General features: G+C 65.4%; 200 protein-coding genes, 3 tRNA genes, 1 pseudogene and 2 riboswitches (2 of these 206 only partly in view). Of the genes and pseudogenes, 97 read left to right on the forward strand and 107 right to left on the reverse strand.

Annotation, left to right across the window (positions count from 1 at the left end; all coding sequences use genetic code 11):
* Nucleotides 1-692, reverse strand: partial view of a mycothiol conjugate amidase Mca gene (gene mca, locus ACLMAJ_RS01880; protein WP_412012015.1) — the 5' portion only. The gene continues 169 nt to the left of window position 1, outside the view; the window shows 692 of its 861 coding nt (coding positions 1-692); it begins with the start codon at nucleotides 690-692; the stop codon falls past the left edge of the window.
* A 123-nt stretch (nucleotides 693-815) separates the two neighbouring features.
* Between mca and ACLMAJ_RS01885 the strand changes: the two genes are divergently transcribed.
* Both ACLMAJ_RS01885 and greA read left to right on the forward strand, forming a co-directional pair.
* On the forward strand, nucleotides 816-1,271 hold the full coding sequence (locus ACLMAJ_RS01885; protein ID WP_412011675.1) for a DUF4307 domain-containing protein: 456 nt from the start codon (nucleotides 816-818) through the stop codon (nucleotides 1,269-1,271).
* 326 nt (nucleotides 1,272-1,597) lie between these two features.
* A complete protein-coding gene (gene greA / locus ACLMAJ_RS01890) occupies nucleotides 1,598-2,092 on the forward strand; it encodes a transcription elongation factor GreA (RefSeq protein ID WP_412011676.1) in 495 nt (164 codons plus the stop codon).
* A gap of 115 nt (nucleotides 2,093-2,207) precedes the next feature.
* On the opposite strand, the gene ACLMAJ_RS01895 is transcribed toward greA, so the two are convergent.
* Nucleotides 2,208-3,353, reverse strand: coding sequence for a cystathionine gamma-synthase (locus ACLMAJ_RS01895; RefSeq protein ID WP_412011677.1), 1,146 nt, complete (start codon nucleotides 3,351-3,353; stop codon nucleotides 2,208-2,210).
* Nucleotides 3,354-3,439: 86 nt separating this feature from the next.
* On the opposite strand from ACLMAJ_RS01895, the gene ACLMAJ_RS01900 reads away from it, so the two are divergent.
* Nucleotides 3,440-4,615: an acyl-CoA dehydrogenase family protein gene (locus tag ACLMAJ_RS01900; RefSeq protein ID WP_412011678.1), complete on the forward strand. Its 1,176-nt coding sequence runs from the start codon at nucleotides 3,440-3,442 to the stop codon at nucleotides 4,613-4,615.
* 377 nt (nucleotides 4,616-4,992) lie between these two features.
* On the opposite strand, the gene ACLMAJ_RS01905 is transcribed toward ACLMAJ_RS01900, so the two are convergent.
* Nucleotides 4,993-6,384, reverse strand: a complete 1,392-nt coding sequence (locus ACLMAJ_RS01905; protein ID WP_412011679.1) for a cystathionine beta-synthase — start codon at nucleotides 6,382-6,384, stop codon at nucleotides 4,993-4,995.
* A gap of 185 nt (nucleotides 6,385-6,569) precedes the next feature.
* Here ACLMAJ_RS01905 and ACLMAJ_RS01910 point away from each other — a divergent pair, with 185 nt between their 5' ends.
* Nucleotides 6,570-7,031 carry a hypothetical protein gene (locus ACLMAJ_RS01910; RefSeq protein WP_412011680.1) on the forward strand — a complete coding sequence of 154 codons (462 nt, stop codon included), beginning with the start codon at nucleotides 6,570-6,572 and terminating at the stop codon, nucleotides 7,029-7,031.
* A 199-nt stretch (nucleotides 7,032-7,230) separates the two neighbouring features.
* On the opposite strand, the gene ACLMAJ_RS01915 is transcribed toward ACLMAJ_RS01910, so the two are convergent.
* The gene (locus ACLMAJ_RS01915) at nucleotides 7,231-7,791 is read right to left on the reverse strand and encodes a TetR/AcrR family transcriptional regulator (protein ID WP_412011681.1); all 561 of its coding nucleotides are present in this window, start codon (nucleotides 7,789-7,791) and stop codon (nucleotides 7,231-7,233) included.
* Nucleotides 7,792-7,901: 110 nt separating this feature from the next.
* Here ACLMAJ_RS01915 and ACLMAJ_RS01920 point away from each other — a divergent pair, with 110 nt between their 5' ends.
* From ACLMAJ_RS01920 to ACLMAJ_RS01930, 3 genes are all read left to right on the forward strand, one after another.
* Nucleotides 7,902-8,588 carry an SDR family oxidoreductase gene (locus ACLMAJ_RS01920; protein ID WP_412011682.1) on the forward strand — a complete coding sequence of 229 codons (687 nt, stop codon included), beginning with the start codon at nucleotides 7,902-7,904 and terminating at the stop codon, nucleotides 8,586-8,588.
* Nucleotides 8,589-8,744: 156 nt separating this feature from the next.
* Complete coding sequence (locus tag ACLMAJ_RS01925; protein ID WP_412011683.1) at nucleotides 8,745-9,671, forward strand: SGNH/GDSL hydrolase family protein; 927 nt, start codon at nucleotides 8,745-8,747, stop codon at nucleotides 9,669-9,671.
* Nucleotides 9,672-9,742: 71 nt separating this feature from the next.
* The gene (locus ACLMAJ_RS01930; RefSeq protein WP_412011684.1) at nucleotides 9,743-10,963 is read left to right on the forward strand and encodes an acetyl-CoA C-acetyltransferase; all 1,221 of its coding nucleotides are present in this window, start codon (nucleotides 9,743-9,745) and stop codon (nucleotides 10,961-10,963) included.
* Between the two features lie 191 nt (nucleotides 10,964-11,154).
* On the opposite strand, the gene ACLMAJ_RS01935 is transcribed toward ACLMAJ_RS01930, so the two are convergent.
* The 3 genes from ACLMAJ_RS01935 to ACLMAJ_RS01945 form a co-directional block, all read right to left on the reverse strand.
* The gene (locus tag ACLMAJ_RS01935; RefSeq protein WP_412011685.1) at nucleotides 11,155-12,009 is read right to left on the reverse strand and encodes a Bax inhibitor-1/YccA family protein; all 855 of its coding nucleotides are present in this window, start codon (nucleotides 12,007-12,009) and stop codon (nucleotides 11,155-11,157) included.
* 148 nt (nucleotides 12,010-12,157) lie between these two features.
* Nucleotides 12,158-13,306 (reverse strand): class I SAM-dependent methyltransferase, encoded by a 1,149-nt coding sequence (locus tag ACLMAJ_RS01940; RefSeq protein ID WP_412011686.1) that lies wholly within the window; start codon nucleotides 13,304-13,306, stop codon nucleotides 12,158-12,160.
* Between the two features lie 84 nt (nucleotides 13,307-13,390).
* Nucleotides 13,391-13,996, reverse strand: a complete 606-nt coding sequence (locus ACLMAJ_RS01945; protein ID WP_412011687.1) for a hypothetical protein — start codon at nucleotides 13,994-13,996, stop codon at nucleotides 13,391-13,393.
* Nucleotides 13,997-14,144: 148 nt separating this feature from the next.
* Here ACLMAJ_RS01945 and ACLMAJ_RS01950 point away from each other — a divergent pair, with 148 nt between their 5' ends.
* From ACLMAJ_RS01950 to ACLMAJ_RS01965, 4 genes are all read left to right on the forward strand, one after another.
* Complete coding sequence (locus tag ACLMAJ_RS01950) at nucleotides 14,145-14,723, forward strand: AMIN-like domain-containing (lipo)protein (protein WP_412011688.1); 579 nt, start codon at nucleotides 14,145-14,147, stop codon at nucleotides 14,721-14,723.
* 104 nt (nucleotides 14,724-14,827) lie between these two features.
* Nucleotides 14,828-15,241: a DUF6153 family protein gene (locus tag ACLMAJ_RS01955; RefSeq protein WP_412011689.1), complete on the forward strand. Its 414-nt coding sequence runs from the start codon at nucleotides 14,828-14,830 to the stop codon at nucleotides 15,239-15,241.
* 89 nt (nucleotides 15,242-15,330) lie between these two features.
* Nucleotides 15,331-15,960, forward strand: a complete 630-nt coding sequence (locus ACLMAJ_RS01960; protein ID WP_412011690.1) for a DUF305 domain-containing protein — start codon at nucleotides 15,331-15,333, stop codon at nucleotides 15,958-15,960.
* Between the two features lie 158 nt (nucleotides 15,961-16,118).
* The gene (locus ACLMAJ_RS01965; protein WP_412011691.1) at nucleotides 16,119-16,661 is read left to right on the forward strand and encodes a hypothetical protein; all 543 of its coding nucleotides are present in this window, start codon (nucleotides 16,119-16,121) and stop codon (nucleotides 16,659-16,661) included.
* A gap of 7 nt (nucleotides 16,662-16,668) precedes the next feature.
* Here the strand turns inward: ACLMAJ_RS01965 and ACLMAJ_RS01970 are convergent, their stop codons facing one another.
* Nucleotides 16,669-17,322 carry a TetR/AcrR family transcriptional regulator gene (locus ACLMAJ_RS01970; RefSeq protein ID WP_412011692.1) on the reverse strand — a complete coding sequence of 218 codons (654 nt, stop codon included), beginning with the start codon at nucleotides 17,320-17,322 and terminating at the stop codon, nucleotides 16,669-16,671.
* Nucleotides 17,323-17,376: 54 nt separating this feature from the next.
* Here ACLMAJ_RS01970 and ACLMAJ_RS01975 point away from each other — a divergent pair, with 54 nt between their 5' ends.
* The gene (locus ACLMAJ_RS01975) at nucleotides 17,377-18,519 is read left to right on the forward strand and encodes a glycosyltransferase (RefSeq protein ID WP_412011693.1); all 1,143 of its coding nucleotides are present in this window, start codon (nucleotides 17,377-17,379) and stop codon (nucleotides 18,517-18,519) included.
* Nucleotides 18,520-18,545: 26 nt separating this feature from the next.
* Here ACLMAJ_RS01975 and ACLMAJ_RS01980 read toward each other — a convergent pair whose 3' ends face one another.
* The 3 genes from ACLMAJ_RS01980 to ACLMAJ_RS01990 all read right to left on the reverse strand — a co-directional run bounded on the left by ACLMAJ_RS01980 (nucleotide 18,546) and on the right by ACLMAJ_RS01990 (nucleotide 20,907).
* Nucleotides 18,546-18,887 carry a hypothetical protein gene (locus tag ACLMAJ_RS01980; RefSeq protein ID WP_412011694.1) on the reverse strand — a complete coding sequence of 114 codons (342 nt, stop codon included), beginning with the start codon at nucleotides 18,885-18,887 and terminating at the stop codon, nucleotides 18,546-18,548.
* A gap of 197 nt (nucleotides 18,888-19,084) precedes the next feature.
* Entirely contained in the window at nucleotides 19,085-19,951 is an 867-nt protein-coding gene (locus ACLMAJ_RS01985; protein WP_412011695.1) for a metallophosphoesterase family protein, read from the reverse strand.
* A gap of 86 nt (nucleotides 19,952-20,037) precedes the next feature.
* The gene (locus ACLMAJ_RS01990; RefSeq protein WP_412011696.1) at nucleotides 20,038-20,907 is read right to left on the reverse strand and encodes a helix-turn-helix transcriptional regulator; all 870 of its coding nucleotides are present in this window, start codon (nucleotides 20,905-20,907) and stop codon (nucleotides 20,038-20,040) included.
* 102 nt (nucleotides 20,908-21,009) lie between these two features.
* Between ACLMAJ_RS01990 and ACLMAJ_RS01995 the strand changes: the two genes are divergently transcribed.
* Nucleotides 21,010-21,759 carry an SDR family oxidoreductase gene (locus tag ACLMAJ_RS01995; protein ID WP_412011697.1) on the forward strand — a complete coding sequence of 250 codons (750 nt, stop codon included), beginning with the start codon at nucleotides 21,010-21,012 and terminating at the stop codon, nucleotides 21,757-21,759.
* A 234-nt stretch (nucleotides 21,760-21,993) separates the two neighbouring features.
* Here ACLMAJ_RS01995 and ACLMAJ_RS02000 read toward each other — a convergent pair whose 3' ends face one another.
* The 4 genes from ACLMAJ_RS02000 to ACLMAJ_RS02015 form a co-directional block, all read right to left on the reverse strand.
* Nucleotides 21,994-23,298 (reverse strand): MFS transporter, encoded by a 1,305-nt coding sequence (locus ACLMAJ_RS02000; RefSeq protein WP_412011698.1) that lies wholly within the window; start codon nucleotides 23,296-23,298, stop codon nucleotides 21,994-21,996.
* A 48-nt stretch (nucleotides 23,299-23,346) separates the two neighbouring features.
* Nucleotides 23,347-24,012 (reverse strand): trypsin-like serine protease, encoded by a 666-nt coding sequence (locus ACLMAJ_RS02005; protein WP_412011699.1) that lies wholly within the window; start codon nucleotides 24,010-24,012, stop codon nucleotides 23,347-23,349.
* 143 nt (nucleotides 24,013-24,155) lie between these two features.
* The gene (locus tag ACLMAJ_RS02010) at nucleotides 24,156-24,503 is read right to left on the reverse strand and encodes a DoxX family protein (RefSeq protein WP_412011700.1); all 348 of its coding nucleotides are present in this window, start codon (nucleotides 24,501-24,503) and stop codon (nucleotides 24,156-24,158) included.
* Between the two features lie 104 nt (nucleotides 24,504-24,607).
* Nucleotides 24,608-25,621: a glycosyltransferase family 4 protein gene (locus ACLMAJ_RS02015; RefSeq protein WP_412011701.1), complete on the reverse strand. Its 1,014-nt coding sequence runs from the start codon at nucleotides 25,619-25,621 to the stop codon at nucleotides 24,608-24,610.
* A 371-nt stretch (nucleotides 25,622-25,992) separates the two neighbouring features.
* Here ACLMAJ_RS02015 and ACLMAJ_RS02020 point away from each other — a divergent pair, with 371 nt between their 5' ends.
* The 3 genes from ACLMAJ_RS02020 to ACLMAJ_RS02030 all read left to right on the forward strand — a co-directional run bounded on the left by ACLMAJ_RS02020 (nucleotide 25,993) and on the right by ACLMAJ_RS02030 (nucleotide 28,849).
* The gene (locus ACLMAJ_RS02020; protein WP_412011702.1) at nucleotides 25,993-26,175 is read left to right on the forward strand and encodes a hypothetical protein; all 183 of its coding nucleotides are present in this window, start codon (nucleotides 25,993-25,995) and stop codon (nucleotides 26,173-26,175) included.
* Nucleotides 26,172-27,182 carry a glycosyltransferase gene (locus ACLMAJ_RS02025; protein WP_412011703.1) on the forward strand — a complete coding sequence of 337 codons (1,011 nt, stop codon included), beginning with the start codon at nucleotides 26,172-26,174 and terminating at the stop codon, nucleotides 27,180-27,182. Before ACLMAJ_RS02020 ends, ACLMAJ_RS02025 begins: the two co-directional genes overlap by 4 nt.
* 422 nt (nucleotides 27,183-27,604) lie before the next feature.
* Nucleotides 27,605-28,849: a fatty acid desaturase family protein gene (locus ACLMAJ_RS02030; RefSeq protein ID WP_412011704.1), complete on the forward strand. Its 1,245-nt coding sequence runs from the start codon at nucleotides 27,605-27,607 to the stop codon at nucleotides 28,847-28,849.
* A gap of 92 nt (nucleotides 28,850-28,941) precedes the next feature.
* Here the strand turns inward: ACLMAJ_RS02030 and ACLMAJ_RS02035 are convergent, their stop codons facing one another.
* Nucleotides 28,942-29,667, reverse strand: a complete 726-nt coding sequence (locus ACLMAJ_RS02035) for a TetR/AcrR family transcriptional regulator C-terminal domain-containing protein (protein WP_412011705.1) — start codon at nucleotides 29,665-29,667, stop codon at nucleotides 28,942-28,944.
* Nucleotides 29,668-29,724: 57 nt separating this feature from the next.
* Here ACLMAJ_RS02035 and ACLMAJ_RS02040 point away from each other — a divergent pair, with 57 nt between their 5' ends.
* The 5 genes from ACLMAJ_RS02040 to ACLMAJ_RS02060 all read left to right on the forward strand — a co-directional run bounded on the left by ACLMAJ_RS02040 (nucleotide 29,725) and on the right by ACLMAJ_RS02060 (nucleotide 33,020).
* Entirely contained in the window at nucleotides 29,725-29,964 is a 240-nt protein-coding gene (locus ACLMAJ_RS02040) for a hypothetical protein (protein ID WP_412011706.1), read from the forward strand.
* Between the two features lie 290 nt (nucleotides 29,965-30,254).
* Nucleotides 30,255-30,473, forward strand: coding sequence for a hypothetical protein (locus ACLMAJ_RS02045; RefSeq protein ID WP_412011707.1), 219 nt, complete (start codon nucleotides 30,255-30,257; stop codon nucleotides 30,471-30,473).
* A 60-nt stretch (nucleotides 30,474-30,533) separates the two neighbouring features.
* Entirely contained in the window at nucleotides 30,534-31,529 is a 996-nt protein-coding gene (locus tag ACLMAJ_RS02050; RefSeq protein WP_412011708.1) for a hypothetical protein, read from the forward strand.
* Between the two features lie 10 nt (nucleotides 31,530-31,539).
* On the forward strand, nucleotides 31,540-32,313 hold the full coding sequence (locus ACLMAJ_RS02055) for a class I SAM-dependent methyltransferase (RefSeq protein ID WP_412011709.1): 774 nt from the start codon (nucleotides 31,540-31,542) through the stop codon (nucleotides 32,311-32,313).
* Nucleotides 32,244-33,020 (forward strand): PIG-L deacetylase family protein, encoded by a 777-nt coding sequence (locus ACLMAJ_RS02060; protein ID WP_412011710.1) that lies wholly within the window; start codon nucleotides 32,244-32,246, stop codon nucleotides 33,018-33,020. The genes ACLMAJ_RS02055 and ACLMAJ_RS02060 overlap by 70 nt, the downstream gene beginning before the upstream one ends.
* A gap of 38 nt (nucleotides 33,021-33,058) precedes the next feature.
* Here the strand turns inward: ACLMAJ_RS02060 and ACLMAJ_RS02065 are convergent, their stop codons facing one another.
* The gene (locus ACLMAJ_RS02065) at nucleotides 33,059-35,887 is read right to left on the reverse strand and encodes a helix-turn-helix transcriptional regulator (protein ID WP_412011711.1); all 2,829 of its coding nucleotides are present in this window, start codon (nucleotides 35,885-35,887) and stop codon (nucleotides 33,059-33,061) included.
* 368 nt (nucleotides 35,888-36,255) lie between these two features.
* On the opposite strand from ACLMAJ_RS02065, the gene ACLMAJ_RS02070 reads away from it, so the two are divergent.
* The 3 genes from ACLMAJ_RS02070 (at nucleotide 36,256) to ACLMAJ_RS02080 (ending at nucleotide 39,545) form a co-directional block, all read left to right on the forward strand.
* Complete coding sequence (locus ACLMAJ_RS02070; protein WP_412011712.1) at nucleotides 36,256-37,497, forward strand: MFS transporter; 1,242 nt, start codon at nucleotides 36,256-36,258, stop codon at nucleotides 37,495-37,497.
* Entirely contained in the window at nucleotides 37,487-38,755 is a 1,269-nt protein-coding gene (locus tag ACLMAJ_RS02075; RefSeq protein ID WP_412011713.1) for a hypothetical protein, read from the forward strand. The genes ACLMAJ_RS02070 and ACLMAJ_RS02075 overlap by 11 nt, the downstream gene beginning before the upstream one ends.
* A gap of 226 nt (nucleotides 38,756-38,981) precedes the next feature.
* The gene (locus tag ACLMAJ_RS02080; RefSeq protein ID WP_412011714.1) at nucleotides 38,982-39,545 is read left to right on the forward strand and encodes a hypothetical protein; all 564 of its coding nucleotides are present in this window, start codon (nucleotides 38,982-38,984) and stop codon (nucleotides 39,543-39,545) included.
* Between the two features lie 57 nt (nucleotides 39,546-39,602).
* On the opposite strand, the gene ACLMAJ_RS02085 is transcribed toward ACLMAJ_RS02080, so the two are convergent.
* The 4 genes from ACLMAJ_RS02085 to ACLMAJ_RS02100 form a co-directional block, all read right to left on the reverse strand.
* Nucleotides 39,603-57,692, reverse strand: a complete 18,090-nt coding sequence (locus ACLMAJ_RS02085; RefSeq protein WP_412011715.1) for an amino acid adenylation domain-containing protein — start codon at nucleotides 57,690-57,692, stop codon at nucleotides 39,603-39,605.
* A 1,109-nt stretch (nucleotides 57,693-58,801) separates the two neighbouring features.
* Nucleotides 58,802-58,875 (reverse strand) — tRNA-Leu (locus ACLMAJ_RS02090).
* A 241-nt stretch (nucleotides 58,876-59,116) separates the two neighbouring features.
* Nucleotides 59,117-60,631 carry an amino acid permease gene (locus ACLMAJ_RS02095; protein ID WP_412011716.1) on the reverse strand — a complete coding sequence of 505 codons (1,515 nt, stop codon included), beginning with the start codon at nucleotides 60,629-60,631 and terminating at the stop codon, nucleotides 59,117-59,119.
* A 51-nt stretch (nucleotides 60,632-60,682) separates the two neighbouring features.
* Entirely contained in the window at nucleotides 60,683-62,149 is a 1,467-nt protein-coding gene (locus ACLMAJ_RS02100) for a peptide MFS transporter (protein ID WP_412011717.1), read from the reverse strand.
* Nucleotides 62,150-62,423: 274 nt separating this feature from the next.
* On the opposite strand from ACLMAJ_RS02100, the gene ACLMAJ_RS02105 reads away from it, so the two are divergent.
* Nucleotides 62,424-62,873 carry an SRPBCC family protein gene (locus tag ACLMAJ_RS02105; RefSeq protein ID WP_412011718.1) on the forward strand — a complete coding sequence of 150 codons (450 nt, stop codon included), beginning with the start codon at nucleotides 62,424-62,426 and terminating at the stop codon, nucleotides 62,871-62,873.
* Nucleotides 62,874-62,875: 2 nt separating this feature from the next.
* Here the strand turns inward: ACLMAJ_RS02105 and ACLMAJ_RS02110 are convergent, their stop codons facing one another.
* From ACLMAJ_RS02110 to ACLMAJ_RS02150, 9 genes are all read right to left on the reverse strand, one after another.
* Nucleotides 62,876-63,823 (reverse strand): Ppx/GppA phosphatase family protein, encoded by a 948-nt coding sequence (locus ACLMAJ_RS02110; RefSeq protein WP_412011719.1) that lies wholly within the window; start codon nucleotides 63,821-63,823, stop codon nucleotides 62,876-62,878.
* The gene (locus ACLMAJ_RS02115) at nucleotides 63,820-64,344 is read right to left on the reverse strand and encodes a DUF501 domain-containing protein (protein ID WP_412011720.1); all 525 of its coding nucleotides are present in this window, start codon (nucleotides 64,342-64,344) and stop codon (nucleotides 63,820-63,822) included. The genes ACLMAJ_RS02110 and ACLMAJ_RS02115 overlap by 4 nt, the downstream gene beginning before the upstream one ends.
* Nucleotides 64,341-64,988, reverse strand: a complete 648-nt coding sequence (locus ACLMAJ_RS02120; protein WP_412011721.1) for an FtsB family cell division protein — start codon at nucleotides 64,986-64,988, stop codon at nucleotides 64,341-64,343. Before ACLMAJ_RS02120 ends, ACLMAJ_RS02115 begins: the two co-directional genes overlap by 4 nt.
* A 91-nt stretch (nucleotides 64,989-65,079) precedes the next feature.
* Entirely contained in the window at nucleotides 65,080-66,366 is a 1,287-nt protein-coding gene (gene eno, locus ACLMAJ_RS02125) for a phosphopyruvate hydratase (protein ID WP_412011722.1), read from the reverse strand.
* A gap of 144 nt (nucleotides 66,367-66,510) precedes the next feature.
* On the reverse strand, nucleotides 66,511-67,224 hold the full coding sequence (locus tag ACLMAJ_RS02130) for a lytic transglycosylase domain-containing protein (RefSeq protein ID WP_412011723.1): 714 nt from the start codon (nucleotides 67,222-67,224) through the stop codon (nucleotides 66,511-66,513).
* A 59-nt stretch (nucleotides 67,225-67,283) separates the two neighbouring features.
* Nucleotides 67,284-68,864, reverse strand: coding sequence for an ABC transporter ATP-binding protein (locus ACLMAJ_RS02135; RefSeq protein WP_412011724.1), 1,581 nt, complete (start codon nucleotides 68,862-68,864; stop codon nucleotides 67,284-67,286).
* Nucleotides 68,861-69,664: an ABC transporter permease subunit gene (locus ACLMAJ_RS02140; RefSeq protein WP_412011725.1), complete on the reverse strand. Its 804-nt coding sequence runs from the start codon at nucleotides 69,662-69,664 to the stop codon at nucleotides 68,861-68,863. The genes ACLMAJ_RS02135 and ACLMAJ_RS02140 overlap by 4 nt, the downstream gene beginning before the upstream one ends.
* Before the next feature lie 34 nt (nucleotides 69,665-69,698).
* Nucleotides 69,699-70,628: an ABC transporter permease gene (locus tag ACLMAJ_RS02145; RefSeq protein ID WP_412011726.1), complete on the reverse strand. Its 930-nt coding sequence runs from the start codon at nucleotides 70,626-70,628 to the stop codon at nucleotides 69,699-69,701.
* Complete coding sequence (locus ACLMAJ_RS02150; RefSeq protein WP_412011727.1) at nucleotides 70,625-72,139, reverse strand: ABC transporter substrate-binding protein; 1,515 nt, start codon at nucleotides 72,137-72,139, stop codon at nucleotides 70,625-70,627. The genes ACLMAJ_RS02145 and ACLMAJ_RS02150 overlap by 4 nt, the downstream gene beginning before the upstream one ends.
* Nucleotides 72,140-72,466: 327 nt before the next feature.
* On the opposite strand from ACLMAJ_RS02150, the gene ACLMAJ_RS02155 reads away from it, so the two are divergent.
* Genes ACLMAJ_RS02155 through ACLMAJ_RS02175 form a run of 5 tightly spaced genes read left to right on the forward strand, consistent with a single transcriptional unit; the run spans nucleotide 72,467 to nucleotide 78,575 of the window.
* Nucleotides 72,467-73,678, forward strand: coding sequence for a TauD/TfdA family dioxygenase (locus tag ACLMAJ_RS02155; protein WP_412011728.1), 1,212 nt, complete (start codon nucleotides 72,467-72,469; stop codon nucleotides 73,676-73,678).
* Complete coding sequence (locus ACLMAJ_RS02160; protein WP_412011729.1) at nucleotides 73,650-74,660, forward strand: ornithine cyclodeaminase family protein; 1,011 nt, start codon at nucleotides 73,650-73,652, stop codon at nucleotides 74,658-74,660. Before ACLMAJ_RS02155 ends, ACLMAJ_RS02160 begins: the two co-directional genes overlap by 29 nt.
* Nucleotides 74,651-76,054 carry a Y4yA family PLP-dependent enzyme gene (locus ACLMAJ_RS02165; protein ID WP_412011730.1) on the forward strand — a complete coding sequence of 468 codons (1,404 nt, stop codon included), beginning with the start codon at nucleotides 74,651-74,653 and terminating at the stop codon, nucleotides 76,052-76,054. The genes ACLMAJ_RS02160 and ACLMAJ_RS02165 overlap by 10 nt, the downstream gene beginning before the upstream one ends.
* 39 nt (nucleotides 76,055-76,093) lie before the next feature.
* Nucleotides 76,094-77,128, forward strand: a complete 1,035-nt coding sequence (locus ACLMAJ_RS02170; protein WP_412011731.1) for a PLP-dependent cysteine synthase family protein — start codon at nucleotides 76,094-76,096, stop codon at nucleotides 77,126-77,128.
* A 43-nt stretch (nucleotides 77,129-77,171) separates the two neighbouring features.
* Nucleotides 77,172-78,575 carry an MATE family efflux transporter gene (locus ACLMAJ_RS02175; protein ID WP_412011732.1) on the forward strand — a complete coding sequence of 468 codons (1,404 nt, stop codon included), beginning with the start codon at nucleotides 77,172-77,174 and terminating at the stop codon, nucleotides 78,573-78,575.
* A gap of 81 nt (nucleotides 78,576-78,656) precedes the next feature.
* On the opposite strand, the gene ACLMAJ_RS02180 is transcribed toward ACLMAJ_RS02175, so the two are convergent.
* Together ACLMAJ_RS02180 and ACLMAJ_RS02185 are read right to left on the reverse strand one after the other, a co-directional pair.
* Nucleotides 78,657-79,232, reverse strand: coding sequence for a TerD family protein (locus ACLMAJ_RS02180; RefSeq protein ID WP_412011733.1), 576 nt, complete (start codon nucleotides 79,230-79,232; stop codon nucleotides 78,657-78,659).
* A 75-nt stretch (nucleotides 79,233-79,307) separates the two neighbouring features.
* Complete coding sequence (locus ACLMAJ_RS02185) at nucleotides 79,308-79,793, reverse strand: 4'-phosphopantetheinyl transferase family protein (RefSeq protein ID WP_412011734.1); 486 nt, start codon at nucleotides 79,791-79,793, stop codon at nucleotides 79,308-79,310.
* Nucleotides 79,794-80,523: 730 nt separating this feature from the next.
* Between ACLMAJ_RS02185 and ACLMAJ_RS02190 the strand changes: the two genes are divergently transcribed.
* A complete protein-coding gene (locus tag ACLMAJ_RS02190; RefSeq protein WP_412012016.1) occupies nucleotides 80,524-81,948 on the forward strand; it encodes a stealth family protein in 1,425 nt (474 codons plus the stop codon).
* On the opposite strand, the gene ACLMAJ_RS02195 is transcribed toward ACLMAJ_RS02190, so the two are convergent.
* The 7 genes from ACLMAJ_RS02195 to ACLMAJ_RS02225 all read right to left on the reverse strand — a co-directional run bounded on the left by ACLMAJ_RS02195 (nucleotide 81,896) and on the right by ACLMAJ_RS02225 (nucleotide 90,519).
* Nucleotides 81,896-82,861 carry a phosphodiesterase gene (locus ACLMAJ_RS02195; RefSeq protein ID WP_412012017.1) on the reverse strand — a complete coding sequence of 322 codons (966 nt, stop codon included), beginning with the start codon at nucleotides 82,859-82,861 and terminating at the stop codon, nucleotides 81,896-81,898. The genes ACLMAJ_RS02190 and ACLMAJ_RS02195 overlap by 53 nt on opposite strands.
* A gap of 122 nt (nucleotides 82,862-82,983) precedes the next feature.
* Nucleotides 82,984-83,226, reverse strand: coding sequence for a C40 family peptidase (locus ACLMAJ_RS38060; RefSeq protein WP_479725020.1), 243 nt, complete (start codon nucleotides 83,224-83,226; stop codon nucleotides 82,984-82,986).
* 88 nt (nucleotides 83,227-83,314) lie between these two features.
* The gene (locus tag ACLMAJ_RS02205) at nucleotides 83,315-83,803 is read right to left on the reverse strand and encodes a hypothetical protein (protein ID WP_412011735.1); all 489 of its coding nucleotides are present in this window, start codon (nucleotides 83,801-83,803) and stop codon (nucleotides 83,315-83,317) included.
* Between the two features lie 391 nt (nucleotides 83,804-84,194).
* On the reverse strand, nucleotides 84,195-84,833 hold the full coding sequence (locus ACLMAJ_RS02210; protein WP_412012018.1) for a nucleoside triphosphate pyrophosphohydrolase: 639 nt from the start codon (nucleotides 84,831-84,833) through the stop codon (nucleotides 84,195-84,197).
* Between the two features lie 107 nt (nucleotides 84,834-84,940).
* A complete protein-coding gene (gene mfd, locus ACLMAJ_RS02215; RefSeq protein WP_412011736.1) occupies nucleotides 84,941-88,555 on the reverse strand; it encodes a transcription-repair coupling factor in 3,615 nt (1,204 codons plus the stop codon).
* A 485-nt stretch (nucleotides 88,556-89,040) separates the two neighbouring features.
* On the reverse strand, nucleotides 89,041-89,688 hold the full coding sequence (locus ACLMAJ_RS02220; protein ID WP_412011737.1) for a TetR family transcriptional regulator: 648 nt from the start codon (nucleotides 89,686-89,688) through the stop codon (nucleotides 89,041-89,043).
* 216 nt (nucleotides 89,689-89,904) lie between these two features.
* Nucleotides 89,905-90,519: a TetR/AcrR family transcriptional regulator gene (locus ACLMAJ_RS02225; protein WP_412012019.1), complete on the reverse strand. Its 615-nt coding sequence runs from the start codon at nucleotides 90,517-90,519 to the stop codon at nucleotides 89,905-89,907.
* Between the two features lie 370 nt (nucleotides 90,520-90,889).
* Between ACLMAJ_RS02225 and ACLMAJ_RS02230 the strand changes: the two genes are divergently transcribed.
* The 7 genes from ACLMAJ_RS02230 (at nucleotide 90,890) to ACLMAJ_RS02260 (ending at nucleotide 95,596) form a co-directional block, all read left to right on the forward strand.
* Nucleotides 90,890-90,960 (forward strand) — tRNA-Gln (locus ACLMAJ_RS02230).
* Nucleotides 90,961-91,032: 72 nt separating this feature from the next.
* Nucleotides 91,033-92,520: a bifunctional UDP-N-acetylglucosamine diphosphorylase/glucosamine-1-phosphate N-acetyltransferase GlmU gene (gene glmU / locus ACLMAJ_RS02235; protein ID WP_412011738.1), complete on the forward strand. Its 1,488-nt coding sequence runs from the start codon at nucleotides 91,033-91,035 to the stop codon at nucleotides 92,518-92,520.
* Nucleotides 92,520-93,500 (forward strand): ribose-phosphate diphosphokinase, encoded by a 981-nt coding sequence (locus ACLMAJ_RS02240; protein WP_412011739.1) that lies wholly within the window; start codon nucleotides 92,520-92,522, stop codon nucleotides 93,498-93,500. Before glmU ends, ACLMAJ_RS02240 begins: the two co-directional genes overlap by 1 nt.
* A gap of 114 nt (nucleotides 93,501-93,614) precedes the next feature.
* Entirely contained in the window at nucleotides 93,615-94,145 is a 531-nt protein-coding gene (locus ACLMAJ_RS02245) for a hypothetical protein (protein ID WP_412011740.1), read from the forward strand.
* Between the two features lie 20 nt (nucleotides 94,146-94,165).
* A complete protein-coding gene (locus ACLMAJ_RS02250) occupies nucleotides 94,166-94,426 on the forward strand; it encodes a hypothetical protein (protein WP_412011741.1) in 261 nt (86 codons plus the stop codon).
* A gap of 124 nt (nucleotides 94,427-94,550) precedes the next feature.
* Complete coding sequence (locus ACLMAJ_RS02255) at nucleotides 94,551-94,934, forward strand: hypothetical protein (RefSeq protein WP_412011742.1); 384 nt, start codon at nucleotides 94,551-94,553, stop codon at nucleotides 94,932-94,934.
* Nucleotides 94,935-94,963: 29 nt separating this feature from the next.
* Entirely contained in the window at nucleotides 94,964-95,596 is a 633-nt protein-coding gene (locus ACLMAJ_RS02260) for a DUF2461 domain-containing protein (RefSeq protein WP_412011743.1), read from the forward strand.
* Nucleotides 95,597-95,643: 47 nt separating this feature from the next.
* Here ACLMAJ_RS02260 and ACLMAJ_RS02265 read toward each other — a convergent pair whose 3' ends face one another.
* Both ACLMAJ_RS02265 and ACLMAJ_RS02270 read right to left on the reverse strand, forming a co-directional pair.
* A complete protein-coding gene (locus ACLMAJ_RS02265) occupies nucleotides 95,644-96,561 on the reverse strand; it encodes a ribonuclease Z (RefSeq protein ID WP_412011744.1) in 918 nt (305 codons plus the stop codon).
* Nucleotides 96,562-96,567: 6 nt separating this feature from the next.
* A complete protein-coding gene (locus ACLMAJ_RS02270) occupies nucleotides 96,568-97,752 on the reverse strand; it encodes an aminotransferase class V-fold PLP-dependent enzyme (RefSeq protein WP_412011745.1) in 1,185 nt (394 codons plus the stop codon).
* A gap of 206 nt (nucleotides 97,753-97,958) precedes the next feature.
* Here ACLMAJ_RS02270 and egtA point away from each other — a divergent pair, with 206 nt between their 5' ends.
* From egtA to egtD, 4 genes are all read left to right on the forward strand, one after another.
* Nucleotides 97,959-99,299: an ergothioneine biosynthesis glutamate--cysteine ligase EgtA gene (gene egtA / locus ACLMAJ_RS02275; protein ID WP_412011746.1), complete on the forward strand. Its 1,341-nt coding sequence runs from the start codon at nucleotides 97,959-97,961 to the stop codon at nucleotides 99,297-99,299.
* Between the two features lie 154 nt (nucleotides 99,300-99,453).
* On the forward strand, nucleotides 99,454-100,797 hold the full coding sequence (gene egtB, locus ACLMAJ_RS02280) for an ergothioneine biosynthesis protein EgtB (RefSeq protein ID WP_412012020.1): 1,344 nt from the start codon (nucleotides 99,454-99,456) through the stop codon (nucleotides 100,795-100,797).
* Nucleotides 100,798-100,893: 96 nt separating this feature from the next.
* Nucleotides 100,894-101,754, forward strand: coding sequence for an ergothioneine biosynthesis protein EgtC (gene egtC / locus ACLMAJ_RS02285; protein ID WP_412011747.1), 861 nt, complete (start codon nucleotides 100,894-100,896; stop codon nucleotides 101,752-101,754).
* A complete protein-coding gene (egtD, locus tag ACLMAJ_RS02290) occupies nucleotides 101,751-102,722 on the forward strand; it encodes an L-histidine N(alpha)-methyltransferase (RefSeq protein ID WP_412011748.1) in 972 nt (323 codons plus the stop codon). The genes egtC and egtD overlap by 4 nt, the downstream gene beginning before the upstream one ends.
* A 46-nt stretch (nucleotides 102,723-102,768) precedes the next feature.
* On the opposite strand, the gene ACLMAJ_RS02295 is transcribed toward egtD, so the two are convergent.
* Nucleotides 102,769-103,353 (reverse strand): TetR/AcrR family transcriptional regulator, encoded by a 585-nt coding sequence (locus ACLMAJ_RS02295; protein ID WP_412011749.1) that lies wholly within the window; start codon nucleotides 103,351-103,353, stop codon nucleotides 102,769-102,771.
* A gap of 103 nt (nucleotides 103,354-103,456) precedes the next feature.
* Here ACLMAJ_RS02295 and ACLMAJ_RS02300 point away from each other — a divergent pair, with 103 nt between their 5' ends.
* Together ACLMAJ_RS02300 and ACLMAJ_RS02305 are read left to right on the forward strand one after the other, a co-directional pair.
* Nucleotides 103,457-104,134, forward strand: coding sequence for a lysophospholipid acyltransferase family protein (locus ACLMAJ_RS02300; RefSeq protein WP_412012021.1), 678 nt, complete (start codon nucleotides 103,457-103,459; stop codon nucleotides 104,132-104,134).
* Nucleotides 104,135-104,315: 181 nt separating this feature from the next.
* On the forward strand, nucleotides 104,316-105,962 hold the full coding sequence (locus ACLMAJ_RS02305; RefSeq protein WP_412011750.1) for a fatty acyl-AMP ligase: 1,647 nt from the start codon (nucleotides 104,316-104,318) through the stop codon (nucleotides 105,960-105,962).
* Between the two features lie 36 nt (nucleotides 105,963-105,998).
* Here the strand turns inward: ACLMAJ_RS02305 and pth are convergent, their stop codons facing one another.
* Both pth and ACLMAJ_RS02315 read right to left on the reverse strand, forming a co-directional pair.
* Nucleotides 105,999-106,580 (reverse strand): aminoacyl-tRNA hydrolase, encoded by a 582-nt coding sequence (gene pth, locus ACLMAJ_RS02310; RefSeq protein WP_412011751.1) that lies wholly within the window; start codon nucleotides 106,578-106,580, stop codon nucleotides 105,999-106,001.
* A 24-nt stretch (nucleotides 106,581-106,604) separates the two neighbouring features.
* On the reverse strand, nucleotides 106,605-107,219 hold the full coding sequence (locus ACLMAJ_RS02315; protein ID WP_412011752.1) for a 50S ribosomal protein L25/general stress protein Ctc: 615 nt from the start codon (nucleotides 107,217-107,219) through the stop codon (nucleotides 106,605-106,607).
* A 342-nt stretch (nucleotides 107,220-107,561) separates the two neighbouring features.
* On the opposite strand from ACLMAJ_RS02315, the gene ACLMAJ_RS02320 reads away from it, so the two are divergent.
* Nucleotides 107,562-109,205: a peptide chain release factor 3 gene (locus ACLMAJ_RS02320; RefSeq protein ID WP_412011753.1), complete on the forward strand. Its 1,644-nt coding sequence runs from the start codon at nucleotides 107,562-107,564 to the stop codon at nucleotides 109,203-109,205.
* A 1-nt stretch (nucleotide 109,206) separates the two neighbouring features.
* Here the strand turns inward: ACLMAJ_RS02320 and ACLMAJ_RS02325 are convergent, their stop codons facing one another.
* Both ACLMAJ_RS02325 and ACLMAJ_RS02330 read right to left on the reverse strand, forming a co-directional pair.
* Nucleotides 109,207-109,740, reverse strand: coding sequence for a nuclear transport factor 2 family protein (locus tag ACLMAJ_RS02325; protein ID WP_412011754.1), 534 nt, complete (start codon nucleotides 109,738-109,740; stop codon nucleotides 109,207-109,209).
* A gap of 105 nt (nucleotides 109,741-109,845) precedes the next feature.
* Nucleotides 109,846-110,724, reverse strand: a complete 879-nt coding sequence (locus ACLMAJ_RS02330; protein WP_412011755.1) for an Abi-alpha family protein — start codon at nucleotides 110,722-110,724, stop codon at nucleotides 109,846-109,848.
* Nucleotides 110,725-111,090: 366 nt separating this feature from the next.
* Between ACLMAJ_RS02330 and ACLMAJ_RS02335 the strand changes: the two genes are divergently transcribed.
* The gene (locus ACLMAJ_RS02335) at nucleotides 111,091-112,407 is read left to right on the forward strand and encodes a hypothetical protein (RefSeq protein WP_412011756.1); all 1,317 of its coding nucleotides are present in this window, start codon (nucleotides 111,091-111,093) and stop codon (nucleotides 112,405-112,407) included.
* Entirely contained in the window at nucleotides 112,398-113,300 is a 903-nt protein-coding gene (locus tag ACLMAJ_RS02340) for an Abi-alpha family protein (RefSeq protein WP_412011757.1), read from the forward strand. Before ACLMAJ_RS02335 ends, ACLMAJ_RS02340 begins: the two co-directional genes overlap by 10 nt.
* Before the next feature lie 28 nt (nucleotides 113,301-113,328).
* Here ACLMAJ_RS02340 and ACLMAJ_RS02345 read toward each other — a convergent pair whose 3' ends face one another.
* Nucleotides 113,329-115,119 (reverse strand): ABC-F family ATP-binding cassette domain-containing protein, encoded by a 1,791-nt coding sequence (locus ACLMAJ_RS02345; protein WP_412011758.1) that lies wholly within the window; start codon nucleotides 115,117-115,119, stop codon nucleotides 113,329-113,331.
* 500 nt (nucleotides 115,120-115,619) lie between these two features.
* Here ACLMAJ_RS02345 and ACLMAJ_RS02350 point away from each other — a divergent pair, with 500 nt between their 5' ends.
* Nucleotides 115,620-116,468 carry an LLM class flavin-dependent oxidoreductase gene (locus ACLMAJ_RS02350; RefSeq protein WP_412011759.1) on the forward strand — a complete coding sequence of 283 codons (849 nt, stop codon included), beginning with the start codon at nucleotides 115,620-115,622 and terminating at the stop codon, nucleotides 116,466-116,468.
* Here the strand turns inward: ACLMAJ_RS02350 and ACLMAJ_RS02355 are convergent, their stop codons facing one another.
* Nucleotides 116,469-117,404, reverse strand: coding sequence for a 4-(cytidine 5'-diphospho)-2-C-methyl-D-erythritol kinase (locus tag ACLMAJ_RS02355; RefSeq protein WP_412011760.1), 936 nt, complete (start codon nucleotides 117,402-117,404; stop codon nucleotides 116,469-116,471).
* A 321-nt stretch (nucleotides 117,405-117,725) separates the two neighbouring features.
* Between ACLMAJ_RS02355 and ACLMAJ_RS02360 the strand changes: the two genes are divergently transcribed.
* From ACLMAJ_RS02360 to ACLMAJ_RS02370, 3 genes are read left to right on the forward strand one after another with little or no spacing between them, the layout of a single operon-like run.
* Nucleotides 117,726-117,932 carry a heavy-metal-associated domain-containing protein gene (locus tag ACLMAJ_RS02360; RefSeq protein WP_412011761.1) on the forward strand — a complete coding sequence of 69 codons (207 nt, stop codon included), beginning with the start codon at nucleotides 117,726-117,728 and terminating at the stop codon, nucleotides 117,930-117,932.
* Nucleotides 117,932-118,849: a hypothetical protein gene (locus tag ACLMAJ_RS02365; RefSeq protein ID WP_412011762.1), complete on the forward strand. Its 918-nt coding sequence runs from the start codon at nucleotides 117,932-117,934 to the stop codon at nucleotides 118,847-118,849. Before ACLMAJ_RS02360 ends, ACLMAJ_RS02365 begins: the two co-directional genes overlap by 1 nt.
* Nucleotides 118,849-121,092, forward strand: a complete 2,244-nt coding sequence (locus ACLMAJ_RS02370) for a heavy metal translocating P-type ATPase (protein WP_412011763.1) — start codon at nucleotides 118,849-118,851, stop codon at nucleotides 121,090-121,092. The genes ACLMAJ_RS02365 and ACLMAJ_RS02370 overlap by 1 nt, the downstream gene beginning before the upstream one ends.
* Nucleotides 121,093-121,216: 124 nt before the next feature.
* Here ACLMAJ_RS02370 and rsmA read toward each other — a convergent pair whose 3' ends face one another.
* The 3 genes from rsmA to ACLMAJ_RS02385 all read right to left on the reverse strand — a co-directional run bounded on the left by rsmA (nucleotide 121,217) and on the right by ACLMAJ_RS02385 (nucleotide 124,625).
* A complete protein-coding gene (gene rsmA, locus ACLMAJ_RS02375; RefSeq protein WP_412011764.1) occupies nucleotides 121,217-122,098 on the reverse strand; it encodes a 16S rRNA (adenine(1518)-N(6)/adenine(1519)-N(6))-dimethyltransferase RsmA in 882 nt (293 codons plus the stop codon).
* 342 nt (nucleotides 122,099-122,440) lie between these two features.
* Nucleotides 122,441-123,571, reverse strand: coding sequence for a transglycosylase family protein (locus tag ACLMAJ_RS02380; RefSeq protein WP_412011765.1), 1,131 nt, complete (start codon nucleotides 123,569-123,571; stop codon nucleotides 122,441-122,443).
* A 226-nt stretch (nucleotides 123,572-123,797) separates the two neighbouring features.
* Nucleotides 123,798-124,625: a TatD family hydrolase gene (locus ACLMAJ_RS02385; protein WP_412011766.1), complete on the reverse strand. Its 828-nt coding sequence runs from the start codon at nucleotides 124,623-124,625 to the stop codon at nucleotides 123,798-123,800.
* Between the two features lie 71 nt (nucleotides 124,626-124,696).
* Here ACLMAJ_RS02385 and metG point away from each other — a divergent pair, with 71 nt between their 5' ends.
* Nucleotides 124,697-126,262 carry a methionine--tRNA ligase gene (metG, locus tag ACLMAJ_RS02390; protein ID WP_412011767.1) on the forward strand — a complete coding sequence of 522 codons (1,566 nt, stop codon included), beginning with the start codon at nucleotides 124,697-124,699 and terminating at the stop codon, nucleotides 126,260-126,262.
* 76 nt (nucleotides 126,263-126,338) lie between these two features.
* On the opposite strand, the gene ACLMAJ_RS02395 is transcribed toward metG, so the two are convergent.
* Both ACLMAJ_RS02395 and rsmI read right to left on the reverse strand, forming a co-directional pair.
* Complete coding sequence (locus tag ACLMAJ_RS02395; RefSeq protein WP_412011768.1) at nucleotides 126,339-127,091, reverse strand: isocitrate lyase/PEP mutase family protein; 753 nt, start codon at nucleotides 127,089-127,091, stop codon at nucleotides 126,339-126,341.
* A 69-nt stretch (nucleotides 127,092-127,160) separates the two neighbouring features.
* Nucleotides 127,161-128,033: a 16S rRNA (cytidine(1402)-2'-O)-methyltransferase gene (gene rsmI / locus ACLMAJ_RS02400; RefSeq protein WP_412011769.1), complete on the reverse strand. Its 873-nt coding sequence runs from the start codon at nucleotides 128,031-128,033 to the stop codon at nucleotides 127,161-127,163.
* A gap of 236 nt (nucleotides 128,034-128,269) precedes the next feature.
* Between rsmI and ACLMAJ_RS02405 the strand changes: the two genes are divergently transcribed.
* Nucleotides 128,270-129,871, forward strand: a complete 1,602-nt coding sequence (locus ACLMAJ_RS02405) for a dolichyl-phosphate-mannose--protein mannosyltransferase (RefSeq protein WP_412011770.1) — start codon at nucleotides 128,270-128,272, stop codon at nucleotides 129,869-129,871.
* Between the two features lie 13 nt (nucleotides 129,872-129,884).
* Here ACLMAJ_RS02405 and ACLMAJ_RS02410 read toward each other — a convergent pair whose 3' ends face one another.
* Nucleotides 129,885-130,244, reverse strand: coding sequence for a GntR family transcriptional regulator (locus tag ACLMAJ_RS02410; RefSeq protein ID WP_412012022.1), 360 nt, complete (start codon nucleotides 130,242-130,244; stop codon nucleotides 129,885-129,887).
* Between the two features lie 7 nt (nucleotides 130,245-130,251).
* Nucleotides 130,252-131,550 carry an arginine deiminase gene (locus tag ACLMAJ_RS02415; protein WP_412011771.1) on the reverse strand — a complete coding sequence of 433 codons (1,299 nt, stop codon included), beginning with the start codon at nucleotides 131,548-131,550 and terminating at the stop codon, nucleotides 130,252-130,254.
* A gap of 179 nt (nucleotides 131,551-131,729) precedes the next feature.
* On the opposite strand from ACLMAJ_RS02415, the gene soxR reads away from it, so the two are divergent.
* Nucleotides 131,730-132,215: a redox-sensitive transcriptional activator SoxR gene (gene soxR / locus ACLMAJ_RS02420; RefSeq protein WP_412011772.1), complete on the forward strand. Its 486-nt coding sequence runs from the start codon at nucleotides 131,730-131,732 to the stop codon at nucleotides 132,213-132,215.
* Here soxR and ACLMAJ_RS02425 read toward each other — a convergent pair.
* The 7 genes from ACLMAJ_RS02425 to ACLMAJ_RS02455 all read right to left on the reverse strand — a co-directional run bounded on the left by ACLMAJ_RS02425 (nucleotide 132,184) and on the right by ACLMAJ_RS02455 (nucleotide 140,311).
* Nucleotides 132,184-133,023, reverse strand: a complete 840-nt coding sequence (locus tag ACLMAJ_RS02425; protein ID WP_412011773.1) for an SDR family oxidoreductase — start codon at nucleotides 133,021-133,023, stop codon at nucleotides 132,184-132,186. The genes soxR and ACLMAJ_RS02425 overlap by 32 nt on opposite strands.
* Before the next feature lie 121 nt (nucleotides 133,024-133,144).
* Nucleotides 133,145-134,272, reverse strand: a complete 1,128-nt coding sequence (locus tag ACLMAJ_RS02430; RefSeq protein WP_412011774.1) for a glycosyltransferase — start codon at nucleotides 134,270-134,272, stop codon at nucleotides 133,145-133,147.
* Nucleotides 134,273-134,376: 104 nt separating this feature from the next.
* Nucleotides 134,377-136,194, reverse strand: a complete 1,818-nt coding sequence (locus ACLMAJ_RS02435) for a putative bifunctional diguanylate cyclase/phosphodiesterase (protein ID WP_412012023.1) — start codon at nucleotides 136,192-136,194, stop codon at nucleotides 134,377-134,379.
* Nucleotides 136,195-136,261: 67 nt separating this feature from the next.
* Nucleotides 136,262-138,412: an Rv1355c family protein gene (locus ACLMAJ_RS02440; protein WP_412011775.1), complete on the reverse strand. Its 2,151-nt coding sequence runs from the start codon at nucleotides 138,410-138,412 to the stop codon at nucleotides 136,262-136,264.
* Entirely contained in the window at nucleotides 138,409-139,176 is a 768-nt protein-coding gene (locus ACLMAJ_RS02445; RefSeq protein ID WP_412011776.1) for a hypothetical protein, read from the reverse strand. Before ACLMAJ_RS02445 ends, ACLMAJ_RS02440 begins: the two co-directional genes overlap by 4 nt.
* Nucleotides 139,177-139,430: 254 nt before the next feature.
* Nucleotides 139,431-139,871 (reverse strand): effector binding domain-containing protein, encoded by a 441-nt coding sequence (locus ACLMAJ_RS02450; RefSeq protein WP_412011777.1) that lies wholly within the window; start codon nucleotides 139,869-139,871, stop codon nucleotides 139,431-139,433.
* Nucleotides 139,868-140,311 carry a GyrI-like domain-containing protein gene (locus ACLMAJ_RS02455; protein WP_379066227.1) on the reverse strand — a complete coding sequence of 148 codons (444 nt, stop codon included), beginning with the start codon at nucleotides 140,309-140,311 and terminating at the stop codon, nucleotides 139,868-139,870. Before ACLMAJ_RS02455 ends, ACLMAJ_RS02450 begins: the two co-directional genes overlap by 4 nt.
* A gap of 199 nt (nucleotides 140,312-140,510) precedes the next feature.
* Between ACLMAJ_RS02455 and ACLMAJ_RS02460 the strand changes: the two genes are divergently transcribed.
* Nucleotides 140,511-141,236: a uracil-DNA glycosylase gene (locus ACLMAJ_RS02460; protein ID WP_412012024.1), complete on the forward strand. Its 726-nt coding sequence runs from the start codon at nucleotides 140,511-140,513 to the stop codon at nucleotides 141,234-141,236.
* Nucleotides 141,237-141,267: 31 nt separating this feature from the next.
* Here ACLMAJ_RS02460 and ACLMAJ_RS02465 read toward each other — a convergent pair whose 3' ends face one another.
* From ACLMAJ_RS02465 to ACLMAJ_RS02510, 10 genes are all read right to left on the reverse strand, one after another.
* Nucleotides 141,268-142,635: an L-serine ammonia-lyase gene (locus ACLMAJ_RS02465; protein WP_412011778.1), complete on the reverse strand. Its 1,368-nt coding sequence runs from the start codon at nucleotides 142,633-142,635 to the stop codon at nucleotides 141,268-141,270.
* The gene (gene glyA / locus ACLMAJ_RS02470) at nucleotides 142,632-143,969 is read right to left on the reverse strand and encodes a serine hydroxymethyltransferase (RefSeq protein ID WP_412011779.1); all 1,338 of its coding nucleotides are present in this window, start codon (nucleotides 143,967-143,969) and stop codon (nucleotides 142,632-142,634) included. The genes ACLMAJ_RS02465 and glyA overlap by 4 nt, the downstream gene beginning before the upstream one ends.
* A gap of 35 nt (nucleotides 143,970-144,004) precedes the next feature.
* A riboswitch (glycine riboswitch) is annotated at nucleotides 144,005-144,110 on the reverse strand.
* Nucleotides 144,111-144,204: riboswitch (glycine riboswitch) on the reverse strand. It lies immediately after the preceding riboswitch.
* Between the two features lie 150 nt (nucleotides 144,205-144,354).
* Nucleotides 144,355-145,140, reverse strand: a complete 786-nt coding sequence (locus ACLMAJ_RS02475; protein ID WP_412011780.1) for an IclR family transcriptional regulator — start codon at nucleotides 145,138-145,140, stop codon at nucleotides 144,355-144,357.
* Between the two features lie 13 nt (nucleotides 145,141-145,153).
* Nucleotides 145,154-146,965, reverse strand: a complete 1,812-nt coding sequence (locus tag ACLMAJ_RS02480) for a putative nucleotidyltransferase substrate binding domain-containing protein (protein ID WP_412012025.1) — start codon at nucleotides 146,963-146,965, stop codon at nucleotides 145,154-145,156.
* 62 nt (nucleotides 146,966-147,027) lie between these two features.
* Complete coding sequence (locus tag ACLMAJ_RS02485) at nucleotides 147,028-148,584, reverse strand: GMC family oxidoreductase (protein ID WP_412011781.1); 1,557 nt, start codon at nucleotides 148,582-148,584, stop codon at nucleotides 147,028-147,030.
* Nucleotides 148,577-150,115: an APC family permease gene (locus ACLMAJ_RS02490; protein ID WP_412011782.1), complete on the reverse strand. Its 1,539-nt coding sequence runs from the start codon at nucleotides 150,113-150,115 to the stop codon at nucleotides 148,577-148,579. Before ACLMAJ_RS02490 ends, ACLMAJ_RS02485 begins: the two co-directional genes overlap by 8 nt.
* A gap of 62 nt (nucleotides 150,116-150,177) precedes the next feature.
* A complete protein-coding gene (locus ACLMAJ_RS02495) occupies nucleotides 150,178-151,659 on the reverse strand; it encodes an aldehyde dehydrogenase family protein (protein WP_412011783.1) in 1,482 nt (493 codons plus the stop codon).
* A gap of 6 nt (nucleotides 151,660-151,665) precedes the next feature.
* Nucleotides 151,666-152,835 (reverse strand): aromatic ring-hydroxylating oxygenase subunit alpha, encoded by a 1,170-nt coding sequence (locus ACLMAJ_RS02500; protein ID WP_412011784.1) that lies wholly within the window; start codon nucleotides 152,833-152,835, stop codon nucleotides 151,666-151,668.
* Entirely contained in the window at nucleotides 152,816-153,979 is a 1,164-nt protein-coding gene (solA, locus tag ACLMAJ_RS02505) for an N-methyl-L-tryptophan oxidase (protein WP_412011785.1), read from the reverse strand. Before solA ends, ACLMAJ_RS02500 begins: the two co-directional genes overlap by 20 nt.
* A 4-nt stretch (nucleotides 153,980-153,983) precedes the next feature.
* The gene (locus ACLMAJ_RS02510) at nucleotides 153,984-156,449 is read right to left on the reverse strand and encodes a GcvT family protein (RefSeq protein ID WP_412011786.1); all 2,466 of its coding nucleotides are present in this window, start codon (nucleotides 156,447-156,449) and stop codon (nucleotides 153,984-153,986) included.
* A gap of 194 nt (nucleotides 156,450-156,643) precedes the next feature.
* On the opposite strand from ACLMAJ_RS02510, the gene ACLMAJ_RS02515 reads away from it, so the two are divergent.
* The 10 genes from ACLMAJ_RS02515 to ACLMAJ_RS02560 all read left to right on the forward strand — a co-directional run bounded on the left by ACLMAJ_RS02515 (nucleotide 156,644) and on the right by ACLMAJ_RS02560 (nucleotide 164,170).
* The gene (locus ACLMAJ_RS02515) at nucleotides 156,644-156,985 is read left to right on the forward strand and encodes a bifunctional 3-phenylpropionate/cinnamic acid dioxygenase ferredoxin subunit (RefSeq protein ID WP_412011787.1); all 342 of its coding nucleotides are present in this window, start codon (nucleotides 156,644-156,646) and stop codon (nucleotides 156,983-156,985) included.
* Nucleotides 156,982-158,151, forward strand: a complete 1,170-nt coding sequence (locus ACLMAJ_RS02520; protein WP_412011788.1) for an NAD(P)/FAD-dependent oxidoreductase — start codon at nucleotides 156,982-156,984, stop codon at nucleotides 158,149-158,151. Before ACLMAJ_RS02515 ends, ACLMAJ_RS02520 begins: the two co-directional genes overlap by 4 nt.
* Before the next feature lie 9 nt (nucleotides 158,152-158,160).
* Nucleotides 158,161-159,246 (forward strand): S-(hydroxymethyl)mycothiol dehydrogenase, encoded by a 1,086-nt coding sequence (locus tag ACLMAJ_RS02525; RefSeq protein ID WP_412011789.1) that lies wholly within the window; start codon nucleotides 158,161-158,163, stop codon nucleotides 159,244-159,246.
* Nucleotides 159,243-159,869, forward strand: a complete 627-nt coding sequence (locus ACLMAJ_RS02530; protein ID WP_412011790.1) for an MBL fold metallo-hydrolase — start codon at nucleotides 159,243-159,245, stop codon at nucleotides 159,867-159,869. Before ACLMAJ_RS02525 ends, ACLMAJ_RS02530 begins: the two co-directional genes overlap by 4 nt.
* 22 nt (nucleotides 159,870-159,891) lie before the next feature.
* Nucleotides 159,892-160,677 carry an alpha/beta fold hydrolase gene (locus tag ACLMAJ_RS02535; RefSeq protein WP_412011791.1) on the forward strand — a complete coding sequence of 262 codons (786 nt, stop codon included), beginning with the start codon at nucleotides 159,892-159,894 and terminating at the stop codon, nucleotides 160,675-160,677.
* Between the two features lie 113 nt (nucleotides 160,678-160,790).
* Complete coding sequence (locus tag ACLMAJ_RS02540; protein ID WP_412011792.1) at nucleotides 160,791-161,189, forward strand: TOBE domain-containing protein; 399 nt, start codon at nucleotides 160,791-160,793, stop codon at nucleotides 161,187-161,189.
* A gap of 17 nt (nucleotides 161,190-161,206) precedes the next feature.
* On the forward strand, nucleotides 161,207-161,977 hold the full coding sequence (gene modA, locus ACLMAJ_RS02545; RefSeq protein ID WP_412011793.1) for a molybdate ABC transporter substrate-binding protein: 771 nt from the start codon (nucleotides 161,207-161,209) through the stop codon (nucleotides 161,975-161,977).
* Nucleotides 161,978-162,030: 53 nt separating this feature from the next.
* Nucleotides 162,031-162,789 (forward strand): molybdate ABC transporter permease subunit, encoded by a 759-nt coding sequence (modB, locus tag ACLMAJ_RS02550; protein WP_412011794.1) that lies wholly within the window; start codon nucleotides 162,031-162,033, stop codon nucleotides 162,787-162,789.
* A complete protein-coding gene (locus tag ACLMAJ_RS02555) occupies nucleotides 162,786-163,835 on the forward strand; it encodes an ABC transporter ATP-binding protein (RefSeq protein WP_412011795.1) in 1,050 nt (349 codons plus the stop codon). Before modB ends, ACLMAJ_RS02555 begins: the two co-directional genes overlap by 4 nt.
* Nucleotides 163,836-163,960: 125 nt before the next feature.
* A complete protein-coding gene (locus tag ACLMAJ_RS02560; protein WP_412011796.1) occupies nucleotides 163,961-164,170 on the forward strand; it encodes a TOBE domain-containing protein in 210 nt (69 codons plus the stop codon).
* Between the two features lie 48 nt (nucleotides 164,171-164,218).
* Here the strand turns inward: ACLMAJ_RS02560 and hutG are convergent, their stop codons facing one another.
* The 4 genes from hutG to ACLMAJ_RS02580 are packed head-to-tail and all read right to left on the reverse strand — an operon-like array spanning nucleotide 164,219 to nucleotide 169,525.
* On the reverse strand, nucleotides 164,219-165,187 hold the full coding sequence (gene hutG, locus ACLMAJ_RS02565; protein ID WP_412012026.1) for a formimidoylglutamase: 969 nt from the start codon (nucleotides 165,185-165,187) through the stop codon (nucleotides 164,219-164,221).
* Between the two features lie 23 nt (nucleotides 165,188-165,210).
* Complete coding sequence (gene hutI, locus ACLMAJ_RS02570; RefSeq protein ID WP_412011797.1) at nucleotides 165,211-166,392, reverse strand: imidazolonepropionase; 1,182 nt, start codon at nucleotides 166,390-166,392, stop codon at nucleotides 165,211-165,213.
* Between the two features lie 5 nt (nucleotides 166,393-166,397).
* Nucleotides 166,398-168,098 carry a urocanate hydratase gene (gene hutU, locus ACLMAJ_RS02575; RefSeq protein WP_412011798.1) on the reverse strand — a complete coding sequence of 567 codons (1,701 nt, stop codon included), beginning with the start codon at nucleotides 168,096-168,098 and terminating at the stop codon, nucleotides 166,398-166,400.
* Nucleotides 168,095-169,525 (reverse strand): purine-cytosine permease family protein, encoded by a 1,431-nt coding sequence (locus tag ACLMAJ_RS02580; RefSeq protein WP_412011799.1) that lies wholly within the window; start codon nucleotides 169,523-169,525, stop codon nucleotides 168,095-168,097. The genes hutU and ACLMAJ_RS02580 overlap by 4 nt, the downstream gene beginning before the upstream one ends.
* Nucleotides 169,526-169,733: 208 nt before the next feature.
* Here ACLMAJ_RS02580 and hutC point away from each other — a divergent pair, with 208 nt between their 5' ends.
* Entirely contained in the window at nucleotides 169,734-170,486 is a 753-nt protein-coding gene (gene hutC / locus ACLMAJ_RS02585; RefSeq protein WP_412011800.1) for a histidine utilization repressor, read from the forward strand.
* 50 nt (nucleotides 170,487-170,536) lie between these two features.
* Here hutC and ACLMAJ_RS02590 read toward each other — a convergent pair whose 3' ends face one another.
* Nucleotides 170,537-171,436, reverse strand: coding sequence for a hypothetical protein (locus ACLMAJ_RS02590; protein ID WP_412011801.1), 900 nt, complete (start codon nucleotides 171,434-171,436; stop codon nucleotides 170,537-170,539).
* 520 nt (nucleotides 171,437-171,956) lie between these two features.
* Nucleotides 171,957-172,415 carry a hypothetical protein gene (locus ACLMAJ_RS02595; RefSeq protein ID WP_412011802.1) on the reverse strand — a complete coding sequence of 153 codons (459 nt, stop codon included), beginning with the start codon at nucleotides 172,413-172,415 and terminating at the stop codon, nucleotides 171,957-171,959.
* Nucleotides 172,416-172,650: 235 nt separating this feature from the next.
* Here ACLMAJ_RS02595 and ACLMAJ_RS02600 point away from each other — a divergent pair, with 235 nt between their 5' ends.
* The 6 genes from ACLMAJ_RS02600 to ACLMAJ_RS02625 all read left to right on the forward strand — a co-directional run bounded on the left by ACLMAJ_RS02600 (nucleotide 172,651) and on the right by ACLMAJ_RS02625 (nucleotide 180,402).
* The gene (locus ACLMAJ_RS02600; RefSeq protein WP_412011803.1) at nucleotides 172,651-173,124 is read left to right on the forward strand and encodes a hypothetical protein; all 474 of its coding nucleotides are present in this window, start codon (nucleotides 172,651-172,653) and stop codon (nucleotides 173,122-173,124) included.
* Between the two features lie 116 nt (nucleotides 173,125-173,240).
* The gene (locus ACLMAJ_RS02605; protein ID WP_412011804.1) at nucleotides 173,241-175,721 is read left to right on the forward strand and encodes a tetratricopeptide repeat protein; all 2,481 of its coding nucleotides are present in this window, start codon (nucleotides 173,241-173,243) and stop codon (nucleotides 175,719-175,721) included.
* A 1,435-nt stretch (nucleotides 175,722-177,156) separates the two neighbouring features.
* A complete protein-coding gene (locus ACLMAJ_RS02610; protein WP_412011805.1) occupies nucleotides 177,157-177,726 on the forward strand; it encodes a DUF3558 domain-containing protein in 570 nt (189 codons plus the stop codon).
* Between the two features lie 36 nt (nucleotides 177,727-177,762).
* Nucleotides 177,763-178,236, forward strand: coding sequence for a hypothetical protein (locus tag ACLMAJ_RS02615; RefSeq protein ID WP_412011806.1), 474 nt, complete (start codon nucleotides 177,763-177,765; stop codon nucleotides 178,234-178,236).
* A 15-nt stretch (nucleotides 178,237-178,251) separates the two neighbouring features.
* Nucleotides 178,252-179,400 carry a hypothetical protein gene (locus ACLMAJ_RS02620; protein ID WP_412011807.1) on the forward strand — a complete coding sequence of 383 codons (1,149 nt, stop codon included), beginning with the start codon at nucleotides 178,252-178,254 and terminating at the stop codon, nucleotides 179,398-179,400.
* Nucleotides 179,401-179,631: 231 nt separating this feature from the next.
* On the forward strand, nucleotides 179,632-180,402 hold the full coding sequence (locus tag ACLMAJ_RS02625) for an ESX secretion-associated protein EspG (RefSeq protein ID WP_412011808.1): 771 nt from the start codon (nucleotides 179,632-179,634) through the stop codon (nucleotides 180,400-180,402).
* 130 nt (nucleotides 180,403-180,532) lie between these two features.
* On the opposite strand, the gene ACLMAJ_RS02630 is transcribed toward ACLMAJ_RS02625, so the two are convergent.
* Together ACLMAJ_RS02630 and ACLMAJ_RS02635 are read right to left on the reverse strand one after the other, a co-directional pair.
* Entirely contained in the window at nucleotides 180,533-180,976 is a 444-nt protein-coding gene (locus tag ACLMAJ_RS02630) for a VOC family protein (protein ID WP_412011809.1), read from the reverse strand.
* Nucleotides 180,977-181,246: 270 nt separating this feature from the next.
* Nucleotides 181,247-181,642 carry a RidA family protein gene (locus tag ACLMAJ_RS02635; RefSeq protein ID WP_412012027.1) on the reverse strand — a complete coding sequence of 132 codons (396 nt, stop codon included), beginning with the start codon at nucleotides 181,640-181,642 and terminating at the stop codon, nucleotides 181,247-181,249.
* A gap of 135 nt (nucleotides 181,643-181,777) precedes the next feature.
* Here ACLMAJ_RS02635 and ACLMAJ_RS02640 point away from each other — a divergent pair, with 135 nt between their 5' ends.
* The gene (locus tag ACLMAJ_RS02640; protein WP_412011810.1) at nucleotides 181,778-182,752 is read left to right on the forward strand and encodes a helix-turn-helix transcriptional regulator; all 975 of its coding nucleotides are present in this window, start codon (nucleotides 181,778-181,780) and stop codon (nucleotides 182,750-182,752) included.
* Nucleotides 182,753-182,827: 75 nt separating this feature from the next.
* Here ACLMAJ_RS02640 and ACLMAJ_RS02645 read toward each other — a convergent pair whose 3' ends face one another.
* Complete coding sequence (locus ACLMAJ_RS02645; RefSeq protein ID WP_412011811.1) at nucleotides 182,828-183,640, reverse strand: class I SAM-dependent methyltransferase; 813 nt, start codon at nucleotides 183,638-183,640, stop codon at nucleotides 182,828-182,830.
* Between the two features lie 183 nt (nucleotides 183,641-183,823).
* Complete coding sequence (locus ACLMAJ_RS02650; protein WP_412011812.1) at nucleotides 183,824-184,987, reverse strand: MAB_1171c family putative transporter; 1,164 nt, start codon at nucleotides 184,985-184,987, stop codon at nucleotides 183,824-183,826.
* Nucleotides 184,988-185,430: 443 nt separating this feature from the next.
* Here ACLMAJ_RS02650 and ACLMAJ_RS02655 point away from each other — a divergent pair, with 443 nt between their 5' ends.
* Both ACLMAJ_RS02655 and ACLMAJ_RS02660 read left to right on the forward strand, forming a co-directional pair.
* The gene (locus ACLMAJ_RS02655) at nucleotides 185,431-186,246 is read left to right on the forward strand and encodes an alpha/beta fold hydrolase (protein WP_412011813.1); all 816 of its coding nucleotides are present in this window, start codon (nucleotides 185,431-185,433) and stop codon (nucleotides 186,244-186,246) included.
* Nucleotides 186,247-186,317: 71 nt separating this feature from the next.
* Nucleotides 186,318-186,716, forward strand: a complete 399-nt coding sequence (locus ACLMAJ_RS02660) for a hypothetical protein (protein ID WP_412011814.1) — start codon at nucleotides 186,318-186,320, stop codon at nucleotides 186,714-186,716.
* A 160-nt stretch (nucleotides 186,717-186,876) separates the two neighbouring features.
* Here ACLMAJ_RS02660 and ACLMAJ_RS02665 read toward each other — a convergent pair whose 3' ends face one another.
* On the reverse strand, nucleotides 186,877-187,230 hold the full coding sequence (locus ACLMAJ_RS02665; RefSeq protein ID WP_412011815.1) for an Rv2640c family ArsR-like transcriptional regulator: 354 nt from the start codon (nucleotides 187,228-187,230) through the stop codon (nucleotides 186,877-186,879).
* Between the two features lie 98 nt (nucleotides 187,231-187,328).
* Here ACLMAJ_RS02665 and ACLMAJ_RS02670 point away from each other — a divergent pair, with 98 nt between their 5' ends.
* Both ACLMAJ_RS02670 and ACLMAJ_RS02675 read left to right on the forward strand, forming a co-directional pair.
* The gene (locus ACLMAJ_RS02670; RefSeq protein ID WP_412011816.1) at nucleotides 187,329-187,856 is read left to right on the forward strand and encodes an ArsI/CadI family heavy metal resistance metalloenzyme; all 528 of its coding nucleotides are present in this window, start codon (nucleotides 187,329-187,331) and stop codon (nucleotides 187,854-187,856) included.
* Nucleotides 187,857-188,132: 276 nt separating this feature from the next.
* Entirely contained in the window at nucleotides 188,133-189,230 is a 1,098-nt protein-coding gene (locus ACLMAJ_RS02675; RefSeq protein WP_412011817.1) for a PHD finger domain-containing protein, read from the forward strand.
* A 259-nt stretch (nucleotides 189,231-189,489) separates the two neighbouring features.
* Here the strand turns inward: ACLMAJ_RS02675 and ACLMAJ_RS02680 are convergent, their stop codons facing one another.
* The 3 genes from ACLMAJ_RS02680 to ACLMAJ_RS02690 are packed head-to-tail and all read right to left on the reverse strand — an operon-like array spanning nucleotide 189,490 to nucleotide 193,577.
* Entirely contained in the window at nucleotides 189,490-190,998 is a 1,509-nt protein-coding gene (locus tag ACLMAJ_RS02680; RefSeq protein ID WP_412011818.1) for an FAD-binding oxidoreductase, read from the reverse strand.
* Nucleotides 190,999-191,017: 19 nt separating this feature from the next.
* Nucleotides 191,018-192,454 carry an aminobutyraldehyde dehydrogenase gene (locus ACLMAJ_RS02685; protein ID WP_412011819.1) on the reverse strand — a complete coding sequence of 479 codons (1,437 nt, stop codon included), beginning with the start codon at nucleotides 192,452-192,454 and terminating at the stop codon, nucleotides 191,018-191,020.
* 43 nt (nucleotides 192,455-192,497) lie between these two features.
* A complete protein-coding gene (locus ACLMAJ_RS02690; RefSeq protein ID WP_412011820.1) occupies nucleotides 192,498-193,577 on the reverse strand; it encodes a cytochrome P450 in 1,080 nt (359 codons plus the stop codon).
* A 486-nt stretch (nucleotides 193,578-194,063) separates the two neighbouring features.
* On the opposite strand from ACLMAJ_RS02690, the gene ACLMAJ_RS02695 reads away from it, so the two are divergent.
* Nucleotides 194,064-194,990: a hypothetical protein gene (locus tag ACLMAJ_RS02695; RefSeq protein WP_412011821.1), complete on the forward strand. Its 927-nt coding sequence runs from the start codon at nucleotides 194,064-194,066 to the stop codon at nucleotides 194,988-194,990.
* Between the two features lie 3 nt (nucleotides 194,991-194,993).
* On the opposite strand, the gene ACLMAJ_RS02700 is transcribed toward ACLMAJ_RS02695, so the two are convergent.
* Nucleotides 194,994-195,266, reverse strand: coding sequence for a hypothetical protein (locus ACLMAJ_RS02700; protein ID WP_412011822.1), 273 nt, complete (start codon nucleotides 195,264-195,266; stop codon nucleotides 194,994-194,996).
* Here ACLMAJ_RS02700 and ACLMAJ_RS02705 point away from each other — a divergent pair.
* From ACLMAJ_RS02705 to ACLMAJ_RS02720, 4 genes are all read left to right on the forward strand, one after another.
* The gene (locus ACLMAJ_RS02705; RefSeq protein WP_412011823.1) at nucleotides 195,265-195,531 is read left to right on the forward strand and encodes a PNPOx family protein; all 267 of its coding nucleotides are present in this window, start codon (nucleotides 195,265-195,267) and stop codon (nucleotides 195,529-195,531) included. The two genes, ACLMAJ_RS02700 and ACLMAJ_RS02705, sit on opposite strands and share 2 nt — an antisense overlap.
* Nucleotides 195,528-195,623 (forward strand): DUF397 domain-containing protein, encoded by a 96-nt coding sequence (locus ACLMAJ_RS02710; RefSeq protein WP_412012028.1) that lies wholly within the window; start codon nucleotides 195,528-195,530, stop codon nucleotides 195,621-195,623. The genes ACLMAJ_RS02705 and ACLMAJ_RS02710 overlap by 4 nt, the downstream gene beginning before the upstream one ends.
* Nucleotides 195,624-195,808: 185 nt before the next feature.
* Entirely contained in the window at nucleotides 195,809-196,375 is a 567-nt protein-coding gene (locus ACLMAJ_RS02715; RefSeq protein WP_412011824.1) for a dihydrofolate reductase family protein, read from the forward strand.
* Nucleotides 196,376-196,712: 337 nt separating this feature from the next.
* Entirely contained in the window at nucleotides 196,713-197,687 is a 975-nt protein-coding gene (locus ACLMAJ_RS02720; RefSeq protein ID WP_412011825.1) for a LysR family transcriptional regulator, read from the forward strand.
* Between the two features lie 33 nt (nucleotides 197,688-197,720).
* On the opposite strand, the gene ACLMAJ_RS02725 is transcribed toward ACLMAJ_RS02720, so the two are convergent.
* On the reverse strand, nucleotides 197,721-199,694 hold the full coding sequence (locus ACLMAJ_RS02725) for a 3-deoxy-7-phosphoheptulonate synthase (protein ID WP_412011826.1): 1,974 nt from the start codon (nucleotides 199,692-199,694) through the stop codon (nucleotides 197,721-197,723).
* Between the two features lie 457 nt (nucleotides 199,695-200,151).
* Between ACLMAJ_RS02725 and ACLMAJ_RS02730 the strand changes: the two genes are divergently transcribed.
* The 5 genes from ACLMAJ_RS02730 to ACLMAJ_RS02750 all read left to right on the forward strand — a co-directional run bounded on the left by ACLMAJ_RS02730 (nucleotide 200,152) and on the right by ACLMAJ_RS02750 (nucleotide 205,082).
* Nucleotides 200,152-201,387, forward strand: a complete 1,236-nt coding sequence (locus ACLMAJ_RS02730) for a multidrug effflux MFS transporter (protein ID WP_412011827.1) — start codon at nucleotides 200,152-200,154, stop codon at nucleotides 201,385-201,387.
* Between the two features lie 59 nt (nucleotides 201,388-201,446).
* Nucleotides 201,447-201,941, forward strand: a complete 495-nt coding sequence (locus ACLMAJ_RS02735) for a hypothetical protein (protein ID WP_412011828.1) — start codon at nucleotides 201,447-201,449, stop codon at nucleotides 201,939-201,941.
* Nucleotides 201,942-202,008: 67 nt separating this feature from the next.
* Nucleotides 202,009-202,257: a hypothetical protein gene (locus ACLMAJ_RS02740; protein WP_412011829.1), complete on the forward strand. Its 249-nt coding sequence runs from the start codon at nucleotides 202,009-202,011 to the stop codon at nucleotides 202,255-202,257.
* Nucleotides 202,258-202,523: 266 nt separating this feature from the next.
* Entirely contained in the window at nucleotides 202,524-204,044 is a 1,521-nt protein-coding gene (locus tag ACLMAJ_RS02745) for a class I adenylate-forming enzyme family protein (RefSeq protein ID WP_412011830.1), read from the forward strand.
* Nucleotides 204,045-204,608: 564 nt separating this feature from the next.
* Nucleotides 204,609-205,082, forward strand: a complete 474-nt coding sequence (locus ACLMAJ_RS02750) for an SRPBCC family protein (RefSeq protein WP_412011831.1) — start codon at nucleotides 204,609-204,611, stop codon at nucleotides 205,080-205,082.
* Between the two features lie 585 nt (nucleotides 205,083-205,667).
* Here ACLMAJ_RS02750 and ACLMAJ_RS02755 read toward each other — a convergent pair.
* From ACLMAJ_RS02755 to ACLMAJ_RS02765, 3 genes are all read right to left on the reverse strand, one after another.
* Nucleotides 205,668-206,414, reverse strand: a complete 747-nt coding sequence (locus tag ACLMAJ_RS02755; RefSeq protein ID WP_412011832.1) for a class I SAM-dependent methyltransferase — start codon at nucleotides 206,412-206,414, stop codon at nucleotides 205,668-205,670.
* A 366-nt stretch (nucleotides 206,415-206,780) separates the two neighbouring features.
* The gene (locus ACLMAJ_RS02760; protein WP_412011833.1) at nucleotides 206,781-207,140 is read right to left on the reverse strand and encodes a hypothetical protein; all 360 of its coding nucleotides are present in this window, start codon (nucleotides 207,138-207,140) and stop codon (nucleotides 206,781-206,783) included.
* Nucleotides 207,141-207,315: 175 nt separating this feature from the next.
* The gene (locus tag ACLMAJ_RS02765; protein ID WP_412011834.1) at nucleotides 207,316-207,630 is read right to left on the reverse strand and encodes a hypothetical protein; all 315 of its coding nucleotides are present in this window, start codon (nucleotides 207,628-207,630) and stop codon (nucleotides 207,316-207,318) included.
* Between the two features lie 247 nt (nucleotides 207,631-207,877).
* Here ACLMAJ_RS02765 and ACLMAJ_RS02770 point away from each other — a divergent pair, with 247 nt between their 5' ends.
* The 3 genes from ACLMAJ_RS02770 to ACLMAJ_RS02780 all read left to right on the forward strand — a co-directional run bounded on the left by ACLMAJ_RS02770 (nucleotide 207,878) and on the right by ACLMAJ_RS02780 (nucleotide 210,195).
* Nucleotides 207,878-209,365 carry an aminotransferase class V-fold PLP-dependent enzyme gene (locus ACLMAJ_RS02770; protein ID WP_412011835.1) on the forward strand — a complete coding sequence of 496 codons (1,488 nt, stop codon included), beginning with the start codon at nucleotides 207,878-207,880 and terminating at the stop codon, nucleotides 209,363-209,365.
* A 123-nt stretch (nucleotides 209,366-209,488) separates the two neighbouring features.
* The gene (locus tag ACLMAJ_RS02775; protein ID WP_412011836.1) at nucleotides 209,489-209,713 is read left to right on the forward strand and encodes a hypothetical protein; all 225 of its coding nucleotides are present in this window, start codon (nucleotides 209,489-209,491) and stop codon (nucleotides 209,711-209,713) included.
* A 245-nt stretch (nucleotides 209,714-209,958) separates the two neighbouring features.
* A complete protein-coding gene (locus ACLMAJ_RS02780; protein WP_412011837.1) occupies nucleotides 209,959-210,195 on the forward strand; it encodes a hypothetical protein in 237 nt (78 codons plus the stop codon).
* A gap of 133 nt (nucleotides 210,196-210,328) precedes the next feature.
* Here ACLMAJ_RS02780 and ACLMAJ_RS02785 read toward each other — a convergent pair whose 3' ends face one another.
* On the reverse strand, nucleotides 210,329-211,609 hold the full coding sequence (locus ACLMAJ_RS02785; RefSeq protein ID WP_412011838.1) for a lipase family protein: 1,281 nt from the start codon (nucleotides 211,607-211,609) through the stop codon (nucleotides 210,329-210,331).
* Nucleotides 211,610-212,073: 464 nt separating this feature from the next.
* The gene (locus ACLMAJ_RS02790; protein ID WP_412011839.1) at nucleotides 212,074-212,751 is read right to left on the reverse strand and encodes an AMP-binding enzyme; all 678 of its coding nucleotides are present in this window, start codon (nucleotides 212,749-212,751) and stop codon (nucleotides 212,074-212,076) included.
* 512 nt (nucleotides 212,752-213,263) lie between these two features.
* Here ACLMAJ_RS02790 and ACLMAJ_RS02795 point away from each other — a divergent pair.
* The gene (locus ACLMAJ_RS02795) at nucleotides 213,264-214,934 is read left to right on the forward strand and encodes an amidohydrolase (RefSeq protein ID WP_412011840.1); all 1,671 of its coding nucleotides are present in this window, start codon (nucleotides 213,264-213,266) and stop codon (nucleotides 214,932-214,934) included.
* Between the two features lie 440 nt (nucleotides 214,935-215,374).
* Here the strand turns inward: ACLMAJ_RS02795 and ACLMAJ_RS02800 are convergent, their stop codons facing one another.
* The gene (locus tag ACLMAJ_RS02800; RefSeq protein WP_412011841.1) at nucleotides 215,375-215,710 is read right to left on the reverse strand and encodes a hypothetical protein; all 336 of its coding nucleotides are present in this window, start codon (nucleotides 215,708-215,710) and stop codon (nucleotides 215,375-215,377) included.
* An 86-nt stretch (nucleotides 215,711-215,796) separates the two neighbouring features.
* On the opposite strand from ACLMAJ_RS02800, the gene ACLMAJ_RS02805 reads away from it, so the two are divergent.
* The gene (locus tag ACLMAJ_RS02805) at nucleotides 215,797-216,399 is read left to right on the forward strand and encodes a TetR family transcriptional regulator (RefSeq protein ID WP_412011842.1); all 603 of its coding nucleotides are present in this window, start codon (nucleotides 215,797-215,799) and stop codon (nucleotides 216,397-216,399) included.
* Nucleotides 216,400-216,424: 25 nt separating this feature from the next.
* Here ACLMAJ_RS02805 and ACLMAJ_RS02810 read toward each other — a convergent pair.
* A pseudogene (locus ACLMAJ_RS02810) lies at nucleotides 216,425-216,850 on the reverse strand (transposase); the annotation flags it as partial.
* Nucleotides 216,851-216,898: 48 nt separating this feature from the next.
* Between ACLMAJ_RS02810 and ACLMAJ_RS02815 the strand changes: the two are divergent.
* Nucleotides 216,899-217,108 carry a DUF397 domain-containing protein gene (locus ACLMAJ_RS02815; protein WP_412011843.1) on the forward strand — a complete coding sequence of 70 codons (210 nt, stop codon included), beginning with the start codon at nucleotides 216,899-216,901 and terminating at the stop codon, nucleotides 217,106-217,108.
* A gap of 216 nt (nucleotides 217,109-217,324) precedes the next feature.
* On the opposite strand, the gene ACLMAJ_RS02820 is transcribed toward ACLMAJ_RS02815, so the two are convergent.
* From ACLMAJ_RS02820 to ACLMAJ_RS02840, 5 genes are all read right to left on the reverse strand, one after another.
* Nucleotides 217,325-217,400 (reverse strand) — tRNA-Ala (locus tag ACLMAJ_RS02820).
* A gap of 86 nt (nucleotides 217,401-217,486) precedes the next feature.
* Nucleotides 217,487-218,605 carry a divisome protein SepX/GlpR gene (gene sepX / locus ACLMAJ_RS02825; RefSeq protein ID WP_412011844.1) on the reverse strand — a complete coding sequence of 373 codons (1,119 nt, stop codon included), beginning with the start codon at nucleotides 218,603-218,605 and terminating at the stop codon, nucleotides 217,487-217,489.
* Nucleotides 218,606-218,895: 290 nt separating this feature from the next.
* Complete coding sequence (locus ACLMAJ_RS02830; RefSeq protein WP_412011845.1) at nucleotides 218,896-219,546, reverse strand: GNAT family N-acetyltransferase; 651 nt, start codon at nucleotides 219,544-219,546, stop codon at nucleotides 218,896-218,898.
* Between the two features lie 13 nt (nucleotides 219,547-219,559).
* A complete protein-coding gene (glp, locus tag ACLMAJ_RS02835) occupies nucleotides 219,560-220,819 on the reverse strand; it encodes a molybdotransferase-like divisome protein Glp (RefSeq protein WP_412011846.1) in 1,260 nt (419 codons plus the stop codon).
* 152 nt (nucleotides 220,820-220,971) lie between these two features.
* The gene (locus ACLMAJ_RS02840) at nucleotides 220,972-221,943 is read right to left on the reverse strand and encodes a UTP--glucose-1-phosphate uridylyltransferase (protein ID WP_412011847.1); all 972 of its coding nucleotides are present in this window, start codon (nucleotides 221,941-221,943) and stop codon (nucleotides 220,972-220,974) included.
* A 110-nt stretch (nucleotides 221,944-222,053) separates the two neighbouring features.
* On the opposite strand from ACLMAJ_RS02840, the gene ACLMAJ_RS02845 reads away from it, so the two are divergent.
* The 4 genes from ACLMAJ_RS02845 to mscL all read left to right on the forward strand — a co-directional run bounded on the left by ACLMAJ_RS02845 (nucleotide 222,054) and on the right by mscL (nucleotide 224,338).
* Entirely contained in the window at nucleotides 222,054-222,644 is a 591-nt protein-coding gene (locus tag ACLMAJ_RS02845; protein ID WP_412011848.1) for a 5-formyltetrahydrofolate cyclo-ligase, read from the forward strand.
* A 69-nt stretch (nucleotides 222,645-222,713) separates the two neighbouring features.
* Nucleotides 222,714-223,040 carry an FmdB family zinc ribbon protein gene (locus tag ACLMAJ_RS02850; protein ID WP_412011849.1) on the forward strand — a complete coding sequence of 109 codons (327 nt, stop codon included), beginning with the start codon at nucleotides 222,714-222,716 and terminating at the stop codon, nucleotides 223,038-223,040.
* Between the two features lie 79 nt (nucleotides 223,041-223,119).
* Nucleotides 223,120-223,824 carry an SAF domain-containing protein gene (locus ACLMAJ_RS02855; protein WP_412011850.1) on the forward strand — a complete coding sequence of 235 codons (705 nt, stop codon included), beginning with the start codon at nucleotides 223,120-223,122 and terminating at the stop codon, nucleotides 223,822-223,824.
* A gap of 109 nt (nucleotides 223,825-223,933) precedes the next feature.
* Complete coding sequence (gene mscL / locus ACLMAJ_RS02860; protein ID WP_412011851.1) at nucleotides 223,934-224,338, forward strand: large conductance mechanosensitive channel protein MscL; 405 nt, start codon at nucleotides 223,934-223,936, stop codon at nucleotides 224,336-224,338.
* A gap of 87 nt (nucleotides 224,339-224,425) precedes the next feature.
* Here the strand turns inward: mscL and ACLMAJ_RS02865 are convergent, their stop codons facing one another.
* The 7 genes from ACLMAJ_RS02865 to ACLMAJ_RS02895 form a co-directional block, all read right to left on the reverse strand.
* The gene (locus ACLMAJ_RS02865) at nucleotides 224,426-225,094 is read right to left on the reverse strand and encodes an MspA family porin (RefSeq protein WP_412011852.1); all 669 of its coding nucleotides are present in this window, start codon (nucleotides 225,092-225,094) and stop codon (nucleotides 224,426-224,428) included.
* A gap of 63 nt (nucleotides 225,095-225,157) precedes the next feature.
* Nucleotides 225,158-225,832, reverse strand: a complete 675-nt coding sequence (locus ACLMAJ_RS02870) for an MspA family porin (protein WP_412011853.1) — start codon at nucleotides 225,830-225,832, stop codon at nucleotides 225,158-225,160.
* 322 nt (nucleotides 225,833-226,154) lie between these two features.
* Entirely contained in the window at nucleotides 226,155-226,823 is a 669-nt protein-coding gene (locus ACLMAJ_RS02875) for an MspA family porin (protein WP_412011854.1), read from the reverse strand.
* 62 nt (nucleotides 226,824-226,885) lie between these two features.
* Entirely contained in the window at nucleotides 226,886-227,560 is a 675-nt protein-coding gene (locus ACLMAJ_RS02880) for an MspA family porin (protein WP_412011855.1), read from the reverse strand.
* 690 nt (nucleotides 227,561-228,250) lie between these two features.
* A complete protein-coding gene (locus tag ACLMAJ_RS02885) occupies nucleotides 228,251-228,745 on the reverse strand; it encodes a MogA/MoaB family molybdenum cofactor biosynthesis protein (RefSeq protein ID WP_412012029.1) in 495 nt (164 codons plus the stop codon).
* Between the two features lie 122 nt (nucleotides 228,746-228,867).
* Entirely contained in the window at nucleotides 228,868-230,295 is a 1,428-nt protein-coding gene (locus ACLMAJ_RS02890) for a S1C family serine protease (protein ID WP_412011856.1), read from the reverse strand.
* A gap of 95 nt (nucleotides 230,296-230,390) precedes the next feature.
* A protein-coding gene (locus tag ACLMAJ_RS02895) for a HAMP domain-containing sensor histidine kinase (RefSeq protein ID WP_412011857.1) crosses the window boundary here: on the reverse strand, nucleotides 230,391-230,686 show its 3' portion. The gene runs 1,192 nt beyond the window's last position; the window shows 296 of its 1,488 coding nt (coding positions 1,193-1,488); its start codon lies off the right edge, out of view — the gene reads right to left on this strand; its stop codon occupies nucleotides 230,391-230,393.

Consider the following 230,686-nt stretch of genomic DNA (forward strand, 5'->3'; position numbering starts at 1 on the left):
TCGTCACGGTTGGGGAAGTACTTGGCGCACTCGATCTGTGTGGTGACCCGCGACATGACGTCACCGCGCTCGACGGCGTACTTACGAATCCGATCCAGCCATTCCTGCATCGGGAACGGTTCGCCGATCCGCTCGAACTCCGCGGCGAAGGCCTCCATCCGCTGCAAGCTGAATCCGTGGTCGTAGTACAGCTTCAACGGCGTCCACGGTTCGCCCGCCTCCGGGAACCGCTCAGGGTCGCCCGCTGCCTCGAATGCGGCCACCGACACCTCGTGGCACCGGATGTGATCGGGGTGCGGGTAACCGCCGGTCTCGTCGTAGGTCGTCATCACGTGCGGCCTGAACTCGCGCACCACCCGCACCAGCGCCTCGGTGGCCTCTTCCAACGGAACAACCGCGAAGCAGCCCTCCGGCAGCGCGGGCAGCGGATCGCCCTCCGGCAGGCCCGAATCGACGAACCCGAGCCAGGTCTGGCGGACCCCGAGCGCGGCGGCGGCAGCGGCCATTTCCTCGCGCCTGACCTCCTCGATCCGGTCGAGCACGCCGGGGATGTCCATCGCGGGATTGAGGATGCTGCCGCGTTCGCCACCGGTCAGCGTGACGACGAGGACATCGTTACCCTCGTCGGCATAGCGTGCGGTTGTCGCGGCACCCTTGCTGGATTCGTCGTCAGGGTGGGCATGAACCGCCATGAGGCGAAGGCCACTCACGTCTCGTTCACCTCATCGCTCTCGCTCGCGGGTGCTTGGGCTTCGTTCCCTATAGTTCCATCCGACAGACTTTTGTTCCGACGTACCCCCCGGGAGCGACCACCCATGACCGAGCCAGCGCCGGAATCCGCCGGTGGCGATGCGGCCACCGCACGCCGTGCCGACCGGTACGGCGCCGCGCCACGCCGTAGACCGCGCTGGGTTCCACCGGTCATCGGCGCGGTCGTTGTGCTGCTCGGACTCGGTGTCGCCTACCTCGGATGGCAGAAATACGGCCCGGATGACATCGAGGCCGAACAGCTCGGTTACGTCGTGGTCGACGACTCGACGCTGACCGTCCGCATGAAGATCACCCGTAAGGATCCACAGCAGCCGGTGGTGTGTTTCGTGCGGGCTATGGCCAGGGACAGCACCGAGATCGGCCGCCGCGAGGTGCTCGTCGAGCCGTCCGAGAGCGGCACCATCGAGATGACCACGACCGTTCGCTCGTCGGAGCGGCCTTCGTCGGGAAGCATCTACGCGTGCAGCGATCGGGTGCCGGGATATCTCCGGGCGGGTTGAGCATCTCCGGACAGGCTGAGCTATCCGCGAGCAGCTCCCACATACCCGAGCCAGGACAAAACAAACTCCGACCTGCGTGTTTATGATTCATGCTAAAATGGCGTCATACACGGTTCCGGGGCTCGGAGCCGTGTTTGCTGCATTGGCGGCCAGCGCTGTCAGTTCCGGATTATCGTGTTTGCCCGGATCAGAGGCCTGTCGGGGTTCGACGAACTTCCCCAGGATGGCACCAGCCGTTGGTTGGTGCGTGCCCGCCCCCTGTGGGTACTGCAGCGGTTATCAGGGAATCCCGGCCTGCCGGGAACAACTACTAGGGAGTGATCGAGATGACTGAGACGCAAGTGACTTGGCTGACCCCGGAGTCGCACGACAGGCTCAAGGGCGAACTCGATGCGCTCATTGCCAATCGTCCCATCATCGCTGCCGAGATCAATGAGCGCCGTGAAGAGGGTGACCTCAAGGAGAACGGTGGATACCACGCCGCTCGTGAGGAGCAGGGCCAGCAGGAAGCACGCATCCGCCAGCTGCAGGAACTGCTGAACAACGCCAAGGTCGGTGTCGCTCCGACCAAAGCGGGCGTTGCGCTGCCGGGTTCGGTCGTCAAGGTCTATTACGACGGCGATGAGTCCGATACCGAGACATTCTTGATCGCCACCCGCGAAGAGGGCCTGAACGACTCCAAGCTGGAGACCTACTCGCCCTCCTCCCCCCTCGGCGGCGCCCTGATCGACGCCAAGGTCGGCGATACCCGTGAGTACACGCTGCCCAACGGCAAGACCATGAAGGTCACGCTGGTGAGCGCGGAGCCCTACCACAGCTGACGCATCCGGCCGCGGCATTACGGCCCGGCCTCCGCGCATAGCGGAAACAAGTTCTCCCCGAACGCAAGCGGCCGCATCCGATCTCGGATGCGGCCGCTTCGTCATGTCCGTTGCCTCAGCCGGCCAAAGCCTGCTCGACATCGGCGAGCAGGTCGCTGATGTCCTCGATACCGACCGACAGCCGCACCAGATCCGCGGGCACCTCGAGGTCGGAGCCCTCGGTGGACGCGTGTGTCATCGCGGCCGGGTGCTCGATCAGCGATTCCACGCCGCCGAGCGATTCGGCCAAGGTGAAGATTTTTGTGCGCGAGCAGAAGTCACGCGCCGCATCGGGGCCGCCGTGTAGCCGCACCGAGATCATGCCGCCGAAGCGCTTCATCTGCTTGTCGGCGATGAAGTGACCCGGATGGTCGGCGAGGCCGGGGTAGATGACCTTCGAGATCGCGGGGTGCCTGGTCAGGAACTCGGCGATGGTCTCGGCGTTGTCGCAGTGCCGATCCATCCGCACCGCGAGGGTCTTGGTGCCGCGCAGGGTGAGGAAGGCGTCGAACGGGCCCGGTACCGCGCCCGCGCCGTTCTGCAGGAAGGCGAAAGCCGCGTCCAGCTCCGGGTCGTTGGTGATCAGCGCGCCGCCGACGGTGTCGGAATGCCCGCCGAGGTACTTGGTGGTCGAATGCGTGACGATGTCGGCACCGAGCAGCAGCGGCTGCTGGAGGTACGGCGTCGCGAAGGTGTTGTCCACCACCAGTTTCGCACCGGCCGTGTGCGCGACATCGGCGAGCGCCGCGATGTCACCGATGCTGAGCAGCGGGTTGGTCGGGGTCTCGATCCAGACCAGCTTCGTGTTCGGGCGGATCGCGGCGCGCATCTCCTCGACGTTGAACACGTGGGCGGGCGAGTGCTCGATGCCCCACTGGCTGAACACCTTGTCGATCAGCCGGAAGGTGCCGCCGTACGCGTCGTCCGGGATCACGATGTGGTCGCCTGGGCGAAGCGTGGCTCGCAGCGCACAGTCGGTGGCTGCCATACCGGAGGCGAACGCGCGTCCGAAGCGGCCCGATTCGAGCGCGGCGAGGTTGGCCTCTAGCGCGGTCCTCGTCGGGTTGCCGGTCCGGCCGTACTCGTAGCCGTCGCGTAGCCCGCCGACACCGTCCTGGGCAAACGTCGAACTCGCGTAGATGGGCACGTTCACCGCTCCGGTCCGCGGATCGGGATCGAATCCTGCGTGCACGGCCCGTGTAGAGAATCCCAACTCACTCATGTGCCCAGCGTAGATGGCGGTGAATTGTCGGCAACCGACTGGTCTACGGACGGACTTCGTCCGGCTGCGCTTACTAGGCTGGGGCCATGGTGACTGTCGAAGAACTGTTCGCGATCGATGCCTTGCTTTCCGACGAGGAGCGCGAGATCCGCAAGACTGTAGCGGCGTTCGCGGCACAACGATTGCGGCCGCACATCGAGGACTGGTTCGAAGCAGGCACCTTCCCGGCCCGCGAGATCGCTCCTGAGCTCGGCGCGCTCGGGCTGCTCGGCATGCATCTCGACGGTTACGGCTGCGCGGGGATGTCGGCGACCGCCTACGGGCTCGCCTGCCAGGAGCTCGAGGCGGTGGATTCGGGGGTGCGCAGCATGGTGTCGGTGCAGGGGTCCCTGGCGATGACGGCGATCCACCAGTTCGGATCCGAGGAGCACAAGCAGCAGTGGCTGCCCGAGATGGCGGCGGGCCGCGCGATCGGCTGTTTCGGACTCACCGAACCAGACTTCGGATCCAATCCGGGTGGCATGCGGACCAGGGCGAAGCGCGACGGCGCCGACTGGATACTGAACGGCTCGAAAATGTGGATCACCAATGGGTCGGTGGCCGATATCTCGGTGGTCTGGGCGCAGACCGAAGACGAAGGCAAGCAGGTAGTTCGCGGTTTCCTGGTGCCTGCGGGCACGCCGGGGTTCAGCACCCGTGAGATGCACCGCAAGCTGTCGCTGCGCGCCTCGATCACCGCGGAGCTGGATTTCAGCGACGTCCGGCTGCCCGCCGATGCGGTGCTGCCGCGGTCGCGTGGGCTCGGCTCCCCGCTGGCGTGCCTGAGCGAAGCGCGCTTCGGCATCGTCTTCGGCGCGCTCGGCGCGGCGCGCGACTGTCTGACCACGACCATCGAATACGCCAGGACCAGGGAGGTCTTCGACAAACCACTGGCGGCCTACCAGCTGACCCAGGCGAAGTTGGCGGATATGGCACTGGAATTCGGCAAGGGCCAGCTACTCGCGCTGCACCTCGGCCGATTGAAGGACCAGGGCGTGGTCCAGCAGGAACAGATCAGTGCGGGCAAGTTGAACAGCACGCGCGAAGCCATCGCGATCGCGCGCGAATGCCGCACAATTCTGGGTGCCAACGGCATCACGCTGGACTATTCGGTGCTGCGTCACGCGAACAATCTGGAGTCGGTGCTCACATACGAGGGCACCGCGGAGGTGCATCAGCTGGTGCTCGGTAAAGCACTGACCGATGCCAATGCATTTCGGTAGCAAGATAATTCACCTGACAATCTGCCGGATACGTATCGGAGCGTTCCGAACATCACTGTCGAAGGATGTCGTCCATCCGCCGCAGCGGATAGCCTCGACCGCGACGCCTGCGCGGCGGTGATCGAGGCGGCCTGCCTGCGCCCATCACGCACCGAATGGCCGTGCGGCCCGACCGATCGAGAGGTCGACGTGCTGCTTGGGCACCCCGAATTCGGTTTCGGAAGGTGATGCGCTGGGGAATCTGTTCTGTGCGGACGCTTTTCGGTCGCTCACGGCACCACGTGCAATGATCGGCCGAAAAGCGTCTGTCCAGTTCGACTCGCCGGATCAGGGCCGTGCCACACCCGCGCTGGGAAGATCTTCGGCTGTCCTGGAACTCAGTGGCCGATGCTGCCCGTGCTCAGGAAGCCGAGCAGGTCGTGGCGGGTGATGACCCCGACCGGTTTGCCTTCCTCCACCACCATCAGCGCGTCGGTGTCCGAGAGTGCCTTGGTCGCGGCGGAGATCGGTTCGCCGGAACCGATCAGCGGGAACGACGGGCTCATGTGCTCTGCCACCGAATCCGTCAGGTGCGCGCGGCCTTCGAACACCGCGGAGAGCAGGTCACGTTCGGAGACACTGCCCGCGACCTCGCCCGCCATCACCGGCGGCTCGGCGCCGACGACCGGCATCTGCGAGACGCCGTACTCACGCAGGATCTCAATGGCGTCGCGCAGGGTCTCCGACGGGTGCGTGTGCACCAGATCGGGCAGTTCGCCCGACTTGCCACGCAGTACGTCGCCGACGAGCGGCTCAGTGGTGCTGCCGTCGAGGCGCTCACGCAGGAAGCCGTAGGAGCTCATCCACTGGTCGTTGAAGATCTTGGACAGGTAGCCGCGGCCGCCGTCGGGCAGCAGCACGACGACGAGCGCGTCCGGATCCCGGCGCGCGACCTCGATCGCCGCGACCACAGCCATGCCGCAGGAGCCGCCGACGAGCAGCCCCTCTTCGCGGGCGAGCCTGCGGGTCATGTCGAAGGAATCGGCGTCGGAGACCGCGATGATCTCGTCGGGGATGGCCGCGTCGTAAGCAGACGGCCAGAAGTCCTCACCGACGCCCTCGACCAGGTACGGGCGGCCGGTGCCGCCGGAGTAGACCGAGCCCTCCGGGTCGGCGCCGACGATCTTCACGGTGCCGCCGGAGACCTCTTTGAGGTAGCGACCGGTACCGGTGATGGTGCCGCCGGTGCCGACGCCCGCGACGAAATGGGTGACCTTGCCGTCGGTGTCGCGCCAGATCTCGGGGCCGGTGGTCTCGTAGTGGCTTTCGGGGCCGCCGGGGTTGGAATACTGGTCGGGCTTCCACGCGCCGTCGATCTCGCGGACCAGCCGGTCGGAGACGTTGTAGTAGCTGTCGGGGTGATCCGGCGGCACCGCGGTCGGGCACACGACGACCTCCGCGCCGTAGGCCCGCAACACATTGCGCTTGTCCTCGCTGACCTTGTCAGGGCAGACGAACACGCACTTGTAGCCGCGCTGCTGAGCGACGAGTGCGAGGCCGACGCCGGTGTTGCCCGAGGTGGGTTCGACGATGGTGCCGCCGGGCTTCAGCTGCCCGGACTTCTCGGCAGCCTCGATCATCTTCACCGCGATCCGGTCCTTGGAACTACCGCCCGGATTGAGGTACTCGATCTTGGCGGCAACGACACCCGCGTCTGGTCCCACCACAGAGTTCAACCGGACCAGCGGCGTATTACCGATGAGGTCCACGACATGATCCGCGATGCGCATAGCCCCATCGTTGCAGAACCGTTGTCTGGGCAGCCCACCGCCATGTTCACCGGGGCAAGTCACCGCCGCCGAACCCCTTGGCTCGCACCGCCGCGACCGATCGGTGTGAATTGCGGCACGCCACGAGATGACCGTTGACCGCGACTACCGACAATCCGCCGACCCCGCGCTTAGGATCTCCGACCATGAGGCAGCCGAACATCGCCCGTGCAGCTGCGATTGTGGCCGGATCGGCGGTGGCCGTGATCGTCGGATCCGGCACGCAGGCGAACGCGACGACCGTCGAGTTCCCCCAGGTCCCCACCCTTGCCAGGGGTGGGCTGTGCTGGACGAACATCAGGACCTGGGCGGATACCAGCGCGGATTGGCCGGGCCGCGCCATCTTCAATGTCCGGGCGCTGCCGGTCGCGGGCATCGGCCCGGGCTCCCACCCGCTGGCGCCGCTGTGCGAGGTCGACACAACGGTCGCTTGGCGCAATATGACCACCGGCGCGGCGGGCGCCTACCACAACACCGTGGTCACCGGCATCTACGGCAGCATCCAATACGCGCTTTACCAGGACACCGGTCCCGGTCGCATCGAGGTCACCGTCACCACCAACAACGTGAGCATCCCGGCGCGCGCCACTTTCGACGTCCCCGCCTGATGCCCGTACCCCAGGCAAAGGCGCCACGCTCGGTGATGCCCCGGGCCGATGCGTCGCTTGGTGCTGGCCAGGCCACCTGATCGGCGGGAACCGGGTCAGTTCCGACGACACTTGAATATGAGATCTCACCAGTCCGGGCCCCCTGTTCCTGACGAGCCGGTGAATTCCTGCGGCGTGCTGCCCGGCGCCGTGTCCCTGATCAGCTGGTTGCCGTCAAGGCTGCGCGCGCGGCAGTGAGGATCCCCTCGGAGAGCGGGGAGCCCTTGGTGGCTCGGGCAAGGACAAGTGCGCCGAGCATGGTGCACAGCCGGGTGATGCCGTCCTGGTCCTCGGTGGCGAGCCATTCGGCGAAGTCATCCACTCCCTCGGTGTATACGCGGCGGGCCTCGCCATCCCTTGGTTCGCGCGCGATGTCGGTGACGAGTGCGGCGACGGGGCACCCGTCTGCCGCGCTGTCGCGGTGCTCGATGGAGAGGTAGGTGTCGATCAGTGCCTGCTGGGCGGTCTCGCGCTGTCCGGCGTGCTGCTCGAGTCCGTCATTGCGGAGCCGGGTGAGTTGGTCGAACGCGTGGGCTGTGGCTTCGTCGATGAGCGCCTCTTTGGAGGCGAACTGCTTGTAGAAGCCGCCGTGGGTCAGGCCGGACGCCTTCATGAGGTCGGCGACGCTGACGTGGGTGCCCTGTTCCCGGAACAGCCGGGAGGAGGTTTCCACGACCCGCCGGCGGTTCTCCTCCGCTTGTGCCTGCGATGCGCGGCCCATCAGCCACCTCCCAATTGGATGTTGATTGGCATCTATTCTAGACTAGACTTTAGATTATCATCGTAATCTAATTTGAAGGGCCCGCTTGGCCCGCAACGTTGGGAGTAGACATGGAACTGAAGAACGCGGTCGCTGTGGTCACCGGCGCCAACCGGGGACTCGGGCGGCATCTGGCCGCCCAGCTCGTGGAGCGCGGAGCGAAGGTGTACGCCGCCGCCCGCCGCCCCGAGACGGTGGACCTGCCGGGTGTCGTCCCGCTGTGGTTGGACGTAACGGACGAGGAGTCGATCCGGGCCGCGGCCCGCACCGCGTCCGACGCGACGCTGCTGGTGAACAATGCCGGCATCTCCACTGCAACGCCGCTGATCGCGGGCGGCCTGGACGAGGTGCGCCTGGAGATGGAGACGAACTTCTTCGGTCCGCTCGCCGTGACGCGGGCTTTCGCCCCCGTCATCGAGGGCAACGGGGGCGGCGGCGTGCTCAACGTCCTGTCCGTCCTGTCCTGGCTGCACCCGGCGGGCCTCGGGTCCTATGCCGCGACCAAGGCCGCGGCATGGGCGCTGACCGACGCGGCCCGGGAGGAACTGGCGCCGCACGGCATCACTGTCTCGGCGCTGCACGTCGGATACATGGACACCGACATGGCCGCGGGTGTTCCTGCCGATCAGAAGAGCGACCCCGCCGATATTGCCGCACAAGCCCTGCACGGCATCGAGACGGGCTTGCCCGAGATCCTCGCCGACGAGGTCACCCGACACGTCAGGCAGAGCCTGGCCGCTTTGCCGAACGCGGTGTGATGGGTTCTTGACGAGCAGATGACAAGTGGCCGCAGTTCAGGCGTTACCGTTGGTACCGTGACCTGCGGCCATATATTCAGTCAGTACATGGGTAACTCGTCGGGCACGCCCAGAACTCAGCCGCGCACACCACCGCCGGCCCGGTAGGGAACCGTTATGACACTCAACGACCGGCAGAAGACTCGGGGAGGCGGGGGCGCACCTCGGATCAGTTGGCGGACCGCGGCGGTAACCAGTGCCGCGACCGTGTTGGCCGGTTCCGGGGCCGGCACCGCATCGTGGGCGGCATATCGCCTGCTGATGGCCCAGGCGGGCGTAGCGCGCGGCGTGATCGGGCGAGACACCTCGAAACCGCCGGAGGCCGACGGCGTCTACATCGCGGGATGCCTCGCGCCACTGCCATGGCGGACCGGTCTGCACGCGGACCTGCACCTCATGGTTTTCGGTGACTCGACCGCGGGCGGGGTCGGCTGCCTCAGTGCCGAAGAGGTGCCCGGTGTTCGGATCGCCCGCGGTCTCGCCGAGGCCACCGGGCAACGAATTCGATTGAGCACCAAGGCAATTTCCGGCGCCACCTCCAAAGGACTTGCCGGACAGGTCGACGCGATGTTCGTGGCGGGGCCACCGCCGGACGCCGCGGTGATCCTGATCGGCGGCAACGACATCACCAAGAAGCATTCCATTCGGGCCTCGGCGCGCAGGCTGGCCAGCGCGGTAGCGCGGCTGCGCCGAGCCGACAGCGTCGTTGTGGTCGGCACCTGCCCGAATCTCGGCATTGTTACCGCGATTCCGCAGCCGCTGCGGACCGTGGTGCAGAACTGGAGCGTCCGGCTCGCTCGGGCCCAGACCGTGGCGACCACGGTCGCGGGCGGGCATCCGGTACAGATGGGCAATTTGCTCGCCCCCCAATTCCGCGCCGCTCCGCAGTTGATGTTCGCCGCCGACGGATTCCACCCGTCGGCGGCCGGTTACGAACTGGCTGCGGCGCTGCTGCTTCCAGCGTTGATCGACGCGCTTCGCGAAACGACCCCCGCTGCCCGCTCAGCAGGACGCGACGTAGATTCGATGAGAACGCACCAGTAACAAACGGTTCGCGGAGTGTGCTCGGACAACGTCCGGACGCCAACACTTACCGTCCCAACAAAGGAGTCCTCATGCCAGAGGCCGTCATCGTCTCGACTGCCCGCTCCCCGATCGGCCGCGCAGCCAAAGGCTCGTTGGTCGATATGCGGCCCGATGATCTGACGACGCAGATCGTGCGCGCGGCACTCGACAAGGTTCCTTCGCTGGACCCGTCACAGATCGACGACCTGATCCTCGGCTGCGGCTCCCCCGGCGGCGAGCAGGGCTTCAACATCGCCCGCATCGTCGCGGTGCAGCTCGGCTACGACTCCCTGCCCGGCACCACCGTGCACCGCTACTGCGCCTCGTCTCTCCAGTCCACCCGGATGGCGTTCCACGCCATCAAGGCGGGCGAAGGTGACGTGTTCATCTCCGCGGGTGTCGAGACCGTGTCCCGCTACAAGAACGGCTCCGCCGACAGCTGGCCGAACACCCAGAACCCGCTCTTCGAGGACGCGAAGGCGCGCACCGCGAAGGCCGCGGCGGGCGGCGCGGGCATCTGGCACGACCCGCGCGAGGACGGCCTGATCCCGGACGCCTACATCGCGATGGGCCAGACCGCGGAGAATGTCGCGTCCTTCACCGGCATCACCCGCGAGGATCAGGACCGCTGGGGCGTTCGCTCGCAGAACCGGGCGGAGGCGGCCATCAACGCCGGCTTCTTCGAACGCGAGATCACCCCGGTCACGCTGCCGGACGGCACCGTGATCTCCAAGGACGACGGGCCGCGCGCGGGGGTCACCTACGAGGCGGTCAGCAAGCTGAAGCCGGTGTTCCGCCCGGATGGCACCATCACCGCGGGTAACTGCTGTGCGCTCAACGACGGCGCCGCGGCGCTCGTCGTCATGAGCGACACCAAGGCCAAGGAACTGGGCCTGACCCCGCTGGCACGCATCGTGTCCACCGGAGTCTCGGGCCTGTCCCCGGAGATCATGGGCCTCGGCCCGATCGAGTCCGTCAAGCGCGCACTCGCGCTCGCGGGCAAGTCGGTCGAGGACATCGACCTGTTCGAGATCAACGAAGCCTTCGCGGTGCAGGTGCTCGGCTCGGCTCGCGAACTGAAGATCGACGAGGACAAGCTGAACGTCTCGGGCGGCGCTATCGCCCTGGGCCACCCGTTCGGCAGCACCGGCGCGCGCATCACCGCCACGCTGATCAACAACCTGCAAACCTACGACAAGCAGTTCGGCGTGGAAACCATGTGCGTCGGCGGCGGCCAGGGCATGGCAATGGTCATCGAGCGCCTCAGCTGAGCTGACCGACTTGCCGGACGGCTCCCTGCCCCACAGGGAGCCGTTCGTTTCCCCACCTGGCGGTATTCAGCCGGATTGACACCGTCGACAAGCCCGTCTGACCGCGACCGTCACTGCCCCGTCAGGTTGGGCGGAAACGGAAGGGCGGTCATCGCGAATGCGACGACCGCCCTTCCGATCAATGCGACCTACTAGTCGTTGTTGAAGTAGCTCAGCAGGCGCAGGATCTCGACGTAGAGCCAGACCAGGGTGATGGTCAGGCCGAGTGCGACGCCCCAGGCCGCCTTCTCCGGCGCCTGTGCGCGGATCAGCTGATCGGCGGCGTCGAAGTCGAGCAGGAAGCTGAATGCCGCGATCGCGATGACGACGAGGCTGAACACGATGGCCAGCGGTCCACCGTCGCGCAGGCCGAGGCCGCCGTCGATGAAGAAGCTGGCGACCAGGTTGCCGATCACGAGGACAAGAACGCCGATCATGGCGCCGACGATCATCCTGGTGAAACGCGGGGTGACCCGGATCGCGCCGGTCTTGTAGACGACGAGCATGCCGGCGAACACACCGAAGGTGCCGAGGACGGCCTGCGCGATCATCGCGCTGCCGCCGACACCGCCGAACTCGATATTCGTGAACATGAACGACAGCGCGCCGACGAACAGACCCTCGAACACCGCATACGACAGCACGAGGACCGGGTTGTCCATCTTGCGTGCGAAGGTCGCGATCAGCACCAGCACCAGGCCGATGAGGCCACCGCCGATGACGAACAGCGGTGCGAGCGAGTTGTTCGCGTTGGTCAGGCCGTAGGAGATGATCGCCGACAGCGCGAGCACACCCAGCGTGATCGCGGTCTTGGTCACCACGTCGTCGATGGTCATCGCGCGGGTGGCGGGGGCCTGCTGATAAGGCTGCTGGTAGGGCTGGCCGTATTGGTTACCGACCTGCTGGCCCATCTGGCCCGCGCCCGTCACCCCTGACCCGAAGTTGGCATAGCCACCGGCCTCTTGCCGAGGAAGGTTTCTGAAAACCGGATTGCTTGTGGTGCGCACCGTGAATGCCTTTCTGGAGTCGTGGCCCACGCTCGCCGTGGCCGTTGGTCGCTCGATATCCAACTACCCGTCCCAACGCGTGTCGGCCGTGCCGAGTTCCCGGAGCCAGGCACCAGCAACTCATTTGAGACGGACAATTCGGACTCTACTACCGATGCGCGTCGTGCAGTCCACGCACCGATCGCGTCACCGTGAACTTTCGGTTGCGGCCGATCACCTCGGTCTGGCCGACCATGCGCTCGATCACGCCTCGATAGTTCAGGTGCGAGTTGAATACCGTCCACAGCTCACCACCGGGCCGCAGCACCCTGCCCGCCTCCGCGAACATCTTGATCGCCGAGCCGGTGTGCACGGCAGCGCCGACATGGAACGGCGGATTGCACAGCACCAGATCGGCGCTGTTGTCGGCGGCCGAGGACATCGCGTCGTCGCGCACCACCGTCACCCGGTCGGCGACACCGTTGGCTTCGGCCGTCGCTCGCGCCGAGGCCACCGCGGCGGTCGACTGATCGGTGCCGACCACCTTGATGCCCGGCCGCGCCTTGGCGAGCGCGACCGCGAGGATGCCGGTGCCGCAGCCGAGGTCGATGGCGTCACGGGCGTCGGGCTTCATCCACTTCAAATGCTGTAGCAAAAACCGAGTTCCGATATCGAGGCGGGTACCGGAGAAGGCCGCGCCGTGCGCGACCACGTCGATGTCGAGCTCGTCGATCCGCTCCCGCACCGGGAATCGTAGCTCGCCGACCGGTTTCGGACCCGTGACGAGCAAGGTGCGCGACTTCTGCCTGCCGCGGCTGGCCCGAACATCCGAAAATGACTGCGCGAGTAGGTCGTTCATCGACTTGGTGAGGTACTTGTCACGCCCGCCCGCGAACACCTGAACCTTCGGGTCGGCATAGCGCGCGATGGCGTCGGCAACCTCGGCGAGCCCGGCGAGCACCCGAGGCAGCCGCAGCAGTACCACCTGCACGTCCGAGAGCAGGCGGTCGGCGAGCGGCTGCGCGCTGTAGCGGTCCGCGAGTCCGAGGGCCCTGGCATTGTTGGCCAGGGCAAGTTCGCCGGTGAGCAGATCCTGGTGCACCCGCACATCGCGCAGATCGTGGCCTGCGATCGCACCGAGGGTGAGCGCACCGTAACTGTCTCCGATCACGGCTACTCTTCCGCTACCAACTGCCGCGATCGCGTCCTCGGCGACATCGAGGATCAACCGGTCGGCGGCATCCACGGCGTAGAGGTTCTGTGCCTCCACATCCGGATACCGCCGCAGCCGGCCAAGTACTTCCTCGACAGTTCCCACACGTCAAGTGTGCTAGATCGTTGCCGCGCCCTCGCGTCGGGGCCGCCGAAACTGCCCAGGTACTGCACCGCAACGAGATCCGGATCAGCTGGCGGCGGCCTTCGCGCCGCTCGGCGCGACCGCGAACCAGGTGCCGCCGACACCCTGGCCGAGCAGATCACCCGGCTTCTGATCCTTGCTGAAGTAGTAGACCGGCCAGCCGCCGACGGTGACTTGACATGCGCCGTCGGCACGTTCGATGAATCCGACCCGCTGCGGGTCGACGCCCGCGACATAGATCGACTGACCCCGCGCCACGGTCAACGGCGGCCAGGTGACCGCGCACTGACCGGAACAGTTGGAGGCCGACGGATCCGCGGTGTCCTTGTCGAACCGGTAGAGCGATCGTCCCGCACCGTCCGAGACGTACTGCCCGACACTCGGATTGCTGGTCACGTTGAGCTGCACCGCATTTGTGCCCGCCGGAGCCGGTCCGTCGTAGATCTTCAGCCAGCCCTGCGTCTTCGCTACCGCGGGCGCCTGCCCGACCGCCTTCGGGATGGCGACGGCAGAGGTCTGCGGCGCGGAACTGGTGACGGCGACCGGTTTCGCGGGCTCGGTGCCCCCGCACGCGGTCAGCAATCCGGCGAGCGCCAGCGCGGCAGCGGCGAAGGCCGGTGCGGACCGGCGGAACCTTTTGGTCGACAGCATTTTTCGAATACCTCCATAGATCAGGGTGCACCATGTGCACCCGTGCACCGATAACTACGTGACAGCCGCCCGCCTGGTTCATCGCATCGGGAGTGCTCATCCTGCAAATCCGCGGCAACTCCTGATCGGACGGCTACCATCGGCCTCTATGCGCACAAGGATGCTGTTGGCAACCGCTGCCGCGGCGGCCCTACTCGTCGGCTGTAGTGACGACGGGACCGCCACCTCGAGCTCGCCGACCACCTCGGCCCCGAGCACGCTCGCCGATGCGACGCCCCGGTCGACGCCACAGGATGCGCAACCGAAACGCGGTAAGCCCTCCGGCGAGGCGGGCCTCACCGTCACCGACATCCGAATCGGCCACCAGCCCGGATTCGACCGAGTGGTCTACGACCTCGGTGGCACCGGCTCCCCTGGCTGGATCGTGCAGTACGCCGACCGGGCCGTCCAGGACGGCAGCGGCAAGGTTATCGACGTGGCGGGCAACTCGATCCTCGAGGTACAGATCACCGGCTCGGCCTATCCCTTCGACAGCGGCGTGACTCCGTATGCCGGTCCCGACCCGGCCACCGACCCGGGCGCCGTCGCGATCGCGGGCGTCTACCGATCCGGTGTCTTCGAGGGCACCACCCAATCATTCATCGGCGTCAACGGCGACCATCCCGCGTTCGCGGTCAGCACCCTCAGCAACCCCACCCGTCTAGTGATCGACATCGCCGCCTCCTGACCCAACTCCGTGCCAGCCGACGCCCTCATCGGGACAGCTCAAAGCCAGTGATACGGGCCTGGGGTATCAAGGAGCCCCAACCCGCCCTGCCTAGAATGGGCGGCATGATCGAGCGGCACGCACCACGCGCATCCGGGCTCACCCGGCTGCTCGGCGTGCTCGCGCTGCTCGCAGGCATCATCGCGATGCATACGGGCGTGTTCTCGATCTCCCCGAGCGGCCAACACCATATGGCCGCCGAGACCACAGCGGCCATGCCCGCCGACAACCACGGCGACACCGCAACCGGCACCGACTGCGGCGGCGATGGCTGCGGCAGCGCGCACGGCGGCATGCACGCGTGCGTATTCATCCTGACCGCCGTCGGCCTCGCGCTGATGCTCGTGCTGCTCTACCGGATCACCGTCGATCGACCACACAGCCCGAACACCGCGCCGCGCAACGACAGGCCGCGGCGCGAACGCGCACCGCCGTGGACGTTCCCGTCACTGGCCGAATTGTCGATTCTGCGGATCTGACAGGCCCACCGCGTCCGAACCGTACTGCGCGGTCGCGGCTTTCACCTGTCCGATAACCGAATCATTCGCAATTCCCCAGGAGCACAGACATGTTCGTCACGCGTACCCGAATCAACCTCGCTATCGCCGCGACCACCACCGCGGCAGCACTTTTCGCCGCGGGCTGTAGCAGCGACGACACCGACTCCATGCCAGGCATGGAGCACGGCTCGTCGTCGAGCTCGGCGGCCACATCCGGTGCGCCTGCCGCCCGATCGGACTTCAACGACGCCGATGTGACCTTCCTTCAGATGATGTACCCGCATCACGCGCAGGCCGTCGAGATGGCGAAGCTCGTCCCGACCCGCAGCGGAAATCCACAATTGCTGGCACTGGCCGCTGAGGTGGAAAAGGCACAGGCTCCGGAGATGCAGCAGATCAGCACGATGCTGGCGAGCTTCGGTAAGCAGGCACCGACCGCGTCGGGCGGGCACAGCGGCCATGACATGGCGGGCATGATGACGCCCGAGCAGATGTCCGCCCTGCAAGCCGCGTCGGGCGTCGAGTTCGACCGCCAGTGGATGACCATGATGATCGACCACCACACCGGCGCGATCGCGATGGCGAACACCGAACTCACCTCCGGAGCCAACTCCGAAGCCAAAGCACTTGCCGGTGCCATCATCGCCGCTCAGCAGGCCGAAATCGGTACGATGCGCGCCATGCTCGGCCAGGGCTGAGCCCGAAGGCAGCGCACACCGCGCCGATATCGGTTCGCAACCGATATCGGCGCGGTCGGCCGCCGCTGCCCGCCGCAAGGAAGTACGGTCGGTATGTCCGGCTTCCCTACTGCGCCTCCAGCCGCCGGAAACTCGGAGGGGAAAGAGGGGATCCGACCATGCGTCGACTAGAACGTGCGGGTCTGGCCACCGCGGTCGCGGCCACCGCGGTAGGTCTCGTGACGATCGGCGCCTGTTCGTCGCAGGTTTCCGGCACCGCGGCGGTCAACGAGAGCGACCTCGCCGCCTATACCTCCGAGGTCACGGCGTCCTCGGTCGCCGCGTCCTCCTCGCGCGCGGCGGCAGCGGAACGCACCACCGCCGCCGCCTGCACGGCAATGCGCAACGCGAACGCCAGTTCGGTGCGTGCGTTCAACGACTACATCAACCTGAGCAACGACCGTCCGGCCGATGATCCGGAAGTCAACGCCAAGGCCGACGTCGCCGTCACCACCATGCACGACAATGCGCACACCCTCGACGGTGCACTGACCCGCGACGTCGCCGACGACGTCGCGGGCCCGCTGCGCGACTACCGCGACGACACCAACGGACTGGCCGACACGCTGGCCAAGCGCGCACCGACCGACTCCCTCAATGCCGCGGTCGACAAGTTCAACGGCACCAAAGACAAGGCACTCGACGTCTGCCAGGACTACTGACGCAACTTCAAGGTGTCGGTGCCAGCAATACCCGCGCCAAGGTTTCCGCGACCCAGGACTCGGCGTCCGCCGCGCTCCAGCCGCGGTCCTCGATAAGTGATCGGAATACGTCGTAGGTGGTGATCGCGTACATGATGTCGGCCGCCCGGGTCGCGCTGAGCCCTGGTTGTAATGCATTGCGCGCGAAGAGCTCCGGCGTTATGTGCGCGGGTCCTTCGTAGCGGCCGCGCTCGGCTTCCGCGAGAAACCTCCCCACCGCGGGATCCGCCGCCGCGGTTACTCGCATGACATCGAGCAGACCCATATAGCGCTGCGACACCTCCCGCATATTTCGGGCGTACAAGGCGAGCTGCCTGGCGGGGTCGGGCTCGGCGAACAGCTCCCGCACCCACTCCCGGTCCGGCGGCGGTGTCGCCGCCTCCTCCTGCGGACCCGCGACCAGCACCGCCGCGGCCTCGGCCAGCACGGCGACCTTGGTGCCGAAGGCTTGATAGATCGTCTGTACGTGGACGCCCGCCGCATCCGCCACCGACTGCAATGTCGTTGCGGTATAGCCATTTTCAATAAATAGAGCAGCGGCGGCCTCGGCCACCCTGCGTCGCGTCGCCTCGCGACGGGTCTGCTTGCCTGGACCACTTGCGCGCCTGATCGGGCTTGACATACCCGGCATCCTACTTATAGTTCACTATATAGTCGACTATACCCGGAGGCAGCAATGCGCGTTCTCTGCTCGACGCCCCCCATGGAGGGCGTATTCACGCCCGCACTCCCCCTGCTCACCGCACTACAGCGCGACGGTCACGAGATATCGGTGGCGACCGCGCCAGACATGCTCGACCGCGTGCGTGCGGCGAACCTGCCCGCCGTCGTCGCGGGACCCGAAGCGCCGGCGGCGGCCGCGCGGGCGGTATCCGACCCGGTATTCGCCGAGGGCAGCCAGCCGTGGCGCATCGGCGCGGTGCTGTTCGCACGCGTCATGGCTGCCGAGAAACTGCCTGTGCTGCAACAGATCTCAGCCGACTTCGAGCCCGACCTGATACTGCACCCTCCGGTCGACTTCGCGGCGCCGCTGGTTGCCGCGCAGCGCGGAATCGAGTCGGTCACCTACGGCACCGGCCTGCTGCTGGAATCCGAACTGATGGCGGCGATGGCACACTGGGTGGCTCCGCTGTGGCACGCGGCAGATCTGCGACCCGATCAGCACGGCGGCATGTATCGGCACCGCTATCTCGACCCGGTACCGCGCACCCTGCAACCGGACCTCGGGCCTGCGACAGCTTGCGCACAACCGATCAGGCCGACTGTTTCCGGCGATCCGGACCAGCCGCTGCCCGGCTGGGCCGACAAGCTCGGTGCGCGTCCGACGGTCTACATCTCACTCGGCACGGTGCCGATCTTCAACCAACCGCAGATGTTCGCGCCGATCCTGGATGGCCTCGCCGACATGGACATCGACGTGATCGTCACCGTCGGGCGCAACAACGACTCGGATGCCCTCGGACCACAACCGCGCAATATCCATGTCGAACAGTGGCTTTCCCTTGCGGCGGTGCTACCGCACTGCGCCGCGGTCGTCTGTCACAGCGGCGCGGGAACCACCCTTGCCGCGCTCGCACATGGCCTGCCACTGCTCTTGCTTCCGCGCGGCGCGGATCAGTTCCCGACCGCGGCCGCGTGTCGAGCCGCAGACGTCGCGGAAGTGATTGCACCCGAACAGATCTCGGCATACTCCATTCGGGCGGGACTCGAAGCGGTGCTGGCTTCGGATCGCTCGCCCGTGGTTCGATTGAGCACCGAAATCGGCCAGATGCCCACGGCCGCGGCAGTTGCCAAGGAACTGGCGATCGAATTCGGCTGACACCGGATCCGATCGGTACGGAAGGCTCAGGCCCCTGGCGGAACAACTGCCTCCCAGGTGGCCGACGGCTGAGATTCGGTCGCCGAGTTCTGCCGCGCCCGTGCGTTGCCGCGCTCGAGCACGATGAGCGCGACACCGACCAGCACAGTGACGATCGCGATGATCGCGCCGACCACCGCCGCTGAGAGGTGGCCGGCCACACCGACCGCCGCGGCTACGACGGCCACCAGGCTTCCGAGGAACAACAGGACGAACCCGGCCCAGTTTCGGGCGTCGGCCAGCGCCTGTCCCGGTTGCGACTCGGTGGTGCGGGCGATATCGGGTGCGTCGTCGAGCGGCGGTATCTCCCAAGATCCTCCGGCTGTCATGGTGGAACCTCACGTTTCTGTTCTGGGCCGAGCGCCCGCTGCGTCATCTAGGGGGTTGCCCGATTCCAACGCACCAAACAGTTCCGCGACGACCACCCATCTACGGGAGTACGCTGCCCGTCAACGGGATTAGCGATGCCTACCCTGTGCTGACGCCTCGCGCGAGCACCGTGACGAGGCCGGACACCGGCGCTCGATCAGCTTGCCAACTCGGGCTGCTCACGGTCCACCGACGTGCGGCGATACGGCAGTGGCAGTACCAGCCACGACTGGTCGCGGTCGTAGTCCTGCGGACGCGAGGCTTCGGGGTCCCCGCCGAGGCCGTCGACCTGAGTCCACTCGTCGGGGCCGCATCGAATCATGTCGGTGTAGCGGTAGTGCAGATGTCCGTGCAGCATCAAGCCCGGGCGCAGCGCGTTCACGGCGCGCTGGATACGGTCCTGATTGGGCAGGCACTCGGGCAGATCCTTGCGATTCCAGTCCGGCGCCGCGTCACGCGGTTTGTCGTGTGCGAGCAGCACATCGACCGGCGAAGTGTCGGCGGCGAGGACCGCGCCGAACTCCTCGTCGGTCATTTCCTCTTCCGGAAACCACAGACTTTCGGCCGCATCGGCCCGTCGCGACGACCCGAAAAGCCTGCGCCGCTCGACATTGCGCTTCTTCTGCGCTTCGGTCGCCAGCCGCCATGACTTGTCGACCGAATAGGCGCCACCGAACGCCGCGAACCGCGTTCCCTCCCACACCCACCGATGTCCGCGCGGCGCGTATCGAATATTGCTGCGGCACACCAGGAATCCATCGTCGTCGGCGTCGCCGTCGTATAGCTCATGGATCAGCGAAGACTTGTCGTGATTGCCGTCGAGGAAGTACACGTGCACTCGCTGTTTGCGCGCCGCTCGATTCACGACATCGAAGTAGTGCCTACCCTCCGGAGTGTGTTCCCAGGCACCGAAGTCCCCGAGTACGAACATCCGCTCGCAAGCCTGGCGCGCCGAAATACGCACCAAATTCACCGCGTGATCGGTATTGCCGTGTATATCTCCGGCCATCAGCACGCTCGCCATATCCACATAGTCGCAGGCGCAGCCGAACTCGGCATCGGCAGTATTACTTATAGCGGTGACACATCCGAAGATTCGCGGCCTACTGCTCAGCCGTGACGGGTATCGACATCGACCGGGCGATCGAGTACTCCGCTCTCGGAGGCAATCATGCTGCCGAGCAGGGCCATCGACCGCTCCGATTCGGAGCCGGGCTCGGCGTGATAGACGATGAGCATCTGCCCTGGTGCGCCGTTCACCGCGAACGTCTCGTAGGACAGCGTCAACGCGCCGACCATCGGATTGTGGAAACGTTTCAGCCCGGTGGTTTTCGCGCGAACATCGTGGCGAGCCCAGAGGCGGCGGAAGTCCTCGCTCTTCAGCGACAACTCACCGACGATTTCGATCAGTCGCGGATCGTCGAGATCAGCGCCGACGCAGGCGCGAAGGATGGCAACGGTTTCCGCGGCAATGGTCGGCCAGTCCGCGTAGAGATCGCGGGCCTCCGGATCGAGAAACACCATCCTGACCTGATTGACACCCGGTGCCGAACAGGAATTGACCGCAGCGGCAAGCGGATTGGCGGCGAGCACATCCAGGCAACGGCCGAGCACCATCGCGGGCGTGTTCGGCCACGCCTGCATCAGCCGCAGCAGGCCGGGGCCCACTCGTTCGGGCCGCCGCGCCACCCGCTTCCGCCGCACGACCGGCCGCGCCAATTCCCGCAGATGCGCTCTGCCCGCCTCGTCGAGCGCGAAGACCCGAGCCAATGCCTCGACAACCTGCTCCGATGGATGCTTGTCCCGCCCTTGTTCGATGCGCGTGTAGTAGTCGGCGCTCATCCCGGCCAGCAAGGCGACCTCTTCGCGCCGCAACCCCGCCACCCGCCGATGGTTGCCGCCCGGCATCCCGAATTCCTCGGGACGCACCAGCTCACGCCGTGCCCGCAGATACGCGCCCAATCGGTTGTCGGAATCCATGTCATAGAGGCTAGGCGCACACCGTGCGGGGTGGGTGGCCCTGCCGCACCCAGGATGTCCACGGCCTGGCACGTGGCCGTGACCTGTACGAACGTTGTGGTCATGACAAACAACCTCGAAGGCAGGGTGGCGGTCGTCACCGGAGCGTCCAGCGGAATCGGCGCCGCCACCGCACGGGCGCTCGCAGTGGCGGGCGCACGGGTCGCTCTCTTCGGCAGGCGCAAAGATCGTCTCGAAGAACTGGCGGCCGAGATCGGCGACCAGGCCATCGCCGTCGCCACCGATGTCACCGCGCAACAGTCCGTACTCGACGCCGCGGCGACAGTCCGTTCCGCATTCGGTCCCATCGACCTGGTCGTCGCCAACGCGGGCGTCATGCTCGGCGCACCGTTCGAGTCGGCTCACACCGACGAGTGGGATCAAATGGTTGCCACCAACATCAACGGATTGCTATACACCGGAAGGGCTTTCATCGATGACCTCATCGCCGCCGCGAGCGAGGGCCACCGCGCGGACCTGGTGCACGTAGGATCGGTAGCCGGCCACATGGTCTTCCCCAACTACGGCGTCTACGACGCGACCAAGGCCGCCGTCGCCCATCTGACCCGCAACCTACGCGCCGAATTCGGCCCACGCGGCGTCCGCATCAAAAACATCGAACCAGGTTTCGTCACCACCGAACTGGGCGACACCATGCGCGATGACACCCAACGAGCGGGTCTCGCCGAAATGCGCACCCAACTAGAAATCCTCAGCCCGGCCGACATCGCCGACGCGATCGCGTACGCCGTCGCCGCACCCCGCCGAGTCAATATCGCCGAGTTGATCGTCGTCCCGACCGAACAGGGCTGACCAGCGCGCGGTGGCGTCGATCGGTTGCCCGTGGCCGATGGGGTGGTCTGGTATCGATACGTGGGGTTCGCAGTTATCACTGGTGTGGAAGGACACGCAGCCGAGTAGGCAGATGATCGGTCCGACAAAGGTCGAGATCATGATGTATGCCAGGGCGTCTACGACCGGGCGGCCGAGGTCCACCGCGCTGATCCTAGGTGGTCCCGCTCGGATGGTCGCCTGTGGTCATACGGCTCAGCGCACGCGAGTTCGGTTGCGCAGCAACAGCACTCCGAGGGCCGCCCCCACCATGCACAGCCCGACCACCCAGAGACCGGCGCGCTGGCTGCCGGTCACGTCCTTCAGCGCGCCGGTCACATACGGCGCGACGAAGCCGCTGACATTGCCGATCGAGTTGATCAGCGCGATGCCGCCCGCCGCGGCGGCGCCGGAAAGGAAGGTGCTCGGCAGCGCCCAGAAGGTGGGTAGCGCCGCGAGCACACCGACCGCGCACACGGTGACGGCGACCATGGCGGCGAACGGGTTTCCGAGGTAGAGCGCCACCGGGATGGCGAGCCCGCCGATCAGGGCGGGTAGGGCGACGTGCCAGGTTCGCTCGCCGGTTCGGTCGCCGTGCCTGCTCCACAGCACCATGACGACCGCGCCGATGACGTAGGGTACGGCGTTGATCAGGCCGCGCTGCACGATCGAGAAGTGTGTTCCGTACTGCTGCTGGAATCCGCTGATGATGGTCGGCAGAAAGAACCCGAGCGCATACAAGCCATAGACGATGCCGCCGTAGACGAAGGCGAGGCCGAGCACGCGCGGGTGGGTCAGTGCCTTGCGTACCGTCCAATGCTCGGCGTGCTCGAGCGCGGCCTGTTCCGAAGCGAGTTCGGCTGTCAGCCAATCGCGTTCATCCTGCGAAAGCCAACGCGCCTTGTCCGGCCGGTCGGTGAGATAGAACCAGGTCACCACCGCGAGCGCCAGCGCGGGCACACCTTCGACCAGGAACATGAACCGCCAACCGGTGAGCCCGAATACGCCGTCGCCGTGTTGGATGATCAGGCTGGAGACCGTCGACCCGAGCGCGGTCGAGATCGGGACCGCGGTCATGAACAGGGCGACGATCTTCGCGCGGTGCTGCTGTGGGAACCAGTAGGTGAGATAGAGCAGGATGCCGGGAAAGAAGCCCGCTTCCGCGACGCCGAGTGCGAAGCGCAGCACATAGAGCATCGTCTCGTTGGGCACGAAAGCCATTGCGGTGGCGACGATCCCCCAGCTCGCCATGATCCTGGCGATCCACCGCCGAGCCCCGAACCGGTGCAGCGCCAGATTGCTCGGCACTTCGAGAATCAGGTAGCCGATGAAGAAGATCCCGGAAGCGAAACCGAATGCCGTCTCGGTCAACCCGAGATCGGCCTTCATCCCGCTCGGCCCCGCGAAGCCGATATTGACCCGATCCAGGTAGTTGACGAAATACAGCAGCCCGAGAAAGGGCACCAGGCGGAGGGTGACCTTGCGCAGCGTTGCGCCGGACACATCGGTGACGTCGACCATTCCGGCACTCTCGACCTACGACGCCCGGACGTCAAGTCAGCGCGGCGGCTATTCGATATACCAGCGGAAGTGGTCCGTTCCAGTGGCGTGGGCGTCGATGGTATTGCGCAGGTAGCTCGCCGTTTCGACGATGACACCGCCGGATTCCCTGCCACCGATCAGAATGCCGAGGAAAGCCGCGCGCCCCTCCGAGGTCTGGTTGTAGACGATGCCGCCGGAATCGCCTCTGTCGGCGGACAAGTCGGTGACGAAGTAGCTCTCACCCAGCTCGGTGATAGTGCCGCAGCTCCAGGTTGTCGCCCAGCCGACATGGCAGACACCTTCTCCGACAAAGGGATCGGTGCTGGTCGATTGGATTCCGAAGGTGCCGAGCGAGGCCGATAGACCGACATTGTTCGCGAGCCGGATCAGAGCGAAGCCGAGGTTGGCGACCGTCGAGTCGTCGCCATAGCTCTGCTCGAACCATCCGATGAAGCCGCCGTTTTTGTCGAAGACGCGCTCTCCCTGCTGAAAACAGTGCGCGGCCGTCACGGCGTACTGCGCGCTGCCCATATGTCCTGTCGCCCCGACCGAGCAGATCCGGTCCGTGGTCCGAATTGTCATACCCGGGTATGCGGTCAATTGACTCTGAGCGGTCGCCGGGGAGCCCGCGCCGAAGCTGACGGTTAGGACCGCCGCGGTAATCAACATCGCCAGTCTGTTGCGGTAGCGCATGATTCGCCTTCTCGATCGTGTCGGCTAATCCGCCCACATCAACACAATGCTTGATCACCACGTACTCGATGGGTGACAGGTAAACCATATCGCCAAGCGTGACAGTGCGCCGCTCATACACGACCCATGACCGGGAATAGTTATCAGGCAGCCAACCCGAGTGCCGTAGCGCCGATGACCGGAGCCACGTACAGCAGCGGAAACGGCAGCTGCGAGTACGAGCGCGCGGCGAGTACCGCTGTGACGGCACCGCAGAAGTACAGCACCAGGCCGATCGCGGCCAGTACGCCGATGAACGGGATGAACAGGCCCGCCAGCAGGCCGATCGCGCCGGCGGCCTTGGCGAGGCCGAGCCAGTTCCACCACGCCCGTGGAACACCGGATGCGGCAAGGGCCTCGACCATCCAGCCTGCACGAAAGAAGACCGCGACGGCCGAGTAGCCGACCCAGAATGCGGCCAGGATGGTCACGGCGGCACAAGCAGTGGACATCGGAGATGCTCCTCATCGCGATGGGTCAGGCCACCCTATTGCCTTCCGTATCGCCGTGCGGGCCTTACCGCCCGCGACACCCGGAATTCGATGAACGGGCGTGACTACAGACCCGCGTGCGAGAAGAGCCCCGGCGAACCGATCGACTGGCCGACGGGCGCGGGCGCATCCAGTTCGGCCGCGCGCCTCGGCAGCCGCGCGATCCGCTCGAACAGGGTGAGATAGGCGTCGATCATCCGATCCGCGTCGAAGCGAGCCTTCACGTCGTCGCGGCACGCGCTGCGGTCGATCGTGCCGATCTTCGACACCGCCTCGACCGCGGCAGGAACGTCGGTCACCAGAAACCCGGTCGAGCCATCGCGGATGATCTCCGGCATCGAGCCCAACGGTGTTGCGATGACGGGGGTTCCGGTCGCCAAGGCTTCGATGACCGACAGTCCGAACGGCTCCGCGAAACCGATGAGATGCAGCAGCGCACGCGCGCCGCCGAGCAACTCGTCACGCTGGGCCGGACCGACCGGCCCGACATAGGTCACGGCGGGATCGGCGAGATGCGGCTCGATAGCGGTACGGAAGTATTCCTCGTCGGCAATCACGCCTGCAATGATCAGCGGCAGCCCGGCCAGCCGTGCCACCTCGATAGCCAGATGCGTGCCCTTTTCCGGATGGATTCTGCCCAGAAATAGCAGATATTCACCGTTCGCCTCCCGGAATGTGAAATCCGCGAGGTCTATGCCGTGATGAATCGTGGCGTCATAGCCGAGGTCCGGGTGGCGATTCGCGGCACTGATCGCCACATAATGAGCGATATCGTCGAACGCCCGATAAACAGGCACTATTTTCGGCGAGGAAAATCCGTGGATCGTGGTGACCATCGGCGTCGAAACGAGACGACTGTAGGTCAGCGGCATGAAGTCGCAGTGATTGGCGAGCACGTCGAACTCGCCCGCGTGCTGGAACGCGGTCGAATTATGCAGCGCCTCTTGCACTTTGGCGTCCGCATCCGCCGTATCCTCGTATCCCGACGGCACCGGGCAGACCAGCCGTGCCGATGTCTCGGAGTCGGCGGTGGCGAACAAGGTGACATCGTGGCCGCGCGCAACGAACCCTTCGGTCAACGTCGATGCGATTTGCTCCCACGGTCCATAGTTTTTCGGAGGCGTCCGGTGAGCGACAGACGCAATAACGCCGATTTTCATAGATCCTCGATTACTGGCGATTTTTGCCGCGAGAATCGTCGAGTGACGTAGCGGACTTGATTACCAGACCTTACCATGCTGCCTACTTCGCAACCCGGATGTTACGATCGGGGTCTAGTGTCGATCTGCCCGTGTCGTTGTCCGGAGCTGATTCTCAAGCGCTCGAGCGCAGCACGATAGCCAATTGAGTGGCTACAGACAGCGACACCGTCGACGCTGCCTCGAAGCAGGAAGGCTGACGTCGTGTCAGTTCGGTCCTATGGAGTTCTGAGCACGTATCCGCCCGCCCGGTGCGGATCGGCGCCATCGCGACGGCACTGCGCCGCGTCTTCACCGAACCAGGACTCGCGCCGCAGTTGAGGCAAGAAGCCGATCGTATTGCACCCGAACTGCTTCGGCCCTCGGTGAGCAGGAAGTATCGCGCGCTCGCCGCGGAGACCACGCAGGCCGACCGAAAGCTGGCTACCGTATGAACGACACCATCACCATCTCCTATGAACATATGTTCCGACTCAGCGATGACTGCGGAATTTTCGAGCACGCGAAACTCACCGAACCGCGCACCGAAAATGGCTACTGTGTCGACGATGTCGCGCGCGCCCTCGTTGTCGCGGTCCGCGAGCCCGAGCCCGATGCGCAACTGCTCGCCGTGACACAGGTGTATCTGGACTTCATTGTCGACGCCCTCTCCACCGACGGCCGCCTCCACAATCGCCGCGGCACAGACCGGACCTGGCAGGACGAGCCGACCCTCGAAGATCACTGGGGCCGAGCACTGTGGGCTCTCGGCTCCGTCGTCGCCCGACGACCGGACCTGGCCGAGGCCGTGCTCGTACATTTCACCACCGGCGCGCGACGGCGTTCGCAATGGCCGCGCGCGATGGCTTTCGCGGCGCTCGGCGCCGCCGAAGTGCTGCACGCCTATCCCGGAAACGAGTGTGCCCGAGAGCTATTGGCCAGCGCGAGCGCGCTTATCGGGCCGCCGACCCGCAAACTGCACTGGCGCTGGCCCGAACCCAGACTCGACTACGCCAATGCGGTACTGGCCGAAGCGATTCTGGTGGCAGGTGCCGCTCTCGGCGAGGACCGCACACATGCCGACGGACTCGTCATGCTTCGCTGGCTGCTCGAGGTGGAGACCTCGGGCGATCACCTTTCGGTGACTCCGGTCGACGGCTGGTCGACCGGAGAGTTGCGTCCCGGCTTCGATCAACAGCCGATCGAGGTCGCGACTCTGGCCGATGCGTGCGCCCGCGCCTACGACCACACCGGGGATCAGCGGTGGCTGGACGCGGTCCGGCTGTGCGAGGCCTGGTTCCGCGGCGTAAACGATGTCGAGACACCGCTGCTCGACCCGGTCAGCGGCGGTTGCTGCGACGGACTCGAGCCCACCGGCAGAAATGAGAACCAAGGCGCCGAGTCGACACTCGCGCTGATTTCCACCCAGCAGCAGGCCCGCCGACTTCAGCGGGCGCTGTAATGCTCGCCCCCGCGGTAGCGAGCAGGGTCGAGCTCGCACGGCGGGGCGAACAACGCTGCCCGGCGCAGCGGAGACGGGAGCTCGAGACATAGGAATGGCACTGTTTCCGAGACAAGTCGAGGACCGGTACCTGATGCTATCGCGGTGGGATCGAGAAAACCTCAACGTGCCCGCGCTGCCGCGCCAGCTGGTCGAAGACATTCCCGACCGAGCTATCAGCGCAGCTTCATCGACAATTCACACTGTAGTTTTCGGGTGTTGACCTACATCGTTGACACTAGCCTCATACGGGCGTGTACTGGAGTTCGGCAGATCCGATTTCGGCCACGTGGGGTTGAACCCGACTCGGCCCGTTCATCGGGATGGTGACTGACTGCGCACCAGAGTTTCGATCTCACCGCACAACCTCGAGGACCTGGTATATGGCAATCACTCAAATCAAGGACTACGCGCATCTCACCGCGGACGACGTCGAGGCACTCGGGCGTGAACTGGATGCGATTCGGCAGGATATCACCGAGCAGCGTGGCGAACGGGACGCGAGGTATATCCGGCGCACCATCGCCTTCCAGCGGGTACTGGAGGCGGCGGCGCGGTTGACGATCGGCGGCAGTAGGACCAACGCCGGTTGGCTCATCGGTACCGCGGGCTTGGCCGTGGCCAAGAGCATCGAGAACATGGAAATCGGCCACAATGTGTGTCACGGCCAGTGGGATTGGATGAATGATCCCGAAATACATTCCAGTACTTGGGAATGGGACATGGCCGGCGTTTCGGCGCAGTGGCGCTATTCGCACAACTATCGCCACCATGTGTTCACCAATGTGATCGGTGTGGACGACGACATCGGGTTCGGGGTCATGCGGGTGACGCGCGACCAGACCTGGCAGCCGCGTTTCCTGTTGCAGCCGTTGCAGAATCTGCTGCTGGCGGCCACCTTCGAGTGGGGTATCGCGCTACACGGCATGTATGCCGAACGCGATCGCATGCCTACCCCGGAGCTGAAAGCGGCGCAGAAGAAAACGCTGATCGGAAAGATCATCCGGCAAGCCGCAAAGGACTACCTGGTCTTCCCCGCGCTCAGCGGACGGCGGTGGCGCCGCACCCTGGCCGCGGACGCCTCCGCCAATCTCCTGCGAAATATCTGGGCGTACCTGGTGATCTTCTGCGGGCATTTCCCCGACGGCGCGGAGAAATTCACTCCCGAGGCCATGGAGCAGGAGACCAAAGCGGAGTGGTACCTGCGCCAGATGCTCGGCACCGCGAACTTCGATGCGGGCCCGCTATTGGCATTCATGAGCGGAAACCTGTGCTACCAGATCGAGCATCACCTGTTCCCCGATCTGCCGAGCAATCGCTACGCCCAGATCGCCGAGCGGGTTCGAGCCCTCTGCGATAAATACGATCTGCCCTACACCACCGGTTCGCTGACGCACCAGTACCTGCTTACGCTGCGCACCATCCACAAACTCGCCCTCCCGGACAGCTTCCTCACCGCCACCAGCGACGACGCACCAGAGACCGCGTCGGAACGCCGATTCGACAGGGATGTCGCAGCCGCCTCGTTCTACGCCGACTCAGCCACTACCCGGCGCGGTCTGCGCACGGCACTGAAGAACCGCGCCCGGCGGCGACGCGTCGAAAGGGTTGCCGCGCAGCAACGTTGAGCTACGACGCCGCCGCGACCAGCCGCCTGATGGGCAGCTGGACGAAGTCCATCCCCGGACTGTGCATGGCCGGAGCGAAGGCGGAGGTACACCTACGCACACGACTCGCCGGGCCGCACCGGAGTCGTCAGGGTGGCGGTGAGACCGGCCAGCAGGATATCGAGGCCACGCTCGAGTTCGACAGCGCCGTCGTAAGAGGCCAGGATCGGCGCGAGTTCCCGCAGCAGCGGGAATTCCCCGATCGGCAGCCGGTGTAGTCCAAGGCGCAGCACTTCGTCGGTTTCCTCCGGATTTTCCACGAGTTCCTGTAGTTCGTTGAGGATGTGGCCGTAAAGGAACCCGAAGAGGGCACGGTAGATGTGCAGCGCGTCGGCCCCGGCGAACCCGGCGCCGGTGAGCAGCCCGAGGACGTCTTCCAACGGCCGCACCACGGCACGCGGACGCATCCCGAGCGGCGTCGCCAACGGCCGGGTCACCAGCAACGGCACCACGCCCGGATGAGCGAGGGCCAGTTTCCGGAAGCCGCGTGCGACCGCCCGCAACTGGGCGGTCCAGTCGATATCGGTGGGATCGACCTTCAGTTGCGCGAATACGATCTCGGCAACGCCGTCGAGCACCGCGGCCTTGTTCGGCACATGCCGATAGATCACCATCGGATCCCGCCCGACCTCGTCGGCCAAACGCCGCATCGACAGTCCGTCGACCCCGTCTCGATCAACAATCTCCAGCGCGGCCGCCAGCACCACCGCGCGGGTGATCGGGCCGTTTTCACGACCTCCCGCGGCAACTTTTCTGCCATTGGTCGGTGATTCGGCCATCACGGAACACTCCACTCTCTCGACAGCCCTGTATGTCACGAGTGTATACCTACAGTGTTGACACCCAGTATCGGGCGGCGTTCACTGGAGGTATTCGGCGACCTATTGGTTACCGCCTCACACAGGACAAGGACCACCGAAATGACGCTCGCCGACAAAGCCGAAACCGCCTTACGTGCCATCAAACGATTCCTGCGCCCCAGCGAACCGACACCGATGCAGAACGAGGGCCGCCCCACCCGCGCCGCGGACAAGGCCGAACAAGCGCGCAAACTCGGCCGGAGCCACGAGCACTGAGTCAGCGCCCGGCCGACCACCAGGGTCTCGCCATTCCCCGCCCGCGAGAACTCCGGAACGACGTCGACGCCTCGGACATCGGCGCGACAAGACAGCGGCACTCACCCCCCCCCCCAGATCAGACCGTCAGCGTAAACCGCTGTGCCACAACGTATTCCACGCGAACTACCCGATGGGCCCGATGTACCATAGTTTAGCGGCACGTCAACCATCGACCCGTTGACAAACGGGATGGATGATGGATAATAGTGCCGTAGGCGGGCAGATTTCCAATTACAAAGGGAGTCCACATGAACATCACCCCAAAGATTTTCGCGATCGCCGGACTTGTCGTAGCGGGAGCCCAAGTTACCGCTCCCCTCGCTTTGGAAGCCACGGCTCATGGCGACTTGGCCTCCGAAGTGATGACAGTTGCCAGCCGCTCGAATTCAGTACCCGACACAGTAAAGATCCCCAGCCGGTCCTACACCGTGCTCGACACTACGATCACGCCTCTGCACGACGCCTGACGACGTCCACGGATTACCGTGAATCCCTCTGTTGACGCCATTGTCATACCGTCTGCGCGAATGAGTCGATACTCCAGGGATCACATCCGGCTCGCGGAAGCCCTCGACTGCGTTCTCGTTGTGCTGTGCAGCAAAAATAGCACCGCGCAGCATGTAGTCGAGGCAGCCGGGCTGCCTCGAGTCAATATCGTTGCGATCGACTTCGATAAAGACCTGAGCCTGCTGAGTAGAGATTCTTTCGGCACGTCCGAGTTATTACTCAACACGCCGTTCCAGCCGGATGGCGACCTCAGCGCTAAACGCAATACGGCACTACTGCTTGCCCATCACGCGGGTTGGGATCGAGTCTTCTTTCTCGATGATGATCTTCTGATCGAGAACCCCGATGACATTCGGACCGCAGCTGACCTGCTGGACGAGTACGCGGTAATCGGGCTGACGACCAACGGATTTCCCGATGCGTCTGTCGCTTCTCATGCCTACCGAAGCATCGGTGAGCCGCCGGAGAAGTTCCTGGGCGGCGGTGCGCTCATGGTAGCGCCGCGAACGAGGAGGTCGTTCTTCCCGGAGATGTACAACGATGAATGGCTGTACATGCTCGATTATTCTTCCTTTCCGCCCCTTGCCATGACCGGGAGCGCTATTCAGGATGAATATGATCCTTTCGGCGATCCGAACAGGGCATCCCGGGAAGAATTCGGCGAGGTGATCGCACCAGGCTTGCATTTTTGTGTACGTGACGGAGTCATGCCGCGCGATGCGGACCGCGATTTCTGGCGAACATTCCTGTCGAAACGGCGCCGCTTTCTCGACTACCTGCTGGATGCGCATCAAAAGCGCAGCGAAGAGGATCCCGACCACAATAAGATCATCGCAGCGATCCAGTCGGCGCGAGATACCTCGTCACTCATCACTCCAGCATTCTGTGTCGCTTATGTAAATGCTTGGCTGCGAGATCGAGAGTGGTGGTCGAGCCATCTGGATGAGATGCCCGGCGACCTTCCTTTGAAAGAGGCTGTCACCCGACTCGGCCTGCCGGCCCTGATTATCTCTTGAGGAGTTAGCAGTGGACTTGAGCTTTCAGGAAATAGAGGGGCGACTCGCCAACCGAATCAGAGCGCACAAACTATTCGCAAATTTCGACATCAACTCATGGATAGCCGACTTCGTCGGCGAGAAACACTGGGACGCAGTGCTCGACGTCGGGTGCGGTAACGGCAACCACCTCGGCATCTACTTGCAGCACTTGACCGATACCGGACGCGTGGTAGGGCTCGACCGGGATGTCGCGCTACTCGAAGAGGCCGACGCCCGATACCCCGATGCCGTCGGTCTCGAACTGCTTGCACAGTCGATGGACCAGCCGCTGCCGTTTGCGGACAACACTTTCGACCTGGTGATGTCACTCTTCGCGATCTACAACGCCAAAGACCCAGCCGCGACGCTCAGGGAGATCCACCGCGTCACACGGCGGGGCGGGCAGTTGGTACTCGTCGGGTCCACGATCAACAATGCCAATGAACTGTTCGAGTTCAACGAGCGGCTGACCGGGCAGCGAATCGATGAGCGGACCAAGGCGCGGTCGGGTCGCCTCGCCGACGAGTTCCTTCCGGTCGTGCGTGAGCTTTTCCATGAGTGCAATGACGAAGTGCTGGCGTCGTACCTCACCTTCCCGAACCGAGATGAGTTTCTGCGCTACTACTGCTCGACGCTGCTGTACGAGGAGACCGCGGAACGCATGAGATTTTCGCGAGCCGACCTGGAAGCCGCATGCACTGCCACGAACTGGGAGCGGCTATCCAAAGAGGTGCTCGTCATAACGGCGCGCAAGGCGCCGTGAATCCCCTAAATCAACCGAGAGATTCACGGGGCGCCGAATCTCGGGTGTTGGTGGTCGGAGCCCACCCGGACGACGAGGTACTGGGGATGGGGGGAACAGTCGCCCGGCATGCCCTGCACGAGGGGTGCGAGGTTGTTGTTTTATGCGTGAGTGACGGCAGTTCGTCGCAATGTCCGGTGGATGGTGACCAGTTGCGCAGGAAGCACGACGGGGCTCTGGCGGCTGCCGAGATCCTCGGCGTCCGGGAGTACATCCAGCACGACCTGCCCGGCAGCTACCTGAACGAAGTGCCTCACGTCGAAGTGAACAAGGTCGTCGAAGAACTCGTCAGCGATTTCCGACCCGGGACCGTGTACACGGTTCACCCTGATGTCAACCTCGACCATCGTTCCGTCTTCCGCTCGGTCATGGTGGCTACCCGACCGCGCGCTGGAAGTTCGGTTCGCCGCGTACTGACCTTCGCGACCAGGTCGAGCATCGAGTGGACCGCGCCGTTCGAGTCGTCCTTCAGGCCCAACTGGTTCACCGATATCTCGGCGACGATAGACGACAAGATCGCGGCGTTCGAGTGCTACGAGACCGAGAAGCGTGCATGGCCGCATCCGAGAACAGCGCGGTCCATCCGGGTGACCGCGGAGTCCTGCGGCGCGTCTGTCGGGTGTGATTTCGCGGAAGAATTCACCCTCGTCCGCTACCTCGACTTCTGACACGCTCCCCGCGCTCGCCGGGCCACCGCCGTGCGAGATCAACGACCGGGCATGGCTCTCGCGACCTCCCGACGTGAGCGAAGACCGAGTTTTGCCAGAGTGTTGGAAACGTGCGATTGAATCGTCCTGCTGGACAAGAACATCTGTGCCGCGATATCGGAGTTCGAGAACCCTTCCGCCACCAGGATCGCGACTTTGCGTTCGGTATCGGTGAGTGCCGCCCAACCCGACTTGGGGCGGTTGCGCGGGCCGCGGACACCGCGCCGAATTCCGTAGGGCCGCACCCTCGCCACCGCGCGAGAGCTGTCCCAGGACGCGCCGAGGCGGGTGTACAGCGCAACGGCAGTGTCCAGCGCGGTGCGCGCTTCGCCGTCACGACCGGCTCCGGCGAGCACCACGGCAGCATTCTCGAAGGCACACGCTTCGTAGAGCGGCCGTCCGGACTCCCGGAAAGCGCTTGCGGCCGCGGCGAGCACAGCGGGATCGCGCTCGACCAGTCCGCGGCACAGCAAAGCCGTACCCCTCCTTGCCGGGGTCGGCTCCCGCGCCGCGACTGCGTCCGCGCTGGCCGACACCGACAGTGCCGCGTTCTGATCACCGAGGTCGGCGGCCAACCGGGCGATGTCGGGAAAGATGTAGTACAGCGTTGGCGCGGTCAAACTGTCCGACAGCTCCAGTTCGGCATCGACGAGCAGTTTCAGCGCGAGATCCTGGCGGCCGTGCGTCTCGTGTACGAGCGCGTTGATCCACGGATGGAACTGTGCGTAACCGCTGCTCCCCAGTTTCCCGTCCGGGGCGGGAACCGTGTTCGGGTCCGGCAGGAATGTGCCGCGATGGATACCGATCAGGGCGGCGAAGCTGCGGGCGACCGGCGCGTACCCGAAGACATCGGGTACTTCCGCACCGTAGGAGCAGGCGGCTACCGCGTCGTCCCAACGACCGTCCAGCAAATGCAGCCGCGCCTTCGCGATCAGGTTCGGGGCCAGATACGCGCCGTTCATCCTGCGGTTGTGACCAATGGCCGTATTCAACGTTTCCTCGGCGTCGCCGAACCGATCGAGCTCGATCAGGCAATGCGCGTGCAGGACATACGGATCGAACTGATCCGACCCGATGCCGTTGTCGAACACGGCGATAATCCGACCGCTCAGGTCCAGCGCCTCACTCAGGTGGCCCTCGGTATAGCGCACGGCACCCAACGCCATGAGACCGTATCCGGTGGCGAGCGGATTGTTGGTTGCCGCACCGAGATCGAGGGCCTGCTCGGCAGCAGCCGCCGCCGCACCGAGCCGTCCGAGAAAGAAGTTGTCCAACCCGGACAGGCCATGGAAACTACCGGCGTCCTCGGCTCCGATACCAGCGTCGGACAGTGCGGACTCGGCGATATCGACCGCATCGGCCAACCGGCCCTGCGCGTGGCAGGCCTGCGCGAGTCGCCAACGAAGACCGATGTCGTCGCCATTCTCCCAATGCGTCCGCAGCGCCGCCCGCACCACGGACTCGGCCTCGCTAGCAAAGCCGCTCCACAGCAGCGCCTGGGCCTGCAAACCGATCAGCGACGAGCGTGTGCTGCTGCCTAGGTCCGGAACCGTGACCGCGCGACGCAACAGTTGCACCGCGATTTCAGGCGCGCGCACGATCAGCTTGTCGGCAACGGCCACCAGCCAGTCGAGGCTGTCCGTGTCCAACTCATGGTCACCGGCCGCGAGGTAATACGCGATCCGCTCGATCGGCGCGTCGGTCGCCTGCAGAACCTGCCCGGCTCGACGAAGCAGATCCGCTCGCAGCGAGGCAGGCAGTTGTTCGGCGAGTACCTTTCGGATCAGGTCGTGCCGAAAGACCAACTCCGAATCGGCGCGAATGAGCAACCCGCAGTCCACCGCCTCGATGACCGCACTCCAGACGTCGAGAATCGAGCCGTTCAATACCGCCGCGAGTTCCCCGACATTGACGATCGACCCCAGTGCGGCAGCCATCGGCAGCACCTGTCGTGCTGGACGGGACAGTGATTCCAGCCGCCACGAAACCGCCGCGGTCAGCGAATCGTCCGGTAATTCGGTGGCCACCGTAGTTGTCCGGTCGGCGATGTCGGCGACGATGGTGATCGCTTTGTCCTGCAACAAAACAGCCACCAGCTCCACGATGTAGAGCGGATTGCCGCCCGCGGCGGCCACCTGGCACATCAACCCCGCTCCGGGAGTGGCGCCCACCATGTGGCGCACCAGCTCGGTCGTCTCCGATTCGGGCAGCGCACCGAGACGGATCGTCGGGGCGCCGCGCTCGACCAGGTCGGCCGACAGCGCGTCGAACGCCTTGTCCTGCGGCAAGGGACGAGCTGCGAGGACAAGCACAAGCGGTAGCTCGTCCAGTGCAGCGCAGAGCCGGTGCAGAACCGACAAGCTCTGTCGGTCCGCCCAGTGCACATCATCGATGAGTAACGCGACCGGGCCGGTATCGCACCAGGTTTCGATCAGACCGAGCAGCGCTTCGGTGATGGCGAACTCGTGCGTCATCACCCCGTCGCCCGCTCGGTCCCCGCTACGCAGAAGTGCGCGAATCGTGTCGGATCGCGGATCGGTCGCGACACCGGCGGCGTCCAGCCAGGAGCCCGCCGCCGCGAACGGCACGCTCTGTTCCAGTTCCTTGGCGGCTCCGCGGCGCACGCGCATGCCGTCGGCCTCGTACCGAGTTCCCACCGCATCGAGCAATGCGGTCTTCCCGATCCCCGGCTCACCCTCGACGAGCACGACCACACCCTGCCCCTCGACAGCCCTACGACCGAGTGACACCACTGTCTCGACCTCCACACCACGACCGACGAACGCCGGGGCGAAGGACTCTTGCACAACGGGGATGTTAGGCGTCATCGCGAAGAAAGTGGGCCTGCGGCGGAGCCCCACCGTCGGAAACAACCCGGCATTCACAGCTTTCGGGTGCGGATATTCCGGTACGGAATGACGGATGTTCCTCGCGCGCTGCTGCCATAGGGTCCGCTTACGGCAGCCCCACCCGCGGAAAACGACCCGGGCACAAAGCTTTCGAATGCTGCCTAACGAAGGAGGACCGCGGTGCAGTCCGTCGCATCGATCCGACATCCCGTATCAGGGGTGGTGTGCGGAATCACTCGAGTCGGTGGCCCTGTCGCGAAGGACACCTGTAGCTCCTGGCTCGACGTCACCGAGTGGCCGATGTGGGAATCCGAGCGTGTCCGCGTCGATCCGAGGCGGTGCGCCCGGTGGCCGTCGCGGTAGCCGACCGGAAGAGACGGCCGTCTTTTCCGGCGGAGGTATGGATCGTTTCGGTCACCACTTTCCTCAGCCGGTCGGTGGGATTCCTAGCGCTGTTCTCCACGGTGTTCTACACATCGCTGGGGCTCAGTGCCGCGGCCTTGTCGCTGGCTTTGTTCGCGGCCGGGGTCACCGGTGTGCTCGGGTCACTGGCCGGTGGATGGGCTGCGGCCCGGTTCGGGTCGACCGACGTGCTGATCGCCGGCTCGGCGCTCAATGTTGTCTTCCTGTTTCTGCTCGGGCTGATGTCGACCGAACCCGCGTCGGCGATCGTGGTGGCATCCCTGAGCGTGGCGGTGACGCAGTCGTTCGCCGGGCCCGCGGCGGCCTTGGTCACCGGCTCCGGCTATGAGGGCGATACCGTGACGGTTGTCGCCTTTCATCGGATCTTTCTCAGCAGCGGTGTCACGGTCGCACCGATCGCCGTCGCGCTGGTGGGCCAGAACAACTTCTCATTGCTGTTCTTCCTTTCCTCGCTCGGTTCGCTCTTGACCACCGGATTGCTGCTCAGTGAGCGTTCCCGGCTCCATGCGGCAGAAGAGCGTGCGGCGACCAGGGAACTACGGGCGGACTCGACGGAATTCGGTCCTCGGCCGGCCGTTGATACCGGCTACGACGCTTCCCGTGTGGCGCGGGTATGGGCGGTGGTCGTCGTGTTCGGCACCGCGATGGCTGTCTACTCCCAGAGCATGAGCGGAATCCCGCTGTCCCTCGATCAGGTTTCCAGCGGTGGTCAATTATATGGCGTTCTACTCGTTGTCAATTCCGTTTTCATCATCGCTTTCGAATTACCTCTCAGCTTCGTGACTTCCAAATTCAGATGGAACTATGCGCTCGGTCTCGGAATTATTGTCACCGGAGTCGGGCTCGCCGTCTGCGGGTTGGGAACCAGCTGGACAGTATGTATCTTCGGATTCGTGCTCTTCTCCCTCGGGGAGGCGATTTTCATTCCCCAGGCGAGCGCATCGATAGCGAGACTTTCCGCCCCGTCGGAGAACCCCAGGTATCAAGGGTATCTTTCGGCCGCCCAGTCGATCGGGTTCGCGATAGGTCCGGGCATCGGAGCCTTCGGAGTGCTACACGATCGCACCCTCTATTGGGCGGTCGTCGTCCAGATTTCGTTGGCAGCGGGGGCGGTAGCAGTAATAGCGGGTATCAACAAAGGTAGGAGTCCGAATCGTGTCGGATAATTCGGTCTTGATCGTCGATCCAGTAAGCTCGGGAAAACTATATCCGCCGTTGCTGGAGCAACTCGGGATAAACATCATCCGGTTGGATACCGAACAGTCACTGGTGTCAGGGTTCCGTAATGGTCCGACTGCGGGCGCATTGGATTTCGAAGCGGACCTCGGGGGTTCCTACCAGCAGCTTCTACAGCTGTGCGTGGAACGTTCGGTGAAATATGTTGTCGCCGGTTCGGAGCCGGGCGTCGAGTTGTGCGATCGCCTGCGCGCCGATCTTCCGGACTGCCCGGCCAACGACCCGACTCTGCCGATGCGGCGCTGGGACAAGCAGCATATGTTCGAGGCACTGGCGGCGGCCGGTGTTCCCACTCTGGCAACAAGGGCAGTCGCGAATCGAGACGAAGTACCGGCCGAAGCGTTCGCGGAATTGAGCCGTGGCCGGAAATTGGTCGTCAAACCGGCACGGGGCGCAGCTTCGGTGGACGTGCGGCTGGTGGAAACCCCCACCCAGTTGACCGACGCGATATCCACGATCACCGACAGCAGCGCACTCTTCGGCGGCCACTCGGCCGCGCTGATCCAAGAAATGTATCCGGCCCCAAGGGTGGAATTCGCCGTAGATACCTTCTCCGCGCACGGTGCTCACGAACTGCTATGTGTCAGCGTTTACGACAAGTGGGTGTCGGGTTCCGGCGATTTCGTGTACGAGCGGGGTCGTTGGCTCGAGCACGATGACCCGATAGTCGGCGAGCTGACCGATTACGCGGGGTCGGTGCTCGATGCCTTGGGTGTGCGAGTAGGACCCGCACACATGGAGATCATGTCCGGCCCATTGGGGCCGCGCCTCATCGATTTCGGGGCGCGGGCGCACGGAATCGGCCATCCGCAGCACACCTACGCGCTCACCGGGAGCTCACAGGTCCATCGCGAGTGCGAGCACATCGCGGAACTTTTCGGGGTGCGCGCACCCGCGACTGACCGAAGGGCCGGTTATTCACTGTCCCGACGCGGCGCGCTGGTGCTCGTCAGTATCGATCGACAGGCCAGGTACCTGGGTGGAGCGGAAGCCGATCTGATCGGACTTCCCGGCGTCGTCGAGGTACGGATGGCAGCCGAGCAAGGGCGGACGTACCCGGCGACCAAGTCGATGATGGATTCGGTCGCGCTCGGGCTCGCGTTCGTCGTCGCGGACAGCGCCGACGAACTGGATTTCAGGTGCACAGAAGTCCGCAAGCGCGTCGCCGACTTCTTTGCGCCTGAGTGAAATCCCTCATCGAAAGACCCCAACTGGGCACAGCCACAGATTTGCCGGTGCACACGGAATTCGGCAGTTCTTCCTGATCCGGCCGCGCTTGCCGCTTAAGCTATCTGCGCCGCGACGTGCGACAAGTACTCGAGATCGGGAAGAACTAACGAGATATACGTCCAGGAGGTGCGGAATGCCGGAAGCCAGTCGTTGGGGCCGATCACGTCCAATGTTGATTGCGAGCATGTTGCCAATTGCGGTCTTTCTCGGCACCGGAGTAGCCAACGCATTCCCGGTCGACACCGCGCAGGCACCCGCCCCGCCACCGACGACAGCGGACTGGCTATCGCTGACGCACCACGAGCAGGGGCAAGATCCTTTCTTGTTGTCGGCCCTGCTGGGCCCAGCGAATCCGCTCGCCGCCGACAATTGGACCCGAGTCGAGACGGTGGACGCGCCGGGCGCGCCACCGGCCATGGATCAGGAGCCGATCGAAGCGTTCTGCGTGCACGTCCCCGTAGATCCCCGCCGATGCTCGGTCACCGCCGTGGACGCGGGCGTCGGTGCGGCAATCGGCGCGGGCATCGGCGCGGGAGTGGCCGCGCCCGTCGCGATAGCCGCCGGAGCGGTCGGCGCGGCCGCGGGTTTCGTCGTCGGTATCCCGTTCCTGCCGACCGGCTTGGTTGTCGGCCCGCTCGTCGGCGCGGCCGTCGGCGTCGCCGTCGTCGCGGTACCTGCCGCCCTGCTCGGTGGGGCACTCGGGGCGTCGGTCGGGGCGGTAGTGGGCATCACCACACCCCTCCCGTAAGAGGACGGCCGAACCGATGGATCGGGCGCGCCCACCACCTCGCCGGGATAAACGCGGTCATTGATCCAGTCGTAGATTGAGAATCCGGGCGATCTGAGCAATCGCACCCGGTTCGGTCATTGCGAGGTGCGTCGCATCGACGTCGAAAGTCGACATCTGCCCGCGGACCACCGGCGCCCATCCCAGGTGACCCGCAGCATCGGATCGCCTTTCACGTGTCGCGGCGAAATAGAGCATGTCGCTGTCCAAGACCGTTGGCCGCCATACGCTGGCTGCCCGGGTCGCCAGGTTGTAGGCGTCGGTCAGGCGCTCGATCCGTGCGGCGTCCATACCGAGGCCACCCCCCAGGTGCCGTTCGATCAGGTCGGCGGCCTCCTCGGCGGTCGCGTCGGGGCTCACGAAATCGACGCCCATGACCGGGCCCAGATTGCTGATCAGTTCTCCGGCCGTAACGACGCGCAGCATCGACTCGTCGACACCGTCCACCTCGGCGTCCAACAGTGCCAGTAGCGCGAGGTGTTCACCGGCGGCACGCATCACGACGGCAAGGGCATGGGCGATGACACCGCCCAGTGACCAGCCGAGCAAATGATATGGGCCGTGTGGCTGAACCGCGCGAATCTCGTCGAAGTAGCGTTCGGCCATTTCTTCGATGGATGTCGGACCGGGGGCCTCGCCGCCGATTTGTGGCGCCTGAATGCCGTAGATCGGCCGACCGTCGGAGAGGTACTGGTCGAATGCGCGGTAACACCATGAGAGGCCCGAGGCCGGATGGATACAGAACAGTGGTGCTCGCTGACCTTCGGTCCGGATAGGCAGCAGCACATCGAAGCCGACATCGCTACGGTCGACGACGGGATCGGAGCGCATGCTGGATTCGATCCGCTTTGCCAGGTCGGCCGGACAGTGATCCGACACCATCCAGCTGATCGGGATCTCGTAGTCGAGTTCCTTGCGCAACTCGCTCACCACTTGCACCGACTTCAGCGAGTTACCACCCAATGCGTAGAAGTCGTCATCGACGCCAACCCGATCCAAACCGAGTACCGCTCCGAAGGCCCGGGCAACCTGCCCTTCCAGCCACGACGAGGGCTCCCTGAACTCCGCTACCGCGAGCACCGGCTTCGGTAGCCGCGTGCGGTCCAGCTTGCCCGACGCGGTGAGGGGCACCGTGTCGAGCACCATCATCGTGGTGGGCACCATGTAGTCGGGCAGTTTGGTTGCCGCGTGCGCGGAGACCGCTGTGCTGTCGACCGTGGCGCCCACGGCAGGCACGAGATAGCCGACGAGGTGCTCCACCGCACCGTTGGAGCACACCACAGCGGTCGCCCGGGCGATGCCGGGATGCTGGGCAAGTACTGCCTCGATTTCACCGAGTTCGATACGCAGGCCGCGCAGCTTCACCTGCAAATCGGTGCGGCCCAGGTATTCCAATTCACCGGTCTGGCGCCAGCGCACCAAGTCGCCGGTACGGTACAGGCGTCGGCCGTCACCGTACGGGTCCGGCACGAACCGTTCCGCGGTGAGGCCCGGGCGTGACTGATAGCCGCGCGCGAGCTGGGCACCCGCCAAGTACAGCTCCCCGGCGACACCGGGCGGTACCGGATGCAACCGGTTGTCGAGTACGTATGCCCGCGCGTTCCATACCGGTGTGCCCACCGGCATGCTCCCGCTGTCGGCTTCGGTCACCCGATGCGCGGTCGCGCACACGGTGAACTCGGTCGGCCCGTAGAGATTGTGCAGCTCCACTCCGGGCACTGTTCGCCGCACCGCGGCCACCACCTCGGGGCCGAATGCCTCACCGCCCACCAGGAGCGTCCGCACCGACTTCAGCGACTCCGCCGACGCCGAGTCCACAACTACCGCCAGCATCGACGGCACGAACGCGGCGATCGTGACCTGCTGGGTGGCAATGGTTTCGGCGAGATAGGCCGGGTCGGTATGCCCGTCCGCTCGCGCGATCACCAGCCGCGCCCCGACCGCAAGTGTCGCGAACAGCTCCCACACCGACATGTCGAACGTGGCCGGGGACTTCTGCAGCACAACGTCATTCGACGTCAGTGCGTAGTTCCCGCTGACCCACCGCACCTGGTTGACCGCCGAAGAATGTGATATAGCAACACCTTTCGGTCGCCCGGTCGATCCCGAAGTGAAGAGCACGTATGCGACGTTGTGTGGTCGCAGTGGTGCGAGCCGATCGGCGTCGGTGACCGGGGCGTCATCGAATTCGGACAGCTCCAGCCCATCGAGGGACGACAGCTCCAGCACCGGTGCGGCGATCGACAGCATGTACGCGATGCGATCGGCCGGATGGTCCGGATCGACCGGCACGTAACCACCGCCGGCGGAGTGCACCGCGTACATGGCGGTGACCTGGTCCAGTGAACGCGGCATCCGCAGCGCCACCAACGATTCCGGACCCACTCCACGGGAGATCAACCACCGCGCCAACCGGGATACGCGAGACGCGAATTCCGCATAGGTCAGCGACTGTTCGCCGAATATCACTGCGGGCCGGTCCGCGTACGACTGCGCGGAGTGGGCGAAGACCGCGGCGAGCGTCTCCCCGGGAGGGAGTAGCCGATCGGTCGAATTCCACTGCGTCAGAACGGCTTCCCGTTCATCTTCGCCGAGCAGATCGACCTCGTGCACCGGCTGTGCCGAATCGGTCACCAACGCGCTGAGCAACCGCAGCAGACGATCGACGATCGTGGTCACCGTCGTCGCGTCGAAGATCCCGCTCGCGTAGGTCACCCTGCCGCTGATGCCGGCCGCGGCACCGGTGGAGTCGTAGGAATCCGACACCGTGATCAGCAGATCGAACAGTGCGGTGTCGATGTCAGCTGTCACGGACGAGGCCGAGAGCCCCGGCAGTTCGAGCTGGGCCGTTCCGATGTTCTGGAATGCCAGCATCACCTGGAACAGTGGATGGTGGGCGTGCGACCGCGCCGGATTCAGCTCCTGCACCAGCCGCTCGAACGGAACATCGGCGTGCCCGAACGCGGCCAGATCGGTCCCGCGCACGTGCTCGAGCAGCTGGGTGAAGGTCATCCCGGGGGTCAACCGTGTCCGCAGCACCAGCGTGTTGACGAACATCCCGACCAGATCGTCGAGTTCGGGTTCGCCGCGCCCCGCGTACGGAGTGCCGATCACTACATCGTCGGTATCGGCCAGCCGGGCCAGCGTGGCCGCCAGCGCAGCGTGGAAGACCATGAACAACGAGGTGTTGTGTGCTCGCGCGACCTGCTGCAATCCCGCGTGCAGATCGGCGCCGACGGTTATCGGTAGGCTCGCGCCCATATAGGTCTGCACGGGCGGACGCGGTCGGTCGGTCGGCAGCTCCAGCAAAACCGGTAGCTCCGCCAATTCGAGTGTCCAGTAGTCGATCTGGGCGCGTAGCAGCGATTCGGGATCATCTTCGGTGCCAAGCACCGTCTGCTGCCAGATCGCGTAGTCGGCGTACTGCACCGGCAGCGGCGGCCAGCGCGGGGTCTCCCCGTCCAGGTGTGCTGTGTACGCGGTCATCATGTCCCGTGCCAGCGGGCCGAGCGAGGACCCGTCGCAGGAAATGTGGTGCACCACCACGGCCAGAACCCACTCGTCCGGCCCGAGCTCGAACAACCGTATCCGCACCGGCATCTCGTCCGTCACATCGAACACCGTCGAGACGAACGCCGACAACGACTCGGCCAGTTCCGGTTCCGTGACCGGGTTCACCGTTATCGGCGCAACCACCTCGGCGGCGGGGAGGACAACCTGCGACGGCTCGCCCTCGGCATTCGGGTATATCGTGCGCAGTACCTCGTGCCGGATCAGCACATCCTCGATCGCCGCGCGCAACGCGTCGAGATTCAGCTTTCCGGACAGCCGGAGCACGATCGGAATGCTGTAGGCGGCCGAGCCGGGTTCGAGCTGGTTCAGGAACCACATCCGCTGCTGTGCGTACGACAGCGGAATTCGCTGCGGCCGTGGCTGTGCGGTCAGCGCCACCCGACCGGTGTCGGCCCGCGATTCGGCACGGGCGGCCAACCTCGCGACCGTCGACGCCTCGAAAATCATCGCTGCCGGGATGGTCGCGTCGAGCGCGGCGCCGATCCGCGCGGCCACGCGGGTGGCGACCAGGCTGGTGCCACCCAGCTCGAAGAAGTCGTCGTCGACGCCTACTGGACCGTCGATGCCGAGGACGTCGGCGAATACGCCGGCCACTATTTCCTCCACCGGTGACGCCGGGGCCCGGAATTGCTTGGCCTGGACGACGGGTGCGGGCAGGGCCGCGCGGTCCAGCTTGCCATTCGGCGACAGGGGGATCACGTCGAGGATCATTACCGCTGTCGGCACCAGGTATGACGGCAACACCTCGGCCAACGCCGCCCGCAATTGTTCGCCCGAGAGGCTCGCACCGCTTTCGGGCACCGCATAGGACACCAACTGCGCTGGACCCGTGCCCGCATGCCACGGCACCGTGACCGCGTAAGCCACCTCCGCCCGCGCGCTCAACACCGCGTCGATCTCGCCGAGCTCGATCCGGTACCCACGGATTTTCACCTGGAAATCGTTGCGCCCCAAGAACTCCAGGGCACCGTTGGAATTCCAGCGCACCACATCACCGGTGCGGTACATGCGGCGGCCCGGTTCCCCGAACGGATGCGCCACGAACCGCGACGCATTGATTGCCGCCTTGTTCAGGTATCCGCGCGCCAGCGCCGGGCCCGCCAGATACAGCTCTGCGGCCACCCCCACCGGCACCGGCTGCAGCCGGTCATCCAGGACCAGTGCCTGTATTCCCGGCAGCGGGGCACCGATCGTCGGCCGGTCATCCGGTCGCAGCGCACCCGTCGACGTGGCGATTATCGTGGCCTCGGTCGGCCCATACAGCACATGGAACTTCCGGGCGCCTGCGACATCGGTGCCCGCCCATCGGCTCACCAGATCCGCCGGGACCTCCTCCCCACCGCACAGCACCAGCCGCAAGTCGTCCAGCCCGGCCGGATCCACCGACCCGAGCGCGGCCGGGGTGATGAAGGCATGGGTGATCCGCTGCACGCGCAGGAACTCGGCCAGCTCACCACCGCCGTAGATCCCCTTCGGCGCCACGACCAGTGCACTGGCCCGGCTGACCGCGATCAGGATCTCCATCAGTGCGGCGTCGAACGACGGCGACGCGAAATGCAACACCCTGGACGTGTGCCCGAGCTCGCGGTCGGCGCGCCAACCCGAGACGAAGTCGGCGATGCCGGCATGTGTGATGGCGACGCCCTTCGGAACCCCGGTGGATCCGGAGGTGAAGACCACGTAGGCGACATCCGCGGCCCGCAGCGGCCGGGTCCGCTCGTCAGCACCGATCGGGCCGCTCGCCGCCGCGTCGATCCGCGCGGCGACGGGCGGATCGTCGAGCACGATCCAGTCCACCGAATCGGGCACCTGGGCACGCGCCGATGACACCGTAACCCCCAGCGTCGCATCAGAATCCGACACGATCTGCTCGATCCGGCCGACGGGATAGCTGGGGTCCACCGGCACGTATACCGCACCCGACTTCACCACCGCCCACCACGCGACGACGGACTCGATCGACCGCGCCGCCGCCACCAGCACCGGATTCTCCGGCCCGGCGCCACCGCGGATCAGTAACCTCGCCAGCCGGTTCGATCGTTCGTCCAGCTGTGCGTACGACAACGTGGCGTCCCCCAAGACAACCGCGATACCGTCGCCGTTGTCCCGGACGGCCGAGGCGAACACCTCCGGCAGCAATCCGGACGGCTCCAGCGCCTCCCCCGCGGGTGCGCCCACCCGCGATGTGAGCGCCGAGCGCTCGTCGGCCTCCAGCCAGTCGATATCCCCGGCCACGACAGCCGGATCGTCGGCGACGGCTTCCAGTACCCGCACCAGCCGTCGGACAATTCCCGCCGCGGTCGCCTCGTCGAACAGATCCAGCGCATAGGTCAACATTCCCGAGATGCCATGCGCCACAACGTCATTGCCGGACGAATCGGACAGCACCAGTTGCAGGTCGAACTGGCTCGCCCCGGTATCCACATCCGCTCGTGCCACCCGGACCTCGGGCAGCGCCACATCGACCTTCGACAAGTTCTGGAACGCCAGGGCCACCTGGAACAACGGGTGCCGCGCCGCCGATCGCTGCGGGTTCAACTCCTCCACGACCCGCTCGAACGGCACGTCCGCATTCTCGAACGCGAGCAGGTCCGTCTCCCTGGTGCGCATCAGTAGCTCGGCGAACGGCTCACCCGTATCCACCCGAGTCCGCAATGCCAGAGTGTTCACGAACATCCCCACCAGATCATCCAGACCGGGCTCGCCCCGCCCCGCGACCGGGGTGCCGATCACAATGTCATCGCTGCCACTGAGCCGCCCCAATACCGTTGCCAGCGCCGCATGCATCACCATGAACAGCGACGACCCCCGCGACCGTGCCAGCGCGAGCAGCCGCTCGTGCAGGCTCGCGCCGATCTGCACCGGTACCCGGCCTCCCGAGAGCGATGCGATGGCAGGGCGTGGTCGATCCGCCGGTAGTTCCAGCCGGTCCGGTGCGCCCGCGAGCGTCGAGCGCCAGAACTCCAGCTGCGCGGACATCAACGATGCCGGATCGTCCGCGGCCCCCAGTATCTGCCGTTGCCACCACGCGAAATCCGCGTACTGCACAGCGAGCGGCTCCCATTCCGGCGCGTGTCCGGCCAGTCGCGCGGCATACGCCGCCATCACGTCACGAGCCAGTGGCCCCATCGACTGACCATCGCCGGCGATGTGATGGACCACCAGCACCAGCACGAATTCTCCGGTGTCACTGTCGCGCTCGGCGCCGAGCGCGAACAATCCCACTCGCATCGGCACTCGGGCAGTCACATCGAATCCGCGCCGCACGAACTCACCCACCACATCCGGGACCGAATCCGCCGACACCCGCACCAACTTCACCGGCACCGCCGGCTCGTCGAGCACGACCTGCCGCGGCTCACCGGAGGTTTCCGGATATATCGTCCGCAATGCTTCGTGACGTGCGACCACATCAGCGAGCGCGGCCGCCAGCGCCTCGGTGTCCAGCCGTCCCGACAATCGCAGCATCACCGGAATGTTGTACGCCGCAGAGTCCGGCTCGAACTGGTTCAGGAACCACATCCGCTGCTGTGCCAGCGACAGCGGTACGGGGTCGGGGTGCACTCCGGGCAACAGGGGCAACCGGGCCCCACCGCTGAGCGACCCTGCGCGCGAAGCCAATCCACCGACGGTCGGCGCCTCGAATACCGCCCGCACCGGCACTCGCACGTCCAGGGCCGCGCCGATACGCGCCACCACCAGCGAGGCACTCAGCGAGTCGCCGCCCAGCACGAAGAAATCGTCGTCGACTCCCACCCGGTCCACCTGGAGCACCTGCTCGAATGTCCGCGCGACCAACTCTTCCAAACCTGGCTGGGGCGCCCGGAATTCTCGCGCGAGGGCAGCCGGCTCGGGCAACCGTTCGCGATCGAGCTTCCCATTGGCGGTCCGTGGCACCTCGTCCAGCACCATCACCGCAGACGGCACCATGGAGCGGGGCAGCGCCTCGGCCAGCGCCGCACGCAACTCCGCGCCCGATACCGCTGTCCCGGCCGCGGGCACGACGTAGGACACCAGCACCGTTCGCCCGCCATCGCGGCGCGGCACTGTGGCCGCATATGCCACATCCGCACGAGCGCCCAGCAGCGCGTCGATCTCTCCCAGCTCGACCCTGACGCCCCGCACCTTCACTTGAAAATCGTTGCGCCCCAAGAACTCCAAATCGCCAGCGGCGCTGCGGCGCACCACATCACCGGTGCGGAACATGCGCTGACCCGGCTCCCCGAACGGGCATGCGACGAACCGCGCCGTGGTCAACCCCATTCTGGCGACGTACCCGACGGCCAGGCCCGCGCCGAACAGATACAGCTCACCCGCGACACCGTGCGGCACCGGCCGCAACCAGGTATCAAGGACCACGGCCGCGACGGGGCCGACCGGCCTGCCGATCGTGATCGCGACACCGGAAGCCAGTGCATCGCTGGCGGTTGCCCAAATGGTGCTTTCGCTCGGCCCGTAGAGATTGACCATGGTGCGATGCGGCGCCCACCGATCGACCAGTTCCGGCCCGACCGGCTCACCGGCCGTTGCCAGCACGCGCAGCCCGTCGAGACCATCGCACGCGACTGTGGCCAGCACGGAGGGGGTCACTACGGCGTGCGAAATACGTTCGCGTCCGATCAGATCCGCCAATTCCGGACCGGCGTAGACATCGGCCGGCGATAGGACCAACCGCCCGCCGGAGCCGTGTGCCATAAGCAACTCGAACACCGAGGCGTCGAAGCTGGGCGAGGCGACCTGCAGAACCACCGACGTCGGGTCGACGTCGAGTACTCGCCGCTGTGCCGCGACGATATCGGCCAGGCCACGATGGCCGACAAGTACGCCCTTGGGCGTTCCGGTCGATCCGGAGGTGTAGCTCACGTACGCGGTCTGATCCGGCCGAATCGGTCCGCCGCGTTCGGCATCGGTGATCGGCGTGGCAGAAACCGGGTCCACGGCGTCGAGCGTTTGCTCCTCGTCGAGGATCAGCCAGTCGACGCCGTCGGGAAGGCGCTGCCTGGCGGGCGTGTCGGTCAGCCCGAGTACGGTTTTCGAGTCCGACAGCAGAAATTCGATCCGCTCCGATGGCTGTGACGGATCGATCGGCAGGAATGCGGCACCGATCTTCGCCACGGCCCACAGGGTGACCGTCGCCGCCATGGATCGCGGAAACACGGAGGCGATGATCTGTCCCCGCCGGGCTCCCCGCCGCAGCAGGATCCGGGCCATACGTGCGGATCGCTCGTCGAGCTGCCGGTAGGTCATGGCGGCCGTACCGCACCGCACGGCGATCGCGTCGGGTTCGGCGGCTACGGAAGCGGCGAGTATCCGGTCCAACGTGTCCGGGATCGCGACTTCCGCACCCGAAACCGGCCACGACGGCCGCGGTTCCTCGCCGAGCGGCAGCTCGCCCAGCCGCACGTCGGCATTTGCGGCGATCCGGCCGAGTAGCTCGACAAAGCGGTCGAGAATGCGGCGCGCCGCCGCGATATCGAATTCACGGTCGCGGAATCGGAGGGTGATCCGCAGCCCCGTTGCCTCGCCCTGCTCGGACTGCTTCGGTTCCACGACCAGGCTCAGCGGGTACGGCGTTGCGTCCACACCGCTGAGCTTGTCCACCCGAAGGCCCGCCGAATCGACGAGTTGCTGCAGTGCGGTCCGGTCGACGGGGAACGACTGGAAAGTAATGGCGGTGTCGAAGAGTTCGGACAGTCCGGCACTGCGTTGAATCTCGGGTAGCCCGATATGGTGATGATCCAGCATGCGGGCGTGCCGCGCCTGAATGCCGGTCAGCAACTCCCGTACCGTCATGGTGGGGTCGAGCGGGACTCGCACCGGAATCGTATTCAGGAACATGCCCAGCGTCTGATCGACCAGCGGCAACTCCGGGGGCCGGCCCGACACCGAGGAGCCGAAGATGACATCGGTCTCGCCGGTCAGTACGCGCAGATTCAGGGCCCAGGCCGCGGCGACGGCCGTATTGAGGGTGACGGCAGCCTCCGCCACCGCTCGACGGAGTTCGCCGAAACGATCGTCCGTCAGCTCGGCCCCGACCTCGGCAGCCGATACCGAGCCCGCCGCACCGACATCGCGGGACACCCTGGTAGGTGCGTCGACATCCGAAAAGGCTTGTGCCCATGCCGCTTTGGATGCAAAGCTGTCCTGTCGACCCAGCCAGGACAAATAGTCGCGGTAGCAGGGAGCTGGTCCGGCGGAGTCGATATGCGCGGGAGATCCGTAGTAATCGAGCAGTTCTCGCATCAACAGCGGCATCGACCAGCCATCCAGGATCACATGGTGATTCGTGACCAGCAGCTCGAAGGTCCCCGCATCGAGACGGATCAGTGTGAAGCGCAGGAGCGGAGGAGCCGACAGGTCGAATCCCGCCGCCGCGTCCGCTGCGGCAATCGATCCCGGGTCGGCCGGGGATCCCGCATCGCCACCACCGGCGAGATCGATCTCCCGGAACCCGATCTCGGCATGGTCCAGCACGATCTGGCACGGCCCGGCCGAGGTCTCCACAAAGGCGGCCCGCAGGATATCGTGCCGGTCGACCACGGCCTGCGCGGCACGTCGCAGACGCTCACCGTCGACCGCGCCGGAAAATCCGATCATCGTCTGGACGGTGTAGTTGTCCCCGGTATCCGGGTCGAATGTCGAGTGGAAGTGCACACCGGACTGCATGGGCGACAACGGCCATATGTCGGACAGGCCGTGGTACTGCCGATCGAGCCGATCGATGTCGGGTTGGGTGAGCGCGACGAGCGGAAAATCCGAGGCGAGAAACGCGCGATCCACCGTCGGGAGTCGGCGGGGTTCCTCGACTGTCGCGGGAGCCGCACCGCCGCCCGCTATGGCGGCGAGGGCGGCAACTGTCTTGCCTTCGAATACATCTCGTGGCGTGAACGTGAGCCCCGCCGATCTCGCCAGCGCCACCAGCCGCATCGAGACGATGCTGTCCCCGCCGAGCGCGAAGAAGTTGCTATCGGCAGACACAGTGTCGATACCGAGCACATCGGCGAACAGTTTCGCCACGATCTGCTCCAGCTGCGTCGACGGCGGTCGGCCGCCTGCGGCGTCGAACTCGAAGACCCGACGCTGCAATGCTTTCCGATCGATCTTTCCCGTAGGCGTGCGCGGCATCTCCTCGAGCCGCACGATCGCCGCGGGATTCATATAGCGGGGTAGCCTGCCCGCGAGGTCGTCGCCGAGTGCCGCCACATCCACGGTAGCGCCCGGTGCGGGGACGAAATAGGACACCAGAACCGGTTCGCCGGCAGGCCCTTTCACCACAACGCTCGCGACGCTCGTCACGTCCGGGTGCCGGGCGATATGGGCATCGACTTCCCCCGGCTCGATCCGCAGGCCGTGAATCTTGACCTGCTGATCGCAGCGGCCCAAGTATTCCAGGGCCAACCCAGCGCGTCCGCGCACCCAGCGCACGGAATCACCGGTGCGGTAGATCCGCTCGCCGCGGGTGGATCGCGGATCCGCGACGAAGCGCGACGCGGTCACGCCCGGTCGATCGACGTACCCGCGGGCGAGTCCGGCCCCACCGATATAGAGTTCGCCCGCGACACCGACCGGCGCCGGTCGCAGCCACATGTCGAGGACCATCGCCGACGCGCCTCGGATCGGGCCGCCGATCGTCACCGGCTCGCCCGGTACGAGAGCATCCGAGCCCGTCGCCCAGATCGTGCACTCGGTTGGTCCGTAATGATTCATCAGCCGTCGCCCAGTGCCCCATCGGTTCAGGGTGTCCGGGCCGGTCGCTTCGCCGACGACGGCGAGCGATGTCAACGACGGCATCCGGGCCGGATCCATGGTGTTCAGCACGGACGGGGTGATGATCGCGTGCGAAACCTGCTGCGACCGAATCAATTCCGCGAGATCGGGCCCGCCGTACACCTCCGGTGGCGCAACCACGAGACAGGCGCCACTGCCGTGCGCCAACAGCAACTCCGACAAGCAGGCGTCGAATCCCGGTGACGCGACCTGCAACACCACCGAATCCGGACCGACACCGAAGGCGTCGACTTGCGCCGCGACAAGGTCGGCCAGACCTCGATGGCTGAGGTGGACCGCCTTCGGTTTGCCGGTCGATCCGGACGTATAGATCACATATGCCGCATTGTCGGTAGACAGCGATTCGGCCCCGGCCCGGACATCGGGCGGACGAGGTAGCCCCTCCTGAACGTCCGAATCCGCAGTATCCAGGATCAACCAGTCGACAGTATCCGGAAGCTGCGGTACCAGAGCGCTGGTCGTCACGCCAAGACCGGTCCCGGAGTCGGACAACAACTCCCCGATCCGCGCGGCGGGATTGCCGGGATCCAACGGCAGGAACGCGGCACCTGTTTTCGCCACCGCCCAGATCGCAACGACCAGTTCGGCCGAACGGGGAAGGGCCAATGCGACGATCGATTCGGCGCGAGCACCGTGGTCGGCCAGCAGGCGAGCGCACCCGTCGGCGCGACGCTCCAGCTCACGATAGGTCCACGTGATGTCGCCGCACCGGACAGCCACGGCATCCGGATACCTCCGCGCGGTCCCGCACAGGATGTCGCGCAGCACGAGCTCCGCGGCCGGCTCCGCACCGCCGACCGAAAGTAGTTCCGCGCGTTCGGAATTCCAGCAGGCGGAGATCGCGGCGACCTTCCGGTCCGGATCCACGACGATCTGCGTGAGCAGCAGCTCGAATCGTTCGAGCAGCGTGCGGGCATCATCGGCATCGAATCGGTCGGTGGCGAATTTCAGTGTCACCGTGTAGGTACCGGGCTCGTCGGCGTCCGGTCGCCCGTCGCGACTCGACCGCGGCGGGGTCACTTGCAAACTCAGCGGATACGGCGTGGCATCGTGTGCGTCGATCTCGACGAACCGCAATCCGGCGTCGGAGAGATTGCGCGCCAACAGTTCCCGGTCGAGTGGATAGGACTCGAGCACCGTCGCGGTGTCGAACATATCGGTGATACCGGTGGCCCGTTGCAGCTCCGCCAGGCCGATGTGCTGATGGTCGAGCATCGCGACCTGCTCGGATTGCACGCGGACGAGCAGGTCACCGACGGTTTCGTCGGGTTGGAGCCGGACTCGGACGGGCAGCGTGTTGACGAGGAGCCCGACCATGCGCTCGACGTCCGGAATCTGCGGCGGGCGGTTCGAGATCGTATTGCCGAACACCACGTCCGACCGCCCGGTCAGGGCGGCCACCAGCAATGCCCACGCCACCTGCAGAGCCGTATTGGCGGTGACGCCGTGCGACCGGCCCAGATCGAGAATCGCGGCGTCCAGCTTCATGCCGACTTCACCGGCGTGCGCGGTGACGGTCCGATCCGGCCCGCCCGAGACCCGCGTCGGACTGTCGATTCCGGCGAGCCTTTCCCGCCACGCGGCGGTCGTGGCGTCGCGATCCTGCGCCTGTAGCCACTGCAGATACTCTCGGTACGAACGAGGGGGCGCGAGCTCGGCGGTATCGCCATCGGATATGTACAACGAGAGCAACTCGTGGATCAGCAGCGGCATCGACCAGCCGTCCAGCACGAGGTGGTGGTTGGTGACCAGCAACTGGAACATATCGTCGCCGGTGCGCACGAGGTGGAAACGCACCAGCGGGGGCCGGCCGGGGTCGAACGGAGCCGCGGCCGCCGTCGCGAGTTGCCGAAGTGCTTGCTCCTGCCGACCGGCATCACTGATCTCGGTGATACTCGACTCGCCCCAATCGACCCTTGTGCCGCGCAAGACGATCTGACGTGACCCATCGGCACTCTCGACGAACGCGGTCCGCAGGCTGTCGTGCCGGTCGATGAGCACCTGCGCGGCCCGCCGCATCCGCTCACTGTCCACCTGCCCGGCAAACGTCAGCGCCACCTGCACGATGTAGCCATCGACGCCGTCCCGGTCGTAGACCGTGTGGAACAGCAGCCCGGACTGCAAGGCGGTGAGTGGCCACACATCGGTCATCGACGGGTACTCCCGCAGCCAGTGGTCGACATCGTCCTGCGATACCGCGGCGAGCGGGAAGTCGGATGGAGTGAAGCCGTATCCGGTTTCGGATCGGACGTGATCGGCAAGCGCCTCCAGGGCTCGCGCCCACAGCCCGGCGAGCTCGTCGACCTCCTCACCTGCCAGCACGTGCGAGGCGAACTCCCAGGTCGCGTCGAGTTCGAGCCCATCGCGACCTTCCTCTGCGATCGCATTGATATCGAGCACGGCCGACAGCGCCATCCCCGGATCGGTCGTCGCGGTCAGTGCGGTGAATTCGGTGGTGGGTGCCCATGGCCCCGAGCGTTCACCGACACCCACCCGCCCGAGGTAGTTGAAACTGATCTGCGGTTCGGGCAGATCTGCGAGCTCGGCGCTGCCCCGGGAATCGAGGTGACGCAGCATCTGATAGCCGATGCCGTTGCCGGGCACCGCGCGCAACTGCTCCTTCACCTGCTTTATCGCCAGTCCCGCACTCATGCCGCCGGCCAGCGCATCGTCGAGGTCGACATCCTCCCATTCGATCCGGACCGGGCAGCGTGTGGTGAACCAGCCCACGGTTGCGCTGAGATCGGCGCCGGGTACGGCCCGCTCCTCGCGGCCGTGTCCCTCCAGCGAGATCAACTCTCCGGCCGCCGCCGTACCGCGCCTGCGCCGCCACACGCCGAGTGCCAGTACCAGGGCCGTAAGCAGCGGATCCTTGGGACTGCAATGGAAGCGGTCCGGAATGGTGGTGAGAACCGCCTCGGCAACCGCTGCCGGGATGCGCTGATGTACCCGGCCCGCCGTGGCCACGACGTCACGATCCGGGATCAGACGACGCGATCCGAGTAGCTGATCGCCTCGCTCGAGTACGCCTTTCCACAGGTCGAGCTCCGCCGACCGCCGGCCCGGCGCCTGCTCGACCATGCCGTGCACCCACCGCCGGAACGAGGTGGTGACCGGGCCGGAAGGCGGTTCGCCGCCGTCGGATACCTGCGACCAGGCCTGCGCGAGGTCGGTGAGGATGATGCGCCACGACACCGCGTCGACAGCGAGATGGTGGATCACCAGCCACATCAGGTCGGGTCCCGAGCCATTGCCGTCCTGAATCCAGACGGCCTGAACGAGCACGCCGTTGCTCGGGTCCAATCGATCCGCGGCTTTGTGCAGGTGACGATCGACTTCGGCCGCGTCACGTCGATCGAGCTGAACAACGACGAGCGCGGCGTTCGGGTCGACCGCTTCTCGATCGAGTACCTCGACGTACCGATCAACCGAATCGCCGCCACGCAGTGCCGCACGCAGCATGGCGTGGCGGTCCAGCAGGGATCCCAATGCGCGCGCGAGCCCCGCCCGATCGACCCGATCGGGAAGCTGCACGAGCGCGGCCTGCGCGAACCGGTCGTAATGACCCCGATCGAGCATTGCGCGCATGATCGGTGACAACGGCATCGGCCCTACGCCGCCACCGGGCAACTCGGCCAACTCGGGGGTCTCGTCGACTTCGGTCGCCGTGGCCGCCAAGCCCGCGACGGTCTTGTGCACGAACACATCCTGTGTGGAGAAACTCAGCCCCTCCGCCTTGGCCCGCGCCACCAGTCGGATCGACAGAATGCTGTCGCCGCCGAGGGCGAAGAAGCTGTCCTCCGCCCCGACTCGAGGCACGCCGAGCACCTCGGCGAACAACCCTGCGACCACCTTTTCGCGGGCGGTGGCCGGCGCCCGGCCGACCGGCGCGGTCCCGAATTCGGGCTTCGGTAAAGCGCTGCGATCGAGCTTGCCGAAGGCGTTCACCGGGAGGCTGTCCAATGACAGGATCACCGCCGGGACCATATGCGGCGGCAGCGAATCACCGGCGAAGCGCTGGAGTTCGAGCGGATCGATCCGACGGCCGCTGACCGGAACGACATAGGACGCCAGCACGGTCGTGTCCGCGTTGTTCTGCACCGGCACCGTGACGGAAAGATCCACGTCCTCGTGTGTGGTGAGCACGGCGTCGATTTCACCGGGTTCGATCCGGTATCCGCGGATCTTGATCTGGAAGTCGCGGCGCCCCATCAATTCCAGCGTCATCTCGGCGTTGTCGCCGGTCCAGCGCGCGATGTCGCCGGTGCGGTACATCCGCTCGCCGACGCCGCCGTACGGATCGGCGACGAACCGGGCGGCGGTTTCGACGAACAGATGGCTGTATCCACGGGCCAATCCCGGCCCGGCGAGATACAACTCGCCCGCGGCGCCTCTTGGCACCGGTTGGAGCGTTCGGTCCAACACCATCGCCGAGACGCCACGAATGGGGCCACCGACCGTATGGGCGTTGCCGGGACTCAGCATCGCGCCGACGGCAGTGACGGTGGCTTCGGTGGGACCGTATTCGTTGTACATGGACAAAGAATGTGTCCACCGCTCGATGACGTGCGGTGGACACACGTCGCCACCGACCACGACCACCCGCAGGTCGGTCGCCGAATGCGGGTCCACGGTCGCCAGCATCGTGGGCGTCAGCGTCAGGTGGGTCACGTGCTCGTCGGCCAGCAGTTGCGTGAGCGGCTCACCGCCTGTCACCTCCGGCGGCACGATCACCAGCGTCGATCCGTTCGCGAAGCAGGTCAGAAACTGCTCGAGGGAGGCGTCGAAACTGGGCGAGAGGGCATAGGACACCCGGGATGTCGTGTCGATGCCGCACTTGGCGGCGCGGTCGGCAACCAGATTCGCGAGGCCGGTGTGCGTGACCTGGACGCCTTTCGGCGCTCCGGTGGATCCCGAGGTATAGGTGATGTAGGCGATGTTGGACGGCCGTAGTGGGCAGATACGGTCGTCGTCGGAAATCGGCGCGCTCGCAGTGTCGCGGTCCCCCAGGGTTGCGGGGTCGTCGAGAACCACACAGCGCATCGACGGGAGCCGCGCGCGCAGGGCGTCGACGGTGATCGCCACAGCTGCGCCGCTGTCGGCGACCATATGTTCTATCCGCTTCGACGGGTACTCGGGGGCCAACTGGACAAACGCGGCCCCGCATTTCGCGACCGCCCACGTCGCCACAACCGATTCGACAGAGCGTCGCAGCATGATCGCCACCGCCGTGTCCGGCCCACAACCCAGAGCTATCAGATGCCGGGCCAGCCGGGAGGATCTGGAGTCCAGCTCACCGTAGGTCATCGTCCGCCCGGCCGAGGTGATCGCGCACGCACCAGGATTCCGGCGCGCGCTTTCGGTCAGGATCTCCGGAAGCAGCCGTGTTTCGCCCCCGAGGGGCCCCCGCACCGGCAGCAGCGCAAACCGTTCCTGCGCTTCGAGCAGCGGCAGTCTGCTGACCGGACATCCCGCTCCCCCGGCGAGGAATTCGTGCAGAAACATGCGGAATCGCCGGTGGTGACCAGCGAGCTCGTCAGGGCCGTAGACATTCGGATTTCCCTGGAAGTCGATGTGCGTACTATTTCTGCCCGCGCCCGGGTAGATATTGACGAAAAGGTCGGCGGTAGGGCCTGAGGTGAGGACGTTCAGGCGGCCTGTCGTGTTACCCAGCACAACCTCGTTCTCGATCATCATGAGGTTCACGGCCGGCCCGAAGGATGCCGTCTCGTCGCGCGCGATCCCCATGTCATGGAATATGTCCTCCTGGCGGTAGCGCTGCCGCCGAAGAGCACTCGTCAACTCGCTTTGCACAGCGGCGATCAGTTCACCGACGCTGCGACCGGCGACCTGAATTCGCAGCGGGACCACATTGGCCACCATCCCCCCGGAACGGCGCAGCACGGCTGAGTGCCGACCCGAAACCGGCAGGCTCAGCATGACTTCATCGCTTCCGGTCATCCGCGCGAGAAAAGCGGCGAACGCCGCCACGATGGTCGGGGTCACGCTCGAGCCGTGCGCGAGCGCGACGCTTTCCAGCAGAGGTGCGGTGACGGCGGACAGCTCTGTGCTGACCAGCGCCGGATGGATGGTTGGTTTGCCAACGCGACCGGCCAGGCTGACCACGGGAGGCGCGCCTGCCAGGTGCTCCAGCCAGTATCTGCGGTCGTTGTCGAAACGCGTCGAACCTCGGTAGGCCAGATCCTGCTCGACGACGTCCGCCATGTCCTGCGCCGTGCAGGGCGCCGCTTCCTCGAGCTTCACCCAAGCGTTGTACAGCTCGGTAATCCGGTGCAGCATTGTCACCGCGGCAAACCCGTCGAGCGCGATATGGTGCGCGCGCTGGTACCACAGGAAATGGTCCTCGCCGACCTGGAACACGATGCTCGTCATGAGGTCGTCGTTCAGCAAGTCCAGCGGAGCAGAATAATCCTGAGCCATCATGCTGTGCGCGGTCGCAACCGGATCGGCGTGCCGGCGCAGGTCCATGACCGACACCGGAACTCCCCGTTCCTCGTCGAGGAACTGACCCGGCTCGCCGTCGACCTCGATCAGGCGCACATGCCCGGATCCGAACTCGCGACTGGCGGTTCTGCAGGCCTCGGCAAGCAAGGGCGCGTCCAACTCGCCGACGATCTCGACGTATTGGGCCACAGATATGGGCGATGATTCCGCGAGATGCTGAGCAAACCAGATTCCCCGCTGCGCCGCAGTCAGTGGAAGAATGTCGAATGACGGAAGTCCCATGTATCCATTAGCGGTGGAACGCGTGGAACCGTTACTCGAATCCAGGTTTCCAGAAGAACGTAATGAGCTGACTTCCGGCCATTTCGACCGGTCCGGACTATCACCGATGCCACCAGCTCGGCCCATTTCGACCTCCGACGATATCGTTCTTTCTTCAGAAGCATCAGTTCTATTGCTGTCAAGTTGCCGATATCAATTCGTTAGAATTTCGCAACATAGTTGCGGCAATCGGATCACCCCTCGAGGAAGGCATGTGCTCATTGCGATCGACACCCGACCTCGCCGACGCGTTCGCGACGTTCTTGCCGGTCAGACGTCTCAGTCATCCATCCACCGTCAGATTTCCCCTGGTCCAGGACCCGGAGACCGAAGTTGCAAGTTTTGAGTCGCGCGGACGATCGGCATTTCAACGCCGACCGCAGGGTAGTGGAGCCATCGGCAAACTGACCATGACGGGACCATGGCGAGCATTTGCCAACTCATTGCTACTATATGTTCTTAGCCACTCCTTCGCGCTAGTTTAAGTTTGCCGTACCACGTTATAGCCGTCCTGAATTTGCGGCAAGTGCCTGCGCAGTATTTGCAGTCGGATACCAAATCGTAAGGCAAGGCAAGGAACCTGGCCGAAGTCATCACAAAGGCCGTTCCCATCGAACCGGGCGGGCCGCGTAATGTCGTCTTGGGCCTACTTCGCGCCAGGTCTCGCGGTACGTGCAGCCATTGTCTACCGGTAGCATCGGCCGACAGACCGACAAATATGCCGGACAGCCCAAAACGGACTATCGCCGCAAAGATGCCGTCCAGCACGCTATTTCGCGATTGCCGCGGACGCACCGAGATCGGCCCGCAGCGCACGATCGTGCCGACGGGGTCTGCGAGTCGATCTCATCGGAGACGATCCGCAGATGACCCGAGAACGCCCTCGAACCGTGGCAACACCAGTCATATTGCCTCGACGGCCTCTCGATACCGTCGGCTGCCTCTGCGGCCTCCTCGGCCAGGCCGACGCTTTACCTGCTCGGCGCGATTCTCTGCGCGCCGCACCGGGGTAGAGACGTCAAGAGCCGGGGCTTTATCGCAACGATCACTATCTACCTGCGGTTTCGCAGTGCCCCCAGTCGGATTCGAACCGACACTGTGCAGATTTTAAGTCTGCTGCCTCTGCCAGTTGGGCTATAGGGGCGCTCGGTCAGCGTACCGACTCGTACTGCCGTACCGAAATACTGTCGACGGACCGCTCCGCCCGCGGCTGCCACGCTAGGCGTACCTCCGCCTCCGCTCCGGCCATGCGCGGCCCGGAGACGGACTTCGTCCGGCTGCCACGCTAGGCCGGTTGGGCATGGCAACGCGACGAGTGGCACATGATGGCGTGGTTCACGGCGTGTCGCCATCACCGTGTGCCACTCGTCGGCGGGCTCGCGGGGTTAGTCGGGGGTAGCGACTGGTTGGGTGGGGAGAGGGGGGTCTTCGGGGGTGGCGCGCAAGACGGAGTGGCGGCGGCCGTAGGCGGCGTAGATGACGAGGCCGAGGGCCATCCAGACCAGGAAGCGGAGCCAGGTTTCGACCGACAGGTTGAGCATCAGCCAGGCACAGGCCAGGACGCCGAGGATGGGGATCAAGGGGACGAGGGGAACGCGGAAACCGCGCGGGAGGTCGGGGCGGGTGCGGCGCAGGATGACGACGCCGATCGAGACGAGCACGAAGGCGAAGAGGGTGCCGATATTGACCATCTCTTCGAGGGTGCCGAAGTCGATGAAGCCCGCGAGGAGCGCGCAGATGACGCCGACGATGACGGTCAGGCGCACGGGGGTGCCGTGTTTGCCGGTATGGGCCAGTCGGCGCGGCAGCAGGCCGTCGCGGGACATGGCGAACAGCACACGGGTCTGACCGAGGAACATCACCATGACGACGGTGGTCAGGCCCGCGAGTGCGCCGATGGAAATGATGTTCTTCACCCATGTCGCACCATGGATCGCGAAAGCGGTTGCGAGCGTGGCGTTGTCACCGGCCAGATCGGTATAGGGGACCATCCCGGTCAGGACGAGGGATACCGCGACGTAGAGCACCGTGACGATCAGCAGAGAGGCGAGAATCCCTCGAGGCAAAGCCTTTTGCGGGTCCTTCGTTTCCTCGGCGGTGGTCGCGACAACATCGAAGCCGATGAATGCGAAGAACACCAGGCTGGCCGCGGCGAGCAAGCCGTACCAGCCGAAGCTGCTGTCGCCCGCACCGGTCAGGAACGAGAACAGTGACTGGTGCAGCCCCTGCCCCTCCGCTCCCGGCTGCGACGGCGGAATATAGGGCGTCAGATTCGAGGAGTCGAAGTAGGTGGCACCGACGACCAGCACCAGCGCGACCACGCACAGTTTTATGGCCACCGCCACCGCGGAAACACGCGACGAGATCTTCGTCCCGATCGCGAGCAACACCGCGAGAATCGCGATGAGAAGTACTGCGCCCCAGTCGAAGGCGATCGATCCGAAATGCACGATCGGCTGTCGAGAGCCCATCACCTCGCCCAGGTACTGCGACCACCCCTTGGCGACAACGGAAGTCGCGAGGGCGAACTCCAAAATCAGGTCCCAGCCGATGATCCAGGCGATCAGCTCACCAAAAGTGGCGTAAGAGAAAGTGTATGCGCTGCCAGCGACGGGCACGGTCGAAGCGAACTCGGCGTAGCAGAGTGCGGTGAGTCCACAGGCGATCGCGGCGAAAACGAAAGCGAGCGAAACCGACGGCCCTGCAACGTTTCCCGCGGTTCGTGCGGTGAGGGTGAAAATGCCCGCACCGATGACGACGGCGACGCCGAATATCGTGAGGTCCCAGGCGGTCAGCTCCTTGCGTAGTTTGGAGTCCGGCTCGTCGGTATCTCGGATGGATTGCTCCACGGATTTGGTGCGGAACAGAGCGTTTCGACGATCGGGTCGCGAAGTCGCCACACTGGTCTCCTTTTTCGTAGATCTCAAGGGGTACTCGAGACCCCGCAAATGTTAGTGAACGCCTCGCATGTGTCGGCTCACCAACGGTGACAAGGCGAGCACGATCAGTCCGGCGACAATGGCGACCGCACCGGTAATGCCGAAGTAGGCGAATTCGTGGTCGGCGTCGTAGAAACGGGCGAGGGTACCCGACATCGAGGTGCCGATACCGACGGAGAAGAAGTACAGCGCCATCATCTGGGCACGGAAGGCATCGGGAGCCAATTGCGTGGTAACCGAGAGACCGATCGGCGAAAGCAGCAACTCCGAAACCGCGAACGCGGCCATGATGCCGAGCACCGCCAGTGCGGGAACAGACCTGTCTTCGGTGCCCGAGAACAACACGAACAGCCAGAAGGCCGAACCCATGCCGATGACACCCATGGCGAACTTGTGCGGAGTACTCGGCGCACGATTGCCGAGCCTGGTCCACATCAGCGCGAAAAGCGGTGAAAGCACGATGATCCAGACCGGCTCCACCGAGCCGATCCAGCTCGACGGCGCGGTCCAGCCGAAGATGCTCCAGTTCATCCGCTCGTCCGAGTACACCGCGAGCACGGTGAAGATCTGCTGGAACAGCGACCAGAACACGGCGTTCGCGATGAACAGCGGGATGAACGCGCGAACCCGGCTGCGCTCGATCGGCGTCACCTTGGCGCTGGTGAGCATGACGGCGAAATAGGCGATCGAGGCGACGACGATGACGCCGGTGGTGACCTCGGAGAGATTGTCCAGATTCACCAGCCCGGTCCCGAGCGCGAGCGCGACGACGATCGCCGCACCGACGACCAGCGCTGAGACGGGGCCGAAAGCGCTGCGCGGCAACGGGTTGGGCACATGCCTGCCCGCGGTACCGAGATTGCGTCGGAACACCACGTACTGCGTCAGCCCCACCGCCATGCCGACCGCGGCCGCGGCGAATCCGTAGTGGAATCCCCAGTGCCGTTGCAGCAGACCGGTGAGCAGCGGACCGGTGAACGCACCGAGGTTGATACCCAGATAGAACAGCGTGAAGCCGCCGTCGAAACGCGGATCACCCGGCTTGTAGAGGGTGCCGAGCAGTGAGGAGGCGTTGGCCTTCAACGCGCCGCTGCCGAGCGCGACAAGCACGAGGCCGACCCCGACCCCGGTCAGTCCCGGCAGCAGCGCGAGCGCGATATGCCCGGCCATCACCACGACACCGCCATAGAACACGGTGCGTTCCATGCCGAGCAGACGGTCGGCGATCCAGCCGCCGAGCACCGTGGACAGATACACCAGCCCGCCGTACGCCCCGACGATTCCGACGCCGGTGCTCTGCGACAGACCGAGACCGCCGTCGGTCGTCGAGTAGTACAGGTAGTACCCGAGGATGGTGAGCATCCCGTAGAACGAGAACCGTTCCCAGAGTTCGACTCCGAAAAGGTTGGTCAACCCGATGGGATGACCGAACAGGGTCCGGTCTTCGACAGGTTGCTCGGTTATTGCTGCGTCGGACATGCACCGACGATCCCATGCCAGGAGGAAATATCTGGCATCCGTGAGAAAGTTTCAGTGATCAGGTCAGATGTTCCGATGGTCACCGAACAGACGATTCGGGCAAACTTGTCATTACCACGCGACCGAGCCATCTGCGCTGGACTGTCGACGGCCTTTGTTCGGACGTAGTCATTAGGCTGGGCAGCGCTGTGACGCAGACCTGATCGCATGAAACATCGGCAGCGTCGCCGTCCCATGGCAGCGCGTCAACGGTCCGAAGAAGGCGGGAATACCGATGATCGAAGCCGAAGTCACCGTTCCTGTCGGGCCGGAGCGGGCATTCGAGGTGCTCGCCGACGGCTGGCTGTATGCAAGTTGGGTGGTGGGGGCCTCGCATATTCGTGAGGTCGATGCGGGGTGGCCCGAGGTCGGCACGCGGATTCATTACAGCCTCGGGCTCTGGCCGGTGACCGTGCAGGATGTCACGGAGGTGCGGGCGGTGGACGCGCCGCGGATGCTGGAGCTGGAGGCCCGGCTGTGGCCGGTCGGCTCGGCCCGCATCCGCTTGGATCTGGACCGGACAGCGCCGGGTATGACGCGCATCAGGATGACCGAGCACGCCATGAGCGGCCCCGGTCAGCTGGTGCCGAACGCCGTACAGGGGCTGCTGCTCAAACCGCGCAACCAGGAGTCGCTCGCGCGCCTGTCCGATCTGATCATCGGCAGAGCTCGCGGTACGAAGTAACCTCAGGCGATCGACAGCGCGATGCCGTCGAGGATGTCGTGCTCACTGACGATGAGTTCGGAAATACCCGCGCGCCGGGACAATTCGTCGGCGAGCACCTCCATGATCACCGCACCGCCGCCGATGACATCGACACGGCCGGGATGCATGGGGCCGAGGGCGGCGCGCTGATCGTGATTCATCGAGATCAAGTTGTCGCAGACCGCGCGGATCTGATCCAGGGTCAGGCGGGTCAGATGCACACGCTCCGAGTCGTATTCGGGCAAATCGAGAGCGACGGCCGCGATCGTAGTCATGGTGCCCGCGACACCGACCCACGTATGCGCGCTGTCGACCGGCACCTTCGCGAAGGCCTCGGATAGTCGCTGCGCGGCGAATTCCCTTGCCGCGCCGACCTGTTCGGCGGTCGGCGGGTTGCCAGGCAGACAGCGCTCGGTGATTCGGACGCAGCCGATGTCGGCCGAGAACGCGGCCCGCACGCCGCCACCGTCGCCGAGTACCAGTTCGGTCGAGCCGCCGCCGAGGTCGACGACCACGAATGGCCCCTGCTCACTGGACAATTCGCCGACCGCGCCGGTGAAGGACAGTCGTGCCTCCTCGTCACCGGTGATCACCTCGGCTTCCGCGCCCGGCACCACGGTGCCGAGTTCGGCACGGGCCATGGCGAAGAAGTCCTCCCGGTTGGAGGCATCACGGGTCGCGGAGGTGGCGACCATCCGTACTCGACCGACACCGGCTTCGCGCATCAACGCCGCGTAGTCGGCAAGCGCGATCCTGGTGCGTTCGATGGCCTCGGGGGCCAGCGAGCCGGTCGCGTCGACGCCCTGGCCGAGGCGGACGATGCGCATCTCGCGGTGCACGTCAGCGAGGCGGCCGTCGCCGAGCACGTCGGCGATCAGTAGTCGGATCGAATTGGTGCCGCAGTCGACGGCCGCTACCCGGTCACTCATTGCTGTGCTCCTTCGGCCCGCTCGTATTTCGGCCAGTCGGCCGGAATCGCGGTGCCGCGCAGCCCGCTATCCGCCGCGAGCGCCACCGCCTCGTCACCGAACGGATTGACGCCCGGCCCCTTCGCGAGCGCGTGCGCGATCAGCACATGCAGGCACTTGACCCGCTCCGGCATGCCGCCACCGGTGAAGTCGGTACCGAGTGAGTCGATTTCGTTGCGCTCGGCCAGATAGCTCTCGTGCGCGGCGCGGTAGGCGGCGGCCAATTCCGGGTCGGTGGCGAGACGGTCGGTCATCTCCCGCATCACACCCGCCGATTCCTGCCTGCTCGCCTCCGCGGTCAGCCTCGGATCGGTCAGGTAATACAGCGTCGGGAAGGGCGTGCCGTCCGGCAGCCGCGGCGATGTCTTCACCACCGCGGGCAGCCCATCCGGGGTGCGGTAGGCGACCGCGAGCACGCCGCGCGGTTCGCGGCCCAGTTGCTTGGCGATGATCTCGAGATCGCGCTCGTTCGGTGCGGTCACCTTGGTTCTTCCGATTCTGGTCGGGGCGGCGTCGGCAGCGGGCCTGGCGGTGTCTGCGCCACCGGATCGGCCGCGGGAGCCTGTGGTTGGGAGATGCTGCGCCACAGTTCGGTGTACCAGGGGTCGGGCGCCTTCGACTTCGGTGGCGCGGCAGGCTGGGCGGGCGCTTCGATGCCCGGCACCTGCACGATGTAGGGCGTCTCGCCGGGCATCACCAGCCGCAGCCGGTCCCTGGCCTCCGACTTGACGTAGGCCGGGTCCTGTTGCTGCGCACGGCGATCACGCAACCTGGTCACTTCCGATTCCAGCTCGGTGCGCTGCTGCGCGAGCTGCGCCGCCTCGGTCCGCTGGGTGAAGTAGGTGCGCAACGGCACGGCCAGGGTGAGCGCGAGCGCGCACACCACGATGGCGAGGATTACCGCCTTGCCGGTGGGCAGGCCGAGGATGGTGCGCTCGTGGTCACCGGCCCGAGATTTGATCTTCTTCGGCGCTGCGTTGTTGCTATCCGAATCGGCCCGCTTACGCGTGGTGCGTGCGGCGGCGGGCCTGGCAGCCGCCTCGGAGGGGCGCGGCCCTGCGGCACGCGACGTGCGGCGGTTCCCGCGTCCGGCCGGACTGGTTCCGCGCGCACGTCGCTCCGTCATACCGCTCCCTGTGCCTGATTTGCGGCGCTCCCGGGGCCCTTGGTGGTTACGCAGGCTACCGCCTCCGGGCCCGTCGCTCGCACCGCGGTGACTAGCCCTCGAACGCGAACCGAGGGAACGCGACGTCACCCGCATAACGAGCCGAGTCACCGAGCGCGTCCTCGATGCGCAGCAGTTGGTTGTACTTGGCGACCCGCTCGCTACGCGCCGGTGCGCCGGTCTTGATCTGGCCACTACCGACCGCGACCGCGAGGTCGGCGATGGTGGTGTCCTCGGTCTCGCCGGACCGGTGGCTCATCATGGTCTTGTAGCCGTTGCGGTGCGCGAGCTCCACCGCGTCCAAAGTCTCGGTGAGCGTGCCGATCTGGTTGACCTTCACCAGCAGCGCGTTGGCCGCGCCCTTGGCGATGCCCTCTTCCAGGCGCTCCGGGTTGGTGACGAACAGGTCGTCGCCGACGATCTGGATCTTGTCGCCGATCTCGTCGGTGAGCGCGACCCAGCCATCCCAGTCGTCCTCCGACAGCGGGTCCTCGATGGAGACCAGCGGATAGGCGGCGAGCAGTTCGGCATAGAACTGGGTCATTTCGGCGGCGGTGCGCACACTGCCTTCGAACTTGTAGCCGCTGCCCGAGGTGTAGAACTCGGTGGCCGCGACGTCGAGCGCGAGCGCGACATCGGTGCCGAGCTCGAGACCGGTCTTCGCGATGGCGACGCTGATCAGGTCGAGCGCCTCCTTGGTGCCCGCCACCGACGGCGCGAAGCCGCCCTCGTCACCGAGACCTGTCGACAGGCCCTTCGACTTCAGCACCGACTTCAGCGCGTGGTACACCTCGGTGCCCCAGCGCAGCGACTCCTTGAAGGTAGCTGCACCGATCGGGGCGACCATGAATTCCTGCACGTCCACGCCGCTGTCGGCATGCGCGCCACCGTTGAGGATGTTCATCATCGGTACCGGGAGCACGTGCGCGTTCGGGCCACCGAGGTAGCGGAACAGCTCGAGCCCCGAGGACTCGGCGGCGGCGCGGGCCACGGCGAGCGAGACGCCGAGCAGCGCGTTGGCGCCGAGGCGCGACTTGTCGGGGGTGCCATCGAGATCGAGCAGCACCTGATCGACGGTGCGCTGCTCGACGGCGTCCAGACCGATGACGGCGGGCGCGATCTCGTCGAGCACACCCTCGACGGCCTTTTGTACGCCCTTGCCGCCGTAGCGTTCGCCGCCGTCACGCAGCTCAACGGCTTCGTGTTCGCCGGTAGAGGCGCCGGAGGGCACTGCTGCCCGGGTCAAGGTGCCGTCGTCGAGGGCGATCTCGACCTCGACAGTGGGGTTGCCGCGAGAATCCAAGATCTCGCGCGCTCCGACCTGTTCGATGATGGCCACGAAACGATACTCCTTCGGCTGCTGGCACGGTGGGTAACACGGGAGAACCGTGCGCCTGCGAGCCTAACGCCCCGCACCTGGTCTGCCACATCGCCCCGGTCGGCGCGCCCCCATCCTCTGCAGCTCATCTGCGACAGATGGGGGTCAAACGCGGCGGCCGACGCTGTAGGCGGCGGCTCGGTCACGGACGGTGAGTAGGTAGGTGTTGGACTGGTTATAGGTGAGCAGTGCGGTTTGCCAACCATGCTCGGAGGTCAGGTCGCCGCCGCTGGCGCAGAGATAGCGGGCGGCGGTGAGGGCCGCGTCGTCGATGTTCTGCGGGTCGATCACGCCGTCGCCGTTGGCGTCGACGCCCCAGCGCTTCCAGGTTTCGGGAATGAATTGCAGTGGTCCGAGCGCGCGGTCGTAGACCGGATCGCCGTCGAGCGTGCCGCCGTCGGTGTCACGCACGAGCGCGACGCCCGGTGCACCGTCGAGCGGGATGCCGATGATCGACGGACGCACGGCGCCGTCCGCGCCGACTTCCGCGCCCCGATGGGTGCCGTGTTTGCTCTCCACGCTCGCGATGCCCGCGAGGGTGGTCCACGCGATCCCGCAGTCCGGCCGCGACTGCGTCAGCACCGCCGCCGCATATCCGTACGCCTCCAGCGCGATCGACGGTATCGCGAGCCGGTCGGCCTGCTCGTCGGCCCATGCGCGCAACTGCACGGCGGTGCGTCCCGGCGCGTCCAGGTCGATCACTGGTAACGCGGTGCCGGGCCCCGGCGGAATGCCCTCGGGAATCGGCGGCAAGTTGCGTTCGCCGCCGCAACCGGCAAGCACGACGGCCACCATCGCAGCGGCCAGAACGCCGGTCATCTTCAGGAGCATCTCTCCATCATCCAGATCCGCCCGGCATTCGGATTCGGATGGCTACGTCAGCCGAGCAGTTCTCGGGTGGCGTTGTGGGTCGGCGACTCGAGGATGGTGGCTGTGTCACCGGATTCGACGATGCGGCCTTGGTCGAGGACGAGCACTTGCGGGCAGTGGGTGGCGGCAACGGGCATGTCGTGGGTGATGACGAGTAGGGCGGTGTTGTGGGTGGCGCGGATTCGATCGAGGAGGGTCATGATCAGGGACGCGGTGGTGTGGTCGAGGGCGGCGGTGATTTCGTCGCAGACCAGGATCGCGGGTTCGGCGGCAAGGGCGCGGGCCAGTGCGACGCGTTGGCGCTGGCCGCCGGAGAGTTGGTGGGGATAGCGACTCGCGAGTTCGGTGGCCAGTTCGACCGAGTTCAGCAACTCTGCGACCCGTTGCGCCAGTTGCTTCTTCGGTATGCCCCCGATGCGGCGCAGCGGGCGTCCGAGGGTTTGGGCGACGGTTCGGCGCGGGTTGAGCGCCGATCTCGGATTTTGGGTCACCAACTGGATACCGTTGCTGCCGTTGCGGATTCGACGTCGCGGCCCGACGGGAATCGGCCGGCCGCGCAGTTCGAGCGATCCGGTTGCCTCGCGGTGCAAGCCTGCGATCACTCGGGCCAGGGTGGTTTTGCCTGCTCCGGATGCTCCGACAATGGCGAGTGCCGAGCCTCGGGACAGTGTGAGGTCGATGTCGGTCAATACTGGGTGACCGGCGACCGAAGCACCTAGATTCCGGACGCGCAGTACCACCCCCTCGTCGGACGGACCCTCCATCGTGAACCGCGGGCGCGGTGGCGTGGTGGGTTCAGCTGACTCCACGCTCTGCGCGGTGCAGTCCGGGCCGAGCTTCCACGATGACGCCGTGCGTTCAGCTGCGGCGACCAGCGCTCCGTTGCGGTGGGCACCGACGAGCGGGACGGAACGGCGGAGCGAATTGTTCTGCGTGACAGCGAGTTCGACGACATCGTCGGCAATGGCGTGCACGGCGGCGGTGTCGTGGCCGGAAAGCAGGATGGCTGTCGAGTGGTGGGTGGCGATGTCGACCAGGACGCGGGCGATTTCGGTGCGCAGGGAGCCGTGCAGGCCAGCGAGGGGTTCGTCGAGGACGAGTACGTCGGTGCGGCGGATCAGCGCGCGGGCCAAGGCGACTCGGCGTTGCTGGCCACCGGAGAGTTCGCCTGGGTGGCGGCGGAGGTGTTCGGCCGACAGGCCGACCAACTCCAGGATTTCCAGGATCGAGTCTCGGGAATGGTCTCGGTTGAGCTCGCCGAGCAGGGTTCGCACCCGCATCAGCGGATTGAGGGCCGAGCCGGGGTCCTGGCCGACGTAGGCGATGTGATCTCGCCGGAAGCGTTGCAGCGCAAGAGGGGTCAGTGCGAAGGGGTCGTGTCCGGCGATCCGCGCGACACCTGCCGATCGCCTTGCACCGGTGGGGAGGTGTCCGAGTAGGGCGCGCATCAGTGTCGTCTTGCCCGAGCCGGAGGGGCCGGTGAGCGCGGTGACAGTGCCCGCGGGAATGCCGAAGGTGGTGGGGCCGAACAGCTCCTGGCCGTTCGAGCCGTGGATGGTCAAGGTATCGACGGCGACCGGTGCGTTCACGCCTGCTCCCCTCGTCCGAATGCCGACACCGCCAAATTCACGCTCACCGCGACCACGCCGATGGCCAGGCTCGGCGCGAGCACCGCCCATGGATCGAGCAGCATCCCGGAGGCGTTCTCGCGCACCATGACCGCCCAGTTGCTCGCACCGAGGGTGGTGGGTAGTTGCAGGAACGAGGCCGTGCTCACCAGATAGATTCCCTCGACGAAACGCAGGCCGAGTTGCGCGGCGAGCACTTCACGCAGATTCGGGATCACCTCACCGAACACCAGGTACGGCAACGATTCCCCGCTGGCCTGTGCGCTCTCGACATATCCGCTCGCGGCCACACCGGCGGCCGCGGCCGCGAAAACCCGCGCGCAGTACGGCACACCGAACAACAGCGCGACCACGATCAGCCCATAGGTCCCCGCATCCGGCCACGCGGTGAGCACCAGCAGAATGCCGAGCACCGCGGGCACCAGCATCGCGAAATCGCTTGCCCGCTCGATCACCACGCCGACCTTCGGGCGCAAGGCCGCGACAGCGCCGAGCACGCACGACAGCGCTGTCACCACCACCGCGATCACCGCCGCGAGTAGCAGCAACCCCCAACCGCCGTAGAGCAACTGACTCAGCACATCACGCCCGAGCCGATCCGTACCGAGCCAGGCGTCGCCGTTCGGGCGCCCGAAGGGGATACCGACTGCCGCTTCCGCCGGGTGCGGCGCCAACATCGGCCCGACCACCGCGACCGACATGACCACCACGGCAGGCATCACGGTCAGCAGCCGCACCCGTTTGCCTACCAGATATTTCATCCGTGTCCTCATCACAGCCGCGCTCGCAGTCGCCTCATCCGCGCCCCCGCAACGACCATGCGCGGATACTGTCGGCAACAGCGAGCATCGCCATGATGGCGACACCGGACAGCGCGACGACGGCTGCGACGAGGGAAGTGTCCCGGTCGGCGACCGACCCGGCGAGCAGTGCGCCGAGGCCCGGGTAGTTGAAGATGGTCTCCACGACAAGGGATCCGCCGAGTAAGACGCCGACGGTCGTCGCGAAGCTGGCCACGATGGTGGGTAGCGCGAACGGAAGCACGTGTCGTAGCAGCACGATTCTGGTCGACAGTCCGTCCAGCACCGCGCTTTCCACGTGTGGCGCGCTGGTCGCATCGAGTAGAGCGGCCCGCACCACACGGGTGTTCCATCCGGTCTGCGGTATCGCGAGGGCCAGCACCGGCAAAATCAGCATGGCGGGGCTCGACGGCAGCCCGGAGCGGCCGGTCATGGTAACCGCGGGCAGCCAGCCGAGCGCCAGCGAGAAGACCATGATCAGCAGGGTGGCCACCACGAATTCCGGTACCGCGGCGGCGACCGTGCTCGCCGGTTGCAGCACGCGCCGCAGCGTGCCGGTCGGCTGAGCGGCCCACCAGGTTCCGAGCAGCAACGACACCGCGACGGTCAGTGCGAGCGCGAGTCCGCCGAGCAGCAGCGTCGGCGGAAACTTGTCGACAAGGAGCTCATTGATCGACCGACCGCGTGCGGTGCGACCGAAATCACCGGTCGCCACTCCGGAGATCCACTCGGTGAAGCGGATCGGCAGCGGCCGGTCGAGTCCGAGTTCGCGTTCCTTTGCCGCGATCCGGTCCGGCGTGGCTTCGCGGCCGAGCACCGCACGCGCGGTGTTACCGGGCAGCAGGTCGATGGCCACGAAAACCGTTGCCAGCAGCGCGATCAGCAGGGCGATCCGGCGAATGAGCAAGCGCGCGAGAGCAATCACGCCAGCCAGGCTCGTTCCAACTGCACCCTGGCGAAACCGCCGAGCACCGGAAGGTCGTGCACCAGCGCCGAGGCGATGTCGATGCCGTCGGCCATACCCCACACCAGGTAGCCACCTCGGTCGTACTGGATGCGCTGCACGGTGCGGCAGGCCTGGGCGTACTCCGAATCATTGGTCGCGGCAAGCGCTTTCGCGGTGGCCGCGTCGAACTCGGCGTCCTTGAAGCCGGTTTCGTTGCGGTTGGAGGCGCTCGTCATCACCTTCTCGGCGAGGAAGAGGGTGGAATCGTTGGTGCCCCAGGAGACCGTATAGAGCGGGGCCTTCAGCCAGGTCTGGTCGTAGAAGGTGTTCGATTCCTGGGTGAGGACCTCCAAGCGCACCCCGATGTCGGCGAGTTGGGTCGCGATCACCTTGGCCGACTCGACCTCACCGGGCGCTTCCGCCTTGGTGAGGAACGGGTAGCTCTTTCCGGTATCGAAAGCGGCCTCGCGCAATAGCGTTTTCGCACGATCAGTGTCACGGGCGCGCTGCGGGAGGCCGCGGTCATAGGCCGGATCCGCAGTGCCGAGGACGTCGTCCGCCACGGTGCCGTAACCCGAATGCACCTGATTCACCAGGGCTTTCCGGTCGACACCGAGCCGAATCGCCTCCCGCACCCTTGCATCGGCGAACGGCCCGTCCGAGGTCCGCATCGCGACACCGACCATGGTGTCGTCGGGCCGCCGGACAACTTGCAGATCACCGCGCCCCTCAGCGGTACGTCCCGCGATGGCGCCCACGTTGGACGCCAGGTCGATCTGCCCGCCGAGCACCGCGTTTCCGAGCGCGGTGACGCTGTCGAACATGGTGATCTCGATGGCGTCGAGCAATGGCGGGGTGCCGTGCCAGCGCTCGTTGCGCACCAGCCTGGCGTTGCCGCCCTGATACGACTCCAGCCGGAACGGGCCGGTGCCGATGGCATCGGTGAAGTCGGTGGTGTCCTTTTTGACCGTGAAGGTCATCAGCCGAACGAGCAGCGGCAGTTGGGTATTCGGCGCGGGCAGCGCGATCACCACCCGGTTCGGGCCGTCGGCGGTGATGTCCTCCGCTGCGGCGGGCATTTTCGACGCACCCCCCACCGTGCGCAGCCTGCGCAACGACCACACCACATCCGCTGAGGTCACCGGCGTGCCGTCGTGGAAGGTCGCACCGTCGGCGATCGTGAAGGTCCAGCGGCGGCGCTCGGCATCGGATTCCCACCGACTGGCAAGACGCCCAGCAACATTCGGGTCCGCGGCCGGAACTGTCAGCGCGTCGTACACCAACGACGTGATCAGAAAGTCGCTGTCATTGCTGAGATTCGCGTGCGGATCGCGTTCGATCCGCGCCGCGGTGCCGAGCGCGCCGACCCGCAATGTGCCGCCCTGACGCGCGGATCCGTTGGAGCTCCCCGTTTCCGAACATGCGGCGACCAGCAGCACCGCTCCGACTCCAAGACCTGACCGCAGTAGTTGCCGTCGGTTCCATCCCATTGTGCTGCCTCCCTCATGGCGCCCGCATGCGATCGCGAACCATAGCAATCCGGGCTAGGACAGGCTAGCCTAATGACATCCTCGGCTCGCCGGTATCGGCCGACGGATCCATCAGCCGCCATAGACGCTCCAACCAGCCACCAGCCAGCAACAGGCGCCACGTATCGGCTTCGACTGTCCGCGGACCAATACATAATCTCGGCGATCCCTTCTCGCAATTTCAGCCGACTCGCTTAGGTAAGCCTTGCTTAAGACTGCGAGAAGCGATAGCTTCGCAGATCGAATCGCCCCACCTGCTTTTCGACCCGATGCGAAGAAGGGAACCCGGTGAAAAGCGTTCTCGCCGAACGTAAGACGTTTCACCCGCAGGACATCGAACAACGCGAGCTACCGACCGCCGCCGGACGAGCGGTCCGCGAGCTGGCACGAGAGATATGTAGCGCACTCGACAGCCACACCGGTGGTACGGCACAGATGGCACGCACGCTGACCGCCCCCGAGATTCTCGAGCAGATCGACGGCCGTGCGGGCGAGCTGCCCGACGACGTCCGAATCGCGATGCGCCCGCCCGCGACCACAGCGGGCGCCACCATCGTCAGCAGGCTTCCGCTGACCGACGAAGAGTTCGGCCCCACCCCGCCGACCTGGCACGACGCAGCAGCATGGAGCGGCGAACCGGCCCGCCGCGCAAGCTCTTTCCATCTCGACATCGTCATGCTGCTGCTGGCGAGGAGCGCGGGCGAACCATTCGGCTGGCATGGCCAGCAGGGCGGTCGCCTGGTCAACAACATCTTGCCCTCCCCCGGTCACGAGACCGAGCAATCCGGCGCGAGCAGCGCGACCTTGCTCAGTCCGCATACCGAAGACGCCTTCCACCCCCACCGAGCCAACCTGCTTGTGCTCGCGTGCCTGCGCAACCCGGATCGGGTCGGCACCACCGTCTCCTCGGTGCGCCACACCGAACTCACTGCCGCACAACGCAAGCTGCTGAGCAGCCCGACACTGCCGATCCTGCCCGACGTCTCCTACGGTCGCGGCCACGAGCGCCATACGGCGACTCCGCTGCCGACCTTGTGGCACACCGAATCCTCCGGTGGCACTGAGGATCTGACCATTCGATACGACCCCGCATACACCCCGCTCGACGACGCCGACGCCGAATTCCGCAGTGCCTACGCCCGACTCACCGCGGAGCTGGAACGCGTCTGCGTCACTGCCGCACTCACGCCCGGTCAGATGCTGCTGGTCGACAATGACGTCGCCGTGCACGGTCGGGTACCGTTCACCGCGCGTTACGACGGCACCGATCGATGGCTCAAGCGGGTGAACGTCCGCCTGCCCGAACGCCGCCGCCGCGCCGCCGAGGCCGACGAGAATGGCTATGGGCAACAGATCGTCGCCCCGTTCCGCTCGGATCGCGCCGCCCCGCTCGCGACCGGTGGAGCAGTTCCGAATCGAGCGGGTGCGGGCCGGGGCCCTGCCACGGCCGGAGCAGAGCGGGATACAGCTGATGATCGAGGACCTATTGAACGCCCGTGACCGGAGCACACCATTGCGTGTGCTGAGTCGCAGCGATCTCGCCGATGTTCCCATCACGCCAGGCGACGTCGTGCGCGCCGTCGAAGAGGCGTATCTGGCCTTCGCCGCGGGAGATTCGGACAACCCGCGCAAGCTCAGCGTCGCGAATCCCGACGGCTGGTCGGTGGCCTACGCCATGCTCGGCCGCGACGGCAGGCGGCGGGTGGTGGCCATGAAGACCTCCTACAAATTCGATCCTGGCCATGATCGAAGCACCAAGCGCTACTACACGACGATCACGCTCTACGACGACACCACCGGTGCGCCGATCGCCATGATGGACTGCGCACGCGTCGGAGCGCTGCGCACCCCTGCGGTATCGGCATTGCTTGTCCGTGAAACGGTACGCCGCGGCGCCGAGAGCGTGCTGCTGATCGGCACCGGCACGCAGGGCCGAAATGCGCTGCCGCACTTACTCGCAGCAAATCCGCAGCTACGCAAGCTGATGCTGTACGGAACACACCCGGAAGGGTTGGCGGCGGTTCGCCGCCAACTCGCCGAACACCATCCGCACGCACTGCTGGAAACAGTGGAGGACCCGCGCGCGGCCGCGGGCACCGCCGACGTCGTGCTCGCGACGGCGGGCCCCGGTACCGAGGTCGCCATCGAGTACGAGGATCTCGCGCCGGGAGCGGTTGCAGTGCTCGTCGGCTACGGTCTCGCGCCGTCGACACTCATCGAGGCCGACCGCGTAATCGCGACCAGCGCCCAGCAAATGGCACTCACCGGCACCGACATGGCCGATCCTGACGGAAGACTGCGCCAGGTCGACGCGGAGCTGCCGCAGATCCTCGGTCGCCGCGCCGTCGCCAGGCGTTCCGACGACGAACGCATCTTCGTCTACAACAGCGGCCTGGTCCTCACCGACATCGCGGTCGCCCACGCACTGGCCGAACGCGCCATCGCCGAGGGACGCGGCACGGAGGTAGCGCTGTGGGACTAGTCCACGGCGCCGCCGGCTCGGGCACCGAGCCGGCGGCGAACCGGGAGCCGCCGAGGATGCACGCGGCACCGATGCCCGCACTCACCGACGAGTGGGAGCGCCGGGTGCTCGATGATCCGAATCTGCTCGGCGACATCGCCTTCGCGATCGGCGGGCCGTTCCACCTCATGTATCCGGAGCGGGTCGCACGCAACATCGACGGATTCCGTGCCGCATTCGAGCGGGCCGGTGTGGACGGGGTCATCTACTACGGGAAAAAGGCGAACAAAGCCGCATGCGTCGCACGGACCTGCGCGCAGCAGGGTGCGGGCGTGGATATTTCCAGCGTCGGCGAGCTGACTTCCGCTCTGGCGCAGGGTGTTCGAGGCGGCGAGCTGATGGTGACCGGCCCCGCCAAATCCGATGACCTGCTATGGCTCGCGATCCGGCACGGCGCGCTGATCGCCGTGGACAGTCTCGACGAACTCGACCGGCTTGCCACGATCGCGACCCCCGCTGCCCACGCACGGGTGCTACTTCGCGTGTTGCCCGACGCGTCGACGAGCAGGTTCGGGATGACCGCCGCCGAACTCGACGCGGCACTGTCGATAATCGGCTCCTCCGGCACTGTCGGCCACGAGTCGATCAGGTTGGAAGGATTCAGTTTCCACCTGTCGGGCTACGACGCCGTCGCACGCGCCGAACAGGCCGACCAACTGGTCGACCGATGCCGGGACGCTCGAACGCTCGGACATCCCGCGACGACCATCTCCATCGGCGGCGGGTTCGGCGTCGACTACGTCAGCGCGACGACCTGGGCGGAGTTCACCGACCAGCTCGACTCCCGATGGTTCCATGCGGGTAAGTCGTTCGACTCGTACTACCCCTATCACTTCCCCGCCCCTGGCCCGGCCATGCTGACCGACATTCTTCGACATCGTGGACTGGCAGAGCGGCTGCGCGACAACGACATCCGCCTCGCCGTCGAACCAGGGCGCGCATTGCTCGATCACGCGGGCTGCACCGTCTTCCGAGTGCGGGGCAGCAAGACCCGGCACGCGGACGGACAGCCCTACCACCTGGTCACCGTCGACGGCAGCAGTCTGAGCCTGTCCGAGCAGTGGTTCGACAGCGAATATCTTCCCGACCCGGTCCTGTGGCCGCCGCGCCCCGGTGGCACACCGGCACCGACCTGCGTCGGCGCCGCGACCTGCCTGGAATCCGACATGCTCAGCTGGCGGCGCATTCCACTGCCGAGACCGGCGGCGGTCGGCGATCTGTTGATCTACCCGAATACCGCCGGCTACCAAATGGATTCGAACGAGTCGGCTTTTCATGATCTACCGATACCGCCGAAAGCGGTGCTGCACGAAGCACCCGGCGAACGGTGGCGCTGGATGCTCGACGCCGGATAACGACCCCTTTCACCCCTGGCCCCGAACAAGGAGAAATCCATGCCGCTCGTCACGCGCGTGACGGATCTGATCGGTCGCACGCCCCTGTTCGAACTGGCGACCACCGCGACCGGAACCCGGCTGCTACTCAAGCTAGAGCAGTTCAACCCGACGGGCGCCGCGAAGATCCGGATGGCGCGCGCGATGGTGCTCGATGCCGAACAAAAGGGGTTGCTGAGAGATGGCGGGCATATCATCGAGTCCACGTCCGGGAACACCGGGCTCGGCCTTGCGGTAGTTGCCGCCGAACGTGGGTACCGCTTCAGTGCCGTGGTCGATCATCACGCATGTAAGGACAAACTGCGCGCCATGCGGGCGATGGGAGCGGAATTGATATTCGTCGCCGATGACGGGGACGACAACCTGGCCACCTCGGCGCGGGAGGACCTCGCCGAGTCGATGGCCGCTGGGCTGGCGGACGCGTATTTCACCGAACAGCACAACAACGACGCCAACGCGGTCGGCTATTACGCGGTCGCGGAGGAACTGCTCGAGGACGTGGACCGGGTCGATATCCTGCTGTCCGCGGTGGGCACCGGCGGTTCGCTGTTCGGCACCGCGACCCGGCTGCGTCAGCTCGGCTGCACGCCACGGGTGATCGGTGTCGAGCCGGTGGGCTCCATCGCCTTCGGCGGACCCGGCGGGCCGTACTGGCAGTCGGGCACCGGCACCCCGCCGGGCGCGACCATCGGCACCGCCGTCGACTACTCGCTGCTCGATGAGGGCGTGAAGGTCTCCGATGTCGCGGCCTTCGCCACCGCCCGCGCGATCGCGGCCGAGCTCGGCCTCATGATCGGCGGCTCCGCGGGCGGCTCTGTGCACGCGGCACTGGCCGGACTCGAGGAATTTCCGCCCGGCTCGACCGTGGTAACGATCGTCTGCGACGGCGGCGAAAAGTATTTGGACACCGTCTTCGACGATGACTGGATGAACGAACGTGGCCTGCTCGACGCCGCCGCCGAACGTGAGGTCCTCGCGATGCTCGACCGCTATCGCCCCGCCGCCCGACGCGAGCAGCTCGTGGAGGCGCGGTGAACGCTGATTCCCTGCGCCGCACCCGGCCCGTGAGGGCATTGCGGTGAACCTGTCGAACTACCGGGCCGACAGCCGGCGGCTGACGGCGCTGGCGACGCCGATCGCGATGACCCAGCTGGCGCAGATCGCGGTGTCCACCACCAACATCGTGCTGATGGGGACGCTAGGTATGCGTGAGGTCGCCGCAGGCGGCCTTGCGATCGTGCTGTTCAACCAGATTCGCACCATGTGCGTCGGGCTGATCACCGCGACCGGTAATCAGATTGCCACCGCGGTGAGCGCGGCGGGCAAGCGCGGCGAATCCGCGGACCGAGAGATCCGTGCCGTGGTGCGGTCGAGCTTCCTGATCGCGACGGTCGCGGGCATTCTCGGCGGCGCGGTGCTGATCGGGCTCGGTTGGGCGTTGCGCTGGCTCGGCCAGGATGCCGGAGTGCTCGCCGATGCGCGGCCACTGATGGTCGCGCTGGCGCCGGGCCTGCTGCCATGTCTGTGGTTCCAGGTGCTGCGCCAATACACCGTCGGCATGCAGCGCCCGCAGGCGCTGCTGCTGGTGACGATCGGCTCCGTCGGACTGAACCTGGTGCTGGCACTGACCTTCATCCACGGCTGGGCCGGGCTGCCCGCGCTCGGCCTCACCGGCATCGGCATTGCCACCTCGCTGGTCTTCCTGATCACCTTCGGCGTCTTCTGGACGATGGTGCACCACGACGCGGAACTCGGCGCCACCTTGGCGATCCGGCCGTGGCCGGTGCACCGCGCGATGATCTCCTCCGAGCTGAAACTCGGTATGCCGATCTCGCTGACCTACGGCTCGGAAGCGGGCATGTTCTCGGTGCTCGCGCTGGTCATGGGCAGCATCGGGCCTGCGGCACTCGCCGCGCACAATGTCGTGTATCAGATCATCTACATCGTGTTCCAAGTCGCGATCGGCCTATCGCACGGTGCGTCGATCCTGGTCAGCCATGCGGTCGCCCGCGACGAATACGGGCACGCCCGCGCGCTGGCCTGGCTGGCGCTACGGCATGTCGCCGTTGTCGCCGTGGTGACCGGATCGGTCTACATCGTGGCGCCGGGCATAGTGCTGCGCCCGTTCCTCGAGCCGGGCGACACCGCGACCATCGAACTGGCCCGCACGCTGCTGCTGATCGGCATCGTGCTCCAGTTCTTCGACGCCGCGCAGAATATCGGCGCCGGGCTGCTACGTGGTCTGAAGGAAACCAACGCGGGCTTCCGCCTCTCGCTGGTCGGCTACTGGCTGGTGGGCCTGCCCACCGCCCTGCTGCTCGCCTTCCCCCTCGGTCTCGGCGCCGAGGGCGTGTGGTGGGGCCTCACCGCAGGCCTGGCCACCACCGCCGCCCTCATGCTGCGCCGCTACTTCACGCTGCTCGACACCAAGGAACGCGCCCATCCACATCTGATCCCCGAGAGTCTGCCCAGCGCAGGCTGATCAGACCCGCCCCCGGCCGAATCAGACCCAGCCCGGCCAGGTCAGACCCAGCCCGGCCAGGTCAGACCCAGCCCGGCCAGGTCAGAGGTGAACTCCGTAGTCGCGTGCGATTCCGGCGAGCCCGGAGGCGTAGCCCTGGCCGATGGCACGGAACTTCCACTCGTTGCCGTGCCGGTACAACTCGCCGAACACCATCGCGGTCTCGGTCGAGGCGTCCTCGGTGAGGTCGTATCGGGCCAGTTCCACGCCGGTGTTCTGGTCGCTGACCCGGATGAACGCATTGCGGATCTGCCCGAATGATTGGCCGCGCGCGTCGGCGTCGTGGATCGACACGGGGAAGAAGATGTTGGTGATCGTCGGCGGCGTCGCGGCCAGGTCGACATTGATGGTCTCGTCGTCACCCTCGCCCTCACCGGTGAGGTTGTCACCGGTGTGTTCGATGGTGCCCTCGGGCGAACGCAGGTTGTTGTAGAAAATGAAATGCTGATCCGAGAGCACCTTCAGGCTCGGTCCGGTGGCGAGCGCGCTCGCATCGAGGTCGTAATCGGCCCCGGTGGTAGTGCGGACGTCCCAGCCGAGTCCCACCGTCACCTTGGTGAGATCGGGTGCCTGCTTCGACAGCGAAACATTTCCGCCTTTGGCCAATGTGACGCTCATGATCCCCTTCCGCTCGGCGCGTTCGCGCCGCCTTTCTCGACGATTATCGCTCGATACCGGACGTACTGCGCCCGTTCAGTTGTCCTTTTCGGCCCAGGCGCGCAAAGTCGTTACCCGGCCCTTCAGCGCGCTCAACTCACTCGAGTCGAGCACCCTGCGCTGGATGCCGTCGGCAACCTCGAACGCCGACTGCCGATGATCGTCGATCACCTCGACATCGATGCCGACCGCCACATAATCGGGCGCGCCGGGCAGGTCCTCCGGCAGCACCCATGCCTTGCCCCGCGCACACAGCGCGACATTGCCGCCACCGAGAATCAGCAACGCGACATCGGGCCGTTCCCGCAGCCTGGCCAGCGAACCCCGATCGGATTTGAGGCTGAGCAGGATGCGGCGGTCACCGGCGCGCACGGGCCAGGACACCGGAATCGCGTGCGGCGCCGGATCCGTTGTGACCAGAACCGCAATCGTTTCCTCGGGCCATACGGGTAGCACATTCAGTGCGGGGTGATCATCGGTCGAGTGGTGTTGACGTTGCGCAGGGCTCGCTCCGGCTGCCATCTTCGTGCCACCTCATGGATCGTCGCGCGCGACGGGCTGTGCCGCGCTGATAGCAGTCTAAGGTGCTGTGCCACTTGTCCGCTGGCGCTGCCGCCTTTGTCCGAACTGCTCGCAGCCGACTATCGGGCCGAGGTCAGGACAGCCTTGGTCGAGTCGAGGAGTGCGACGGCCCGGCCCGCCGCCAAGCGAGGTTAGCCCAACCTAACAACGACCACCCACTTACCCGAGGCGGCATAATGGCATCGACAGGGCAGTGTGTCCGGATTGACGGCACGTCGCCATGGAGGCATCATTTTCTAGCAACGCCCTGTTCATCTAGGGCATCTCCCTAATTTTCGCCGGCCGATGATTGTCCGGCCAAGCGTGCTGTTCCCCGTTTCACGCTCGGTCGACACACCGTGCGCACGCCACAGCACTTCCCAACGACGCGATGGCGTCCCGCCGTAAGCGAGGTGAGAACGAATGGTTTACCGGTCGTCTGGATATTGGGCCGTGAATACGTTCCTCCTGCGCTACGGCACCGTCCCCAACTTCTGACTGCGGCCGCGTCGGGCGCGGTGTCCTGTCGACGTACCCACGTCGGCCGGACGACCGCTCGGGTAGTGCACCCGCCCCCGATGCGGCATCCCCGAAGTCCCAGCGCACGGCGTCTGCGGACCTATCGACATGCGGACAGATATGGAGACGGAAAATGGTGGATATAGGGGCAGTGGATCCAAGGGCTGTGGAGATGGTGATCCGGCCGACAGCCGGAAATCTGGTCGTATCGACGGCATTGATCGACGACCTGGGATATCTGCGCGCAGAACTCGCGGCCGCGGAGGTGCCGTTCCTGCTCGTGCGCGATTGCGGGCATCGCCTGGTCCTCGCCGCCGACGCGGCGCACCGAGCGATGTTGCAGCGCGTGATCGCGACCGCGATCACCGCGGGATTCGCATGCAAAGAATTGCAGCACAATGTATTACGACTCGGTCGCGACGCGGACCCTGCGCACCATGTCGACCTCGAACTGTGGCAATACCACGGCGACACCGTCGAGTGCCCGCGACCGAATACCTTGACGCGCCCGATTTTCGACCTCGCCGACGTCGAGCAGACCACGGTGCGGCTGTTCGACCGCAGCTGGCCGACCCTGGTGGACATGTTCGCACCTCAGCCGACCGATGTCGCCTTCGATATCGACATCGTCTTCTCCTGGGTGGACGGCTCCGACCCGGAGTTCCGTGCCCGCCGCGCGGGCATGCTGGCACAGGTCGTCGTCGGTGAAGGCGACGACGCCGATGCGCGTATCCGGCAGATCGACGAACTGAAATACGCACTGCGGTCGGTAGATAAGAACGCGCCGTGGATCCGCCGCATCTTCATCGCCACCGATTCCGCGGTGCCGGCTTGGCTCGGCACCCACCCGAAGGTGACGGTGGTGCGAGCGGTCGACCACTTCAGCGACACCAGCGGGCTGCCGACCTTCAATTCGCATGCGGTGGAATGCCAATTGCAGCACATCGACGGACTCAGCGAGCACTTCCTGTACTCCAACGACGATATGTTCTTCGCCCGCCCTGTGCGCCCGTCGATGTTCTTCAGCCCGGCCGGGATCAGCCGGTTCATCGAGGCGGACACCAGGATCGGCCTCGGCCGAAACAACGAGCGCCGCAGCGGTTTCGAGAATGCGGCGCGAGTAAACCGCGAATTGCTCGCCGCACGGTTCGGCCACGTCATCACCAGGCACCTCGAGCACACGCCGGTACCGTTGCGCCGCAGCGTATTACTCGAAATGGAAGACGAATTCTCGGGAGATTTCGCGAGAACGCGGAGTAGCCGGTTCAGGTCGGCTACCGATATTTCGGTGACCAACTCGCTGTATCACTTTTACGCATTGTTCTCCGGGCGCGCGGTGCCGCAGGAGTCCGCGCGGATGCGTTATGTCGACACCACGAGCCAGATCGGGCTCGCGTTGCTCAACGGGCTCGCCGTGCATCGAGACGTCGATTTCTTCTGCCTCAACGACGGAAGTTTTCCCGAAATCACCGAGGCCGAACGCGTGCGCGCGGTCTCGGAATTCCTGTCCGGCTATTTCCCCGACCGAGCACCGTGGGAACGCGTCAGTGCACTGCCTCGTCATCAGATTTCGGAGTCTGCGCCTGGCGCCGCATAACTCGCGGTATGCGGGCGGCGGGCGGGATGACAATGCCCTCCTCGGCCAGCGTGCGTGCTGTTTCCTCGGGGGTCGACGGGGACCCGACGGTGGGTCCTCGATCGATCGGGACCACCGAGTGGACCACCGTGTCGGGGTAGATGTGCACGTAGTTGAAAGCCTGCGCACCGTCCATGCCACGCAGCCCACCCTCGGCGACACCGAGATCCTGGCTGTAGCAGGTCGCCGACGCCACCGACACCGGAATGCCCGCGAAGGTCGCGCTCGTCGAAAAATGCAGATGCCCTGCCAGAATGGCCCGCACATCGCTGCCGTCGAGCACATCGGCGAGCCTGCGCTGATCGCGCAGCTCCACGGTGACCGCGAGATCGATGACGCACGGCACCGGCGGATGATGCATCGCCAGAATGGTGCCGAACGGTGCGGGCTCGGCGAGCACCGACCGCAGCCAGGCCAGCTGGTCATCGGTGATCTCGCCGTAGTGGTGGCCGGGCACCGATGTGTCGAGGGCAATGATGCGCAGCCCGTCGATCATGTGCACCCGGTCCAGCGGCGCGGTAGAACCGTGCTCACCGAGCAACCGTCGGCGCAGCACCGCGCGATCGTCGTGATTACCGGTCACCCAGACAATGGGAGCGCGCAACCGTCGCGCGAACGGCTCGACGAGCGCGCGCAGCTTGTCGTAGGCGGCGGGCTCCCCCTTGTCGGCGAGATCACCGGTGAACACGATCGCCGTCGGCCGGATATTGCTGGCTGTGGCCTGCTCGAGAACCTGACGTAATCGCTGCTCAGCATCGACCGCACCGTATAGTTCGCCGTCACCGGCGATCAGATGGGTGTCGCTGATGTGGAACAACACATGATTCGGTCGCGGGTGCTCCGCGACTCTGCTGATGGGCACCGGACCGAACATCCTCCCCGACGGGTTGCCCGCCATTGGCTTCCAACGCCAGGATAGCGAAGGCACAATGACAGGTTTCCCGACGTACGGTGACGACATGCTTGCGGGGAGGTGTGAGTTCGGTGACAGATCAGTCAGAAACGGCGCGCGCCCGCCAACGGCATCGACGACATGGGCGATACCTTGACACCGCCGCCATAGGTCGAGGCGTGGATGACGGTGCCGTCGCCCGCGTACAGACCGGAGTGACCGCCACCGTAGAACGACACCAGATCGCCCGGCTGCAAATCATCGACCGCTACCGGAACGCCCGCGCCGAGTTGTTCGTAGCCGGTACGCGGCACCTCCTTGCCCGCTTGGCCGTAGGACCACCGCACCAGACCCGAGCAGTCGAAGGCATCTGGACCCGCGCCACCGCTGGCGTACTGCGAGCCGATCTTGGAGCGCGCGACATCGACGGCGAGCTCACCAGTGGTTGGCGGCGCGGCCGGTGAGGGCGCTGGCGGCCTGCTGCCGGGAAGGTTCGTCCTGGATCACGAAATCGGCTCCCGGTATCGCATCGAGCAGTGATTGCACTGGGTCGGGAAGGCCGGACGGAAGCGGGAGTACGACTCCCGGAACCACGTTGGGGCCGGACACGTCGAGAATGCCAGGGGCAGTGGGGGACTCGCCCCAGGGAATTCGGATCAGAATCTGCGCCTGATCCTCCGGAATTCCGATGAGCGGCGCGAACTCGAACTCGGGAACCTCGGTGCGGCCCGGCAGTTCGACTCCGGGGTTCTCCGAGGGGATCGAGATGCCGTTCGGGACTTCGATGAGCCCTACACCGGGAATGGAAACCGGTTGGGCTGCCGCGGGGGCGGCGGTCAAAACCAGGTAGCCGATACCTGCGGCGGCGGCTGTGACGGTCCAGCCGGCTACCGCGATCCAACGTTTTCGATGGACAGAAGCCATGATGCGGTCCTCCGATGGTCACATCGGGGCCAAGATGGCGGAAATTGGGACTCCATCAAGGCCTCGAAAGGATTTCGAAACACATGTATAGAAAGTCCAGCGGATCCGACGTGAAATATTGCTGCACAAATCGCCGATTGCCCGTACCGACACACCGAATTAAGATAACGAAATAATAACAAGCCCTAGCAATCGGGTTATCACACAACAAATCCCGTCCACAAACGGCAAAAAATTGCTCACTACCTGCGGATTTGCAGTAACGCACAGCGTGGCGCTCGCAACTCGAATTCTGTTCGCGGAAAGCCTGAATCCATCGAATCCAAAGCTGTCGAAGACCTATTTCGTTGATCGCCAACCCGATCAGTCGGCAGCAAGACCGTGTCGCGAGCTAATCCCCAGCGGGCCAGTACTTCCGCCAGTCGGCGGCCGAAAGCGGCGCGCGTTCGCCGCGCCTCACCTCAGCGGCATCCTCCGCGGCGCGGATCTGCGCCGCGAACGCGACAGTCGCCTTACGGAGCCGTTCTTCGGCGCTGTCGGGACCGCCTAGCTCGACTACACGAAGGGCATCCGGAACGAGATCGGCCGGGAAGCCGGCCTTAGCGCTGCGGTCACGAATCTTTTCGGCCAGCGCGAGTGCGGGCTGGGCCATGGCGATGCCATCCAGACAGGAGCGCCGGGACTTTTCGCTGGATTTGCGCTCCTCCCAAGCTTTTTCCTGGGCCGCGATCTTCTCGGCGAGAGTCGCACCGGGGTCGAAGTGCGAATCGACGAGGTGCGGGCTGCGGTTGACAAGCTTGGCAACCAGGGCCGCGGCGACATCGTCGACGGTGAACTCCCCTGCCGCCTGCGCGATCCTGGAGTGGAACAGCACCTGTAGCAGCAGATCGCCGAGTTCTTCTTTGATGGTTTCTGCATCGTTGTGCCCGATGGCGTCGAGGAGCTCGTAGGTCTCCTCGAGCAGGTAGGGACGCAACGAGTCGTGGGTCTGGGCAACTTCCCAACCGCCGAAGCTCCACAGCCGGTCCATCACCTCGACGGCGTCGGCCAATCCCTCGGCGAGCCTTGCGGTCTCCGATGCCGTGCTGTCGGATGTCGTCTCGTCGGATGCGGCGTCATCGGATGTCTCGGCGCCGGTCACCGCGCCGCCGAAGCCTCGGTGGCAACGGTGAGATCGACTGCGCCCTGCGCCTTTCCGTCCAAGGCGAGCAGCAGGTCGGCGACGAACTGGAGCAGCGCCACGTCGCGGAGGCGATTGGCGCCGACACTGTCCTCGACCCTGGGCAGCGGCAACTGGACAACGCCGCTGGCGGCCCGATAGCCCGCACTCGGGTAGATGCGCTTGAGACGCATCTGTTTGGAGTCCGGCAGGCTCAGCGGTGCGACCTTCAGAGTGGTTCCGGAGACCGCGATTTCGGTGACGCCGTATTCACGGGCAAGCAGGCGCAGCTTGGCCACCGACACCAGGCGGCCGACCTCCACCGGAAGCGGACCATAGCGGTCGACCAGCTCCTCGACCACCTGGGCCAGGGCCGGATCATCATGGGCAGCAGCGAGTTTGCGGTAGCCCTCGAGACGGAGTCGGTCGCTGGCGATGTAGTCGGGCGGGATATGCGCGTCGACGGGAAGGTCGATGCGCATCTCCTTGACTTCCTCGGTGGTGATCGGCTTGCCGTCCGCGGCGGCACGGTAGGCCTCGACGGCCTCGCCGACCAAGCGCACGTACAGGTCGAAGCCGACACCGGCGACGTGGCCCGATTGTTCGGCGCCGAGCACGTTTCCCGCGCCACGGATTTCGAGGTCCTTCATAGCGACGGCCATGCCTGCGCCGAGGTCGGAATTCTGCGCGATGGTGGCGAGCCGGTCGTAAGCCGTCTCGGTGAGCGGCTTCTCGGGCGGGTACAGGAAGTACGCGTAACCGCGTTCCCTGCTACGGCCGACACGGCCACGCAGCTGGTGCAGCTGCGAAAGACCGAGCGAATCGCCGCGCTCGACGATCAGCGTGTTCGCATTGGAGATGTCGAGGCCGGTCTCGATGATCGTGGTGCACACGAGCACATCGAACTCACGCTCCCAGAAACCCTGCACGGTCCCTTCCAGCGTGTCTTCGTTCATCTGACCGTGCGCGACGGCGACCCGTGCCTCCGGTACAAGATCGCGAATCCGCTTGGCGGCCTTGTCGATCGAGGACACCCGGTTGTGCACATAGAAGATCTGGCCGTCGCGAAGCAGCTCGCGGCGGATAGCCGCGGTGACCTGCTTGTCGTTATATGCGCCGACGTAGGTGAGCACCGGGTGGCGCTCCTCGGGCGGTGTGAGGATGGTCGACATCTCGCGGATGCCCGCCAGGCTCATCTCCAGCGTGCGCGGAATCGGCGTCGCCGACATGGTCAGCACGTCGACGTGGGTGCGCAGCGCCTTGATGTGTTCCTTGTGCTCGACGCCGAAACGCTGTTCCTCGTCGACGACAACGAGGCCGAGATCCTTCCAGCGCACACCTGTCTGTAGCAGCCGGTGGGTGCCGACGACAATGTCGACGCTGCCGTCGGCCAAGCTCTCCAGCACCGCCCGGGACTCTGCCGGGTGGGTGAAACGGGAAAGTCCGGCCACGGTGACAGGGAATCCGGCGACGCGTTCGGTGAAGGTCTGTAGATGCTGTTGCGCGAGAAGTGTTGTCGGCACGAGCACAGCGACCTGCTTGCCGTCCTGCACCGCCTTGAACGCGGCGCGCACCGCGATCTCGGTCTTGCCGTAGCCGACGTCACCGCACACCACACGGTCCATCGGGACCGGCTTCTCCATGTCCGACTTCACCTCGGCGATGGCGGTCATCTGATCGACCGTCTCGGTGAACGCGAACGCGTCTTCCATCTCCTGCTGCCACGGGCTGTCGGGCGCGAACGCGTGCCCGGGCGCCGCCTGCCGCGCCGCGTACAGCTGCACCAGCTCGCCCGCGATCTCGCGAACCGCCTTGCGTGCCTTACGTTTGGTGTTCTGCCAGTCGGACCCGCCGAGTTTCGACAGGCTCGGCAACTCGCCGCCGACATAGCGGGAGAGCTGGTCGAGGGATTCCATCGGCACGAACAGTCTGTCGCCGGGCTGGCCGCGCTTGCCCGGCGCGTACTCGATGACCAGGTACTCGCGGCGGGCGCCGCCGACGGTGCGCTCGATCATCTCCACGAACCGGCCGATGCCGTGCTGGTCGTGCACCACCATGTCGCCCGCGTTGAGCGCGAGCGGATCGACCTGGTTGCGGCGCTTGGCGGGTAGTCGCTTGCCCTCGCCCGGTGCGGTCACCCGATTACCGGTGAGATCGGATTCGGCGACGACGACCAGCCCCGCGTCGTCGAAAACCAGCCCGTCGTGCAGCGAACCGCACAGCACACCGACCACGCCCGGTGCCGGTTGCGCGCCTGACTCCAGCGCGGCGGCGGGCACATCGGCGTCGGCGAGGCGCTCCAGAATGCGTTGCGCCGTACCGTGTCCAGCGACGACGACCACGGCGCGCCCACCGGTGGCCACGTGCGCGCGCAGCGACGCGAAAATCGTCGCGACCAGCTCATCGGAGCCGCGCGCGGCAGGACCGGCCAGCACCGGCAGCACGACCTCGGCGGGATCACCGGAGGTGAGCGGACTCAGGCTCCACCAGGGCAGGCCGTTCGCGTTCGCGCTGTCGTGGATTTCGGGCAGCGCGCGGTAGCCCGACGCGGCGAGATCGAGACCGTGCGCGCCGAGTGGCGCGTCGCTGCCGAACGAGGCCGCGGTCCAGGACGCTTCGAGGAATTCTTCGCCGGTACGCACCAGATCGGCCGCGCGGGTCCGGATCTTCTCCGGATCGCACAGCAGCAGATGGGTTCCGTCGGGCAGTACCTCGGTGAGCAGCCGTAGCTCGCCGGGCTGTAGCACAGGGAGCAGCGCTTCCATGCCGTCGACCGGGATGCCGTTGGAGAGCTTCTCCAGCATCTCCACCAGCGCGGCGTCGGCGGCGTTCTCGACGGCGACCTCGGCGGCGCGATCACGGACCGCCGCGGTCAGCAGCAGTTCGCGACACGGCGGCGCGACGACAACGTCCACCGCGATATCGAGCAGTGAGCGCTGGTCGGCAACGGCGAAGGGCCGTAGCTCGGTCACCTCGTCACCCCAGAACTCCACGCGCACCGGATGATTCGCGGTCGGAGGAAAAAGATCGAGGATGCCGCCGCGCACCGCGAACTCGCCGCGCTTGCCGACCATATCGACGCGGGTGTAGGCGAATTCGATCAGGCGCGTGAGCAACCCGTCGAAATCCAGTTCGGCCCCGACGCGCAGCACCACCGGCTCGATATCGCCGAGCCCGGCGGCCATCGGCTGCATCAGCGACCGCACCGTGGTCACCACCACCCGCAGCGGCTCCGTGGACGTCGAGTCCTCCGGATGCGCCAGCCGTCGCAGCACCGAAAGTCTGCGCCCGACCGTATCCGCGCCTGGCGAGAGTCGCTCGTGCGGCAGCGTCTCCCAGGAGGGGAACTGCGCGACGGCCGCGCCGAGAATCTCCTCGAGTTCAACGGTCAGATCATCGGCCTCGCGACCGGTCGCCGTCACCACCACCAGTGGCGCCCGCCCCGCGATCGTCGCCGCCACGAACGGCCGCACCGCCGACGGCGCGACCAACTCGACCGGCGACTTCCCGACCAGGTCAGCGACGGTCCGCAGCGCGGCGTCGGCACCGGCCACCGCGGCCAGTCCCGCCAATGGTGGACGATGGGTGGACATGCGAACTCCTGAGCTCAGCGGGGGATTTAGGACGGCCAACCGAGTCTAGCCACTCCCCCCGACAGGCAACCCGGCCCCACTCGAGGACCGGCTCCGACCGAACATTCCGCCCCACCCAGCCGAACCAGGCCCGCACCCCCGACCGGCCATTCCAACCACTTCAGCACCGCTCAGGCCGAGCCCTAACCAGACATCCCAACCATCTCAGCACCGCTCAGGCCGAGCCCTAACCAGACATCCCAACCACCTGAGCACCACTCAGGCCCAGCCCTAACCCAACCCCCCACCGGCGAGTCTTACGAGCCGGTTCGCGGCCGGGGCGCGGCCGCCCCGGCGAGGCCAAGAGGCGCCGGCGCGCGTATAGGGCGGGGGGGGGCCCGCCCGGGGCGCGCCCCCCCGCCGCCCACCCCGCCCCCCCGGCGCGCGATCCGGCGGGGCGGACGCGAGCCTTCAGGGCCGCGAACACCCGCGGCCACGCGGCAATGTCACGGCACGTAGCGGCGGAGACGGCGGGCGGCGAACTCGCGGAAGTACGACAGTTTGTCGTGCGGCACGATCGAGGGGAGCAGGAAGAACCACATGCGTTCCATCCGCGCGGCCATTTGATCGATCGAATCGGTGCCGACGGCGATGATGTGGACGCCCGCGGTCATCTCTTGCAGCAGCACCCCGATCACCTCGGGGTCGAGATCCGGCTCCAGGTCACCCTGGGCGACGCCGCGTTCGGAGAGCAGGCGGTAGGTGTCACCCCATGTTTTGGCGATGTTGTCGCCCTGAGCGCCGCGGTAGTCGCCGATCTGGTGGGTCAACTTGAGCATCGCGCCGACCATCGGGTCGTTCATCGATAGGTCCGCGACCACGTAGGTGATCCCGATGCATGCTTCGAGCGCGGGTACCCGGGGATCGAAGAAACCCTGGCAGGAACTGACCAGACGCTCATTGCCTTGGTCGACGACGGCGCGCGCCAGTTCTTCTTTCGATCCGAAGTGAAAGTACAAGGCGCCCTTGGTCACGTTCGACTGCGCGATGATCTCGCTCAGGCTCGCATTCGCATACCCCAAGCGCAGAAAGACATCGGCCGCGCCCGCAAGGACGGAATCGCGGGTGATTTCCGCGCGCGCTTGCCTAGCCATCAGATCCGCCTGTCATCCCTAAAACCAGCCATCCTGAAGTAGACCGACATCACGAACAAGACCGACTTACCGACCGAACAGCACCCAGAGGATGCGTGAACCGTACCACCAGGTGGGCGCTCGCCAATCAATTCGAGCATTCGATCGGACCTCCGTCGCAATTTGCTGGTTAACAACCCGGTCTTGCACTCGACAACCCTGGTTCCCGTGACCGTGTCAATCACCCTTGTCAGTGCGCCATTCCGAGCTCAACTGCGGATCGGCCTCCAGGTTGCTGAGTCCATTCCAGCAGAGATTCACCAGATGTGCTGCGACAACCTCTTTCGAGGGTTTTCGCTCATCCAGCCACCAAGTGGCAGCGGTGGACACCATCCCGACCAATGCCTGCGCGTACATCGGCGCAAGGCTGGTGTCGAAGTCTTTACGCCCGAAATCCCCAGCGAGGATGTGGGATACCTGATTGACCGCCTCGTTGAGCAGGCTCGAATAGCGCCCGTCGGTGGTGGTCGCAGGCTGATCACGCAGCAGGATTCGGAAACCGTCGGTGCGCTCGTCGATATAGGTCAGCAGCGCGAGTGCGACCTGCTCCAGCCGGATCCGCGACCGGTTCTGAGTGAGCGAGGAGGTGATCATGTCGAGCAGCATCGACATCTCACGGTCGACTACGACCGCGTACAGGCCCTCTTTACCGCCGAAGTGTTCGTACACCACAGGTTTGGAGACCTGGGCCCGCTGCGCGATCTCCTCGATCGACGTCGCGTCGTAACCGCGCTCGGCGAACAATGCGCGACCGATCTCGATCAACTGCTGGCGGCGCTGCGTGCCGGTCATCCGCGGCCGGGGCACCCGAGGCTCACCCGAAGACATCGCTCCCGCCCTCCCTTGCGCACGACAATAGGTATGCACCAACTGTTCCAGACAGCTCCGTCGAGTTACGAGTCACCCCAACCAGTCAGCCCGTCGATCATCACTTCCGACGCGACAACTGTTCTCGCACGAACATGGGTAACTCGCCGGGTACGCCCAGAACTCGCCCCGACACCCCACCGCCGGACCGCGACGAAACCGCCGTGGCGCCTACGTCCGGCAAAAGACGCGCGGAGGCGGATGAGCCCTGCATTCGCGGGGAAGCGGATCAGTATGCGAGGATCTTCACGTGCTCGAGCACAGCGGCGGGTTTACCCATCCGCCGGTGTGATAATCCGCCGTAGTGTAATGGCAGCACCTCTGATTTTGGTTCAGATAGTTCAGGTTCGAGTCCTGGCGGCGGAGCTCACCGGCACGATGGCCTATCGTTGGCCCCGCACGTTGGCCAGCACGATGACAGGCAGCCCAGGGAGATCCATGCCACAGCAGACCGCCGTCGTCGTTCTCGCAGCTGGTGCCGGGACGCGGATGCGGTCGAAGACCCCTAAAGTGCTGCATTCGCTCGCCGGTCGAAGCATGCTCGCACACGCGCTGCATGCGGCTAACGAGATCGACCCTGCGTTCCTTATTACCGTGGTTGGACACGACCGCGAACAAGTCGGCGCCGCTGTCGGCGCCGTCGGCGCCGACCTCCGCCGCGAGATCATCCTGGCCGTTCAGGAAGACCAACTCGGCACCGGACACGCCGTGCAGTGCGCGCTGCAAGCGGTGCCGGCGGATTTCACCGGTGACCTGCTCGTCACCTCCGCCGATGTTCCACTGCTCGACGGGCACACTCTTTCCGCGCTGCTCGACGAGCACCGCAGCTATGCCGAACGCTCCGCGGTCACGGTGCTGACCTTCGTGCCGGATGACCCGAACGGTTACGGCCGCATCGTCCGCAATGCCGACGGCCAGGTCGTCGAGATCGTCGAACATGCCGACGCCACACCGGAACAGAGCGCGATCACCGAGGTCAACTCGGGCGTATACGCCTTCGACGCCGCGGTGCTGCGCACCATGATCGGCCGTCTGTCCACCGCCAACGCCCAGCATGAGCTGTATCTGACCGATGTGCTGCGGCTGGCCCGCGAGGCGGGACACCCCGTACACGGCGCTCGGCTCGTCGACGCGGCCAAGGTCACCGGTGTCAACGATCGGGTGCAGCTCTCCGATGCCGCGCGCACGCTCAACCGCTACATCCTGGAACGGCACATGCGGGCGGGCGTCACCATCGTCGATCCCGCCACGACCTGGGTCGACGCCAGCGTCACGATCGCAAGGGACGCGGTGATCCGGCAGGGCGTGCAGTTGCTCGGCGCCACCGATATCGGCGAGGACGCCGAAATCGGACCGGACACCACCCTGACCGATGTCTTCGTCGGCGAACGCGCTCGTGTCGTGCGCACCCATGGTGAGCAGGCCGAGATCGGTCCCGGCGCGCATATCGGACCCTTCAGTTATCTGCGTCCAGGCACTCATGTCGGCGATTGCGGCAAGCTCGGCGCGTTCGTCGAAACCAAGAACGCCACGATCGGCGCGCATTCGAAGGTCCCGCACCTCACCTACGTCGGCGATGCCACCATCGGCGAGCACAGCAACATCGGTGCGTCGAGTGTTTTCGTGAATTACGACGGAGTGAAGAAGCATCACACCACTGTCGGATCGCATGTGCGTACCGGGAGCGACACCATGTTCGTCGCACCGATCACGGTGGGTGATGGCGCGTATACGGCGGCGGGTACTGTACTGCGTAGAAGCGTTCCACCGGGGGCTCTCGCGGTGTCAGGTGGACCACAGCGCAATATCGAAAACTGGGTCCAGCGGTATCGTCCCGGAACTGCTGCGGCGGACGCGGCGGCGAACGCTATCGCGGCCAACGAGATGTCGAGTCAGGCAATCGAGCAAAAGGATGGCAAACAGTAGTGACCGCCTCATGGACCGACAATCAGAAGAACATGATGCTCTTCTCGGGGCGCGCTCATCCTGAGCTTGCCGAACAGGTCGCGAAAGAGCTCGACGTCCACGTCACCCCGCAGACCGCGCGCGACTTCGCCAACGGCGAGATCTTCGTCCGGTTCGAGGAGTCGGTACGCGGATCCGATGCATTTGTCCTGCAAAGCTTTCCGGCGCCGCTGAACCAGTGGCTCATGGAGCAGCTCATCATGATCGATGCGCTCAAGCGTGGTTCGGCGAAGCGGATCACCGCGGTGCTGCCGTTCTACCCGTACGCCCGCCAGGACAAGAAGCACCGCGGCCGTGAGCCCATCTCCGCTCGCCTGGTCGCCGACCTGCTGAAGACCGCGGGCGCGGACCGCATCATCACCGTCGACCTGCACACCGATCAGATCCAGGGCTTCTTCGACGGCCCCGTCGATCACATGCACGCGCAGCTGCAACTGGCCGAGTACGTGCGCACCAACTACAGCCTCGAGCACATCACCGTGGTCTCCCCCGACTCCGGTCGCGTGCGCGTCGCCGAGAAGTGGGCCGATTCGCTCGGTGGCTCGCCACTGGCATTCATCCACAAGACTCGCGACCCGCTGGTGCCCAACCAGGTCAAGTCCAACCGAGTTGTCGGTGACGTCGAGGGCCGCACCTGCATCCTGATCGACGACATGATCGACACCGGTGGCACCATCGCCGGCGCGGTCAAGGTCCTCAAGGAGGCCGGTGCGGGCGATGTCGTCATCGCCGCGACGCACGGTGTGCTGAGCGATCCGGCCGCCGAGCGCCTCGCCAACTGCGGCGCCAAAGAGGTCGTTGTCACCAACACGCTGCCGATCAGCGAGGACAAGAAGTTCGCGCAGCTGACCGTGCTCTCGATCGCACCGCTGCTGGCCCGCACCATCCGCGAGGTCTTCGAAAACGGTTCGGTCACCGGCCTTTTCAACGGCAACGCCTGATATATAACTCCAGCGACGGCGGTCAGGACGACATGTCCTGGCCGCCGTTTCTCGTTGGTGCTTGTCACCCCGGCGTGGTACCCATGGAACGCACGCACGACGAGGGGGAATGCGATGACGACACCGGACGAACCACACGATCGCGTCGATCTCGGTAAGTCGGTACCACCACCCGGGGCTGATCCGACTTACGTCTATCAACCGGGATATCCCACAGGACCGCAGCATCCCGCGGGTGGCGGCTACGATTTCCCGCCCGCGGGCGGTCAACCAGGTCCGTACCAGGGCTCAGCCCCCGGCGGCTATCCCGCCTATCCCCCACCGCCCGGCGCGCAATACGGCAGCGCGCAATACGGTTATCCGCCGCCGCCGGGTGTGCCCTTCACCGGGCGGCCGACCGAAGTTCCGGTGCTGTCGATCATCAGCTTCAGCTGCCTGGCCGCGACGCTGCTCTCGGTGGTGTTCTTTTGTGGCCTGCCGATCGTGCTGACCGGACCGGCGGGCATCACCCTCGGCATCGTCGGTCACGTGAAGGGCGAGTCGCTGGGAAAATGGGCGGCCATCGCCAATGGCGTGGTGCTGGCACTTGCGATCGTTCTGGCCGTGCTCGTCTTCGGATTCCTGAGTGCCGCGAGCTCTACCTGACGCCGGAGGATACTGGTCCTATGGACCGTGAACCGCTGGACACCGACATGGGGGACGACGAGCAGGCGGACGAGATTCGGGAGTACGAGCGGAATATCGAGGATCCACCCGCTGACCTGCATATTCGTAACCACGAGAACGACGACGACGGCCGCCTGGGCATCGGCGAAGAGCTCGGGCAGGAGTGGACCCGACGTGGCCAGGCCGCCGAAGACGCCGAAGAGGACCAGCGGCCCGCTGAGGTCGCGGCAGTGGAGATCGTCGACGATTCCGACGTATAACGCCGGTATCCGCTGACTGAACGGCACCCGACGCGCCCGGGATATCCGACGACGCGATCGTGATAGTGCCTGCTTCACCGTGGTACTCCGCAAACGGCGACCGGACCAACACCAGGAGCGCGTAATGACCACTCCGCAGCATCCCGAACACGGCGACGACCCTGGCGAGGCTCGGCCGGATTCCTCCGGTACCGAGTGGTCCACCCCCGCCCCGCAGGAATCCGGCCTCCCCGCCTACAACCAGCAGTCCTATCAGGAGTACGGCGCGCCGCCCGAGCGATCCGGCACACAGGTGTATTCCATCATCGCCTTCGTGTGCGCGGCGATCTCACTGTTGTTCTGCCCCATCCTGTTCGGACCGGCGGGCATCGTCCTCGGCCTCGTCGGACGCAGCAAAGGCGAACGGCTCGGCAAGGTCGCCGCCATCGTCGCCGCGGTCGCCTTCGTCGCCGGAATCGTCGTGAGCTACGTCGTGCTGGCGGGCGACGTGATCCCCGACGAGAGCTGACCGGGGAACCCACCGGTAGATTTTTCCCCATGAGCGGATTCGGTGGATTCCCCCTTGCGGGATTGGACTTCTACGAGGATCTCGAGGCCGACAATTCCAAGGCCTTCTGGAACGCGCACAAGGACGTCTACGAACAGTCCGTCAAGGCGCCGATGGTCGCATTGACCGCGGAGCTGGAGCCGGACTTCGGCACCGCGAAGATCTTCCGCCCGTACCGCGACGTCCGCTTCTCGAAGGACAAAGCGCCCTATAAGACCGCACAGGGCGCGGTGGTCGGCGTCGCGCCGGGCACCGGCTGGTACGTGCAGATCGGCGCGGCCGGACTGTTCATCGGCGGTGGTTTCTACTCGGGCACCCCGACCCAGGTCGCCCAGCTACGCGCGACCATCGACGAGGAGGTGCGCGGTGGCGAGCTGGAGGCCATCCTCGCGAAGCTCACCAAGGCGGGCTACCTCATCGGCGGTGACAAGCTCAAGACCAAGCCGAAGGGCTACGAAGCCGACCATCCCCGCATCGATCTGCTGCGCCACAAATCCCTCACCTGTAGTAAGGAATTCGGCGCTCCCCCATGGCTGGACAAACCACGCGCCGCGAAGGAGATCCGCGCCGCGTGGGAGGGGATGCGTCCGCTCATCGAATGGCTTGCGGCCGTAGTAGGTTAGGTCCGGCCGTGCGCGGATTGGGGACGGACTTCGTCCGGCTGTGCCCGTTAGCGGCGGGGTGGCAGCGAGATTCTCGCGAGGTCTTCCGCGACGACGATCTTGCCCGTGAAATGCCGTGCGGCTTCGGCGAAATGCTCGTCGAGGGTGCGGTAGCGCTGTGAGAAGTGTGTGAGGACCAGGGTGTGCACGCCCGCTGCTGCGGCGACCCTGGCCGCCTGCCCTGCGGTGAGGTGTCCGTATTCCTCGGCAAGGTGGGCATCGAGGTCGAGGAACGTCGCCTCGATCACCAGCATGTCCACCCCGGCGGCCAGTTCGTCGACGCCCGCACAGAGCCTGGTGTCCATGACGAAGGCGAAACTCTGCCCGGGTCTACGCTCGCTGACTTCGTCCAGAGTGACTGTGCGCCTGCCCCATTCGATCGAGCCGTTGCGCTGTAGTTGTCCGACGGCAGGGCCACGCAGTCCGATGGCGTGTAAGCGTTCCGGAAGCATACGGACACCGTCCGGCTCGACGAGCCGGTAGCCGAAGGCCTCGACCGAATGCGAAAGCGGCACCGCGGTCAAGGCGAAGGGGGCGTCCGGCGTGTCCAACGGCCCTGGTCCCGCGATCGGATGCGGGCGCAGCTCGACGGTGCGGTGAAAGGCGGTGGCATTACTCAGCCGATCGAAATATCGGTCGCCCGAGGCGGGGTAGTAGACGTCCACCGGGTGCGCGACTCGATCCAGATTGATCCGCTGGATCACCCCGGGTAGGCCGAGGCAGTGATCGCCGTGGAAGTGGGTCACCGCGATACGCGTGATATCGGTGACCGACACTCCCGCATACGACATTTGCCGCTGGGTGCCCTCGCCCGGATCGAAGAGCACGCCCTCCTCGCCCCACCGCAGCAGGTACCCATTGTGGTTGCGCTGCTTGGTCGGTACCTGGCTCGCGGTGCCGAGGACGACGAGTTCGCGTGGAGACACGTACCCTCAGAGCGCGGCGACGGCGGCCACGAAACGATCCAGCTCCTCGAAACCGACGAAGCAGTGCGGGGAAGCACGAACAACGGATGCGAGTCCGCGCGCGGTCATATCGAGCAGCGTAGAGCTGGCGTGGCTGACCGACACCGTAATGTCTTGGGCCGCAAGGCGATCGCGGATGTCGATGGATTCGACGCCGTCGACGGTGAACGAGACGATGCCGTTGTGCTGGATGCCGAGGTCACGCACGGTGACGCGGGCGATCCGCTGTAGCGACTTGCGCAGATACTCCGCGCGGGCCGCGATGGCGGTATAGACGTCGTCGGGGCCGAGGTCGAGCAGGTACCGAACGGCGGCACCCAAGCCGAGGCGGGCGGCGACATCGCATTCCCAGAACTCGAAGCGGCTCGCGTCGGCGGCGAGGGTGTACTTGTCGGGCGCCACCCACTGCGCACTGTGCAGGTCGAGGCGTTCGGGCACCATGGACGCGGCCAGTTCCGGTCGCAGGTAGAGGAATCCGGTGCCGCGCGGTCCGCGCAGCCACTTACGTCCGGTGACCGACAGCGCGTCGACATCGAGTTCGACCACGTCGATCGGGAGCTGCCCGGCGGACTGGCAGGCATCGAGCAAGACGAGTGCGCCGACGGAATGCGCGATCCTGGTGGCTTCGGCGGCCGGGTTGACCAGTCCGCCGTTGGTCGGCACATGCAGCACCGACACCAGCTTGACGCGCTCGTCCATCATGGCGGCGAGGGCTTCGAGATCGATCTGGCCGGTGCCGTCGCTGGGAATCTGCTGCACCGTCGCGCCGGTGGCCTCGGCACGCTGCAATGCGGCGATGGCATTGCTGGCGTAGTCCGCGCCCGAAATAAGGACGCGGTCGCCGGGTGACAGTGGAACCGAATAGAAGAAATCCGCCCAGGAGCGCGTGGCACTGTCGCTGAGCGCGATGCTGGCGGGCGCGGCGTTGATGAGCGTGCCGATCGCCGTTTTCACTGCGGCGAGATCGTCGAGACGCTCGTTCGCCGCGCGGTAGCCACCGACCTCCGCTTCGCGCCGCAGATGATCGACGACGGTGTCTGTGACGATCCGCGGTGACAGCGACGATCCCGCGCTGTCGAGGAAGACCAACCCGGTTCCCGGACCCGGCCCGATGCCTGGAGTGTCGGCTCTTACGCGTTTGTCGTCCAGCATGCCGACGACCATATCGGGTCAAGAGTTCGAAATCTTGTCGCCTTTTTGTCGGTCCGGCTCGCTACCCTGGTTTGAGATCGGCGTTACGCGGAATGCGACACACAGTCGCAGCGATACACCATCTACAGCGGACACAATCCGCCGACGAGGGCGCTCGGACGGACCAGCCGTCCGACCGCCGACATGACTCATGGTGGAGGTTGGACATGGCGGTCACACTGGAACATCCGGAGTCGGTGAATGCCATCGAGGACGGGGATCTGTCCTCCCGGGTCGCGGCCGAGGCCTACGTGGGTGGTGTTTGCTTCAAGTTGGGGCCACCGACGCTGATCGGCGCCGAACTCGAGTGGCTCACCGTGCAGGGTGAGTGTTCGACGTCAGGCCGATCGGCCGCCCCACGCCCGCAACTGGCTGCACTCACAGAAGCTCTGGGACCCTACGCACCGCGGTCCATCGCCCCCGATTCACCGGCACTCTCGCTGCCAGGGGGCAGCCGGGTCACCATCGAACCCGGCGGTCAGATCGAACTCTCCAGCGCCCCGTTCGCCGCTGCCGCGCAGCTGTGCGAGGGATTGCGCACCGATACCCGGATGCTGCGGGATCTTCTCGAATCCCGATCCATCCGAACCGTCTCAGCCGCCGCCGACGCGGACCGCCGCCCGAAAAGGGTGCTGCGACTGCCCCGCTATCGCGCCATGGAAGAGTCTTTCGGCGGCATCGGCCCCTTCGGCAAGCTGATGATGTGCAATACCGCCGCCACCCAGGTCAGCGTCGACGCGGGTGCCGATCGCGCGGAGGTCACCGCCCGCTGGACGGCGCTGTACACGATCGGTCCCGCGCTACTGGCCGCCTTCGCCTGTTCGCCTGCACTGCGTGGTGCACCGGCCGGCGATTGGGCCTCGCAGCGGTGGCGAACCTGGATGCGCCTCGATCACACTCGTACTCGCCCACCGGTGGACGCCTGGCCGGATCCGATCGCCGATTACGGCAGGTGGGCGCTCGATGTTCCGTTGCTGTGCGTGCGCAGGCCGCGCGCACAGCACCAGGACGACGCCGCCGAGAATGGGCATGGCGACGAGGGTTGGTCCGCACCGCCGGGGGCCTCGTTCGCCGATTGGCTTTCGGGTGCACTGGACGACGAGGTAGACCGCCGCCCCGATATCGACGATCTCGACTACCACCTGACCACGCTGTTCCCGCCGGTGCGCGCGTCAGGGCATCTCGAGATCCGCTACCTCGACGCCCAGCCCGACGACGACTGGGCGGTACCGATCCATGTGGTCGACGCGCTCATGTCGAGCCCGGCCGTGGTTGCCGAGGCGACGAGGGTGGCCGCGCCACTCGCAAGTCAGTGGCTGCACGCGGCCCGCCACGGCCTTGCCGACCCGCAGATCCGCTCGATCGCCATCGAGCTGTTGACCCTGGCCGAAGCGCATGCGGCGACTCCGGCCGCTGCCGTCGAGATCGGCAGGGCCCTGCGCCGATGTCAGAGCGGCCGCACACCCATCGACGAACCCGTCTCGGACGACTCGGGAACGCGCTCGTGACCTCGGTTGCGTGCGTGAGAGATCCCCACGCCGAAAGCCGAATCCCACACTCGGCGGACGAGCCGATAACCACTGTGACCGCACCGGAAGGGGTCGCGCGCAGTGGCCGCGCCCGGTCGCAGCGCGATCATGACCAACCGTGGAGAGCAGTCTCGTGACCATTCACCATCCCGGTACCGACAACTCCGAGACCGAACAGCTCAGGGATCGGATCGCCGAGGTCCTGACCCGCGCACGTGCGCGTACCCTCGCCCTGACCGAGAACGTCGACGAAGCGGAGTTGGTGGTTCAGCATTCCCCGCTGATGAGTCCGCTGGTGTGGGATCTCGCGCACATCGGCAACCAGGAAGAGCTTTGGCTGGTGCGGGATGTCGGTGGGCGCGAGCCGGTGCGTGCCGATATCGACGAGCTGTATGACGCGTTCAAGCATGCGCGCGCCAACCGGCCCGGGCTACCGCTGCTCGATCCGACGCAGGCAAGAGGGTATGTCGGCACGGTGCGCGAAAAGGTGTGGGATGTGCTCGACCGCAGCGCATTACGCGGCAACAAGCTCGTCGACGGCGGTTTCGCGTTCGGCATGATCGCCCAGCACGAGCAGCAGCACGACGAGACCATGCTCGCCACCCATCAGCTGCGGATCGGGCCGGCGGTGTTGTCCGCTCCCTCGGCACCGACGGTCGCCACACCGGTCGGCGGCGAAGTGATCGTTCCCGCAGGGGAATTCACCATGGGCACCTCGACCGAGCCGTGGGCGCTCGACAACGAACTCCCCGCTCATCCGGTGCACGTGCCGGCTTTCGCCATCGACGCAGCGCCGGTCACCAACGAGCAGTACCTGGCCTTCGTCACCGACGGCGGCTACGACCGAGCCGAACTCTGGTCCGAACGCGGCTGGGCGCATCGGCAGCAGGCCGGACTTGTCGCACCCCAGTTCTGGGAGCGCGATCCGGCCGGGCATTGGTCGCGCCGGGCTTTCGGCGTGCCGACGGCGCTGCGTCCGCATCAGCCGGTGCTGCACGTCTGCTGGTTCGAGGCCGAGGCCTTCGCCAATTGGGCGGGTAAACGGCTACCCACCGAAGCCGAATGGGAGAAGGCGGCCCGCTTCGATCCCGCCAGTGGACAGTCGCGCCGCTACCCGTGGGGCAACGCCGAACCCGACTCCAGCACCGCGAATCTCGGACAGCGACATCTGGAGCCCGCCGATGTGGGCGCGTACCCCGCCGGGGCGTCACCGGCCGGTGTGCACCAACTGATCGGTGACGTATGGGAGTGGACCGCTTCGGGTTTCGATCCATACCCGGGCTTCCGGGCGTTCCCCTACGCGGAGTACTCGGACGTCTTCTTCGGCGGCGACTATCGGGTGTTGCGCGGCGGGTCGTTCGGCACCGACCCGGTCGCCTGCCGCAGCACCTTCCGTAATTGGGACCATCCGATCCGGCGTCAGATCTTTTCCGGTTTCCGGCTGGCCCGCGACATCGAGCAAAGTGAGAACGAATGAGCGCCTCGCGGCACAACTGGCGAGTTCCTGCACTCGAAGACGGCCGAGAAGCACAGCCCGGCAAGGGCTTTGATCGGCGCGCGACGAGGGCCGCCGATGTGTAGGCATCTCGGTTATCTCGGCCCCCAGGTGCGCGTCGGCGACATGCTCACCCTCGGAACACATTCGCTGCGGACCCAGGCGTGGGCGCCGAAGGACATGCGCCGCGGCGGCACGATCAACGCCGACGGGTTCGGCGTCGCGTGGTGGCGGGAGAGCGACGACGACGCGGTGACGGTGAGCCGCTATCGCAATTCCGCACCGATCTGGACCGATCCGGCCGTCGAAGAGGTACTGCCGCAACTGGAATCGTGGGCGGTACTCGCCTCGGTAAGGTCGGCGACCGTCGGCATGCCGATAGAGCGGACCGCGTGCGCGCCGTTCACCCACGGCCGCTGGGCGTTCAGCCACAACGGCGTGGTGTCGGATTGGCCGCGCACACTTGCCGCGGTCGCCGCGGAATTCGACAGCACCGCAGCCGAACTCGGTGACGGATTATTCGAGCCGACGCGACTGCTCGAAGCCGAATCCGCCACCGATTCGGCGACGCTGTGGGTGCTTCTGCGTGGCCTGCTCGCGACCGGCGCGGCCGATGGCGAGTGGGGCGCGGCGCCTGCCGCGCTGAGCCTGCTCGTCTCCGCGGTACTCGCCCACGCGCCGCGATCGCGGCTGAATTTCCTGCTCTGCGATGGCACGCAATTGTGGGCGACCACCTGGCATCACTCGCTCTCGGCGCTGGTCACCGACGACTTCGCCATTCTCGCCTCCGAACCCTTCGACGACGACCCCCGCTGGCAGCCGATACCGGACCGGAGCCTGGTCACCGCACGGCCCGGCGCGCTGTCGATCGATCCACTTCCCTCCGCACCCACGTCACCCGAGTACGACGACGTGAATTCGAAAGGCACCTCGATATGACCGCACCGACGCTGGAGATCCATCTATCCGACGACGACCTCACCTCCGCGTTGCGAGCGGATGCCACCATCGGGCTCACCGCGGACCCGAAGTCGTTGCCACCCAAGTGGTTCTACGACGCACGTGGCAGCGAACTGTTCGAACAGATCACCGCGCTCCCGGAGTATTACCCGACACGCACCGAACGCGCGCTGCTGCAACGGGTTGTCGGCGAGATCGCGCGCACCGCGCAGGCCGAGGTCCTCGTCGAGTTGGGTGCGGGTTCGGCGGCGAAGACTCGCCTACTGCTCTCGGCGCTCACCACCGAGGGTCCGCTGAAGACCTATGTCCCACAGGATGTCTCGTCCTCGGCGCTGCGTGCGGCCGCCAACGAGATCGCCGCGGAGTTCCCCGGCCTCGCCGTTCACGGCGTGGTCAGCGACTTCACCGACACCCTGCACAACCTGCCAGGCGGCGGCCGCCGCATGATCGCCTTCCTCGGCGGCACCATCGGCAATCTGGCTCCCACCGAACGCGCCGAATTCCTGGCGAGCATCCACGATGTGCTCGAACCCGGTGAGCAACTGCTGCTCGGCGCGGGCCTTGTCATCGACCCCGCCGTCCTCGTCCCGGCCTACGACGATGCCGCGGGCGTCACCGCCGAGTTCAATCGAAATGTCTTGCACGTACTGAACAACCGGCTCGACGCCGATTTCGAACCCGACAAGTTCACCCACATCGCGCTGTGGGATGCCGAGAACGAATGGATCGAAATGCGCCTCGAGGCCACTGAGGATATGACCGTTCGGGTCCGCGACCTCGACCTCACCGTAGAATTCGCACGCGGCGAGCAGATGCGCACCGAGATCTCCGCCAAATTCCGCATCGACGGGATCAATGCCGAGTTCACCGCCGCGGGCTTCAGCACCGAACAGGTGTGGACCGACCCCGACAACCGCTTCGCGCTGGTGCTCGCCGCACGGAACTGATCGAAGGTAGTCGAATGGTTGTTGCCGGAAGCTGTGTGTAATCCGTTCAGGTGAGGTGCAATTCGATCATCTGCGCGACGAGTGCGCGCGCGTCGATGGCCGGACCGACCAACCGGAGGCTGCTATTGGCCTGCAAGGCCGCGATGCCGTGCAGATTCGTCCACAGCGCGACCGCCCGCTCCCCCGGCGTGCCCGACGGAGCGGCCTCCTGCACCAGCGCGGCGAAGCGACTGAACAGCGGCAGGGTTGTCGAGCGCAGGTTTTCGCCGGACCCCTCGAGCAGATCATGGCGGAACATCAGCGTGAACATCTCCGGTCGAAGTCCCGCGAACTCGACGTACTCGGCGCCCATCCACTCCAGGTGCTCGCGTGCTGTCACGGCACCGGCCTCGACGATCGTGAACCGTTCGATGAGATCGGTGAACCCACGGGCGGCGATGGCGGCCAGCAGCGCTTTGTGCGTGGGAAAGTGCCTGCGTGGCGCACCGTGTGACACCCCGGCCGCCCTGGTGATCGCGCGCAGCCCGAGCTGAGCCGCGCCGACCTCCTCGAGCATGTCGACACCGGCACCGACCAGCCGTTCCCGCAGCGACTCGTTTCCGACCATGGAGACATTGTCTACCTCAACCATTTGCTGATCTCCTCAGTAGGTCGAATTCGATCGGTGTCGAGTGTAGACACTGTCTACCCCTATGATGTAGACAGTGTCTACAACAACTTTATCGGAGGCGCGTGTGTGGTACCGGCTGTTCAAGTACGTATTGCTCGGCCCATTGCTGCGATTGCTCGGCAGGCCCGAAGTGGAAGGACTTCAGAATGTTCCGGATAAGGGACCGGTAATCATCGCGGCCAACCACCTTGCCGTGATCGACTCGCTGTACCTGGCGCTCGTACTGCCACGCCGAGTCACGTTCCTTGCCAAGCAGGAGTACTTCACCGGCACCGGGTTCAAGGGGCGTTTCCAGCGCTGGTTCTTCACCGTCGCAGGACAGGTGCCGGTGGACCGGACAGGTGGCAGCGCGGCCGCGGATGCCCTCGCGGCCGCGACGAAGATCTTGGAATCGGGCGGTGTCTGGGCGATTCACCCGGAAGGCACCCGCTCCCCCGACGGCCGGATCTATCGCGGCCGAACTGGCGCATTGCGCGTCGCCATGGCGACGGGCGCTCCGGTGATACCGGTGGTGCTGTCCGGCACTGACAAGGTGAACCCGCGCGACGGCAGATTCTGGCGCTTCGGCAAGGTCCGTATCGACGTGGGCGCACCGCGGTACTACCCCTCGATCGTTTCGCACACCGACCTGCCCTGCGCCCATGTCCGTACCGCGACCGATGTGCTGATGCGGGAACTCGCGGCGAGGTCGGGCCGCCACTACGTCGACAGCTACGCCGCCACCTTCAGCGCCGCTCGCTAGGCCGTCGGCGGCGAGCCCCACCGCAGAGACTCCGCCCCGGACGCTCAGGTCGACAAATCGAAAGAGGGTTAACACCGGGTCCGAATGGCGGGATAGTTTGAGAGAGGCCGGAAATCGGCCTGCGGGGTGCTCGGGCGAAGGTACGTCCGGCCACCTGCGTTGGTGATGAGGGAGTTGAACATTGAGCAGGTTCACCGACGAGATGTATGCGACGGCCAAGACCTCCACGCGGGGGCTCGTGACCGGGGAGCCCGACGCTCCTCGGCGCCAGAGCTGGCCTGAGATCCATCGAACCGCACGACGCATGGCGGGCGGACTTGCCGAGGCTGGGATCGGACACGGCGATGCCGTCGGCGTGCTCGCGGGCCTGCCCGCCGATATCGCGCCCGTCTGCCAGGGCATCTGGATGCGGGGCGCATCGATCACCATGTTGCACCAGCCGACCCCGCGCACCGATCTGGTGATCTGGGCCCGCGACACCGAGACCGTGCTGACCATGATCGAGGCGAGAGCCGTCGTGCTCGGTGCACCGTTCGAGGCCGCGGAGTCGCTGCTGCGCGAGCGTGGCATCAACGTGGTGCGCATCGACCAGCTGTACAACGGCCCCGAGGTCGATCCGGTGCCGACCGACGAATCCGATATCGCGCTGCAGCAGCTGACCTCCGGTTCGACCGGATCGCCGAAGGCGGTGCGGATCACGCACGCCAACTTCTTCGCCAACGCATACGCGATGTTCGATCGGGTGAAGTTCCAGCTCGACAACGACGTGATGGTCAGCTGGTTGCCCCTGTTCCACGACATGGGCATGGTCGGATTCCTCAGCGTCCCTATGCAATTCGGTGCTGAGGTGGTGTGCGTCACGCCAATGGACTTCCTGATGCGCCCGCTGCTGTGGGCCGAGTTGATCGACAGATACCGCGGCACCGTCACGGCGGCACCGAATTTCGCGTACTCGCTGCTTGCCCGCCGGCTGAAGCAGGCCGAGCCCGGTTCGCTAGACCTCAGCAGCGTCCGCTACATGTGGAACGGCGCGGAGCCGGTCGACCCGGACACCATGGACGCCCTTGCCGTCGCGGGAGAACGCTTCGGGCTCAACCCGATGGCGCTGACCCCGGTCTACGGCATGGCCGAAACCACACTGGCCGTGTCGATCCCGGACCCCGGGCACGGGCAGGTGCTCGACACTATCGACGCCGATCTGCTGGAGGCACTCGGCAAGGCGGTGCCGGTGCATGACGAACACTCACACCACGGCAACGTCCGCAGGCTGCCGACGCTGGGTTACCTCGTCGATGATCTGGAGGGCCGGGTAGTCGACGCCGAGCGTCTGCCGCTGCCGACCCGATCGGTCGGCGTCATCGAATTACGCGGTCCTGCGGTCACTTCGGGCTACATCACCGTCAACGGCTTCCGCTCCGCACAGGACGATGAGGGCTGGCTCGACACCGGCGATATCGGCTACTTCACCGAAGAGGGCCTTGTTGTGGTCTGTGGCCGCATCAAGGACGTCATCATCATGGGCGGCCGCAATATCTACCCCACCGACATCGAACGTGCCGCGACGCGCGTCACCGGCGTCCGCCCCGGCAACGCCGTAGCGGTCCGCCTCGACGCAGGCCAGAAACGTGAAAGCTTCGCGGTGGTGGTGGAAAGCAACGATCACCAGAAAGTCGACGAGGTGAAACGCATCGAACGCGAGATCGTGCACGCGGTCTTCACCGAGGTCGGCGCCCGCCCGCGTACCGTCGCTGTCCTCGGCCCCGGCGCACTCCCCAAGACTTCCTCGGGCAAGCTGCGCCGCTCCGCCACAGCCATCCACCTGAACTGAGGCGCCGACGGGAGTTCTCCGGCGGAGCGGTCGAATTCAGTGCAGCTGATTCTGCGCCGTCTCCAGTCCAACGCGCAGCAGCAGCTCGACGGCGTCGGCGGCCTGCTCGGCGATCACCGGAACTTCCTTGCGCTCGGGGCCGGAGAACGGCTTCAGCACGTAATCCGCGGGATCCTGGCGTCCGGGCGGGCGGCCGATGCCGAACCGAACCCGCAGGTAGTCCTTGGTGGTCAGGGCACTGGAGACGGAGCGGAGGCCATTGTGGCCGCCCTCGCCGCCGCCGCGCTTCAATCGCACGGCACCGAAAGGAAGATCGAGTTCGTCGTGCACGACGATCACCTCGGTGAGCGGCACGGAGAAGAAGCGGGCCAGTGCGGCGACCGGGCCGCCCGACAGGTTCATGAACGATCGCGGCTTGGCGATGAGCACCTGACGGCCGTCGAGGCGGGCCTGCAATAGATCCGCGCCGGACTTCTTATGCACGGCAAAACGGCCGCCGACGCGCTCCGCGAGCACATCGGCGACCAGAAAGCCGACATTGTGCCGGGTGCGCTCGTATTCAGAACCTGGATTACCCAGTCCGACTACGAGCGCGGGCCCGGTCGTGGATTCGGTCATGAAGTAACCGACCCGTTGAAGTTCTTACTCGGCGCTCTCGGAAGCGGCAGCGCTCTCGGCGGCGGCCGCGGCCTCCTCGGTCTCCTGCGCGGAGGCAGGGGCGGCGATGATATTGACGATCAGAATGTTCGGATCGCCCGCCAGGGTGACGCCACTCGGCAGCTCGATGCCACCGGCGGTGATCTGGGTGCCGGCCTCGATGCCGTCGAGCGAGACCTCGATGGCCTCGGGCAGCTTGGTCGCGTCGGCCTCGATGGTGAGCGTGGTGCTCTCCTGGGTGATCAGGGTGCCGACGGCGGCGCTGCCGGTCAGCAGGATGTTCACGTCGGCCGTGACCCGCTCACCGCGCTTGATGATCAGCAGATCGGCGTGCTCGATGTAACGACGAATCGGGTGCACGACAACGGATTTGGTCAGCGCGAGCTGCTTCTTGCCGTCGATGACGAGGTTCAGCAGCGCGTTGGTGCCGTGCTCACGCAGGATGGCGGCGAAGGCCCGTGCGTCGATGGACAGGTGCTGCGGGTCGCTGGCGTGGCCGTACAGCACGGCGGGCACATTGCCGGAACGACGGGTGCGGCGGGCGGCGCCCTTGCCGAACTCCGTACGAACGGCGGCTTCGAGAACGTTGGCGTCGGACATGACTGGATCTACTCCCTACGGCTCTTCCGGGCTTTGGTCAACAGTGCTCACCAGGGACTGTTTCCGCCCTGGCTCTAAGGTTGGTCTACTCGTCGGGCGAAGTCGAACGAGGACGGCCGGAAGCCGAGCCGCGTCGATCACGGTGAGCACAAAGGTCTGCGCTTACCCTCGCCGAGACAACCCGAACACCATAGCGCAATGGTCTTATGGGAGTTGAATCGGGGCGTTCAGCCCCGCTAACGATTGCTTGCAGGTCGCTCGAACCGATCTGTCGGGTCGGGATTATATCGGTCGCGTACGCTGGAACGGTTGCCGATCGGACGTCTGCGAAAGGGTTTGAAGTTGACCGCCTCCACTGAGGGTGTCGTCGCGCCCACGCCGCGCGGGCTGCCCGCCGAGGTAGCCCGGCGCCGCACCTTCGCGGTGATCTCGCACCCCGACGCCGGCAAGTCGACGCTCACCGAGGCGCTGGCGCTGCACGCCAAGATGATTTCCGAAGCGGGCGCGATCCATGGCAAGGCCGGACGCCGCTCGACGGTCTCGGACTGGATGGAAATGGAGAAGGCGCGCGGCATCTCGGTGTCCTCGACCGCGCTGCAGTTCAACTACCGCGCCGCGGGCTCCGATGTCGACAATGTGATCAACCTGGTCGACACCCCCGGTCACTCGGACTTCTCCGAGGACACCTACCGGGTGCTCACCGCCGTCGACGCCGCGGTCATGCTCATCGACGCCGCCAAGGGTCTCGAGCCGCAGACACTGAAACTCTTCCAGGTGTGCCGCCACCGCGGCATCCCGGTGATCACCGTCATCAACAAGTGGGACCGGCCGGGCCAGGCGCCGCTGGAACTGCTCGACGAGATCAGCGAGCGGATCGGGCTCACACCGACCCCACTTTTCCTGCCTGTCGGCATCGCCGGTGACTTCCGCGGCCTGCTTCGCCGTGGCCCCGACGGCACCGCGCTCGAATACATCCACTTCACCCGCACCGCGGGCGGCGCGACCATCGCGCCGGAGGAGTCGCTGACACCGGAATCCGCCGAAGCGCGCGAGGGCGAACCGTGGACAACCGCGGCCGAGGAGAGCGAATTGCTCTCGGCCACCGGGCAGGACCACGATCAGGAGCTGTTCCTCGCGGGCCACACCTCACCGGTCATCTACGCCTCGGCGATGCTGAACTTCGGCGTCAGGCAGCTGCTGGAAACGCTGGTGTCGCTGGCGCCCGCACCGGGCCCGCGCCCCGATATGGCAGGCGCAGCGCGTAACACCACCGACCCGTTCAGCGCGGTCGTGTTCAAGGTGCAGGCGGGCATGGACGCGGCACACCGCGACCGGCTGGCGTTCATGCGGATCGTGTCGGGTGAATTCGAGCGCGGCATGGTCGTCACGCACGCGCAGACCGGAAAACCCTTCGCGACGAAATACGCGCTGACCGTATTCGGCAGGGAGCGCTCCACTGTCGATACCGCCTACCCCGGCGATGTGGTCGGCCTTGTCAACGCGACCGCACTCGCCCCAGGTCACACACTGTTCGTGGACAAAAAGGTGGAATTCCCGCCTATCCCGTCGTTCGCGCCGGAGCACTTCGCGGTGCTGCGCGCGGAGAGCGCGGGCAAGTACAAGCAGTTCCGCAAGGCCATCGACCAGCTCGATTCCGAGGGCGTGGTGCAGGTGCTGCGCAACGATATTCGTGGTGACGCCTCCCCCGTGCTCGCCGCCGTCGGTCCGATGCAGTTCGAGGTGGTCACCGCGAGGATGATGGCGGAATTCACCGTCGAGACCAGGATGGAAAACCTGGCCTACACCTTGGCAAGGCGCACCGACGCCGAATCAGCGCCCGAGCTGGATCGTCAGCGCGGGGTCGAGGTCTTCACCCGCAGTGACGGTGCGCTGCTCGCGTTGTTCAGCGACAAGTGGCGGTTGCAGTACATCGAGAAGGAACACCCGAAGCTCACGCTGGAACCGCTGGTCGCCGCCGCCGACTGAGTCACCCGGCTTCCGGCTCACGCCGCAGCGGCGCGGCGCCGGGGTACCGTTCCACCGACGCGATGCCGTCCTCTTGCGCGATCAGACCCCAGCGGCTGGAGGTCAGGCGCAGGCTCGGCAGGTCGCTCAGTGAGAGGACAACCTCGTAGGTGCGCTCATAGCCGGTGTGTGAAATCCGCCAGTGACCGTCGCGGCAGCGCACGTAACTGTCGTTGTAGAAGGCCGCGCCGCGTAACAACATATTGTGCGCGGGGATGAGCACGGTGTCGGCGAGGTACCAAGTGCCGGTCGCGGTGTCACCGTCGACGTCGATCTCCGGGTGATCGCATCTGTGCTCGGTGATGACGTGCGGACCGAGGGTGTTGCGCATGAAGGCAATGAAGGCGTCGCGCGACTCGAACTGCAGGTATTCGCTGTATGTCGCCGTTGCCTCCGGCACCATGGTGTCGGCGAATTCCTCCCACGACTTGGTGTCGAGGGACCGCAGGTATCGGAATTTCAGCCTGCTGATGGCGGATACCGCATCCTGATCCATACCTCAACAATCCCATTAGAAGCGGCTGTGCTGCGGGAATTGCGTGATTTGTATCAGATTGCTATCACCGTGCCGCCCGATCCCGGCGGCTACTGGTGTGGACGATCAACTTCCGATGGTGAAACAGGTGCGGCAGAAGTCCTCGCCGAACTCTGTCAATCGCAGACTCTTGCGCACGATCTTCGGCGCCCGTCCCGCTTTCTTCAGCGCCGCCTCGACCTCCGGCTGCACTTCCAGCACCATGTATCGGCTCAGTACGACCGGATCGTCCGAGGTCAGAGTCAGCCCGAGCCGGTTGAGGTTGATCTGATAGGTGCGCGACCGATCGGGGTAGCGGACGCCCGCCTGTTCCGGCACCGAGGTCAGATCGCCGGTCACCAACTCCGAACCGATGCCGAGCGGACGATTGGTCCGCACGTCGACCGATGGCTGCGGGCCGTTCAACGCCATGAAGCGCAGGATGCGGGCCTCGTCGGGGGCCAGCTCGTCGAGAATTCGGTCGTAGGCCGGATGCACGTCCTCGGAGAAATAGACATCCGCCGAGCGGGCAAGCAGCGCGTCGCCGCGGCGGCGAAGCTCATCGATGGAGGCCGAATGCAGCGGCGCGCCGAGGCCGATCGCCTGCTGCGCCGCCGGTCCATTGGAAGTCGGCACATAGCTGACGATCTCGCGCACCGAGCCCTCGGTGACACCGAGCGCGCTGCGCGCGATCGATCGCAGCGCGTTGCCGGTGCGCTCGGCGATATCGGCCGAGGATTCGCCTTCCAGCGCGGCCTGCGTGATCTCCTTGGTCACCTCATAGGAGGTGTTCACCGCCCATTGACTGCCGCGCACCACGGAGTTCGCGGCCAGCCCCGCTGCCCGGAACACACCTCGGATCAGCCGTGCCTCATTGCTGATCTGCCGCTGTTCGACATCCGAGCTGCGCTCGACCGTGCGGGAACCGGCCCGGGCCACGTCCTGTCCGGTCCTGTCTTCTGCCACGTCCTACTCCGATGTATCGCCTAGTGAACGGATACGTCCACAGAAGATTATTGCCCGACAGCCTTCCAGGTATGTCCAACTCGGCCGCGTGGCCACCGTTCACCGCTGACCCCGCCGACAGCCGTAACCCCAGCACCCGATACCTGTCGCGGGTGGGATGTGTTGGTCGTCATTGTCTCCGCTCGAGATGGACAGTACGACATTCTGGACACACACTGTGACTGATGTCTCAGACACTCGAGCGTGCCCCGACGCACTCGAGGTTGGTCGCATTCCGCGGCTCACAGTAGGGTCCAGTCGCCGACAGGGTGCTACTTTGAGTTCCCGGTGAAGCGGCGATCATCGGCATATCGGCAGGAGAGTGTCGTGTTAGAGAGTGTGTTCCACCCGTCCATTGTGTTGGAACTGATTACGATTCCGCTCTTCACCGGCATCATCGGCTACATCACCAACTGGACCGGCGTTCTCATGCTGTTCCGTCCCATCGCATTCCACGGCATCCGATGGCCCGGGCTGCGTGCGGTATACCCATACCTGCCCAAGCGAATTCAAGTTCTTCCGCTGCTGAGCTACGACGGCAGAATCGGCTGGCAGGGCATCGTCCCCTCCCGCGCGGACAAGATGGCGAGCATTGCCGTCGACAAAGGTCTCGCGAAACTCGGCAGCATTGCCGACTTCTATCGGGAGATCGAACCCGACGCCCTCGCCGAACATTTGACGAATATCGCGGAAACGCAAATCCATGACATCGTCGAGGAAATTTTGCGTCGCGAGCATCCCCAGTTCTGGTACAACCTGCCGACCCAGGTGCGCGACATGGTGCATGACCGGGTCCGGCAGCAACTGCCGGAAATTCTGCGCGAATTGACCCAGGAACTCGGCGCGAACATCGATCAGCTGCTCGATGTGAAACAGATGGTCATCCGGTACTTCCAGGCCCGACCACAGCTGCTCAATCAGCTGTTCCAGGTGCTCGGTGCGAAAGAGCTGCGGTTCATGATCAACTTCGGCTTCTACTTCGGTGCGCCGATGGGCGCGGTGCTCGTCTTGATCCTGCACACGACGGGGTGGTCCTCGCTCGCGGTCCTGCCGATCGGCGGCATCGTCATCGGCTGGGTGGTCAACTGGGTCGGCATCAATATGATCTTCGCGCCCGCATACCCCAAGTGGTGGTGCCCGTGGCGGCAGGGCCTGCTGATCAAGCGACAGTCCGAAATCACGGCGGGCTATGCCGAATTGGTCTCCAGCCAGGTCATGACCGTCGCCAATATCGGCGACGAACTACTCAACGGCCCGCGCTCGGACCGCACGATGCAGATGCTCGAGGACACCCTGCGCCCAGCCGCCGACCGTGCGCTCGGACCGGCCAGGTCCGCGGTCAAGTTCGTGCTCGGCAGCCGTGAGTACGACGCGTTGCAGACGACGCTCACCGCGGAGGCCATGAACATCGCTCCGATCGCGTTCGCCGATCCGGAGTTCAACGTCCGGCAGGGCAAGCAGATCAACGAGTACATCGCCAAGCAAATGTCCGCTCTGTCACCTACTGACCTGGTCGACATGCTTCGATCGGCGATCAAACAGGATGAATGGCTGCTTTTCCTCCATGGCGGTGTGCTCGGGCTCTTTGCCGGATACGCTCATATCCTGATCTTCGGGACAGGAGTGGCAACAACATGGTGGTGACGGGACCCGGCAGCGACGCCGACGATATGCAGGCCGTCGAGCCTCCCGAGCAGCAAGGACCGTCGAGAGAGATCGCACGGCGGCCCGTCACCGAAATCCAGTTTGCCGATGAATCGCCGACGCGTGGAAAACAATCCGGGTCGATGCTCGAGACCGTGCGCGCGGCGACCGGAGTTGCGCGGGTCGCGGTGACCGCCGCTTCCGAGGTCGCTGCGTGGACCTTCGACACCGCGCTCGGCGTCGGCGCGACGGTCGTGCGCGGCAGCGTCGCCGGTGCGCCACCGCGCGAGGTGCTCGCCGAGGCCGAGGCCGAAGTACGCGATGCGGTGCGCAGAGCGCTGCGCCTGCCCGCCACCCCGGAACCGCCCGATCCCGCCGCGCTGCCGACGCTGCGCGAGCAGGGCGCGGCGCTGCTGCGGTTGTCGGCGAGCACACATGGCGAACATCAGGAAACCCACCCGGCCTTCGCACGCATGCTCGCGGAACTCACCCCCGATGAGGCACGCATCCTGCGCTTCCTGCACCTCGACGGTCCACAGCCGTCGATCGACATTCGCACCGGACGCCCGCGTGGGCTCGGCGCCGAACGAATCATGTCCGGCCTCAACCTGATCGGTGAGCACGCCGGACTGCGCTTCCCGAACCGCATCCAGCAGTACCTGCCCAACCTGCGCAGGCTGGGACTGATCGAATTCGTCAAGGAACCGGTCGGCAACCCGAACCGCTACCAACTGCTCGAAGCGCAATCCCCGGTCCGCGAGGTGCTCAAGCGGTCCGGATTCGGCACGAAGGTGCACTACCGCAGCATCGCACTGACCGGTTTCGGCGCCGACTTCGTACAGACCTGCCTACCCGTGGCGGTCCAGGACGGCCGCACCGCCGGTACCAGCTAGGCCGCGCGGATGGTGTTTCCCGGGTAGGTCAGGCGTCGGTGGCCAGTTCCATCCAGCGTTCTTCTGCGGCTTCCTTTTCGGTGACTACCTGCTTGAGTTCCGCGCCCAGGGTGACGAGCTTGTCGGGGTCGGTCGCGGCCTCGGCCAGCGCGGTGTGCAGGCGCTGCTCGCGTTGGTCGAACTTCTCGATTGCCCGTTCCAGCTTCGAGAGTTCCTTGCGGGCGGCACGCTGGGTCGCGGCGTCGGTCACCGGTGCGGGCTTGCCGTCGGAGCCACCCGTTCGAAGCAGGACGTCACCTTGTGCGGCACGCTTTTTCAGGTACTCATCGATACCGCCGGGCAGGTTGGTGAGCTTGCCGTCGCCGAAGAGCGCCCATGTCGAATCACAGATGCGTTCGATGAGGTAGCGGTCGTGGCTGATGACGACCAGGGTGCCGGCCCAGTTGTCGAGCAGGTCCTCGAGCTGTTGCAGGGTGTCGATGTCCAGGTCGTTGGTGGGCTCGTCGAGCAACAGCACGTTCGGCTCGGCCATAAGGATGCGCGTGAGCTGCAACCTGCGTCGCTCACCACCGGACAGATCGCCGACCGGGGTGCGCTGGCGGGCCGGGGTGAAGCCGAGCCTCTCGGCGAGCTGACCCGCGGAGATCTCCCTGTCACCGAGCATGATTCGCTGCGCGACCTGCTGTACCGCTTCCAGCACTCGCATATCGGTCGGCAGGTCGTCGAGTTCCTGACGCAGCCAACCGATCTGCACCGTCTGGCCTTGAATGCGCTTGCCCACAGCGGGTTCCGCGTCGCCTGCCAGCGTGCGAAGCAGGGTCGTCTTGCCGGAGCCGTTCACGCCGACGAGGCCGACCCGCTCCCCGGGCGCGAGACGCCAGGTCAAGTCGCGCACCAACTCCCGGCCGTCCGGGGTGGTAAGGGTGGTGTCCTCCAGCTCGATGACGACCCGTCCCAGGCGCTTTCGGGCGAACGCGGCCAGCGAGACACTGTCGCGCGGCGCGGGCACATCGGCGATCAGCGCCTCGGCCGCTTCCACCCGGTAGCGCGGCTTCGAGGTGCGGGCCTTCGCGCCGCGCCGCAGCCAGGCCAGTTCCTTGCGGGCCAGGTTGCTGCGCCGCGCCTCGGAGGCGTCGGACTGCCGCGCGCGCTCGGCGCGAGCGAAGATCCAGTCGCCGTAACCGCCCTCGTAGTTTTCGACCTTGCCGCCGACGACCTCCCAGGTATTGGTGGCCACGGTGTCGAGGAACCAGCGATCGTGAGTCACGACCACCAGCGCGCTGCGACGGTTGAGCAGATGCTGGGCCAGCCACTGCACACCCTCGACGTCGAGGTGGTTGGTCGGCTCGTCGAGCACGAGCAGGTCGAGATCGCGGACCAGCGCGGCGGCCAAGGCGACTCGCCGGCGCTCGCCGCCGGACAGGTTGTCGATCGAGGTCTCCAGGCCGAGCCCGGCAATCCCGATGCCCTCCATCACCGTGCGGATGCGTGAATCGGCGGCCCATTCGTGTTCGGCCACATCCTCCGTCATCGCGTCATCGGCGAGTCCGGCAAGTACGACGGACCCCACGGTCGCACCGACGGGCAGCACGCCGCGCTGGGTCACGACCGCGAGGCGCAGACCGCCGACCCGGCTCACCCGGCCGCTGTCGGGCGGCTCGAGGCCGGTCAGCACCTCCAACAGGGTGGTCTTGCCGCCGCCGTTGAGGCCGACGACACCGATCCGCTCGCCAGCGTGGATGCCGAGCGAGACGGCGTCCAGGAGTGGGGTGATCCCGAAGCTCTTGGAGACCTGTTCGAGGTTGATCAGGTTGGACATGGATCCTTCCGAGTAATGCGCGGGCAAGGGGTTGTCGCCCTTGACAAGCGTACTGTTCCCGCTCCTGGCCATCTCATGCCGTACAAGTGGGCACCCGCAGCGGTAGGTTCTGCTCACGCGACATCGTCCTTGATCCGAACAGGACAATCGCCCGATCCCGCTGGGCGGCCGCCGATGTGACGCCCCGAGCACCGCTCGACCTGCGGATCGGGCGCTGCACCGAAGACTTGCGGAACGAACGTCGTTCGTCTACAGTCATTTCAACGAACAACGTTCGTTACGAACAACGTTAGCGACTGCTTGCAGGTCGCTCGAAAGAGTCAGCTAGCGACTGCTTGCAGGTCGCTCGAAAGAGTCAGCTAGCGACTGCTTGCAGGTCGCTCGAAACAACACCGTCAGTCCGAATGGCGCTCTCGAAGTACAGCCGCAGAATGGGAGCCCACCTCATCCCGAGGTGCGAGGGGCGGCACGGTTCAACTACCCGTACCTGGAGGTTTCTCATGCACATCGGTCTCGGTCTGCCCATCGCCGACCCCGCCGCCCTGCTCGACTGGGCGCGCCGCGCCGATGCCGGCCCCTTCTCCACCCTCGGCCTGCTCGACCGGCTCGTCTACGACAACCCCGAACCGCTGATCGCACTCGGCATGCTCGCCGGTGCGACCCAGCGCATCAAAGTGCAGACCGAGGTGCTGATCGCCCCGTTGCGCGAACCGACGCTGCTCGCCAAGCAGGCCGCCACTCTCGACCGGATGTCCGGCGGCCGCTTCGTCCTCGGCCTCGGCGTCGGCGGCCGCGAGGACGACCACATCGCCTCCGGCACCGACCTGCGCACCCGCGGCCGTCGCCTCGACGAGCAGATGGAGATCATGCGCCGTCTGTGGTCCGGTCAGGACTACAGCACCGACTGCGGCCCCGTCGGCCCCGCTCCGCTGCGCCCCGAAGGCCCCGAGGTGCTCTTCGGCGGCTTCCAGCCCGCCGCCATCGACCGTGTCGGCCGCTGGGGTGGCGGCTTCCTCGCCGCCGCCGCGCCGTCATGGGCCGGTGGCCTGTTCGACACCGCCCGCCGCTCGTGGACCGAGCACGGACGCGAGGGTGCGCCCCGCATCGTCGCCCAGGTCAATGTCGCGCTCGGCGCGCCCGACCTGGTCGAACAAGCCCGCGCCTCTATGGGCGCCTACTACGAATTCAGCGGCCGCGCCGACTACATGGTCGCGGGCATGCTCACCACGCCCGATGAAATCCGTACCGCCATCAAACAATTCGACGATCTCGGCGCCGATGAGGTGATGCTCTACTGCTACGGCCGCGATGCCGACCAGGTAGACCGCCTCGCCGAGGTCATCGGCTGATCAACGCTTGCCCTGGTCCTCGCCGCTCGAGATACGAGCGCCGGGGACCGGGCCGGTCGCGGTGCGAACACTGCGGCACACACCCGCTCCCGCGAGTTCGGCGGCGACCGCGATGGCGGACTCCGCGCTCTCGCACAGGAAAGCACAGGTGGGGCCGGAACCGGAGACCAGACCGGCGAGCGCGCCCGCGGTGACGCCCGCGCGCAGGGTGCGGCGCAGTTCCGGCTTCAGCGAGAGGGCCGCGGCTTGCATATCGTTACCCAGCAGCGGCGCAAGCTGTTTCGGGTCGCCGGAAGCCAATGCCTGCATCAACTCTTGCGGCTCACCGAGACGTGGCGGGGTACCGTTCTCCCGCAGGTGATCGAGTTCGCCGAATACCGCGGGGGTGGACAGCCCGCCTTTGGCGAGCGCGAGCACCCAGTAAAAGATATTGCGGGACAACACCGGAAGCAGTCGCTCACCGCGGCCGGTGCCGAGTGCGGTACCACCGTGCAGCGCGAAAGGGACATCACTGCCCAGTTCCGCTGCCACCGATGACAATTCGTCGCGACTGAGGCCGAGATCCCACAGTTCGTTCAGCCCGACCAGCGCGGCGGCGGCGTCCGCGCTGCCGCCCGCCATCCCGCCCGCCACCGGAATACCTTTGTTAATGGCGATTTCGACCAGCGGCGCCCGGCCCGCCAGATGCGCGAGCCTTACGGCGGCCTTCCACACCAGGTTGGTGCGGTCGGTCGGCACCTCCGCCGCACCCTCGCCCGCGACCCGCACCATCAACGAGGCCGAAGGCGAGATCTCTAGATCGTCGCTCAGCGATAGTGCTTGGAACACCGTGGTCAGATCGTGATAGCCGTCCGCACGCAAGTCACCGACGCCGAGATGGAGATTCACCTTGGACGGGGCTCGCACGATGACTGGGCTCGGAACAACTGACAACACGGTGGTCAAGCCTAACCGGTGGCTACGACAGGTGCGCGGCCCGAGATTAGTCATTCACCTGATGTGATTCATTCGGCAACCCTCGCCCGCTACGTCGGCACGGTCACGCAGGGCATGTCCAGGTCGCGTGGATCGAATTACGGTGTGCACCGGCGTGCGGCAGCCGCCGCGGGAACTACGAGCACGGCGGAAGCGACTACTCGAGGAACGATCGGTGCGGCCGATCAACTCACACTTGCGTGTAATACCCATGGGGGGTATCTTCATTTCTGTCGGGATACCCCGGGCCCGTATGATGAACCACGAGCGAAGGAGTCGGACATGGCCACCACCACTTACACCGTTACGGGGATGACCTGCGCACATTGCGTCAGCTCGGTCCGCGAGGAGATCGGTAAGATCGACGGCGTGACCAGCGTTGATGTGGATCTCGCCAGCGGCGCGGTCCGGGTGGACAGCACCGCGCCTGTCGCGGATGCCGATATCGTCGCGGCGGTGGACGAGGCGGGCTACGAGGTCGCCGCCTGATGCAGGACCGGCTGAAGTTCGCCGCGGTCGGTGGCGGACTCGTCGCGTTGTTCGGCGTCGCGCTCGGCATCGGCGCCCTCGTGGGCGCCCCTGCCGCGCAGGCGCCGGACCACGGCGCGATAACGCGGCCCGGTCAGGACACGGCGTCCGGGCTTACGGACTCGCAGGCCGGTTACACCATGAACGCGTTGACCGCTCCCGCGGACCCGAACCAAGCCGGTTCGCTGCAATTCCGGATCACCGGGCCCGACGGGGCTCCGGTGACCCGCTTCACCACCCGACACGATAGAGACCTGCATCTGATCGTCGTCCGATCCGACGCCACCGAGTATCGGCACGTGCATCCGACCATGGACAGTTCGGGCACCTGGTCGACCGATTGGCGCTGGGCGGCTCCGGGTACCTATCGCGTATTCGCGGATTTCGTACCGGAAACCAACGGCGCCGAGCCCGGTGATCTGGCGCTCAGCCGTACGGTCACCGTCTCGGGAACTGCCGTGCCACAACCACTCCCGCCACCGGCACGGAGCGTGAAGGTCGACGGATACCAGGTGACATCGGTGGGCGATCTCGACACCGAGGGCGGCGAACTGCGGTTCACCATTTCACGCGACGGCGTTCCGGTGTCCGATCTGCAGCCGTATCTCGGCACCTACGCACACCTGGTCGCGTTGCGCGCCGCCGACCTTGCCTACCTGCACGTACACCCGCAGGGCGAAGTCGGCCGCAGCCCAGCCGGTCCCGACGTGTCCTTCCATGCGCAAGCCCCGAGCTCGGGCGCTTATCGGTTGTACCTGGACTTCTCGCACGGCGGCACTGTTCACACGGCGGAGTTCACCGCCGAGGCATGGGCGACCGAGTCATCCACAGCTCCATCCACATCCGGCGGGCACTCGCACTCGGGCGGCGGTCGCTAATGGCCGCACCCGCCGATCAGCGCTCGATCGAGCTGGAGATCAGCGGGATGACCTGCGCGTCCTGCGCCGCGCGCATCGAGAAGCGGCTCGGCAGGATCGAGGGCGTCACGGCCACCGTCAATTTCGCGACGGAGAAGGCAAAAGTCCGGTATCCACAATCCGTCTCGCCGGAGCAGCTGGTCGAACAGGTGCACGCCGCGGGGTATACCGCGCAGGTACCCGCACCGCCAGCAGCAGAAACCGACCGGTCCGATGATAGGGCGACCGCACTCGATCGACTTCGACAACGACTGCTGATCAGTACCTGCCTCGCGCTGCCGGTGATCGCGATGGCGATGATCCCCGCGCTGCAGTTCGAGAACTGGCAATGGCTTTCGCTGGCGCTCGCTGGTCCCGTGGTGTTCTGGGGCGGCGCCGATTTCCATCGGGCCGCGCTGGGTAATGCCCGACACGGCGCCGCGACCATGGACACGTTGATCTCGGTCGGAACTCTCGCCGCCTTCGGCTGGTCGGTGTACGCGCTGTTCTTCGGTGACGCCGGAATGCCCGGCATGAAGCACGCATTCAGCCTCACCATCGAGCGGGCCGACGCGGCGTCGAATGTGTACTTCGAGGTTGCCGCCGGGGTGATCGTCTTTATCCTGGCCGGGCGATATTTGGAGACCCGCGCCAAGGATCGGGCGGGAGCCGCGCTGCGAGCGTTGCTCGAGCTCGGGGCCAAGGACGTTTCCGTGCTGCGCGACGGTGTCGATATCCGGGTGCCGATCGCCGAATTGCGGGTCGGTGAACTGTTTCTCGTTCGTCCGGGCGAGAAGGTCGCCACCGACGGTGTCGTGATCGAGGGCAGTTCGGCTCTCGACCTGAGCATGCTGACCGGAGAATCACAGCCCGTCGACGTCGGCCAAGGAGATGGCGTGGTCGGCGCGACGGTGAACGCGGGCGGCGTGCTGACCGTGCGCGCCACCAGAATTGGCGCCGACACCCAACTCGCGCACATCGTCGCGCTGGTCGAGGAGGCACAGAACAGCAAAGCGCCAGTGCAACGGCTCGCCGACCGAGTCGCAGGAATATTCGTCCCCATTGTCTTCGTCATCTCAGCGCTGACACTCGCATTTTGGCTGTTCACCGGATCGTCGACGGCGGTGGCGTGCGGAGCGGCGGTAGCGGTGCTGATCATCGCCTGCCCCTGCGCACTCGGACTGGCCACCCCCACCGCACTGCTCGTCGGCACCGGCCGCGGCGCTCAACTCGGCATCTTGATCAAGGGCCCGCAGGTACTGGAATCGACACGCCGGATCGACACAGTCGTACTCGACAAAACCGGCACGGTAACCACCGGCCGAATGACGCTGACGGAGATCATCACGACGAGCGGCACGGAAGCAGCGGACATGACCGACGAGCTGCTCGCTATCGCCGCGGCAGTGGAGCACGGGTCCGAGCACCCAGTGGCGCAGGCTGTGGTCGCCGCTGCGATCGAACGCGGGCTGACGATGCTGCCCGTGCGGCAGTTCATCAGCCATGGCGGCAAGGGCGTGGAGGGGCTTGTCGACGGGCGTGCGGTGGTGGTCGGTCGTGGTGGGTTGCTCCAAGAGCGGTCGATCGCGTTGCCCGCAACCCTTACCGAAGCCAAGGCGGCGGCCGAGCGTGCGGGTAATACCGCGATCGCGGTTGCCTGGGATGGCACCGCGCGCGGTGTGCTCGTCATCGCCGACGCGATCAAACCGACCAGCGCCGAGGCCATTAGCGAACTTCGCCGCCTCGGGCTGAACCCCATACTGCTTACCGGTGACAATGCCGCCGTCGCGCGCACCGTCGCCGATCGCGTCGGCATCGACGAGGTGATCGCCGGAGTACTGCCGAACGACAAGCTGGAAGCCATACGGCGACTACAGAATTCGGGCAAGATCGTGGCGATGGTCGGTGACGGCGTCAACGACGCCGCCGCCATCGCCGCGGCCGACCTCGGCTTGGCCATGGGTACCGGTACCGACGTCGCGATCGAAGCCGGGGATATCACCGTCGTCCGCGGCGACCTGCGCGCCGTCGGCGCGGCGATCCGCCTATCCCGCGCCACCCTGCGCATCATCGAGGGAAATCTGTTCTGGGCCTTCGGATACAACGTCGCCGCGATCCCGCTCGCAGCGGCCGGGCTCCTCAACCCCATGCTCGCTGGCGCCGCGATGGCCCTGTCCAGCGTTTTTGTCGTCAGCAACAGCCTGCGCCTTCGCACTTTCGGCTGACGCCGGATTCCGCGACCGAACAACGCATGTAGCTAGTCGGCTCACCCGTGCCGAAGCGATGACCGACGATTCCGCGTCATCTCGATCAAACGCCGATGTATCCGATGTATCCGTCGTAGGCGGGCTATGCCTGATCAGCGAGGCGGACGAACGCTGCGGTGTCCAGGGTTTCGCCACGCGCGGTGGGGTCGATGCCCGCGGCGACGAGGCGGCGTTCGGCCTCGGCGGGGGAACCGGCCCAACCGGCCAGAGCCGCGCGAAGTGTCTTGCGGCGCTGCGCGAATGCCGCATCGATCACTGTGAAGACGCGGCGGCGGTGGGGTTCGTCCATCGGCCATCGCGGTTGGCTGTAGCGCTCGACTCGCACCAGACCCGAATCGACGCGCGGCACCGGCCAGAAGACCTGGGTGCCGACCGCGCCCGCTCGGCGCACGGTGCCGAAGAAGCCCGCCTTGACGCTCGGCACACCGTAGGTGCGGTTACCGGGCTCGGCCGCGAGCCGGTCGGCCACCTCGGCCTGCACCATCACCAATGAGGTTGTGATGCTCGGCAATTCGGCAAGCAGGTGCAGCAGTACGGGCACGGCCACGTTGTACGGCAGATTCGCGACGAGCGCGGTCGGAGCCGCGGGCAGGTCCTTCGCGGCCACCCGCAGCGCATCGGCCACGACGACCTGCAGGTTTCCGGCCAACTCCGGTGCCCGATCGGTGATGGTCACCGGCAGATGCTCGGCGAGAACCGGATCGATCTCGACCGCGACCACCGAATCCACTACATCGAGCAGCGCCAGCGTCAGCGAACCGAGTCCTGGCCCGACCTCGAGCACCGTGTCCTTGCGCCCGACACCCGCCGCCGCGACAATGCGCCGCACGGTGTTCCCGTCGTGCACGAAGTTCTGTCCGAGCTGCTTGGTCGGCCGCACACCGAGCCGCTCTGCGAGCGCCCGCACCTCGGCGGGGCCGAGCAACGCAGCGCTGCCACGAGCGGAAATATCAGGTTCGGACACCTGAAGAACCTACCAACTCCCGAGTTGACACAACCTCCTGCCTCGACCGAACCGACCTCATAACGCGGGGCTGCGCGCCGAGCGGCCTACGGCACAGAAAACGCGCGTAGCCCCGAGCAGAGCGGGTGCTCTCGTCGAGTAGTTGCAGCAGCGCTTTTCGTGCCCCCGGCTACGTTCCCCATCCGGACGCGCGAACTCATGCTCATCCAGATCCCAGGTCTGGCCGCGCCTGTTCAGCGATCTCGTCGATGCTGGTGTCTTTCAGGAAATTCCCGAGAGAGTGGTCAGTTCTCGATGGCCACCCGGCCGCACACAGGGCCTGAACGCAAACCCCGAAAAAGCCTAGCCTCCGATGCCGAGGCGGCTGGTGCAAGCGGGCCACGCACCCCAGCCCTGGCGGGCGCGAGTCACTTCGGCGATCGCGATCTGCTCTTCGCGGGTGGCCATGTCGGCGCGGGGCGCGTACTTCGTGCCGCCCTGTCGCTCCCAGGTGCTCTGGTCGAACTGGATGCCGCCGAAGTAACCGTTGCCGGTGTTGATCGCCCAGTTACCGGTCGATTCGCAGCGAGCCAAGGCGTCCCAGATCGAGCCGTCACGCACCGGAGGCACCTCGGTGCCGGGCTTCGCGCCCTTGCGAACCGTCTTGGGCTGCGCGGTCACCGTGACATTCGAGGAGATCGGCTGCCTGCTCTCCTCCTGGCCGTTGACCATCATGACCGCGAAGGTGACGTCCTGGACGCCGGGTGCGCCCGGCGTCTCGACGACGGTGCGGCTCATGTTCATCGTCGGATCCGAGATCACGGTCTCCGGCGGATCCAGCGGAACTGTCTCCGTACGGTTTTCGATCCGCTTGCGAGTCACCACGACCTTCAGGCCGTCAGTGAGCGCGGTGGTCGCGGCCGGCTCGACACTGTCCTGCTGAACCAGCGGAATTCCAGCGGCAGTGAGGAATTCGCCGACCGTCGGCGCGGCGAGGCGGACGTCGACGGGCTGGCCGAAGCCGTCGAGCAACGACACCGAGCGCGGGCTGAACACGTTCAGCGCGGCACCCTCCAGCGGTAGCTTCTCGGTGCGCGCCGGGGAAACGAACGTGTCGGCGGGCAGGCTCAGCTGGTCGAGGACATCACCGGCGGTCAATCCGGTGGACCACACCTTCTGCGGCTTGCCATCGATCGACAGCGCGATTTCCCGTGCCCGGTTCAACATGATCGTGGCGCCATCGGCAACGGACGAGGCCAGTGCGGGCCGGACGAGGTCACGGTCGTCGACATCGAATCCCGCGGCCTTCAGCACGCCGTTGACATCGCGCGACATGGTGGTTTGCGTCAGCTTCTCGCCGTCGACGACCACTGTCACCGTTTTGCGGTTCACTATCGCCATCGCGGCGCCGATGATCAGCGTCACGAGCAGCGCCGCTACTGCCGCGTACAGCATCGGCGAGCGAGAGTCGTTGATCCTCGAGAATGGGGACATGATCACAGTACGATAACGAAGGGGTCAGTGGTCGACAACCGTAACTCTCAGTGCGGGAGGTTTCGATATCACGGATTGATATCGACGTCGCAGGTAGATCACAAAACGGGACAAGCATAGTGACCTAGAACACACCACTGTTTGCCAGGGGCCTTAACGGGCAGCCGCGCGCGGCATTCCGCCGCGATGCCGATCGAACGCCGAAGACCCGATTCGGGCCGAGCACTCAGATCCCGTAGATACGCCGAGCGTTGGCGGTGGTGATCTTCGCGAACTTTCCCGGATCCTGTCCGCGCACCTCGGCCAGCGCACGCACCGTGTAGGGCAGGCAATACGGCTCGTTGGGCGCGCCACGGAACGGATGCGGAGTCAAATACGGCGCGTCGGTCTCCACCAGAATCTGATCGTCGGGCACTACCTTGGCGGCCTCGCGCAATTCATGCGCGTTCTTGAAGCTCACCGTTCCCGAGAAGCTGAGGACGTATCCCTCGGCCACACACGCCAGCGCCATATTGGTGTCCGAGGAGAAGCAATGGAAGATCACGGTCTCCGGCGCACCCTCATCGAGCAGGACCGTCAGTAGATCGTGGTCGGCTTCCCGATTGTGGATCATCAGCGGCTTGCCCACCCGCTTCGCCAGATCAATGTGCCAGCGGAAGCCTTCGATCTGCGTCTCGATGTCGGCGCACCCGTCGAGCTTGCCCGGCCAGTAGTAATCGAGTCCGGTCTCACCGATCGCGACGACGCGGGGATCGGCGGCCAGTCGCTCCAACTCGGCCTTCGCCGCATCGTCGAGCGCGTTCGCACGCGTCGGGTGCAGCGCGATGGCGGCGTACACCCGCCTATCCCAGTTCGCGGCCCGCACCGCCCACTGCGCGGCGGCCAGATCATCGGCGACGGTGACCACCTGTCCGACACCGACCGATGCCGCGCGGTCCACGATCACGGCCGTCGATTCCGCATCGGTCGCGCCGCAGGCATCCAGGTGAGTGTGCGCATCCACCAGGGGCGCAAGCGGTTCCGGTAGCGCGGGAGCTGGACGCCTGTCGCTCATCGGCGCGCACCGATGAGCTGACGGATATTCGCGTGAGTGTAGGAATCCACGCGCATTAGAGTAGACACACCATGAGTGCAGCCGACCGCCCCGCCTTTTATGTCACAACGGCCATCGCGTACCCGAACGGTGCGCCGCATATCGGGCATGCCTACGAGTACATCTCCGCGGATGCCATTGCCCGGTTCAAGCGGCTCGACGGGTACGACGTGTTCTTCATGACCGGCACCGACGAGCACGGTCAGAAGGTGCAGCAGACCGCGATGACCGAGGGCGTCCCGGTGGAGGAACTCGCGTCGCGCAACTCCGACGTGTTCGAGGCGATGGACAAGTCGCTCGAGATCTCCTTCGACCGGTTCATCCGCACCACCGACGAGGACCATCAGGTCGCAAGCGTCGCGTTGTGGGAGCGGATGCTCGCCACCGGTGATATCTACCTCGGCACCTACTCCGGTTGGTATTCGGTGCGCGACGAGGCGTTCTACACCGACGAAGAGACCACGCTGCTCGAGGACGGCACGCGGATCTCCACCGAGTCGAAGACACCGGTCGAGTGGACCGAGGAGTCGAACTACTTCTTCCGGCTGTCCAACTACCAGGACAAGCTGCTCGCGCTCTACGACGAGCATCCCGAATTCATCGCACCCGCGACCCGGCGCAATGAGATCGTCAGCTACGTCAAGGCCGGTCTGAAGGATCTGTCGATCTCGCGCACCACCTTCGACTGGGGCGTTCCGGTGCCAGGGCATCCCGATCATGTGATGTACGTGTGGGTCGACGCGCTCACCAACTACATCACCGGCGTCGGCTTCCCGGATACGGAATCCCCTGCGTTCCAGAAGTTCTGGCCCGCCGATGTGCACATCATCGGCAAGGACATCTCCCGCTTCCACACCGTGTACTGGCCCGCGTTCCTGATGTCGGCGGGCGTCGAACTGCCGAAACGCGTTTTCGTGCACGGGTTCCTGTACAACAAGGGCGAAAAGATGTCCAAGTCGGTCGGCAATGTCGTCGACCCGCTGGCACTGATCGAGGAATACGGGCTCGACGCGGTTCGCTTCTTCCTGCTGCGCGAAATCTCCTACGGCCAGGACGGCAGCTACAGCCACGAGGCGATCGTCGGCAGGATCAACAGCGACCTGGCCAACGAATTCGGCAACCTGGTGCAGCGCAGCCTGAAAATGGTGGCAAGGGACTGCAAGGGCGCGGTGCCGACCCCTGGTGTGTTCACCGACGACGACCGTGCCCTGCTCGCTCGGGCCAACGGCCTGCTCGAACGCTGCCGCGCCGAATTCGACGCCCAGCAAATGCATTTGGCGCTGGAAGCGATCTGGCTGACCCTCGGCGAGGCCAACAAATACTTCTCCGCTCAGGCACCGTGGACGCTGGCCAAGTCCGGCACCGAAGAAGACCTCGCCCGCGAGGCCACCGTGCTGTACGTGACGCTGGAGGTGCTGCGCATCGTCGCCATCCTGGTGCAGCCGGTGCTGCCGGATTCGGCGAGCAAGATCCTCGATCTGCTCGCACAGCAGAACCGCACTTTCGCCGACATCGCGACACCGATCGAGGCCGGGGTCCCGCTGCCCGCACCGGAGGCGATCTACCCGCGCTATGTGGAGCCGAAAACCACCGCGTAGCAACGAGAGTAAGCAGGGGAGCCCCCGAGCCTTCGAGAGAAGGCCGGGGGCTCTTGCCTATTCGGAGGCGGGCAGCCTACTTCCAGCGGTCGAGTAGCCGGTTCGCCTCGGCGGAGAGCGCGAACTGTAGGAAGGGCCCGAAGCTGATTCGGCCGACGCCCTGGTCGGCGAGGACCGCTTTGTCGGACTTGTCAGGCAATGCGACCACGTTGATCGGGAGCGGCAATTCGCTCGTCAGCCGACGCAGGTCGGCGTCGGCGAACCTGCCCGCGGGGAACAGCACGTCGGCGCCTGCCGCGGCCGCCAGCTCGAGACGAGCGATGGCGCGATCGACGCGATCGGATTCGTCGCCGTCCTCGCGCAGGAACAGGTCGGTACGTGCGTTGACAACCACGTGCACACCCGCGGCGTCGGCGTACTGACGCAGACCGTGCACGAAGGCCGCATGCTCCTCGGCGGCTCGCAACCTGTCGCCCTCACTGTGCACGGTGTCCTCGATATTGAGGCCGATCGCGCCGACCTCCAGCAGACCTTCGATGAGTTGAGCGGGCTCGAGACCGTAGCCGGATTCGATATCGACCGACACCGGGACCTCGACGGCTTCGGTGACCTGACGCACCCTGGTCAGCAGCTCGGCGAAGGTCATCCCCTCGTTGTCACCGCGGCCGACCGACCCTGCGACGGGGTGACTGCCCAGCGTGATGGCCGAAAATCCGGCGGCTACCGCGAGATTCGCCGACCACGCGTCCCACACCGTCGGAAACACGCCGGGATCGCCGGGGCGATGGAGCTCGAGGAATGTCTTGGCTTTGCCTTCCAGAGAGGTCATACATCGATTGTGTCAGCTCAGCGCCCGGCACGGCAGGTCGAATTCGTGGCGTCGAGTGCGCGCCTCGAGTTACTCCTCGTCGTCGCGGCGGGCCGCGAGAACGACGTCGTAGAGTTCGTTGCGCGACGCGCCGTTCGCCGTGGCGACCTGCGCGCAGGCATCCTTGAGGCGAAGGCCCTGCGCGGTCAAGGATTCGACCTCATCGACCAGATCCGTTGGATCTACCGACTTCGGTTGCGCACCCGCGACGACCACGGTGATCTCACCGCGCGCGCCATCGACCGCCCAGGCCGCGACCTCGGCGAGGGTGCCCCGCACTACCTCTTCGTAGGTTTTGGTCAGTTCGCGGCATACCGCGACGCGGCGGTCGGGTCCGAGCACCTCGACCGCGTCGGCAAGGGAGTCGGCCAGCCGGTGCGGCGCTTCGAAGTAGACACACGTGCGTGGCTCGGTGATCAACGTGCGCAGCCACGCTCGGCGCTGACCGGACTTTCGCGGCGCGAAACCGTCGAAGCAGAACCGCTCAACCGGCAGACCCGACAACGCGAGCGCGGTGGTGACCGCGGAGGGGCCGGGCAGACACGTCACCGCGAGCTCGCGCTCGACACACGCCGCGACCAGGCGATAGCCGGGGTCACTTACCGATGGCATACCCGCGTCGGTCACCAGCAGCACAGTCAGCCCGTCCGCGATATTGCCGAGCAGTGCCGGAATCTTCGCGGTCTCCACGTGATCGTCGAACCGAACAACGCGTCCGGTGATCTCCACCCCGAGGGCTTTCGCCAGCGAGCGCGTCCTTCGGGTGTCCTCGGCCGCGACGATGTCGGCGGCCCCGAGCGCGTCGCGCAGTCGCTGCGAGGCGTCGCCGATGTCACCCATCGGCGTCGCCGCGAGCACCAGCCTGCCCGTCGCCTCGACACCCGTCGTCGCCTCGTCCGTCACGGCACTCCTACCTCGACCACATCGCCCCGTCCAGACCAATCGCCCCGGGTAGCAGCGTATCGACCGAGCGCCATCGATCCCGAACACGCCCGCCGAACTCCGGCCGACCCACCGCGAATCGAAATCATCCCGACAAGCGCCGACACCCGGGTCAGTAGTCGCGCGCAGTGTGATTCGCGCGGCGGCACGCTGAGGGATGTGCATCCCTGCGGGGCGCACAGCATACGATCGGATCCGTGACCCAGGTGACCGACAAGCGCGCGACCGCACCGGGGGCCGCGCCCTCTTGGTCGAGCCCCGCGCCGCTGCGGCCGTCGCCCGATTTCGGGCCACTCGACACCCTGCGTGGCTGGATGGTCACCGTGTTCCTGACCGCGATCGCCGCGGTGACACGGTTCACCAATCTGGATTACCCCACCGACGCGCACACTCCGGTCTTCGACGAGAAGCATTACGCCCCGCAGGGCTGGCAGATGCTCACCGGCGGCTGGGTCGAGGACAATCCCGGTTACGGGCTGGTCGTGCATCCGCCGGTGGGTAAACAGCTGATAGCCGTCGGCGAGTGGATCTTCGGCTACAACGGCTGGGGCTGGCGATTCGCCGCCGCGCTCGCGGGCACGGCGCTTGTGCTGCTGGTGATCCGCATCGTGCGGCGAATGGCACGTTCCACGCTGATCGGCGCGATCGCGGGCATCCTGCTGATCGCCGATGGCGTCACCTTCGTGTCCTCGCGCATCGGCATGCTCGATATCTTCATGGCGCTGTTCATCACAGCCGCTTTCGGCTGTCTCATCGTCGACCGCGACGAGGTCAGAGCGCGAATCGCGCGTGCGGACGCCGAGGGCCGCATCGATGCGAGCCCATGGGGCCCGCGACTGGGCGTGCGCTGGTGGCGGTTCGGCGCGGGTGTGATGCTCGGCCTTGCCTGCGGCACCAAATGGTCCGGCATCTACTTCATTGTCGCGTTCGGCCTGCTCAGCGTGTGCTTCGACCTGACGGCGCGGCGGGCGTACGCGGTGCGCCGCCCCTGGGCGGGCACCGCGCTGCGCGATGTCGGACCCGCGCTGTACGCGCTGGTGCTCATCCCGCTCGGCCTCTACCTCGCCTCCTACTGGGCCTGGTTCTCCAGCGAGGACGGCGTCTACCGGTACGCGGTCGGCAATCAGGTCGGGCGCGGTGGGCCGTGGTCATGGCTGCCCGATGCGGTGCGCTCGCTGTGGTTCTACAGCGGGGAGACGCTGCGTTTCCACGATGGCCTGACCAATTCGGCGGGTAACCATCACCCGTGGGAATCCAAGCCGTGGACCTGGCCGATGGGGCTGCGGCCGATGCTCTACTACTACGCCGACAACGGTGTCACCGGCTGCGGCCAGACCCAGTGTGTGAAGGCCGTGATGCTGATCGGCACGCCCGCCATCTGGTGGATCGCCTTCCCGATGCTCGGCTGGGCGCTGTGGCGCACCATCAGCCACAGGGACTGGCGCTACGCCGCGGTGCTCGTCGGGTACGGCGCAGCGCTGCTGCCCTGGTTCTTCACCCTCGATCGGCAGATGTACTACTTCTACGCCGTCGCGCTCGCGCCGTTCCTGGCGATGGGGGTGGCGCTGGTGCTCGGCGACATACTCGGGCCTGCCCGAAGCAGTCCGATCCGCCGCAGCTCACTCGGCACCTTCCTGCCCGCGGCACCCAACGAGCGGCACAGCCTCGGCCTTTTGGCGGTCTGCATCTATCTCGGCCTTGTGATCGCCAACTTCGTCTGGCTCTGGCCGATCCTCACCGCCATGGCGATCACACCGGGCAACTGGCACAACCACCTGTGGCTACCCAGCTGGCGCTGAGCCGCGTCACGACTCAGCTTTCCAGCGCGGATCTCACATAACCCAACGCGGTGTCGTCGTCCAGACCGAGACGGCGGATCGCGCTGACATAGTCGGTCGCCGCCCGATCCGCCGCATCCTTGGTCGGGTCGCCAGTTGAGGCGATGAAAGAGCCTTGCCTGCCCCGGGTTTCGACGACACCGTCGGCCTCTAGTTCGCGGTAGGCACGGGCGACGGTGTTCGGGGCGAGTCCGAGTTCCGCCGCGAGCGCGCGAACCGTCGGGATCTTCGTGCCCGCGGTCAGCTCGCCCGAACGCACCTGCGCGATGACGCCCATGCGCAGCTGCTCGTAGGGCGGGACGGGCGAATCGTGGGCAATCGCGATGCTGAACATGGCGGGCTCACACATCATCTCGGGAGAGTGGACAGGACAGGCAGCGCGGGCCGCCGCGACCGGAACCCAGCTCGGAGCCGGGAATCCGGAGTACCTCGATGCCCGCCTGGGTCAGTCGACCGTTGGTCATCTCATTGCGTTCGTAGGCGACAACCACGCCGGGCGCCAACGCCAGGGTGTTGTTGCCGTCGTCCCATTGTTCACGCTCGGCGGTGACCCCGTCGAGGCCGGTGTCGATGACCCGCATCTTGCCGATGCCCATCGCCTCGGCCGCCGCGGGCAAGAACGGGTCGGGACCGCGCATGCTCACGCCGCCGCGGTCTCGACCGCCGTAGCCGTCCTCCCGATGAATCGTGAACGCGCACAGCGAGTCACGTATGGCGGGGTACATCACGATGGCATCGGTGTCGACCATCGTGCACACCGTGTCCAAGTGCATGGACGCACGATTCTGCGCGATCGGCACCACCAGCACTGTGTGCGCGAGCCCGTCATCGAACAGGCTGCGCGCCAACGCTTCCGCACCGGCGGGCGAGGTCCGCTCACCGACGCCGACCGCGACGACACCCGGCCCGAGCAGCAGCACATCGCCGCCCTCGATGGGCGCGGTATGCGATTCGTAGGCGCGACGGACCCCGAGGAAGCGGGGATGGAAGGCGTAGACGAGATCGGTGAGCGAAGTCTCGCGCATCCTGGCGGGCAGCGCGAGCGCGGTGATGGCGACCCTCGGCCCGACCCAGAACGAAGAGTCCCTGGTGAACAGCAGATTCGGCAGCGGATCGATGACGAAATCACCGCCGTGATGCATCCGGCGCACCAGCGAGGGCGTGCCGGGACCGAATGGCAGCTCGTCGAAGGTCATGCCCGCCATCAGGATGTTGGCAAGCTCCTGCGCCGGGACGCCGCGCAGGTAGGCCGCCAGCTCGTCGGCGAGCCCATGACCGAGCCTGCGCGCGTCGACGGCGGCGGAAATGCCCTGGATACGGGCCGCGCCGCTGACGTCGAGGGTGTCGGCGAGCAGGTCGGCGAGCAGCAACACCTCGACCCCGCGCCCGCGCAGCACGGCGGAGAAGATGTCGTGCTCCTGTTGAGCCCGCTCGACCCATGGGATGCCGTCGAAGAGCAGTTGATCGTTATTTCGCGGCGTCAGCCTGCGCAATTCGTCACCGGGCCGGTGCAGCAGCACCGTCCGCAAGGTACCGACCTCGGAGGTGACGGCGAGGCGTTTGCCCGGATCGTCACCGCCCCCGCGCCCATTCCCGTTCGCATCGCCTCCGTGCCCACCCTGCACAGCCTCTGCTCCCATATCACGACCGTAGTTCGCCCAGAGCGTAAGAGCACGCAATTGCTGACCTTTTCGAGTGACCTGCAAGCAGTCACCAGCTGACCCTTTCGAGCGACCTGCAAGCAGTCACCAGCGGCATGTCCGATTCTGCCCCGAGCGCACCGTAACCTGAAGTATTGTTAGGGAATGGAGGAGCGTTGATGTCGGCAACCGATTGGCGAGTAAAGGAACTGACCCCCGGGCAGCTGTCCGAGCGTAGCGGAGTAGCGGTGTCCGCGTTGCACTTCTACGAACGCGAGGGTCTCATCTCGAGCCGCCGTACCAGCGGAAATCAGCGCAGATACACGCGCGAGACACTACGGCGCGTCGCCTTCATCCGTATTTCGCAGCGGGTCGGCATCCCGCTGAGCGAGATCCGCTCCGCGCTGGACAAACTGCCCGAGGGCCGCACCCCCACCCGGCGCGACTGGGAGACCCTTTCCACCACCTGGCGGACCGACCTCGACAATCGCATCACCCAGCTGACCCGGCTGCGCGACAATCTGACCGGCTGCATCGGTTGCGGCTGTCTGTCGCTGGGCAGCTGCAAGCTGGTCAACGAACACGATCGGCTCGGCGAGCAGGGCCCCGGCGCCAGGGTGCTCGACGTGCAGCTCAACTGCGCTGCGAAACCAGAAGCCTGTTGAAGCGCTCGCCGACCCTGCGGATGACGAATTCGTAGGGGAAGGCGAACTTCCGCGACCACCAGTACCCGAATCGGATATCGAACGAGGTGTAGACGAGGAATCTGTTGCGTTCGACGCCGCGAAGGATCTGCGACGCAACATGTTCAGGTTCCACCGCATGCTTGGTGAACGCACCGGCGAGACGGCGAACCCGCGGATCATCCTTGTCGACGCCGACCAGATCGAAGGACTGCACCAGCGGCGTGTTCACCGCGCCCGGCACCACCAGATGCACCGAGATGCCGTGGCGCTCCAGGTCGAATCGCAGTACCTCGGAGACGCCGCGGATGCCGTACTTGCCCGCGCTGTAGGCGGCATGCCATGGCAACGCGAGCAGACCGGCCGCCGAGGACACATTCACCAGCGCACCGCCACGGCCCGCACGCACCATCGGCGGCACGAAGTTCTCGATCACATGGATCGGGCCCATCAGGTTGACCTCCACCATCTTTCGCCAATGCCGGTGTTCGAGATTCTCGACCGTGCCCCAGGTCGATGTCCCGGCAATGTTCATCACGGTGTCGAGGCTGCCGAACTCCGCGTGCACGTCCGTCGCGAAGACGGTGACCGCGTCGTAATCGGTGATGTCCAGTGCCCGCGCGAGGAGCACGACCCCGCCTGCCGCCCCGATGGACCCCACCGTTTCGTCGAGCCCTTCGGCATTGATGTCCGTCAACACCACCTCGGCACCGGCCGCCGCGGCCGCCAGCGCGGTCGCTCGGCCGATACCGCTGGCCGCGCCGGTCACCAACACTTTGGCGCCACGCATCGTCCTACGGCTTCCGCGCCCAACCATTCGCACTGGCGAACCCTATCTCGAAATAGCCCCGAATCGGTTCCGGCAGGGTACTGCGCGCCGATCGGCCCCGCGGGATCGGCGCTGCGGTCATTCATCGACCGAGGACCGCGAGCATGCCGGCGACCGCCATCGGCCAGGTGAATTGTTCGGCCCTGCTGCGCGCCGCCTTCCTGCGCGCCGCAGTGGGCAGCGCGAGCACGTCGGTGACAGCTCGTGCGAAGTCGCAGGGATGATCGGCGGCCACCGCGCCACATTCCGCGGTGACGATATCGGCGAGCGCCGACGAACGGCTCGCGACGACCGGGGTCCCTGCCGCGAGCGCCTCCAACGCGGCGAGGCCGAAGGTCTCGTGTGGACCGGGCGCAAGCGAAACATCCGCGGTAGCCAGCAATTTCGCCACCATCGACCGATCCGAGATGAACCCGGTGAAGTGCACGGCCGGTAGCCCGCCCGGCAGCGAAGGCAGCGCCTTGGCGAGGCGCTCGAGCGCCTCGCGCCGCGGCCCCTCCCCCGCGACAACCAGTCGAGCGGCCACGCCCGCTCTATGCAACGCGCCCACCGCCTCGATGCTGCGGTCGACCCGCTTCTCCACCGAGAGCCTGCCGCAGTGCACCAGCAGCGGGTGTCCTGACGCACCGAGATCGGCCCGCAGCGCACGATCGTGCCGACGGGGACTGAACAGCTCCAAATCGACCCCGAGCGGCACCAGTTCGACATTCTGCGCACCGACGCGCAGAAACTCCGCGCGCGCGAACTCCGTTGTGCACACCACGATGTCGTAGTCGGTGGCGGTCCTGCGGTTGGCCACGTCGGCGCAGTGGCGCGCCGCCGCACTCGGCATCACCTGCCCGAGCAGCCGATCCAGCCGCTCATGCGAGATCATCACGCTCGCCACCTCACGCCGCCGCGCCCATCGTCCGAATCCACGCAGCGTCAGCCGGTCCGACACCTCCAACACATCGGGTCGCAGGCCCGCGAGCACATCGGCCACCCGCCGCGGATCCGCCGCACGATATCCACCGGTCCAGGGAATGCCCAAGGCGGGCAAGGTAATCCGCAACGCGCCGGTCGGCAACAGTTCCTCGGCACGCCGAGGTCCCGGCACGATCAGCACCACCTCGTGTCCCGCGGCCACGTAGCCCGCACCGAGATGATGCAATGCGGTGCGCAGCCCACCGGAGCGTGGGCCGTAGAAGTTCGCCAGCTGCACGATGCGCACCCGCCGATCGTGCAGCGGATCGGGACCGGTGCGCCCAACGGCGCGTGAACAGCCGTGAAAGAGCCGGCCAACCAGCGGATTCGCACCGCGCACCGACGCGGAGGTCAGTACTTCGGGGTGCCTCTACCCGCCCGCGGCAGATCGAGATCCAGGGGGATCCGACCCAACACCAGGTGCGGCTCGACCTCGTCGGCCGGCATCGGCCGCGCGATCAGAAAGCCTTGCGCCCGATAGCAACCCAGCCCGACCAGGGTGCGCGCGGCCACCGGCGTCTCGACGCCCTCACCGACGACACCGAGCCCGAAAGACCCGGCGAGGCCGATGATGGATTTCACGATCGCCAGGTCGTCGGTGCTCGCGCCGAGGCGCTGCACGAACCCGCGATCGATCTTCACCGCGTCCACCGGCAGTGCCTTCAGGTGCGACAGTGAGCTGTAGCCGGTGCCGAAATCGTCGATGGCGATCTGCACGCCCATCCGCTTGAGGCCACGCAGGGTGACCTGCGTGCGGGCCAGATCCTGCACAACCACATGCTCGGTGATCTCCAGACACACCGAGCTGCCGTCGATGCCGAACAGCCGAAGGATGTCCTCGATACGCTCCACGAAGTCGAGGCTGACCAGCTGGACCGGCGACACGTTGATCCGCATCACCACATTCGTGGCAAGGCCGCGCCGCCGCCATTCCGCGAACTGGGCGCAGGCCGACCTGATCACCCAGCGGCCGAGCTCGCCCGCGAGATTGGTGGCTTCGGCAACGCTGACGAACGCACCGGGCGGCAGCAGCCCCCTGGTCGGATGCATCCATCGGACCAGCGCCTCCAGCGCGACGATTCGTCCGGTGCGTAGGTCGACCTCGGGCTGATAGTGCAGCAGCAGCGATCCGTCGGACACCGCGCCACGCAGGTTGAGTTCGACATCGTCCTGCAATTCGAACTGAGCGCGCATGGCATCGGTGAACACCGCGACCCCGTTGCCGCCACCGGCTTTGGCCGAGAGCAGCGCGTGATCGGCACGGCGCAGCACATCGGCGACCGTGGTCTCCCCCGGAATACCCACCGCGACACCGACACTCGCGCCACGGCTGACCGACTCGCCGCCGACGGTGACCCGCCTGCCGATGAGCTGCTGGATTCTGGTCGCCTCCAGCTCGGCGGCCACGGCGTCCATCGGCTTGGCAGGCACGATCACGAACTCGTCGCCACCGAGCCTGGCGATCATGTCGTTCGGGTCGAGGTTTTCGCGCAGCCGTGAAGACAGCGTGCGGATGAAGTTGTCACCGGCGGTGTGCCCGAGGAAATCGTTGAGCGCCTTGAGTCGATCGAGGTCGAGGAAGAACGCGGCCACAGGGCCGGGACTGCCCGAATGTAATCGCTCCTCCATATGCTCGAGCAGCGCACGGCGGTTGGCGAGCCCGGTGAGATCGTCGTGCAGCGCGATATAGCGCAGTCGCTCTTCGGCGACCACGCGCGCCTGCAGCTGCGCGAACAGTGCGGCAATCGCCTTGAGGACGTTGAGTTCTCTTGTGCTCCAGTCCCGATCGCCCTGTTTGATGAAGCCGAGCACGCCGGTCGACTCGCCGCGCGAAAGCAGTGGCACCGCGGCCATCGCGACCAGCGGGATCCCCGAAGAACGGCGGATCGTCTCCTGATAGTCGGCGGACTCCACGCTCGGCCGCACCACAATCGGCTCGGTAGCGTGCTCCAACTCGGCGAACACCGAATCGGCGGTCTCGAAGTGCACGACCTTCAGCGGATCGGGATCGGGGATATCACCGCGATGCGGCCACTCGGCGATGAGCACGGTGGCTCTTCGTTCCCGATCGGTATGTCGCAAATAGCTGAAATCGACGTCGAAGTGCTCGACCAATCTGGCCAGCACTCGCTCACTCGCCGCCACCATCGTCGTAGCGTCGACGCCCATCAACTCGGAGGCGACCTGGGTCACCAATGAGTCGAGCGTTCGGCGAGGCACCTTGTCTCCGATCGTGCTAGCTGCGGTTGCCCGCGCCCGACACTGGAAGTCGCCTGCTGCGGACCGAGGCCGGCGCCGCATAGCTCAGGCGAAGCACCAATGCCATGATTTCATGCCCAGGCACTCCCAGCAGGTCCAGGAAACGGCCCTGAAGTGACGCTAGTGTATCCGCGAAATCGGGGGAAATCGCGACCAGTTCGTCGTTGTGCCGTGCATAGAGGAACACCGGGGACACCGGTTGTACCGCAAGTCCACGTCGTTGCGCCTCCAGCCAGACGCGCTGCAACGCGGCGCCCGCGCGGGTGTAATCGGTCAGCCCAGGTCCCGAGGTTCCCTTCTTGTTGTCGAACGTCACCGCGATGACCGCCGAGCTCGACAGCACCCGGTCACCGGTGTGCTCGCCGAGCGCCGCGCCACCGGACCATTCGCGCAACCGGTCCATCACGTCGGCACGACGCCCGATCGCGAGCTTCGCGTGCTCGTCGGCGGCCAATTCCATACTGCAGACGTCGATTCCGGTGCGCGGATCGTCTCCCGGCCACCGCAGTTCCGCGAACATCTCCTGGTGCAGCCGAGACGTCAGGTAGCGGATTCGATCCGATTCGCCGAGCAGTTCGGCCGCTAGTGCGAGGTCGGCTCGGTCGGTGACACTGCGAATCGTCGCGCCCTCTGCCCCGGCGGCAGCAGCGAGACCGGCGAGGACATTGCCCGCCATCGGTGCGCCGGTGCCGAGGCGCCGGTTCGTCTCGCGGGCCAGCGCGGCCGGGTAGTCGCGGGCAAGCAGCGGATCGTTGCCGTCACCGAGGCGTAGCACCGCGGTGAGCGCGGTGGTGTCGCTCTCGATGAGCTCGTGTCCGCCGAGGATGCCGTGCGCGGCGGCGGCAGCGCGCGCGTTGTGCAATGCGGCCCCGATCGCCACAGCGCTACCCCGATAGCCGATATCGAGGGCCGAGGACCGCGTGCGCGCCAGCTCGATCCGCACCTCGGACTCGTCGACCCGCAGCGACCACGGCTGGGCATTGCCACCCGACGGGGCGCGCTGAGCACATTCGAGCACGCTCAATATCGCGGTCGCGGCCGGTACCGGCATGGGCGCGATGGCCTCCGGCTCGCACACCAGCTCACCGACGGGCTCCGGCTCGGCCAGTTCGTCGAGACCGCGCTCCAGGTCGATGCGCGTGCGTCCGGACGACAGCTTCTGCCCGAGCCCGAGCCTGCGCACCGCCGCCGCCACGATGGCCGCGCCGAGCTGCACATCGCTACCGAGCTGCGGCCAGGTGGTCACGGACTCGTCGATCTCCACCAGACTGGCCGCCATCCGCGCCGACAGCTCTTTCGGATCGAGGATCCGCATGACATGGGGCGCCTTGTCCCTGGTGGACAGCCCACGCAGGTCTGCGCCTTCGGTCGTGCCGAGCAGACCGTGGAACGGCGGACGGCTCGGCTCCAGGTCGTAGCGTTCGACGTCGAGCAGGCCACGATCGCTGGTATCCATCAGCAGCGGGATGCGATGCCTGCGCGCGCCCTCACGGACGGCGAACTTGATGTCGAGCGAATCGCATTCCTCGACCACGATCGACAAACCGGTCAGGAATTCGTCGACGGACTCTTCATCGACACCCGAGGTGCGCACCTCGATCGGCAGGTAGGGGTCGAGTTCGGCGATCCGGCGCGCGGTCACGATCGATTTGTTCACGCCGATGTCGAAGATGCTGCCCGGCACCCGGTTCAGGTTGGACAGCTCGATGTCGTCGAAATCGGCAAGGCGCAGCAGGCCGCAGGTGCCCTCCAGCGCCAGCGTGTAGGCGACCGCATGTCCGACGCTCTGGCCGACGACTCCGATGGCCAAGCCCGCCAAGCGTTCCTGCTCGTCCCTGGTGAGCTTGTTGCGGTTACGGTCGAGCCGAATCGCGCGGTAGGTGCGCTCGCCGGGCAGCCCGACCAAAGTGCGCCGCCACGGGTAGTAGACCCAGCGATCGGGATCCGGTCCATCGAGGGTCGGGCGCGAATGCACCTTCGCGAGCTCGCCGCGCAGCACATCACGCAGGTCGAGGATGCGGACCTGCGGTGACTTACGCAGTTGTACGAGGATGGGTATGTCGTCCGGGGCATTTTCGTCGAGTATCAGCGGTCTGTAGTCCGCGACCGGGCCGGGGTCACCGTTCATACCTGCGCCCGTCCTCCGATCCATGGTTCACCAGCGGTGGGGCCACTGTACGGCTGTGCATGCCAGGTCTCGAGCGCCGCGCGCTCCAGCGCGATCAACGAAGTCTGCAATTTTGTGGCAACCGATCGATTCGTGTGAGTATCCCACCACACGGGGACGGTTCGATAGCGGTCATCCGGATAGGGCACCGACGGTATCCGATCGACAACGCGCCCACCACTGGAGCGATAAAGTTCCAGGCCGTGCGAGGCAGTGGTCACGAAACCGAAGCGAGCGCCGAGTAGCGAGGCCGCGTGCACCACGCAACGGGAGATCGCGGCGGCGAGCGCGGATCGGCGTTCCGCGTGTCGTGCCACCCAGACCGCCTTGACCTCGACAACCCCCTCTGGTATCCGCTCAGCAACCATCGCGCGCAGCGCGGCCTCACCGGGTTGCCCCGCCCAGGCACCGAGCGCGTGCACATCCTCGACCGCCGGGTACGGCCCCTGCGCCCGCAAGCCCGCGACGACCACCCCCGAGGCGTCGACGGCGACAAAGAACAATGCGGTCGAACTGCCGTTTTGGACTTTGTCGTATTCGATCGCGTGATCGACTCCGTAATGCCGGTAAACCCGCAGCGCACCCCGCAAGTATCGGCGCCAGAGGTCTGGATGCGACTCCGGAGTCGCGACATGGAAGACATATCCGGAATGCACATCCCGGAAGCGCAACACCTCGGCATCGCGCATGCCCCCGGGGCCGACTGCGATTGTTTCGACAGTCATGGTGTTCCCTACTCCGTAGCCACCGCGCGCACGCGCGGTCATCGAGCCGGTCCAGCTCTCACACCCGACTGCCCGCCGATCTGGTGTGATTGCCTAGGGAAGTATCCGTCATTCGAATGGAATTGGCCAGATGTCCGGTTAATCTTCCGAAAACTTATTTCGACTCCGAAACAAACCGCAGGTCAGGCCACTCCTTACGGACACGAAATGGAACAGAGAGACCGGTTGGTACCGACGTAGCTACATCTCAGCAACTAGACCAGGATCGAGATGAACAGCTCCACCGACTCCGGACCGTGCCAGATCTCGACCTCTTCGCGATAGGCGCGAGTGATCTCCGCGGAGGCCGTCGCATCATCGACCTGCGCCCACACATCCTCGACCGGATCGTGGTAGTCGCCGTTCGGCGCGAACCGCGCATAGACGCCCTTGGGCACCTTGACCAGCACGTCGCCGACCGGGACGGCATCGTGGTCCGGGTACTCGAAGCAGACGACGGCGTTGAAGTTCCCCGCGGGGTCCGGCACGTACACGGTGAACATCGGGTGATCCGGCCGCTCCTGCCCACGGTCGCGCAGCCGATCCTTGAGGAATTCGATCAGATCGCTATTGCTGACCTTGAAGCTCGGCCGCACCCTCGGTACCACGAGGCCGCCGTAGATCGCCTGGCCACGCACGACAATCGCATAGGTCATCGCGCATCTACCGCCAGGTAGAGATCAATTTTGTAGGCGTGCGGGTAACACTCGAAGTCACCGGTATAGGTGCGTTTGATGTAGTTGTGTTCCTCGGCGTAGGCGATCTGCGTCCACAGGTCGGTCATCACCTGCGGGAAGTTACCGACCGAGGAGAACCGGGCATAGGTGCCGCGTGGCAGCCGCGCGACGAGGTGGCCGCGGGTGACGTCGTCGAACGAGGCACACTCGTATCCGACGATCTGAGTGTTGTAGGTGCCGAGCTCACCGGTGTAATCGGTATACGCGCTGGCCAGAGGGCCACCGAGCTCCTGATGCAGCACTGCCGCCCAGGCCGCCTCGAGATCGTGATCCCGCAGTTCTCCGAGCGCACGTTTCGGGCTGCGCACCGGCAACCCGGCAACCCACGTTTCGTCTCGCTCGACGATTTCAAACTGCATGGAAAGACTCTTTCGAGGGTAAATCCGGGGGCGAAGCCCGCATCCGGTCGGCCAGAAAGGCCATGCTATCAACCCGGCGCCAGCGCTAACGGTCACATGTCCTGGTCGTTATCTGCAGCTCACGGCCACACTTACCTGGACGCATGTCCTGGATGCAAACCCATGGTTATCGCCTCGAGTTATGTGATTGGGTTTTCTCATGTGCCACACCGTCGCCGAGTTGGACTCCGCCGTCGCGCAGTGCCGAGCCTGCCCACGGCTCGTCGCTTGGCGCGAAAAGGTAGCCACCGAGAAGCGGGCGGCCTTCCGTGCGGAAACCTACTGGGGCCGCCCCGTCCCCGGATTCGGTCCGCCCGATGCCCGACTACTGATCGTCGGCCTGGCCCCGGCCGCCCACGGCGGCAATCGAACAGGTCGCATGTTCACCGGCGACCGCAGCGGTGACGTCCTGTTCGCCGCGCTGCACGCGGTCGGGCTCGCCAGCAGGCCCACCTCGGTTCGGATCGACGACGGCCTACAGCTGACCGGCGTCCGCCTCACCGCTCCCGTGCACTGCGCGCCGCCTGACAACAAGCCGACGCCGGAGGAACGCGATCGCTGCGCCCACTGGCTGCGCACCGAATTGGACCTGCTCACGCCGACCGTCCGCGCCATCGTCGTGCTCGGCGCCTTCGGATGGCAGGCGCTGCTTCCGGTGCTCGCGGCGGCGGGTTGGACCATTCCCCGCCCCCGACCCAAGTTCGGCCACGGCGCGCACGTCACGCTGTCGCCGTCCGACGGTAGCCGAGAACCGTTGCAGCTCTTCGGCTGCTACCACGTCAGCCAGCAGAACACCTTCACCGGCCGACTCACCCCCGCGATGCTCGAGGCCGTACTCACCGATGCGGCGATTGCGGCAGGCCTGTCGGTATCGGCCCCGCGCTGACGCTGCGAGCCGAGACCGAATCGGCAAGCCCTCAGCAGTCCACCACCGCGACCGCGAGCCCGCCGAGTGAAGTCTCCTTGTATTTGTCCAGCATGTCCGCGCCCGTCGCACGCATCGTCTGGATGACCTTGTCGAGGGACACATGGTGCACGCCGTCGCCACGAATCGCCATGCGCGCCGCGGTAATCGCCTTGACCGCCGCGACACCGTTTCGTTCGATGCACGGAATTTGTACGAGACCGCCGATCGGGTCGCAGGTGAGACCGAGGTTGTGCTCGATGCCTATCTCGGCGGCATTCTCGATCTGTTCGGGCGTGCCGCCGAGCACGGCGGTGAGTCCGGCCGCCGCCATCGCACACGCCGCGCCGACCTCGCCCTGACAACCGACTTCGGCGCCGGAGATCGAGGCGTTCTCCTTGATCAGTTGTCCGATCGCGCCCGCGGTCAAAAGGAAGTCGATGATGCTGTCGTCACCGGCACCGGTCACGAAACGCTGAACATAGTGCAGCACAGCGGGAATGATGCCCGCGGCACCATTGGTCGGCGCAGTGACGACACGTCCGCCCGCCGCGTTCTCCTCATTGACGGCCATCGCGAACAGCGTGACCCACTCCATCGCACGCAGCGGGTCGGTGTCGTCGGCTTCGACAGTCAGTCGATGGTGCAGCGTCGCCGCACGCCGTCGGACGGCGAGTGCGCCCGGCAGCACACCCGCCGTCGAGGTCCCCCGCTGGACGCAGTCCTGCATGACCTTCCAGATTTCGAGCAGGTCGATCCGAATCCGGTCCGGACGGCGCCAGGTCATTTCGTTGGCCATCATCAGCTCGCTGATGGACTGCCGGGTAGCGGTGGTGTGGGCGAGCAGCTCCCCGGCCGAGCCGAACGGATACGGAACCGCCGTCGTCGCCTCGGTGGGTCGTTCGATCTCGGCTTCGGCCAGCACGAAACCGCCACCGACCGAGTAGAACCGGCGCTCGATGAGCACCTGCCCCTCGGCGTCGACCGCACGGAACATCATGCCGTTGCTGTGGAAGGCAGGTTTCACGCGCCAGAGCAACTCGATGTCCTCGTCGATGGCGAAAACGATCGGATGCACCCCACCGAGCCGCAACGTTCCGCTGGCCCGCGTTTCGGCGGCGGTGCTGACCACGACCTCCGGATCAACGGTCTCCGGCCGCTCGCCGGACAACCCGGCCACGATCGCCTCGATGCTGCCGTGCCCGCGCCCCGTCGCACCGAGCGATCCGTACAGCTCAACCCGAATAGCGGACGTATTGTAAAGCTGCCCAACGGTTTTGAGCTCCTCGATGAACCGGTCGGCCGCGCGCATCGGCCCCACCGTGTGCGAGCTCGACGGCCCGATGCCGACCCGGAAGAGGTCGAAGATGCTGACCGTCATACCGGCACGCGCAGACCGGGGTACAGCGGGAAGCGAGCAACCAGCGCATCGACCCGCGCACTCGACTCCTCGACCGGCCGCGCCGCGCGCAACGTGGCGGCGATAATGTCGGCGACCTCGACGAATGCCTCGGTATCGAAGCCACGTGCGGCCAGCGCAGGTGTTCCGATTCGCAGCCCGGAACTAACCATGGGCGGGCGCGGATCGAACGGAACCGCGTTGCGGTTCACCGTGATTCCGATCTGGGCGAGCCGATCCTCGCCCTGCTGGCCGTCGAGCTCGGAGTCACGCAGATCGACGAGCACCAGATGCACATCGGTACCGCCGCTGACGACGCTGATTCCCGCCGCGAGGCAGTCCTCGGCGAGCAGCCGATCGGCGAGGATCCGCGCACCCGCGAGCGTGCGTTCCTGACGATCACGGAACGCCGGTTCCGCCGCCATCTTGAAAGCAACGGCCTTGGCCGCGATCACATGCTCGAGCGGACCGCCCTGCTGTCCAGGAAAGACGGCGGAAGCCAGCTTCTTACCCAATTCGTCGATGGCGAGAATGAATCCGCCACGCGGCCCACCGAGGGTCTTGTGCGTTGTCGAGGTGACGATGTGCGCGTGCGGGATGGGCGACGGATGCAGACCCGCCGCGACCAGTCCCGCGAAGTGCGCCATGTCCACCATCAGGTAGGCACCGACTTCATCTGCGATGCGCCGGAATTCGGCGAAGTCGAGGTGCCGAGGGTAGGCGGACCAACCTGCCACGATCAGCTTCGGGCGGTGCTCCTGCGCGAGCCTTCGCACCTCGTCCATGTCGATGAGATGGTCATCGGCCCGAACATGGTAGGCCACAACGTCATAGAGCCGACCGGAGAAGTTGATCTTCATACCGTGGGTGAGGTGTCCGCCGTGGTCGAGGGCGAGCCCGAGGATCCCATCGCCAGGCCGCAACACCGCGTGCATCGCCGCGGCATTGGCCTGCGCGCCCGAATGCGGCTGGACGTTGACGTATTCGGCGCCGAACAGCGCGCGCAACCGGTCGATCGCCAGCGTTTCGATCTCGTCGACATGCTCGCAGCCGCCGTAATAACGACGGCCTGGATAGCCTTCCGCATACTTGTTTGTGAGCACCGAGCCCTGCGCCTGCATCACCGCGAGCGGCGCGTGATTTTCGGAGGCGATCATTTCCAAACCGCTTTGCTGCCTGCTGATTTCGCGGTCGATCAAATTCGCGACGACCGGATCGAATTCACCCAACGACGCGTCGAGGTCGGTCCGAATGGCTGTGTTGTTGTTTCGAGCGACCCGCAAGCAGTCGCCAGCGATAGCAATAGGTTCGGCCATCAGGAGCCTTTCGTCGACGCATGCGCGTGGGTGGCTCCTCCCGCTCTGTCCAATGGCCTGAGAGTTTCACGCGCTGTGTCGATCTGGACACCGCGCGTTTGCCCCGTCGGCGAGTGCGTGCGCACTGCTTTCCAGAGGTGCCTGTGCGCGGCGGTACTGGGCCTGAGAGATTCCCGGGAGGATTTGCTCCTTCGGCTCTCCACGAAATTCCGTGGAGATCTCCCGCCGCACGTCAACGGCGACTATTCAATTTCACATGCCGCAACAGTTGCGCAAAACGCAACAGTTGCACCATCCGCACTAAGTATTGAGCCGACCTCAACCCTTGTCAATACGAATTGGGCGGCGGGCTACGCCCCACAGCACCCACCAGGTGCGCTCGAGCTCAGGCGAAATATCCGAGGCGACGGCTGATGTCGGCGGCGCTCGCGACGGTCAGCTCGGCGACTTCGGCGAAACGGTCGGGACCGAGGCGGTAGGCGGGCCCGGAAACACTCAGTGCCGCAACGACTACTCCACCGCCGTCATAGACGGGCGCGGCGACGGCGTTGAGGCCGATCTCCAGTTCCTCGCGCACACTCGCCCAGCCGTTCTTCCTGACCTCGACGAGTTCGGCAGCGAGGTCGGCGACCTTGGTGATCGTGTTTTCGGTGAACATCTCCAGCTTGGCGCCGACGCGCTTGCGCATCTGGCTCGGCACCAGATCCGCGAGCAACACCTTGCCACTGGAGGTTGCGTGCAGCGGGCAGCTCTTCCCCACCCAGGACAGCAGTGCGATCGAGCCGGGCCCCATCGCCTCGACGATGTTGATCACCCGATTGCCGTCCAGCACAGCGAGGTTGGTCGTCTCGCCCGAGGCATCCGCCAGCTCGTTGCACGTACCTTGGCTCTGCCCGACGAGATCGACCTGCGCGCTGGTCGAGCCTGCGAGCCGGACGATGGAGAAGCCGAGCCGATACTTGCCGCGCCCGGAAAGCTGCTCGACGTATCCGCGCGATTCCAGCACCGTGATCAGTCGGGAGACGGTAGATTTGTGGACACCGAGCTCGGTGGCAATCTCGGTGACACCGGCCTGTCCGAGCTTGGCGATGATCTCCAAGACGAGCAGCGCGCGATCGACGGACTGCACCGCGGCCGTCCGCCCGTTATCCTCAACATCTCGAATTACCATCTCGGTCACCAGTCTAGGTGGTCGCCGCTCCGGTGTTGCCGATGCGTCGCTGAACCGCCGCGATCTCGCGCAGCGCATCGTTGAGCAGGCTGCGATTCAGTGGTGAGAGTTCCGACATCGTGATGATGTCTCCAGGACTGTGTCCTGCGGAAAGCTGCTCGATCTGATGGACCATACGCATGCGTTGCAGCATGGTGAAAACCTCGGTCAGGACGGCGGCATCACGCTCGCGGACCGCACCGGCACTCGCGGCGGCCGCCAGCCGCATCGGGGTCGACGCCGAGGTCATGCCCGCCATCAGCCCGCCCCACCTGGCGAGGTTGACGATCGGGGCCAGCGCGTGGTTCTTCAGATCGAACGTCCCGCCACGCCGGGAGATCACGTCGCGCAGCGAGCGCGTCCGTACTCGCCCCGACAGCGCGTCGAGCAGTTGCAGGCGCAGCGCGTGCGGGTGGTCGGCGCGCATCCGCCGGAACGCGGCGGGAATCGCGTGCAACGATTCCGCACCCCACACCACGCGCCCGTCGATGAGCAGCGAGGTGAGGACCAGTCCACGGCCCTGCAATGGATCGTCGAGCCAAGCCTCGGCCGCCTTCGCCCATTGCGAGCGAGAACGGGAGAATTTCGGCTTCGCGGCAATCGCGCCATTGCTGTCGGCGGGCAGCCCGCAGGCATCGAGGATGGCGTGCACTCGCGCGGCGACCGCGCGGAGTTGCCCACTCGCCGAGGATAATTCGTCGCTCCAGGACAGCGCGCTGTCCACATCCGACGACGGCATCGCCTCGCGCCGGGCGATACTGCCGAGCGTCAGCCAGGCGAACCCGCCGCCGGCGACTGCTCCCAGGTCGCTCGAAGGGGTCAGCTCGGGCGCATCGTCGATCTCGGCCAGCGCCAGTTCGAGTCCCTTGCGGACCACCGAGTCGATGACGACAGACAGAATGCCGCTGGTCGCCGACGCCTCGGTGCCATTGCGAAACAGGTCGACGACGGTGCCGGTGATCTCGCGCGCAGCACGCTGTAGTTGGGCCGCGTCGGTGGCCGCGGCGATCGAGCAGCGCAGCACGAAACCCTGTCTCGCCGAGGCGGCTAGCAGGTCCGCGTCCTCGAGCACGCCCAGCACCTCACCGCGCCGGGACAGCACCGGCATATGCCGCAGCCCCCATTCCAGCATTTCCATCAGCACGGTCTCGGCGGTCAGGTCGGCGGTCACTCGCCGGGCCGGAGCGCTCATCACCAGGGAGATCGGCGCTTCTACCGGCAGCCCGGCGCCCACCACCTTGGTACGCAGATCGCGATCGGTGAAAATGCCGAATTCGCCTTGCGGCAACCGGATCAGCACATAGGAGACGGACTCCTCGGTCATCCGCACGACGGCATCACGCACGCTGGTCTCCGGCGTGACGAAAACCGCGGCCCTGGAGACGAGCTCGCCGACCGGGCGGCTGCCGACCGCGGGTGCCATCGGAGTTCGGCTGCCGGACACCGTTTTCCACGCCGAGGAGGCGAGGAACGCGAGACCGGCGGGCTGAGCGAACTGGGCCGCGACCAAGGCCCCCGGCAGCCGGATAAGCAGGCTCGGTTCGGCCGCCCGCGCGAGGAAGTCGGCACTGCCTCCGGTGAGTAGCGGAACATAGCCGAAGATTCCGCCGGGCTCGATAGTGTCGATCGGTGTGCCGTCGCCGCTGCCGAGCAAGGCGACGCGGCCGCTCCACAGCATCCAGATATCGTCGGGCACCTTGGCCGAGTAGTCCATGATCACCGTGCCCGCCGCGAATCTGTGCAGCGATGACGACGACGCGAGCTGCTCGAGCTCGGTCGTTGCCATCGCCTGGAACGGCGCGTGATCGGCGAGAAACGCCTCTAGTCCCGCCTCTTTCGGCACCTCACTCAGGTTTTCCGTATGAGGTCCGCGCACTTCTCTGCCATGGTCATGACCGTGATATTAGGGTTCACCGCAGGCAGTTTCGGCATCGCGGACGCGTCGACGACCCGCAATCGGGACACGCCCTTGACCCGCAGTTCGGGATCGAGCACCGCCATCGGATCGTCGGTCGCCCCCATCCGCGCGGTGGCCGCCGGGTGGTACACGGTGTTGTGCGTCGCGCGAATGTAGTCGAGTAGTTCGTCGTCGGTCGTCGCGTCCGGGCCCGGCGCGAGCTCCCTGGCGACCCAGTCCCGAAGCGGCGTCTGCTCGGCTATCTTGCGCGCCAACCGGACTCCCGCGAGCATGGTGCGTTCGTCGTGCCCCTCGGGATCGGTGAAATACCTCGGGTCGACCTTGGGCCTGTCACGGAAGTCGCGACTGCGCAGCCGGACCGTGCCACGCGAGCGGCCCTGAGTGACGTTGGGCGTCAAGCAGAAACCGTTGTCGGTAGTCGGGTAACCATGGCGCAGTGTGTTCATATCGAACGGCACGCTGCCGTAGTGCATCATCACGTCCGGCAGGCGCAGCGTCTCGTCGGTGGTGGCGAACAGGCCGATTTCCCACCACTGTGTCGAGGTGGTGACCATCGGCCGCGCGGCCTCCCAGAACACCAGGCCCTCGACATGGTCGTCCAGGTTCGAACCGACACCTGGAGAGTCGACGAGCACCGCTACGCCGACCTCACGCAGATGCTCGGCGGGCCCGATCCCGGACAGCATCAACAACTTCGGCGTATCGATGGCCCCCGCGGTGACGATCACCTCGCGTCGGGCCGAGATCGTGTCGTACCCGGTGAGATCCGGCCGCTGGTATCGCACGCCTGTCGCGTTGCGTGCCTCGTCGAACAGGACCTCACTGACCCGACACCCGGTGCGCACAACGAGATTGGGCCGCGAGTCGAGGATGGGGTGCAGGTAGGCGTGCGAGGTCGACATCCTGATGTTGTCCTCGTCGGAATTGATCTGGAACCACCCCGCACCGTTGCGCACCGTTGCGCCACGGTTGAATTGGACCGTCGGCAAGCCGATCAGCGCAGCGGCTTCGAGCACCGCCGCTCCACACGGGTCATCGGGCGGGACGTCGCGCAGCCGGACCGGTCCGCTGTGGCCGTGCTGCTCGCCGGGCGCGTCGTTGTTCTCCACCCGCGCGACATAGGGCAGCACCTCGGCCGCGCTCCAGCCCTTGGCACCCATCGCGGCCCATTCGTCCAGATTCTCGGCAGGCGGCCAGAACGCGATACACGAGTTGTGCGAGGAACATCCGCCGAGCACCTTCGCCCTCGCGTGGCGCAAAAAGCTATTGCCGCGTTCCTGTGGTTCGACCGGATAGTCCCAGTCGTACCCGGAATCGAGCAGATACATCCATTCGGTGAGCTCGAGGATATTGCGGTCGCCGACATCGGACGGACCGGCTTCCAGCAGGCACACCGACACCTCCGGGTCCTCACTGAGCCGTGCGGCAAGCACACATCCCGCGGTGCCGCCGCCCGCGATCACGTAGTCGAACACACTGTCAGACATCTGATTCCGCCTCCTTCGACGCTGCCGCGTGTGAAGCGAGGGTGCCGATGCTCTTGCGGCCCCTCAGCCCGTACCAGAGCAGCCCAGCGCCGAGAATCGCACCGATGTAGACGAACGCGCCCCAGGTGTTGTACCAGGGCGTGCCGTACACGGCCTCGCGCGGCCAGGCCAGATTCAACGCCATCCCGATGCCCCATACGACGGCGACGATATTGACCAATAGACCCCAGCGGCCCATCGAGAAGTAGCCGCCCGCTTTCAGATCCTTCGGCGGCCACTGACCTTTGAGCCGCTTCTTCAGCATCGGCCCTGTCACCATCAGGTAGGCCAGGTAGATCATGATGATGGCGATCGAGGTCAGCACCGTGAAGATCTTCGGCTGACCGATATTGACCACCAGGATCAGCACGGCGAGCACACCGATCACCACAGCGGGCACCACAGGGGTCTGCGTCTTCGGATGCACTCGGGCGAGCTTTTCGCCGAAGGGCAGCGCATTGTCGCGGGCCATGGCGAAGGTCAACCGGATGGCGGCGGTGTGCACGGCCAGCGAACACACCGTCACCGCGACCACGATGCAGCACAGGAAAATGGTGCCGAGCGGCCCCCACATCACTTGTTCGACAATGTATTGCAGGCCGCCGCTCGAGCTGCCGACCTTCGGGTCGTCGAGATCAGGGGCCGCCATCACCGCGAACACCAGGATCGCGCCGCCGATCACGAACGAGGCGAGAATCGCGCGCAGGATCGCCTTCGGTGCGGTGCGCCTCGGCTCCACCGTCTCCTCGCCGAGCGAGCTCGCGGTGTCGAAGCCGTACATCACGTAGCCGGAGGCGAGCGAGGCGACCAGGAACGCGCCGAGGTAGCCGCCGGACTCCCCCGCACCGTAGCCGTGCGTGGAGAAGAACACCTGCGGGCCGCGAGTCCAGTTGGCCGCCAAGATGATGGCGATCAGCACCGCCGCGATGAGTTCGATGAACACGCCGGTGCTGTTGATCATGGCCATGAGCCGCACACCGAGCGCGTTGACGGTGGTGGTGAACACGATCATGATCGTGCCGAGCACCACGGCGTTGGTGGCGTAGTCGAATTCACCACTGCCGTCACCGATCAGCTGGAAGCCGCTCCACAGGCGTGGCAGGTTCAGCTGTAGGGCGAGCACCACCGCGGAAAGCGTGACGATCGACGCGGTCAACATCAGCCAGCCCGAAGACCATCCGACGATTCTGCTGCCGAGCGACTTCGACCAGTTGTAGACCGAACCGGCGACCGGATACTTCGCCGCAAGCTCCATGAAGCACAGTGCGACAGCCATCTGTCCGACGAAAACCAGGGGCCACGACCATAGATAGGCCGGACCCGCGCTGCCGAAACCGAAATAGAACAGCTGGAAAGTGCCGGTGAGAATCGAAATGTAACTGACGCCTGCGGCGAAGCTGGCGAATTTGCCGATACTTCGGTCGAGGGATTCCTTGTAGCCGAAATCCTCCATCCCATTGTCATCGGCCAGACCGTGCTCCTTGACTGCCATTGCTACCGTGCCTTTCGCGGTGCCGGCCGGTACGGGCTGTCCGGCCGATGTCGTAACTCGGATCAGACGCCCTTGAACCACTCCGCAGGCTTCGGTGCCGTGTTGTGCCAAATGTGTTTGATTTCCTGATATTCGGTAAGTCCGGTCGGCCCGAGTTCGCGTCCGTTTCCGGACTTCTTGAACCCGCCCCATTCCGCGGCCGCTGTGTAATAGCCGAAGTCGTTGAGCCAGATGGTGCCGTGTCGCAGCGCGCGCACCATGCGTTCGCCGCGCGCGGGGTCGGTGGTGCGCACACCGCCCGCGAGTCCGTACTCGGTGTCGTTACCGAGGCGAATCGCCTCCGCCTCGGTAACGAAGCGCTCCACTGTGAGGATCGGTCCGAATGTCTCCTCCTGGACGATCCGCATCGACCGATCACAGTTGTCGAAGATGGTCGGCAGGAAGAAGCTGCCCGCGGCCAGCGCCGGGTCGCTCGGCCGGACACCGCCGGTCACCAGTTTCGCGCCCTCGGAGATACCCAGCTCGACGTAGGCCTCCACCTTCGCGCGATGCTGTTCGGAGACCAGTGGGCCGGTCTCGCTTGCCGCGTCCATGCCATTGCCGACGCGAATCAGCTCGGCCCTTCGGACCAATTCGGCGACGAAGTCGTCGGCGATGGACTCTTCGATGATCAGCCGCGTACCCGCCGAGCAGACCTGGCCGGAGTGCAGGAACACACCTGTCAGCACCTGGTCGACCGAGCTCTCCCAGTCGGCGTCGGCGAACACGATGTGCGGGTTCTTGCCACCGAGTTCCACCGCGACCTTGGTGACATGCTCGGCGGCCACCTCGGAGATGATTCGTCCCGTCGCGAGACCACCGGTGAACGAGATGAAATCCACGTCCGAGTTGTCTGTCAGCGCCGACCCGAGCACCGCGCCGCTGCCCTGCACCAGGTTCAGCACCCCAGAGGGCACGCCGGCTTCCTCGGCAAGACGGACGAAGGCGATGGTGCTGAGCGGGGTCACCTCGCTCGGCTTGGCGACCATCGTGCAGCCCGCGCCGAGCGCGGGCGCGATCTTCCACGACATCTGTAGCAACGGATAGTTCCACGGCGCGATCAGCACGCAGACACCGATCGGCTCGCGGACAACGCGGCTGATCACCGTCGGGTCGCCGACATCGACAACTCGGTCGGCCTGCACCGCGACCAGGCCACCGTAATAGCGGAACACCGAGACCACGTCGTCGATGTCGATACGGCTTTCCACCAGCGTCTTGCCGGTGTCCAGGGTCTCGAGGTGAGCGATCTGCTCCTTGTCGCGTTCGAGCAGATCCGCGATCCGCAGCAGCAACGCGGCGCGCTCGGCAACCGGTGTTGCGGCCCAGGCCCCCTCATCGAAGGTGGCACGCGCGGCGGCAACCGCTCGGCGCGCGTCCTCCGTTGTCGCCTCGTCGACGCTCGCCACCACCGAGCCATCGGCAGGGTTGACGATCTGACGCAGGCCACCATCGGAGGCGTGTATCCACTCGCCGCCGATGAGCAGGTCCGGGTCACCGTTCATGTCGTGTCACCTCATGTCGCCGATTCGTGCGAGCAGCCATTCGTGGAACTCCGCGATGTGGTGCTCGGCGGGGACGAGCACCCCGCCGTTTCGGTAAGCACGTGAGGACATCGTCGGTTGGGTGCGCTCACATGCCGCGAAATCTTGTTCGTTCACGCGGTGGAACAGTTCGACCGAATGGGACACGTCGCGGCCCCCGGCGACGACGTCGCCGGTGTAGAGCCAGTCGCACTCGACGACCGTACGGTCTGCTGCCAGCGGATACATCCTATGGAAGATGATGTGGTCAGGGACCAGGTTGACGAAGACCGTCGGCCGAATCGTGATCGCGTAGTACCTGCGATCCTGCTCCGGACTCACTCCTGGAAGGCGCTCGAACCCGGGCGAGCCGTCGACGGTGAAGCCCGCGACCTCCGGACCGAACTCGGCGCCGTGGCCGACGAAGACCTGGGCCGCGAGGCCGTCGGCGAACTCGGGCAGCACCTCGGTGAGCTCTGGATGGATGGTCGCGCAGTGGTAGCACTCCATGAAGTTCTCCACGATGAGCTTCCAGTTCGCCGCTACGTCGTAGACCACGCGGCGACCGACCTTCAGGTTGTCGATGTCGTAGGCGTCGATCGCGGTCGCGGTGCCGAGCCGCTCGGTGACCGCGCCGATCACCTCGGACTCGAACGACGGCGGTTCATCGGCGAGGCAGACCCAGGCATACCCGAGCCATTCGCGTAGAGCCACAGGAACAAGGCCGTAGGCGACCCGATCGATGTCCTCGCCCTCGGCGTCTTTGAGTGCGGACATGTTGGGCGCGGTGACCAGTTTCCCGTCCAGCCCGTAGGTCCAGGCGTGGTAGGGGCAACGCAGATTGCGCTTCACCTGGCCCTCGTCCTCGGTGCACAGCATGGCCCCGCGGTGGCGGCAGATGTTCAGGAATGCGCGCAGCGCGCCGTCGCGGCCGCGCACGATCAGCACGCTCTCGCGACCGACCTGGACCCTCCTGAACTGGCCTGGTCGAGCGAGGTCGGCGGATCGGACCGCACAGAACCACATCTGCTCGAAGAGGTGTTCCTGTTCGGCCGCGAAGATCGAATCCTCGACGTACCACTTGCCGCCGAGGGTCGGGATCAACGCGGGCGTCCGCACCGGCAGGTCCGTGGACTCGCTACGCGATGCTGTTGTCATCGGCCACCAACCTTTGCGGGTCGAAAAGCGTAATGGGGTGTGCGGTTTTCGCGTCGATGGTCAGATCAGCGAGGATCTCCCCGACCACCGGGACGAACTTGAAGCCGTGGCCGGAGAACCCACAGGCCACGGTCACGCGTGCGCTGTCGGGATGGCGGGCGATCACGAAGTGCTGATCGGGGGTGTTGGAGTACATGCAGGTCGCGGAGTGCAGGCATGGACCATCCAGTGCGGGGACCAGTTCGGCGACGCGGTCGCGCATCGCCTTGATCTCGTGCTGGTGCACCACGCGATCGATGGTGTCCGGTGTGCACTCGATGCCCCTGCGGAAGAACGCCGTTTTCACGCCGCCCTCGGGTCCGTCGATAGCGGGGAAGGTGTATATCTGTTCGCCGGAACTGTTCTCGCTGATATGGATCGGCTGATCAGCGAAGGCGGCTGCGCCGCCGATCGGATCGAGCCAGTAGAGCACGTGCCGTTCGACGGTGATCGGAATGCCGAACTTCGCCAGCAGTTCCGGAGCCCACGCGCCGGGACAGATCACGAGCTGATCGGCGTGGTAGGTGGCACTTTCGGTCGTCACCGTCACCCCGGAGCCGGTCTCCGCCCAGTCGAGTACCTGCTCACCGAACGACAGCGTCGCACCCGATCGCAGCGCGAGATCTATGTGTGCCTGCACCGTCAGCTCCGGCCGGGCGAATCCCGCCTTGTCCTCATAGACCGCGATGTCGCCCGGCTCCGGAGTGAAACTCGGGTACCTGTGCCGGATTTCGGCGGCATCGAGCACCTCGTGCGGTAGTGACCACTCGCGGCTCGCACGCAGGCTGCCCGCGACCGTCAGCGAGTCGGGCGGGCCGAGGAACAACCCACCGGTGAGCCGGAAGACTTCGCGCTCGCTGTCGGCGGCGAGCTTCTCCCACAATTCGTAGGAACGCAGCAGCAACGGCACGTACGCGGGGTCCTCGAAATAGGACTGCCGGATGATCCTCGACCCGCCGTGGCTGGAGCCCTTGTTGTGCGCGGGCGTGAACTTCTCCAGCCCGAGCACCCGCTGCCCTCGGGCGGCCAGGTGATAGGCGGCAGCGCTGCCCATACCGCCGAGACCGATCACGATGACGTCGTAACCGTGTGTCGCAGTAGCCATTTCGCTACCTCCTGATCCTGGACATTTCGGGGTCGACCACCGGTTCCGGGTGTATGACGGCGGTGTAGAGCGTGCCGAGGTATTCGACCTCGACCACATCGCCGGGACCCGCACCCGCGGGCAGCCAGGCGTAGGCGATGCTGCGGCCGATGGTGGCGGAATAGGCCGCGCTGGTGATGTAGCCCGCGCACATCCCCCGCATGAAGACCGGCTCCTTGCCGAGCACCACCATCGACGGGCTGTCGAACACGATGCTGCGCAAGATCTTTGTCGGAGGTCCCGCCTGCTCCAGTGCGGCCTTGCCGACGAAATCGGGCTTGTTCATCCGTACCGCGAAATCGACGCCGGCAGCGGCGGGCAGGTGTTCGGTGGTCATATCGGTTCCCCAACCGCGATAACCCTTTTCGATGCGCAGACTGTTGAACGCGATCCGGCCCGCCGCGATCACCTCGTACGCCCGACCTGCCTCCCAGAGCAGATCCCATAGGGCGCTGCCGTATTCGGCCGTGGTGTAGATCTCCCAGCCGAGCTCACCGACGTAGGAGACCCGCATCATCGTCACGGGAATCGCGCCGAGATAGGTTTGCAGTGCACGGAAGTACTTGAAGGAGTGATGGGAAATATCATCAGAACACAAGGGCTGCACGAGATCTCGTGCCACCGGACCCCACACACCGATACAACAGGTGCCCCCGGTGATGTCACGCAGCGTCACCGCCCCGTCGGTATCGCCGGCGGCGGGCAAGTTACGCGTGAACCAGTCGAAGTCCAGCGGACCATTCGCGCCGACCTGGAAACGCTGCGGCGCTAGCCTGGCCACGGTGAGATCGCTTCGGATGCCGCCCTTCTCGTCGAGCAGCAGTGTGTAGGTGACCGAGCCGACGCTCTTGTCGAGGTTGTTCGTGGTGAGTCGCTGTAGCAGCTCCAGCGCGCCGGGACCGGCGATCTCGTAGCGGGTCAGCGGCGTCATGTCGTACATCGCCACGCGCTCCCTGGTCCAGCGGGCCTCCGCGATGGAAATCGGCGACCAGAAATCGCTCGACCAGTCGTCGCGTTCGGGAAACTGCACTCCCTCGTCGCGAAGACGCTGCATCAGTTCGGCATTGGATGCGTACCACGCGGGCCGCTCCCAGCTGCCGCCCTCGAAGAAATAGGCGCCGAGCTCCTGCTGTCGAGCATGGAACGGGCTGGTCCGCAGTCCGCGCAGCGCCGTTCGGAACTGGTGCGGGTGGATGATGTCGTACACCTCGACGAACGCCTGCGAACTCGTCTCCAGGATGAAGCGGTCGCTGCGGGCGACATCCTCGAACCGGTACAGGTCGCATTCGTGCACCTCGGTCTTCGGCGCGCCATCGATGATCCACTCCGCGGTTGCCTTGGCCACGCCCGCCGAGTGGGTGACCCACACCGCCTCCGCGACCCAGAATCCGGCCAGATCCCGATGCTCGCCCATGATCGAGAAGCCGTCGGGGGTGAAGGAGAAGATCCCGTTGAAACCCTCCTCCACTTTCGAATCACTCAGTGCGGGAAGTAATTCCATGGATTCATGCCAGGCGGGGGCAAAGTCTTCGTCGGTGAACGACAGCATGGACGGCATCTCCGTGTCCGCCGTCACGGCGGACAATGTCGACATATCCACCGGCATGGGCTTGTGCCCGTAGTAGCCGATGCCGATCCGATCGACGTGCTCGCGGAAGTAGAGGTCCTGATCCTGATGCCGCAGGATCGGCAGACCCGCCTCGCTGCGTTCGGTGTTGCGACCCTGGAGCGCGGCGATCCGACCGGTCTTGGCGTATTGGTGTGCCATCGGAACCAGCGGCAGGACCAGCCCGACCTGCTTGGCCACTTCGGCGCCCCAGAATCCGGCCGCACAGATGACGACGTCGGCGGCGATCACACCGTCCGCGGTTTCCACCCCGGCCACCCGGCCACCACGCTCGACGATGCCGAGTACTTCCTGATTCGGCCGGAAGACGGCACCGCGCGCCGACGCGAGTCGCGCCTGCGCTTCCGCCGCACGCAGTGCCTTCGCCAAACCGTCTGCCGGAGTGTGGAATCCGCCGAGTATCCGGTCGGCATCGAGCAGTGGGTGCAGCGCGGCGCACGCGGCGGGGTCGAGCAGATGGCCATCGATCCCCCATGACTGCGCCCAGCCCGCTTTACGGTGCAGGTCCTGCCAGCGCTGCGGGGTGGTGGCTACTTCGAGTCCACCGACCGGGTTGAACGCCGAGCCGTCCGGATGATCGAGCGCAAGGAACTTCTCGATCGTGTAGCGGGCGAACTCGGTCATCGTCTTGGACGGGTTCGTCTGAAATACCAATCCCGGCGCGTGCGACGTGGATCCGCCGGTCAGGAACAGCGGTCCCTTCTCCAGCACGGTGACGTCGGTCCAACCACGCGAGGTGATTTCATCGGCCAGCGATGTTCCGACGATTCCGGCTCCGATGATGACAACTTTCGGGTGAGCCAAGGGGTGCCTCCGATGTTGCTCACTACGCAACGCAATCGCATTACGCAACAAATGGTCAACCCGATCCAGTGGCGTGTCAACCGCTGAAACCAATCCTCCCCAAATTCGCTTTTCGGGTTGACGACACCCGCAAACCCGCCCACACTGTTGCGTACTGCGATCGGTGTTGCGTCATAGGCAACTTGGAGGACCCCATGGAATCGACTGCGCTTCGACCGGCGACATCCACGACGGATCTGTTCGTCACCCATCTGACAGACCTACCGGTCGGCGAGGTCACCACAGTGCAGCCGGACAAGGGCCCGAAGATCGCCGTATTCCACACGGAGGAAGGCCTTTTCGCGATCGACGACAACTGCACCCACCAGGATGCGTCGCTGGCGGATGGCTGGGTGGAGAACTGCAAAGTCGAATGCCCACTCCACGAAGCCTGCTTCGACCTACGCACCGGTGCGGCGGCAGGCCCGCCGGCGAAGGTTCCCGTCCGCACCTATCCGGTGCACGTGGTCGACGGCGTCGTCATGGTGTCGGCTTGAGCGCCACCGGCTCGGTAGTCGTCGTCGGCGCATCGCTGGCTGGGTTCTCTCTGGTCCGCACCCTGCGCGAGCACGGTCACGACGGCAGCATCACGGTCGTCGGCGACGAACAGCACGCTCCGTACGACCGGCCGCCACTGTCCAAAGAGTTCCTCCGCGAGGACGTCGACATCGCACTGGACGACGAATCCGCTGGCGGCGCGAACTGGTTGCTCGGGCGACGCGCGGTCGGGATCACCGCGACCGACACCGGACCCGGTGTCACGCTGGACGACGGAAGTCAGCTCGCCGGAGACTCGCTCGTGCTCGCCACCGGTGCTCGCGCCCGCACACTGCCCGGTGTCGGTGCGCTCGGCGGCGTACACACCCTGCGGACGGTGGATGACGCACGCGCGATCCGTCATTCGCTGCGCACGGCGCGCACGTTGGTCGTCGTCGGCGCGGGTCTCATCGGCTCCGAAATTGCTTCCTCCGCAACGGCTATCGGAATCAAGGTCACGATTGTCGAGCTGTGCTCGGATCCACTCACCGCTGTGTTCGGCCCACACATCGGACCGCTGTGCGCGGCACTGCACGACCCGCACGGCGTCCGGCTACTGACCGGTGTCGCTGTCGAGCGATTCCTCGGCGCGGAACACGTCGATGCGGTGCAATTGACCGATGGAACCGTACTACCCGCCGACGCCGTGGTGATCGGCATCGGAGCCGTGCCCAACACCGAATGGGCCGCCGACTCCGACCTGCGCATCGACAACGGTTTCCTCACCGATTCGCAGTGCCGGACTTCGATACCTGGCGTCTATGCCATCGGCGACTGCGCCCGCAGCTACAACGAGGTATCCGGCGCCCACCACCGTTCCGAGCACTGGACCAACGCGACCGTCCAGGCGCGTATCGCGGCGGCGGCCATTCTCGGAGCACCACAGCGACCTACCGCGGCGCCGTATTTCTGGTCGCGGCAGTATGGACGGATGCTTCAGTTCGCGGGTGACTGCCGACCGACCGACGAAGTCCGCTTCGTCGACGGCGACCCGTCGACTCCGTCGCTGACCGCCCTGTACGAGCGCGCAGGCGCGCCGGTAGCGGTATTCGCCATCGATAACCCGCGCCTGTTCACCAGGTACCGCAAACAGATCGAGCGGCTCACCCCGATCCCAGCTCCATAGGAGGTTTTCGTGTCCGAAACCGTGCGTGGCGTTATCGCCCGTAGCAAAGGTGCGCCGGTCGAGATCGTCGATGTCGTGATCCCCGACCCGGGACCGCACGACGTCATCGTGCGTATCCAGACGTGCGGGGTGTGCCACACCGACCTGCACTACCGCGAAGGCGGCATCAACGACGAATACCCCTTCCTGCTCGGACACGAAGCCGCGGGCATCGTCGAGACCGTCGGTGCGGCCGTCACCCACGTCGAGGCGGGCGATTTCGTCATCCTCAACTGGCGCGCGGTCTGCGGCGAATGTCGCGCGTGTAGACGTGGTCGTCCCTGGTACTGCTTCGCCAGCCACAACGCGAGCAAGAAGATGACCCTCGCCGACGGCACCGAACTGTCCCCGGCCCTCGGCATCGGCGCCTTCGCCGACAAGACCCTCGTCCACGAAGGCCAGTGCACCAAGGTCGATCCCAGCACCGACCCCGCGGTCGCGGGTCTGCTCGGCTGCGGTGTGATGGCGGGCATCGGCGCCGCCATGAACACCGGCAACGTCTCACGCGGTGACACCGTCGCGGTCATCGGCTGTGGCGGCGTCGGTGACGCCGCGATCGCCGGCGCTCGGCTGGCGGGCGCGAGCACGATCATCGCGATCGACCGCGATCCACGAAAGCTGGCCTGGGCCAAAGATTTCGGCGCGACCCACACGATCAACGCCACTACCGATGATGTGGTGGAGAAGATTCAGGAACTCACCGAAGGGTTCGGCGCCGACGTCGTGATCGACGCGGTCGGCCGACCCGAAACCTGGAAGCAAGCCTTCTACGGTCGCGATCTGGCGGGCACGGTGGTGCTGGTCGGCGTCCCGACCCCCGACATGACCCTCGATATGCCGTTGATCGATCTGTTCTCCCGCGGCGGCGCGTTGAAGTCCTCCTGGTACGGCGACTGCCTGCCCGAACGCGACTTCCCGATGCTCGTCGACCTCTATCGGCAAGGCAGGCTCCCGTTGGAACGCTTCGTCACCGAACGCATCGCACTCGACCAGGTGGAGAAGGCCTTCGACGCGATGCACGCCGGTGAGGTACTGCGCTCGGTGGTGGTGCTGTGAGTGTCCGCATCGATCGGGTGATCACTTCCGGCACCTTCGAATTGGACGGCGGCACCTGGGACGTCGACAACAACGTGTGGCTGATCGGCAACGATGACGAGGTCCTCGTCATCGACGCTGCCCACAACGCCGACGCGATCATCGACGCGGTCGGCAACCGCCACGTCGTCGCGGTGCTGTGCACCCACGGCCACAACGACCACGTCACCGTCGCACCGGAACTCGGCAAACGACTCGACGCACCAGTCCTGTTACACCAGGGTGACGACCCACTCTGGCGCATGACCCACCCCGATGTGAACTATCGGTCACTCGCCGACGTCCCTCGAATCACCGTGGCAGGCACCGACATCGACATCCTCCACACCCCCGGCCACTCCCCCGGCTCGGTATCGCTGCATGTGCCAGCGGCCGCCGCCCTCTTCACCGGCGACACCCTCTTCTCCGGCGGCCCAGGCGCAACCGGCCGATCGTTCTCCGACTTCGACACCATCATCGATTCGATCCGCGACCGCCTCCTTACCCTCCCCGAGGAAACCGTCGTCCACACCGGCCACGGCGACATCACCACCATCGGCGCCGAAAAGCCCGCCCTTGCCGACTGGGTCGCCAGAGGCCACTGACACCCGCCCATCGAGAGGCACGATGCAGCACTTCACAATTCACCACGACGGTGTCGCGATCCCGGTGTCTCGCGGCGGCAGTGGACGACCGCTGGTCCTGTGCCCCGGCCTGAGCTCGACACAGGCCGATCTGCACGAGCTGATCGAACTGTTGCGGCGCGACCACGACGTGGTGACCTTCGACCTCAGGGGCCATGGCCTCGCCTCGCCCGCCGACCGGTACACCTTCGATGCGTTCCTCAGCGATCTCGTCGCCGTGATGGCGGAGCTCGACCTGCCCGCGCTACCCGTGCTCGTCGGCTACTCGCTCGGCGCGGACCTGACCGTGCACTATGCCTCCGAGAATCCCGACGCCGTCGCCGCGCTCGTTCTCATCGACGGGGCGAACCCGGTCCCCGAACCGTTCATCACCGAAGCCGACCTGCCGGAGTTCCGTGCGATGTTCGAGGACCCTGCGATGCGGCACGAGGCCGAACAGGCCAAGGGCACCCCCCGTCAGGTGCTGCTCACCGCACCGGACATCCTCGACGTCAATCTCGAGATCGATGTGGTTCGGTCCGCGATCCTCGACCGGTACCGAAAGATCGACTGCCCGATCAGCATGATCATGTCGACCTCGATGGCAGGCGACGGCAACGAAGGTCGCACGCCGTGGCGCAATCAGAACTGGCACGCGGGCATCGAGCGGCTCGTCCGCGACCAGCCACATATCTCCGCAACCTGGCTCGACGCCGACCACGGCCTGGTCTCCACCCACGCCAAGGAAATCGCCCACATCATCCGAAGCACCCAACCCCCAGCGGCCTGACCAGCCCCTGACCACGTGCGGCGACACCTGTTGAAGGAGGCAGGCGGGGGAGGGGCTCATTTGCGAAGGCATTGGGGCTTGATTTCCGTGGATGCGGGAATATGCTGCCAATTGTGTCGAATCTGCGGATCAGCGAAGTAGCCGCGCTCATGGGGGTCAGTGATGACACCGTGCGTCGGTGGGTCGATCAGGGACGGTTGAGCGCAATTCAGCTGGAGAACGGGCGGAAGGGAATCGATGGGCGGGAGCTCGCGGAATTCCTGCGGGACAACGCGGAGGCGCCCGTGCCGGGGGTGACCGTTGCGGCGTCGGCTCGTAACCGGTTGCGCGGGATTGTGACGCGGGTGGTCAAGGACACCGTGATGGCGCAGGTCGAGATGCAGGCCGGGCCGTTTCGGCTGGTGTCGCTGCTGAGCAGGGAGTCGGTCGATGAACTCGGGCTCGAGGTCGGCAGCATCGCGGTCGCCTCGGTCAAGTCGACGCATGTCGTTGTCGAAATACCGGAAAGTTGATGAGGATGATTCGTGGCATGAGCGTCGCGGCGGTTGCCGCCGTCGCCGCATTGACCGTCGAAGGCTGCGGCTCGGATGACGCCGCCGAGCCTGCCGCAGGTCAGGACAAGATCGGCGGCACGGTCACCGTGTTCGCCGCGGCCTCGCTGACCGAGACCTTCAACGAGCTGGGCAAGCAATTCGAGGCGGCTCATCCGGGAGTGAAGGTGGTCTACAGCTACGGCGCCAGCTCGGCGTTGGCCCAGCAGATCGAACAGGGCGCACCCGCCGACGTGTTCGCCTCGGCCGCGCCGAAGAATATGCAGCAGGTCCTCGACGCGGGCGATATCACCGCGGCCCCGTCGACATTCGTTCGCAATCGTCTCGAAATCGCTGTCCCCCAGGGCAATCCCGGCCATATCACCGGCCTGGCCGACTTCGGCAAGACCGAGCCGAAGATCGCTTTGTGCGCCGAACAGGTCCCGTGCGGTGCCGCCGCGCAAAAGGTTTTCGAGGTCGCAGGCGTTACCCCGCAGCCCGATACCAGGGAACAAGACGTCAAGGCCGTGCTGACGAAGGTCACCCTCGGCGAGGTCGATGCCGCGCTCGTCTACCGCACCGACGTGAAATCCGCGGGCGACAAGGTAGTAGGCATCGAATTCCCCGAAGCCGACAAGGCAATCAACGACTACCCCATCGCTCCTCTGGCCAAGGCCCCGAATCCGGCGACAGCCGCAGCATTCGTCGATTTCATCAAGTCCACCCAAGCGCGCCCGGTGTTCACGAAGGCGGGATTCGACACACCGTGATCGGAACGACGGCGCGGCGACGGGCGACACGGGGGCGCCGGCCGCTTGTATTGATGGTGCCTGCTATCTGTGGCTTGGCTTTCCTGCTCGCGCCCTTGCTCGGGCTGTTGCTTCGGGCGCCGTGGGCTTCGCTGCCCGATCGGTTGTTCAGTGCCGAAGTTGGTCAGGCGCTGCGGCTTTCGCTGGTGAGTGCGAGTTCGGCGACGGTGATCTGCCTGGTTCTCGGAATTCCGTTGGCGTGGTTGCTGGCTCGTGCTGAGCTGCCCGGGCGGGGGCTGGTGCGGGCGCTGGTCACGGTGCCGCTGGTATTGCCGCCGGTGGTCGGCGGTGTGGCGCTGCTGCTGGTGCTCGGGCGGCGTGGGTTGATGGGCCGGTATCTATACGAATGGTTCGGTGTTTCACTGCCTTTCACCACGGCGGGCGTTGTTGTCGCGGAGGCATTCGTCGCCATGCCTTTTCTGGTGATCGCTGTGGAGGGGGCGCTGCGTGCGGCCGATCCGCGCTACGAGGAGGCGGCCGCGACGCTCGGTGCGTCGCGCTGGCTGACTTTTCGGCGCGTGACATTGCCCTCGGTGATGCCGGGCGTCGTGGCGGGCGCTGTGCTGTGCTGGGCGCGCGCGCTCGGTGAATTCGGTGCCACGATCACCTTCGCGGGCAACTTCCCCGGTAAGACCACCACCATGCCGCTGGCCGTCTATTTGGCGCTCGAATCCGATCCCGCCGACGCGATCGTGCTCAGCTTGGTCCTGCTCGTCGTGTCGGTGGCGGTCCTTGTCGCGTTGCGCGAGCGCTGGATTCGGGGAGTGCTATGACCATCGATGCCGAATTACGATTCAGCCGTGGGCAATTCGATCTCGACCTGTCCTTCGCGGTCGCACCCGGCGAGGTTGTCGCGCTGCTCGGCCCCAACGGCGCGGGCAAGACCACCGCGTTGCGCGCACTCGCGGGTCTGATCGCACTGACCGATGGGCGGATCCGGCTCGACGAAAAGGACTGGGACGCACCGCCGAAGGTGTTCGTACCCGCCGAACAACGGGAAGTCGGTGTCGTCTTCCAGGACTATCTACTTTTCGCGAACATGACCGCCGTCGATAATATCGCGTTCGGGCTGCGCGCCCGAGGGCATCGGCGCGGTGTGGCCCGCGACCGAGCGATGACCTGGCTGGATCGGGTCGGCCTGGCCGAACACGCGCACGCCAAGCCACGCGCGTTATCCGGCGGACAGGCGCAGCGAGTCGCGCTGGCCCGCGCATTGGCCACCGACCCACAGCTACTACTACTCGACGAGCCGCTCGCCGCCCTCGACGCGAGCACCCGAATGCAAGTGCGCTCCGACCTCGCCCACCACCTGGCCGACTACCCTGGCCACACCGTGCTGGTCACCCATGACGCGCTCGATGCCATGGTGCTGGCCGACCGCATCGTCATCATCGAAAACGGAGTCATCGTCCAACAGGGGCCGCCGAGCGAGGTCGCACGCAGACCACACTCCGACTACGTCGCAAACCTGGTGGGCCTCAACCTTTATCGCGGCACCGCGCACGGCACGATGGTCGAGCTGGACGACGGCGGCACCCTCACCGTCACCGAACCCAGCACGGGCAGAGTGCATGTCGCCTTCCCACCGAGCGCGGTCGGCCTACACCCCGAACAACCAGCGGGCAGCCCACGAAACACCTGGCCGGTCACCATCGTCGGCATCGAACAACATGCCTACACCACCCGCGTCCGCCTCGACGGCACCCCACCTGTACTCGCCGACGTTACCCCCGCCACCGTCGCCGACCTACGCCTACAACCCGGCGCCCACCTCTGGGCCGCCGTCAAAGCCACCGAAACCCACGCCTACCCGGCCTGACCGTGGCGCCATGCAGACGAGGCCGGTACGGGTACGGGCGGATCCCGAGAGCAGGCGCGGCTCACACTCGCAACACGAGTCGAAGATCCGGCTCGGACGCCTCGGTGCTGCGTATGCTCGCCTCCATGCGACTGAGCACGCGCAACCAGCTCGATGGAACCGTCCTATCCGTCACCCGAGGCGAAGCGATGGCCGTCGTACGAATCCGACTGACCGGCGGAGACGAGATCACCTCCTCGATCACCAGGGATGCCGCCGACGACCTCGGTCTCGCCGAAGGCACACCCGTCAAGGCGCTCATCAAGTCGACAGAAATCTCGCTCGGCGTCGAATAGGCGGCGGGCCAGCGGTCATCTCCACCGCAATCGACGACGTCTCCTGGATCACGGAAGCTGTTGTAACCGTACGTGTCCGGTGACAATGCGGTGGATCAGCCTGGCCGCCGTGCGCGCCGTGCGATGGTCGATGTCGTACTCCGGGTTGAGCTCGGCCACATCACACACCGCGAGCTTCCCGCTCGCGGTGAGCAGGTCGGCAACGAGCTGAATCGTCTCCAGCGGCACACCGAAAGCCGCGGGCGCACTGACTCCCGGCGCGACCGCCGCCGGTAGCACATCGAGATCGATGGTGAGATACACGAGATCGACCCTGCCGATAAAATCCCGCACGAAATCCTGTACAGCGGTAGTGTTTCCGACACCGCACTCGTCGTCGAACAAATAGCGGACGCCGAGACGGTCGGCGGTGTCGAACAATGCCGCGGTATTACTCGGCTGACTGATGCCCACAACCGCGTATTCGACGGAACTGCCCGTCTCGCCCGCCGCGTCCAAGATCTGCCGGAACGGGGTTCCGGAGCTGGGAACCTCCTCCGAACGAAGATCGAAATGAGCGTCGAGGTTGAGGATTCCGATGCGCGGGTGCACGGATAGCAGCGCGGAATCGGCCAGACCTCGGTAGGTTCCGAAAGCCACCTCGTGCCCGCCACCGAGAACTACCGGGAAATGTCCGGCGTCGAGCACGTCGCACACCATCGAGCCCAGTTCCCGCTGCCCCGTATCCAAGTCGTCGGCGACCAGCAACGTCCCCGCGTCGAACGCGCGGATCGGTGCGGCCAGGGCCATCGACGACAACGCCTGCCGCAAGGCGTGTGGTCCGGCGGCAGCACCACGGCGGCCCTTATTCCGGTGCACGCCTTCGTCACTGGCGAATCCGATGAAAACGCACGAAGCCAGCTTGGACTGAGCGGCATACGGCTCCACCACATGATGCCAACGCAAATGTTCCACACCGCTGCCGTCGTCACGGCCGGTCCAAGGCTCGAAAACAGTCGCCACCGGATTGGACAGCATTATCGTTTCCTTATCCGTATTGCTCATTGTTCAGCGGTATAGCCCGATGTACCGGCTCGCCAAACCTGTTGAATCAGTGGGACTCCCGGCCGGTAGGCCAAATGCAGGTAGGACGGGGCAGCCAAGGCGATCGCATCCGCCCGTGCCCCCGGACGCAAGACACCGATATCGTCGCGCCGCAGCGCCCGCGCCCCGCCCGCGGTCGCGGCCCACACCGCTTCCTCCGGCGTCATGTGCATCTCCCGCACCGCGATGGCGATACAGAACGGCAGGCTCGTGGTGTACGAGGTGCCCGGATTGCAGTCGGCTCCGAGCGCGACCGTCACACCGGCGTCGATGAGCGCTCGTGCGTCCGGGTACTTGTTGCGGGTCGAAAAGTCCGCGCCGGGAAGCAGAGTCGCCACTGTCGAGCTCTGCGCGAGCAGGTCGATGTCCCCGGCGGTGACGTAGGTGACGTGGTCGACGGATGCAGCACCCACCTCCACCGCGAGCGCGACGCCTGGGCCGGTTTGCAGCTGGTTACCGTGCACCCGAGGCACGAGCCCCTTGGCGATACCCGCGGTGAGTACCGCGTGCGCCTGATCGCGGTCGAAGGCCCCGCGCTCGCAGAACACATCGATCCACTTGGCATGCGGCGCACACACATCGATCATCTCGTCACAGACCATCCGCACGTAATCGTCGGCCCGGCCCGCGTACTCCGGCGGCGGAACATGCGCGGCGAGCAGCGTGGCCTCGTCGGTGAATTCGGCCGCGATCTTGATGCTGCGCAGTTCGCTCTCCACCGACTGCCCGTAGCCGGTCTTGCACTCGACGGTCGTGCTGCCTGCGCGCAGTGATTCGTTCATCAATCGCCGGGTGTTGGTACGCAACTCGTCGTCAGTGGCGGCCCTGGTCGCCGCGATGGTGGTGCGGATTCCACCCGCCGCATAGGGCGTCCCCGACATCCGCGCTCCGAACTCTTCGGCGCGATCACCGGCGAAGACCAGGTGCGAATGGCTCTCGACGAAACCGGGTAGCACCGCTCGTCCGCCGAGGTCCTGCCCGTGGTCACCGCTCGGCGCGGCACTGGACCGACCCACCCACTCGACTACGCCACCGTCGAAAACGATGGCGGCGTCATGGATTACACCGAGCGGGCCGTCGCCGAGCTCGGGATCGTTGGTGACAAGGGTGCCGATGCCCGTAAGGACAGTGGATCCCATGGCGCTCAGCCCTCGGCCATCGGCACGCGAACCCCGCGCTCCCCGGCGACGTTGATCGCATGCTCATAGCCCGCGTCGGCATGCCGGATCACGCCCATACCAGGGTCATTGGTCAACACCCGCGTCAGCTTCTCGGCCGCGAGATCGGTGCCGTCCGCGATGCACACCTGTCCGGCATGAATCGAACGCCCCATCCCGACACCACCACCGTGATGGATCGAGACCCAAGACGCACCGGATGCGGTATTCACCAACGCATTCAGCAGCGGCCAATCCGCGATCGCATCGGAACCGTCCGCCATCGCCTCGGTCTCGCGGTACGGCGAGGCCACCGACCCCGAATCCAGGTGGTCACGCCCGATGGCGATCGGCGCGGACAACTCGCCGGAAGCCACCATCTCGTTGAACTTCAGTCCGGCAAGATGCCGTTCACCGTATCCGAGCCAGCAGATCCGAGCGGGCAGCCCTTCGAAAGCAACCTTCTCCCCTGCCATTTCGATCCATCGACGCAGGTGCTGGTTCTCCGGAAACAGCTCAACGATCGCCTTGTCGGTGGCCGCGATGTCTTTCGGGTCGCCCGAGAGCGCCGCCCACCGGAACGGGCCGAGCCCCTCTTCGAACAGCGGGCGAATGTAGGCGGGCACAAACCCGGGGAAGTCGAAAGCCCTGTCGAATCCGGCCTTTCGAGCCTCGTCCCGGATCGAATTGCCGTAGTCGAACACCTCGGCACCACGATCGAGGAACCCGACCATCGCACGCACCTGAGCGGCCATCGCCGTGCGGGCGTCATCAGTGAACTTGGCCGGATCCTTCGCTGCCATCGCTTTCATATCGGCGAGGTCCATGCCGATCGGCAGATACGCGAGCGGATCGTGCGCCGAGGTCTGATCGGTCACGATATCGATCGGGGCTTCCATGGCGAGCATTTGCGGAAACACCTCTGCCGCATTGCCTTCGAGTCCGATCGACAGCGGCAGCTTGGCGTCGCGGGCTTCGGTGGCCAGCCGCAGCGCGTCCGCGAGGTCGACGGCCTTGGTGTCGAGGTACTTGTGGGCGATCCTGCGATCTATGCGGGTGGTATCGCAATCCACACAGATCACGACACCACCGTTCATGGTGACGGCCAGCGGCTGCGCGCCGCCCATGCCACCGAGTCCCGCGGTCAAGGTGATCGTGCCGGCCAGCGTGCCGTCGCTGTTCGGATAGCGACCCGATGCCGCCAGCTTTCGCGCGACAGCACCGAAGGTTTCGTAGGTGCCCTGGAGAATGCCCTGGGTACCGATGTAGATCCAGGAACCCGCCGTCATCTGCCCGTACATGGTCAGGCCGAGCTCCTCCAGGCGACGGAACTCCTCCCAGTTCGCCCAATCGCCGACCAGATTCGAGTTGGCGATGAGTACCCGCGGCGCCCATTCGTTGGTGCGGAAGACACCCACCGGCTTGCCCGACTGCACCAGCATGGTCTCGTCGGACTTCAGCGTCTTCAGCGTGCGGACCATCGCGTCGAAGGCCTCCCACGTCCGCGCGGCCTTGCCGGTACCGCCGTAGACGACGAGTTCGTCCGGATGCTCGGCCACCTCGGGATCCAGATTGTTCATCAGCATGCGCAGCGCGCCCTCTTGCTGCCAGCCGAGCGTGGTGAGTTCGCTGCCGCGTGGTGCGGACACGCGCCGCGGGCCGGAGGTAGCCGTGGGTTGTGCGGTCATCGGGTGCTCCTTGCTGGGTCGGCGGGATAAATCATCGACGCGGGTGGATTGCTGGTGCGCCGCGCGAGCGGGTAGTACAGGGCCGCGGTGAGGACGATCCCGACGATCCAGGAAATGTCCGCGCCGCCGAGCTGTTCGGTGATCGGTCCGGTGTAGAGCTTCTGGGCGAGGAACGGGATCTGGGCCAGTACGCCGATCACGTAGCAGGACAGGGCGGTCACGTTCCAGCGGCCATAGCGCGCGGCGGGGTCGTAGAGCGCGGGGATATCTACCTTCTCCTTCGAGATCAGGTAGTAGTCGGTGAGGTTGATGGCACTCCACGGGGTGAAGACCATCAGCAGTACCAGAACGAAGTTCTTGAAATTATTGAGGAAGTCGGCGCTGGCGCCGACCGCGACGACGACCGAGACCGCGGTGAAGCCGACGATGTACGCGGCGCGGGCAGCGGCGGAAATCTTGGTCTGCCCGTTGAACGCGGTAACGGTGGTCAGGATCGACATGAACCCGCCGTAGGCATTGAGGCAGTTGACGGTCAGCTTGCCGACGAGCACCACGAGGTAGATCAGCAGCGCGACCACGGCGGGTCCCGCGAGGTGGCCGACGAAACCGACCTGGTCACTCAGGAATGCCTTGCCCGCGACCGCGGCGACCAGCGCACCGAAGGTCATCGACCACTGCGAGCCGATCACGCTGCCCGCGAAGGTCGACCAGAACGTCGTACGTGCGCTGGTACTGCGCGGCAGGTAGCGGGAGTAGTCCGCGACGTACGGCCCGAAGGTCAGCTGCCAGCCCGCGCCGAGGGATATCGCGAGCAGGAAGGTGGCGATATCGAAGCCCTTGACGCCGACCACGGCCGACACGTCGTATTCGACGAACAGCCGGATCGCCAAGTAGGTGAATCCGATGACGCCGAAGACCGTGGCGATGCGCCCGACGATGTGGATCAGCTTGTATCCGGTCACCGCGACGAACGCGGTGAGTAGACCGAAGATGACAATGCCGACGGTCGGACTATCAATGTGCAGGATCTTGTCGACCGCCTGGCCCGCGAGCACGCTGCCGGTGGCGGCGAATCCGAGATACATCAGCACCACGAGCAGCAGCGGCAGCACCGCGCCGAAGACACCGAACTGCGCGCGACTCGAAATCATCTGTGGGAGACCGAGTCTCGGTCCCTGCGCGGAGTGCAGCGCCATCACCGCTCCACCGAGCACATTGCCGATCAGCAGGCCGAGGATCGCCCAGAGCGCGTCGGCGCCGAACACGACGGCCAGCGCGCCGTCGACGACCGCGGTGATCTGCATATTGGCGCCGAACCAGAGGGTGAACTGGCTGAACGGAGATCCATACCGTTCGTCGTCGGGGATGACGTCGATCGTGCGACGCTCCGGCGCAAGGACGACTTCGGATGGTTCGTCGATGATCATAGGCCTATCCCTCTTCCCGCGAGTCCGGCCGGTGCGGTGTGATGCGGCGGCCGTAACCGACGATCGCGTACGCACTATGCGCTGGCTCACGTTTTCCCGTGAACAGGATGTATAGTCCTGTATAGACAACCTCGTGTCAAGCGCTGCCGAACATGCGCCGATCACATGGGATGATCACCGGTGCAGTCAATGGATAGGGGTTCGAATCGTGGCGATCGTCGACGCAGAGCTTGCGTCGTTGTACAACGACGCGGGAACCGAATCGGCTCCTGCCTACGAGCGCGTGAAGAATCTTGTTGTCGCACAGATCAACTCGGGCCGATGGACCGAGGGCGATCAGCTGCCCTCGGAGAACCAGCTCGTCGCGACACTCGGCCTGTCACGTATGACTATCAACCGCGCCCTGCGCGAGCTCGCCACCGACGGACTGATCGTGCGCATGATGGGCATCGGCACCTTCGTCGCCCCACCGAAAACCGCGTCCCCGCTATTCGAGGTGAAGAATATCGCCGACGAGATCCAGCGGCGCGGGCATCGGCATCGCACCGAGGTGATCTACGTACGCGAGGAACAAGCCGGCGCGGCCAACACCGTAATTCAGGATCTTATGCGCGGCAAGGTCTTTCACTCGCTGATGGTGCACTTCGAGGACGACACGCCCATTCAGGTCGAAGACAGGTACGTCGATCCGAACGAAGCGCCCGGATATCTCGACCAGGATTTCACGGTGAAAACACCGAATAACTATCTGAGCGAAGTCGCGCCTCTGGAACGCGGGGAGCACATTGTCGAGGCGGTCCTCGGTAGTGCGGATGAATGCCGGCTACTTCGGATCAAGCGGGCCGAACCCTGCCTGTTGATTCGTCGGCGAACCTGGTCGGCGCGCGGTTTGGTCAGCGCGGCTCGGCTGGTTCATCCAGGATCACGCAACCGGTTGGAAGGCACCTTCACCGGTCACTGAGTTTTGGCGGCGCGCCCCTCGGACACACCGCCAGCTCACTCATTGTCGGGTCAGCTCACGTCGTTCGCGTTCGCCAACACCAGCTCGAACTCCCGGCGTCGGCCACGGCGACCCGGAGAGCTGTCGTAGTTCACGCCATCGCGCGATTCGACCTCCCACGCCCACGGCAGGCCACGCGGCTTTTCACGCTCTTGATGGCCGGTCACGACGATCTTGATCTCCAGCGGATCCGCGGATGTCTGCTGCGCGACGGCGTCCATCAGGTCGGCGGCCACCGTGTGGCCGACCAGCTCGAGAACGTCGAGCGATACACCGTGATGGGGATCGACGGCCTGCTCCTGCGCATGCTCCGCGTGCTCAACGAGCTCGTGTTCGCGGGAGGCGGCTTCGGTATTCGGTGCGACAACCACGGCATTGCGGATCAAGTTCCGCAGCTCGGCGATGGCGATGAGGGCCGCGGCCGCGGCGACCATAACGCCGACCAGTGCCGGAGACTTCAGCGCAGCGCTGGCGACCTGTTGTGCCGCCTCGGGGCTCGCGGCCTCGCCGTCACCGAAGACCTTCCGCAGAAAGTTGCCGATTCCGCCGGACACCGCGTCATTGTGCTTGGTCATGTCGCGCAGCCCCGGCGCTTTGCTGTTCATATAGATCAGCGTGGCCAGCACGAAAACCGCTGTGAACACGCTGGCGGCGGCCATGAGGCACGCCAAAGCTTCGCTACGCACGACCAGGTACAGCATCGCCGCCAACATGGCTACCAGGGCGGCGACGGCTGCCAACCAGCCCCAGACGCCGCTGATGGAAACATGATTGGAGGCCTGGTACCCGAGAGTTTCGACCTCTGGGATGGTGCTGTCGACCTGACCGAAGGCGTTGGAGGATAGGTCGCCTGCCGGGCCCGTCGCCGTGAGCCAAGGCTGGAAAAGTAGTACGAGAGTCAGCAGGCTCAATGCCGCGATAGCCCAACATTTCCAAGTGGGTCGAGGCTCGAAACGCTGCGGTGCAATGGATTCGATTTGTCCTGAAGCTGAACTAGCCATTATTGAATTTCGACCTTTTGGATCTTTGGTTTTCGCTTGTAGCGAATTGGTAAGAGCGACTTGCAGATGATCTTCGTCGACCACCAACAGCTAATGAGGCTATGGCCGAGCACATCTGCGGTCAACGTGATTTGGGTCCCAAGGAGACCCAGGACACAACATTCTCGGGCGTCCAAAACTCCCTGGTCAATCGACCAGAAGCCTGACGTTTTTCCGAATCAGCCTTGCCTCGAGCACTTTTCGGCCGATCGAGAATCACAGACGCGACGTCGCGCCGACCTCAGACTCGTCATTCCCCGTTCGCGCCCGACTAAACCGCGGCACGCCCTTCGCCGCCACAGTGAATCATCCGGATTTCACTTCGTAGCCGAGATCGCCGAGGACAGACCGACGTTCGTCGGCCCACGCGGTAGCTGCCCTACCCGCCGTATCAGGATCGGAAAGTCGCCGAGGTGACGGTGACATCGGCGTAGCTGTAGTACCAGCCGTTCCAGGTGTCGGCGACGTCCACCTGGATCCCATGACCTGTTGCCGGACCGTCGGTGATCAACCACAAGCCGTTGCCGAACCCGGACGCCCTGCTGACGCTGCCATCCGACCACGCGAACTCGGCCGCACTCGGCGCACCCGGCGCGTTCCACGGAATGGTCACGCTGAACTGTCCGGCGTCGATACCCGGGAGCAGCGAGCTGACACACTCCCGCAGGGTGGCCGAACGCCGAATGTTCTGCCCCGCACTACCGGTGCCGGGAATCAACCGGCCGGTCATCAGGCTGCCCTGCTTGCAGCCCCCACCGCCATCGCCGGGCGACTGCGCCCGCCCCTCGGGCGCACTCACAGATACCGCACACAGAATCGCTGCCACCAGCACGGCGCGATGAACAGACACGGCAACACCTCCCTGCGACGGGACAGCAAAACGACGCAGCCAGGCGGGGTGGGCGCTGATGCCCTCGCGACGCGAAGCTCTGCCGACTCGATCAGCAGTTTAGCGGCCGCCGCGCGCACTCGATCAGTTTCGAAATCAGCGGGGTGCGCCCAGGTTTGCGGCGTAGAATCCGGGCGGTCGTAACATCGTCGACCTCGCCCGGTCCGGGGTGCGGGGGCACTGGGAGGGGGTTCTCGTGTTGGAGTCGGTGCCCGAGTTGGTGGCCGCGGCGGTAGCGGTGGGTGCGGTGGCGGGGTTGAGCAGTACCGCCGAACGGGCCGTGGCCGATGCGTACGAGAAGTTGAAGACCTTGGTATCGGGTCGTGTCGGGTCGGTTGGCGTGGAATCAGTGGAACAGCAACCCGATTCGGCCGCCCGCCGCGCCGTGCTGGCCGAGGATCTCCAGCGCGCGGGCGCCGAGGGCGATCAGGAATTACTGGCCGCAGCGCAAGCGTTGCTCGCGGCCGTGCGCGCACACGAAGCGACGGCCGGGGCGGCGGTCGGGGTTGACCTGGAGCGAGTATCCGCAGCGGCGTTGCGGATCCGGAAAGTCGAATCGACCGGGACCGGGGTGCGGGTGGTCGGTAGCACGTTCGACGGGGATATCGAGATCGGCTCGGTGAAAGCGGGCAAGGCTCAGTCGCAGGACCCTCCCGCCGCGCACCGGTAACACCCGGCCCGGGCGCGCGCGCACCGCAGGGAACCACCGCCACAGCACCGGCCGCTGCTGGCGGGTGGTCGGGGCTGGTGGGGTTGGCCGGGGTGTCCGCGGGCGGGAACATCACGGTGAATATCACCCAGATTCTCGCGGCGGCGACCTCGACGGTGGTGTCGGCGGGCAGGGTGGTGGGCGCGATCCCGTCGTTGCCACAGCATTTCGTGTTGCGTGAGCAATTCCGGGAGCTGGCCGGACAGGTCGCAGGCTCGCGCGTCACCGCAGTGGTGACCGGAATGCGGGGAGTCGGGAAAACCCAATTGGCGGCCGCGTACGCACGCGCCGCGCTGACGATGCCCGAGTTCGAGCTGGTGGGGTGGGTCGACGCCGAAACCCCCGGCGCCCTGCTCGAGGGTTTGACCGCGATCGCCACCCATCTCGGAGTCGAGGACCCCGACGGTGATTCGCACCGGTCCGCAACCCGGTTGCGGGATCACCTGAACGGCCGTGCGGGACTGGGTTTGCTGGTGTTCGACAACGCTGTCGACCCCGATCGTGTCGCGGAGTTCGTCCCGAACCATGGCGGCACACGGGTGGTGATCACCAGCACCGACCAGGACTTCACCACCCTGGGCGCGGAGGTGGACCTGGAGGTGTACGAGCGGCCGGTATCGGTGCGGTTCCTGCACGAGGCAACAGCCCACCATCGCAGTCCACCCGATGACGCAGGCGCCGACGGAATCGCCGCGGAGGTAGGGGATCTGCCGTTGGCGTTGACCCAAGCCGCGGCCACCATCACCGCGCGCCGTCTGGACTACTCCCGGTACCGGGAGTTACTCGCCGGACCGTTGCCGCGCGTGTTCACCCGCCGCAGCGGCGAACCGCACCGGTGGGTAGTGGACAAGGCGATCCTGCTCTCGATCCAGACCACCCGAACACCCACCGGCGACCCCGAACTCGACACCGCGGTCACCGACCTCTTGGACGTGGTGGCGATGCTGTCCGCGACCGGTGTGCCACGCGATCTGTTGCCCGACTACGCCGGGCGGCGTGATGAGGCGATCGCCCGGTGCGTGCGGGGTTCGCTGCTGGCCTGGTCCGCCGATGACACCACCGTGGTGATGCACCGGCTCATCGCCCGGGTGCTGCGTGACCGCGCCGACACCGACCGAGCCCGAACCCGGTTGGCGGGTAACGCTATCGACGCGATCGAGCCGCACCTGTTCGACCATAGCCAGGCATGGCAACGCCGGACTCTGGGCAACCAACTCATCGAGCACATCGAGGCCATCACCACCACCAGATTCGCCGATCACGACCCGGACAACAGCGCGCGCTTGTTAGAGACCCGAATCTGGGCCGGCATTCAATTGGTCGGGGCTGCCGATCTCCCCCGGGGAATCGACTACACCCGCCGAACACTCCTCGACACCGAAACTCAGCTCGGCACCGAGCAACCTCACACCTTGATCACCCGCGCCGACCTCGCATATGCCTACGCCCTTCAGTCAGCGGGACGGGTGACCGAGGCGATCGACCTGTACGAGCGATTACTGCCCGACCAAGAGCGGATTCTGGGCGCCGAACACCGCGACACCTCGACCACCCGCGCCAACCTCGCCTACACCTACCAGGCGGCGGGGCGAGTGGCCGAGGCGATCGACCTGTACGAGCGATTACTGCCCGACCAAGAGCGGATTCTGGGCGCCGAACACCGCGACACCTTGGCCATCCGCGCCCGCCTCGCCTACGCCTACCGGTCGGCGGAGCGAGTCGTCGAAGCCATCGGCCTCTTGGAGAGTCTGCTACCCGACCAGGAGCGGATTCTAGGTGCCGAGCACCCCGACACCTTGGCCACCCGCGCCAGCCTCGCCGACTCCCATGCGTGGGCTGGGCGCGGGGCCGAGGCGATCGATCTATACCAGCGGCTGCTACCCGACCGGGAGCGGATTCTGGGCGCCGAGCACCCCGACACCTTGACCACCCGCCACAACCTCGCCTTCGCCTGCGTATCTGCGGCGCGAGCGCCCGAGGCGATCGGCCTGTACGAGCGGCTGCTGCCCGACCGGGAGCGGATTCTGGGCGCCGAGCACCCGGACACCTTGGCCACCCGCGCGAACCTCGCCTACGCCAACCAGGAGGCGGGACGGGTGGCCGAGGCGATCGACCTGTACGAGCGGCTACTGCCCGACCACAAACGGATTCTGGGCGCCGAGCACCCCAACACCTTGATGACCCGCCACAACCTCGCCGGCGCCTACGAGTCCGCGGGGAGGGGGGTCGAGGCGATCGGCCTGTATGAGCGGTTGCTGCCAGACCAGGAGCGAATTCTGGGCGCCGAGCACCCCGATACCCTGGCCACCCGCCACGACCTCGCCTACACCTACCACGCAGTGGGGCAGATCGCCGAGGCAATCGACCTATACGAGTGGTTGCTCCCTGTCCTGGTGCGGGTATTCGGCCACGATGCGCCCATCGTCCGCGGGGTCCGGAAGCGACTGGCTGCTGCGCATAGGCGACAGAAGTCGAGTTCGCGATGGGCTCGAATCGTATTCGGACTCCGCGCGAACCGCTGTGCCGTAGTTCTCCAACGTTTCGGCCGGCGAGGGTAGCCCCGCCGATCGCGCATCCCGGCGTGAAACGCCTGATCCGAATGCTGGTGTACGTCAAGGTCCACCGGTCAGTCGTCGGTGCCGAAACCTCGAATGGTGAACGCGCAGTCAGTCTCGGCGAGCACCTCGCACGCTTCCATGACAAGTGAGTCGTAGTCCTGGTCGTCGTCCGGCGCGGACCCAACAGTTACAGACGACTTCGTGGCGGGTGATCAAGAAGGAAAAGTCATCTCGATCCGTCCGGAGGCGAGGCGTAGGGCCGCAGTGCGAACCGACGTCGGAGTTCAGGGATGAGTTACGTCGAAATTCACCGGCGTAGCCAGCGGCCGACTGACCGGCGTGATAATGTGGCGGCCGTAAGGGTGCAGTCTTCTCGGGGGGATTCGCTTGCGGCACAGTCGGTTCCACCTCAAATAGTTTTCCTCGCCATATCTACACACGGGGAAATGCGTAAATGGGGAACAATCACAGGGCTTTTCGGTTTGGTGACAGCGTGATGGTTGGCACGATATCTGCCGTGTAGGTCAATACAGGCGGGATATTGAATAAACAAGTGCCCCAAGGGGATTCATCAGAACGTGGTTATCGAAAATCAAATCTCGATGGCCGACGGCGGCGAAATAAACCTTTGCGACTTGCAACGTGCACGACAACGCAACGAACACGTCAACACACACCGACACGGCCCGAGCAGCCCGCGACCGCATCGCGAGTACCGCCGACAACGACACAACCGCGATAGAACAGCCTGCGATCCCAAGTGTTGCAACGGTGTGCGCTGCCAATGACTCTCGCATCGGCGGCGAGGAAAGCCGGAGTGCTACAACACAAACCAAGGAAGACAGGCAAATGATAGATCGCGCCCTGCTCAGGTTAGGCGCACCGAGCAGTGCGACGGCATCCACGCAGATCATGCTAGCCGTTCCGCCTCATCCCGATGCGCGAGAACACACGCCACCGTAGGCGTCCGCGTTCTCCGTCATGAGGATTCCAGCATGGAGCCCGAACGCGAAGTCAGTTCACGCACAACAGCTTTCATGACGGAACATCTCAATCACGATCGTTTGACAAAGTCGGCGGCGGGATACAGGGTGAGGACGTCCGTCTAACCGGCGGCCAGCGGCGTCTGCTGCCTCCATCCTTGGCGGACAAGCCCACGCAATTGGGTGGCGGCGGCATGACGATAGCGCCTCCACCAGGCCGAAGTTCGCAATCCGGCATCCCATCCCTGTGCAACCCATCGGGCACTCTGCGCATTAGCAAGGCATCCGGGTCATCGCGTCCGCAACGCGCGTCTGCTACTTCTTCGGAACCATCCGGGTACGGTTGCACGCTGATTGACCGGCCGGTACGGTCGATCCAGCTGAATAGGGGGCGGGGAGCCGGGCCGACCCTGCATCGATGTCATCGACGGCCGGCGACCGGGAGGAACTAAATGACCAGCAGGGGAACCACGCTGCTCGGTGCCGCGTTCGCGATCGGCGCTGTGTTGGTGTCCGGCTGTGGGTCATCGACCGGTGGAGACGCCACGCCAGCGACCGCTACAAGCGCAGAACCTTCACTTGCTGCTGATGCGCCGCGCAGCTACGACCCATGCAAAGACGTTCCGCAAAGCGTGCTGGCTTCAGAGAAGCTGCGCCAAACCCGCGTCTCCAACGACGATACGAGCGCCGGTGTCAAATGGCGGGGGTGCGCCTACATACGGCCGGACGGCTACGGAACGAGCATCCGGACAACGAATCTCACCATTGACCTCGTTCGCAGCCGCAACTTCCCTGAGGCCAGCGAATTCTCCGTCGGCGGAAGGCGGGCAATCTCAACGCGCCAGTTCGACGGCCCCTTCATCAAAGAGGCATGCACCGTCGATATTGAGATGAAGGGCGGAAGCCTCGAGATCAATCTCAACAATCCGCCGTCGAATCGTGACACTGGCAGCACCGACTCGTGTGTGCTCGCACGGGGCTTGGCCGAGAAGGTTGTACCCAGCCTGCCAGCGACTGCCTGATCACTGCTGTACAGACCGAACGGGAGGGGACCCCGCATGGCCACCGACGAAAAAACTCAACCGAGTCCATTGGCGAACCTGATCACCGAGGCCCGTGAAGGTCGGCTTACGGTACGTATGGACCTCGAAAAGTTCGTCTACCTCGATCGCGACTGCCAATACTTCAAGGAACAGATCCGAGACATCCAGTCTCAGATGACCGAGATCTCCAACCAGGACAAATGGGGTCTTGGCGAAAAATTCGCCCCACAGGGAGGCCGGGATCTGATCTCCGGCAAGACGATGGTCAAGCGCTGGCGTGAGAAGTCCCAGGGTTCGCAGAACAGCGTCTATGCCGTAATGGAGTCCCACTACAAGATCGTCGAAGACTTCCAGACCCTGTTCCGCACGGTCCGCGAACGAATTACCAGCGTCGACACCGATCAGGCCACCAAATACCAGAACCTGGAGTCGAGCCTCCCGCAGCAGGCGCCTGCTACGCCGAAGATCTTCTCCTGGCCAGGACTGTAGGGAAGGGGCGATACGATGACCGGCACTGAGGGCACTCAGATCCCCCCGCAGGGGGAGAACGTATTTCATTGGGACCGCGGCCAAATCGAGGATGCGTTCCAACCGCTAGACCCCAAAGACGCCCACGACGCGGCCATGAAGTACTCCAACGTCGCCACCCAATGGGATCAGGGACTGGAGACCTTCTCCCGTTCGGTCAAAGCCTCGATCGCCGAGGCATGGGAAGGCTCGGCCGCGGATAAGGCCAAAGATGCGATCACCCGGTACACCACGGACGCCGGGACTCTCACCCCGCTGATCACCCAAATGTCCAACGACATGCAGGCCGCCGCCGAGGCGATCCGTAGCGTCGCCACCGGGATCCCCGAGGCCAACCATCATTCCTGGACTGCGAACGTGTGGCCGCCCCGTGCCTCCGAGGAAGAAAAAACCACGAACGAGGCAACCGCAGGCGCTCGGCAAGCCATGCTCGAAAACTACGTGAACAAGTTCGCCGCGTTCGACAAGCAGGTCCCGGTACTGCCCACCGGACTCAACCCCACCAACCCCCTGGACATCTCGGAACCGACCAAACCCAAAGGCGACGACCCGGGCAGCACGAAGCCCACCGGTTCGGGAAACCCCAATAGCCCCAGCACAACTGAGGATCCGAAGGAAACGACCGAGAACCCGGAGGAGACGAAGACCGAGGAAGAGTCGACTGACGACTCGACATCCACGGATCCCTCCAAGACCAATCCGACCTCGACGGACCCGAGCAGTACTCCGACCAACCCCACCGCGCTCGACCCGTCCAAACTCGGCAGCCCGACCACCCCCAGCGGCACCCCGAGCGGGCTCGGCTCCCCCGGCGGCAGCGGCACACCGTCCGGCTCTCCTAACCCCGGCCATAGTGTTCCCGGCACGCCCGGCGCACCAACCGGCACCAATCCAGCAGCGGCCGCCGCAGGTAAACCCGGAGGCACCGGCGGCATGCCGGGAATGGGCGGCATGGGCTCGGGTGCGGGCAAGGGGAAGGGCGATGAGGAAGGCACCCACCAGACGCCGGACTACCTCATCAACGCCGAAAACACGGCGGAATTGATCGGCGAAATCGCGCCTACCGTCCCCGGCGGCGTGATCGGCGCGGACCCCGCGCCCCCGCCGCCACCCGCCCGCACCTGACCGACTGCGCGAGTGGGTGATTCGGCGGGACATCGCGCGCGGCCTGCGCGGCAATTTGCCGCGCGGCGCCGTGTGGCCTGTGTCGATCCCAGCGCGGGGCCGCCGTCGAATTACCGGAATTCCCCTCCACCAGGACCCCTTACGACCCCGATCAAACCGGAGCATCGCTCCTGACTTGCCGGGCGCGCACTCCTCACGAACTCACTTCGCACGATCGATTGGATTCTCGAAATGGCTGAATGGACTTGGGAGCCCGACGATTTCGCCGCGCTATGGTTCAGCCCCGCAAACGACCGATTCCCCAATCCACTCCGCTTCACCAGTCGCTTTCCCTACCGAGACGACTTCGACGCGCACCGAGTCACCGTGCGCGAGCGCTACTCCCGCGACGAACTCGACGAGATCCGCCTCGCGCTGCACACTTTGACCACCTCGACCATGCGCATCGAAATCTTCGGCGGCACAACCCAGCACAAGAACCCCAAGGGCGGAGTCCGCGTGTACCGGGTCGTCGGCGCACGCAACGACCACCAAGCAATGTCACTGGCGCAAGCCACTTTCGGCGCCTCCGACGGCCCCATTCGCTGCCGCATGTTCCCCGTCGATCATCTCACCGCGCAGCTGGCCAGCGCCCTCCCGCCATGCAAACCAGGCGCACAACAACCGGCCACCTTCCACCCCGACGACCTCTACGGCCGCCCCAACGGCCACCTCCAAAGCGTCACCCGCAACACCCCCCGCGACCGCTACCAGCGCCTCCTACACCGGCCCGCCGACGGCGGCGGCTCCGCACTCCTCTACACCGGCCCGGTCAACAAACTCACCGATCCACTGAACACCGTGCAATGGCACGACCTCACCGACGACGGCCGGTACACCGAATTCCGCGGCCAGCACATCACCGTCCGCCCCACCACCCCCAACGACCTCACCACCCATTTCTCCGACTGGATCGACCGCGTCACCCAACGCCTCCGCGAAGCCGAAGAAGACCGCTGGTAAAGGGATCTCAACCTGTTCGTACGGGGAGGGCGTCTCCGGGAAAGCCGTGGCACGGGTGTACCTCGCAGCGCATCATCCCGGCTCGCACGCAGGGGTCTCGGGCCATGATCTCCGCGATCATGGTGTTTCCTCAATTCTGGATGCGCTCGGCCAAGGAGACGATGATTCCTTCGGGCCCGCGGACGTAGGCCATCCGCCACACGCCCTCGTACTCGCCGATGCCTCCCACCAGGCCGTAGCCGTCGGCGGCGACGTGGTCGACCGCGGCATGCAGGTCCTGCACCTCGAAGGCGACATTGCGCAGACCCAGTTCATTGGCCGGCGCGGGCGGCGAACCCGGGAGGTGGTCCGGCCGTACGAAGCTCGAAAGCTCCAGCGTCGTTGCGCCGCCGGGTGATCGGAGCATGACGATCTCGGTGGCAGCACCGGTCATGCCGATCACCGTGTCCAGGAACTCGCCTTCGACGGCCATCTTCTGATCGGCCTCCAGGCCGAGGCCGACGAAGAACGCTGTCACGGTGTCGATATCGGCAACGGTGATGCCGACGTGGTCGAAGCGCTGTACGTATCCCATCGGATGCCTTCCTACGTTTCTTGAAGAGACGCTGAGGACCGTAGCATCTTTGAGTTCCGTAAGGGAACCCTGGAGGCCCACCAGTCACTCCACGAACGCCGGTGATGGGCATGGCTCAGCTCGGGCGGAGGTTCGTTACTGGCAGGCCGTGCAGGCGCGCGGCCACGAGCGAGCGGTGGCAGGCCTCCGGATCGCGCTCGACACAGAAGAGGGCGGTCGCCGAGTTGCTCGGAAGCTCGGCCACGAGCGCGCCGAGGTCGAATTGTCGCATCACGCGACAGCGGTCCCTTCGAGCTCGACCATCAGGCCGGGAATGGCCAGCCGTGTCACCCCGAGCATCGTGGTGGTCGGTGCCACCCCGGCGGCACCCAACCGCGACGCCAGCACGCCGTAGTGCTGGAAAAGCAGATCGACGTCGGTGGTGTAGACGTTGAGCCGGACGAGGTTCGCGAGGGACATCCCGGCCTCGCCGAGAATGGCCTCCAGGTTGTCGACGCTCAGCGCCACCTGCGCGGCCATGTCACCGAAATGCTGAGGCTTGCCCTCGCCGCTCATCGCGGTCTGCCCGGAGCAGTACAGCGTCCGGGTGTGCCCGGAGACGATCTCGCCCTGGCTGTACCCCATCTCCACTGACCACGGCCACGGGTTGACCGTCACCCGTTCCATTGCCCCATCGGGTCCGGTCGATTCATCGAGAGTGCGTACGTCCATCGGCTCGGCAGCCAGCTTCTTTGTCATACCGGTCAGCTTCTCGCGCAATATACGACACCTTATGTCGTATATTGCTGACATAATTTTCGAATGCGAGCTGACCGGCTGGTCTCGCTGGTGCTGCTGCTGCGCCAGCACGGTCGGCTGTCCGCGGACACGCTGGCTCGTGAGCTGGAGGTGTCCACCCGCACCGTGCTGCGCGACATCGAAGCGCTGTCCACGGCCGGTGTCCCGGTCTACGCCGAACGCGGCCGCCACGGTGGGTTCGCATTGTTGCCCGGTTTCCAGACCGAGCTCACCGGGCTGAATCACGACGAAGCGCTCGCGCTGCTGGTCGCCGGATCACGGCGCGGCGCGCAAGCATTCGGCCTCGGCTCGGCGCTCGCTTCGGCCATGCGCAAGGTGGTTGACGCGCTACCCGAAGGCTATCGGGCCACCGCGGCCGACGCGGCCGAGCGATTGCTCATCGAGCCGGAGATCGACCTCCTCTCGCGCCGACTGGTCATTGAGCAGGAGAGTGACACCATAGTGGCCGAGGTCCGGCGCGCGGTGCTCGCCGGACATAAGCTGCGCATCCACTACGCGGCTGTCGACCAGACCCCGAAGTGGCGAACGGTGGACCCGATCGGCCTGGTCACCGTACGTGGCCAGGGCTACCTGCTGGCCACGAGGTGTGGTGCGGACCGCACCTACAGGCTGTCTCGGATCTTGGCCGCCGAGGAACTTCCCGAACCCGCACAGCGACCGGACCGAGTGGATCTGGACCGGGCCTGGCAGGAACGAAGCACGCAGTTTCGGACCGGCGGCGACCAAGTCACCGTGCTGGTACGGGTGAACCCGGCACGGCGGGAGGAACTGGTGGGCACCGCGCTGGCCGTACGCGCCGAAGCGGCCGACGCAGACGGCTGGCTGCGCCTGGAAGTGACCTTCCAAGATCCGAGACATGCCGAATGGGCACTATGGCAACTCGCCACGAACGCGGAAGCCCTTGCCCCGCAATGGTTACGCACCTCTCTGCGCGACCGAGCCGCCGCGATCGCCACTTGCTATGGAGTGGCACCCTGAGCGTTGCCGCCTACTGTGGGGCGCTCGGCGCTCTGCCGACCGCACCTCGAGCCCGATGATCTCCAGAGGGTCAGCTCACGTTCGAGAGCGGCGCGCCGTTACCAGCCAGGCGCGCGAGTCGAACCACACGCCGTCGGTTGTGCTGTGCGCGGCCATCACCATGCGCAACCGTTCGAGCGCCCGCTCGGTCTCGTCGGCATCGAGCTGTGCGAGTAGATCGCTGGCCATGTGCAACACGGGCACCGCGTCAACGGCGGCGTCAGGGTCCGCGCCGTAATAGACGGGCTCGGACACGTCGGTGACGCGTACGTCGGTAAACCCGGCCGTGGTGAGAACGCCGTCCACCGTGGCCGGATCGGCCAGGGAGAACGCGCCGTCGCCCGCAGCTGGGGCCGGCGGGGCACCGCCCACGAGTGCACGGTGTATCGCGGCCACCCACTCCTGTCGACTACCGTCCTGCCAGACCAGTTGCACCAGCCTTGCCCCGGGCAGCAACGCGCGCCCTATGTTGGTGAATGCCTGGACCGGATCGGCGAAGAACATCGTGCCGAACCGACTGATCCCGACAGTGAAATGCGCTGGTGGGAACGGATGGACCTGGGCATCCGCCTGCTCGAAACGCACATTGTGGAGTCCATCGGCCGCACCGAAGCGGCGAGCATGCGCCACCATTACCGACGATGCGTCAACGCCTAGCGCGCTACCCCGGATCGCGATCCGGGCAGCATCACGGGTGGTCTGCCCGGCGCCGCAACCGATGTCGAGGACGTTGTCCTCGGGTGCCACGTCGATGGCGTCGCTCAGCCGCTGCCGATAACGGCGTAGCTCAGCGTCGTAGTCGAACACGCTGTTCGAGTCCGGTCCTACACGATTCCCACGGTCAACCATGGAACCATCCTGGCAGTCACACCGAGCGGTGGTGCGGCAACGCCTTGGCCTCAGCGCGCGCTGGTAGCGAAGGCAGATGACGCGGGAACTCGAAATTCGGGACTCGGACGGGCGCAGGTCGAGGGGTTGGGCGAGCGCCGGAAAGTACGGGATGCCGTTGCCGATAATGATCGGAGCTTTCGGTCATATAGTGGCGCAACCCGGTTCGCCACGGGCCGAAAACGGTGCTGCCCGCGCGGACGCGCGGGCAGTCGGCCAGACGCTGGCCAAGTCCAGCAATTGCCGGAGTTCAGTGTCGAAATCCCGCGCGGTCAGGACTGTTTGTCGCGCGGGCGTCGAGGTCGTCGGCGGAAGCCCGGCCTTCCGCGCGCCGACCGCATCTGCCAGTCGGCGGGCGAATACCTCGAGCTCCCGATCGAATCCATCGTGTTCCGCTCGCGAAGCGGAATGCATCGGCAGATACGGGCCGAGCTGCAGAATCGCGTCACGTATCTCGACAGTCATTCGCAGCAGACGGGCGGTGGTATCGCGTCGGGTCAACCCGTCGACGGCGGGGAACATCACTATCTCCGGCACTGCCGCGGTGACGTCCCGCCACAGAGGACGCAAGCGGCGGCAGAGTCGTCCATCCCGATCCAGGCCGGCGTATTCCATCAGGTGCCCGACCATCGGGCCGGCGACGAGCGTAGTGGCGAGCACGGCAGCGAAGGTGAAGGCGATTTCCGACCGAACGATATGCGGATAGCCCAGCTCCCACCCGAAGCCCATTTCGCCCACCAGGAGCACAAGATCCGCATAGATGGGCACGAAGGACAGCAACATCAGCGAAAACAACGCCCTCGCAGCCGGTCTCGGGTTCTCCAGGCGGAGTTCTCGAATGCACAACCGGGTGTACACCAGCGTTGTTGCCATCAGGGGAGCACCGTGTGCGGTCCAGACGACCAGCCCGGCCCAGTTCAGGTTCTGCTCGACGAGCCGCCCAGCACTTCCTGCGGATGGACCGGCGAGCAGTGTCAGCACCGTCGAAACCGTGGCGACCGCGGAGTAGATCCGCTGACGCCGCCAGGTCGCCGCCTGGTCTGCACCTGATTCCCACAACCGGGCGAGGCCGTAAAGATGCATGATGACCATGCTGCTGCACCCCAGCGCAAGCAGGTTCGTCACACTGCCGATGCTCAGCGCAGGCGTGCATCGATATAACACCAGGCCGGCCAGACCCCACAGCAACGTCCGGTTGATCAGCTGGTCGAAGATCGCGTCCCTGGTGAAGAGCAGCCTGCCCATGCCGATGATCGTGACGTAGCCGATGATCGCCCAGCCGAGAGAATCGGAAATCGGCGATGTCAACGATGCCCCTCCCGGCCGATCCGTCCGGAAGGAGAATACCCGCCGGTCCGCACGGAGTCGACCGTACGGATCATCGAGCGCCGGAACAGGATTCGATGATCCGTACGTGTCACCAACTACTCGACAGTCCCGTCCTCGGGCTGCTGAACCGCAGACCTCGGCAACCTCGCGACGCCAGTGTCGAGATCAATGTCGAACCGAGGCTGATGCCCCTGCCCGTCACTATCCTCGCCACCCTCATCGCCCAGCTTCTGTCCCGGAAACAGCTCGCCCATAACGCCCATAACCCCACGATAGACGCCCCAAAACTCGGCCAGGAAATACCGGCGCACCACAAACACTCGACACGGATCCCGCCCCGCGCGCGACGTTGAACACCGTGTCAGTGGACGTGTCAGGTCGGGATCAGATCGGTATCAGCGGGGGTGGCGACAGTAGTCCCCATGACAACCACCACGAACCACCCGACCAACCCGATCTGGACCGGCATGGTCACTGTCGACGACACGGAGCTGGCCGTCACCGACACCGGCGGTCCCGGCATCCCCGTGGTCTACCTCAATGGCCAGTTCGCCACACAGGGGTACTGGAAGAGAGTCATCGCCGAGCTCGGTCCCGGCTTTCGACACATCACCTACGACGAGCGGGCCCGCGGCAAATCGAAGAAGTCGGCCGACTATTCCTTCGCCACATGTGTGCGCGATGTCGATGCCATTCTCGCGGCCAGGGAGGTGGACCGACCGCTGCTCGTCGGCTGGTCCTACGGGGCGTTCGTCGGGGCGCACTGGGCCGGCCGGAATCCGGACCGTGCCATTGGCGCGGTCTTGGTCGACGGCGCGTTCCCCTACGACTGGCTCGACGAGGCCATGGAGCAGCGAATCCGCAAGCTGTTTCGGCGGTTGAACTGGGTCCTGCCGCTGCTGCGCCCGACTGGCCTGACCCCGCGGATGAGTGCCGAACAGCAGGCGAACAGCAACATCGAGATCGGCAGGATCTCCCGCGAGCGCGAGCTGGGCCCCGTGCTGGACAGCATCACCGTGCCGGTGCGGTACGTGGTTGCTTCGGGGACGTCCTTTGGAAGCAAAGGTGATGAGCAAGAACAGATCCGCACCGGCCTCGAAGCGGTGACCGCTCGCAACTCGAACATCGAAATCAGCGCGAAAGTCGCCAGCAACCACGGTGCGCTCCTGCGCAAGGATTTCCGCGCCATCGCCGAGGCCGTACACGATGTCGCCGCCCTCGACCGCGTGAGCCGCTGATGACCTGACCGACCGTCCACCATCAGTTCATTCAAACAACTTCCACCACAACAGATTCCAAGGAGCACACCATGACCAGCACCCTCTCGGACCAAGACATGCTCACCCTGCGGACCGCCGCGTACGGCGCCGTGTCACTGCTGGCTGCCGCCGGCGCCAAGCCACACAAGATCGCCACCAACGGCAGCATCGCCCTGCACTCCGCGACCGGCCTGGTCGGGCACGTGCTCTCCGATAAGTCGAAAGGCGTGAAACTGGACGGCAAGTCCGTAGCCGAACTCGCCGACCATGTCTTACCCGCCCTGACCGCAGCCATGAACCTGCTCACCGAGCAAGCTCCGGCCGAGGCCGACAACTTCCGCAGCACCGTCCTCGTCGCCATCGACGCCGCCCAGACCCACCAGGACAAGCCCAGCCCCACCATGACCGAGATGACCCGCAAGATCACCGAAGCCCTCGACGCCGCTTGATGGCACCGCGGCGGGGACCGGACACTGTCCGGTCCCGCAGGCTTTACCGCTGCCGGCCGCCATACAGTCCCACGACCGTTCCGATCCTCGTCGCGAGCACGCCCGCCACAGCCGAATGTGGTTGTGGCCGATTCATCGGCCCTGTCGACTGAGCGGCCCTTCAGGTGCAGCAGTTCGGGTCGAGCACGATGCACAAGGCGGACAACGCATTTCGCAATGGCTGGTGATGGACACTCATGCCGTGTCGGGTCGAGTCGATCAGCCCGGCGGCACGGAGTTGGCTCAGGTGATGGCTGACCGTGGATTCCGCCAATCCGACGGCCGCAGCGAGCTGGCCGGTGGCTTGCCCGCCGTTCGCGAGTAGCAGCGACATGAGCTTGACCCGCGCGGGGTCGGCCAAAGCTTTGAGGCGCAGAGCTACTTCGAGCGCGGCCTGGTCGTCGACCGGGCCAGCCGCAACCGGGGCGCAGCAGATGGGCGCGGTGACATCGATGACAGGCAACGCTTTGGGCATGCCTTCCACAGTACCGAGGGTCTTGACATATGTCGAAATGGTGAGCATGATCGTAATAGCCAACTAATTCGACATACATCTCAGAGGTGGAGGTCATCATGTCTCGTGTCCAGCTCGCTCTCAACGTCGACGACGTGGATGTCGCAGTGCGGTTCTACTCGACCCTGTTCGGCGTCGAACCCGCCAAGCGCAAGCCCGGGTACGCGAACTTCGCGATCGCACAACCGCCGCTGAAGCTGGTGCTATTGGAGAACCCCGGCAAAGGCGGCAGCATCAACCACCTCGGCGTCGAAGTCGACTCCAGCGAGGAGGTGCACGCCGAGATCGCCAGACTGTCGGAAGCCGGAGTGTTCACCGAGGAGGAGATGGCAACGACATGTTGCTTCGCCACCCAGGACAAGGTGTGGGCCACCGCGCCCGGCGGTGAGCGGTGGGAGGTCTACACAGTGCTCGCCGACAGCGAAACATTCGGCACCGCAACACAATCCACCGCAATTGCGGGGCATGCCGCCGCTTCGGAAGGGCCGTGTTGCGGAACCGCGCAGGAGGCGGCCGACGAGTCCGCCTGCTGTAGCAGCCAGGCCAAAACGGCGGCCGTAACTTCCGGCGCGGGTTGCTGCCACTGACGTCGGCAGCCCTCGACAAACGAAGAGGCCCGGTTCTCGCGAACCGGGCCGGGGCCGCCTGCCAATGCAATAGGTAGCAATACGGCTGGCATCCAGCGGCCGCAGCTGAATGAGCGGCGCAACCCGAGCTACTTCCGCTGACAGTTGCGCAGCGTCTCCGAATCGGCCTTGAAGTGCACCGATAGCGGTTGTAGCGTGAGCGTAGGGGCACCGGCCGCCGGGGCGTGCTCTATATGTGCGCGCGGTCCCTGTCTTGGCTGAGCGTGGAGGCACGCCATGGCACTTATCGATAATTGGGCTCGCACGCATGATCAGATGGCGGCGGCGTCCATGGTCCGGCGCGTGGATGATGCGATTCGCGAACTCGCGCAAATCTTGGGGTCTTCGGAGGACGATTCGTTCGACTCGAGGAGTTCGGCGGTCTATGAGAGCGCTGAGCTTCCTGGAGTGTGCGGCCTGTTCGGCGTCGGCCTCGCCGCCGAGAACGCCATGGCGCGTTTACATGTGCGACTGCTGGTCGATCGGTCTGTGGCCTCCGATTCGGGGGATTTGAGTGACCAGAGCATAGCTTTCCATCTGACCGCGTTAGGTCTGTATGAGCAGCTACGCGAGCTCGACAGTATTCTCGGGGTACGCGTAGAAGTAATCGATCCTCCCGTTCCTCAATTTTCTCCTGGTGATCGAATTGAGGCCCAGCTGGGTGTTCAGCTGCCTGGAACATTGGGATGCCGTGTCAAATATGGCCCGGAGGATGAGAACCAGATTCTTGGTATCACTACCGCTGGTCACGTAGTTTGTAAGGTCTCGTACCATTCGACCATGAGTGCAGGTCCGGCTCTTCGGTGCGATATATGCAGTCAGGTTGTTCGCGGCACGGGCTGCAATTCGTACTCCTGCCCGAATCACCATAAACTTTGTGCGGCAAAGGTTCTCGAGACCGTCGTGCAGCCTCGGCAGACAGCAGATGTGGTGACATTTGTATCGCCCATGTGCCGACCGGCCTCGGGTTCGTCGATGGCGGATATCGCCATCTCGAAGGAACCTACCGGAAGTTCTGCGTCACAATTCGCGCAGATCAACCGCGCAAACGCCCTGGATACCGTCCACACTGTCCTGCGCGGGCAGGTCAAGGGACCGACCTTTGCCACTACAGCTCTGGCCGCATTATTTCCGTCGAATAGTTACGCAAGTTGGGCCGACGTATTCCTGACAGCCCAGGGCATCAGCGCTGCGGGCGACTCCGGAGCGCCCGTCGAGCGCGGACGAGGTGAACTAGTAGGACACATCGTCGGTGGATGCACATCCAATTCATACAGCATTGTCCAGGATGCGAAATATCAGCTCGGCGCGATCGGGGCATCGTTCCGTCAGTGAGAGAGAAAAGTCGTGCGGCGACGCCAGCAAGGCATTCCTGGAGGGTCTCGCCACGTTCGCGAAGTCGCTCAGCGGACTGAGCATCGCTGTGCGCGCCTACGCGTAGCTCGACCTCCGCAGCAGTGACATTCAGCCCATTGGGGCGGCGGGTTCGAAAGTGGCAAGCAGCTGTTCGAGGGCTGCTTGGTCGGGACCGACAAGGGGGCGGCGTCGGGTGCTGCCGCAAGCGTGTCCATAGCATCGACGGAACGCGGCGACTTCAAGATTGTGCGGTCGGGGTGTATCGGCCGGACAGGATGTCTTGCGGGTCGAGGACTCGCTTGATGGCGGCGACGCAGTGCCAGAAATCGTCGTCCGTGCGCTCGATGAACGGGTCGATCGAGTCCACATCCATTCGCACCGGATAGATTCCCGCGGCCTCGAGCCGCCGCAGCAACAAATTCTTGTAGGTGTGCGCGGCGGCAACCGCGTGTGCGTCGTTCCGGTCGAAGTAAAACGGAAACAAGCCGAATAATGCTGTGGGCCCTGCCCTTTCGTATAGCTGCGAGGTCGGCATCCGCGCCTCCGCGGCCGCCGCGCGCACGATCGAGGAGCATGCGGCCATATGATCCCCGGCGAACGGCAGCGTCACATTGGCGCACAACATACCCGGCAGGTCACGGTCGTGATCGAGATCCACCGAGCCGGGCGGCACCGACTTGCCCGCCATGTCCGCGAACCCGATCAGCAGACGGTCCGACGGCGTGCCGTTCACCAATCCCAGCCGCGCCTGCGCCAGCAACCGCTCCTGCGTATTCTCCGGCTGGGGTTGCTCCCTCTCGGTGTCGGCCGCCACGAAGTGCTCGACCAAACCGTCGAGTCGCCGCCGGAGTTCACGCTCGGCCTCGGCCCGCATGGGACGGATTCCGTTGAGCACGACCTGAACCTTCCAGACGGACGGATCGGTGTTGCCGAAGTAGCGGATGATCGGGTCGGTGCCATCGGTAATCCGCAGGTGTCCGGTGATGACACCGTCTTCCTTGGCGAGCCACAGTGCGTCGACAACCTCGGCGAGGTGGGCCTGGGCAACTTCGAATGTCAGTACCGTCAGTGGCGCGACCGGATGCAGCCTCAGCACGATCTTGGTGACGATGCCGAAGCCGGACTGCACGAACAGCCCGCGCAGGTCTGGGCCGAGGCCGAGCGGGTAATGGTGAATCATGTTCCCGTGGTCGGGTAGATGCCACAGGCCGGTCCGCACGACTCCCCCGTTCCCGAGAACCGCCTCGATGCCGAGCAAGTCGTCCGCCCGCGCACCGAGGTTGCCGCAGCCACGGTCCAGCACGTTCCCGACGATGCTGGTGCCGGTACCCGCGCCCGTGACATTCAGTTTGAGCCGAGTTCCATGTTCGGCGAGGTATCTGGACAACTGTCCCTGCGTCACCCCCGGTTCGATCACCGCGTACCGGAAGCGGGGATCGACATCTACGATCCGGCTCATGCCTGCCAGATCGACCAGGGCAACCGGCCCGCGGCTCGGCAGTGCCGAGCCGAATCCCCAGTTGCGTCCGGTACTCACCGGGTGCACCCGAACGCCGGTGGCGCGTGCGATGTCTATGACGCCGCGCACCTCGTCGAGCGAGGCGGGTCGCAGCACAGCGTGCAGGTCACGCGCCGCGAACCCCGAGACATTCATCCCGTAGTGCGCGAGCTCGCGCTGGTCGGTCGCGACCGAGGCGGCACCGAGCGCGGTGCGCCAACCAGAGATCGCCCGTTCGATCGGCTTCATGTGCGAGTTCCTCATGTGCTCAGTTCAGCGCAGCGCCGGATCCGGTGTGGTGTACCACGTGTTTGATGCGCGAGTAGTCATCCAAGGAGTACGTCGACAGGTCCTTTCCGAACCCGGAATATTTGAAGCCGCCATGGGGCATTTCGGATGGATAGGCGAAGTGCGTATTGACCCGCACGGTGCCGTAATCGAGTCGCTGGGCCAGGCGCATCGCCCGCGCGTTGTCGCGTGTCCACACACTGGCGGCGAGCCCATAGTCGACTCCATTGGCCGCCTGAACCGCCTCCTCTTCGGTGTCGAATCGCTGGACCGTGATCACGGGGCCGAAAACCTCACGCTGGGTGATCTCATCGTCTTGGCGCACGTCGGCGACAACCGTCGGCTGGAAGAAGTAGCCGATGTCACCGGCGACCGCACCTCCGGTCAGTACCCGGGCGTGCGATGGGAGCCGCTCCAGGAAACCGGATACGCGCTGGAGTTGGCGGGCGTTGTTCAGTGGTCCGTACAACGCCTCCGGTTCCGACGGTGGTCCGATCCGGCACGATCGGGCGGCGGTGACCAGCGCGTCTACCAGTTCGTCGTAGATCGTGTGGTGGGCGAGGACGCGCGCCGCCGCCGTGCAATCCTGTCCAGCGTTACCGAATCCGGCCTCGATCGCGGTCGCTGTGACAGCCTTGATGTCGGCGTCCGCGAACACGATCACCGGTGTCTTGCCACCCAGCTCGAAATGCAACCGTTTGAGCTGCGGCGCCGATCTTGTGGCGACATCGATCCCGGTCTCGACAGATCCTGTCAAGGACACCAGACTCGGGGTCGGATGTGCCACCATGCGGCACCCGGTGTCGTCCCCGCCGCAAATGACGTTCAGCACCCCGGAGGGTAGGTGCTCGGCCGCGAGGCCGGCGAACATGAGCGCGGTTGCCGGTGTTGTCTCGGCGGGCTTGAGCACTACTGCGTTGCCCGCGGCGATCGCGGGAGCCGCCTTGAGGACCGCCATCATCAACGGATAGTTCCAGGGAGCCAGCTGCGCGCATACGCCCACCGGTTCGCGCCGCACATACGAGGTGTGGTCCGGCACGTACTCGGCAGCGGATTTGCCCTCGATGATCCGCGCCGCACCGGCGAAGAACCGTAGCTGGTCGACGACGAGGGCCACATCAGCCGCCGCCCGGTTGCCGGTGTTCCGGACCTCCGCCTCGGTGAACTCGTCCGTACGCCGCTCCAACTCGTCGGCAATTCGCAGCAGTGCCAGCTGCCGTTCGGCGGGAGTTGTCGAGCGCCACCTCTGGAAGCCGAACGCCGCGGCCCGCATCGCCGCTTCGACATCAGCCTGCCCGGAGATCGGCGCCCGCAGGTACGGCTCCGCGGTGCACGGGTCGATCACGTCCTGGTAGCCACCGTCCTTCGGCGTCACGAATTCCCCATCGACGAAGTTCTTCAGGGCATCGGTAGCCATGTACAACCCTTTCGTCCGCAAATGTCGTTCGAGTTCGTCGCGGTCACACGCGCGCGGTGACGCGCAATGACTGGAAGCCATGAAATCCGAGGTTGTTGTTCCAGTCGAGATCTTGTCGGAACACCCGCAGGTCGGGCATGCGGCGATAGAGCGATGCCAACCCTATTCGGGTCGTGGAGCGCACCAGTGGATCGCCGAAACACAGGTGTCGGCCGGCCCCGAAGGTCAGGTGTTCGTTCGGTCCCGGCCTGGTGAGGACGAGTTCGTCGGCTCGGGAGAATTTCTCGGCATCTCGATTGGCCGATCCGATATACAACAACAATGGCTGCCCCTCCCGGATACGGGCTTGCGTGCCATCGCGGCAGAGGTGGGTGAAGTCCGCGCCTGCGACACGACCGATGAACTGGACCGGGTTGCAGTACCGCAGCAGTTCCTCGACAGCTGTAGCCGCGGTGTTCTCCTCGAGTAGCAACTGCCGCTCATACGGTGGCCGTTGGTCCAGCGCGTGCACGCTGTTTCCGATGAGATATCGGATCGATGCGGTGCCGGCGAACAGCAACAAGGCGGACTGGGCGATGACTTCTTCCTCGTCGAACCGGTAGCCGTGGCTTTCGGTGTGGCGCATCTGGTGCATCAGGCCGCCGCGCTGTTCGGACCGTCTGGCGGATTCCGGCGCGGACAGGAACCGCACCAACTCACGAGTGCTGCGCTGCGTTCGATAGACGTGTTCGGTGGATACCCGGGTTGATCCGAACAAATGGGCGATATCGTCGGTCCATCGTGTGAGATCGGCATGAGCCTCGCTCGGCACACCCAGGAGGTCCGCGATGACGATGGCTGACAGCGGAAAAGCGAAGTCCGACATCAGATCGAATTCATCCGATTCGATATCGTCCAGCAAATTATCGACCACGCGCTGGATCAATGGCTCGACTCGCTCGTCACGGAAAGGCGCATAACTACGATTGGCGTGCCGTCGCGATCGGGTATGGTCGGCGCCGTCATGAAATGCCAACCAGCGTTCGAATACGCCGAGCATATCGCCGAAGCCGGATTGCTGATCGGACGGCAGGAACCGCAGGGGTACGGCCGCCCGCGAGTTGGATAGTCGCTCATCCAACATGAGCGCCCGACAATCCTCATAAGAAAAGAATAGCCAGGTGCCGCCGAAGATTTTTTCCGAGAAATACGCCGGCTGCGTTGAACGCATCAACGTATAGAAAGGGTATGGATCAGGAATGTAGCCGACCTCGTTGTGCGAGAAATTTTCCGCGGAGAGGGTTTGCGACATCGGAGTCCTTCATTGCCGGCGACATCAGTGCACGACCGCCAGTCTGCATGCCGCCGCGCCGCGCCACTCCCCAAAAGGGGGAATGCTCGGTGGTCGAAGTACTCGAGCGCGACCTGCGGGTGATCGCCCCTGGCGGCGAGGCCTTCGACGTACCAGCGCGCGAATTCGCCCTTCGTCGGCGCGAGGAGCGGTGCACTCCTCGGGTGACACCGGCGCAAATGACAGATCGCGGCCGATCGCCTCGGCCAGGTGCTGGACAAGCCTTGCCCTGGTGAGGGTTTCGGGGCCGGTGAGGTTGTACGCGGTGCCGGCGCGCACATGAAGTGGCTGACGTCGATCCGCCCCTCGCTGGCGAATTCGAGTCTCAAGGCACAGTGGTCACCACACAAGGAGTGGTCGACCTACGTCGGCGACCAAAAACTAAACCATTTCTCGGCTTTCGATTGGGACCCCGATCACACATATATCTGGCGTTTCACCAGCCTGCCGTCGAAACAATTGGTGTCGATCGACGACAAAACCAACTTTGCGACAATAATCCAGCTGATCGGCGCCCACAGCGGCGGCAACATGAAGACCGACCCCCGGGTGCGCACATCGTCGTTCTGCCGCAACATCGGCGCACTACTCGGCGTCGCGGCCTCGACCGGCGGTGACAAGAAGGTGCTGAACATCATCAACCGGACGCCCTATCTGTGCCGCATCGACCTCACCACCCTCCCGACCAAGGGAGTCACCGCGACGCCCGCGCTATACCGGGCGATCAGCCTGTTCGAGACCGAATATGTCCTGGTGCCCACCCCGAAGGCGACCTACTACCTCGCCGACACCGGAAGAAACGTCCCCCACGATGCGGGCTGCCTCAACGCGGTGTTGTTCCACAATCCGTTCTTCGGATGCATCGCCCCCTCGGGGACTTTCCAGAGTTGTCTGGTTGGCGATGACCTGAGCATCAGCCTCGATTCCACACTTTTCATCAACCCCGCGGAGAACTTCGAGCGCGCTCGGCTGGAATTGCCGACAGTCACCGCGGAAACGGGGCTTCAGAACGTCTCCAGCCTGGACTCCGGCGATATCATCCGGATCGTGTGCTACGCCCAGGCGGTGTCCGAGGTCGCCAGCGAAATCTCGACGCTGGTCTTGAACAAGGAACAGATGGTTCTGAGCACGACAACTGTCCATGTCGCCAAATACGCGGCCGACGTCGAGGCGCGCTACCTCGAACTGCTCTCGACGCTGTACTAACCGCTAGGCGTGCGACTCGAGGACGATCGACTGGCAGCGGACAGCCAGGCCCGGAATGCCGCTGAACAGCGCTGGGGCACAGCCGAATCCGGCCGATGCGGTCCCGGATTGATACAGCGGCCGCCGAGTGCCGGTGTCATGGATGGTCAGTAAAGTGGGCTCGACCGCTATCAACGCTGTACCAGGAGGCATACAGGTGAATACGAAATCTTTGGTGAACGGCTTCAACTCGGTGACACGGACCTTGACGAATGCACCCGTGGTGGGGTCTCTCATGCGCAAAAGCTTCGTCGAGATCAGCTATGTGGGCCGCCGTTCCGGCAAAACCTTCAGCACGCCCGTGAACTATCGCCGTTCCGGCGATTCGATCGTCATCGGAGTCGCACTCCCGGATCGAAAGAGTTGGTGGCGCAACTTCACCGATGAAGGCGGCCCGATCACACTGCACCTCGAGGGCGGCGACCGGCATGGTCACGCGTTCGCAGATCGTGACGAGCGCGGGCGGGTCGCGGTGCGTGTTCGCCTGGATGATTCGAACTGACCAACCCGACCCGTCCTGCGCTTGTCTGCACGCCCGGCGAGTGGGACGCGTTCACCGCTGGCGTGCACGATGGCGAATTCGACTGGCCGTAGGCGCGCCTTCGTCTGTAGCGCTCACTGTTGGGAGTTGTACATCGGAGCCCACCGAGTACAGCTCGCCCGGTATGCGGCAGTAGCGAATGTTCTGTGCCGTCGGCCGGATGTCGAGAATGTAGCGCCGACTCCGTCCCAGGGACAGAGCGGCCGTACGGGCCGCGCGACGAAGGAGGAGCACGGCCATGCGAAAGCTCATAGTCCAGCAGTGGGTTACCGTCGACAACATCGCCGCGGAGGAGGACGGCGGGCTCAGCTTCGTGTCAGGGGAGCCCTTTTCCGACAAGTCCAACAAGGCGTTCAAGGCGAGCGTGATGGGGTTCATCGACTCGGTCGACACGATGATTCTCGGCGCGAACACATACGCCCAGTCCAAAGACTATTGGCCGCACGCCGAGGAACAGGGCGAGTACGGCGAAAAGCTCAACAACCTCACCAAGTTCGTCGCCTCCTCGACGCTGGATGACGCCCCCTGGGGCGACTTTCCCGCCGCGACCGTGACGCGCGACCCGGTCGCCACCATCCGGGAGCTGAAGCAGCAGACCGGCAAGGACATCTGGCTTTGGGGGAGCTTGAAACTCATGCGCTTCCTGCTGGCCGCGGGCATCGTCGATGAAGTCCGGATGCTGGTCTGCCCGACCTCACGCGGCGCAGGCAGGCGCATTTTCGAAGATCGGCAAGACCTGAAGCCGCTCGAGGCCACCTTGTTCGAAAGCGGCGTGGTACTTCTGCGCTACGAGATCAACAAATAGCGACATACCTGGAGGGTTCGACTCATCGGCCCGCGCAGGCGATCGACGAGATCGCCTGCCCCCCGACAGCCGTGTCGCATCGCTGAATTCTGGGCCGAGCGGCGCAGTCGACCTCGTCCGGCAAAACTGGCAGTCGTAGCCCTCTGGTCTCCGATCTCCACATGCCGAAAACCAAGCGATGACGCTAATATTCGAGCACTTGCGTGATGAGGAGTGCTCCATGAACGGTAGAGACTCACAGTCGGCCCGGGTGGCTGGAGTGTCCGCATTGCCGACGAATCCCGTCCTGGTGATCGGCGGACGGTACTAGATGGTCTGGCCCGATCCTATGCAGCACTTGACATTCGGGCAGGTCGAGGGCTTTCTGGTGCTGGCCGAGGAACTGCACTTCGGCCGGACCGCAACCCGCCTGCATCTCACCTCGGCCCGGGTGAGCCAGTTGGTCCGCGATATCGAACAGCTGATCGGAGAGCCGCTATTCCTCCGCACCAGCCGCAAAGTGGAGCTGACACCCCAAGGCAAAGCGCTACTCGCCGAACTGCGGCCCGCATATTGGCAACTGACAGCGGCCATCGAAAACGCGAAAGGCAGGGCCGCACGCTCCGAACAGACGCTACGAATCGCATACAACAAGGGCTACGGTGTGGCGAGGATTCACGCCTATGCGTCAGCCTTCGAGCGCGCATACCCCGAGGCCACGGTGTCCACAATCGTAGTGGACGAGACGATCAACTTCGCCGCGCCGGTCCGCGACGGCACGGCTGACATCCAGGTCAAGTGGCTGCCCGATAACCCACAACGTTTCGCCGGGCTCGAACCGGATCTCGAATTCAGCGCGACGCTGGCATCGAGTCAGCGAGGCGTCGTGGTGGGGCCGGATCACCCATGGGCCGGCCGAGAGTCAATTCAGGTGGAAGAGTTGGCCGACCACGAGCTGACCCGGCCACCCAAATCCGTTCCCGACTGGTACATCGACTCGTGGAGCATCCCGACTACACCGAACGGCCGACCCATCCGACGCCGCGAATTGGATGCTAATTGGAGCCTCGTAGGGCTGATGGACGGCTTGCTACGCCACGGCCGCGCGTTCGAGACGTACACCGATGACCTGGAGGCCATTCGGGTCGAGGGCGTCCGTATGGTGCCGATCGACGGTTTGCCCCCGTGCTGCATGACCGCGATCCGCCGCAAGGGCGACAGCTCGCCGCTGATGGATGCCTTCATCGACATCGCGCAGCAGACAGCGGTCCAATCTCGAGGTCGGACAAATGAGAGCATCCCTTCGACTTCGGTGATCGGCGAACGGTTCTAATGGTCTGGCCCGATCCCGTGCAGCACCTTGTCTTCACGACAAGGGATCGGGAAAGGATTGAAGTTCCCGCACGGCAAGGGTGACGCATTGCAGGGTCTGCACCGCGTTGAGGCGCGGATCGCATCGTGTTCGGTAGTTCCTCGACAGGTCGTCCTCGCCGAGATGTCCCCAGCCGCCGACACATTCGGTCACGTCCTCGGGTGCGGTCTCCAGATGCAGACCGCCGGGGATGGTGCCCGTGTGCCTGCACGCCTCGAAGAAGGCGCGGATCTCCTCGGCGATATCGTCCAGCGAGCGCGTCTTATGACCGTCGGTGGCGGTGTGGGTATTGCCGTGCATCGGGTCACAGACCCAGCCGACCGGAATCCCGGTGGCCGCGGCGGCCGCCATGAGCGGTGGCAGAACCGGTGCGGCGCGATGTGCGCCCATACGCACGATCAACGTCAGCCTGCCGGGGGTTTTGTCGGGGTTGATGCGACGGCACAGTGCGGCCACTTCTTCCGGCTCGGCCGTTGGCCCGATCTTGACGGCTACGGGATTGCCGATCCTCTCCGCGAGTTGGATATGCGGGTGTCGCTGGTCGCGCGTGCGGTCGCCGATCCACAACAGATGTGCCGAGGTGTCCCACCACTGACCCTCGTGACCATATCGGGTCAACGCGTGTTCATACGGCAGCAGCAAGGCCTCATGCGACACCCACAGCCTCGGCACGAGGCTGTGCACTTGGCGGCAGTCGACCGGCGCCGATGCGGCCGCCTCGAATATATCGGCGACATTGCCGAGCAGCGCGGCCGCCGATAGATCGGTGCCTGCGTCCGCCGCACGCCGCAGCAGCGCCACCGCCGGTCCGGCCGGTGGAACGGGATGGGCGCGAAGGTAGTTCATCGTCGCGGCGGCGTGGAAATATCCCGACAGCATGCGCTGTGGATCCGGTATGCGTGCGGCCGGATCGGGATCGGCGGAGTTCACGATATCGCCGCGATAGGTCGGCAGTCCGGTCTCGGACTCCACCGGCTGCGAGCGCGGCTTCGCATATTGGCCCGCGATCCGGCCGATGGTCACCACCCGGCGGCCGGTGCCGTAGCTCAGCACGGCGGCGGCAGCGGCGGCCAGGGCCTGGCGGGCCGACAGTGCCTCGGTCCGGCAGTCGGCGAAGGTTTCCACGCAATCGCCGAGATGTAGTACAAACGCCGCTCCTGTGCCCGCCAGCGCCAGCTCGGAGGTGAGAGCTTCGCACTCGTCCGCACTGACCAGTGGCGGCAAACCGCGCAGCTGATCGAAATAGTCGCGAGCCGAAGCCGGATCGGGCCACTCGGGTTGCTGCAGCGCGCGGTGTTTCGGCCACGCCAGCGTCGCGGACCCCGGCCCGACCGCATGCGATCGCACCGACGGCTCGTCGCCCCACGACAGATCCGGGTCGTCATCGTGGCGCTCGTCGCTGAGCTCCGGCGACACCAGATCGGGGTTGAAGCACTCCCGGATGTAGCACAACGGCTGCCCGGTCACCCGAATGAGGTAGGCGCGGGCCGCACCGGCCCGACCATCCGGCCACCGCGCGAGGCCGACCCGGAGAATCTCCCTGCGCTGCGAAATTTGATGGGCCGCAAGGCTGTAACCGATTGGCGTGGTCACATCGTCGAGTCCGGCCGCCGCCGCCGCTTGGACCGTACTGATGACAAGATTCACCGATACCGGGACCGACTCCGAATCGAGCAGGCACGACCGCCGGACCATGGCCTCGGTCCCCGGCGGAATCCGCAGCGATCGCCGCACCGCCTCGGGTATCCGCTCGGCGGGCAAGATGTCCTGGCGGATCACTCGCACGCGCAGCGTGGTATCCAGGGAGTTCGCCAACGCGGGCGTGGTCAGCCCTTTGTTGACCAACAGCATTCGGGTGACCGGATCGACGAACCGCGCCGCATGTTGCGCGGCCGATGGTTCATATCCGGAAGCAGTCCTGCGGCGCCGCCGTTGCGGACCGACCGAATATCTATCGAGCAAATACATTGGCGTACTTCTATCTCTTGCGCCGTTACTCAGGTATGAGCAAATGCCGACCCTGATGTCAATCCGCAGCATCGCGGCGTAAATGTATCCGATAAGCGTGAGAACAGCGACGTTGAGCGAAATGCCCTCCACTCCGGCTCGCAAACAGTACGGCCATTCGAGTGCGGTAGCCCGAAATCAACCGGTGTTCATCTTCATACACGATTGCCTTCGAAACGTCCACTTGGGCGACACGAAGATTCCGCACCGAGCCTGCGGGTTGATTACCACTACGTTTCGGTACAGATCGTTAATTTTTGATTATCGACGATCAAGAATAATTACGTTATTACGAACACCATGGGTTAGCTGTAATATCCGATGGCAGTGTGGAATCGGCAGGAAGTGATCAGCGGTTGAAGTGGCTTCGACATAACCGAGGTGTGGCGTTCGAGGTCGCATATCGAAAGGACTTCCGATGTGGCTGATCGTCCTCCTCGGGGCGTTGTCGGCATTCGGTCCGATCATTACCGACGTCTACCTGCCTGCACTTCCGCAAGCCGCGAATGATCTGCACACCACCCAATCCGGTATTCAATATTCGCTCATCGCGGGCTTGCTCGGACTGGCCGCCGGTCAACTCGTCGTCGGCCCGATCAGCGACAGCTGGGGGCGGCGTCGGCCGATGATTGCCGGTATGGCGGCATTCGCCGTCACCTCGGCGCTCTGCGCGGCGGCCGTCGATGTGTACACCCTGGACGTCTTGCGGCTGCTACAGGGATTTGCCGGCGGGACCGGAGTGGTGATCTCCTTCGCGATCGTCCGCGACCGCACTACCGGCCGCGATGCCGCCCGGGCATATTCGATCCTCAGCGCCGTCGGCGGGATGGCCCCCATCGTGGCGCCGATAGCTGGCGCACAGCTGCTGCGAGTCCTGGACTGGCGCGGACTGTTCCTGGTACTTGCCGGTCTCGGCGTCCTTTTCACGTGCTGCGCCATCCGGTGGGTGCCAGAGACCCTGCCTGCGCATCGACGTCGGTCCGGCGGATTCGGGGCCGCCGCGACAACACTGCGACAGCTAGCCGCCGACCGGGTGTTCGTCGGTTACGCACTGACAGGCGGCTTCTCGTTCGCCGCGCTGTTCGCCTATATTTCGGCCTCCCCCTTCGTATTTCAGCACGTTTACCACGTCTCGCCACAACTGTTCGGCATCTTCTTCGCGGTCAACGGTGCGGGCTTCCTGGTTGCCAGCAACATCAACGCGAAGCTGGTCGGCCGGTTCGACGCACACGTGCTACTGGCTATCGCCTCGGTCGGCGCCGTGGTCGGCGCGCTCGGCGTACTCAGCGCGGTGACCGTCGGTAATGCCGGTCTGCCCGCGCTGGTCCCCCCGCTGTTCTTCATGGTGAGCTGCCTCGGGTTCACCATGCCGAACTCGACCGCGCTGGCACTGGACGGCTATGCCGGGGCGGCGGGCAGCGCCTCGGCAATTCTCGGCTTGTTCAAATACGCACTGGGCTCCGCGATCGCGGTGGCAGGCGTCGCGATCGCGCCGCTGGTCGGGGGCGGCGGTCGGCCGATGGCCGTCGCCGCATCGGCAGCGGCACTGCTGGCGATCATCGCACGAGTGATCCTCGTGCGGCAGTCGGCGCCGATGGTAGGTTGCGGCGCAAAGTTCTGTGTGCTTGCTACAAGGACAGAACCTGTCTTGTAGGAGCCTGCATAACCATCGACTCGCTCGTCGCCACGTTCAGCGCGCTGCCCGGTGTCCGGGTGGGGGCGGGACCCCGCCACCCGGTAACACCCAACCCGGCCCTGGAACCCCGGCTGATGGCGTTCTTCGACGCCTACCCCGGGCTGTCCGCCGACGTCGGCTATGCGGAGTTCCTCTGGAAGCACGCAGGACTGTCGCGCAGCGACGAGAAGCAGGACGAGCTCTTCTACATCTTCGGGTTCAGACCCGACATCGTGGACTTCGACCCAGACGTCGTGGACTTCCGGGATCTCTACGGTCCCGACGTCGACGACCAGGGATTCTTCATGTTCGCCCAAGCTGTGGTCCACGCCGACACCACCTACAACCACGACACCTATGAGCACGATTTCGCACTCAGCCTCAGCGGCGACCGGGAGCCGGGCGTCTACGTGTTCCGATCGACGCTGACCGCGCGCGCGGAGAAATGGACCAGGCACGCCGACGACTTCACCGCATTCTTCACCGACGCCGTCGAGCGCTGCGGTGTCTGGCCGCGACCGCAGATTCTCTGACACCACGCCCACATTCGTCTGGCACAAGACAGCCGAGACGGCTTGAAGTGATGCCAAAATTCGTTGAGTGGAGACCGCGGTGGTGGCCCGTACCCTGTCCGGGCTCGGCTGTCACCGGGCGCAGGGCCTGCTTATCGCTCCGCCGCTGTCCCGTGAGGAGATCGAACCCCATCTGCGCGCCGGTTGGATCCCGATCGAGTGGCCGCAGGCATCGTCGGGATCCCCGCTCGGCCGTGCGCATCGCGCGCCTCGGTTGAACGACGCATACCAGCGGGAAACGGCGCCGGGCCGACCGGAATCAGGAGGCCGGTCGTGATGGTTGCTCCGGTGACGATCATCGGAGCACCCTTGCCATCGGTTGGCCGATACCTTTGCGCCACATGGAATCTCGAGCAACGTTACGATCGGGCACATGCGGGCCGCGCGAACCGAGCAGGTGATCCGCGATTCTTCTCTGGGTGCGGCAGTTCGTCGTCGACGAGATCGAACCGCTGGCCACGTGATCCGGCACGCATGGGATACCGATTATCCGGTACGCCGGGCAGATGGCTGCGATCGCGGCCAGGATCTAGGGAGACGCCGATGACCATCCCTCACCCTCCGACACTGGCCCGCCTGTTGGTCGGGCACGCCCGGGACCGCGCTGGATGCCGCGCGATCAGCGCGCCCGCGGGGTCGCAGACCTATGCGGAGTTCGCCGGGGATGTGGCGCGAATCGCGGACCGGCTGCGTGCTGCCGGTCTACGCCGGGGAGACCGGATGGCGGTGCTTGCGCACAACGACTTGGCCTACGTCCAGCTCGTCTACGCCGCCTCCTGGACCGGCATTGCGCTGGTCGGTCTGAACTGGCGTCTGACGGCGGACGAGCTCCGGGCTGTTCTGGAGGACTGCAACCCATACCTGCTCTTCGCCGAGCGGGAGTTGGCGTCGGGGTTGGATCCACGGTGCCCGGTGGTCCTGCTGGACGGACCCGAAGGCTCCGACTTCGAGCACTGGTATGCCGCAGGGGATTCCGGCTACGCGCCGGATATCGATCAAACCGACGAGTCCCTCGTGCTGCTGGCCTACACGACCGGCACCACCGGCGAGCCCAAGGGCATTCAGCTGGTCGAGCGAAATCTGCGGGAGATGGCCCAGCAGGCGGCGGCAGCCTGGGCGCTGCACCCGGAGATGAGGTACATGACCTGCCTGCCGCTGTTTCGTATGAGCGGGATGAGCTCGATGATGTGCTGCGTGCACCTGGGCGGCGAGGTGGTCATCCCGTCGGGCACCTCGGTCGCCGAGATCGCCGGCGCCGTCGAGGACCGAGGTGTCACCCACACCAGCGTGGTGCCGACCCTGCTGGCCAGCATGGTTGCCGAGAATGCCGCCGAGGCCTTCGACCTGTCCAGTCTCGAGGTGATCATCTACGGCTCCGCGCCCTCGGGCAGCTCGCTGATCGAGGAAGCGATGGAGATGCTGCCGCAGACCGGCTTTTCGCAGGGTTACGGCTTGACCGAAACCTGTGCCGGGGTGGTGGCCGCGCCGATCCTCCGCCGGGGGGAGGTCGACCAGCATCCGGGTAGCGTCGGCCGCATCCTGCCCAACTGCGAGTGCCGGATCGTCGATGTTTCCACCGGTCGCGACCTCGGCGCCGGTGAGGACGGCGAGATCTGGCTGCGGACGCCGCAACTGACCACAGGATATTGGAACAAACCCGCGGAGACCGCGGCCGCGATATCCGCCGACGGCTGGTTCCGCACCGGCGACATCGGGATGATCGACAACGACGGATTCCTCTACGTCCACGACCGACTCAAGGACATGATCATCTTGGGCGGAGAGAACGTCTACTCGGTCGAGGTCGAGAACGCGATCGGCGCGCACCCTGCGGTGCTCGAGGCTGCCGTCGTCGGCGTACCCCACCCGCACTGGGGTGAGACCGTGAAAGCGGTCGTGGTGCTGCGCCGCGGTCAGGAGCTCGACGAGACGGAACTGCTCGGCTGGCTCGAGGGTCGGCTTGCCCGTTATAAGCGCCCGAGGATCGTCGAGTTCGTCGGTGATCTCCCCAAGGCAGGCAGCGGCGAGATCCTGAAACGTGAACTCAGAAACGGCAAGGGCTGACCTGCCCGAAGTGGCTGCCGCAGATTCAGTGGAGGTCCGCGACAGCCTGGTGCCGGCAACGGAATACACGACATTGCGCCGACCCGAGGACCCGAATTCCGGGGGCGCGCATCGCAAGCTGCCTGCACGGTTCGGTGGAAGCCACTCTCCGGCAGCCGAATACGGACTACACGGCCGCCGCCTTTCGATGATCCCGCGAACCACCTCGGTCGGCTCGTTCCGATGTCGGGCAGTCTTGATAGTGCCGCCGTCGATAACGAAGTCCGGCCCCGCGATGATGGCGTATGAACGAGTCTCTCCAGAAGCTCGGCAGTGGAATGCCCCTGCGCGGCTGCGACATTGGTCCCCAAGCTCTCCGCACCATGCCACAGCGGGTTATCAACCAATATGCGGGGATGATATCCGAACGACGGAGCTGAAGTCGGTGAAGTTCAGCGAACTGCGTTGTACCAAAGTCTATTCGGGCTAGGCGGGACGCCCAGGCATCCCTGACTCCTCACTGAGGGCGATCACCGAACCGTCATACATCAGCGTCCGCGCGACGATCGTGCGAGGATGAATCCCATGAGTGAAGAACGGTTCGAGGTCCGACGGGAGATCGCGGCACAGCCGGCCGAGATCTTCGCCCTGCTGTGCTCACCCCAAGGGCATGTGTCGATCGACAGCACGGGCATGCTGCAATCCGCAGAAGGCGAAGCCATCACTGCCGTCGGAGATGAATTCGTCGTGCAGATGGATCGTGAATCTCTCAATGACTTTCCCGAGATGGGAAAGTACGACGTCACGGTGACCATCACCGCATTCGAAAAGGACGCCCATATCGCGTGGACAGTCTCCCGGGAGGGCCAGGTGCCGATGATCGAACACCGCTATGGCTACCGCGTGGAACCCAGCGAGATCGGCACCTCGGTGACGTCGTACTACGACTGGAGTCAGATCCCAGCGACCTACCGCGACATGGGAATCTTCCCGATTCTTCCTGAATCCGTGCTGCGGGCCTCGCTCGGCCTGCTCGCCAGGACCGTGGAGAAGAAGTAAGCGATCAGCCAGGCTGGTGGGCATCGTCAGCAGGTGCCCACCGCACCCACCAGCAGTGGACGCTCAGTATCTGAATAGTTTGATCCCGGTGAGACGCATGGGGTTACATCACGGTGGCTGGAGCTTGCCAGGACAGGGACATATCCTTCGTGCGGCGGTTCGCAGGCACTGAGCCGCGCGGAAGCGAAAGATCGCCGAGCTGGAACGGACGATCGAAATCCGCTCAGCAGCAACGTCTTTCTTTGCATGGGCGAACGACCCGCGATAGAGGTGATCTGTGGATTCATCGCCGAGTATCGGGCTCGGTTCGCGGTAAAACCTATCTGCCGGGCTATTCCGCGTGCGTCATCGGGCCTACGCCGCGCGTATCCGGGCGGAAATGCTCGACCAGCAAATACGCCGGCTTCGTGGAATCAGCGATCCGGCAAGCAGTGGCACTGCGGGCCCCTGACGGCCATCCGATCAGCGGTGCGATCCATCGCTCGGATGCCGGATCGCAATGCACGGCAGTGAAACGCTTAGAAACTGCGACTTTTCAGACCCACTGCCCTCGACCGGGTCGGTCGGCGTCGTGAAGGTGCCGCACTACTTGGTTGCGACAATGACGGTTCTGCTGTCCGGGTCCACCGGACGGCCATGAAAGTCGCCCGCGAATGCCACGTGGCCGAATCCGGCTTCGTAGATTGCTGTCTCGAGTTGTGGGCGGGAATACATGTGCAGCCGACCCTGTCGAGACCATCCAGGGCGCGTCCAGTGGACGTTGAATTCCTGTGTGGTCCAATCATATCGAGCGTGACCAACTAGATCGGACCGTTGAACCAGCTGCGTACTGATCAATTCGCTACCGTTGCGTACACGATGCTCGAAATATTCGAGAGTGTCGATTTCCATGATGAGCTTGCCTCCTGGCACGAGAACGTCGGCCCAGGCCGCGAGGGCGGCAAGGTCTTCCTCGCGGGTGTCGAAGAAGCCGAAGCTGGTCCACAGGTTCAGAATTGCGTCGTATGGACCTGCGGGTGGCGTTCGCATATCTGTCAGGACGAAGGTGCAGTCAGGATATCGACGGCGGGCGTCGTCGAGTTGTTTCGGCGAGTTATCTATACCGACTATGCGATAGCCGCGCCGACTGAGCGGTCCGGCGTGACGGCCGAATCCGCAAGGGACATCGAGTATTCGCGCTCCGAGGGGTAATCGGAGCAAGTTGACAATCGCCTCGATGTCGCTCTCGGTGTCATCGAATCTACCTAGGATGGCGAATGTTTCGCGGAAACCTTCGTCGAAGAATTCTTCTGCCCAGTTTTCTCGCGTGATGTGTCCGGAAGTGGTCATCATGACCGGCCGGAAAGGTCTGTGACGCGAGATGAGCCGCGGCGTAACGGCGGGATCGTGCCACTGTCCTTCGGAACGATCTTCTCCACCGTCATACCGAGAGCGTGACCAACAACGTCGACCGGTTCCGATAACGGAGCGCGACGCATGCCCGAGGTCGGGCTCGTTGGCTGCTCGATCGAAATCTTCATCGCTGGTTCCTCGAAAGCTGGGCGGACGTATTGCAATTCATGGCTGTATGAACAGTGCGGTCGGTCCACGCGACCAGCGAGCTGTCCGGCCGCCACCGGACGCACATACGGTCGGATGGTTGCCGCGGGGTGTAGCTCTCCGGCAGGGGAGCTACACCCCCGGATCAATTCTTGCGGATCACTTCTTGTCGAGTTCGACCAACTTGCAGACACACAGCGTTACCGTGTGGGCAAGAATGCCGCCGAAATAGTGGGTGCAGAACTCCGCGTACCCGACCGGATCGCACTGATGCGCATGCCACGCCGAGTCCACTTCCAGATCGTCGGGCAGGTAGTTGCCCTGCATGCCGCTGGCCCGGAAGCGCTCCAGCGACCGCTGGTAGCGGGCTACTCGATCGTCGATCTGCTCCTCGGTCAACGCCGCGGAGCCCGGCCAGAACAAGTGGCCCCAGCGCAAGTTCTCCTTGAGATGCGTCGTGTCGAAATCCGCAGCAGGCACTTTGGTTTCAGCCGATACGGCCGCGATGCTCGTCGTCATAGCCCGAACCCTCGATTCGCTTAGAACTAACCATGTCGGCCGACAAGCCTCCAGAATTGCTGGAGTAATCAGAGTGTGATGTGTGCCAGATCACTAGTCAAGGGGTGAGTCCTCCCATTTTTGGGAGAGACACATGCATGAACCTGTTTGCGACTCAACCGATTTGACCTACCAGTCAGTACCCAGGCGGGAACTCGTAGCTCGCCGCCACCTCCGGAGTCATCCAGCGTCTGCCGACAACCACAACGACCTGATCGTGTGCGCTGAACCGACAGGGCGCAGACGTCGAAAACTTCGGTGGGGGTTCGCCATCCGAGGTTTTGATCTCGGTGGGTGTTGGGGACTCGTCGATCGCAATGGGTGCCGCACCGGGCGAGTAGGTCCGGTCGGCCGATCGTGCTGGGGTCGGCGCGGCCCCTTGCGGGATGACCAGCGCGTCGGTGATCTCAGGGAATCGCTCGACGACTGGGTAAATGTCGGCGACACTCATGCGGATTCCGTTGCGGGAGTGCGGCATCGGAACAGGCGCGTAGGACGATGCTGCCGCATTGGGTGCTGCTTGACTCTTGGCGGAATCGGAGGTCTCGTTGTCTGGCTGGTTGGCAGCGACGAATGATTTTGCGGCCCAGGAAGGGAGACCACGTTGTCGCAGAACCACCAACGATGACAAGGACTCGCCTGATGCGGATGGACTGACCGAGCCACCGCTGACCCACACGATAGGACAAGGACCTGCTATGAGCGGAGACGGCACGCGCACCGCCGGCGCACAGGAATTTCTGGCCGACTATCCGGAGTACACCACGACAACAGTGCTCGATGACCTCCGGGCCACCGAGTACGCATATCTGGATCGCAATCGGGACATCTATCTCGACTACACCGGCGCGGGGCTGGCCGCAACCACCCAACATCAGACACACAACGAGTGGATCTCTGCGGGCTGCCATGGCAATCCGCATTCGGACAACCCGACCTCACGGGCGGCGACGGCCGGGGTCGAGACTGCTCGGGCGGCCGTGCTCGCCCATTTCAACGCTCCAGCGCAGGACTACACCGTGATCTTCACGGCGAACGCCACGGCGGCCTGTCGATTGGTAGGCGAGGCCTATCCCTTCGGCCGCGCGACACGTTTCGTCCTGACAGCCGACAACCATAATTCGGTCAATGGCATTCGAGAATTCGCCCGCTCCAGGCGGGCTCGAACGGAATACATCCCGATCGCGGGTTCCGAACTACGAGTGGCCGAGTCTGCCGTCCGCGCCGCGCTGGAGCGCCGCACGGTGCAGGAATCACTACCGATGGCCATGGTGAACGGACGAGAAAGCAGCCGTGGCTTGTTCGCCTATCCGGCACAGAGCAATTTCACCGGTGTTCAACATCCGCTCGACTGGGTCGATATCGCACACGAGCACGGCTTCGACGTATTGCTGGACGCCGCAGCCTATCTGCCGACGCATGAGCTCGATCTCGCCGCCGTCCGAGCCGATTTCGTTCCCGTGAGCTGGTACAAGCTTTTCGGCTATCCGACCGGAGTCGGTTGTCTGATCGCCCGCCGCGACGCACTGTCCAGACTGCGGCGGCCCTGGTTCTCCGGCGGCACCATCCAGGCCGCCAGCGTTCAGGGAGGTTGGCACGCACCGGCCGCGGGATCTGCCGAATTCGAGGACGGCACCGTGAATTTCCTCGCCATACCGGATATCGAACATGGCCTCAACTGGCTGCGCGGGGTCGGCATCGATGTGATCAATCGGCGTACCCGCTGTCTGACCGGATGGCTTCTGGATCGGCTCCTGTCGCTCGAGCACGACAACGGGGCATCCATGGTCCGAATCTATGGGCCGCGCAATATGATCAACCGCGGCGCGACGGTCGCGCTGAATATCCTCGACCCCTTCGGGGCCATCGTCGACGAGCGTCTGGTGGCGCGAGAATCCTCGGCGGCAGGGTTTTCGTTGCGCACGGGCTGTTTCTGTAATCCCGGCGCCGGGGAGGCCGCCTTCGACATCGATCGGCCATCCTTGCTTCGCCTGTTCAGAAGGTCGGCCCTCTCGATCGATGCGTATATCACCGAACTCGGCCTGCCCACCGGTGGTGCTCTCCGCGTCTCCTTCGGGATCGCCTCCAGTTTTCAGGACGTCCAGCGATTTATCGAATTCGTCGACACCACATACCGCAACCGTCCGTGTGAGACGCAGGGCCTCCCGCCACGCGAGAATTGCTGAGCTGTGCGCGATGCTGCAAGGCAAAAGGGCCTTCCTCTATGCGGACCGGCCGCGACGTGCTGTCCGGGATGTTCCGGTACGCGGTCCGCAAGGACGCATTGAGCGTGAATCCCCGACTTCGTCGTGGAGATCCTGAAACAGCGACGCAAGAACCTGGCGGCGCGGAAACTCGCTTCACCACCGACTAAGGAAACCGTTCTCGATCTGGTGTTTCCTTCGACCGTGTGGACACTGCGCGATCCTCAGAACGTCGGGCATGAATGGCAGCGGGTTCGCGACGCGCTGGGCATTCCTGACGACGTGACGGCGCACAGCTTCCGGGGCCGCGGTGGCGACGATCCTCGATGATGCCGGTCTGTCGGCACGGGTGACGAGCGGATGTCCTGATGCCTGTCGACCCGGCCATGCCCCAGCGGCACTACATGGCGCGTGAGCGTGTTCACCGGGCATTGCTGAGGCCCTGGACAGGGCGGTGAGCAGTCCAGGAGTGATGTTCGAACGACACGGCTCGAATTAGTTGGGAGTCAGTTGGGAGATCAGTCGATGCGAAGCTACTCCGGAAACCAAAAACCCCAGCCGAAGCTGGGGTTTTGGTGGACCTTGGGGGAGGTTACTACAACACGAAACGCCAGGTAGAAGCGCTGGAGGCCCTGCGTAGGAAGCTGCCGGACCCCGCCACACCCGCTCGACCGGCCGCCGCCCGGCCCATACCTGGCCGGGCACGCCAGCTCGACGCCGATCAGATCGAGGAACTCATTGTCGGCTATATGGGTGGAGAGACGGTGTATCAGTTGGGTGTCCGGTTCGGTATCGAGCGGGGCCCACGGTGATCTAGCAATTTTCGGCTGGTACCGCGACCGCATCCTCACCTGACCGCATCGCAGCCACCGATGTTACCGGAGTTGCTCGTGGGGCGATGCGGTCGACTGGCGTGGTCCCGAGGACCGATGGAGATCGGCGCGGCTAGGGCAGCGCCGCGCAGTTCACCGGAGCGGGCACGCCAGCGAGGCGATCGACCATCCAGGGCTGCGAACTCGTCAGCGACGGGAAGAAGGCCAGATCGTGGGTGCCCAAGAAGCCCGACATCGCGGGCAGCGTGCTGTCCGCATCCAGTTGTACCGCCGCGCCGCCGCCACACCATCGCGCGGCCAGATCGCGCGCGGCGGGGTAGGTGGCCTTCTCGTCGTACCTGGCCGAGTAGACGCGCACCGGCGCCGCAGGAGCGGACCTGCCGAGCCGCTGCTCGTCGAATGCCCACTTCAACTCGGGGGAACCGTCGATCACGGCCGTCAGCGGCAGTCCCCTGGTCGTCCACCGCGACGTGTCCTGGGGCTGGACCAAAGTCTCGGAGAGACCGCCCCCGCACGTGCCGGCGGAGCTGTACAGGATCGCCTTACCGGTGTCGTTGAGCTCGGCATCGAGTACCAGGCGTGTCTCGGGGTAGTCGGCGGCGATTCCGTTGAGCACCCACGCGATGGCAGGCGCGACGCCGGGGTTGCCGTCGCTGCGCGCGATGAAATCCTGCGGCCCCGCCACCGGCCCGCCCACGTACACCCCGCGCACGTCGAGTTCGGGTGCGTACTCGGCCTGCAGTTCGGAGGCGGCAGCGGAGGCCATCCCGCCCTGGGAGTAGCCGTAGATGATGACCGGTGAGTCCGGGCCGAGCCCCGAACCGGGCAGCCGCAGCGCGGCCCGCGCGGAATCCAGCACCGCGTATGCCTGCGTCCTGCGGTTCAGGAAGTCGTGCACTCCCGGGACCCCGAAGTCGTGATAGTCGGTCATCACCACCGCCATCCCGCTCGCGAGGAGTTGATAGATCGCGATGATGTCGTATTCGAAGACCACGTCGGCAGGCGGTTGGTACCGGATCACCTGCGCCAGCATCGCCGACTGCGAGCATTCGGCGCTCTGCCCCTGTGCGCCGCCCGCGTATGCCACCAGTGGTCGCGGGCCCGGGCCGGTCCAGGGCTGAGTCGGCTCCAGATAGGTGCCGACCACCGTGTTCGGCGCGCCGTGGGTGTCGTTGCTGGTGTAGACGAGGCGGGTGGATCGTGCCGGTATCGGCCCGGCCGGGCCGGGAATCGTGATCGCCATCGCCGAACCTTCGGCATGGAGAATGTCACCCCCCGCCACCTGCAACTGCGGCGGCTGGGCCCTGACCGTCGGTGTGGCTACGACCCCGGCGCCGACGACCACGAGGGTTCCCGTGAGTGCTGCGATCCACGCGCGTTTTCCGCTCTTCATACCGATCCTTCGTGCGAGGTGGTCCGTCCAGGGCAGCTATCGAACCGAACAGCACAATCGCCACGGATGGCGCAACACCGCTTGTCAGCGGATCGTGAGCGGAAAAGCGTGATGTTCGACCCGAGAGATCTAGATCGAAACTGCGGGTATCTCCGTCGAGCACAGAACCAGGCACGGATATCGTGGTGCCGGGGCCAGCTTATGTCATGAGGCCGACTTCGGTCCGTAGGCTGCTGCTTCGACGTGACGACTTCGTGGTCACGTCGGCTTCCGTCTGTTGCTGGTCCGGTGTGAACCCTTGTGGGAAAACCGTTTCGCACACCGTGCTGCCGGATGGCCGTCGTGTCGTGGCTCGGGTGCCGAGTTCCTTGGCGTCGCCATACTCTCGATGGGCCTGCCCGGCGACCGAGAAATTCGAAGAGGAGGGGCCGCAGTCGATTCGGCATCGGCGGCGGCCCCATCGGTCAGAGATACCGGGCGCGGAGTTTGCCCTTGACCAGCTTTCCGGTCGGCGTGCGGGGCGGATCGTCGGAGAAGTCGACCGTGCGTGGCACCTTGTAGGTGCCGATCCTCTCCTCGAGGAATTCGCGCAGTTCCTCGGCGAGTGCGGGCCCTGCCGCGACCCCGGCCGCCGGTTGCACGACCGCCTTCACCGATTCGCCCACCTCCTGGTCGGGCACGCCGATCACCGCGACATCGAACACCTTCGGATGTAGGGCCAATGCGTTCTCGATCTCCTGCGGATAGATATTGACTCCGCCCGAGATGATCGTGAACGCCTTACGGTCGGTGAGGAACAGGTAGCCGTCCTCGTCGATGTAACCGATCTCGGCGGGAGTCAGATGCCAGTTGACTGCGGTGATGTAGAGCCCCGAACGTAGTGCGGCCCAATACACCTCGTATATCTTCGGGTCGTTCACCGACAGCAACGCCACATGATCGCCTCTGCGCAGCCCCGCATCGTGGAGGTCGCGGGCCAGCCGGATCGAGTTCTCCTCCAGTTGCCGATAGGTCAGCGTGGCACCGCTCTCGGCCATGACGATGGCAACCTTGTCGGGAAATCGGTCGACGTGTGCGCCCGGATACATACTGCTCCTTCGTAGAACGGAGCGGATACCGCGAGTGGCCGATGCCGCCGACATCCGTGCGAGCCTCGCGATGTCCGCTCGACCAACCGTCCGTCCGATAATGCCGCCTCATTCCGACCCAGGCGGGGCCGTTGTCGTGCAACGCACTCACATGCCGCTGGGCGCGCGTTCTGTGCGGAGTGCCTCGTGGTGGCTCACTACTCTTCATGTGATGGCGCACGAGTCGCACGTGGCGGTGCGGAGAGCTCGGTCGGGGCGGCGAGCAGTCACCGCTCGCAGTCGGCGATCAGCGCGTCGTGTTATGCCGTAGAGGTCTGACGGACCGGTCAACATCGGAATTTGGCCGGTACAGAACAGGTTCGAATCAGCCAAGGCGGCACGAGAGTTCGAGTTCGCCTGCGGGCCACGCAGCACTTCGCGGACAATGACCGTGCGACCCCGGTTGCGTCGAATGTTGTTCGCCGCGACCGACGTTCATCACAGCGGCGAGCTGTTACCCGGCATCGCAGGTCGATCGCGGTGCGTGTGGTGATGGTGTCGTCGAGATACCAGAGCAGGGGACATCGATGGACACTTCAGGGATCCCCGAGGGCGAACAGCTGTACTTGTTCACGGGCGGAACGATATTGACCGTTGACCGGGCCTTCTCGATTGCCGAGGCAATCGCGGTTCAGGGCAATCGGATCGTAGCGGTCGGCGAGGAGGCGACGGTACGCGACATCGTGGGGGTGGGAGCCACGGAGATCGATCTGGCCGGCCGAACGATGTTGCCGGGCTTCGTCGATGCGCACACCCACGTATTGACCGGCAGCATGGTGGCGGCACTGATGGAATACGTCGGCATGGCGCGCTTCGCCACCGTGCGACAGGTACTCGATCATCTGACAGACATGGCAAGCCGAGCACCCGAGGGCAAGTGGATCCTCGCCCGCAATTTCGATCCGGCCGTGCAGCCGGACCTGGCAGCGCTGACGTTCGCCGAACTCGACGCGGTATCGACCACGCACCCGGTGTTCATCCTCAACGCCTCCGGACACATTGCCTACGCGAATTCCGCGGCCTTCGCCGCCGCAGGCATCGGGGAGGATGTGGAGGATCCGGAGGGAGCCGAGTTCGTTCGCGATGCCGACGGAAAACTCACCGGGACAATGAAAAACGGTGTCGCATACAACCAGGTCCTGGGGAAATGCGACGCCGCTGCCGGATTGAACCCGGTCGACGCGCTGATCGACCTACTCGAAGGTTGGCGGCAGGTCGGGTTGACCACGGTAAGTGAACTGGGATTGGGCACCTTGAGCCACACACCCGACGACCTCACCGTCCTGACGCAGGCGGCCGGCACCGGCAAGCTCAACACCCGTATCCGCGCCTACCCCTTCTACACCCTCGGCACCGACACCTGGGACGCGGCGGGGGTGCGGCCGGGCGACGGTGACGCGTTGGTGCGTATCGCGGGCTACAAACTCGTCGCCGACGGCTCCAACCAGGGATTCACCGGCCTGCAACGCGAGCCGTATCTCAATACTGACAACTACGGAATCGCCTACATGGAGCCCAAGGTGCTCGCCGCGGAGGCGGTCGACCGCGCGAGCAAGGGCTGGTCGCTCGCGATCCACGGCAATGGCGACGCCGGTATCGACAACATCCTGGATGCCTGCGACGCGATACGCGATGCCGGGGTGGAGCCAGGCGCTGCGCGAGTGCGGATCGAGCACTGCTCGATCCTGCACGACGAACAGATCACCCGCATGAAAGACCTGGGCGTATCCGCCAGCTTCCTGATCGGGCATGTCCACTACTGGGGTATTGCGATGCGCGACACGGTCTTCGGCGCACAGAAGGCACTGCTGCTCGACCGGTGCCGCAGCGTAGAGGCAGCGGGAATCGGGTTCACGCTGCACTCCGACTTCATGGTCACCGACCCCCGCCCACTGCACATGATCGAGATGGCCGTCACCCGTCGTACCTGGAAAGAACCCGACTACGTGCTGGCACCTGAAGAGCGCATATCGGTGGAATCAGCAATCCGCGCCGTGACATCCGAAGCGGCGTGGCAGCTCTCCTCCGAACATGAAGTCGGCAGCCTCGAAGTCGGCAAATACGCCGACTTCGTCATCCTCGACCAAGACCCCCGCGCCTGCCCACCGGATCAGATCAAAGACATCACAGTCCTGGAAACCTGGATGAACGGCAGCCAGGTCTATTCAGGGATCCACCCCCGACCGTCGACAAGCTGATCCGGCGGTTGGATCACACGATGCGAGTGAACTCGCAGATAGGAGGGCCGAACTTGGTTTCGGCTTTGTGAGTTTCGGGTGCGTGCTCGATGCCCGGCCCGCTCTGACGTGCATTGCTGGCAACGGCAGGGGGGCGAAGCTCAAAGGAACGCCGAAGGGTCGAAATGTGTGCCTGGCGGGCAACACCAACCAGTTCTGGAAAGTCGAGGCTGGGGACAACGACCAGATCGGTAAAGACGACGACGTCGGCGACACGACGCAGCGATGCTGACAGACAGCCATTCGCGGCTCGGGCCTGGCGAGGGCGGTCGTGTGAGAACGCGCGCTCATGCCGCTGGGCGCGCGTGTTCTGTGAGATATTGTCAAGACCTGTGGATGGGGTCGCCGGGAAACTCGTGCAGATCGGTCTCACCAACCGCCGACCGACGACAGCATCGAGATCACTGTCCTGCACCCGAGGCCGTGATGCGGGGCGGATTCGGCAGTCCCAACACGGAGTTGAGGCGATAGGCACCGCCGAGACCGTGGAATACGGCCATTAGCAGCGCCCCAACGAAGACGCTTGTGATTCCGGCAACTGCATAGGCAGACAGATCGGCCCAATAGCCGATTGCGACCGCGAGCGCGAGCCCGAGGGTGCCCGCCACGGCGTTTCGCAATGAGTCGTTACCCCACACATTCGGAAACTGTTCACCGACCATGCCTTTCACAAAGTGCGGGACGGCATTCGCGCCCATTAGGCCAGCGAGAGCGGACAGCAGAATCGTGTGCCACACGACGAATCACCTTCTATTCAGTCAACAAATGTAGACTGAAGCTAGCATTCCGATCGCACTCCAGTCAACGAACGTAGACTGAATGCATGAGTTCCCGTCACACCAGCCGCGCAGAGCAACGCCACCGCACCCAATCCCGGATCCTGGTGGCAGCACAGAAGTTGTTCGCCGAGGTCGGCTACGACAGGGCCACCATCCGCGCGATCGCGGCCGAGGCCGCCATTGATCCGGGTCTTGTCATGCGCTACTTCGGGTCCAAGGACAACCTGTTCGCGCAGGCCGCGGGCTTCGAGCGGGAGCAGCAGGTCACAGGCACACCCGAACAAGCCGCCGAACAGTTGCTGGCCGCGCTCGAACACAAGTTCACCGAGGAGCCGACCGATGCGCTGGCCGCGATCCGATCCATATTCACCCATCCTGACGCCACCGGCGAAATCCGGTCCGCGATGGTGGCACGTCAACAGCAAGCCGCGCACCACATGGCTGCTGACGACGCGGACTTGCGTGCCGGGCTCATCGGCGCACTTACCATCGGCGCGGTCATCGGACGTCACCTGCTCCGACTGGACGGCCTGCGCGACGCTGCGCCGGAACGAATCACCGCACTGTTGCGGACTGCTTTCCATGACATCGTCCATGGCACACCGCAGACTGCTCCTCTCCGGATCACCGGCTCCAACACCGAGTAGCGGCAATCTGCGCCGGAGCCGCCTTTCAGGCGGTCTCCTTCTCAGTTGACGGGCAGGTCGGTCGCTCGACGAACTTGCCCTTGTGGAAGACTGCGCCGTTGCGGACGAGCGCGACCAGGCGCGGGGCGTTCACCGCGCGCCACCGGCTCTGGGCGGCCTCGATCAGCTTGTAGGCCATGGCGATTCCTGCCGCCCGCGAGCCCGGACCTTTGGTCACCTTCATCCGGAGCCGCACGAAAGCGAATGTCGACTCGATCGGGTTGGTGGTGCGTAGGTGGATCCAGTGCTCGGCCGGGTATTCGAAGAACTCGAGCAGTACGTCGAGATCGCCGGTGATTTTCGCGACGGCTTTGGGATACTTTGCGCCGTAGTCGATTTCGAAGGCTTTCACAGCGAGTCGGGCTCTGTCGATTTCCTCGGCCATGTAGATGTCCTTCATGGCTGCGATCGCGCAGAGGAAAACCGTTGCCGCTCACCGGATCGCAAGGGTGTACGCACCGTGAACGTTGACCTATCCGGCGCTCGATGGTTCAAGAGCAGCCGGTCTTCTGGCCAGAAGGAATGCGTGGAGGTTGCACACCTGGACGGGGGCTTGGTCGGCGTGCGGGACTCCAAGAATCCCGACGGGCCTGCTTTGGTCTTCACTCCAGGTCAGTGGGACGCATTCACGGGTGGCGTGAACGACGGCGAGTTCAACCGCCCGGTGTAGCCCAGCTCGCAGATTATCGCCCCGTCTGGGTAACCAGGCGGGGTTTTCTATGTCGAACGCCAGATATCAGCGAGGAACTGGGACAACTGTTGCTGTATGTGCTTCCCACGATGACTTTGTGAGTTCGGGGTCTTGCCGTCGCATGTCATCGGATTGGGAGATCGGCCGATGCGAAGGCACCCCGGAAACCAAAAACCCCAGCCGAAGCTGGGGTTTTGGTGGAGCTAAGGGGAATCGAACCCCTGACCTTCTCGATGCGAACGAGACGCGCTACCAACTGCGCTATAGCCCCGTGCGGCTCCGTGGAACCGCGCTGTGACACTGTATCAGGCGGTGGTCGCAGTCTCCGAATCGGTGGGGTGACCTGGGCGGACGCGATTACGCTCCGGCTGCCCTTCGCATGTCGCCTGTGCGGTTGCGTACGGCGCGGGCGGTGGCGGCGTCGAAGGTTTCCAGGTGTTCGAACATGGGGTCTTCGTCCTCGGCTTCCAGCAGGGCGGATCGGCGGCGCAGGGCGCGGGCGGTGTCGCGGTCCATGGCCTGCTGGTGGGTCTGCTTGTCGGCGTGCTGGGGCCGGTCCTCGGTCTGCTCGTGGCCGCGGCCGAGGCGGGCGGCCCTGCGGCGGCGGATCTCCTCTTCCATGCGGACCTGCTTGCGCAGGTACGCGAGGTAGATCGCCAGCACGACTACGGTCAGGCCGCTGGCCCACCAGAACAGCGGTGATATCGCGACGCCGACAGCTCCGAACATGATGGCGCTCAGGACCAGGCCGAGCCCGGCGCGTTGACGGAAGGTGTAGCGGGTCGCGCGGGCGATCGCGTCGGCCTCGGGATCGTAGCCGCCGCGACCGCGGCGGGTCGGGACGAAATCCGGGTCGGTCGAATCTGATTCGAGGTCGTCGTCGATATCGACGTACCGTGCGGGCACCGTGGACCGCGCCGGAGGGTTCCTGGCCCCTGCCGGATCGGTGCGCTCATCGGCCACCATGTCATCATCGGCCGCCGCTTCGGCGTTCGCAGCGCTTCGGGCCGCAACGACCTCGATACTGCCGGATTCGGTATGGAGTTCACCGTCGACGGCATCGTCGAATTCGGTTTCCGCATCGCCGAGTTCGTCCTCGACGTCATCGAGCTCGTCGATTTCGGCACCGGTGATATCGGAATCGGATGCAGCAGACCGGGAGTCGGGTGGCTCCCCATCCGCAAGTTCTAGTTGTTCCGTGACGGGCTCGTCGGCCGGTGTTGTCATCCGGTCCTCCGCATCATCGCTATGGGGATGCTTTCTCTGCACGCGGGTCGGCCGATAATCAGGGTCACTGTCGTGCCCCGCGGCCGGTCCACTCTTCGTGCGCCGCTTGGAATCGCCACGATGCAATACGCGGGTCGCCAACGCAGCGTCGGTCGTCTCACGGATTCTCGGATGCCGATCGGCAAGTATCGGAAAAAGGACGAAGACCCAAAGAATGACAAGGCCGATCCACAGAATCGAATTCGGCATATCGCCTCAGCACCTCCGTCCCCGACTTGCTTGTCCGTTCGGCCTTCGACCGGTGCGCTCCGCTCCCCATCGCGGTGCGTTCGCTCGCCGCAAAAACGCATCGGACGGACGGACGTCCGGTCGCCGCCAAGCGTTTCGGCGGGATTCGCCGGACGCTTAACAGGCTCCCTGCCGATGACGCAAGACGCACCACCGACGTCCGTAGGTTAATTCCGTCGCACGGCGAGATACGGAAGGCGCGCCGTGCACATCCGCCACACCTGTCACAAGAGTTGCGAATTTTCGCGGTGTCAGGGCAGGGTTGCGCGACCGTCCCGGACCAGTCGATCGACGACCGTTCCGGCCACCTCCTCGACAGTGATACCGACGAGCAGGTGATCGCGCCAGGCTCCGTCGACGTCGAGGTACCGCTCGAGCAGGCCTTCCTGGCGGAACCCCACATTGCGGAGGACGGCTTGGCTTGCCAGGTTTTCGGGGCGCACCGTCGCCTCGACCCGATGCAGCCCGGCGGGCCCGAAGCAGTGATCGAGTCCGAGCGCGAGCGCGGCGGTCGCGACGCCCTGACCGCTGAGATCCTTGGATACCCAATAGCCGATCCAGGCCGAGCGCAGTGCGCCGCGCACGATATTGCCGATGGTCAACTGGCCGCTGAAAGTGCCGTCCACCTCGATGACCAACGGAATCATCGCGCCACGACGGGCTTCGGCCTTCAGGCTCGACCACAGCGACGGCCAGTTCGACGCGTGGTTGCGCGCCTCCCATGCCCCGCGCCCGGTCGGCTCCCACGGCTCCAGGTGTGCCCGATCGTGCAGTCGGATCCGGCTCCATGCCGCGGCATCGCGCAACCGCACCGGCCGCAGCGTCACCTGACCGGCCGCGACGCGCACCGGTCCCAGATGCGCGGGCCACCCTGGATGCTGTGTGACCCGGAAAACGTTCATCGCCTCCATGCCCTCAGCCGCGCTGTGCGAGGAAGGCGACCTGGACTTCGTCGCCGGTGCGGATCTCGGTGTCGTCCTGATCGATCACGATCAGACTGTTGGCCTCGGCCAGCGTGGCAAGTAGATGCGAGGAGGCTCCCGCACCACCGCCGAGCGGCTGCACGAGGTAGTCGCCGGTGGTCTCGTCGCGCATTAGTTGCGCACGCAGATAGCCCTTGCGTCCGGCCATCGAGGCGATCGGTGTGATCGTCCTCGCTCGGATTATTCGTCTCATCGGATGCCGTCGCCCTAACGCGATCCTGATCAACGGACGCACCATCACCTCGAAAACCACCAGTGCGCCAACGGGATTCGATGGCAGCAGAAATGTAGGGACCTCGTCGCGCCCGAGCCGCCCGAAGCCCTGAACCGAGCCGGGGTGCATGGCCACCCGCGCGATCTCCAGCTCACCGAGCCCCTCGAGGGCCTCTCTGACCTGTTCGGAGGCCCAGCCGCCGACGGCACCCGCGATCACAACGACCTCGGAACGAACCAGCTGTCCCTCGACTACATCGCGTAGTCGCCGCGGATCCGCGCTCACGATGCCGACACGATTCACATCGGCGCCCGCGTCACGGGCGGCCGCGGCCAATGCGTAGGAGTTCACGTCGTAGACCTGCCCTGGACCGGGCGTGCGGTCGATATCGATCAGCTCGCCGCCGACCGAAATCACCGACAGCCGCGGTCTCGGATGCACAAGCACCTTGTCCTGGCCGACGGCCGCGAGCAGCCCGACCTGCGCGGCACCGATGATGGTTCCCGCGCGCACCGCGACATCGCCCGGCTGCACATCGTCACCGATACGCCGCACGTAGTCACCGGAGCGAACCGGCTCGTACACCTTGATCCTGGCCCGGCCGCCGTCGGTGAAGTCCAGCGGCAGAACGGCATCCGCCAATGTCGGCAGTGGCGCGCCGGTATCGACCCGCACGGTCTGGCGCGGCTGCAGCCTGCTCGGCTGCTTGGAGCCCGCGACAACCTCGCCGACGACCGGCAAGGTGAGATCGACCAATTCACCGTCTTCGTTGCGGATGTCGGAGCCGGCGGCGGCCACATCGACGCTGCGCACCGCGTATCCGTCTATCGCGGCCTGATCGAAGCCGGGCAGCGGCCGCTCGGTGACGACGTCCTCGGCACACAGCAGGCCCTGCGCCTCGGAGATCGCGACCCGGACCGGCCGCGGCGCGACCGCCGCCGCGGTCACCTTGATCTGCTGATCCTCAACCGAGCGCATCCAGCCCTTCCTGATCTCTTCGCACCCAACCCGGATTCCGCCACTACGCCCACGCGATTGTGGGCCGGCGCAACTGGGTTCGGCGCGCACGACGGTGAACCATCATTCGTACCCGACGGTCCACTATCGGCGAAACCCGACGCCCGCCCGCGTTAGTCGTACGTTGTCAGCTGCGGATCCCAATCCGAACTCAGCCGATGCTGCAGCCACTCCCGCAAAGCGGGGCCGTATTCCTCTCGTTCCAAAGCGAAATCGACCGCAGCACGAAGATAGCCGCCCGGGTTGCCCAAATCGTGGCGCGACCCACGGTGGACCACCACATGAACCGGATGCCCCTCCGCGATCAGCAGCGCGATCGCGTCGGTGAGTTGCAATTCACCACCCGCGCCCGGCGTGATCCGGCGCAGCGCATCGAAAATGGCGCGGTCCAACAGGTATCGGCCCGCTGCGGCGAAGGTGGAGGGCGCGTCTTCGAGCGCGGGCTTCTCCACCATGCCGTTGACGCGCAGCACATTCGGGTTCACCGCATCGGGCACCGGTGCGACGTCGAAGACGCCATAGGCGCTGACCTCGTCTTTCGGAACATCGATGGCACAGAGCACACTGCCGCCGCGCTTGCGGCGCACCCGGCTCATCACATCGAGCACACCGCACGGCAGCACCAGATCGTCCGGCAGCAACACGGCGATGGCGTCCTCGTCGTCGTCGAGAACACTCTCGGCCTGCGCGACCGCGTGGCCGAGGCCGAGCGGTTCCTCCTGCACGACCGAGGTGACATCGAGCAGACCCGGCGCTTTGCGCACCTTCTCCAACAGATGGAACTTGCCGCGCTCTTCCAAGGTGTTCTCGAGCATCAGGTCTTCGACGAAGTGCGCGACAACGCTGTCCTTTCCCGGCGAGGTCACGATCACCAGGCGAACCGCGCCGGAGTCGGCCGCCTCGGCCGCGACCAACTCGATGCCAGGGGTGTCCACCACCGGCAGCAATTCCTTGGGCACCGTCTTCGTCGCAGGCAGGAACCGCGTCCCGAGCCCGGCCGCAGGTACCACCGCCGTTCGGAAGCACGACACCAACGCGGCCTTCGCGGTCTGCTCGGCCGTCTTGTTTTCCGGCACTGCTGTCATAGGCCTACCCTATCCATCCATCTCAGCGTCCCAACGCCTGTCACGTACAGCACGGAAACGGCCGTGGGGCCGTCTCGGGTCCCGGTGAGCTTAAGGTCATCGTTGTGGAGATGCCCGGTGAGCGTGACAAACATGCGTGGCGCACCGAAATCAGCGCCAGACGGGCCGCGATAGCGCCTGCTGACCAGCTGGAGGAGGCGCGTGCGCTGACCGAGGCCGCTGCCGCGCTCGATCTTCCCGACTGGGTCTGCGCCTACGTTCCTGTGCGCGGGGAACCCGGTTCGACCGCATTGCTCGATGCCATACGCGCCGCGGGGTCCCGCGTGCTGTTGCCGATCACCGGTCCCCCTGGGCCGCTGAGCTGGGCCGAATACACCGGTGTCGAGCAGCTGCGGCCCGCGAGGTACGGGCTGCTCGAGCCGACCGGCGAGGTGCTGGCGACGACCGCGATCGATAGGGCGGGCCTGATCCTGGTGCCCGCGCTCGCGGTGGATCGCCGCGGCGTCCGTCTCGGTCGGGGCGCGGGCCATTACGACAGGACGCTGGCCGCCGCCGATCCGAGCGCGCGGCTTATCGCGGTGGTCCGTGACGACGAGCTCGTCGACCTGCTGCCCGAAGAACCGCACGATCTGCGCATGGGCTGGGCGCTCACACCGCACGGCGGCCTGCATCGGCTCGGTGAAGATCAGCACACGGAATGAAACACCGATTAGCGGCGTTGGCAGTGTCGACTGTAGAGTGCCAGGTTGACGAACCCTGCGGAGGATCCTGTGCCAACTTATTCGTACGCGTGCACCCAGTGTGACAACCGCTTCGACATCGTTCAGTCATTTAGCGATGACACGCTGAGCGTCTGCCCGGAGTGCTCCGGGAAGCTGCGCAAGCTGTTCAACTCGGTCGGAATTGTGTTCAAGGGCAGCGGTTTCTACCGTACCGACAGTCGCGGCGGCTCGACGACGGCGAGCGAGCCCGCGAAGTCGGACGGAGCCAAGTCGGATAGCGCGAAGTCGGATAGCGGCTCGAGCAGCTCGACCAGCTCGGATTCGAGCTCGTCCACCAGCAGCTCCCCTGCGAAGACCACGGCCGCCGCCAGCTGAGTTATCCCCAGCCGGTAACTGTCCACAGCTAGCCATTTCGGCGGCTGATCAGGTGTGATCGTGGCCATAGGATCCGGCAGTGACTCGATCATTCGGCGATCTCGGTCGCGGCGGCGCACTGCGCTTCGCACTGTGGCATCGGCCACCGTGGGCCGATGGCCTACTGGCAAGACGATTGCTCGCGGCCGCACTGACCGCGCTCGCTGCCGCACTGTTCGTCCGTGGTGATCCGGGTTCCGAACGCACCCAGATCGTGATCGCGGGTCGTGACCTGCCACCCGGCCATCTCATCGAGGCCGACGACCTGCGCGCGACCGCCCGCGAATCGGGCGAACTACCCGCGGGTGCCGTCACCGACATGTCCAGTCTTGTCGGTGCGACGTTGACCGCCGCTATGCGGACCGGTGAGGTTTTCACCGATCTGCGCACCCTCGGCCCGCGCTTGGCCGCGGTCGCCGCCGGCGGCAGGGACGCCAGGATCGTGCCCATCCGCCTGGCCGACACCGCGGTCGCGGAAATCCTGCGGGCCGGCGACCGGGTCGATGTCGTCGGCGCCGAGGAACAGACCATGCCCTCGCCCGCGTGCAAGTCGCTCGAAACGGCCTGCCCTACCGCTCGCCCTGCGCGCACTCTCGCGACCGATGCCGCGGTCGTCCTGGTCTCCGCGCCCGGCGATCGACGCGGCAGCCCGGAACGGATCGTGATGGTCGCGATGGATGCCGAGCATGCGACCGCGGTCGCGGCCGCATCGCTGCGTACCGCACTCACTGTGGTCTTTCATTGAGAATGTTCGCCACGCATTTGCCCGCGATGTCAACTAGCATCATTCGGACCGGCAGCCTGAACCGCCGAGCGTGACTGGACAGCTCCCATCCGAAGAGGAGACATCGGCAATGCTCAAGGGTTTCAAGGACTTCTTGTTCCATGGAAATATCGTCGACCTGGCCGTAGCCGTGGTTATCGGTACCGCGTTCGTCGCAATCGTCACCGCATTCAGCAACGGCATCATCGATCCGATATTGGCCATATTCGGCGGCACCGATATGCGTGGGCTCGGTTTCCAGCTGGTAGCTGACAAGCCGGCCACCTTCGTGGAAATCGGCCCGATCATTACCGCCGCCCTCAATTTCGCGATAATCGCGGCAATCCTCTATTTCGTGCTGGTGCTGCCCGCCATGCACGCGAAGAAGCGTTTCGGTTCCGCCGATACGGATCTGACCGATTCCGATGTGCTGCGCGAGATTCGAGACCTGCTCGCCGAGGGCAAGGACGCCGCGGGCGGGCGGCACGAGTTCTGAACCGAAGGTACCTACGCGAGCACGCAAGCGGGCCCGTCGCGGTGGCGACGGGCCCGTTCGTGTGTACGGGGTTGGTAATTCCTACGCTCAGCCGAGGCTGAAAGGCCTGCCCCACAACGTCACCCAGGTGATGACGTTGTCGGTTTCCACCTCGACGCTGACGAACGCCCGCGCCTGTGCGTAGCCACCACAGCCATTCAGCCCGATGGTTTCATCGGCCCAGCTCACCGAGCCGCTGCCGCTCTTGAACTTGTTGCGCTTCTTGTGTGTCTCGTTGCCGAAGTCGTCGGCCACTTCCTGATCGAGCACGTAGAACGACTTCGACTGGCCCGGCCCCAGCGATAGATTGCCACCGCTGTTGGCGCCGAGAGTGGGCTTGACGGTGTCACCGCTCCAGTCCGCACCGCCTTCGACGCCACCGCTCATGCCACCGCCTGCGATGTTCACCTGGCAGCCGACGGTGTAGCCCGGGAAGATCGCGCCGGCGTTGGCACCGTCGACGTCGACCTCGGCAGTACCCGAGACCCACGCGTTGCGATGCACCGGCGTAGAGCCCATGGATGGGTTGATGTTGGCAGATTCGCCGACCAGGCGGATCGTCACGACGGTGCCGTCGGACAGCGTCTTGGAGATCTCACCTCCCGGCAGTGGAATGAAGGTATCGGCTTTCGCCGCTCCGGTGGACAACAGGCCCAAGACGATGGTTGCGGCAGCACCGACACCCGCCGCCTTCGCCATGTTTTTACGGTTGGTCATTTCTTTTCCCTCGAGGGTTGAGTTCGCTTCAGCGAGAAGAGTTTTCGTTGGATTCGACAGTCGTCAGCCGATGCTGAACGGTGCACCGTAGAGGGTGACCTTCGAGTAGTGGTCGCCGATGATCTCCACGACCGTGTAGGAACGCGCTTGCGCATAGCCCGCACAGCCCTGGATCTGGATTTCGGCATCCTGATACTCGACGGAATAAACGCCCGCCTTCAGAACGTCCTTCGAATCGATCGAAACAAACTTCACATCGCCCGGGCCCAACTGCAGGCCGATCGAGCCGCCGAGGCTTCCTCCACTGAGGTTGACACCGCCCGAGAGACCGGCGGAGATCGCGTTGTCGGAGATGGCGACCTGGCAACCGACGATGTATCCGGTAGTGAGCGCCGAAGCACCGTGCGTCGAGGAGTTATTGGTGCCCGGAGCGTTGGCGGCGCCGTTGTAGGGGCCAACCTCCCCTTCCGGGGTGACCGAGATATCGGCAATCGCGTTACCCGATACCCAGACGACGCGACCTGCGCCGTTGGCGGACAACGATGGTGAAATGAGCGCGTGCTCGGCTGTGTGCGTGATGGTCACGCCCGGTCCGATCTTGTGGCCGTCCGGCAACGGCACAAAAGTATCGGCGTTGGCAGCGCCGCTCGACAAGAGTCCCATAGCCACAGTTGCGGTGGCAGCGGCGCCCGCGAAACGGGCACCGCGACGCAACAGGGTGGGGTGATTGTTGCTCATACTTCCCCTCATCAGGTTCTAGCGGTCGGTCTCGGGGTTTGCCGAGGCCGAAAAACTCCCTTTCAGGTCAGCCGACATGGCGGAATGGACTGCCCACCATGGGAACTGCAGACCATCTCGTTTGATGAACGATCTTGGGGTTCCAATGTTATTTGTTTCCCGCACTTCTCTCATGGAATTCGCCCAAGTCACGTCGCAACCGGTCCGTCTCCCGATACGATCTGCGATCATGTTGGGCAACAAGGGGTCTGCGCACGAAACGGGCCCGTTGCGAATGCAACGGACCCGTTTCGTGTACCACAGGCCATTGGCCTGCAAAGACTCAGCCGAGGCTGAAGGGCTGACCCCACAACGTCACCCAGGAGATGACGTTGTCGGTCTCGACCTCGACGCTGATGAACGCGCGCGCCTGAGCGTAGCCACCACAGCCGTTCAGGCCGATGGTCGAATCGGCCCAGGTGACCGAGCCGCTGCCGCCCGAGAACTTGTTGCGCTTCTTGTGCACCTCGCTGCCGAAGTCGTCGGCCTGTTCCAGGTCGAGGATGTAGAACGAATTCGACTGGCCGGGGCCGAGTGTCAGGTTGCCACCGCTGGTGGCGCCGATGCTGGGCTTGACAGTGTCACCGCTCCAGTCCGCGCCGCCTTCGACACCACCGGAGGCGCCGCCGCCCGCGATGTTCACCTGGCAGCCGACGGTGTAGCCCGGGAAGATCGACCCCTTGCCATCGCCGGAAACGTCGACCTGAGCGCTACCGGAGACCCATGCGTTGCGGTGCAACGGCGTAGAGCCCATCGAAGGGTTGATGTTCGCGGATTCGCCGACCAGCCTGATGGAGACGACGGTGCCGTCGGACAGCGTCTTGGACATCGCGCCACCCGGCAGTGGTACGAAGGTATCGGCGTTCGCTGCGCCGGTGGAGAACAGGCCAATGGCCATGGTGGCGGCGGCACCGACACCGGCCATCCGCGCCACGTTCTTACGGTTGATCATGTTTTTCCCTCAGGGGTTGAGTTCGCTTCAGCGAGAAGAATGTTCGTTGGATTCGACCGACGTCAGCCGATGCTGAACGGCGCACCGTAGAGGGTGGTCTTCGAGTAGTGGTCACCGATGATCTCGACCACGGTGTAGGCACGCGCCTGGGCGTAGCCCGCGCAGCCCTGGATCTGGATTTCGGCATCCTGGTACTCGACCGAGTAGACGCCCGGCTTGAGGATGTCCTTCGAGTCGATCGAAACGAACTTGACCTCACCGGGTCCGAGGTTGAGGCCGATCGAACCACCGAGGCTGCCGCCGCTGAGGTTGACGCCGCCGGAAACACCGGCGGAGATCGCGTCGCTCGCGATGCTGACCTGGCAACCGATGATGTAACCGGTGGTGAGCGCCGAGACGCCGTGGGTCGAGGAATTGTTCGTGCCCGGGGCGTTGGCCGCGCCGTTGTAGGGTCCGACCTCTCCTTCCGGAGTGACGGACACGTCGGCAGAGGCGTTGCCGGAAACCCAGACAACACGGCCGGCGCCATTGGCGGCCAGCGACGGCGAAATCAGGGCGTGCTCACCCGTACGAGTAACGGTGGCGTTCGGCCCGACCTTCTGGCCATCCGGCAACGGCACAAAAGTATCGGCATTGGCGGCGCCGGTGGAAAACAGGCCCATGGCCACGACAGCGGCAGCGCCTACGCCCGCGACGCGGACACCGCGGCGCAGACCGTTGGTGCGGTTCTCGCTCATACTTCCCCTCATCAGGTTCTAACAGTCAACCTCGACCATCGAGGCTGGACGGTGGTCCTCTCAGGCCCAGCTCAGTTTGATCTCCGTTTGTTGCCGATTTGTAACCGGCTGTTATTTCGGCGCGAAGCTATGGCTGGCTAGGGAACCGAGCCTGGTTCCACCGGGTTCGACGGGGATGTCGTTCCGGGCCTAGAAGATCCAGCATGTGGGTGGCTCCAGGCGAACACTAAAGGTTCGGTAACGGAGATGGCAACGTAAAGAATAGCAATGCGCGATGTGAGGTAGATCACAGTCCGTTACATGCACAGGTAGTTTGACGTGCATAGATAGCTGGAAATTGCCGAACTTTAAGGTTCAACGAAACCTAAAGTTACATACAGGTCGTCTAGTCAAGTACGGGCCAGGGCCGTAAGTAATCGCCGAAATGATCTCAGCCACAAGCAATCACAGGGAGATAACGAAAATGGTCAGCTTTTATACGTAGCTGGACAGTAGATGAGTCTCAACCGTGATGCGGCGGAACCTGGTCGCGGAGCCAGTCATCGGAGGGCGAATCCACCTCGGAATCGTGGTCGCGTTCGTCGCGCGTGGTGTCCGGGAGAGCGTTACCGAAAATTTTGTTCAGGCGCGCGGAGTCCCTCGCCCGGCGCACGGCCGGGCGAGGGTCTTCGGAAAAATCCTCGGCCGGAATTACTCGGCCAACCCGGACAGCTCGCCGATCACTCGGCTGGCAAGTGGACCGAGGGTGGCCATACCGTCGCGGATCGCCGACCGGGAACCGGGCAGATTCACCACCAGGGTGCTGCCCGAGATGCCGGCGAGACCACGCGAAAGACCCGCATCCAGCGAGCCGGCCACCCGGCCGGAGGAACGCAGCGCCTCGCTGATGCCCGGCAGTTCCCTGTCGAGCACCTGCGAAGTCGACTCCGGCGTGACATCACGCGGCGACATTCCGGTACCACCGACGGAGATGACCAGATCGACGCCGCCGATCACCGCGGTATTGAGCGCATTGCGGATCTCAACCTCGTCGGCCTGAACGGTGACCGAAGCGTCAACGAGGAAACCCGCCTCGGTCAGCAGCTCGGTAACGAGTGGACCGAACGAATCCACACCTCCGTGCGCCGTTCGATCGTCGACGACCACCACAAGTGCGCGCCCAGCCACAGGAGTATCGATTTCCATGGTGCTAACCGTAGCGTCCGCATCGAGAAGATGGACGCCCGCGCCCGCAAGCTCGGCGTCCATCACGAGCAACTCGGTGTCCAGGACGAGCCTCGGCGTCCACGCCCCTGGCAGCACGCGCATCATCGGCCACCGTCAGCGGGCGCGCCGGAGAGGGTTACCTCGACCGTCTTGGCGTTCTTTCCCTGTTCGTCGGTGTAGGTCACCTTCACCTTGTCTCCTGGCTGATGTGAGCGGACCGCCGCGATGAGTGCGTTGCCCGAATCGATGGGCCGGTCGTCGAGCTTGGTCACGACGGCGTTGGCCGGGATTCCGGCCTTGGCTGCCGGGCCGTCAGCGGTGGACTCCAGGACCCGTGCCGCGGTGTCCTGCGGCCGCAGCTTGATGCCGAGCTGCGCGTAGGTGGCGTGGCCGGTCTTGATCAGCTCGTCGGCGACCCGGCGGGCCTGATCGACCGGAATGGCGAATCCGAGGCCGATCGAGCCACTCTGCTGGCCGGTCTGCTCCCCGGCGCCGAGGCTCGCGATGGCGGTATTGATGCCGATCAGCTTTCCGCTGCCATCGACGAGCGCGCCGCCGGAGTTGCCGGGGTTGATCGCCGCGTCGGTCTGCACGGCGTCGATCACCGGGTTCACCGACGGATCGTTGGTGCCCTCACCGTTAGTGGAGACCGGCCGATTCAGCGCGGAGACGATGCCCGTCGTGACCGTGCCCGCCAGGCCGAGCGGGGAGCCGATGGCAATGACCGGCTGACCGACCTGAAGGTTCGAGGAGGCGCCCAACTCGATCGGGGTGAGCCCGGTCTTGCCGGCGACCTTGATGACCGCCAGGTCCGATACCGGATCGGCGCCGACCAGGGTCGCGGACGAGGTGCTGCCGTCGGCGAAGACCACCTCCATCTTGGCGTTGGCTCCACCACCGGAGGCGACGTGATTGTTGGTCAGGATCAGGCCGTCGGAGGACAACAGCACACCGGAGCCCTCACCCTCGGCCCTGCTGCTCGCCACCTTGATCATCACGACGCTCGGCAGCACCTTCTGCGCCACCGCCTGGGTGGAGCCCGCAGGGGCGTTGGAGACGTTGTTGACGTTGGGCTTCGGGGAATCGAGCGCGTTCTCGACCGCGGAGTGCCTGGAATCGGACTGCGTCGCCAACGCGCCGACCACGCCGCCGACGCCACCACTGACCAGAGCCAGCGCGACCGCACCCGCGACGAGCCCGGTCCGCACCGGTCGCCGAGGCGGTCCCTGTGGCGGCTGAGCGCCGAAAGCCGCACCGGGCACACCACCCGGCGGGATCGGCGGATCGAACGACGAGGCGTTGTACTCCTGACCCGACTCATAGCCGGGGATGGGCTGGGTCTGATGGGGACCGGTGTAGTGAGGAACGCCCTGGTAGGGCGCTGCCGGGTAGTGCGGCTGCTGCTGCGCGCCGAATCCTTGCGGAGGCACGTACGGCGAATCCTGCTGCCCCGCGGCCGGGATCTGCGCTGTCGAATGCGGGTCGGCGGCCGTCGGCTCGCCCTGCCGGTCCTTGGAATCCTCGGTCATGGTTTCTCGTTTCTCCTCACGTCTGCCCCCAGCTTGGCGGCGACGGCTTAGAGCGGACTGAGACCCTGCTATCAGTTGCCCGAGATCTTTTCGATCTATCGGCTATCGACGGCGTCTTCGGTGGGCGCGCCCGTCCCGGGCCCACCACCTTCACCGGGTAACACGATACGGATCTTGGCGCCACCGCGCGGCGATGGATCGATCGTGATGGTGCCGCCATGTTTGGTCACCACCTGTTTGACGATGGCGAGGCCGAGCCCGGAGCCCGGCATCGAGCGCGAGACCGTTGTCCGGTAGAACCGCTCGAAGACCAACTCGCGCTCGTCGGCCGGAATACCGGGACCGGCGTCGTCGACGGCCAGTTCCAACAGCCCACGGCCCGCCTCGCGCA

The organism is Nocardia arseniciresistens, from assembly GCF_046764875.1.
Classification (GTDB): Bacteria; Actinomycetota; Actinomycetes; order Mycobacteriales; family Mycobacteriaceae; genus Nocardia; species Nocardia arseniciresistens.

Coding starts and splice junctions, on each gene's coding strand:
- ACLMAJ_RS01885 (WP_412011675.1), top strand. CDS start 816: ATGACCGAGCCAGCGCCGGAATCCGCCGGTGGCGATGCGGCCACCGCA.
- greA (WP_412011676.1), top strand. CDS start 1,598: ATGACTGAGACGCAAGTGACTTGGCTGACCCCGGAGTCGCACGACAGG.
- ACLMAJ_RS01895 (WP_412011677.1), bottom strand. CDS start 3,353: ATGAGTGAGTTGGGATTCTCTACACGGGCCGTGCACGCAGGATTCGAT.
- ACLMAJ_RS01900 (WP_412011678.1), top strand. CDS start 3,440: ATGGTGACTGTCGAAGAACTGTTCGCGATCGATGCCTTGCTTTCCGAC.
- ACLMAJ_RS01905 (WP_412011679.1), bottom strand. CDS start 6,384: ATGCGCATCGCGGATCATGTCGTGGACCTCATCGGTAATACGCCGCTG.
- ACLMAJ_RS01910 (WP_412011680.1), top strand. CDS start 6,570: ATGAGGCAGCCGAACATCGCCCGTGCAGCTGCGATTGTGGCCGGATCG.
- ACLMAJ_RS01915 (WP_412011681.1), bottom strand. CDS start 7,791: ATGGGCCGCGCATCGCAGGCACAAGCGGAGGAGAACCGCCGGCGGGTC.
- ACLMAJ_RS01920 (WP_412011682.1), top strand. CDS start 7,902: ATGGAACTGAAGAACGCGGTCGCTGTGGTCACCGGCGCCAACCGGGGA.
- ACLMAJ_RS01925 (WP_412011683.1), top strand. CDS start 8,745: ATGACACTCAACGACCGGCAGAAGACTCGGGGAGGCGGGGGCGCACCT.
- ACLMAJ_RS01930 (WP_412011684.1), top strand. CDS start 9,743: ATGCCAGAGGCCGTCATCGTCTCGACTGCCCGCTCCCCGATCGGCCGC.
- ACLMAJ_RS01945 (WP_412011687.1), bottom strand. CDS start 13,996: ATGCTGTCGACCAAAAGGTTCCGCCGGTCCGCACCGGCCTTCGCCGCT.
- ACLMAJ_RS01950 (WP_412011688.1), top strand. CDS start 14,145: ATGCGCACAAGGATGCTGTTGGCAACCGCTGCCGCGGCGGCCCTACTC.
- ACLMAJ_RS01955 (WP_412011689.1), top strand. CDS start 14,828: ATGATCGAGCGGCACGCACCACGCGCATCCGGGCTCACCCGGCTGCTC.
- ACLMAJ_RS01960 (WP_412011690.1), top strand. CDS start 15,331: ATGTTCGTCACGCGTACCCGAATCAACCTCGCTATCGCCGCGACCACC.
- ACLMAJ_RS01965 (WP_412011691.1), top strand. CDS start 16,119: ATGCGTCGACTAGAACGTGCGGGTCTGGCCACCGCGGTCGCGGCCACC.
- ACLMAJ_RS01970 (WP_412011692.1), bottom strand. CDS start 17,322: ATGTCAAGCCCGATCAGGCGCGCAAGTGGTCCAGGCAAGCAGACCCGT.
- ACLMAJ_RS01975 (WP_412011693.1), top strand. CDS start 17,377: ATGCGCGTTCTCTGCTCGACGCCCCCCATGGAGGGCGTATTCACGCCC.
- ACLMAJ_RS01980 (WP_412011694.1), bottom strand. CDS start 18,887: ATGACAGCCGGAGGATCTTGGGAGATACCGCCGCTCGACGACGCACCC.
- ACLMAJ_RS01985 (WP_412011695.1), bottom strand. CDS start 19,951: ATGGCGAGCGTGCTGATGGCCGGAGATATACACGGCAATACCGATCAC.
- ACLMAJ_RS01990 (WP_412011696.1), bottom strand. CDS start 20,907: ATGGATTCCGACAACCGATTGGGCGCGTATCTGCGGGCACGGCGTGAG.
- ACLMAJ_RS01995 (WP_412011697.1), top strand. CDS start 21,010: ATGACAAACAACCTCGAAGGCAGGGTGGCGGTCGTCACCGGAGCGTCC.
- ACLMAJ_RS02000 (WP_412011698.1), bottom strand. CDS start 23,298: ATGGTCGACGTCACCGATGTGTCCGGCGCAACGCTGCGCAAGGTCACC.
- ACLMAJ_RS02005 (WP_412011699.1), bottom strand. CDS start 24,012: ATGCGCTACCGCAACAGACTGGCGATGTTGATTACCGCGGCGGTCCTA.
- ACLMAJ_RS02010 (WP_412011700.1), bottom strand. CDS start 24,503: ATGTCCACTGCTTGTGCCGCCGTGACCATCCTGGCCGCATTCTGGGTC.
- ACLMAJ_RS02025 (WP_412011703.1), top strand. CDS start 26,172: ATGAACGACACCATCACCATCTCCTATGAACATATGTTCCGACTCAGC.
- ACLMAJ_RS02030 (WP_412011704.1), top strand. CDS start 27,605: ATGGCAATCACTCAAATCAAGGACTACGCGCATCTCACCGCGGACGAC.
- ACLMAJ_RS02035 (WP_412011705.1), bottom strand. CDS start 29,667: ATGGCCGAATCACCGACCAATGGCAGAAAAGTTGCCGCGGGAGGTCGT.
- ACLMAJ_RS02045 (WP_412011707.1), top strand. CDS start 30,255: ATGAACATCACCCCAAAGATTTTCGCGATCGCCGGACTTGTCGTAGCG.
- ACLMAJ_RS02050 (WP_412011708.1), top strand. CDS start 30,534: ATGAGTCGATACTCCAGGGATCACATCCGGCTCGCGGAAGCCCTCGAC.
- ACLMAJ_RS02060 (WP_412011710.1), top strand. CDS start 32,244: ATGCACTGCCACGAACTGGGAGCGGCTATCCAAAGAGGTGCTCGTCAT.
- ACLMAJ_RS02065 (WP_412011711.1), bottom strand. CDS start 35,887: ATGACGCCTAACATCCCCGTTGTGCAAGAGTCCTTCGCCCCGGCGTTC.
- ACLMAJ_RS02080 (WP_412011714.1), top strand. CDS start 38,982: ATGTTGCCAATTGCGGTCTTTCTCGGCACCGGAGTAGCCAACGCATTC.
- ACLMAJ_RS02085 (WP_412011715.1), bottom strand. CDS start 57,692: ATGGGACTTCCGTCATTCGACATTCTTCCACTGACTGCGGCGCAGCGG.
- ACLMAJ_RS02100 (WP_412011717.1), bottom strand. CDS start 62,149: ATGTCCGACGCAGCAATAACCGAGCAACCTGTCGAAGACCGGACCCTG.
- ACLMAJ_RS02105 (WP_412011718.1), top strand. CDS start 62,424: ATGATCGAAGCCGAAGTCACCGTTCCTGTCGGGCCGGAGCGGGCATTC.
- ACLMAJ_RS02110 (WP_412011719.1), bottom strand. CDS start 63,823: ATGAGTGACCGGGTAGCGGCCGTCGACTGCGGCACCAATTCGATCCGA.
- ACLMAJ_RS02120 (WP_412011721.1), bottom strand. CDS start 64,988: ATGACGGAGCGACGTGCGCGCGGAACCAGTCCGGCCGGACGCGGGAAC.
- ACLMAJ_RS02130 (WP_412011723.1), bottom strand. CDS start 67,224: ATGACCGGCGTTCTGGCCGCTGCGATGGTGGCCGTCGTGCTTGCCGGT.
- ACLMAJ_RS02140 (WP_412011725.1), bottom strand. CDS start 69,664: ATGAAATATCTGGTAGGCAAACGGGTGCGGCTGCTGACCGTGATGCCT.
- ACLMAJ_RS02150 (WP_412011727.1), bottom strand. CDS start 72,139: ATGGGATGGAACCGACGGCAACTACTGCGGTCAGGTCTTGGAGTCGGA.
- ACLMAJ_RS02160 (WP_412011729.1), top strand. CDS start 73,650: ATGATCGAGGACCTATTGAACGCCCGTGACCGGAGCACACCATTGCGT.
- ACLMAJ_RS02170 (WP_412011731.1), top strand. CDS start 76,094: ATGCCGCTCGTCACGCGCGTGACGGATCTGATCGGTCGCACGCCCCTG.
- ACLMAJ_RS02180 (WP_412011733.1), bottom strand. CDS start 79,232: ATGAGCGTCACATTGGCCAAAGGCGGAAATGTTTCGCTGTCGAAGCAG.
- ACLMAJ_RS02185 (WP_412011734.1), bottom strand. CDS start 79,793: ATGGCAGCCGGAGCGAGCCCTGCGCAACGTCAACACCACTCGACCGAT.
- ACLMAJ_RS02190 (WP_412012016.1), top strand. CDS start 80,524: ATGGTGATCCGGCCGACAGCCGGAAATCTGGTCGTATCGACGGCATTG.
- ACLMAJ_RS02195 (WP_412012017.1), bottom strand. CDS start 82,861: ATGTTCGGTCCGGTGCCCATCAGCAGAGTCGCGGAGCACCCGCGACCG.
- ACLMAJ_RS02205 (WP_412011735.1), bottom strand. CDS start 83,803: ATGGCTTCTGTCCATCGAAAACGTTGGATCGCGGTAGCCGGCTGGACC.
- ACLMAJ_RS02210 (WP_412012018.1), bottom strand. CDS start 84,833: ATGGACCGGCTGTGGAGCTTCGGCGGTTGGGAAGTTGCCCAGACCCAC.
- mfd (WP_412011736.1), bottom strand. CDS start 88,555: ATGTCCACCCATCGTCCACCATTGGCGGGACTGGCCGCGGTGGCCGGT.
- ACLMAJ_RS02220 (WP_412011737.1), bottom strand. CDS start 89,688: ATGGCTAGGCAAGCGCGCGCGGAAATCACCCGCGATTCCGTCCTTGCG.
- ACLMAJ_RS02225 (WP_412012019.1), bottom strand. CDS start 90,519: ATGACCGGCACGCAGCGCCGCCAGCAGTTGATCGAGATCGGTCGCGCA.
- glmU (WP_412011738.1), top strand. CDS start 91,033: ATGCCACAGCAGACCGCCGTCGTCGTTCTCGCAGCTGGTGCCGGGACG.
- ACLMAJ_RS02245 (WP_412011740.1), top strand. CDS start 93,615: ATGACGACACCGGACGAACCACACGATCGCGTCGATCTCGGTAAGTCG.
- ACLMAJ_RS02250 (WP_412011741.1), top strand. CDS start 94,166: ATGGACCGTGAACCGCTGGACACCGACATGGGGGACGACGAGCAGGCG.
- ACLMAJ_RS02255 (WP_412011742.1), top strand. CDS start 94,551: ATGACCACTCCGCAGCATCCCGAACACGGCGACGACCCTGGCGAGGCT.
- ACLMAJ_RS02260 (WP_412011743.1), top strand. CDS start 94,964: ATGAGCGGATTCGGTGGATTCCCCCTTGCGGGATTGGACTTCTACGAG.
- ACLMAJ_RS02270 (WP_412011745.1), bottom strand. CDS start 97,752: ATGCTGGACGACAAACGCGTAAGAGCCGACACTCCAGGCATCGGGCCG.
- egtA (WP_412011746.1), top strand. CDS start 97,959: ATGGCGGTCACACTGGAACATCCGGAGTCGGTGAATGCCATCGAGGAC.
- egtC (WP_412011747.1), top strand. CDS start 100,894: ATGTGTAGGCATCTCGGTTATCTCGGCCCCCAGGTGCGCGTCGGCGAC.
- egtD (WP_412011748.1), top strand. CDS start 101,751: ATGACCGCACCGACGCTGGAGATCCATCTATCCGACGACGACCTCACC.
- ACLMAJ_RS02295 (WP_412011749.1), bottom strand. CDS start 103,353: ATGGTTGAGGTAGACAATGTCTCCATGGTCGGAAACGAGTCGCTGCGG.
- pth (WP_412011751.1), bottom strand. CDS start 106,580: ATGACCGAATCCACGACCGGGCCCGCGCTCGTAGTCGGACTGGGTAAT.
- ACLMAJ_RS02315 (WP_412011752.1), bottom strand. CDS start 107,219: ATGTCCGACGCCAACGTTCTCGAAGCCGCCGTTCGTACGGAGTTCGGC.
- ACLMAJ_RS02325 (WP_412011754.1), bottom strand. CDS start 109,740: ATGGATCAGGATGCGGTATCCGCCATCAGCAGGCTGAAATTCCGATAC.
- ACLMAJ_RS02340 (WP_412011757.1), top strand. CDS start 112,398: ATGGTGGTGACGGGACCCGGCAGCGACGCCGACGATATGCAGGCCGTC.
- ACLMAJ_RS02345 (WP_412011758.1), bottom strand. CDS start 115,119: ATGTCCAACCTGATCAACCTCGAACAGGTCTCCAAGAGCTTCGGGATC.
- ACLMAJ_RS02350 (WP_412011759.1), top strand. CDS start 115,620: ATGCACATCGGTCTCGGTCTGCCCATCGCCGACCCCGCCGCCCTGCTC.
- ACLMAJ_RS02360 (WP_412011761.1), top strand. CDS start 117,726: ATGGCCACCACCACTTACACCGTTACGGGGATGACCTGCGCACATTGC.
- ACLMAJ_RS02365 (WP_412011762.1), top strand. CDS start 117,932: ATGCAGGACCGGCTGAAGTTCGCCGCGGTCGGTGGCGGACTCGTCGCG.
- ACLMAJ_RS02370 (WP_412011763.1), top strand. CDS start 118,849: ATGGCCGCACCCGCCGATCAGCGCTCGATCGAGCTGGAGATCAGCGGG.
- ACLMAJ_RS02380 (WP_412011765.1), bottom strand. CDS start 123,571: ATGTCCCCATTCTCGAGGATCAACGACTCTCGCTCGCCGATGCTGTAC.
- ACLMAJ_RS02385 (WP_412011766.1), bottom strand. CDS start 124,625: ATGAGCGACAGGCGTCCAGCTCCCGCGCTACCGGAACCGCTTGCGCCC.
- metG (WP_412011767.1), top strand. CDS start 124,697: ATGAGTGCAGCCGACCGCCCCGCCTTTTATGTCACAACGGCCATCGCG.
- ACLMAJ_RS02395 (WP_412011768.1), bottom strand. CDS start 127,091: ATGACCTCTCTGGAAGGCAAAGCCAAGACATTCCTCGAGCTCCATCGC.
- ACLMAJ_RS02410 (WP_412012022.1), bottom strand. CDS start 130,244: ATGTTCAGCATCGCGATTGCCCACGATTCGCCCGTCCCGCCCTACGAG.
- ACLMAJ_RS02415 (WP_412011771.1), bottom strand. CDS start 131,550: ATGGGAGCAGAGGCTGTGCAGGGTGGGCACGGAGGCGATGCGAACGGG.
- soxR (WP_412011772.1), top strand. CDS start 131,730: ATGTCGGCAACCGATTGGCGAGTAAAGGAACTGACCCCCGGGCAGCTG.
- ACLMAJ_RS02425 (WP_412011773.1), bottom strand. CDS start 133,023: ATGCGTGGCGCCAAAGTGTTGGTGACCGGCGCGGCCAGCGGTATCGGC.
- ACLMAJ_RS02435 (WP_412012023.1), bottom strand. CDS start 136,194: ATGGGCGTCGACGCTACGACGATGGTGGCGGCGAGTGAGCGAGTGCTG.
- ACLMAJ_RS02440 (WP_412011775.1), bottom strand. CDS start 138,412: ATGAACGGTGACCCCGGCCCGGTCGCGGACTACAGACCGCTGATACTC.
- ACLMAJ_RS02445 (WP_412011776.1), bottom strand. CDS start 139,176: ATGACTGTCGAAACAATCGCAGTCGGCCCCGGGGGCATGCGCGATGCC.
- ACLMAJ_RS02450 (WP_412011777.1), bottom strand. CDS start 139,871: ATGACCTATGCGATTGTCGTGCGTGGCCAGGCGATCTACGGCGGCCTC.
- ACLMAJ_RS02455 (WP_379066227.1), bottom strand. CDS start 140,311: ATGCAGTTTGAAATCGTCGAGCGAGACGAAACGTGGGTTGCCGGGTTG.
- ACLMAJ_RS02460 (WP_412012024.1), top strand. CDS start 140,511: ATGTGCCACACCGTCGCCGAGTTGGACTCCGCCGTCGCGCAGTGCCGA.
- ACLMAJ_RS02465 (WP_412011778.1), bottom strand. CDS start 142,635: ATGACGGTCAGCATCTTCGACCTCTTCCGGGTCGGCATCGGGCCGTCG.
- glyA (WP_412011779.1), bottom strand. CDS start 143,969: ATGGCCGAACCTATTGCTATCGCTGGCGACTGCTTGCGGGTCGCTCGA.
- ACLMAJ_RS02475 (WP_412011780.1), bottom strand. CDS start 145,140: ATGGTAATTCGAGATGTTGAGGATAACGGGCGGACGGCCGCGGTGCAG.
- ACLMAJ_RS02480 (WP_412012025.1), bottom strand. CDS start 146,965: ATGGCAACGACCGAGCTCGAGCAGCTCGCGTCGTCGTCATCGCTGCAC.
- ACLMAJ_RS02485 (WP_412011781.1), bottom strand. CDS start 148,584: ATGTCTGACAGTGTGTTCGACTACGTGATCGCGGGCGGCGGCACCGCG.
- ACLMAJ_RS02490 (WP_412011782.1), bottom strand. CDS start 150,115: ATGGCAGTCAAGGAGCACGGTCTGGCCGATGACAATGGGATGGAGGAT.
- ACLMAJ_RS02495 (WP_412011783.1), bottom strand. CDS start 151,659: ATGAACGGTGACCCGGACCTGCTCATCGGCGGCGAGTGGATACACGCC.
- ACLMAJ_RS02500 (WP_412011784.1), bottom strand. CDS start 152,835: ATGACAACAGCATCGCGTAGCGAGTCCACGGACCTGCCGGTGCGGACG.
- solA (WP_412011785.1), bottom strand. CDS start 153,979: ATGGCTACTGCGACACACGGTTACGACGTCATCGTGATCGGTCTCGGC.
- ACLMAJ_RS02515 (WP_412011787.1), top strand. CDS start 156,644: ATGGAATCGACTGCGCTTCGACCGGCGACATCCACGACGGATCTGTTC.
- ACLMAJ_RS02535 (WP_412011791.1), top strand. CDS start 159,892: ATGCAGCACTTCACAATTCACCACGACGGTGTCGCGATCCCGGTGTCT.
- modA (WP_412011793.1), top strand. CDS start 161,207: ATGAGCGTCGCGGCGGTTGCCGCCGTCGCCGCATTGACCGTCGAAGGC.
- modB (WP_412011794.1), top strand. CDS start 162,031: ATGGTGCCTGCTATCTGTGGCTTGGCTTTCCTGCTCGCGCCCTTGCTC.
- ACLMAJ_RS02555 (WP_412011795.1), top strand. CDS start 162,786: ATGACCATCGATGCCGAATTACGATTCAGCCGTGGGCAATTCGATCTC.
- ACLMAJ_RS02560 (WP_412011796.1), top strand. CDS start 163,961: ATGCGACTGAGCACGCGCAACCAGCTCGATGGAACCGTCCTATCCGTC.
- hutG (WP_412012026.1), bottom strand. CDS start 165,187: ATGCTGTCCAATCCGGTGGCGACTGTTTTCGAGCCTTGGACCGGCCGT.
- hutI (WP_412011797.1), bottom strand. CDS start 166,392: ATGGGATCCACTGTCCTTACGGGCATCGGCACCCTTGTCACCAACGAT.
- hutU (WP_412011798.1), bottom strand. CDS start 168,098: ATGACCGCACAACCCACGGCTACCTCCGGCCCGCGGCGCGTGTCCGCA.
- ACLMAJ_RS02580 (WP_412011799.1), bottom strand. CDS start 169,525: ATGATCATCGACGAACCATCCGAAGTCGTCCTTGCGCCGGAGCGTCGC.
- ACLMAJ_RS02610 (WP_412011805.1), top strand. CDS start 177,157: ATGACCAGCAGGGGAACCACGCTGCTCGGTGCCGCGTTCGCGATCGGC.
- ACLMAJ_RS02615 (WP_412011806.1), top strand. CDS start 177,763: ATGGCCACCGACGAAAAAACTCAACCGAGTCCATTGGCGAACCTGATC.
- ACLMAJ_RS02620 (WP_412011807.1), top strand. CDS start 178,252: ATGACCGGCACTGAGGGCACTCAGATCCCCCCGCAGGGGGAGAACGTA.
- ACLMAJ_RS02625 (WP_412011808.1), top strand. CDS start 179,632: ATGGCTGAATGGACTTGGGAGCCCGACGATTTCGCCGCGCTATGGTTC.
- ACLMAJ_RS02630 (WP_412011809.1), bottom strand. CDS start 180,976: ATGGGATACGTACAGCGCTTCGACCACGTCGGCATCACCGTTGCCGAT.
- ACLMAJ_RS02635 (WP_412012027.1), bottom strand. CDS start 181,642: ATGGAACGGGTGACGGTCAACCCGTGGCCGTGGTCAGTGGAGATGGGG.
- ACLMAJ_RS02640 (WP_412011810.1), top strand. CDS start 181,778: ATGCGAGCTGACCGGCTGGTCTCGCTGGTGCTGCTGCTGCGCCAGCAC.
- ACLMAJ_RS02645 (WP_412011811.1), bottom strand. CDS start 183,640: ATGGTTGACCGTGGGAATCGTGTAGGACCGGACTCGAACAGCGTGTTC.
- ACLMAJ_RS02655 (WP_412011813.1), top strand. CDS start 185,431: ATGACAACCACCACGAACCACCCGACCAACCCGATCTGGACCGGCATG.
- ACLMAJ_RS02660 (WP_412011814.1), top strand. CDS start 186,318: ATGACCAGCACCCTCTCGGACCAAGACATGCTCACCCTGCGGACCGCC.
- ACLMAJ_RS02665 (WP_412011815.1), bottom strand. CDS start 187,230: ATGCCCAAAGCGTTGCCTGTCATCGATGTCACCGCGCCCATCTGCTGC.
- ACLMAJ_RS02670 (WP_412011816.1), top strand. CDS start 187,329: ATGTCTCGTGTCCAGCTCGCTCTCAACGTCGACGACGTGGATGTCGCA.
- ACLMAJ_RS02675 (WP_412011817.1), top strand. CDS start 188,133: ATGGCACTTATCGATAATTGGGCTCGCACGCATGATCAGATGGCGGCG.
- ACLMAJ_RS02680 (WP_412011818.1), bottom strand. CDS start 190,998: ATGAAGCCGATCGAACGGGCGATCTCTGGTTGGCGCACCGCGCTCGGT.
- ACLMAJ_RS02685 (WP_412011819.1), bottom strand. CDS start 192,454: ATGGCTACCGATGCCCTGAAGAACTTCGTCGATGGGGAATTCGTGACG.
- ACLMAJ_RS02690 (WP_412011820.1), bottom strand. CDS start 193,577: ATGTTGGATGAGCGACTATCCAACTCGCGGGCGGCCGTACCCCTGCGG.
- ACLMAJ_RS02695 (WP_412011821.1), top strand. CDS start 194,064: ATGAAGTGGCTGACGTCGATCCGCCCCTCGCTGGCGAATTCGAGTCTC.
- ACLMAJ_RS02705 (WP_412011823.1), top strand. CDS start 195,265: ATGCGCAAAAGCTTCGTCGAGATCAGCTATGTGGGCCGCCGTTCCGGC.
- ACLMAJ_RS02700 (WP_412011822.1), bottom strand. CDS start 195,266: ATGAGAGACCCCACCACGGGTGCATTCGTCAAGGTCCGTGTCACCGAG.
- ACLMAJ_RS02715 (WP_412011824.1), top strand. CDS start 195,809: ATGCGAAAGCTCATAGTCCAGCAGTGGGTTACCGTCGACAACATCGCC.
- ACLMAJ_RS02725 (WP_412011826.1), bottom strand. CDS start 199,694: ATGTATTTGCTCGATAGATATTCGGTCGGTCCGCAACGGCGGCGCCGC.
- ACLMAJ_RS02730 (WP_412011827.1), top strand. CDS start 200,152: ATGTGGCTGATCGTCCTCCTCGGGGCGTTGTCGGCATTCGGTCCGATC.
- ACLMAJ_RS02745 (WP_412011830.1), top strand. CDS start 202,524: ATGACCATCCCTCACCCTCCGACACTGGCCCGCCTGTTGGTCGGGCAC.
- ACLMAJ_RS02750 (WP_412011831.1), top strand. CDS start 204,609: ATGAGTGAAGAACGGTTCGAGGTCCGACGGGAGATCGCGGCACAGCCG.
- ACLMAJ_RS02755 (WP_412011832.1), bottom strand. CDS start 206,414: ATGATGACCACTTCCGGACACATCACGCGAGAAAACTGGGCAGAAGAA.
- ACLMAJ_RS02760 (WP_412011833.1), bottom strand. CDS start 207,140: ATGACGACGAGCATCGCGGCCGTATCGGCTGAAACCAAAGTGCCTGCT.
- ACLMAJ_RS02765 (WP_412011834.1), bottom strand. CDS start 207,630: ATGAGTGTCGCCGACATTTACCCAGTCGTCGAGCGATTCCCTGAGATC.
- ACLMAJ_RS02770 (WP_412011835.1), top strand. CDS start 207,878: ATGAGCGGAGACGGCACGCGCACCGCCGGCGCACAGGAATTTCTGGCC.
- ACLMAJ_RS02785 (WP_412011838.1), bottom strand. CDS start 211,609: ATGAAGAGCGGAAAACGCGCGTGGATCGCAGCACTCACGGGAACCCTC.
- ACLMAJ_RS02790 (WP_412011839.1), bottom strand. CDS start 212,751: ATGTCGGCGGCATCGGCCACTCGCGGTATCCGCTCCGTTCTACGAAGG.
- ACLMAJ_RS02795 (WP_412011840.1), top strand. CDS start 213,264: ATGGACACTTCAGGGATCCCCGAGGGCGAACAGCTGTACTTGTTCACG.
- ACLMAJ_RS02805 (WP_412011842.1), top strand. CDS start 215,797: ATGAGTTCCCGTCACACCAGCCGCGCAGAGCAACGCCACCGCACCCAA.
- sepX (WP_412011844.1), bottom strand. CDS start 218,605: ATGCCGAATTCGATTCTGTGGATCGGCCTTGTCATTCTTTGGGTCTTC.
- ACLMAJ_RS02830 (WP_412011845.1), bottom strand. CDS start 219,546: ATGAACGTTTTCCGGGTCACACAGCATCCAGGGTGGCCCGCGCATCTG.
- glp (WP_412011846.1), bottom strand. CDS start 220,819: ATGCGCTCGGTTGAGGATCAGCAGATCAAGGTGACCGCGGCGGCGGTC.
- ACLMAJ_RS02840 (WP_412011847.1), bottom strand. CDS start 221,943: ATGACAGCAGTGCCGGAAAACAAGACGGCCGAGCAGACCGCGAAGGCC.
- ACLMAJ_RS02845 (WP_412011848.1), top strand. CDS start 222,054: ATGCCCGGTGAGCGTGACAAACATGCGTGGCGCACCGAAATCAGCGCC.
- mscL (WP_412011851.1), top strand. CDS start 223,934: ATGCTCAAGGGTTTCAAGGACTTCTTGTTCCATGGAAATATCGTCGAC.
- ACLMAJ_RS02865 (WP_412011852.1), bottom strand. CDS start 225,094: ATGACCAACCGTAAAAACATGGCGAAGGCGGCGGGTGTCGGTGCTGCC.
- ACLMAJ_RS02870 (WP_412011853.1), bottom strand. CDS start 225,832: ATGAGCAACAATCACCCCACCCTGTTGCGTCGCGGTGCCCGTTTCGCG.
- ACLMAJ_RS02875 (WP_412011854.1), bottom strand. CDS start 226,823: ATGATCAACCGTAAGAACGTGGCGCGGATGGCCGGTGTCGGTGCCGCC.
- ACLMAJ_RS02880 (WP_412011855.1), bottom strand. CDS start 227,560: ATGAGCGAGAACCGCACCAACGGTCTGCGCCGCGGTGTCCGCGTCGCG.
- ACLMAJ_RS02885 (WP_412012029.1), bottom strand. CDS start 228,745: ATGGAAATCGATACTCCTGTGGCTGGGCGCGCACTTGTGGTGGTCGTC.
- ACLMAJ_RS02890 (WP_412011856.1), bottom strand. CDS start 230,295: ATGACCGAGGATTCCAAGGACCGGCAGGGCGAGCCGACGGCCGCCGAC.